The following is a 225,905-nucleotide window of genomic DNA, read 5'->3' as shown; positions in this document are numbered from 1 at the left end:
CACTGCCCCGTCCTCCAGGGCCACCGTGCCGCACAGCCCCACCCGGTGTCCCCCCTGGACGGTCAGGTACCCCCGGCTGAGCTGGTCCAGCACGGCGTGGACAGAGGCCCGGCTGGCCAGTTCCAGTAGCTGCTCCAGCTCCTGCTGGGTCACGGGGGGCCCGGCCAGTGCCCTCTCCCCCTCCGGCAGCACTGCCGCCATAGGGAGCCCCACCCGCAGCCGCAGCTCCTCGATCTGGCTCCGCCGGTCCTCCGGCAGGGACATCACCCCGCTCCGCAGGCGCAGGGGCAGGACCCGCGCCGCCTGCTCCACGCCGGATTCTCTCTGCGTCATCAGCCTGTCCACCTCCGTTTGACTCATCCTATGAGGACAGGCCCCCGCCTATGCCTCCTTTTTGTGTGATATTTTTCGCACATCTCTCTTGACATCTCTCCAGGGATGTGATATATTTCACTCACAATATGTGAGAAATATCTCTCATCTCAGAAAGGAGCCTCTCTATGCGGCACCCGTTCAACTATCTGTCTCTGCTCTCACTCCCCGCCCTGGCCGCCCTGATCTATTTCCCCACCGGGGACGCGGATTTTCTCGGCTTTCTCGGCTTTTTGGTCTTTCTGCGCTACCTGTGGGTCAACCCGGACGAGCTCTTCCTGCTCACCCTGCGCCGGGCGGCCACCAGCGCCTTCCTGGCTGAGTGCGTGCTCCTGGCTCCGCTGCTGCTCCTCTTTTACCTCCTGGAGCCCGGCTCCAGTCCCATGCCCCAGGCCCTGGGCCTCAGCTTCGCCCTCTCCCTGATCTTCTTCTGCCTGTTCCACACCTGGCTGGAGTGGAAGGAAAGCAGGGACTGCGCATGAGCCTGCGCACCAAGATCCGGGAGCTCCGCCTCCGGGACCGGCTCAGCCAGGAGGAGCTGGCCCAGCGGGTGGGCGTGCGGCGGGAGACCATCGGCCACCTGGAAAATGGACACTACAACCCCTCCCTGAAGCTGGCCATGGACATCGCCCATGTCTTTGGGTGCACTGTGGAGGATATCTTCTCCTTTGAGGACTGACCCAATCGGCCCTCTCCCGCCCCCGGAGACGCCCGCCAAAAATTTTTCAAGTTTTTTTCAAAAAGGGCTTGCATTATTTTGACAGGTGTGGTAATATACAAAAGCTGTCCGGTGAGTTCACTTCGGACCGCGGCTTTCCGGGTGTGGCGAAGTTTGGTATCGCGCTTGAATGGGGTTCAAGAGGCCCTGAGTTCGAATCTCAGCACTCGGACCAAACAATGATAATCCGAACTGCATTATCCAAGTGGGTAATGTAGTTCGGATTTATCATTTCTATTGAAAATGTGCTTTGATGGACAAGGGCAGGATTGGTTTTCCTGCCCTTGCCTTTTTTATGAAATCCATATATAATTATATAAACCGAATAAAGGTGGTGTGTTATATGAGAAAATCATGGTGGAAAATTCCTCTATATTGTATAGTTGCAAGTTGGATATGCTTTCAACTGGAAGTTCGTTTTTTGGTAAGATGGACAATAGTAACATTGCCAGACGGGTCAATATCTACAGATAGTACACGACGGTTAATTCTTAATATTGTGCTATTTATAATTGTTGTTGCAATTGGTGGATTTTTCTTTTTTCGTAAAATGACTCACAAAGAACTTTTTTGCTCTGCGTCTGTTTTGGTTGTACTCAATATTGTATTTGGCTTAATTGCTTATAAAATGCAAGGAATGTTTTCTTTTTATTTTGCCGAGTTAACAGAGTGGGATAGTCTTATTTCAAGCCTGCTATTCCAAGTTACTCAAAATGTTTGGATTTCTGCTGTAATCAACTGGATATTGCCTCCATATATTTTTGTTCTATTTGGGAAAAAAGCATCTAACGAGAGTTAATAAAAAGGCGGGAGCATCGTTATAGATATTCCCGCCTTGTGCTTTAGTCCTGTTTTGACTTTTCTTGTTCCTGCTGTGCTTTCCGCTCTGCCAACTCCCGCCCTTGCCCTTTTCGCTGTTCTATGCTATATTTCACTCACAATATTTCATTTCAAAGGGAAACTGCTATGGATTATGAATTTCAGCTCTCTCCATATGATGGGTCATCTCTTGTTCCACAAGTCAGTTGTGCATTAGAAAAAAGGACTGAATCCATCTCAAGAGAAAAATACCCGAAGATGTGGAAAATCACCGATCATTTTAACTCAAAAAAAGTTTCTGAAATTGTTTTAAAAAGACGGCGCTTGCGATACAGGGTATATGGTATTTTACTTATCATTATGGGAGCATTTTTGCTTATCCCGGGATTAATGGAGCCGCAAGAATTGGCAGTCCCTTTATTTGCGGGTATTTTGGGCCTTTTGCTCGGTGTGTTTACTCTATGGAGCAGTAAAGCCCAAAAGCTACAAAGCAAGCGTTTTAATCAAGCCGCAGTAAAACTTTTGAAGGGTTTAGAGGCTCCTCCCCCTGTTCGTGTTCAGTTCACGCAAGGCGGAATGAAAATTGCAGACCAGCAGACAGTTCCATATTCTGATTTTAATTTTATATATGAAACAAAAGATTTATTTCTTTTGACATGGAATGAACAGGTAACTATTTTGCAAAAGAAAGACATGGTCTCAGGTAATAAAGATCAATTCATTTCTTTTCTGCAAGACCATATTAGACCATAAAAGTATCATATCACAAAGCGGAGGCCAATATGAAGCGAAACCCAGCCATTGCAATCATAATGTGTCTGCTTGTATCATTCACATTTTCTGCCTGCGCGCCTGCGGCCCCCAGCGGCCAAACGCCTGAATTTTTTCATGACATTGGAAAAACACTGAGTGAATTAAAAAAAGAGCATCCTGAAGGCGAATTGATTGTAAGATTAGATGGATCTCCGGATAGCGCTGCTATATGTTTTGGGGACCCCGAGGCGGAATATCTTTACTACTTTTTTGGAACACAGAGCGGTGATGCTGAAAAGGCTATGAACGAATGTGAAGACCAGCTGAAATGCGCCGGTTTTGTCACCACCGCAAGCATACTCTTTCCAGACATGGAAGATGACATGTCCTTTGAAGATTTCTTTTCCTGGATCGGTGTGGACGACTATGAGTACTTGTTGGGGCCAGAGGTAATAACTGGAGAGGGCTGGTTAAGATTCACGTATCATGATATGGAAGTCATGGTGAATACAAACGAAGCCGCTCCTGGCGGCGGATGGGATTTCACAGGAGCAGAGATCGTGAAGCGTGATGCTCCGGTATCTATTGCAGACCCAGAACTATCAAATGCCAATCAAGACTTAGCGGATGCGGTCATGTTCGATCAAACTGTGTCATGAGAACACAATACTGCATCCGGCGTGTACATTTATTTTTGAAGGATCGTCGTAAAGAGAACGATGACTGAATCAGTAAAAAAGGCGGGAACATCATTTCAGATGTTCCCGCCTTTTTTACACCGCATCTATCCGTTCTGCTCCCTGTCCTGCGGCGGGCAGAAGAAGGGCCGCGCCTCGTCAAACAGGTCGATCATGCCGCAGTAGTTGAACGTCTCATACTTCCACAGCCATTCCTGCTGCTCCTCGTTCAGCTCCGACTCCGTCAGCGTCTGGCCGTCCGCGGTGATCAGGCCCACCGGCGTGATCACCGGCAGCTCCTGGTACATCTGGGCCAGGAAGTTCATGTAGCCCGTCAGGGGCAGGCCGGCCGTCTGAGCGGTGAGCACCCCCAGATAGTTGGGGCTGAGGATCACGCCGCTCTGCTCCGGGATGTCGTAGTTGGCCCATAAGAAGAAGGGGACGGCGTACTGCTGCAGCACCTCCGCCGTGGTGCGCTCCGACAGCTTTTTCCCGTAGAGCTCCTCGTAGAAGGCATTTTTCAGGGGCGGCTGGTGATCCCCGAAAAAGACGATCAGGGTGGGCTCCTCCACCTGGCTGTAATAGCCGATCAGTTCCTCCAGCGCGTCGTCGCTGGCCTGGGCCAGTGCGATATACTGCTCGGCACTGCTGTCCGCCGTGCGCAGCTGGGTGGACAGCCGGATGGTCTTGGTCAGGTTGTTCCATCCCTGGGCATATCCGCTGTGGTTCTGCATGGTCACATTGAAGACAAAGGCGGGAGAGGTGGTCCCGGTCACGTCAAAGATGGTCTCGTAGTCCGATCTGTCCGAGATATAGCGGCGGATCAGATAGGGGTCCTCCACGTCCTCCTGATACAGCTGGTGGTCAAAGCTGAGGCACTGGTAGGCGATGGGCCGGTTCCAGCCGGAGGACAGATAGGGGTGGAAAGCGGTCGTCTCATAGCCCTGGCTCCCAGCCAGGGCTGCCAGGGAGGGCATGCCCTCCTCCACATACAGCTGATAGGCCACCGTGTGCGGCGGCTGGAAGAGAGTGGAGAAGCCGGTGAGGTACTCAAACTCCACACTGGCCGTGCCGCCGCCGGTGACCGGGGAGTACATCCAGCCCTTGATGGTGTTCTCGGTCATGGAGTGGAGGAAGGGAGTGGGGTCCTCCTCCAGCTCCAGCCCCTCAAAAATGGTCAGGTCCGCGAAGGACTCGTTCATGATGGCGATGATGTTCACCGGCCGGGTGACGGAGCCGTCCGCCTCTACCGCCGGGTACTCCTCCGCCAGCTCCAGCACCCGGTCCCGGCTGTAATCCTCCGGCTTGTCCACCGAGCTGTACCGCATGGCCACCGTGAAGTTCAGCAGGAAGCCGTTGGCCTGGGTGACCCACTGCTGGGTGTAGATGCCCAGGGCGGGCAGCATCCCGGTGCAGAAGAAGGCGAAGCTGTAACCCGCGCCGAACAGGATCAGCAGGGCTCCGGCCAGCCGGGGCATCCGGTCCCGCCGCCGCTGGGCCGGGCAGGCCCAGACCAGGAAGAGGTAGGCCACCAGCAGAACGGCCGCCTGGACGATGTAGTGGTCCAGCGAGTAGTCGAAGTCGCTGGCCACGTTGGCCGCGGTCCGCCAGCCCGCCACATCCGCAGGGAACAGGATGCGCCCCCGGAAGCGCAGGATATAGTGGTTGAGCAGCCCCACCAGGAAGCACAGGGTGACCGCCACCGCCGCAGATCGCCGCCGCCGCCCCAGGATCAGCCGGCACAGTGCGAACAGCAGGTAATACCAGATCATGTTCATCAGCACCTGCCAGGCCGCCAGATCCTGGAACACATCGTTCTCATTCAGGATCTCCACCATCCAGAGGGCCGCCCACGGCCCCAGCAGGAACACCAGACGGGAGATCCACCGGTCCGGGTCCCCCCGCATGCTTCGGAAAGGACGCAGCAGGGTATCTTTACAGAAAAGCGCTCTCATGTTTATCCTCCAAAAACGGCAGACCAAATATGCCGTATTTTTATAGGATAGCGCGTCCCCGAAAAATTGCAATAGCCTTCATCAAATTTTAATGAACTCTGCATCCTTTTCCAGGGTATCCTCTGAAATAGACGAAGAAAAGGGAAAAAAGTTCCACCCTTTTTCTGCTATTCAAATATACGCTTTTGTATGAATATTTGTCAGGGGGCCGCCTCCCCGTCCGCGGCCTGCTTCTCAGTTTTCTCCTCCTGCCGGTGCGTTCTTTTCTGGTATTCGCTTTTTCACCAAAAAGACGGCCTTATTTTTCTCAAATTCGCATATTTATCTATTGACTATGCATAGAATAGTGGTTTATACTCAGGGTATCGCCCTGGCTTGCCGGGGCACCAAAATAAAGGAGATCTGTTTGAATGAAAAAGTTTCTTGCTTTGACCTTGTCCCTGGCCATGGCCCTGAGCCTGGCCGCCTGCGGCGGCTCCGGAAGCGGCTCCGCTTCCTCCGCCCCCGCCGCTTCCTCCGGCGTGTCCTCTTCCGCCGGGGACGCCGGCTCCAGCACCGGCAGCACCAGCACCCCCGCCGAGCTGACCACCGTGGAGGCCGGCAAGCTCATCATGTCCACCAATGCCGCCTTCCCTCCCTATGAGATGACCGACGACAGCGGCAATGTGGTGGGCATCGACGCCGAGATCGCCGGCGCCATCGCTGACAAGCTGGGCCTGGAGCTGGTCATTGACGACATGGACTTCGACGCCGCCCAGCTGGCGGTCCAGCAGGGTAAGAGCGACATCTGCATGGCCGGCCTGTCCGTCACCGAGGACCGCCTGCTGGTCATGGACTTCTCTGACAGCTACGCCACCGGCATCCAGGTCGTCATCGTGCCCGAGGGCTCCGACGTCACTCTGGACAACCTGGGCGAGCAGCTCATCGGCACCCAGCGGGCCACCACCGGCAACATCTACTGCACCGACGACTACGGCGAGGACCATGTGATCGCCTATGACGACGGCATCGTGGCCGTGCAGGATCTGCTCAACGGCAAGGTGGACGCCGTGGTCATCGACAAGGCCCCTGCCCAGGAGTTCGTGGCCGCCAACCCCGGCCTGGTCATTCTGGACACCGAGTATGCCAACGAGGACTACGCCATCGGCGTGGCCAAGGGCAACACCGCTCTGGTGGACGCCGTGAACGGCGCGCTGGCCGAGCTCACCGCCGACGGGACCATTCAGTCCATCATTGAGAAGTACATCCCCGCGGAGGGCTGATCGTCCGCACGCCAGATCAAGAAAGGGCGGCCCCTGGCCGCCCTTTTTCTTACGAAGACATAGAGAGGGGTAGAACAATGGACCTGGCCTACTATTATGAGCTATGGCGCGGGATGATGCTCTCCGCTGACCCGGCTGTTGCAGACGCCGTCGCCTGGTGGCAGGAATTTTATGTGAAGTTCTATATGGCCTTTATTGAGGCGGACCGCTGGAAACAGTATCTGGACGGGATCGGGACCACCCTCACCGCCACTGCTCTGGCCCTGGTCCTGGGCGTAGTCCTGGGGATCCTGGTGGCTCTGGTGCGCACCGCCCACGACCAGCAGCGCGCCGACCGCCGCAGGAACCCGGTCCTCGGCCTGTTCAACGGGGTATGCAAGGTGTACGTCACCGTCATCCGCGGCACCCCCATGATGGTCCAGCTGCTGATTTGGAGCTCCGTGGTATTCGTCAGCAGCCGCAATTTCACCCAAATTGGAATCCTGGGCCTGGGCATCAACTCCGGAGCTTATGTGGCGGAGATCATCCGCGGCGGGCTGATGGCGGTGGACGGCGGTCAGATGGAGGCGGGCCGCTCCCTGGGGCTGAATTACTTTGATACCATGCGCTTCATCGTTATCCCACAGGCCATCAAGGCCATCCTCCCCGCCCTGGGCAACGAGTTCATCATCCTGCTCAAAGATACCTCTTTGATCACGGTCATCGGCGGCAAGGAGCTGCTCCACGCCGCTCAGGGCATCATGGGCCGTACTTACGAGGCAATGTTCCCTCTGATCGGCATCGCCTGCATGTATCTTGTTCTGGTCATGATCTTCACCTGGCTTCTGGGCAAACTGGAAAGGAGGCTGCGTCAAAGTGATCGACGTTAAAAATCTGAGCAAGTCCTTTGGCGACCACCTGGTGCTGGACGACATCACCGAGTCCATCCAGGTGGGGGAGAAGGTGGTCATCATCGGCCCCTCCGGCTCCGGCAAGTCCACCTTCCTGCGCTGTCTCAACCTGTTGGAGACCCCCACCAAGGGGACCATTACCTTCAACGGCACAGAGATCACCGATCCCAAGGCGAAGATCGACCAGATCCGCCAGCAGATGGGGATGGTGTTCCAGCATTTCAACCTGTTCCCCAACATGACCATCCGAAAAAACATCACCCTCGCCCCGGTGCGCACCAAGCTCTTGACCCAGGCCGAGGCCGACGACACCGCCACCACCCTGCTGCGCCGGGTGGGACTGGAGGACAAGGCGGACTCCTACCCCGCCCAGCTCTCCGGCGGGCAGAAGCAGCGCATCGCCATCGTCCGTGCCCTGGCCATGAAGCCCAAGGTGATGCTTTTTGACGAGCCCACCTCCGCCCTGGACCCGGAGATGGTAGGTGAGGTGCTGGAGGTCATGAAGCAGCTGGCCGATGAGGGAATGACCATGGTGGTGGTCACCCATGAGATGGGCTTCGCCCGGGAGGTGGGCAGCCGGGTGCTCTTCATGGATGGCGGAAAGATCCTGGAGCAGGAGCAGCCCCAGGCCTTCTTCTCCAATCCTAAGCACCCCCGCACCCAGCTCTTCCTCTCCAAAGTCCTGTAAGCTCAAAAAGGCGCCCCGCTGTCCTTTGACAGCGGGGCGCTTCCGCCTTTCCAGATGGTATGCAGGGCCACCCAAAAGTCCGTTGTATGGGCGCCGGCCGTTTCCCGCCGCATCCCCGGGGAGGGTCCCTCATAACCTCCGGCTCAGCCAATGGCCAGCTTGATATAAGAGACCGTCCGGAGCCGAGGCTCCGGACGGTCTCTTATCATCGAAACTGATCCTGTTCCGCTTCCGCCTTTGGCGAAAGCTCCACGTGCTCCCTTGCTCGTCCTCTCCAAACCGGACCCGCTTCGCTGGGCTCCGGTTTGGCCGGCGGCAGAGACGCCGGCTCCCGCGGCTTTACAGTCCCAGCTTCATGGACACCACGTTGTCCACCATGGCCAGGGCATTATCCAGCATCAGTACGTCCTTGCCGCCGCCCATGGCGCTGTCCGGCTTGCCGCCGCCGGAACCGCCGGCGATGGCGGACACCTGCTTGATGATATCCCCCGCCTTCACGCCCCGCTTGACGGCCTCCTTGCCGCACACCGCCAGGAAGGTGATCTTCTCCCCATTGACGGAGGCCAGCACCGCCACCACGCTGGGCTCTTTGTCACGCAGGAAGTCGCCCATGTTCCGCAGACGGCTGGCATCGGCATCGGGCACGGTGGCAGTGAGGACCTTCAGGCCGCCCACCTCGTGGGCCGAGAAGAGGAACCGCTCAGCCTCGCCCAGAGCCTCCTTGGCTCGGAATTTCTCCAGGGACTGGCGCAGCTCCTTCATCTCCGTCATGATGTGCTCCGCCTTGTCCCGCAGTTCGCCGGGCTTGGCCTTCAGGGCGGCAGCGGCCTGGAAGAGCATCTCCTGGTTGCGGTTCATCACGTCCAGGGACGCCTGCCCGGTGGTGGCCTCGATGCGGCGCACGCCGGAGGCCACAGAGAACTCGCTGGAGATGTGGAACACCCCCGCCTTGGCGGTGTTGTCCAGATGGGTTCCGCCGCAGAACTCCACGGAGTACCCCCCCATGTCCACCACCCGGACGGTGTCGCCGTACTTCTCGCCGAACAGGGCGGTGGCGCCGGTCTTCTTGGCCTCCTCGATGTCCATCACCTTGGTGTCCACCGGATATCCCTCCAGGATGGACTCGTTCACCAGGCGGTTCACCTCGCTCAGCTCCTCCGGCGTCATGGCGGAGAAGTGGGTGAAGTCGAAGCGCAGGAAGTCGGGCTCCACCAGGGAGCCGGCCTGATGCACGTGGTCGCCCAGCACGGTCTGGAGGGCCTTGTGCAGCAGATGGGTAGCGGTGTGGGCCCGCTGGATGGCCCGGCGGCGCTTGGCGTCGATGGAGGCGGTGACCGTATCCCCCACCTTCACATTGCCGGAGAGCACCCGGCCGTAGTGCATATATTTCCCGCCCTTGTTCTTCTGTACGTCGCTGACCTGGAAGCGGAAGCCGTCGTTCTCCACCACGCCGTGGTCGGCCACCTGGCCGCCCATCTCGGCGTAGAAGGGAGTCTGATCCAGCACCAGGATGCCCTCGGCGCCGGTGCCCAGCTCCTCCCGCAGCTCCTCGCCCGCCACCAGGGCCAGCACCTTCCCCTGGGCAGAATGGCTCTCATAGCCCAGGAACTGGGTGGCGGGCATGTCCTTGCCAAACTCCACGCCGGCCCAGCCCAGGTCGCCCAGGGCCTCCCGGGCCTTCCGGGCCCGGGTCTTCTGCTCCTCCATCAGGGTGTCGAAGGCGGCCTTGTCCAGCTCCATGCCCTCGTCCTCCACCATCTCGATGGTCAGGTCGATGGGGAAGCCGTAGGTGTCATACAGCTTGAAGGCGTCCGCCCCGGAGAAGGTCTTCTCCCCCCGGGCCTTGTGCCCTTCCAGCATCTCCCCGAAGATCTTCAGGCCGCCGTCGATGGTCTTGGCGAAGTTCTCCTCCTCCACCCGGATGACCTTGGTGATATAGTCCTGGCGCTCCCGCAGCTCAGGATAGTGGCCCTCGTTCTCATGGATGACGGTGTCGCACACCTCATACAGGAAGGGGTGGTCCACCCCCAGCAGCTTGCCGTGGCGGGCGGCCCGGCGCAGCAGACGGCGGAGCACATAGCCCCGGCCCTCGTTGGAGGGGAGCACGCCGTCACAGATCATGAAGGTGGCGGAGCGGATGTGGTCTGTGATGACCCGGAGGGACACGTCCTTGCTGTGGCTCTCGCCGTAGTGGGCGCCGGTGATCTGGGACACCTTGTGGGTGATGTTCATCACGGTGTCCACATCAAAGAGGGAGTCCACCCCCTGGCACACGCAGGCCAGGCGCTCCAGTCCCATGCCGGTGTCGATGTTCTTCTGCTTCAGCTCAGTGTAGTGGCCCTCCCCGTCGTTGTCGAACTGGGAGAAGACGATGTTCCACACCTCGATATAGCGGTCGCAGTCGCAGCCCACAGTGCACCCCGGCTTGCCGCAGCCATAGGCCGGGCCCCGGTCGTAGTAGATCTCGGAGCAGGGGCCGCAGGGGCCGGAGCCGTGCTCCCAGAAGTTGTCCGCCTTGCCGAACTTGAAGATGCGGTCCTCCGGAATGCCGATCTCGTCCCGCCAGATGGCCATGGCCTCGTCGTCGGCGGGGGTGGTCTCGTTGCCCTCAAAGACGGAGGGATACAGCCGGTCCGGGTCCAGGCCCACCCACTCCGGGCTGGTCAGGAACTCCCAGGACCAGGCGATGGCCTCGCGCTTGAAGTAGTCGCCGAAGGAGAAGTTGCCCAGCATCTCGAAATAGGTGCCGTGGCGGGCGGTCTTGCCGATGTTCTCGATGTCGCCGGTGCGGATGCACTTCTGACAGGTGCAGACGCGGTGGCGGGGGGGCTCCTGCTCCCCGGTGAACCAGGGCTTCATGGGCGCCATGCCGCTGTTGATGAGCAGCAGGGAGGCGTCGTTCTGGGGGATCAGGGAGAAGCTGGGCAGGCGGAGATGTCCCTTGCTCTCAAAAAAAGACAGGAACATCTCCCTCAGTTCATTCAGGCCAAAGGGCTTGGGCTCGCGCATGGTGGTCTACCTCCAATATTTTTTCATGTTTTTGTGTTACAAATAACCGGGCCATATCATCAGTCGCCCCGGAACAGGCCGGTGAAATTGTTCACCAGATTGGACAGGCTCCAGCTGGACTTCTGAAGTCCGGCGGACAGGCCGATCAGCTCCATGTCCGGGTCAAAGGCCACCCGGATGGACACCTTTTCCTGGGAGAAGATGCACAGGAGCTGGGCGATGCCGTGCTCCTCCCCCTCGGTGCTGCCAGTGACCTGGGCGGACTTGAGCTCCTGATAGTCCCCCGCCTCCTGGAACACCGGCTCCACCAGGTCCTGGACGCTCTGGGCGGTCAGGTCTGCCCGGATATCCTCCCGGAAGGACTCATATACCGCCTCGTAGTCGCCCTCCAGGAGCTGGTCCAGGACAGCCTCCCCGGCGGTCAGGACGGTCTCTGTGTCCATGCCCTGGGGCAGGGGCTCCGCCTCCTCCTGGGAGGAGCAGCCGGCCAGCATCACGGTCAGGGCCAGGGCCGCCGCCAGCAGCGGCACGATCCTCTGTTTCATGGTCTGTCCTCCAGCATCAGCTCGGACCGGGCATAGAGCACCGCCCGGCCCGCCAGAATGACCCGGTCCCCTTCCATCCGGCAGTACAGGGTCCCCCCTCTGGGGGATGCCTGCCGGGCCACGAACCGGGTCTTGCCCAGCTTTTGCGCCCAGTAGGGGATGATATGGCAGTGTCCGGAGCCGCACACAGGGTCCTCCGGCACCCCCATCTTTGGGGCAAACGAGCGGGAGACGCAGTCGTACCCCTCCATCCCCGGCGCCGTGACCTGCATCAGGGCCCCCTTCACCTTCAGCAGCTTGTCCATGTCCGGCTTCAGCGCCAGCACGTCCTCCGCCCGGTCAAAGACGCACAGCAGGTCCCGGGCCCGCCAGACCTCCGACGGCCGCGCCCCCAGGGCCTGGGTGATCTCCTCCGTCACCTCCAGCCGCTTCAGCTGGTAGGCGGGGAAATCCATGCTCAGCAGCTCTCCCTCCGCCCGCACGGTCAGCAGTCCGCTGAGGGTCTGGAAGCCGACCCTCTCCACTCCCGGCTCCACGAATCTGGTGATGATATGGGCCGCAGCCAGGGTGGCGTGGCCGCATAGGTCGATCTCCCCGCCGGGGGTGAACCAGCGCAGCCGGTACTCCTCCCCCTCTTTCACAACAAAGGCCGTCTCAGACAGGTTGTTCTCCCGGGTGATCTTCAGCATCAGATCCTCCTCCGGCCACCGCTCCATCACGCAGACCGCGGCCGGGTTGCCCTCGAATATCCTGTCGGCGAAGGCGTCCACCACATATTGTCTCATTCCATCAGCTCCTTGTTCCATAAAAAATCGCCCCTGACCAAGTCAGGGGCGGATCATCACCACGGTACCACCCTGATCGCCAGAGCACGCCCTTTCGGGAGCGCTCCGGCCTCTCAGCATCCCAGCTAACGGGGGATCGTCCGTCCCGCTCCTCACGGGCCGCTCCGGAGTGGCCTGCGCCGCCGCTTCTGCCGAGGGCTCACACCGCTCCCCTCTCGCTTCAGGCTGCCTGCTGCGCTTGGCTCCATCATCGCATTTACCGCAATATTTTATCACAATTTCGGCGCTTGTCAACCGTTCCCGCCGCTTTTTCCAAAACGTGCCTCCCATTCGGCGGGCTTGAAGCCCACCAGCACGAAGTCCTCTCCCGCCAGGATGGGCCGCTTGACCAGCATCCCGTCCGCAGCCAGCAGGTCCAGCTGCTCCTCCTCGTCCATGCCGGGCAGCCTGTCCTTCAGGCCCAGAGCCTTGTATTGCAGGCCGCTGGTGTTGAAAAATCGCTTCAGGGGCAGGCCGCTCCTGTGCTGCCACTCCCGCAGCTCCTCCTTTTTGGGGTTGTCCAGCTTGATGTCCCGGAACTCATAGGGGATCGCCCGTTCCTCCAGAAAGGCCCTTGCCTTCTGGCAGGTGGTGCATTTGGGGTAGCATACAAAGAGCATGTTGGTCCCTCCGTCCTGAATGTTGGGCAGCCCGCAGGAAGCGCACGCCCTGCTCCATACTTTACCACACTCCGGGACGCAAATCAAGGTTCTGCTCCGCCGCTCTCTTGAATTTCTGCCCATGCAATGGTATAATAGGGGCGACAAAAAGGAGGTGACATCCATGCTGGTCTCCACAAGGGGCAGATATGCGCTCCGGGTCATGCTGGAGCTGGCCCAGCACGGCCGGGACTGCTACACCGCCCTGAGCTCCATCGCTTCGGAGCAGGGCATCTCAGGCAAGTATCTGGAGAGCATCATCTCCACCCTCTCCAAGGGCGGCCTGGTGGAGGGCGTGCGTGGAAAGGGGGGCGGCTACCGACTCACCCGTCCGCCGGAGGACTACTCCGTGGGAGAGATCCTGCGTCTGGCGGAGGGCTCCCTGGCCCCGGTGGCCTGTCTCGACTGCGGCTCCGACCCCTGTGCCCGGGCCGGCAGCTGCCGCACCCGTCCCCTCTGGGAGCGGCTTGACGCGCTCATCTGTGGATATCTGGACCAGGTGACCCTGGCCGATCTCCTCTCCGCTCCCGGCTCGGACTCCTCTCCCTGCTGAGTGGCCGTCCCTGTTCCGGCTCCGCGGCCGCGGCTCCTGTCCGGGAGCCGCGGCCGCTTTTTCCGGCCCTCCGGCGCAGAGCCTGATGCCCGCACCGGCCCCCGGGTCCTGTGTAGGGGCGCACTTCGTGCGCCCTCATTCCTGCCTTGAAACAGCCCCTCAAATATTGTATCATGGTAACAGAAACGACAGGGGTTCTCGGCGGGTATTTTCAGGGAAAACTCTGCTTAAACATCCCCTCCGATGCGTCTGTGTGTCCCCGCCCTCTGCGGGGCGGGACCGCGGAGGGGAAAGCCTGCCCTGGGGCCCCAAAACAAGAGCAGGAGAAAAAACTGTCAGCACGGACGATGGAGGGAGCTCTATGGACCTGAACACGCGAAAGATCCTATCCCTATTTGCAAGCATCCTATTCACCATTCCGGTCTATATCATTCTGCACGAGGGCGGGCATGCCCTGATCGCACTGTCCTGCGGCGCCCGCATCACAGAATTCAACATTCTGGGCGCCTATATGCGCTATGAAGGCGGTACGTTCACCGCTCTGACGCTGTCTCTTTTTTATATTGCGGGAATGCTGCTGCCGGTCCTCATATCCATCGCCTATATGCTGCTCTATCGGGACGCAGCGCAGTCCGTCTTTTATCGAATTTTTTCTTTTCTGTTTCCCTTGATCCTCACAGCCCCTGCCCTGGCATGGGGGATCGTCCCCCTCCTGTATCTTTCCGATCAGGCACCCCCAGGGGATGATGTGACCGGATTCATAGAAAGCTCCGGTGCAAGCCCCTGGGCTGTCCTGTTGGGTGCTGTCCTCCTTTTTGCCGGCTGTCTCTTTCTGGCCTGGCAGAAAAAGATCATCCAAAACTATTGGGCTGCTGTCAGGCTCGGCGTGTCATGAGCCGTTCCCGCGGGGCCAAGGCTGTCCCCTTGGTGCGGATAGGACGATACCCTCCGTACACCGAGGGCATCTATGGCGCGGAACAGAAGGATCTCAGGGGATGCAACCGGCAGTTGCGGAAGTTTCAGCCGTAGTTGGTAGCGTGTGACCATGGATCGCAGTATATTGTTTCCAAGGGGGTAACACAAATGTTGTCTGAAAGAATATATCAGTTCAGACGAAAGAGCGGCCTTTCTCAAGAGCAGCTTGCGGAGAAGATAGGCGTTTCGAGACAGGCCATCTCCAAATGGGAGAGCGGAACATCAATGCCTGAATTTCAAAAACTGTTGGCTTTGAGCGAGTGCTTCCACATCACCCTTGATGAACTTGTAAAGGACAGAGGGGCTGAGGAAAGGACAGAAGAAACACGGTCAACGCCAAAAGAAGCCAAGGGCCCGAAAGCCATGGATCAGAAAGCCGGCATTTGTCTTTGCCTGGCTGGCGCCATCTGTCTGACACTATCCGGACTCATGATGGTCATAAGCCCCGGTGCGGCAGAGCAGCTGAATACCGCTTCAACGATCACCCTCAATGGGTCTGGTGTGCTCATCGCCCTGTGCGTCCTTTTGATGGCCACTGGAGCGGTCCTGATCCTGCGAAAGAAATGAACGGAGGCAAGCCTATGCGGAAATTGAGTCATCTTTTTAGCGCTGTCGCAATTTTGTTGTCAGATGTCATGTGTGCCGTTGTGGCATTTGGCTATCGTGATATGCTCTGCGGGATCGAGCACTCATGTTACAGTGCACCTGCCAGCGTGGCATTTCTCTATGCCATCCCGTTTGGCATCGGGATCGCGGTATGTTCCCTTGTCGCGTACATACTTCATAAACGGTCAAGTTAACAAATGATCCGATCTCAAAGGCTCCGCTCGTACAACGTCCCCCGGCTGTACCGGGGACTGCGCGCAGAAAAGGCCCGCCGCTGACGCGGCGGGCCTTCTTATGTCAGGGGCCGTCCGGGAGCTCTCCCCGGCGCGGGTCACAGGGTGTCCTCCTCCGCCCGGTCCAGGGCCTCTCCCACATCGAAGGGGGGCATGTCCTCTTCCGCTCCGCCTGGAGCTGCCCCGGAAGCGCTCTCGGGAGGGGTTCCCCCGGGGACGCCCTGGCGGTACTTCATCTCCTGCCACTGCTCCTTAGTGATGAGCAGCTGGCGGGGCTTTGAGCCCTCGAAGGGCCCCACGATCCCCTTCTCCTCCAGCTGGTCCACCAGCCGGGCCGCCCGGGCATAGCCCAGCTTCAGGCGGCGCTGGAGCATAGAGACCGACGCCTGTCCCGTCTCCAGGATCACCTCGGCTGCCGCGTCGATGAGCTCGTCGAACTCCTCCCCCACCTCCTCGGGGGCGGAGCCGCCCACGCCCTTGGCGCCCTTCTCCTTCTCGGCGGCGTGCTGCTCGATCTCCTGCATCACCTGGTCATCGTAGCTGGCGTCGCCGCTGTTCTGCTTGACAAAGTCCACCACTGCGGCCACCTCCTGGTCGGAGATGAGGCAGCCCTGGACCCGGGTGGGCTTGCCGGAGCCCAGGGGGAAGTAGAGCATGTCGCCCCGGCCAACCAGCTTCTCCGCGCCGGTGGTGTCCAGGATGATGCGGGACTCCAGGCTGGAGGCCACCGCGAAGGCGATGCGGCTGGGGATATTGGCCTTCATCAGGCCGGTGATCACGTCGGCGGAGGGCCGTTGGGTGGCGATGATGAGGTGCATGCCGGAGGCGCGGCCCATCTGGGCCACCCGGCAGATGGACTCCTCCACCTCCTTGGCCGCCACCAGCATCAGATCGGCCAGCTCGTCGATGACCACCACGATCTGGGGCATTTTGGTCATGCCCTCCGTCCTGGCGGCCAGGGCGTTGTAGGCGGCCAGATCCCGCACCCCAACCTCGGCAAAGGTGCGGTAGCGCTTCATCATCTCGGTCACCGCCCACTGCAGGGCGCCCGCCGCCTTCTTGGGGTCAGTGACCACCGGGATCAGCAGGTGGGGGATGCCGTTGTAGATGCCCAGCTCCACCATCTTGGGGTCCACCATGATCAGGCGCACCTCGTCGGGGGTGGCCTTATAGAGCAGGGAGATGATCAGGGAGTTGGTGCACACCGACTTGCCCGAGCCGGTGGTGCCGGCAATGAGCAGGTGGGGCAGCTTGGCGATGTTGCCTACGATGCAGTGGCCGCCGATGTCCTTGCCCACGGCGAAGGACACCTTGGAGGGGCTGTCGGTGAACTCCCTGGAGCCGATGACGCTGTGGATGTTCACCGGCGACACCAGCTTGTTGGGCACCTCGATGCCCACCATGGAGATCTGGTCCGGGATGGGGGCGATGCGCACGCCGGAGGCCCCCAGGGCCAGGGCGATGTCGTCCGCCAGATTGGTCAGCTTGTTCAGCCGGACGCCCTGGTCCAGCTCCAGCTCGTACCGGGTCACCGAGGGGCCCCGGGTCACGTTGACGATGTTGGCGTCGATGCCGAAGGAGTGGATGGTGTCATCCAGCCGCTGCCGGTTGGCGTTGAGCTCCACCAGGGCCTCCCCGCCGATGTCCCCCGGTCCCTCCTTCAGCAGGGAGAGGGGGGGATACTGATAGGGGTGCTCCCCCGCCTCCGCCAGCCGGGACTGGACATCCCGGGCCACCTCCTGGGCGGCCTGGCGTGCCTCCTCCCGGGAGACCTTGGCCGGCTCCGGCTCCCGGGGGCTCTCCCCGGAGAGGGGGGCGGCCGGCGGGGCGGGCGGGACAGACGGGACAGGCGCGGGGGCCGGCTCCGGCGCCTGCCGGACCAGCTCCGCCTGGGCGGGCTCTGCCGCCGGCTCCGGCACCGGGGCGGGCTGCTCCGCCGTCCGCTGCTCCGCCCCCGCCAGCACCTGGTCCGGAGCGGGGACATTTGCCTTGCGGTTGAAAAAGCTCCCCTTCTTTTTCACCTCGGGAGCGGTCTGGGCCGTCTTGCCCACCAGGGGGCCGTCCTCCACCGGGATGTCGATGTCCGCCCGGCGGGAGGGGGTCCGAACGGGCTCCGGGGCGGCAGGCCGCTCCTCCCGCTTGCTCCGGCGCGGGCGCTCCGGCTCCTCCTCCGGCTCATACTCATAGCGGGGCCGGTCGAAGATCCAGTCCGCCACCTCGGCCAGGGAGAGGCGGAAGGCCCCCAGTCCCGCCAGCAGGAAGGCCAGCACGAACAGGATGGTGGAGCCCAGGCGGCTGAACACCTGGACGCTCCCCTGGGCCAGCACGCCCCCCAGCACGCCGCCGGAGGTCAGCTCCTCCCCCGCCGCCCACAGGGTCTTCACCAGGGCGGCGTCCCAGGGCAGGACCCTGCCCAGCAGCCCGTGGACGATGCAGGAGAAGAGCAGGGGCAGCAGCAGGGCGCAGGTCACCCGCAGGCGCACCGGCCGCCCCCGGTGGAAGGCCAGGATATAGGCCGCCAGCAGCAGGGCCGGAGGCATCAGCCAGAAGCCATAGCCCAGCAGGCCCTTCAGCAGTCCGGAGAAGAAATCGATGAAAATGGCCTGGATGTGGAAATAGCCCAGCGCCGCGAACAGGGCCAGCGCCAGACACACCGCCGCCCCGATCTCCCGACGCATGGGCCGGCGGGCCGGCGCTTTGCTCCCGCGGCTGTTCCCCCGGCTGCTGCCGGAGGCACTGCCGCTCCTGCGCGTTCCCCCGGAGGAGGTGCGCTTCCCTCCGGTCTTCTTTTGTGATGCGGCCATGTGTCCGCCTCCCTTTCCGGTCAATCAGGTCTTGGTCCGGGGCGCCCTCACAGCCCCGCCAGGCTGGCGGCCAGGGAGATGGCTCCCGCCGCCCAGCAGTAGTAGGCAAAGGCGCCGAACTTTCCCTTGCCCGCCAGCAGGTTCACCAGGCGGATGGCGAAGTAGCCCACCACGCCGGCCACCAGCATGCCCACCAGATAGACGGGCAGAAGGCTGGTGTCGATCCCCGCCTGGACCGCGTCGATCAGCTCCAGCAGGGTGGCGCCGAAGACGGCAGGCAGGCTCATCAGGAAGGAGAACCGGACGGCAAAGGTGCGGTCATAGCCCCGCAGCATCCCCGCCGAGATGGTGATGCCGGACCGGGAGATGCCGGGCAGGGTGCCCAGCGCCTGGGCGCAGCCCACCAGAAGGGCGTCCAGCACAGTGGCAGTCCGCTCCGTTTTCCGCCCCCGGGCCATCCGGTCGGAGAAAAACAGGATGAAGCCGGTGGCCAGCAGGGCGAAAGAGACAAAGGTCACGTTGGACATGGCCCCCTCCACAAGATCCTTGATCGGCAGCACCACAAACAGGGGCAGGGTAGCCACAATGATGAGCAGCACCAGCCGCCGGGCGGGGGGCAGCTTCTCCCGGCCCCGCCGTCCCCTGGAGGCCATGTCCCGGATGCCCAGAAAAAATTCCCGGATCATGTCGATGATGTCCTGCCAGTAGTAGACGCACACCGCGATCAGGGTGGCAAAGTGCAGGAGCACCGTGAAAAACATCTGGGACTCCTCCACGTTTTCCATGGCGAAGAAGTGCTGGAACAGGGCCAGGTGGCCCGAGCTGGAGATGGGCAGGAATTCTGCGATCCCCTGCAGGATCCCCATCAAGATCGACATCCAATAGGTCAAAACGATGTACCTCCGTGAAACTGTCATACTCTGTCCCGTTCCCCGGAAGAGTCCCCTCCTCCGGAAACAGGCACTTTATTATATTAGCACAAGCGGGGAGGGAATTCCAGTCTTTTTCCTCCAAACTTATGTCAACTTCTCGTCTTTTCCCCTCCAGGCAGGAGAGGCCCCGTCCGGCCCAGGCTGGACGGATGGAAAAAAGACGCTGTCCGTCCGAACGGACAGCGTCCCTCTCACCTGTCCGGCCCGGCCGGCAGGATCATCTGCTTATAGAAGTCCAGGGTGCGGAAGCCCCGTTCCAGCTGGGTGAGCAGATACGCCTCGCTCACCCCGGCCAGCTCCTCCAGGGCCCCGCTGTCCAGCCGGAAGGAAAACAGCCGCCGGGCGTCCCCGCAGACCACATGCCGCATAGCGGCCAGGACGGGGGGCGAGACCGGCATGGAGATCCCCTCCCCCACACCGCCTCGGCATTTGGCGCAGTGGAGCGCCCCCTCCCGCAGGTGGAAGCGGGGCTCCTCCGGCCGTTCCGCACCGCAGACGGCGCAGCCGTCCAGGATGGGCTCATAGCCCGCAGCGCACATCAGCCGCAGCTCAAAGGCCGCCTTGACCAGGGCCAGGGGCTTCTGGGGCATCTGGTCCAGGGCGTACAGGCTGTTGAGCACCAGGGAGAGCAGCTCCGGCGCCGGCACGTCCTCCACCGCCAGCGCCTCCGCCGCCTCGGCGAAGTAGCAGGCCAGGGCCAGCCGCTCCACATCCCGGCGCAGCCCCAGAAACTCCCGCTCCACCGCTGCCTCCTTCACGGTCCAGCGGCCCTGGTACTCATACAGCACCAGGTCCGACCAGGCCAGCAGCTGGACCCCGGCGGCCACCGGGCTCCCCTTCTTACGGCAGCCCCGGGCCGAGGCGGTGAGCTTCCCGCTCTCCTGGGTCAGCAGGGTCAGGATCTTGTCTGACTCCTTGTAATCCACCGCACGGAGGACCAGCGCTTTGGTGCGCATATGCATCTCGTCCGCTCCTCTATGTATCTCCGGCCGGTCCGCCGAGGGCGGGCCGGCCGGGCAGTTCACATATCCTTTTTGTCCATCATGCCCGGCACAGACGGGGGCAGAGTCCCGCCCCCCGGCGCTCCGGGAGGGGGCATGGGAGGGAAGACCACTTCCTCCCCCTCCTTCAGCCGGGCCGCCAGATAGGCCTGGGGCAGTCCGGTGGCAAAAAAGAAGTTCCAAAATCCGCTCTGTTCCATCTGTCTTGCCCTCCTGTCTCTGCTGCTTAGGCTGGCATCTCCAGTGGAAAACATGCGCGGTAATTTTTAGGCCCGGTCTTTTCCCTCACTCATCCCGGTATCCGAAGTTGCGGATCAGATTCACGTTGTCGCGCCAATTTTCTTTTACTTTCACCCAGGTCTGGAGGTACACCTTGGTCCCCATGAATCGCTCCATGTCCTGCCGGGCCAGGGAGGACACCTTTTTCAGCATGGCTCCCCCCTTGCCGATGATGATCCCCTTATGGCTGTTCTTCTCGCAGTAGATGGTGGCGTCGATTTCGATGACCTCGTCATCCCGCTCGGAAAACTTGGTGATCTCCACGGCGGTGCCGTGGGGGATCTCCTTGTCCAGGCAGAGCAGCAGCTTCTCCCGCAGGATCTCCGCCATCATCTGGCGCTCCGGCTGATCGGTGACCATGTCCTCTGGGAAGAGCTGGGGCCCCTGGGGCAGAAACCCGTCCAGTACGTCCAGCAGCTCCTCCACCCCCTCGCCGGTCCTGGCCGAGACAGGGACCACGGCGGTGAACTCATGGGCCTGCCCGTAGGTCTGGATGACCTCCAGCAGCTCCTCCTTGTGCTCCAGGGTGTCCACCTTGTTGATGACCAGCACCGAGGGGCAGCCCAGGGTCTTGATGCGGGCGATGAGCTCCGCCTCCGGGCCGCCGACGTTGGGGATGGGCTCCACCAGCAGCATGACCGCGTCCACGTCGGCCACGCTCTCCTTCACCACGTTCACCATGTAGTCTCCCAGGCGGGTGCGTGCCTTGTGCAGGCCCGGCGTATCCAGAAAGACGAACTGGCTCTCCCCCCGGTTCAGAATGGCGCAGATCCGGTTCCGGGTGGTCTGGGGCTTGTTGGAGACGATGGCCACCTTCTCCCCCACCAGGGCATTGGTCAGGGTGGACTTGCCCACGTTGGGGCGGCCTACAATAGAGATCATTCCCGATTTTTTGATGGACATAGCGTTTGTTCCTCAACTTTCTTTTCCGGCGGTGTGAGCACTTTCCGCCTTATGATCCGTTCCCCGCTCCAGCAGCTGGTCCAGCTTCTCCTCCATCCGGCGGAGCCGGTCTGTCTCCTCCTCCAGCCGGCGCCGGGTCTGCTGGAGCCGCTCCCGCAGCTGTATGATCAGCGCCCCGGCCAGGGCCAGGAGGGCGGTGGCCAGCAGAAAGCAGACCATTTCCTCCCCAATCCAGGAGGCCAGCAGCCCGCCGAAAAAGAGCAGAAATCCGCCGCCAACAGCCAGCAGGAGCCACAGGACAAAAAAGTTGGCGAGCATCGTTTTCCCTCCCTGTTTTTCATGGAGCGCCACCCGCTGACGGGCGGGCGCAGGTCCTTTACCAGATGCCCAGCAGGTGCTGCATGCCCAGGCTGACGCAGGTGATGGCCGCCCAGCAGGTGAAGCCCAGCAGGATGGGCTTGCCTCCCGTCTTCACCAGCTTGACCACGTCGGTGTTGATGCCGATGGCCGCCATGGCCATGACGATAAAGAACTTGCTCAGGGTCTTGAGCAGGGAGAAAAGCTCATTGGCCCCCGCCAGGGCGGGACCGGAGAGCACGGCGGTGACCACCGTAGTGATGACGGAGGCCAGCACAAAGTACAGGATAAACATGGGGAACACCGACTTGGCGGACACCTTCACGCCGCTCTTCCCGCCGGCCTTCTCCGCCTGGCGCACCCGGAAGAGGGCCAGCGCCAGGGTGATGGGGATGATGGCCAGGGTGCGGGTCAGCTTGACGATGGTGGCATACTCCAGCACCGCGCCGCCGGTGTTGTGCAGGGTGTCCCAGGTGGAGGCGGCCGCCGTGACGGAGGAGGTGTCGTTCACCGCAGTGCCGGCGAACAGGCCGAAGCCGGTGTCGCTCAGCCCGATGGCCCCGCCCAGGGTGGGGAAGATCAGGGCCGCCAGCACATTGAACAGGAAGATCACCGAGATGGACTGGGCGATCTCCTCATCGTCCGCCTCGATCACCGGGGCGGTGGCCGCGATGGCGGAGCCACCGCAGATGGAGGAGCCCACGCCGATGAGGGTGGCGATCTTCCCGGGCATATGCAGGGCCCGGCTCATGAGGAAGGCCACGATGAGGGAGGTGGCGATGGTGGACAGGATGATGGGTAGGGAGGTGAGCCCCACCTCACCGATCTTCCGCAGGTTCAGGCCGAAGCCCAGCAGGATGACCGCGTACTGGAGCACCTTTTTGGAGGTGAAGGCCACCCCGTCCTTCACCTTGTCCTTGTTTTTCATCACCGCGCACAGCACCATGCCGAACAGGATGGCCAGCACCGCGCTGCCCACGATCTCCAGAGCCGGGGCCAGCTCCACCAAAAACCAGGCCAGCAGTGCCACCGCCAGGCACAGCAGCACTCCGGGTGCCCTTTTCTGCCAAATATTCATCTCTTTCTCTCCTAGATCTCTCTTTTGTCTCCCGCGGCCGGCCGCCGGCCTCTCCGGCATTTCGGGCCGGTGCGCCTCTGCGGGACTGCTTATTGTACCACACCGGCCCGCCCCGCGCAATCCCCTCCGGGCCCGGCGGGACATTTTCTCCCGCTTCCCCGCGGGACGTGGCCTCTCATCCCCGGCGGATGCCCAGCCCCTCCAGGATGTGCTCCTCCCGCCGGCGCATCTGGGCCTTCATGGGGCCTTCGTCCATGTGGTCATAGCCCAGCAGATGGAGCACAGAATGGACCGCCAGATAGCTCAGCTCCCGCTCCACACTGTGGCCGTACTCCTCCGCCTGGGCGGCGGCCCGCTCCAGAGAGATGCACATATCCCCCAGGGGCACCAGCCCGGTGTCCGGGTCCTCGTGCTCTTCCCCCGGCTTCTCCCCCGGAGAGAGGTCGAACATGGGGAAGGAGAGCACGTCGGTGGGCCTGTCCACCCCCCGCATGTCCAGATTCACCTGATGGATGCCCTCGTCGTCGGTGAGGAGCACGTTGATCTCACAGGGCAGGTCCATCCCCTCCGCCTCCAGGGCGGCGGAGATGACCCGGCGGAGCAGGGGCTCCACCGTGTCCGGGGCCTCCACCTCCGCCTCCAGGATGATCCGGTGCTCCGGCCCCGCCGGAGAACATGTCCCCCGGTTGACCTCCCGCGCATCGGTCCGGCCCGCCAGATAGTCCAGGGAGACGCCGAAGAACTCCGCCGCCTTCACAAAGGTGAGAAAGCTGGGGGCGTTCCCATCCCTCTCCAGGCGCTGGTAATTCCGCCAGGCGATGGACAGGTGCTCTGCCGTCTGCACCTGGGTCAGACCGCGCTCCTTCCGCAGGCGCCTCAGCCGTTCATTGAATATCATTTGTACCCGCCTCCATTGATGGATATCGTATCTCTTCCTCCCGCTGCATCGTTTCTCCCGGCGGGCGCGCGCACCCTGCGCGGGGGCTCTTCAGGGCGGGACCTCTTTGGGATGCCCGAGGTCAGGGCCGCTCCCGCCTGTCCTTTTTGGGACCGCGGCGCTCCTCGTCCTCCTCATAGGCCTTGATGATCCGCTGGACCAGCACGTGGCGGACCACGTCGCTCTCCGTCAGGCGGCAGATGGAGATGTCCTCCACCCCCTTGAGCACCCGCATAGCCTCCCGCAGGCCGGAGACCTTGTCCGCAGGCAGGTCGATTTGGGTGATGTCGCCGGTGATGACGATCTTGGAGCCGAAGCCCAGGCGGGTGAGGAACATCTTCATCTGTTCCCGGGAGGTGTTCTGGGCCTCGTCCAGGATGATGAAGCTGTCGTCCAGGGTGCGGCCCCGCATATAGGCCAGGGGGGCCACCTCGATGTTCCCCCGCTCCAGATACTTGTTGTAGGTCTCCGCGCCCAGCATGTCGAACAGGGCGTCGTACAGGGGCCGCAGATAGGGGTCCACCTTGGACTGGAGATCCCCAGGCAGGAAGCCCAGCCGCTCACCCGCCTCCACTGCGGGGCGGGTGAGGATGATGCGGTTGACCTCCTTGGCCCGGAAGGCGGCCACCGCCGCCGCCACCGCCAGATAGGTCTTGCCGGTGCCGGCGGGGCCGATGCCCAGGGTGACCACATTCTTCTTGATGGCCTCCACATACTTCTTCTGTCCCAGGGTCTTGGCCTTGATGGGCCGCCCCTTGGCGGTGACGCACAGCACGTCCCCCGCCAGCTGGCTGATCTGGCTCTCGTTGCCGCTGCGGACCAGCTGGATGATATAGCGCACGTTCTGCTCGTTGATGGCCTCCCCCCGGGAGGAGAGGGACATGAGGGCCTCGATGGCCTTGACCGCGTACATCACGTTTTCCGCGTTCTCGCCGCTCACCTTCAGCATGGAGTCCCGGCTCACCACCGAGACCTCCATCTCGCCCTCAATGATACGGATGTTCTCGTCAAAGGAGCCGAACACGTTGATGGTCTCCTCCAGCCGCTCCAGGCTGATGCTCTGTTCTGTCATTTGCAGGAAATCTCCTTACTTGTTATGGTTGTTCCGGGGCGCTGTCTCCGGCGTCCGGTGCCGCGGGCACCTCCCGGCCGATCTCCTCCCGGCACTCGGCGGTGAGGGTGACCTCCAGCCAGCTGTCCGCCGCCCGGGCGGTGTAGTAGGTGGAGACCACCCGGCCCTCCTCCCCGATCTGCTCCTTCAGCTGCGCCAGCAGGCGCTCCTCCAGCAGAGTCTGGGCGGCGGTGCGGTCCACCTCCGTCTGGACGGGCTCATAGGCCCGGTACCGCTCCACCGTCCAGGACAGGGGGAGCGTGAGCCCGCCGGGCAGCCCGGCCTGGTACACTGTACTTATTTTATCATACCAGGGCCAGGAAATGCCAGCGTTTTGATAAAATTCCACGGGATATCCCAGGACCGTCAGGGTAAAGCGGCTTTTTTCCTCTCCTGTGTACGCCTTGACCTGGGCGGTGAGCGGGATGGACGCGGTGAGGGTGCGCCAGGTCCTGGCCTCCACCCGGCCCCGGGCGTGGGTCTGGTAGTAGCGCACCGGCTGGTCGCTGTACATGGGGGGCTCCATGCTCACCGTGCCGCTGATGAGGATCTCCCCCTCCGTCACTGTGTCCCCCTCCTTCACCGCCGCCTCCCCGTCCATGGTCTCCACCCGGGTCACGATGCCGTCCGCCTTTGACACCACGTGGTAGTGGCCCTCCTCCTGGGTCAGCTCGGGGGGCTGGACCGCCTCCCGCACCTGCACCTCCAGCCGGGTGCCGTGGAGGTTCAGGGACATCCAGGACAGCTCATCCAGGGACAGCAGGGCCTCCTCGGCGATCTGCCGCCGCTCCAGGGCCGGACCGTATGCCCCGGGCCGCACCCCCAGCCGCCGCAGCTCGCTGAGGATCACCCCAGTGGGGACGGTCTCGTTCCCTGTCACCTGGATGGTGAGCACGAAGCTGGACAGGATGCACACCGCTGCCAGGGACAGTGCGAACCCCGCCAGAAAGGCATACCGGGTGCGGAAGCGGGCCAGAAAGGCGGGCAGGCCCCGGCTCCCCTCCGTCTCCACGGTGCAGCCCACCCGCTCCGCCAGCTTCCACAGCTGCTTCCGGTCCTCCTGCCGCACCGTCATGGACAGGGTGTGCCCATCCCGCCACTCCAGGGCCCAGAAGGAGATCCCATTCTGGGCGCACACGTTCATCAGGCGCTCCGGGAAGGGTCCCCGGGCCACCACCCGCAGCTCCCCCCGCAGCCGGTTCACGATCCACTGCACGCGCGTTCCCTCCCCTCAGGCCAGCTGGATGCCGGCGATGCGGCCGGTGATGAGCAGCTCCAGCCCGGTCATGGCCCGCAGCTCCAGCCCCTGGCCGGTGATCTGGATGACGAAGGCCCCGCCGCTGACGTGGATCTCCTCCGTTCCGTAGGCCAGGATGCCCCGGTGGTTCTCGATCCGCAGCTCCCGGTCCCCCACCAGCTCCACCTTGGGCAGTCCGGCCAGGGCGTCCGCAGGCAGATCGAACAGCTCTGCCGTCTTTTCCAAAAGCCCCTCCCGGCGCGGTTTTTTCTCCATGGCGCATCACCTCTGCTTATGTGTATGAGGGAGGATGGGAAAAGTTGTACCCGATTTTTCCGCGCCGGCCCCGCCCCAGCAGGGCGGGCAGTCCCGGACAGGAACAGCCGCCGCCCGGAAACCGGGCGGCGGCTGTCCTCAGCAGTCCCACGGGGCTGCTGGCCGTCTTTTTTTCTCTGTTCATGGGAGCGGCGGCGCGGGATGGGCGGCCGGAGCGCCGCCTCACGCCTCCCTTCGTATCTCCGGCTCCTCCGGGCCGCCCTTGCCCCGCTCCTCCCCATTCAGCTTTCCCTCCGCCCACAGGCAGAACAGGTCAAGGATCAGCGTCACCGCCAGCAGGAGGACGGACACCCAGGCCACCGCTCCGCTGGTGTCCATCAGGGCGGACCAGTCCTGGAGCTCCACCAGATGCTTGTTGTAGAGGACCTGCAAAAACAGGGCCCCGGCGCAGGCCGCCATGCTGAGGAGACAGGCCAGCCCTGCCCGGTCCCCGCCCGGCTTTCTCCGGGAGAAATACACCGCTGGGATGCCCCAGGCGGTCAGGCCCAGCAGCAGGCTCCCCAAGTTCATCCATCCGTACCCCACTTCATTCGTCCTTTCTGTGTCCTGGAGCTTTTGTCCTTCCATAGGTGTCCCCCAAAGGGGCGGCCGTTTCTTCGGGGCCCGTTTTTCTCCGCAGGGTCCAATGTGCACCGCCCTCCGGCCTCTGTGTAGGGCGGGGCCTGCCCCTCCGTCCCATTGGACCGGTCCGGCGGAAGGCGCCCCCTCCGGTCAGCCGGCGTCTTCAAACTCCACCCGGATCACTTCCCCGTCCCGGAACTGGAGCACCATGACCTCCTCCCGGCCGCTGTTCTCCCGGCCCGCGCCGATGTAGTAGCCGTCCCGGTACATCCCCACCTCCGGGTCCTCCCGGGTATAGGGGTGCTCCCCCAGCAGGGCCTGCACCTCCGCCAGATCCATGCCCTCCAGCCCGTCGTACTGCTCCAGCAGGCTGTCTACCAGCACGCCCCGGTCATCCAGCTCCTCCCACCGGGCCTGGGTGAAGGTCTCCGGCTCATAGACCGGCTGGGGCAGCATGCGGCTCGCCCACAGCCACACCGCCGCCGCCGCGGCCGCCAGTATGACCAGGACCACGGGGACGGTCAGCACTGCCGTCAGCCCCAGTTCCAGAGCCCGGCCCGCCGCCCTCTTCATTTCCGCTGCGTTCATCGCTGTGTTCCTCCTCTCTTTTTATGAGACCCGCCAACAGGCCAGCGGCTCTCCATGCACGAACAAATTTACATAACGCCATCCCACCTGGTGGAGCAGATCCCCATCCCGGACCACCAGGGTCTCTCCCGCCAGGCGGACCACCTGTTCTCTCCCGCCGCTTCCCACAAGCCCCGCTCCGGCGCAGGCGGCCGCCCCCAGCAGGGCTGCCGCACAGCCCAGGACGCACACCGCTGTCACCCAGTCTTTCCCCAGGCAGAGCGCCCCCAGGCCCCGGATGGTCCCCGCCAGCAGGAGGACAGCCAGCCCGCCCCCGGTCAGAGACAGGGCGGTCTGGACCCACCCCCGCCAGAAGAGCCCCCGTTCTTCCAGCAGGGCACCGCCCCCATACTGGAGGACCAGCACACAGCCCAGCGCCGCGGCCAGGATGGCCAGCCGCCTCTGCCCTGGGGCTCTCAGATACAGGCAGGCCCCCAGCGCCGTCAGGGACAGCACCCCCAGGGCCGCCCCCAGGCCGGAGGCGGTAAAAAAGCTGAGCCAGCTCACAGTGTCCATCCCCGTCACCTCCCGGGCCCCAGCTCCTCCCCCCGGAGGAGCCAGCTTTCATATCGGCAGACCCTGGGGCACTGATGGCTCCCCCGGTCGATCCCCCTGTACTCCGCCACCACGGTCTGTCCCTCCCACTCGCTGACTCGGTCATAATCCCGCAGGAAAAAGACGAACAGGAGAAGGAAGAGCGCCAGCCCCACCAGAGCCGCGCCGCCGGCCAGACCCAGGACGATCTCCGGCCAGCGCCCCCGGACCCGGGGGCGCTCCCCCAGGGCCTGGAGCCCATACCAGATCCCCTGGAAGAGGAGGACGCACAGTGCCAGCACCATCAGGTTTCGGACCCAGCACCGCCAGCCCAGGCCGGCCAGCGCCAGCAGGAAGCCGCCCCCGTACCGGACTGTCAGGACCGCCGCCGCCCCCGCCAGGGCCCGGACCATCCGCCGCCACTCCACTGTCTCAGTCCTCCCACACATAGACCTGCTCCCCGTGGACGAACCAGTTTACATAACGGTATCCAGTCTCCCGGAAAATGCCGCTGTACTCCGCCACCACGGTCTGCCCCTCCCACTCCCTGACCCGATCCCTCCACAGCCCCAGCATGGACAGCAGCCCAAGACAGGCCGCCAGCACCAGCACAGTCAGATAGGAGCAGATCCTGCCCAGGCTCTCTGCCCCCGGGAGCAGCGTATGCAGCTCCCGGGGCAGGAGGAGGGCCAGCGCAGCCGCGGCGATGGCAGCTGCCGCCACCAGTCCGCCGGACACCCACCGCCGCCAGCCCAGGCCCGCCGTCTCCAGCAGGGCGCCGCCCCCCAGCCAGACCGCCAGCAGGAGCAGGACGGCCCCGGCCAGAAGGGCCAGCCTTCGGCGCGCCCGGCCCCGCCCCAGAAGCAGACACTGGCACAGCATGCACAGCTCCCCCGCCATGGTCAGGGGCATCAGGATCAAAAGCAGCATCACCACAGGCATGTGTTTCCTCCAGAGTTTACCATATTATAGTTTATGTTACCTTAAAACGCACACCGGGCCGCGCCGTTGGAGCGGTCAGAACCGCATCTCAAAGCAGAACCACCCGGGCTCCAGCCTGCGCACAAAGCAGCGGTTGTCGCCCCCCGCCTCTCTCCAGAGCCAGCCGCCGTCCCAGGGCTCCCAGCCCGACAGCGCCGCCCCCTGGAAGCCTGTCAGGACGTCTGAGGGCACATGGCTGATCCCCCAATAGCTGGTGGAGGGGCCCACCCCCCAGCCTCCGCAGAGGAACTCCACGGTCTGGGCCCGCCCCTCCCCCGCCGGGTAGAGGGTGACCTCCGTCACGCCCCGGGGCAGCTCCGCCGGCCCATTCCCCGCCAGCAGCTCCGCCGCCGCCCGGTCGAACTCCTCCCGCCCGGCCCGGAAGAGGGCCTCCGCCCGTTCCGCCGGAGGGTCCCCGGCGGCCAGGCCCACCAGGGCCAGGCAGAGCAGCGAGGCGGCCAGCAGAAAGGCCAGCGCCCTCTTTTCCCTCCGCTCCATCCCGCTCTCCCTCCTCAGGTGTCAAATTCCAGATAGGACAGGGTGGCGGCGGCGCTGTCGTACACCGCCAGGGTGTAGTTGAATGAGGATCGCTGGAACATGCTGCCCTCCCGGTCCTCCTGCCGGTCCAGCAGATACCACCATCCGCGCTCCGGCACCGTCCAGCCCGCCAGCTCCGCCGCCCCGCCCCGGTAGAGGAAGGACTCCATCTTGTCGTCCATGGGGAAGGGGTTCCACCTGCCCGAGGGATGGTGGGACACCGCCTCCTCCACCCGGGCCCCGTCCTCCGGGGAGAAGGTCAGCTCCGTGTGGAGCAGGCCGTCCCCGTGGAAGCCGCCGTGGTCGTCATAGGTGTCCGTTGTCTGGGCCGTGGGGAGCTCCAGCTCCAGCTCCCGGGCCACATAGTCCCCCGGGCCGGGCCTCCAGATGGCGCTCCACAGCATCAGAAGGACCAGCAGAATGGGCAGCGCCTTCATCGGTCTCCCTCCTCCGGCACGAATTCCAGAATATCCCCGGGCTGGCAGTCCAGGGCGGCACAGATGGCCTCCAGAGTGGAAAAGCGGATAGCCCTCGCCTTGTTGTTCTTCAGGATGGACAGGTTGGCCATGGTGATGTCCACTTTCTGGGCCAGCTCCCCCAGGGACATCTTGCGCCTGGCCATCATCACGTCCAGGTTGACTACGATCTTCATGCTCCGCCCCCTCAGATGGTCAGGTCCTGGTCCTCTTTCAGCTCCGCCGCCTGGCGGAACAGGGCAGACATCACCAGGAAAAGCAGGCCCGCCATCAGCGACACCGGAATGAACAAGGCTGTGAAGGTGAACAGCGGGGCTGCGCTCCTCAGCCGCAGGAACCACACCGCCATCCGCACTGCCGCCAGCAGGGCGATGCCCCAGCAGCTGGCCGCCGCCCGCTTCATGGACCGGGCATTGGACCGCTGAAAGGGAGTCTGGGCGATGATCGTGGACAGGATGCACCGGGCCTGCCACAGGAGCACGGCGGTACAGATGCCGCAGCCCAGGAAAAAGGCCGCGCTCCACCACACCTCCGGCCCGTACCCCGACCAGTCGCCTCCCAGCATGGCCAGGGGCCGCACCACCAGGATCTCCCATGCGGGCACACCAGCCCCCAGCAGGGAGCGCATGGTCCCCATCAGGGAGCTGATGCTGGGGTGTCCCATCCCCATCCCCTCATAGGCCATCATGGTATAGCCCGGCACCAGAGGCAGGACCAGCAGATTGAAGACAAATACCGCCAGCACCATCCCATACAGGACCTTGGCCATGCGGACGACCACGTTGTGTTCCATGAGCGCGGCTCCCTCCTTTGTAATTGCCCATATCCTACCACCTTAAAACACGATTGTCAATATATTTTTATCGTTTTTCGATAAATCCAAAGGGAAAAGAAACCTCCGGACGGGGGAGTCCGGAGACGCATCCCTTCAAAAACCGCTCTCTCTTTCTCTCACCAGCGCACGCGGCGCCACACTGACTGTTCCTATTACAGAGATAACTGTTTCTTTTCCATTACTATCTCTGTTACTGTTACGGGGCCCTATTTGCACGGGATCGTACAACCAGAGCCCCCTGCCGCGCCGGGGTGAGGGGGCCGTCATCCCACCAGTGCCCCGCCATAGCGCCGCAGCTCCTTCCGCCGCTGCCGCCAGTCCGGCATCAGCCGGTCCATCAGCCCGTAAAAGCCCGGCCCGTGGTCCGGGTGGACAAAGTGGACCAGCTCATGGAGGGCCACATAGTCCCGCAGGGTCTCCGGGCAGCGGGCCAGGGCGGTGTTCAGGGTGATGTAGCCCTGCCGCCAGTGGCAGTTGCCCCACTGGCTCTTCATACGGCGCAGCCTCAGCTCCGGCCAGGCCACCCCAAGGGGCTGCACCAGAGGATAGACCCGATCCAGCGCCTCCCCCAGCAGCCGCAGGCACTCCCGCCGGGCGGGCTCCGGCGGCAGCTCCGGCCCCGGGGCCCACTGCCGCTCCAGCGCCTGGATGATCCACCGGCATTTGGCCCGGACCATGGCGTCCGCCTCCTCTGCCGGGCAGCCCAGCGGCATCGACAGGCTCACCTGACCGTTCCGGACCCGGAGGTTGAGGTTTTTCACCCGCTTTCGGGTGAGCAGATAGGAGATGGGCCCCGCCGGAGTGTCCGTGATCCGCAGCTGCTCCATCCTGTTCCGCCCCCTCTCTGTACCCAGTCTTTCCATGGAGGATAACAGAATTTTGGAGAAAATGCAAGGGCGGTGAGTGCCTCAGCTCCGCCCGGTGTGCTCCCCCCATACCGCTCTCCCGGCGGCCGGTTCGGGTCGTACAACGGCGCCCCTCTCCTCAGCCCCTGTGCAGGGCGGCATATGCTGTGCCGGATGAGGAGGGCAATCGCCCCAGAAGGCCGGGCGGGTCTGGGCCTCGCCCCTGCACAGGGGCCGGGAGGGGTGCGCACCATACAGGGCCCGAAGCCACGGCACACGGCCCGTGGGCCGGCATTTCTCCCCAAACAAAGGCCGCGGGCGGCCTGACAGCCGCCCGCTTCTCCCATTTTATTTTCCCTGCTGGGCCCGCCAGAGGGCCTGGACCTGCGCCGTTCCCGCCGTGTACCATCCGGGCTCCTCCGCCGTCTCCACGGTTCCCGGCTCCGGCACCACGCTGCTCAGCACACCGGCGCCGCCGCCGCTGCCGTCCGGGGCTTTCAGCCCTTCAAACCAGCCGTAGTCCTCCGGGGTGCCCCCCACCAGGAAATAGTGGAGCACCCCCTCCCCGTCGGTGTAGGTGTGGACGTAGGGGGTGTCCTCGTCCACCAGATCGGTGATATCGGTCCGCTCGCCGCCGGCCACGAACCACAGCCGTCCCGCTTCCAGAGAGACCACCAGCGGCTCCCCCTCTTCTCCCTTCCCGTCCGACATGGTGACGGACCCATAGCCCTCTCCGATGGTCACCTGGCCTCCGGAGGCCATCTGATAGATCCTCTCTCCCCAGGTCCAGGCCACCAGGCCCAGGCAGGCCGCCGCGGCCACGGCCGCGATCACGGCCCGGCGGAGCTTCCGTCTTCTCCGTCCGGCCACCTGTCCCAGCACCCGCTGGCGCACCCGCTCCCCATCCACCAGTCCCGGCTGGGGGACAGGCTCACTCTCCTGATCCTGATACTCGTTCATCAGGCTTGAGATCTTCAGCTTCTTCAACACAAAACCCCGCTTTCCGCAAATGTTCCTTCAGCTTCTCCCGGCCCCGGCGGAGCCGGGTCTTGGCGGTGGACGGGTTGAGCCCCATCTCCTCCGCCGCCCGGGCCACCGTCTGGCCGTAGTAGTAGTGCCGGACGAAGAGCTCCCGGTCCGGCCTCTCCAGCTCTCCCAGGGCCCGCCGGACCAGCTCCGCCTGCTCCCGCTCCTCCAGCAGGCGCTGGGGGCCGTCCTCCGCCAGACAGAGCACGTCCTCCTCCAGCGCCAGGATCTCCCGGCTGGCCCGCAGGCGGTTCAGCGCCCGGTTCCGGGCCACCTTTCCCAGCCAGCCCCGGATCTGCTCCGGGCGCAGCGCCTTCCGGTGCTCCCAGGCCGACAGGAACACGTCCGCTGTCAGCTCCTCCCAGTCCTGGGGCCGGCCGGGCAGCACCCGGGCGGCCACCGCGGCCACATAGGGGGTATAGCGGCTCATCAGCTCCTCCAGCCCCCGGGGGTCCCCCCGGCGCAGGGCCCGCCACATCTCCTGTTCCTGAATGGGTGTCACATCCTTTCCCTGAAACGCGTTTCACCCCTATAAACACAGAAGACGGGCTTTTGGTTTCAATTTGCGGCGTATTTGTCTGAATCTTGCCTACCAGCGGTCGTCCACCTTCTCCGCGAAGCCCAGAAGCTCCTTCAGCCGGACCGCCGTGCCGTCGTCCAGCACCGCGGTGCCGGTGAAGCTGCCGAATACCTGGTGCTGGCCGGACCGCACCACGCCGGCACTGGGGCAGGCCGCCCGGTCCAGGATGGGGCGGAACTTCATCCGAAAGCGCCGGTCGTCGCTGTCGAAGGTCCAGGGGGCCAGGTAGTGCTCCCGTCCGTTCTTCCGTGGGATATGGAAGGTCACCTGGGAGAGCTTGTGGAGTTTCCCGCCATAAAACAGGGCGTTCTCCGTGGCGGCGGAGGTGTCCCCGAAGCCGTATCCGATGTTGAAGCCGAATGGGACCCCGTCCACCATGCCGGAGGCGGAGCCCCAGTACCAGGTGCCGCGGCAGGTCCACACCCCTCTGCCCCAGTCCAGCACCGCGAAGGAGTCCTCCGGGTCAAAGACATACTCCCGGTCCCCCAGAGTGACCTTTCCCTGGGCCCGCATGCAGTTGATCTTCTGGTTGAAATAGAACTGCCCCGGCTTTTCAAAGGGCGTGCACATCACGATGGACTCCTCCGGCTCCTGGGTGAGCAGGATCTGGGCGTCCAGCGCCTGCCCGTCCCGGAAGCGGTCCATATGGGCGTGGAGGGTGCGCCCCTCTCCCTCATGCTGGAACAGCAGGCCGTAGCCCCGCCCGGCCCTGGCGCAGCTGCCCCGGAGAGAGCTCTGGGGCAGCCCTGTCCCGCCCAGAGGCATGAGCCGCATGGGGCTGCGGGTCACCTGCCATCCCTCCCAGAGGTCGATCAGGGAGATGGAGTCCATCCCCATGTAGCGGTTGTCCGAAATGGTGAGGGCCAGGGCGCACTGGCGGTTCATCACCAGATAGCAGTCCCTCTCCTTCAGACGGAGAGGGCCGCCCCTCACCTTGGAGCGGTCGTACACAGGCAGCAGCCTCCGGGCCCACCCCGGCTGGGTCAGCTCCCCCTGCTCGTCCAGCAGCGGGATGGCCTGTGTGATCTCATGCTGCATCAGTCGTGCCTCCTTTCCGCCGGAGTCCCGCCGGCGTTCCACAGGGCTATTTTACCATCGATCTCAGGGAAAAGAAAGGGCCAACGGGGGCCGCACATCCGTGCGGCCCCCGTTGGAGACTCTCGAAAAAGGCACAAGTGCCTTTTTCGAGAAGAGGCTGCATGGCGTGTGGGACTCGATTTCATGCGAAATAGTCGCCCCGCCCGCCATGAGAAGTGTCATTTCCGAGGCTCATGTCCTCGGAAATGACGGATTTAAATTGAATTCCGTCGCCTGCGGGCGACGGAACTCTGCGAGGCTTCATGTGGGAGGGGGGGTTCGACAAGCTGCAGCGGGGGCCGCACATCCGTGCGGCCCCCGCTGGTCTTACCGGTACCGGGACAGGTCCAGCTGTTCCACCTCCGGCCCCTGCTGGAAATAATCCTGGTCCATATACAGTCCGAACATCCCGATCAGCGCCTCCAGGCACGGGGTCTCCACCCCCAGCTTTCGGCCCAGGCGCACATAGGGCACCAGGCCATAGGGCAGGTCCTCCGTAAGATACCGGTGGTCCAGGGTCCTGGGGCCCTTGGTGACGGAATAGGCCGGCGTGTTGTGCAGCACATTGTACAGGCTCTCCTGGGGCTCCGTCCAGAAGGAATTGAGCATCTCCAGCTCTGTGGGGGCGGACACGCCGCAGGCGCGGACCACCGCCACCCGCTCCCTGTCGATCTTCTCCATAAAGCTGGCCACCCTGGGGGTCACTCCTGTCCCGAAGAGCAGGAAGTCCTCCCCGTTCTCCATCCGGGTGATGTTGAACAGGGCCAGCGGCCCGTGGGAGATGGGGTTGGAGTTGTTCAGCGAGGTCTCCAGCACATTGGCCGCAGGGCACAGCTGAGGGAATACAGGGGCGAGCCGCTCCAGCACCCCGGCGGTATCCTCCGGCCTGACGCATGCCAGTCCCATGCTCTTTTTGACGGTCTTCAGATAGACCGCGTCCGGCGCGGGGGAGCTGCACAGGATCAGCTGTCCCCCCGTCTCCCCGATGGGGCAGCCCTTCCGCTCCGCCTCCGCTCCCAGCTCCATATCAAATTCCACCGCGCCCCAGCAGCAGTTGGTCACCAGGATGATCTGCCCCGGCCGCAGCACGCCCCTCAGCCCCGCCGCCAGCGGGCGGTGTCCCGCCGCCACCGTGCACACCAGGATCACGTCGCTGTCCCCGCAGTCCTCCAGCTGTGTGGTCACCGGGACAGGGAAGCGCCCCTCCACCACGCCGGTGGCGGAGATCCCCCGGGCCTGGATGGGCGCCAGCCGCTCCTGGCTCCGGTCATAGAGAAGGACCTGATGCCCCCCGTGGGACAAAAATGCGCTGTACGCCTTTCCGGTATTTCCCGCTCCCAAAATCGCAAACTTCATATTCTGCTTCCCCTACCTTTGAAAGTTTGTTCTATTAGAGCATAAAGCAGGGAATTTTTCAACTCCTCTCTTTCCGTGCATCTTCCCATCCTTGTGCGGAATATCCAAGATCTCACCCCCCGGGCCGCCTTATCCAGGCATATTCCCTCATGTTTTCCAGCCCCGGCCCCGGCTGAGAGCCTGACCACAAACACGGGATGCAGAAGCATACAAAATTTATCCGCCGGTTTTAGACATTTTTTGCAGCTCCCCAGGCCGCTCTGGGGGAAAAACCTATGGCTTCCTCAATGTCACAACCAATTGCTTGTTGATTTTTTCATTTTTCTGTTAGACTTAGTTTGTGTCTGGCACTAAAATAGCTTTATCATGAACAGATGGGAACATTCTGTTCAAAAGTGGGGTCCCACCCTTTTCGGCACAAGGTTCCGTGTCGGAAGCCGAGCCGTCCGGAATCTTCCATTCCCCTGCAATGTGTGTGATTACAAGAAAAGCTTAGGGAGGTCATCCATCTATGGAAATGGAAGTCAAAAAGAAAGGATTGTTGGAACGGTTTTTACGGGGTGTTGAAGTCTTAGGAAACAAGATCCCCAATCCAATGCTGCTGTTTATCTCACTTTGTATTATCGTCGTTCTTGCCTCTGCAATTTGCTCCTTTTTTAATGTCAGCGCGGTAAACCCCGTCACTGGTGAGACCGTAGAGGTTGTCAACCTGCTCACCAAAGATGGCTTTATCCGCATGTTGACCAATTTTGTTACCAACTTCACTGGCACCTCTGCCATGGGTCTGACCCTGACCTGTATGCTGGGCGTCGGCGTGGCCGAGGCCTCCGGCCTTTTCCAGGTTGCTCTGCGCGGCCTGGCGAAGGCGAAGGGCGCTGACCTGAAGATCATTATTGTTTTCATCACTGTGTGCGTTCTGGCCGACTGTGCGGGCGGCGCTGGCTTTGTCGTTCTTCCCCCTCTGGGTGCCATGCTCTGGTCTGCCATGGGCCGCAATCCCTTTGCTGGCATGTTTGCGGCCTACGCTTCTGTCACCGGCGCATTTGCTTCCAATATTCTAATTACCTCCATGGACGTGATCAACATGGGCTTCACCGAGGCAGCTGCCCAGATGTTGGTTCCCGAGATTTCTTTAAGTCCCTCCATGAACTGGTACTTCTCCGCGGTATCGGCAGTCTGCTTGGTCATTGTCTCCACCCTGGTCACCCTAAAGGTCGTGGAGCCCCGCCTCGGCGTCTACACCGGAACCTATTCCCCCATCTCCGATGAGACTTCCCCTATGGACCAAAAGGGTCTGAAAGCCGCTTTGATTGCTTTTCTGACCTATATCGCAGTCATTGTCGTGTTGTGCATCACTGGCGTACTGGCCGATGAAAACGGCTCTCTCATCAGTTCTAAGGCTCCCCTCATGTCTGGCATGACTGTGCTGATCGCCCTGATGTTCGCCATCCCCGGCATCGCCTTCGGTTATGGTTCCGGCCGCTTCAAGAAATTTGACGATGTCGCCGCCGCCATGAGCACGGCTATGGGCAATATGGCGACTTATATTGCACTTTTCTATTTCATTGCCCAGTTCCTGAAATACTTTGACTGGTCCAATCTGGGGCTTGTCATTGCGATCAAGGGTGCCAACGCTCTGGAAGCCTCCGGCCTGCCCATCTGGATGATCCTGGTTCTGTTCGTCCTGATGTGCTGTTTCTTGAATCTGCTGATCGGCTCCGCCTCCACCAAGTGGTCCATCCTGGCCAGCGTGTTCGTGCCCATGTTCATGCTGATGGGCTACTCCCCCGCCCTGGTCCAGATGGCCTACCGCATCGGCGACGCAGTTACCAATCCCATGAATGTGTCTGACGCCTACTTCGGCATGCTGCTGGCCCTGGCCCAGAAATATGACAAGAAGGCCGGCTTCGGCACCCTGATGTCCAATACCATGCCTTACGTCATTGCGTTCTTCCTCTTCATGGTCGCAGAGCTGTTGATCTACTTCTTCCTTGGGTTGCCGCTGGGTCCCAACAGCCCGGTCCATTTCTCCATGTAACTCTCACTTTTTATGAAAAATGTGTATCTCAGGAGGTCATCTATGAATGTTTTAGACGAAAAGCGCTCCAGCCCGGAGCTGCGCGGCTATGTCAAGGAGCGCATCCGGAAGATGCAGGACGTCATGGCCCGCAAAGGGGTGGATGTCACCATCCTCATGCGCCCCGAGAACGTGTTCTACTTCAGCAACTTCAACCCCATCCTCATCAGCCACGTCCCCTACTTCATCCTCACCCGGGATGACGCCTTTCTGCTGGTCCACTGCATCCGCCACGACCACGCCGTCAATGAGGGCGCGGTGGACAAGGTCCTGTGCTACGGCAAGTGGGGCGCCACCCAGGCCGTGGCCATGGACGCCATGGACGCCATGCGGGAGCTTCTGGGCGGCGGCCCCCTCACCGTGGGCGTGGAGGGCGACTACGCCAGCATGAACTTCCTGGACCGCCTGAAGACGAAGCTCCAGGTCAAGGGCTATGTGGATATCGCCCAGGACGCCGTGGACCTGCGGCTCATCAAGGACCCCCACGAGATCAAGATGTGCCGCATCTCCGGCGAGCTGGTGGACCTGGGTGTCACCCGGGCCATCGAGGCCCTGGAGGGCGGCGCCAGCGAGGCTCAGGCCGCCACCGAGGGACAGTACGCCATGCGCAACCGCTGGCATGAGAAGTATCAGCAGTACGAGGTGTCCGGCTTCTCCAACTCGGAGACCGCCGACATCGACACCTTCGTGGTCTGGTGCATGTCCAACGAGCGGCTCAACTACGGCTGTGACTGCCCCACCGGCTACGTCCCCATGCCCGGCGACCTGACCATGCCCATGAGCTGGGCGCGGATCGCGGGCTACAACGTGGAGAACGAGCGCACCGTCATCGTGGGCCATGTGAACGAGGAGCGCACCCGGGCCTATGACGCCATGCTCCGGGCCCGGGACAACATCTTCCGCATGCTCCGCCCCGGCGCCATCTTCGAGGACCTGTACTTCGCCGCCATGAAGGAGTACGAGGACGCCGGTTTCGGCAGCATCCTCCCCGGCCGCTGCGGCCATGGGATGGGCCTGTCCACCCACGAGTTCCCCTCCGTCACCAAGGGCAACAAGGCCCCCCTGGCTCCCGGCATGATCCTCACGGTGGAGCCCGGCCTGATGAGCGCAGAGCTGGGCGCGGTGCGCAACAGCGACACAGTGCTCATCACCGAGGACGGGTTCGAGTTTTTGACCAACTCCCCCCGGGACAAGATCATCATCAAAAAAGGCTGAACCTGACCGGCCCGCCTCTGCTGGAGGCGGGCCGGAGCTTGACGCAGGCGCACGAGAGCGCCATAAAAAAGGAGCTGTGATCTCATGACAAAAAAAGAACGCATCCAGGCCGCCATCCGCGGCGAGAAGCCGGACAAGATGCCCTACTCCTTCTGGACCCACATGCCGGGCACCGATCTGGACCCGGAGGCCATCTCCCAGAAGACCTATGAGTTCTACAAAAAATATGACTTCGACTTCGTCAAGACCATGAACAACGGCATGTACGCCATCGAGGACTTCGGCTGCACCGTGGACTACTCCGAGATCGTCAAGGGCGGCGTGGCCAAGGTGGTGAGCACCCCCATCTCCTGCGCCGCCGATTGGCGGAAGCTGACGGTCTGCCCCTGCACCCAGGGCAGCAACGCCCGGGAGCTGCGCCATCTGCAGCTGGTCCTGGAGAAGCTGAAGGGCGAGGAGGTCCCCGTCATCTTCACCGCCTTCACCCCCATCACCATCGCAGACAAGATCAGTGGCGGGAAGCTGATCTCCTACATCGAGGAGGGCCATGGCGACGATGTCAAGGCGGCGCTGGAGGTCATCACCGAGACCACCGCCCAGCTGGTGGCCGCGGCCATCGACATGGGGGCCGACGGGATCTTCCTGGCCTCCCAGATGAGCTCCTATGACAAGTGTACGGACCGCCAGTATCTGGAGTACGGCAAGCCCTACGACCTGCGGGTGCTGGAGGCCGCCGGGAAGGGCTGGATGAACACCATCCACTGCCACGGAGACCACATCATGTTCCACATCCTCAAGGATTACCCCGTCCAGGTCTTCAACTGGCACGCCTGGGAATCCCTGCCCGCCCTGGACGAGGCCTATGCCCTCACCGGCAAGTGCCTCATGGGCGGCCTGAGCCGGACCGACATCACCCAGCAGAACCGGGGCGCCATCCAGAATCAGATCTTCCAGTGCTTCAAGCTCCTGGGCGGACGGCATCAGATCCTCACCCCGGGCTGCGTCATCCGCTACCCCCTGGACGACGACATGCTCTCCTTTATCGGGACGACTCGAAATGAAATTGAGGCGGTATTTGACCAGCGCTGACGCCGCTGTAAATTTCCCGGGCCAGGCTGATGAATTCCCGGCCCGCCCGGGTGAGCAGCTTGCTCTTCAGGCGGCAGACTGAGATCTGGAACCGGCCGATCCCGCTGGTATCCAGCAGGAAAATAGAGAGCCTGTCCAGCCCCTCCTGGCTGAACAGGGGGGTGCTCCCGTGGCCGGAGAGCCGCTGGTCGGGTGACAGGAAGGTCAGAGGCAGCACACAGGCCCCCATTCCCTCCATGCACAGGGATGCCTCCGTGATCAGATTCTGGGTTGAGACCACCACCTCCGGCTCTATCCCGGCGTTCCGGCACAGGGTCTGAAAGACCCGGCCGTTCATGGTCTCCGGATGCTGCACCACAAAGGGCAGCTCCGCAAAGCGGTCCATGGACAGGGCGCCCTCCCCCAGCTTCCGGTCCAGATGGTGCTCCTTCATCAGCCGGTCAGGGACCAGCACCACGAACTTTTCCTCAAACAGCGGCGTCACCGCCAGCTCCTCCGTGTTTTCGGGCTGATAGCCGATGCACAGGTCGGCTGTGCCATCGTACAGCGCATCCGCGATGTTCCCGCTGACGGTCCCCTCCACCAGATGGAGCCGGATCTGGGGGAAGAGCTGATGAAAGGCGGACAGCAGGGGCGGCAGCATGATGGTCCCCCGGGTCACCGGGATGCCCACGGTCAGCTCGCCCTGCCGGAAGTTCTTGATGTCCTGGACCTCCCGGGCGTAGTCGTCCACCGAGCTCAGGATCTCCCGGGCATGCTTCTGCAGGGCCCGTCCCGCATCGGTCAGGGTCATGGGGATGCCCCGGTCAAACAGCCTGACCCCGTAATATTCCTCCAGCTTGGAGATGTGGCTGCTCAGGGCCTGCTGCGAGATGAACAGGCGCTTGGCTGCCCGGGTGAAGTTCAGCTCCTCCGCCGCCGCCGCGAAGCATTTCAGACTGGTCAGACTGAACATGGCCGTCTCCTCCAATCAAACAGTTGTCTATCTCTTGCTTATTTTATTCGATTTGCTTGTGCTTTACAAGTGTTCATTTTCAGATACCACCCCAGATAGGAGAGCGATACAGCATGGATCAAGCACTTTATCAGAATCACCTCGGCATCCTTCGGGAGGAATTGCTGGTGGCCCTGGGCTGCACCGAGCCCATCGCCATCGCCTATGCCGGCGCCAAGGCGCGGCAGCTGCTGGGCGTAATGCCAGAGCACTGCCGGGTCCGGTGCAGCGGCAACATCATCAAAAACGTGAAGGGCGTCATCGTCCCCAACTCCGGCGGTATGCGCGGCATCGACGTGGCGGCCACCCTGGGCATCGTGGGCGGAGACCCGGACCGGGAGCTGGCCGTGCTGGAGACCGTGACGCCGGCGGATATCCAGACCACCCAGGCACTGGTGAAGGAGGGCTTCTGCACCTGCGAGCTGGTGGAGGACGTGGACAACCTGTATATCGTGGTGGAGCTGGAGGGCGGCGGACACTCCGCTGAGATCGAGATCCAGGAGCACCACAACAACATCACCTACATGAAGAAGGACGGCACGGTCCTGCTGGACAGCCGCCCCGACCCCAGCTGCAAAAAACAGAGCGGCGGTCCGGACCGGATGCTCCTCAATGTGGCCAACATCCTGGAATTCGCGGACACGGTGAAAATGGAGGATGTGGAGGAGCTCATCGGCCGCCAGATCGACTATAACACCGCCATCTCTGACGAGGGTCTCAAGGGCAACTACGGTGTGGAGACCGGCCGCATCCTTATGGAGAACGCGGGGAATGCCAGCGGGCTGAACCGTGTCCGCCTCCAGGCCCGGGCCGCCGCCGCCGCAGGCAGCGACGCCCGGATGAGCGGATGCTCCCTGCCGGTAGTCATCAACAGCGGCAGCGGCAACCAGGGCATCACTGTGACCATGCCCATCGTCATCTATGGGCGGGCCTGGCAGGCGGACCGGGAGCTGATCCTCCGCGCCCTGGTGCTGGCCAATCTGATCAGCGTGCATCAGAAGAAGTACATCGGCAGCCTCAGCGCCTACTGCGGCGCCACCAGCGCCGCCACCGGGGCCGCCTGCGGCGTGGCCTATATGATGCTCCGCCAGAAGGGGGAGCAGGAGCGGATCTATCAGATCCTCTGCGACACCATCACCAACAGCATCGAGACCCTGGGCGGCATGGTGTGCGACGGGGCCAAGGCCAGCTGTGCGGCCAAGATCGGCCTGGCGGTGGAGAACGCCCTGATGGCCCTGGAGCTGAGCCTGGCAGGCAACGTCTTCCAGCCCGGCGAGGGCATGACCATGGAGGACCCGGAGGACACCATCGCGGCAGTGGGCCGCATGGGCCGGGTGGGTATGAAGAGCACCGACGTAGAGATCCTGAACATCATGCTGGGGAACTGAAGCTGTCCCCAGACGATACGCGGCCGGACGGGAGCATCCTGTCCGGCCGCGGTCTTATTCTCCCCGCCTTCTCCCACCCCCACCTTAGCGGGGACTCTTTCAACAGCCTGAGGCCGGGCGGCTTTCGCCGTCCGGCCCTTTTCTCTCACCGGTACGATTTCTCTTGCCGGTGCGCCGGAAAATACCTATAATAGAACACAAACAAGACCACTCTATTGCTGGAGGAAGCCTATGAAACAGATTTCCTGGTACCGCAGCATCCGCTTCCGCATCCCTGCTGTCATCGCTCTCGTCCTTCTGGTCCCCATCGTGGTCTTCTGGCACTATTCCATGGAGCTGACCCGAAAAAATATGCTGAGTCAAACATCAAATCTGATCTATACCAACCTCTACGGGGCCTCTCTCCTGATGGATGATGTGATGGAGCAGGTCAGTGATTTCAGCCGGGAGATCAGTCAGGACCCCGGCTTTCTCTCTCTGATCTCCCAATACCAGCAGGCCGATGCCGGTTCTGACCAGCGCCAAAAAGCACGCAGCCAGCTCTCCCTGGCTCTGAGCCAGTATGTGGGCCAGCTGCGCACCCTGGATTCCATCTATCTCATGTTTCCCGAGACAGAGACAGTGGTTACCATGCTGCCCGGGCAGAAGGAGCTCTCCTTTTCCCACCACTATGCTCAGCAGCTGTACCAGATGTACTACGATGTTTTTGAGTCCCCCATCGTCTGGCACCTGCTCCCCTCCGCCGGCGGAGGCAGCCGGATGCTCTCCCATATCCGGCCGGTCTCAGGTCCTGCCCAGCAGGAAAAGTGCATCCTGATCTGCAATCTGAAGGACTCCGCCTGGCAGACCGCTCTTTCCGCTCTGGAGCTGTACTCCGGTTCTGTCTGGATCAGCAATTATGCAGGACAGGTGCTCCTCTCCTATGGGAGCACGCTTTCCACGTCCCAGAACATTGGCCAAGACAGCCGCTTTTCCCAGGCTTTTGCGCAAAACCGCCAGTATGGGACTTACTCCTACCAGGAGGATGGCACCGACTATCTGATCTCCTACTATAACGCCGTAGAGAGCGGATGGAAATATCTCTCCTGTGTCCCGGAAGATATCGTCCTCTCCGGCTCCGGCGGCGCTCGGGCCTTCTCTCTCCTTGCCCTGCTGTGCGGTGCCCTGGGCATCTCTCTGGGCAGTCTGATCCTGTACCGGTATGTGGTGAGGCCCATTTCCGCCCTTATGAGCCATCTGAGCGATATGGAGCAGGGCACACTCGCCCAGGCTCCAGTCCCGGTCCAGCGGGATGAGATCAGCCTGCTCTTCCACCGGTACAACCAAATGATCCAACGGCTGCAAAAGCTCATCGACGAGATCTATGTCCAGCAGCTGCTCCGAAAGCAGGCTGAGCTTTCGTTTCTCCAGTCCCAGATGGACGAGCACTTCCTGTACAATACTCTGAACACCATTTACAGCCAGGCCAGCCATGAACACGCGGACACCTCTGCCCGGATGATCCTGACCTTGTCCCGATATTTCCGGATCAGTCTCTCTCAGGGCAGCGACAAGCTCCCTCTGGACCAGCTGGCCGACCTGCTCCGCAGCTATCTCCAGCTCCAGCAGATGCGCTTCGGCCGCTCGCTTGTCTTTCAGATCCAGCGTTTCCCGGAGATGGAGCAGTTTGTGGCACTCAAATATCTCTTTCAGCCCATTGTGGAAAATTCCATCGTCCACGGTTTTGAAAAACGCCCCGCGCAGCACCGAATCGAGATCACATTTCAAAAAGAAGGCGACATGCTTTTCTTTCAGGTGGCCGACGACGGCATCGGGATCTCGCCCCAGGATCTGGGGCCCCTGCTGCGTCAGATCAATGGTGAGGGGCCCATCCAGGGGCGGAGCTTCGCTCTGCGCAATATCCATGAGCAGCTCTGCATTGCCTATGGGCCCCGGGATATCCACATAGAGAGCCGCCCCGGTGCGGGCACACGTGTTTTCTTTCGCATCCCTCTGGAAAGGAGAGAGCCCCATGTCTAACTATTCTTTATTAGTCGCTGATGACGAGGAGATCCCCCGCCGGCACATCCTGGAGGATATCTCCTGGGACACGCTGAACATCCGTCCCCTCTATCAGGCCTCCACCGGCTGGGAGGCCCTGGCCCTGCTTTTGAAACATCAGCCCGATATTCTCATCTTAGATATCCGAATGCCCGGCCTCAGCGGGCTTCAGCTCCTGGACGAGCTGGTCCTCCGGCACAGCTCTACAAAGGTCATCACATTGAGCGGTTACAGTGACTTTGAAGCGGCCAGGAAAATGCTTTCCAGCGGGATGGTGGTGGAATACCTGCTCAAACCCGCCTCCGAAGACGAGCTCTTTGAAGCTGTTTTCAAATGCATCGAGCGCATCGATCAGACCCGCGGCCCTGACGACCCGGTCCCTCTGGAAGAGCCCGGACCGGAACCTCCTTCTTTTCACGAGAACGCCCAGCCCCGCGGGAGCAAGGTCCTGCTCATCCAGCAGGTCAAGGAGTATCTTCAGGAAAACTACACCCAGCGCATCACCCTGAATTCCGCTGCCGCCCTGGTGTATCTCACCCCCACCTATCTCTCCAAGCTGTTTGCCGAGGTGGAAGGGATGGGATTTTCCGAATATCTTTCCGCTCTCCGCATCCAGCATGCCAAGGAGGCCCTTCTGGACTACCACAGGCGCATCTATGAGATCGCCGCCCAGGTCGGATATCAGGATGTGAAGCATTTTATGAAGGTCTTTAAAAAGCAGGTGGGGATGACCCCGCGGGAATACCGGGAGAGCCATCTGTTCTGAGGGAAGGCATAAAATAACACACCAAAATGAAAGATTGCCCCATTTACCCTGAAAAAGTTTCTGATACAATGTTGGTAGAGAGAGAAAGCAAACTTTTAAAGGGGGCGAATGGCCATATTACCAGAAAGGACCACTCTGCCATGAGACCGCTGACACCGCTTTTTCTCACCCTCGCTCTCCTGCTCTGCTCCTGCCGGACGTCCCTTCCCCCATCCTCCTCGCCCGCCTCTCAGGAGGCGGATCAGGGATCATACCGGATCGGCGTCAGTTTTCCCACCACCAGCCTGCTCTTCCGCAGCGCTATGTTTCAGCTTCTGGAGGAGTTCGATCTCTCCGAGGGATCTGTGGAGCTGATCCTGTGCGATGGGGAAAACAGCCAGGAGAAACAGAATCAGGACCTGGTAAATCTGATCGATGATCCTGTGGACGGGATCATCCTCATCCCCTATACCATGGAGGGCCCCCTTCCCGCGATCCAGTATGCCAACGACCGCGGCATCCCGGTCCTCACCTTGGACAACCGGGTAGAGTCCTCCTCCCTCTCCCGCACCATCGGATATGTGGGGGCTGAGCACGTCACCATGGGGGAACAGGCCGCCCGGCTGCTCATCTCCGCTCTGGAGGAGCATTTTCCTGACGCCGCCCAGTGGAACGTGATCTACCTCACCGGCATTCCCAACTCCTCCGGCGCCGTAGACCGGGACAAGGGGATCACCCAGGTACTCTCTCAGGAGCCCCGCATCCGTCTCCTGGGCACCTATAACGGGGAGTTCTCCCGCCTCAACGCTGAGAGCATCCTGGATGACTGCCTCAATGTTTACCCTGATCTCCATGGGGTCATCTGCCAAAATGACCTCATGGCCGAGGGCTGCTACCAGGCTCTGGTCCGCCGGGGGCTGGCCGGAGAGGTGGCTCTGGTGGGCATCGACGGCCAGCGTTCTGTGGTGGAGGAGATCGCCGCTGGCGGCATAGACGGCACTGTCATTCAATATCCCGATATGGCGCTGGAGGCCGTAGAAGAGATCTGCCGCTACCTGGACGGCGAGCCTCTGTCCTTCTCCAATTATCAGCAAACCGATATCATCACGCGGGAAAACGCCCAGTGGTATCTGGACCAGGATCTTCCCTGGTAGAGCCATTTCAAGATGAAGTCCTTCCAGCGGGCCCCTGGAAGATTTCATATCACCTTCCGGACCAGATTGAAAGGAGAATTACGATGAAAAAACTGACTGCGATCCTTCTGACCGGCGCCATTGCGGCGTCCCTCTCCGCCTGTTCCACTCAAGCCGAAGAGCCAGCCTCCCTGGGCATGGACCTGAGCCAGTACACGGTGGTCGACATCTCTCATCTTCAAGAAGCCGATATGCCGGCGGACCCCTCTCTCCAGCTCCCCCAGTCTGACTTCTTCGGCCGTATCGGCGTAGACGGCGGACTGCACAACCTGGAGGTCCTCAGCTATTGCGTCCACACTGGCACCCACATGGATGCTCCCTATCATGTCATCGAGACTGGCGGTGGGATCGACACCGTGGACCCTCTCATTCTGATCGGCCCCGCTTGTGTAGTAAAGCTGGATGTGCCCGCCGGCTCCTACGGCATCACAGTAGACGATGTCAAAGCCTGGGAGGAGGAGAACGGAGAGATCCAGTCCGGTGAGGCTGTCCTCTTCCATACCGGCCATGACGCCCTCTGGGAGACTGATCCCGACGAGTATATCACCAACTACCCCTATCTTCTCCCCGAGACTGCCCAATATATGGTGGACAAGGGAGTGCGCTATATCGCCATGGAGTCTATCTCTCCCGACACCACCACCACCGAGAGCCACCAGATCCTCCTGGGCAACGGCGTCGGCGTGGTAGAGAACGTGTGCAACCTGGGGGACATCGAGGCCGACCGCTGCTATACCATCGGCACCTTCCCCAACTCCCAGGGTGCCACCGGCGTCTGGACCCGGATCTTGGCACTCTATCCGTAAAACTTTGCAGTACAAATGCTGAAGGGCCGCCCCATCTGGGGCGGCCCTTCAGTTTGAGGAAAAAGAGTCCCTGGAGGACTTTTCCCTCAGCCGGCATCCCGATCCTTTTCCGCCCCGTCCAGGGCGGAAAAGCCCTCGCCTCGCTCTGCTCGCCGCCCCCTTGCGGAGCAAGGGCAGCGGGGGTTGGGATTTCCATTCGAGGCGGACTTCTGCCCCCTCGAACTCCCCCGCCCGATCCCAAAACATCTTCTCTGAAAAAAGGCTTTCAGCAAACTGAGCCGAAGGGCCGCCCCAGATGGAGCGGCCCTTCGGCTGATATAGAGGATTGAAGACAGGTAGCAAACAGGATGTCCCGATCAGGCGTCGTGGGACTTGGAGTGGCTGGGGGCGACGTACTGGCCGTTCTCCTTCTTGACCAGCTTGCCCTCCTTGACCAGCTCGTTGGGACTGTAAATGTCGTTGATGTTCCAGCAGCCGGGGGTGGGCACCACGATGTTCTCCATGGGGGCCTCCACCAGGAAGGGCTTGCCGGCCTTGTTGGCCTCGATGGCCTTCTCCAGGGCAGGCTTGAACTCGTCGGCGGAGGAGATGCAGATGGAGTCCACGCCGTAGGCCTTGGCCACGTCGGCCCAGCTGGGGGTGTAGCGCTCGCCGTTGGCGTCATAGAACACGGTGCCGAACTTGGTCTTGTAGTTGGCGTTCTCCAGGCCGGCGATGGTGCCGAAGGCGGCATTGTTCATGACCACCCAGGTGCAGGCGATTCCGTGCTCCACGGCGGCAGCCAGGCAGGAGGGGTTGATGCCGAAGCCGCCGTCGCCGGTGAGGTTCAGCACGATCTTATCGGGGGCAGCCAGCTTGCCGCCCAGGACGGCGGAGGGACCGAAGCCCATGGTGGCCAGGCCGGAGGAGTGGTGGATGGTGCCAGGCAGGGTGATATCGAACTCCTGGGCCACGCCGTTCTTGTTCCAGCCCACATCGGTGAAGATGATGGCGTCCTCGGGGATGACCTCCTTCACGTCCTTCAGGATGCGCTGGGGAGTCATGGGGAAGCGGCCGTCGCTGGAGATCGCCGCGTTGCTCTCCTTGAAGGCAGCCTTGGCCTTGGCGATCTGGGCCCGCAGCTCGGGGTTGCTCTTGCCCTTGGGGCAGATCTTCTTCACTTCCTCCAGGATCTGGGCCAGGCCGATCTTCAGGTCGCCGATAGCGCCGATCTCCACAGGGTAGTTGCGGCCGATCTCGTTGGGGTCGATGTCGATCTGCAGGAAGGTGGTCTTATCGGGATCGAAGGTGACGCCCTGATACCAGCTGGAGCTGTCGGCCTCGCCGAAGCGGGTGCCCAGGCCCAGGATCACGTCGGCATTGGTGGTCAGGGAGTGGGTGAACTCCAGGCCCCAGAAGCCGGTCTGGCCGATCATCAGGGGGTGCTGGTCGGACAGGCAGCCCTGGCCGGCCAGAGTGCGGGACACAGGGAGATCCAGGAACTCGGCCAGAGCGGCCAGCTCCTCGGAGGCCTGAGCCAGCAGGATGCCGCCGCCGGCGTGGAGGACGGGGTTCTTGGCCTCCACCAGCTTCTTGGCGATGGCCTTGGCGGCAGCGGGGTCCAGGGCGGGCTTCAGGGTCTCGTGGCTGTCCTTGTAGGTGCGGGCCCACAGCTCCTCGTCCATCTCACGGGAGAACATGTCCATGGGCACGTCCACCAGGACGGGGCCGGGACGGCCGGCCTCAGCCAGACGGAACGCCTTGTCCAGGATGTAGGGCAGGGCCTCCACATCGTCCACGCGCCAGCTGCGCTTGCACACGGGCTTGAGCATGCTGTACTGGTCGCCGTCCTCATGCATCTGGACCTCCTGATGGGGGTGACGGCCGAAGTAATAGCTGGGCACATCGCCCACGATGACCACCATGGGGATGGAGTCCAGGGAGGCGTTGGCCACGCCGGTGATGACGTTGGTCAGGCCGGGGCCCAGGTGGCACATGACCACGGAGGCCTTGTGGGTGATGCGGGCGTAGCCGTCAGCCGCGGTGGAGGCAATGGCCTCATGCCGGGTGCCGATGTACTCGATCTTCTTGCTGCGGGAAAGGGCGTCCAGCATGCCGATGACGGTGTGGCCGCACAGTCCGAACAGCTTGGTGACGCCCCGGCGCTCCAGGTAGTCCACCAACAGGTCAGATACCAGTTTCTTGCTCATAGTTCGATTCCTCCGTTTTTTGATTGTCTCGGTCTTCCGAATTTCAGGGGGGATTTACTGCTTCTGCGCCGCGATCTCGTTGAGCTTGTCGGCGATGGCACCGTAGCCGGAGAAGAAGCTGCACAGCAGGGGGGTCTTCACGTCCTTCAGGTCGGGCAGCAGGGCGCGCATGGACACCTGGGCCATCACGATGGCGTCATAGCCCATTTTGTCCAGCTCCCGGATGCTCTCCATCAGGATGCGGTTGTGCTCCTCGGGGTGGCCGGCCTGGAGAGCATCCCAGGCAGGGTTCTGGAGGTACTGGGTGCACTCCATCTTCTTGCCCTGCTCCGCGCCCACCTTCTCGATCAGCCGCTGGCTGGGGCCCAGGGTGGTCTCCAGGGTGGCGATCAGGGCGATCTTGGTGCCCAGCCGAACGGCCTCCTGGGCCATGGGCAGGTCGATCTTCATCACGGGGACGTTGACCTCTTTGGCGTAGATGTCCGCCACCTCGCCCACAGTGGAGCAGGAGTTGACGATCAGGTCCGCACCGGAGATCTCCGCCGCCTTGGCGTACAGGGTCATCCGGTCGATGACCGCCTGGCTGGGGCCGCCATTGGCCCGGACATCAGTGAGCAGGGTGCTGTCGGTGATGAATTCCACCCGCACGCCGGGGACCTTCTCCTTCAGGAAGGCGACGGTGTCCTCCCGCTTGGCGAAGCTGGTCTGAAGAATACACACATGAGGTGCTGCCATAGTTGGGTTCATCCTTTCTCACATTTTTCTGCACTTCGGGCAGGGACAGCGCCCTGTCCGAAGTGCCTGTCTCTTTTAACCCTTCCGGGCCACCAGAGCCTTGGCCTTGGCCACGATGGAGTCCACGTCCATGCCGTGGTCCTTGTAGATCAGCTCCGGGTCGCCGGACTCACCAAAGCGGTCCTGGATGCCCACGATCTCCATGGGTACGGGGCAGTTGCCCACCACCACCTCAGCCACGGCGGAGCCCAGTCCGCCGAAGATGGAGTGGTCCTCGATGGTCATGATGGCCCCGGTCTCGCCGGCCGCCTTCAGCACGGCCTCCTTGTCCAGAGGCTTGATGGTGGCCATGTCCAGCACCCGGACGCCGATCCCCTGCTCCTTCAGGATGGCGGCCGCGTCCAGCGCCTTCTTCAGCAGGATGCCGGAGACGATCATAGTCATGTCGCTGCCGTTGTCCACCACGGTGTTGGCCTTGCCCCACTCGAACTTGTAGGTGGCGGGGTCATACAGGTCGGCAACCGGGTTGCGGTGCAGACGGACGTACAGGGGGCCGGTGAAATCCACCGCCGCATGGGCCAGGGCCCGGGCCGCCACGGCGTCGGCGGGCTGCACCACGGTCATATTGGGGAAGGAGCGCATGATGGACACGTCCTCAATGGCGGCGTGGGTGGCGCCGTCGCCGCCCACCTGGAGGCCGGCGTGGGTGCCGATGACGGTGACGTTCAGGTTGGGGTAGCAGACGAAGGTACGCACCTGCTCGCAGGCCCGCATGGAGGCGAACACCGCGAAGGTGGCCAGGAACACCTTGTTGCCGCAGGCGGCCATGCCGGCGGAGGCGGCCACCAGGTTCTGCTCGGCAATGCCGAAGGAGAACTCCCGCTCGGGGAAATACTTGCCGAACTTCTCCAGACCGCAGGTCTTGGTGTCGGCGTTACAAACCACAAAATTCTCGTTGGTCTTGGCGATCTCAATGATCTCCTGTCCAAAGGCCATACGGGTGGCAAGAGTCTTTGCCATTACACAACGCCCCCTTCCTTGATTTCCGCAATTGCTTTGACCATCTGCTCGTCGTCAGGCGCGGAGCCGTGCCAGACGGAGTCGTCCTCCATGAAGGAGACGCCCTTGCCCTTGACAGTGCGCATCAGGATGGCAGTGGGGTGGCGCATGGTCTTGGCGGTGTGCAGGGCGGTGAGCACGTCCTTCATGTTGTGGCCGTTGACCTCTACCACCTTCCAGCCGAAAGCGCGCCACTTGTCAGCCAGGGGCTCCACCGTCATGATGTCATTGACCCAGCCGTTGATCTGGACGCCGTTGCAGTCCACGATGGCCACCAGGTTCTTCAGGTCGTGATGGCTGGCTGCCATGGCGGCCTCCCAGACCATGCCCTCCTGGATCTCACCGTCACCCAGCATGACGTAGGTCATGTAGTCCTGGTGATGCAGCTTGCCGGACAGGGCCATGCCCACGCCCACGGACAGGCCGTTGCCCAGGGAGCCGGCGGTCATGTCCACGCCGGGGGTCTTGTTCATGTCCGGATGGCCCTGGAGGATGGAGTGGTACTGACGCAGGGTGTTCAGCTCCTTGGGGTCGAAGTAGCCCCGGCGGGCCAGTGCCGCATAGAGCACCGGGCAGGAGTGGCCTTTGGAGAGGATGAAGCGGTCCCGGTCAGCCCAGCGGGGGTTCTGGGGATCGATATTCAGCACGTGGAAGTACAGGGCGGTCACCATCTCCACCGCGGAGAGAGAGCCGCCGGGGTGTCCAGCCTTGGCGGCGTGGATCATGGAGATGATGTCCTGTCGGATCTGGACGGCCTGCTCTTCCAGCCGTTCCACATCCCGTTGGGTGAAGTAGTTGTGGTTCACCATCGTTCAATCCTTTCTACATCAGTTTTTGTTCTCCCTGGCTCCCAGCCTTTTGCCGGGGGCCTGTTTCCTTCTTCGCCCATAGACTACCTCCGCCGGCGAAAAAAGTCCAATTCTTGTTTGTGACAGCTGGTATCATTAAAAATGATATCGCAGCCCCAAACTTTCTTGACAAATCCGGGAAAATAGCGGATACTGAGCTTTGGCAGCCCTTCTCCACTCTGGAACGAGCCCCCGCTTTTCCTTTTGATTTGACATTTTGCACAAAACAGATGCTCTCTATTTTGTTGGTCTGAAAAAACGCTTTTGCCGCCCGCTCCGCCCGCCGCGGGGACTGGCGGCCATCCCATTGATCGGAGGCATGAAACCATATGGAACTTTACACGCTTCGCTATGTGCTTGCCGTGGCCGATTCGGGGAATTTTTCCCTGGCGGCCCAGGCCTGCCACGTGGGACAGCCCGCCCTGTCCCAGCAGATCGCCAAGCTGGAGAAGGAGCTGGGGGTGGCCCTCTTCGCCCGCAATCCTCGGGGTGCCACCCTGACGGAGGCGGGCAAGGATTTTGTTCTCCGGGCCAGGGAGATCCTTCAGCGTGCCCAGGCCCTTCAGGCTGAGATGTCCTTCTATGCCGGGCTGCGCAAGGGCTCCCTCAACCTGGGCATCATCACCAGCCTCCAGTGCATCAACTTCGGCGGCATGCTCTCCGCCTTCTGCGGCAGTTACCCCGACATCTCGGTGAACATCGTTCAGGAGGGGACCCACCGGCTGCTGGAGCTGCTGCTGGACCGGAAGGTGGATCTGGCCTTTCTCAACCGCCCCCTGTCCCAGCTGGCCTCCAGCCTGGAGTTCGTCAAGCTGGGGGAGGACCATTACTCCCTGGCGGTCCCCCGTGTCCACCCCCTGGCCGGTCGTGAGGAGGTCAGCCTGCGGGAGCTGCGGGGGGAGCACTTCATCTTCCACCAGACCGGCCAGGTGGCCGCGGAGCTGTGCCTCACCGCCTGCCGCCGGGCGGGCTTTGAGCCGGACATCGTCTGCCGCTCCAGCAGTCCCACCACCAGCCTCTACATGGTCCAGGGCGGGCTTGGGGTGGCCTTTCTGCCCTCGGAGGACTTCCGCTCCCATACCCTCTCCGGCGTCCGGGAGATCAAACTGGAGGAGCGGATCGTCAAGGAGGTGGGGGTGGCCTGGCGCCGGGACGCGGCCTCCCCCCTGGTGGACGCCGCAGTCCAGTTCGCCCGGGAGTGGGTCAAATGACCGCCCCCTTCTTTTCCTCTTTTCCCCCTGTCCCTCTTGTTGTATAATAGAGCCATTCCACTGAGGAGGTCTTTTCTATGATCACATTGGCACAGCGCATCGAAGCCCTGCGCACCGAACGGGGTCTCAGCCGCCCCGCCCTCTCCCAGGCCCTGGGCTTTCCCAAAAATGCGGCGGAAAAGTTCGAGACCGGCCGCCAGACCCCCACCCGGGAGCAGCAGGAGAAGATGGCCGCCTTTTTCGGGGTCTCCCTCTTCTATCTCCGGGGGGAGAGCAACGACCGCACCCGTCAGGAGACCTGGATGGACGGCGGCTTCCAGGATGAGGAGGAGCCCGCTCCCCCGCCCCGCCGCGCCGCCCGGCCCGTCCCCCAGAGCGGCCCCGCCGGCCAGGACCAGGGCACGGTGTTTGACGCCTTCCTCCACAGCAAGGCGTTTCAGGATATGATCCGCGCCGCGGTACAGGAGGCCCTGCGCTCCCCTGAGGGGCAGGATATCCTCACCCAGGCCGTCCGCAAGGAGCTGGCCCGGCAGCGGTGAGCACCGGCCTGAAATCTGTACAGAAGAGGAGTCTCTATGAACGAAAAGGAAATTTCCGAGATCCGCCGCCGGTTTCGGCCGGACAGGAGCGGCATCTCCCACATCCGCGGATGTTATGTCAATGAAAATCGGGAGATCGTCTCCCAGTTCGACCAGTCCCTGGGGCTGATGTCCCAGGAGGAGTCGGAAAAGCTGCTGGCCATCCTCCGGCGCACCCTGTCCGGCACCCTGGGCAAAAACCTGGCGGACATCACCTTCTCCACCCAGCAGGTGGTGGACAGCGAGGAGCACCGGCTCCTCATGGCCCTGCGGGGCTCCTCCCTGGCGGACGAAGAGGCCGTGCAGGCCCTGTTCCAGCGGGTCATCTCCTCCCTCACCCTGGAGGGGAACTATCTCATCCTCCTGGCCCACGACACCTACGACGTCCCCTACCGGGCCAAAGACGGGGAGCGGATGGACGACGCCTCCGACCAGGTGTTCTCCTACATCCTGTGCTCCATCTGCCCGGTGAAGCTGACCAAGCCCGCCCTGAGCTACTTTGTCTATGAAAATGCCTTCCACGACCTGAAGGCGGACTGGGTCGTCTCTCCGCCGGAGGCAGGCTTCCTCTTCCCCGCCTTTGACGAGCGCACCACCAACCTCTATAATGCCCTCTACTACTCCCGGGACATCGGGGAGAACCACCCGGAGCTCATTGACGCCCTGTTCCGCACCCCTCCTCCCATGCCTGCCGCCGTCCAGAAGGAGACCTTTGAGTCCCTCCTGGGGGAGACGCTGGCGGAGGATTGCAGCTATCACGTGGTCCAGGCCGTCCACAGCCAGCTGCGGGACATGATCGAAGAGCACAAGGCCAGCAAGGAGGAGCAGCCCCTCCTGCTCTCCAAGGGGGAGGTGCGGTCCGTCCTGTCCTCCTGCGGCGTGGCCGCCCCCCATGTGGATGCCTTTGAGGCCCAGTATGACCAGGCCTTCGGCCCGGAGGCCGGCCTGAGCCCCCGCAATCTGGTGGACCCCAAGCAGCTGGAGGTCCGCACTCCCGACGTCACCATCCACGTCAACCCGGAGCGCAGCGACCTGGTGGAGACCCGCATGATTGAGGGCACCCGGTACATCCTCATCCGGGCCAACGAGGGCGTGGAGGTCAACGGCGTCAGCATCCAGATCTCCTGAAACTGTCGAAAAAGCGAGAGCGGCCCCTCTGTTCCAGAGGGGCCGCTCCTTTTGCTTGTCCGTCTATTCGATATGCAGCTCCAGCACCTGCTCGGAGGAGAAGTCCTCGATCTGGAGGTAGTACTCCGCGCAGTCCAGCAGGGCCTTCATGGGGACAATGCCCACCACCTCGCTGCCCACCACCCGGACGCCATAGCGCCGGGCCTCCATCTTCACCATCTCAAAGACACTGTAAATGGAACTTTTGGTGTAGTCGGTCAGGTTCATGGTCACCTGAGCCAGGTTCCGCTCCTCCAGGGCGATGCCCATGGCCTTCACATAGTGCAGGCCGCCGCCGATGTTCCGCACCCGGCGGGCGATCTGCCGGGCGATCTCCACATTGGGGGTGTCCAGGTTGATGTTGAAGCAGATCAGAGGCATCCGGGCCCCGATGGCGGTGGCCCCGCCAGTGGGGTGGATGGTATCCGGCCCGAAGTCCGGCTTCCACAGGGGGTCCTTCATCTTCTCCGCCAGCCCCTCGAACTGTCCCTTGCGGATGTTGGCCAGGTCCACCCGGTGGGGGGCAGTGGCAGACTTCTCATAGAGGTAGAAGGGCTGTCCGTAGAGCAGAGCGGCTTCCTGTGCTATCTCCCGGGCCAGCTGGTCCGCCTCCTGGATGGTGCAGTCCCGCACCGGGATGAAGGGGATCACGTCCACGCAGCCGATGCGGGGGTGCTGCCCCTCGTGCCGGGTCATATCAATCAGCTCCACCGCCGTGCCGATGGCCTCCACCATGGCCCGCTTCAGGGGCTCCGGCTGGCCCAGTACCGTCACCACGCAGCGGTTGTGGTCTGGATCTGTGGAGTAGTCCAGCAGCTTCACTCCCGGCTTGGCCCGGAAGGAGTCCACGATGCGCTCCACCTTCTTCAGGTCCCGCCCCTCGCTGAAATTGGGGACGGATTCGATCCATTTATCCAGCTTCATGTCTCTCTCCTCTCTCTGTCCTGGGCCACGGGGACGCCCCCCTCTTTTACCTTTTTATATTATTATAGTGTTTTCCCCTCCCCCTGGCAAGGCAAAAACGCGTCCCCGGCAAATTTTTGCCCGGGAACAGTTGCACACCCGGCCCCAAATCCGATATACTGGACCCAGACCAAAGAGGGGGGCTTTCTGATGCTCAATGTGACCATGCTCCAGACCCCCAGCGTCACGCTGGACGGGGTCCCGGTCTCCTTTCCCTTCAAGCGGGCGGACGCCCTGCTGTACTACATGCTGGTGCGCCGCAGCGCCACCCGGCAGGAGCTCATCTCTCTGCTGTGGGAGAGCTGCGACGAGGCCACCGGCCTGAAAAATCTCCGCAACACCTTATATACGCTGAAAAAGACCCTGGGGGGCGACTTTCTCCTCTCCCCCCAGAAGTCCCTGGTGGTGGTGAACAGCGCCTGGGAGGTGGACTGCGACTACGACCGCTTCACCCAGCGGGGGGATTTCTCCGCCTACCGAGGCCCCTTCCTCCAGGGCTTCGCCGTCAAGCACGCCTTCTCCTTCGACGAGTGGCTGGACCGCACCCGGGAGAAGCTCCACGAGCAGTATCTGGGCCGGCTGGCCCAGCAGGCCCAGGCCGCCCTGGAGGCCGGCGACCCGGAGGAGGCCGCCCGCTGGGCCACCGAGTATCTGCGGGAGGACCCCTTTGACGAGTCCATGGCCGCCTTCCTCATGGAGCGCCTGCGGGCGGCCCGGAAGTACTCCCGGGCCGCCCAGGTGTACCAGCGGCTGAAGGAGCAGCTCTCCGAGGAGCTGGGTGTGGACCCCCTGGAGAGCACCACCATGCTCTATTACGAGATCATGAACCAGTGGAACGACACCACCCAGGCCCCCGGGGAGGCAGAGGCGCCCCAGGTCCCCGTGGGACGGGAGACCCTCTATGCCGCCCTGCGGGCGGCGGCGGGCTCCTTCGCCGAGGGGGCGGTGCGCCGCTGCTCCCAGCTGTTCATCGGGGAGGTGGGCTCCGGCAAGAGCGAGCTCATCAGCCACTTCCTCCGCTGGTCCGATCTGTCCGCCCTGCTGGTGCTGCGGTGCGGCTGCCTCCAGTCGGAGGAGGGCCTCCCTCTGGCCCCCTGGGACCGCATCCTGCTGTCCCTGCGGGAGTTCATCCAGGAGGAGCAGCTCTCCCTCCCGGTCCCGGTCCAGGTCCGATTAGGCCAGGCGTTCCCTCTCTTCCGCTCTGAGAACGCCTGGCCGGGCGGAGTCTCCGCCCGGGCGCTGCGCCAGTGGGACCAGGGGCTGGAGGACAGCCTCCTGCTCCTCTTTTCCGCTGTCACCCGCCGGAAAAAGGTGCTCCTGGTGCTGGAGGACCTGCAATGGGCTGACGAGGAGAGCCTGCGTCTGGGGGACGGCCTGCTCCGCCGCCTGGAGGGCAGGGGGCTGATGACCATCCTCACCGCCCGGGACGACCTCTCCCCCTCTGCCCTGGCCCGGCTGGAGTCGCTGGAGGCGGACGGCCTGCTCCGCCGCCATCGCCTGCCCCCTCTCACCCCGGAACAGACAGAGGAGCTGCTCCGCAGGGAGCTGGGCGGTGAGGCCGCCCGGCGCATGGCTCCCCAGTTTCACCGGGAGACCGGAGGCAACCTCTATCTGCTCACCGAGCTGACCCAGGCCTACCGCCGCAGCGGCGATGTGGAGGCCACCCTCCAGACCCTGGGGGATATCCTGATGGACCGGCTCTCCGGCCTGTCCGGAGCGGCCCTCCAGGTGGCCGAGCTCATCTCCCTCTTCTCCGAGGAGGTGCCCAGCCGCCTGCTGCTGGAGCTGATGGACCAGAATGACCGCCTGCTCACCGCCGGTCTGGACGAGCTGCGGGGCCGGGGCATCATCCTGGAGCACCACACCGAGGGGGACCCCACCTACCGCTTTGCCCACCAGCGCATCCGGGAGCTGGTCTACGACCGGCTCTCCTACTCCCAGCGTCAGCCCCTCCACCTCCAGGCCGCCGAGCTGCTCTCCCAGGGGGAGCAACCCCAGGAGGGGGGCGCCTGCCGCCAGATCGCCCGCCACTTTCAGCTGGCCGGCAGCCGCCTGCGTGCTCTGGAGTACCGCATCCGGGCCTGTGATCTGGACAGCTCCCGGGCCTTCGAGCCCTTCTCCCCCCTGGGGGGAGACGCTCCCGCCCCCCGCTCCCCAGAGGAGCTGGAGGAGCAGACCCAGCAGTTCCTGCGGGAGCTGTCCGCCCTGCGCCGTGAGGGGGCGGACCCCGCAGTCCTGAGCCGTCTGGAGCTGGCCACCGCTCTGATCCAGGGGCGCATCGCCCTGTTCCAGGGGGACAGCGCCCGGGGCAGCGATATCCTGGGCGCCCTCAGCGGCGGCAGCATCCACCCCGACACGGGGGTGCTCATCCGGGCCTGCTACCTGCTGGCCTCCTCCGCCCTCTACCGCCAGGCCACTGAACAGGTGGAGCGCTACACCGCCACCGGCATGCGCCTGCTGGAGCGCACCCGGGACCCGGTCCAGCAAGCCCAGTTCCAGCGGCTTCGGGGCGGCCTGTTCTGTCTCCAGGGCGCCTATGACAAGAGCCGCTACTATCTGCTGGAGGCCATGGACGCTCTGCGGGGACAGCCCCGCTCCACCGCGGTCCGGCTCCAGCTGGCGGCCGTCTACTGTGACTACGGCCGGGTCTGCCGCCAGCGGCTGGAGTACGCCGACGCCTGCTCCTACTATAAGCGGGCCCTCTCCCTGCTGGGAGACCTGCCCTGGCCCGGCGGCGTCTGGGTCTATGTCCATTACGGGCGGGCCGCTTTTGCCCTGGAGGACCATCCCAGGGCCCGTGAGCTGTTTCAGCATGGGTATGACAACGCGAAAGTTTCCGGCGAGCTGTGGGGCCGGACAGCCGCCGCAGCCTACACCGCCTATTATCAGGCCATGGAGGGGGACTACGAGCGGGCGGCGGTCAGCTTGGCCGATGCCCAGTCCTGCCAGCAGCGGCTGAATTCCCCTCTGGAGGGGGTCATCCTCCACTTTGTCTCCATGCACATCCGCAGCCGGCTGGACCTGGAGCAGCGGACGGGCTCCCCCCTCGCCCCTCTGCTCACCTACTCCCCGGAGAGCTACGCCCGGCAGGGGGTCCGCCTGCTTTCCAGCGTCCCCAGCGTATTCGAGGCGGAGCAGCTCTCCCAGAGCCTGCGCAACGGCATCGCCACCCAGCAGCGGTACCGTGCCTCTGAGCTGTACAGCAAAAACAAGCATTTTATGGCGGAATGAGCTTCCGTCTCAACAGAGTTTCCTCCTATTTTTTAAAATTAGACGTTTCTTAGATGCTTCGTGACTATAGTGGTACTTGTAATGTCCAATTCTGCTTTGGCGAAAGGAGGTCGGACGAGCCGGGGCAGTGTTTCGGTCCGTAAGGAGAGCGGTCCGAGGAAAAAAGAGAATCAATGGGAGGGTAACATTATGTCATTTGAAACTGTGGAAAACGTCCTCAACATCAACACCGACGCAATCATGACCCTAGCAATGGCTTCCATTCTTCTGCTGATCGGTTACGCGATCAAAAACAAGGTCAACTTCCTGGCCAAGTACTGTATCCCTGCTCCCGTCATTGGCGGCTTCATCTTTATGTTCATCACCTTCGCCGGCCACACCACCGGTACTTTTACCTTCAACTTCACCAACACCTTCCAGGACCCCTTCATGCTGGCCTTCTTCACCACCGTGGGTCTGGGCGCCAGCTTCTCCCTGCTGAAGAAGGGCGGCATCCTGCTGATCGTCTACTGGCTGTGCGCCGGTGTGATCTCCATCTTCCAGAACATCATCGGCATCGCAGTGGGCACCGCGGTAGGTCTGGAGGCCCCCTACGCCCTGCTGTCTTCCGCCATCTCCATGATCGGCGGCCACGGAGCAGCCGGCTCTTACGGCTCCACCTTTGAGAGCCTGGGCTACTCCGCCGCTATGGGCGTGGGCGCCGCCGCCGCCACCTTCGGCCTGATCTCCGGCGTGCTTGTGGGCGGACCTCTGGGCCGCCGCCTCATCGTCAAGTATGACCTGAAGCCCGAGGAGCATCAGGCCAACTACGATGATATCAAGAGCGTCAATGCCGCCGGCAAGGAGCCTCTCTCCGCTCTGGACGTCATCAAGAACGTGGTCGTCATCATCGTGTGCATGGCCCTGGGCACCATGGTGTCCGGATGGGTCAGCAAGCTGATCGGGATGTCCTTCCCCAACTATGTGGGCGCCATGTTCGTGGCTGTCATCGTCCGCAACCTCAACGACACCTTCCACTTCTACAAGTTCTCCTTCCCCCTGGTGGACGGCATCGGCGACGTGATGCTCAACCTGTACCTGGCTCTGGCCCTGATGACGCTGAAGCTGTGGGAGCTGGCCAGCCTGATGGGCGGCGTGCTTCTCATCGTCATCTGCCAGGTGGTGTTCATCGTTACGGTGTCCTACTTCGTGATCTTCCGCATCCTGGGCAAGAGCTATGACGCCGCTGTCATGTGCTCCGGCCTGTGCGGCCACGGCCTGGGCGCCACCCCCACCGCCATTGTCAACATGACCGCCGTCACTGAGCGGTACGGCATGTCCAGCCGGGCCTTCATGGTGGTCCCCATCGTGGGTGCCTTCCTGGTGGACCTCATCTATCAGCCCCAGACCATCGCTTTCATCAAGTTCTTTGTCCCCGCCGCCTCTAATCTGGTGGGCTGATCCTTTCAAGCGCTACATCTCAAAACATTTTTGATACCGATATTTTAAGGAGGAATTTCTTATGTCCAAGCTTGTAGAATGCATCCCCAATTTCAGCTGCAGCAAGGAGAAGGACGAGGCCGCCTATAACGCCCTGGTGGAAGTGGCCAACAGCGTGCCCGGTTGCACCCTGTTCGACGCCCAGACCGACGGCAACCACAACCGCTGTGTGTTCACCATGATCGGCTCCCCCGAGGCCATCGAGGAGGTCGCCTTCCAGCTGACCAAGAAGGCTTCCGAGGTCATCGACATGACCAAGCATGTGGGCGAGCACTCCCGCATGGGCGCCACCGACGTCATCCCCTTCGTCCCCACCATGGGCGTCACCGTGGAGGAGTGCGTGGAGATGTCCAAGCGCCTGGGTCAGCGGATCTGGGACGAGCTGAAGATCCCCAGCTTCCTGTATGAGGACTCCGCCACCCGTCCCGAGCGCCGCAATCTGGCCACCTGCCGCAAGGGGCAGTTCGAGGGCATGCCCGAGAAGCTGCTCCAGCCCGAGTGGGCCCCCGACTTCGGCGAGCGGAAGATCCATCCCACCGCCGGCATCACCGCCATCGGCGCCCGCATGCCCCTGGTGGCCTTCAACGTGAACCTGGCCACCTCCGACGTGGAGATCGCCAAGAAGATCGCCAAGGTCATCCGCGGCTCCTCCGGCGGCTTCCGCAGCTGCAAGGCCATGGGCTTCATGCTGGAGGACCGGGGCATCGCTCAGGTCTCCATGAACATGGTCAACTATGAGGACACCCCTCTGTATGTGGTCTATGAGATGATCCGCTCCCTGGCCGAGCGCTACGGCACCTATATCGTGGACAGCGAGATCGTGGGCCTGACCCCCGCCAAGGCCATGATCGACTGCGCTGAGTTCTATCTGAAGGCCCGTGACTTCGACTGCCACAATCAGATCATGGAGTACCACCTGATCGGCATGGAATAAGCCGTTCTGACAAAAGGAGAATCGACTGTTATGAAGCTTGTGGAAATGAAGGTCAATGAGTTCGTGGACCTGATGGCCTCCGATGAACCCGCGCCCGGCGGCGGCTCCGCCGCCGCGCTGGAGGGCGCCCTGGGCGCCGCCCTCACCGCTATGGTGTGCGCCCTCACCGTGGGAAAGAAGAAGTACGCCGACGTGCAGGAGCTGGCCATCGAGTCCCAGAAGAAGGGGAACGAGCTCAAGGCTCAGTTCGTGGACGTGATCGACCGGGATACCGAGGCGTTCAACGCCGTCAGCGCCGTGTTCGCCATGCCCAAGGACACCGACGAGGAGAAGGCCGCCCGCAAGGCCGCCATGCAGGAGGCCCTGAAGGGCTGCACCAAGACCCCCTTTGAGATGATGGAGCTGGCCTGCCAGGCCCTGGAGCTGACCCGCTCCGTGGTGGGCAAGCTCAACGCCAGCGCCGCCAGCGACCTGGGCTGCGCCGCCCTGAGCCTCAAGGCCGCCATCCAGGGCGCCTGGCTCAACGTGCTCATCAACATCGGCGGTATCCAGGACCAGGCCTTTGCCGACGAGTACCGCCAGAAGGGCCAGGCCCTGCTGGACAAGGCCCTGCCTCTGGCCGACGCCATCTACCAGGAGGTCCTGGAGTCCCTGTGATCCCCCTCCCATGAATCACCGACGGGACGCCCCCGCGGCGTGAACCGCCGCGGGGGCGTCCTCGTTCAGAAAGGAGTCCCCATGGCACCCCATATCACTCACCTCACCCAGGCAGACTACCAGATCAGTCAGTGGTCCGGCGGGACCACCACCCAGATCGCCATCGCCCCCCAGGGGGCCCTCTATGCGGACCGGGACTTCCTCTGGCGGCTGAGCTCCGCCACCGTGGACTTGGACGAGTCCGACTTCACCCCCCTCCCCGACTACCACCGGCTCATTGCCCCTCTCCGGGGAGAGATGGAACTGACCCACGACGGCGGCCCCCTCATCTCCCTGGCCCCCTATCAGGTCCACGCCTTCGACGGCGGGGCGGACACCCACTCCCGGGGCCGCTGCGTGGACTTCAACCTGATGCTGCGCAAGGACAGATGCGCCGGCAGTGTCTCCCCCCTGCGCACCAGCGGCGGCCCCGTCAGCTTCTCCGCCGAACCCGGCTCCTCCACCCTCATCCTCTACTGCGCGGAGGGGAGCGGCACCTTGACTTTCGCTGGGGAATCGAGTACCATTGCCTCAGGAGAAGCCGTTCTGATCCAGGACCCCGGCAGCGCTCCGCTGCACCTGGACTGCCCGGGCCCGGCCTCCTTTATGGCGGCCCAGGTCCGTTACCTCCCTTAACTTCTAACTTCATAGACATCCACGATAAATCATAAAAGAAGGAGACTGATTCCCATGGAAATCAAGAGCGACATTGAAATTGCACAGAGCTGTGAAATGAAAAACATCCGGGAGATCGCGGCCACGGCGGGCGTGGACGAGAAGTACCTGGAGATGTACGGCAACTACAAGGCAAAGGTGGACTACAAGCTGCTCAACGAGACCCAGGCTCAGGACGGCAAGCTGATCCTGGTCACCGCCATCACCCCCACCCCTGCGGGCGAGGGCAAGACCACCACCTCCGTAGGGCTGGCGGACGGCCTGCGGAAGCTGGGCAAGAAGTCCGTGGTCGCCCTGCGTGAGCCCTCCCTGGGCCCTGTGTTCGGCGTCAAGGGCGGTGCGGCCGGCGGCGGCTGGGCCCAGGTGGTGCCCATGGAGGACATCAACCTCCACTTCACCGGCGACTTCCACGCCATCGGCGCGGCGAACAACCTGATGGCCGCCATGCTGGACAACCATATCCAGCAGGGCAATGCCCTGGGCATCGATGTCAAGCAGATCACCTGGAAGCGCGCGGTGGACATGAACGACCGCCAGCTGCGCCACATCGTGGACGGCCTGGGAGGCAAGGCCCAGGGCGTGCCCCGTGAGGACGGCTTTGAGATCACCGTGGCCAGCGAGATCATGGCCGTGCTGTGCCTGTCCACCAGCATCACCGACCTGAAGGAGAAGCTGGGCCGGATGATCGTGGCCTACACCTATGACGGCAAGCCCGTCACCGCCCATGACCTGAAGGCCGAGGGCGCCATGGCCGCCCTGCTGAAGGACGCTCTGAAGCCCAACCTGGTCCAGACCCTGGAGGGCACCCCTGCCTTCATCCACGGCGGCCCCTTCGCCAACATCGCTCACGGCTGCAACTCCATCATCGCTACCCGCATGGCCCTGAAGCTGGGGGACTACGCGGTCACGGAGGCCGGCTTCGCCGCCGACCTGGGCGCAGAGAAGTTCATCGACATCAAGTGCCGCAAGGCCGGCCTGAAGCCCTCCGCCGTGGTGATCGTGGCCACCGTGCGGGCGCTGAAGTACCACGGCGGCGTGCCCAAGCCCGAGCTGAACCAGGAGAACCTGGAGGCGCTGGAGAAGGGCCTGCCCAACCTGCTGCAGCACGTGGACAACGTGAAGAACGTGTACGGCCTGCCCTGCGTGGTGGCCATCAACGCCTTCCCCACCGACACCAAGGCCGAGCTGGACCTGGTGGAGAGGAAGTGCAATGAGCTGGGCGTCAATGTGGCCCTGTCCGAGGTGTGGGCCAAGGGCGGCGAGGGCGGCAAGGCCCTGGCCGAGGAGGTCATCCGCCTGTGCGAGCAGCCCAGCCACTTCCAGTTCGTGTATGATACCCAGGCCTCCATCCAGGAGAAGCTGGACACCATTGTGAAGAAGGTGTATCACGGCGAGCGGGTGGTGCTCACCGCCAACGCCAAGAAGCAGGCCCAGCAGCTCACCGACCTGGGCTTCGGCGACCTGCCCATCTGCATGGCCAAGACCCAGTACTCCTTCTCCGACGACCAGACCCTGCTGGGCGCGCCCAGCGGCTTCGAGGTCACGGTGCGCAATCTGAAGGTCTCCGCCGGCGCCGGCTTCATCGTGGCTCTCACCGGCGATATCATGACCATGCCCGGCCTGCCCAAAGTCCCCTCTGCCGAGAAGATCGACGTAGACGAGAACGGCAAGATCACCGGCCTGTTCTGAGCCGGGCATGGGCATTCGGGTGCGGCAGCACCCCGCCGCTCGTGCGGCGTAAATCCGAAGCACAGCGGAGGATTTCCGCAGGGCGAATTTATTTCGCCCGAGGATCTAAAAAAACAGGGCCCCCACCGAATCAAAATTCGGTGGGGAGCCATGCCCGGCCTGCCCAAAGTCCCCTCTGCCGAGAAGATCGGCGTAGACGAGAACGGCAGGATCACCGGCCTGTTCTGAGCATATGACCACATGCAGGGGGAGGCGCACGCCGCCTCCCCCTGCCCGAATCACCAAAAGGAGGAGACCCATGGCAGTTTTGCTCAGCGGAAAACCGGTGGCGGAACACATGTGCCGGGACATCCGGCTCCGCTGTGAGAAGCTCTCCCGCCGCGGCGTCACTCCCACCCTGGGCATCGTCCGGGTGGGACGCCGGGAGGAGGACATCGCTTATGAGCGGGGGGCTATCCGCCGGGCGGAAAGCCTGAACATCGCCGTCCGGCGCTTCCTGCTGCCCGCGGACGCCTCACAGCAGGAGCTGATCCAGACCCTGCGGACAGTGAACGAGGACAGCTCCATCCACGGCTGCCTGCTATTCCGCCCCCTGCCGCCCCATCTGGACACCGAGGCGGTGACCAGCGTCCTGGCCCCGGAGAAAGACATCGACGCCATCACCACCGCCTCCATGGGCGGCCTGCTCACCAAGAGTGACATCGGCTTTCCCCCCTGCACCGCCACCGCCTGCCTGGAACTGCTCCACTACTATGATATCCCCTTGAAAGGCAAGAAGATCGCTATGATCGGCAAAAGCGCCACCGTGGGCCTGCCCACCGCCCTGCTGCTGATGAAGGAGGAGGCCACCGTCTCCGTCTGTCACATCTTCACAGACAAGGAGGACACCCGCAGCTTCTGCCAGGACGCCGACATCATCATCTCCGCCGCCGGCTGCCTGGACCTGATCCGGGCCGACTATGTGCGCCCGGGCCAGGTGGTGGTAGATGTGGGCGTCAACATTGGCCCGGACGGCGCCATGCATGGGGACGTGGCCTTTGACGAGGTGGAGCCCATCGTGGCTGCCATCACGCCGGTCCCCGGAGGCGTGGGCGCGGTGACCTCCACCGTGCTGGCCCTGCATGTGGCCCAGGCGGCCTGCCGGTCTCTGGAACAAAGGAGATCATGAACAACTACCTCTCCCCCGCAGAATTGCTCGCCTCGTACAGTGCGGCGGGCGTCAGGAAAATGGAGCGCTCCGCCGCCAGCCTGCTCCTGCTGGGAGCGCTGGCCGGGGCCATCATCGCCATCGCCGCGGCCGCCACCAACACGGCGGTCTACGGCATCTCAGACACCTGGACCGTCCGGACCATCTGCGGCCTGCTCTTCCCCTTCGGTCTGGGGCTGGTCGTCGTCACCGGTGCGGAGCTGTTCACCGGAAACTGCATGCTCCCCCTCACTCTGTTGGAGAAAAAGGGGGGATCGGCGGTCCTGATGGTGCGCAACTGGGCGCTGGTCTTTGCCGGGAACGCCCTGGGCTCGCTGCTGGTGGCCTGGCTGTGTGTCTCCTGCGGCCAGCTGGACTACTCCGCCGGGGCCCTGGCCGTGTACACCATCCGGGTCGGGGCCGCGAAATGCGCCCTTCCCTTCGGCAGCGCCTTGGGCCTGGGCGTGCTGTGCAACCTGCTGGTCTGTCTGGGGGTGCTGGCCGCCGCCTCCGCCCGGGAGACACCGGGCCGCCTGATGGGCGCCTTTCTTCCGGTCTGCTTTTTCGTCTTGTGCGGCTTTGAGCACTCCGTTGCCAACCTCTATTACATCGGCGCGGCCCTGATGGCCGCCGCTGTCCCCCAGTACGCCTCGCTGGCAGCAGCCGCGGGCGTCGATCTGGCCCCTCTCACCCTGACCGGGGCCGCCGCCAACCTGGTCCCCGTCACCCTGGGCAACATCCTGGGGGGTGCCGGGCTGGCCTTGCTCCTTTGGTATTGTCACTTAAAGCAGGGAGGGACTCCTTCATGACAGGACAGGAAGCCATTGAACTGATCCATCAGCGGGCCTGGACCGGCCGGAAGCCGGGCCTGGAGCGTACCCAGGCACTGCTGGCCAGCCTGGGCAATCCTGAGCGCCGCCTGCGCTTCGTCCACATCACCGGGACCAATGGCAAGGGGTCCACCGCGGCCATGACAGCCTCCATCCTGGCTCAGGCTGGGCTGCGCGCTGGCCTGTTCACCTCTCCCCACCTTTACCGCTTCCACGAGCGGATGCAGGTCAACGGGGCACCCATCCCGGATGAAGTCCTGGGCCGCCTCACCCAGCGGGTGCTGGAGGTGGCGGAGGGGATGTCCGATCCCCCCACCGAGTTCGAGCTGATGACCGCGGTGGGCATGGAGTTCTTTTTGGAGGAGCAGTGTGACATCGTGGTGCTGGAGGTGGGTCTGGGCGGCCGCCTGGACTCCACCAACGTGATCCCCGCCCCGGAGGCGGCGGTCATCACCAACATCGGCCTGGAGCACACCCAGGAGCTGGGCGGCACCCTCACTCTCATCGCCCGGGAGAAGTCCGGCATCCTCAAGCCGGGCTGCCGGGCCGTCCTCTACCGTCAGAGCGATGAGGTCACCCAGGTAATCCAGTCCGTCTGCCGCCAGCTGGACATCCCCCTGCGTCAGACCGCCCCCCAGGAGCTGGAGGTCCTCTCCTCCGGTCTGGAGGGTCAGGACTTCCGCTACCGGGGCCGGGGCCCCTACCGCCTCTCCCTGCTGGGCAGCTACCAGCTCTCCAACGCCATCACCGCCCTGGAGGTGGTGCAGGCACTCCGGGATGCCGGCTGGACCATCCCGGAGGAGGCGGCAGCCCGGGGGCTGGCCGCGGCCCAGTGGCCCGGCCGCCTGGAGCTGGCCCGCCGCTCCCCCGACTTCATCGTGGACGGCGGCCACAACCCCCAGTGCGTGGACGCCCTTGCCGCCGCCCTGGAGAGCCTCTACCCCGGCCGGAAGCTCATTTTCCTCTCCGGTGTCCTGGCCGATAAGGACTGGCATTCCATGTTCCGCCGTGTCCTCCCCCTGGCAAAGGCCTTTGTGGCGGTGACACCGGACAGCCCCCGGGCCCTCCCCGCCGCCGAGCTGGCGGCCTGGCTGGCCCAGTTCTCCATCCCGGTCTCCGTCCAGGAGACCCTGGACCAGGGGGTGGACACCGCCCTGGCCCTGGCCGGCCCGGAGGACGTGATCTGCGCCTGGGGCTCCCTCTACTCCGTAGGGGAGATCCGCCACCATCTGGGGCTGTGCTGACCCCTCCCCCGTTTTCCCAGCGACCATACACAGAATAGGAGTACCGCGTCAAGTGCCGGCGGATGGGAAGTGGCCGCCGGACGAAAAGGCAGCTGTCTTGCGGTGGTGCTCCGCTTCCGCTGTCGTATCAGGGTATCCTTTTACGGCAACTGAAGAGGAAACCGCTGAGAGGCTCTCTCAGCCCGTGAAAGGAAGAGATAAATGAAAGCTCAGAAAAACACCAAGATCATGGTCACCTGCGCCCTTCTGGTGGCCCTCCAGGTCATCCTGGCCCGGTTCCTCTCCATCAACACCACCTTCGTGGTGGTCAACTTCTCCTTCCTGGCCGTCGCCCTGTCCGGCATCCTTTTCGGCCCCCTGTGGGCTCTGGCCGTGGGCGCGGTAAGCGACTTGATCGGCGCCACCCTCTTCCCCTTCGGCGCCTTCTTCCCCGGCTTCACTGTCACCGCCGGACTGGTGGGACTGATCTACGGCCTGTTCCTCCACCAGAAGGGGGAGGGCTTCCATGGACGCGCTCTCTGGCTGCGGGTGGTGGGCGCCTCCCTGTGCGCCAGCCTGACCCGGCTCGTGCTCAACAGCGTCTGGCTCTACATCATGTACGGCAAAGGCCTGTTCGGCATGCTTCCCGCCCGTTTCACCGAGACTATCTGCATGGTGGCGGCCCAGATCCTGCTGATCCCGGTGCTGCTCTCCCTCTCCCGCCAGCTGACCCGCCGGGGCGCTTTCCCCGCCTGAGGGCCTTCCCCCTCTCTCCACCGCCAAAAGGGACCGGCGCGGAGCCTGTGGCTCCGCGCCGGTCCCTTTTACAGGAGGCATCACCGGTCCTCCGCTGTCAGGGCCGCCCTGCTGTCTCCCTCCCCAGATGTTGCCGCCGGGACGCTCCCCGGGACAAAGCAGGCGATCAGGCCCAGACACAGCAGCAACGCGGCCACGGTGGTCACCACGCGATAACGCACGAGTATCCCCCCTGTCCCTTGATGCTCTTCTGGGGCCAGTATAACAGGAGAAGCTGAAATTACTCTGAATTTTTCAGGGCATTTTCAGTTTTTTGTGGTATAGTGAGAAAAAACAGAGCCCAATTGGGAAAGGAGGCCCATTATGCGTATCCTGATCGTGGAGGACGAGGTCCGGCTGGCGGAGGCCCTGGCCCAGATCATGGCAGAGCAGAAATATCAGGTGGACCAGGTCCACAACGGTGCCGACGGCCTGGATTATGCGCTCACCGCCCAGTACGATGTCATCGTCCTGGATGTGATGCTGCCCAAGCTGGACGGGCTGGAGGTGGCCCGCCGCCTCCGCTCCGCCCACGTGTCCACTCCCATCCTCATGCTCACCGCCCGTGACGAGATCTCCGACAAAGTGAAGGGCCTGGACTGCGGGGCGGACGACTACATGACCAAGCCCTTTGACACCTCCGAGCTGCTGGCCCGGGTCCGGGCCCTCACCCGCCGCCAGGGGGAGGTGGTGTCCGAGGAGCTGGCCTTCGGAGACCTGTCCCTCCACCTCTCCTCCCACTGCCTGCGCCGGGGAGACAAGTCGGTGCGGCTGGGCTTCAAGGAGTTCGAGGTGCTGCGTCTGCTTCTCCAGAACGCCAAGCTGGTCACCCCCAAGGACGACATCATTGCCAAGGTGTGGGGGCTGGACTCGGAGGCGGAGGACAACAATGTGGAAGTGTACATCTCCTTCCTGCGGAAGAAGCTGTCCTTCCTGGCCTCCCAGGTCTCCATCGGCACCGTGCGGAAGGTGGGCTATTTCCTCACTACCTCGGATGAGCCCGGCAGCTTTGGCGGAGGGGGCATGCCATGATCCGTACCCTGCGGCGCAAATTCATTCTGGTGAACATGCTGCTGGTGTCCCTGGTCCTCCTTATGGTCTTTGGGGTCTTTATGGCAAGCAGTGCTCAACGCCTGAAGGACCAGAGCCTGCTGGCCATGCGTGCCGCCCTGATGTGGGGAGAGGAAGGCAGTCCCCTCCGGCCGGAGATCGCTTTTCCCCTGGATGGGTCCCGCCGCCCCTCCAGCGGCCAGGGCGCTCAGCGCTCCCTGCTCCCGGTGTTCACCGTCACAGTGGAGGACGGCGTGGTCACCGCTATCAACGACGGAGACCAAGTGGATGTCTCTCTGGAAGTGGCCCAACAGGCCGCCCAGGCCGCTCTGGAGGACGGCCGCCGGGATGGCACCGTCTCCTCCCTCCGCTATCTCCGGGAGGATGCGGAGGGAGGCGCGGTCCGCTTGGCCTTTGCTGACCGGACCTGGGAGCGGGAAAATCTTCTGGCCCTGCTGCGGACGTGCCTGCTGGTGGGGCTGCTGGGGCTGGCCTGTTTCTTCGTCATCTCCCTGCTCCTCTCCACCCTGGCCTTACGCCCCGCCGAGCGGTCCTGGCAGCAGCAGAAGCAGTTCGTAGCCGACGCCTCCCACGAGTTGAAGACCCCCCTCACTGTCATCCTGGCCAACGCCGGCATCCTCCTGGCCCACTCCGGAGACATGGCTGATGGACAGCGCAAGTGGGTGGAGTACATCCAGGCAGAGGCTCAGCGGATGAAGTCACTGGTGGAGGACCTGCTCTTCCTGGCCCGCTCTGATGACCGGCGCTCTCCCCTCCGTCTCCAGACGGTGTCCTTCAGCGACCTGGCCTGGGAGGCCCTGCTCCCCTTTGAGTCGGTGGCCTTTGAGGCCGGCGTGGCCCTGGACAGCCAGATCACGCCTGATCTGGAGCTCCTGGGCGATCCGGAGCAGCTGCGCCGCCTGGTGGCCATTCTGGTGGACAACGCGGTCAAGTATGCCGGGCCCCGCGGCTCGGCCTCACTGATCCTCCGCCCCCAGGGAGACGAGGCAGTCCTCTCCGTCCACAACACCGGCGAGCCCATCCCTCCGGAGCATCTGCCCCGCCTGTTCGAGCGCTTCTACCGCACTGACAGCGACCGGGCCAGGAGCCAGGGGGGCTACGGTCTGGGGCTGTCCATCGCCAAGAGCATCGCAGACGGCCATCGGGGCCGGATCTCCGTCTCCAGCTCCGCCATCTCCGGCACCCTCTTCACCGTCAGGCTGCCCCTGCCCGGCCGCGGCCTGGGGCACCTCCGGACCCGCTCCCTGGGGTGAATGGCCCGCCGTTTCTGCATGGTGAAAAAAGCGGAGATTTCTCTTGACAGCCCCAGGGGAAGATGATAAAATCCGTAAATACAAAGGGGAGTAGTCGGCGCGGTTCCCGCGCGGAAAGGCCAACAAGCATGGATGGAGCTTGTTCCATTCTGGTTTTTCCTGAAATGACCAGACCTGCGTTCCAATGGGAACGCAGGTCTTTTTTTGCGGGCTGTCTGCCGGGCGCGGGCCGATTTTTCTCCAAAAGGGTACACATACTATAAAGAAATGGAGGAAGAAAGCATGGAATTTCTTTGGGAGGGGCTTCTGTCTATCACATGGCAGCAGCTGCTGATGTACGTCGTGGGCGGCCTTTTGATCTGGCTGGCCATCGAGAAGGGGTTTGAGCCCGCCCTGCTGCTGCCCATGGGCTTCGGCGCCATCCTGGTCAACCTGCCCCTGTCCGGCGTCATCAATCAGTTCAGCGAGGGCGTGGGTGAGACCCACGGCATCATCCAGTGGCTCTTTGAGGTTGGCATCGAGGCCAGTGAGGCCTTCCCCATCCTGCTCTTCATCGGCATCGGCGCTATGATCGACTTCGGTCCCCTGCTGGCCAACCCCAAGCTGTTCCTGTGCGGCGCCGCCGCCCAGGCCGGTATTTTCCTCACCATCCTCCTGGCTGCGGCCCTGGGCTTTGACCTGAAGGACGCCGCCTCCATCGGCATCATCGGCGCCGCAGACGGCCCCACCTCTATCCTGGTCTCCCAAATCCTCGACTCCCGCTATGTGGGGGCCATCGCAGTGGCTGCCTACTCCTATATGGCTCTGGTACCCATCATCCAGCCCTTTGCCATCAAGCTGGTCACCACCAAGAAGGAGCGGGCCATGCGCATGCCCTACCGGGCCCAGGGCGTATCCAAGCGCCTGCGCATCCTCTTCCCCATCGTGGTCTCCGTCATCGCCGGCCTGGTGGCTCCCTCCTCCGTGGCGCTGGTAGGCTTCCTCATGTTCGGCAACCTGATCCGGGAGTGCGGCGTGCTCACCTCCCTCTCCCAGACCGCCCAGAATGAGCTGGCCAACCTGATCACCCTGCTGCTGGGCATCACCATCGCCTTCTCTATGAAAGCGGATCAGTTCGTCCAGAAGGAGACCATCATGATCATGGGTCTGGGCCTGGTGGCCTTTGTGCTGGACTCCATGGTGGGCGTGCTCTTCGTCAAGGTACTCAACATCTTCACCCCCAAGAACAAGATCAACCCCATGGTAGGTGCGGCCGGCATCTCTGCCTTCCCCATGTCTTCCCGGGTCATCGAGAAGCTGGGTCAGGAGGCCGACTCCCAGAACCACCTGCTGATGCACGCGGTGGCGGCTAACGTCTCCGGCCAGATCGCCTCTGTGGTGGCCGGCGGTGTGGTGCTTCAGTATTTTGCCAACAATCCCATCCTGTGATGGAGTAAAAAGGAGGACATTCGAACATGGAAAATATTACGCATGCTTTGGAAATGATGGGGCAGGGAATGCTGGGCATCTTTGTGGTCCTGGGCGCCATCGCTCTGCTGGTGGCGCTGATGCAACGCATCGACCACAGGGGAAAGAAAAAATAACAGCGTTTCTCTGATAGGGAGGCGTGGGATATGCTGACCTGTGTCTCTGTCACAGCCAGTCCTGCACCACATCCTCCAGCACCGTAGGGCTGACCTGCTGCTCCACCAGTGTGGTCATCAGTTCGTCTATGCGCACCGCGCTGGTGGTGATGCCCCGGATCTGCGCGCAGTCTCCGTCCTCTTCCGCGATCTTCACCCCGTACTGTTCGCAGAAGAAGCTCCCCGCCTCCAGCTCGTCCACCAGCAGAAAATAGTGGAGGCGGCGCAGTTTCCCCGCCTCGTCCGTCAAGGATCTTGACGCGATCTTAAGTTCCATCATATTGTGCCCATTTCTCCTTTTTTAAAAATCTATCCACATTATATGGTATATCTGTGTAGAAAAAAAGGGAAACCCACCGCAGATGCGGTTTCTGTGGAAAAAAGATGCCCGACCGGGAGCGTTTTTGCCCCGGCGGGCATCTTTTTTCCACAGGGGAACCCGCTCCGCGGTCCCGGCATAGGATGGTCCAGTAAACGGCGCACCATCACGCCGGAAGGAGGCTCCATATGGAGGAAGAGTTTGGGACTCTGCAGATCAGAGTCTATACCTCCCGGGCGCAGCTCCCCATCGAGGACGCCACTGTTGTGGTGACCCAGATCAGCCCGACCGGGAAATATCACCTGTTGTCTGTCCAGATCACCGACCGTGAGGGCCGGGTCCAGCCCCTCACCATCCCTGCGCCCCCCCGCTGGGAGAGCACCGGTCCCACCCAGGACATGGTCCCCTTCTCCGTCTGCCAAGTCTGGGCGGAACACCCAGGCTACACCGCCCTGCGGGTGGACGGCGTCCAGATCTTCTCCGGCGAAGAGACCGACCAGGACATGGAGCTCATCCCCTTGGCCGAGGGGCAGCACAGTCTTGTTGACAGCTCCATCCTGAACACCTCCCCTCAGAATCTGTGAGGTGTCCCTATGCCGGTCATCGTCCTTCCTTACATCCCCAGCACCATCACGGTGCATCTGGGCCTGCCCGACCAGTGGGCAGAAAATGTGACGGTCTCTTTCCCCGACTACGTCAAAAACGTAGCTTCCAGTGAGATCTATCCCACCTGGGAGCTCTCCGCGATCCGGGCCAATGTGCTGGCTATCATTTCCTTTGCCCTGAACCGGGTCTATACCGAGTTCTACCCCAGCCGGGGCTACAACTTCCAAATCACCAACACCACCGCCTATGACCAGAAGTTCATTCGGGGAAGGAGCTTCTTCCAGAGCATCAGCGCAGTGGTGGACGAGATCTTCAACGACTACATCCGCCGTCAGGGCTTTGTGGAGCCCCTCTCCGCCAAGTTCTGCAACGGGACCACCTCCACCTGTGACGGGCTCTCCCAGTGGGGCAGCCAGGAGATGGCCCAGACGGGCTACAACTCCATGGAGATCCTCCGCCACTATTACGGGGACGACATCGAGCTGGTGGTCAACGCCCCCATCCAGGACATCACCCAGTCCTATCCCGGCAGCCCCCTGCGGCTGGGCTCTGTGGGGGAGGAGGTGGCCGTGGTCCAGACCAGCCTGAACCGCATCTCCCAGAACTACCCCGCCATCCCCAAGATCCAGCCCGTCACCGGCATCTTCGGGGAAGACACCGAATACTCCGTGCGGCAGTTCCAGCGCATCTTCAACCTGGCGTCAGACGGCGTGGTGGGAAAGGCCACCTGGTATAAGCTGGTCTACCTCTATGTGGGCGTCACCCGGCTCTCTGAGCTGGTCAGCGAAGGGCAGACCTTCTATAAGGTCCAGTTCCAGTACCCTGGCGTCCTCCGAGAGGGGGACACCGGCACCGAGGTTCAGGTCCTCCAGTACATGCTGGCCGTACTGGCTGAATTTGATGAGGTCATCCCCCCGCTGACGGTGGACGGCGTATTCGGCCCCTCCACCGCCAATGCGGTCCAGTCCTTTCAGCGGCAGACTGACCTCCTCCCCGACGGCGTAGTGGGGGAAGCCACCTGGGACGCCCTGTACCGTGAGTTCGCCAGCCTGGAAGCCGTGCTCCAACAGGATGTGGCTCGCTTCCCCTTTCAGGCCTCCGAGCTCATCCCCTCGCTGGTGGACCTGACCCTGGCGGCGGTCAGCGGACACAGTGAGACGCCCCGCTTCGGGCAGCATCCAGGCACCGATCTGCGTTTGGGGCAGTCGGATCAACAGGAGGTGTCCTTGTCATGACCTTACAGCAGCTGGAACGCGAGATGGTGGCCCAGCCCATACGGAGTCTTCAGTATATGCTGAACCGCCTGTCTCTGCGCTATGACTTTCTGCCCGCTCTGGTCCCGGACGGTGTGTTCGGGGAGCGTACCCTGGAGGCGGTGATGCTCTTCCAGCGGGAGCTCCACCCCCCTGTCACCGGCGTGGTGGACCGTGAGACCTGGCAGGCCATTCTGGACGAGTGGCTGGATCTGGAGCGAGAGCTTGCCGATCCCAGACAGATACGTGCTTTCCCTCCCAGTGCTAAAGTTCAGGCCGGTTCCTCCCACAACTACCTTCTCCCGGTACAGGCCATGTTTCAGAGCCTCTCCCATGTCCTGGATGGGCTGGAGCCGGAGTCCATCGACGGCATCCACGATGCTGCTTCGGTCCGGAATACCCAGTGGCTCCAGGAGAAGGCTATGCTGCCCCAGACTGGTGAGCTGGACCGAGAGACCTGGGATATTCTGGCCCGCCTCTATGAGCTCTTTGTCATCAGCCACATCGATCTGCGCCGCTACCCGGAGAACCGCCTGGCAGGCTCCACCCCGTCCACCTGAATCCCGGCCTCTCCTTGGCCCGGGCGGGCCGATCCCTCTGCTCGCTCAAAAGTCCCTCTTTTCTCCGGCTCCCAGCGGAAAGCCCTCCGTTTGTCCCCGCTCTCGCGGGCGGGGACAAACAAAAGATCCAGGGAGGGCCAAAAAAGTGTTGACAGGCAGGCCCTTATATGGTATGATACCACTTGCGCTGAAGAGCGCAGTCCCCCATGCGCGAGTGGTGGAATTGGCAGACTCGCTAGATTCAGGTTCTAGTGTGCATTACGCACGTGCGGGTTCAAGTCCCGCCTCGCGCACCACGTCGGAGCAAGCTTTGTATCGCTTGCTCCGACTTATTTTATAAGTCAGAGCGCGCTCACGCCGCTGCTCCTCCTTTCCAACTGCGACCCGCTGTGCTGGGCTCGCAGTTGGTGGGCCGCCCTGCGGGCGGCATTTTTCGTTTCTGACAGAAATATCAGTCTTAACCGCCCTTCACAAAAAGAAAGACATCTGCTTGTGCAGATGTCTTTCCTCTTTTGCTTCCGCTCCTTTTTGCTCTCCCCCCTTTTCCGGCTCTAGGAGCCGGGACGGACTTTTGCCGGGGACAGCCGGAAGATCACAGCCCTGCCCTTGCGCTCTGTGCTTCCTTTAAAAATGCCGGATGAAAATATCGCTCTGCTCCAAAAATTCCTCCACCGTATCAAAGCCCAGCAGGCGGAGCAGCTTGAGGACATAGGGGTTGTCCAGCGGAGTGCTGAACTCCGCCTCGTCTCCGTAACGGTCTACATTCTCCCGCCCGGTCTCCCGGTCCAGCAGGACCTTCGGCCCGCCTACGCAGCCGCCGGTACAGCCCATCCCTTCAAAGAAATTCGCCTGGTGCTGGCCGGAGCGGATGTCCTCGATCATCGCCCTGCACGCCGGCACGCCGTCTGCCTGCCGGGTCCGGACCTGGATAGGCCGCTCCGGGTGCAGACGGGCCACCGTGGTCCGAACCGCCTCGCTGACTCCGCCGGTACGGGCGTAGATCCGCCCCGCTCGGGAGGAGTGGTCCCGCTCGCTCTCCTCCAGCAGCTCCGGGTGGATATCCGCCGCCTGGAAAATATCCTGCATCTCCTGGAAGGTAAGCACATAGTCCACCGCGCCGGCCAGGTCTGCCTCCCGGGCCTCCGCCTTTTTGGCAATGCAGGGCCCCACAAAGATGGTGACCGCATCTGGGTGCAGCTTTTTTACCGTCCGGCCGGCGGCGATCATAGGGGATACCGCCCCGGGAACGTGTGGCATCAGCTCATGATACAGCTTTCGGATCATGCCGATCCACATGGGGCAGCAGCAGCTTGTGAGCTGGAAATCCGTCTCTGTGTGAATGTTCCGGTCAAACTCCAGCGCCTCCTTCAACGTCAGCAGGTCCGCGAAGAGGGCCACCTCCACCATCCCGGTAAAGCCCAGCAGCTTGAAAGCCGAGCGCAGCCGGCCCGGCGTCACCACAGTGGAGAATTGGCCCAGGAAGGCAGGGGCGATCAGGGCGTAGACGGGCCCTTTGGCATGCTTGACTGCGTCCAGGGCAGGCAGCACGTCCCGGCTGGCAGTCAGGTTTCCAGACTGGCAGGCCTGGATACAGGCGCCGCATCCGGAGCAGCGGTCCGGGTCCACGGCAAGCGTGCCGTCGTCCCTGCGCACGATGGCGTCAAACAGGCAGGCGGCGGCGCAGTGTGTCTCCTCTTTGGGACAGGTGCAGGGGTTGAGCGGCCAGACCAAGGGGTGGTCCTGAGGGTGGAGCAGGCAGTCCAGATGCCCGGCACTGGCCTCCAGATCATCTGCCTGGACGGAACCCTTCTCAACAGCCTGCTTCAGCATAGTGCGGTAAAGTTCCTCAAAGGTCATGGTGGTCCTCCCCTTCTGTCGATACAGTGGTCAGTATGTCCGTTTTGGGAACAAGCAAACCCGTTTCCCTGTTGTTTCCCTATTATATCACAGAGGGACTCGGCCGTCATCCCTATTCCCCGGGAAACAGGGCAGAGAAAAAGGGAGAACCCTCTGGACAGAAGTCCCGGCAGGAGGTATGATAAAGAGGTAAGCACTGCGGGCCTCCTGGGGTCCGCGCACACTGAGATCAAGCATCTGCCCCGGGTCGGGCAGAGCAGCGAGGATTTGATATCATGTATCGGAGAGAAACTCCCTGGGACATCGTAAAACCGCTCCTGTTTTTCCTGGGCTCTATCCTCTGGCTGGAGGGGATCTACCGGGCTTTCTATGTCCGGCCCTTTTTTGATGTGGGGCTGGTCTATATCCTGCTTTTCTCCCTGCCGCTGGCCGGGATGTGTGCCCTTTTGACCTCTCTCTGGGGCAAGAAGGGGAACCGCAAGGCCGGCTTCGCCGTGCTTGGCGTGCTGACCCTGTGGTACATGATCCAGTCGGTGTACCACACGATCTTTGCCACCGTGCTGGTCACCAAGTCCTTCAACATGGCAGGTCAGGCCCTGGGCAGCTACTGGAAGGAGACCCTGCTGGGCATCTGGGAGGCCCTGCCCGCCCTGCTCCTGCTGGCCGTCCCTCTGGTGGTGTACTTCTTCCAGCCACGGTTCGCCCTCCTGAACCGCCCGGACGGCCGGGTGCTGCTGGGAGTGATCGGCGGCGTGATCATCGTGCAGGCCGCAGCAGTGCTGGCGATCGCCCTGCCCACCGGCGGGATCATGACGACCCGCCAGATCTATCGAGAGACCTTTGTCCCAGACCTGACGGTCTCCCACTTCGGCCTGGCCACCACCCTGCGGCTGGATATCGAGCAGACCCTCTTTGGCCTGGAGGAACCCAGCCGCCCCGACCCGGGTGAGGGCTCGGTCTCCACGCTGGCCCCGGGGAATGTCTCTGTCCAGCCGGAGGAGCCGGAGGAAGGGGAGACCCCCGCCGCCTCCGGTCCCAATGTCATGGACATCGACTTCGACGCCCTGATCGCCAACGAGACGGACAGCACCCTGAAGGACATGCACGAGTATTTCCGGGACCGGACGCCCACAGAGAAAAATCAGTACACCGGTATGTTCCAGGGCAAGAATCTGCTCCTTTTCACCGGCGAGGCTTTCTGGATCGGCGCAGTGAACGAGCAGTACACCCCCACCTTATACAAGCTGGCCCACTCCGGCTTTGTGTTTGAGAACTTCTACAACCCCCTGTGGTATTACTCCACGGTGGATGGGGAGTATGCCGCCACCACCGGCCTGATCCCCACCAACCAGGTCAATGCCTCCCAGCGGTATGCAGGAAAAAACGGGGTCTCCATGTACTTCTCCATGGGCAACCAGCTCCGGGCCCTGGGCTATCCCACCCTGGCCTACCACAACAATACAGCCAACTACTATGACCGCAACCTCTCCCACCCCAACCTGGGCTATGATTTCTACGCCTGTGACACCGGGCTGGATGTGGCCATGACCTGGCCCCAGTCCGACCTGGAGATGATGCAGCTGACCCTCCCCCAGGCTCTGGCCGGAGAGAAGCCCTTCCACAACTACTATATGACGGTGAGCGGCCACATGAATTACAGCTTCGCCGGCAACGCCATGTCCGCCAAGCACCGGGATGAGGTGGCGGATCTGGACATGAGCGAGGCCGCCCGGGCCTATCTGGCCTGCAACATGGAGTTGGACCAGGCTCTGGAGTACACCATCAAGACACTGGAGGAGGCCGGCGAGCTGGAGAACACCGTGATCGTCCTCTCCGGGGACCACTACCCCTATGGCCTGGACGGCACCGGCGCCATCGACGAGCTGGCGGGGGAAGGGACGGAGGCCGATCCCTTTGAGAAGTACCGCTCCACGCTGATCCTCTGGTCCGGTGACATGGAGGAGCCTGTGGTAGTGGACAAGCCCTGTTACAGCGTGGACATCATCCCCACCCTGTCCAATCTGTTCGGCCTGGAATATGACTCCCGCCTGCTGGCCGGCCGGGATATCCTCTCCGACGCCCCCGGCCTGGTCATCTTTAACGATTACAGCTATCTCACCGAACTGGGGCGTTACAATGCGGACACGGACACCTTCACCCCAAACGAGGGGGCACAGGTGCCGGAAAACTACGCCCAGGACACCTACTGGGAGGCCCGGTATATCCGCAGCTATTCGGAGAAGATCCTATTCAATGACTACTACCGCAAAATCGGGCTGGAGCCCCCGGCCGGTCCGGAGGAGAACTGACCAGACGCAGAAAGGACGCGCCTCAATGCGAGGCGCGTCCTTTTAGAGATATGTATGGATCAGCAGATCAATAGTTCTCCGCCTTCAGCTGGAAGTAGTCCCGGGGATGAGCGCAGACGGGGCAGACCTCCGGCGCCTGCTTGCCCACATGGATATGGCCGCAGTTGGAACACTGCCAGATCATATCGCCGTCTCTGGAGAACACCAGGCCCCCCTCCACGTTGGCCAGCAGCTTGCGGTAACGCTCCTCGTGCTCCTTCTCGATCTTGGCAACTTCGGAGAACAGGAATGCGATGTGGTCAAAGCCCTCCTCCTCGGCCTCCTTGGCCATGGTGGCGTACATATCGGTCCACTCGTAGTTCTCGCCCTCAGCAGCGGCGGCCAGGTTCTCCGCAGTGGAACCGATCCCGCCCAGCAGCTTGAACCAGATCTCAGCATGCTCCTTCTCATTGGCGGCGGTCTCCTCAAAGATCTTGGAGATCTGGACAAAACCGTCCTTCTTCGCTTTGGAGGCAAAATAGGTGTACTTGTTGCGGGCCTGGGACTCCCCAGCAAAGGCTGTCCACAGGTTCTGTTCTGTCTTGCTTCCCTTCAGTTCAGGCATGATGATTTCCTCCTTTAGTTTCTTAATGAGAATAATTACTGTTTAAATTATACCATATCCTGCCCGCCTCGTCAACTCATTTTACAGATCTTTGGAACCATCCTGTGTCTTCGACCGGGCCCGCATCTATTATACTCTACTCCTCCAGTCCGGGCAAGCGGTCCGCCAAATTTTGCAGTCAAAAACATCGCCCGCAGAGCGGCCCCAACTGCAAGCTCAGCACAGCGGATTCGATTTGTAAAGGATGAGCAGCAAAATAAGCGCGCTCTGACTTACAGAGCAAGCGCTACGACGCTTGCTCCGACTTGCAAAAGACGGTTAAAATCGATATTTTAAAAATGAAAAAACAAAAACGCCGCAACGCGGCGAAACCAAATCGCAACCCAGCGCAGCGGTTGTGATTTGGAAAGGAGGAGCAGCAAAATGAGTGCGCTCTGACTTATAAAATAAGTCGGAGCAAACGATAGACGTTTGCTCCGACTTGGAGCAGGTGAGGGGAATCGAACCCCCGTGTTCAGCTTGGGAAGCTGACATTCTGCCATTGAACTACACCTGCATGGGTTTCAGCTTGTATAATATACCACAACTTGGCGTGCAATGCAAGGGGAAAATCCAGACTCACAAAAGTTTTTTCAGACCAGCCGGACCAGCGCCCCCTCCTCCCCCGCCGCAGCTGGGGAGGAGGGGGCGCGCCGCTGGCCCCAGGCCGTGAAGAGCAGAGACATCGGGCGGACATCCGCCGAAGATCCGCACACCAGCGCTGCGGCCTGGTTGGTAAAGCGGAGGGACAAGCCCTTCCGGACCAGATCGATCATTATGGAGACCGCTCGACTGATGGCGGTAAAGACCGCCGGCCGGTCCGGAGACTGGAGTCCAGGTCTGTCTGCGCGGGCCCGGAGATGAGCCGGCCCAGGCAGTCGAACCGGGAGCCGTGGCAGGGGCAGTCCCAGGTCTTCTCGTCCGGGTCCCACTCCAGCTGGCAGCCCAGGTGGGGGCAGCGGATGTCCACGGGGTGGAGCGCCCCCGACTCGTCCCGGTAGACCCCGGCCTTTTTCCCGTTGAGGAACACGATCCCGCCGTGTCCGGCCGGGATATCTTTGGCCGCCTCTGCTGGGATCTGGAAGAATCGCTTGACCATACTCTTGACGGCCTGCCCGCCCTCCGTCAGGATGCCGGGCAGCGCCGCGGGGTCCAGACGGCTGGGAGAGAAAAGGCCGGCATAGGGGTTGTCCCTGCCCTGGATCATATCACACAGGAGGGTGGCGGCCGCCATGGAGGAGGTCATGCCCCACTTCTGGAACCCAGTGGCCACATACCAGCCGGGATGGCTGGAAGAGTAGGGGCCGATATAGGGCACATGGTCAGGCGGCATGCAGTCCTGGGCAGACCAGTGGGCGGTCTCCTGGCTCTGGGGGAACCACTCCCGGGCCTTCCGCCGGAGCAGGTCATACCGGCCCCCCTCGGTGTTCTCGCCGGTGCGATGGCCTCCGCCGCCCAGCAGGAGCAATTCCCCATAGGTGCGGAGAGAGAAGGTGTCCCGTCCCACTCCCAGAAACATGCCGTCCACAGGCGGAGCGCCCTGCAGGGCCAGCACATAGGAGCGCTCCTGGTGCATCCGGGCGAAATACATCCCCGGAAAGTTGACAAAGGGAAAATGGCAGGCGAAAACGATGTGCTCCGCCTGGACCGAGCCCAGCTCTGTGGTCAGGAGGTCCCCCTCCGCGGTGAGGACCCGGCTCTGCTCGTAGATGGTCAGCTGGTCCGCCAGCACTTTCAGGAATTTCAGTGGGTGGAACTGTGCCTGCCCTTCAAAGCGGACCGCCCCATCGTGGGGGATGGGGATAGAGACCTCCCTGGTGAACGAGGCCGGCAGGCCCAGGCGCCGGGCGGCCTCCGCCTCCTCCTGTAAGACAGTGACGTCAGGGCCGTAGAGATAGGCACATCGCTCCTCCCAGTCGCAGGAAATGCCTTGGACGTCGATCAGGTCCTGATAGGCCCGGACCGCATCCTGGTTAGCTTTGGCATACCGCCTGGCGGTCTCCTCCCCAAAGGACTGGATCAGCCTGCTATAGATCAGGCCGTGCTGGGAGGTGATCTTGGCCGTGGTGTTTTGGGTCTGCCCGCCGGCGATCCGGCCGGCCTCCAGGACAACGACTGAAAGCCCGGCCTGCTGGAGGGCATAGGCCGTCAGCACCCCGGCCATCCCCGCCCCTACCACTGCTGCCTGAGTTTTCAAATGCCCCCGGAGGGGCGGCCTGCGCCCAATAGAGCAGGTCTGAGACCAGATAGATCCCATAAAAGCCTCCTTTGATCCTCTACAGTGAATGTCTGCTTTATCCATGCCCAACGGAGCGGCTTTTATGTGAGAGAATCACTTATAGAAAAGGCGAAAAACATCGGCAAGGAGAATGAGCTGCGGACAGGGCTTCCCGATGCATCATTGTATTCGTCCCCTTTATATGCAGCGCACGATGCCCCCAGCGTGCCTCCGCCCTGGAGGGGCAGGCCGCTTTTTTGTCTCTGAGAAAGGGGCAAAAAGCTTGCTGGTAACAGGTGATTAAGCCTCCCTAGTCACTAATAGTATAATAAGATCGTTTATGGATAGAAAATATGTTATAATAACAAAAAATGTTAAGGAGAGGTACAATGAATATAGACCTGCAAGCAATGAAGGATATAGTCCTCATCAGCGTCCCAATCATCACAGCATACTTTACATATCGTACAAATAAAAAATCAAAAAAAGAGTTAAATAACGAACTTGAAGTACGACTTAGGGAACAAGATAACGAGACTGCAAACGAGATTAAAAAAATGCAAAAACAATTAGAAGTTCGTAATATGGAAAATAGTTGGAATACCAGCACACCAACAACGCAAAAATATTTGGATGAAGTAGATGTACGGCGTTCTGGTAATGTTATGAGTTTACAGAACCTTATTCCAACAGTATTAAGCCAAGTTGAGCAATCCTCTAACTTAGATGAATTAAAACTAATTAAGGAAATGCTTTTGAAAATAGAGTTACCATTTGATGCAGAATATTTACTTCCTTATGAAATTCCATTCTTAATTCAATTCAAAAGATTGCTCAATTTTGTAGATCAAAAAATCAACAACACGGAAAGTTGATATATAAAAATAGGATATTTGGAACTCTATATCTGTAATATATACCGTTTTTTTCGTACAGAACTTATGTTGTCCATTTTAAGTGAAAGCCCATATTTTTTAGCAAAACTTCCTCTGTTAGTTAAAATCGCAGTCTAGCTGTTTGAGTACTTCCATTTGGCTGTCTGCACACCAGCAAACGGGCTTTGAGCCTCCGATTGGCGCTGTAGTATCTGTTCTATGGCTCTACGGTACCATTCGGCCTCTTTTGATAACTTTTTTGACCAAATTGCTTCCAATGCGGTAGCAGATGTAGTCCAAATCCGGTGCGTCCCAAACCACAAGGTCGCCCAGTTTTCCGACTTCCACAGAGCCGATTTGGTCAGCCATCCCAATTGCGGCAGCACCATTAAGCGTGACAGCTGTTAGCACTTCTTCCGGCGTAAGCTTGTACTTCAGGCATCCCAGTCCAATAACAAACTGCATATTCAAGCATGGGCAAGAGCCAGGATTGAAATCTGATGCCATGGCAACCGGCACTCCAGCTTCCACCATCGAACGTGCAGGCGCAAAACCGGCCCCCAGGTAAAAGCTAGTAGCCGGCAGAAGACAGGCTACTGTGCCCCCTTTTGCCATACTGGAGATTCCTTCAGGCGGACAGACAATTAAATGTTCCGCAGAGACCGCACCCAGCTCTCCGGCCAAGACAGATCCACCAATCGGATCGATTTCATCTGCATGTATTTTGGGAGTCAGGCCATATTTGCGGCCCGTTTCCAAAATTTTTCGGCTTTCTTGTGCATTAAATACGCCTGTTTCGCAGAACACATCACAGAACTTAGCGATTTTCTGTTCCGCAACTGCTGGGATCATTTCTTCGCACAAAAGACGGATATATGCGTCCCGGTTTCCTTTATACTCAGAAGGCAGTGCATGGGCCCCCATAAAGGTGGCCACTACGTCCACAGCATGCCTCTCCTGTAACTTTTGGATCGCGCGAAGCTGTTTTAGCTCCTCATCGGTCGTAAGGCCATATCCGCTCTTGGCCTCACAGGTGGTGGTGCCGAAGGACAGCATCTCACTTAACGCCAGGGACGCCTTCTCTGTCAGCTCCTCTTCGCTGGCCGACCGTGTACTTTTGACGGTAGAAAGGATACCGCCGCCTTGGGCAAGGATATCGAGATAGGGGACACCATGGAGTTTCATACCAAGCTCATTCTGTCTCCAACCGCCAAAAATCAGGTGGGTATGTGCGTCCACAAGGCCCGGCGTGACCAGTCCTCCCTCTGCATCTATCCGTTCAGCATCTATGTCGGGAGGGGTGCCAGTCCCAACCTGAAAAATCCGTTCGCCTTCTAGCAGCACCCACGCATCTCTTTGGATTTGGATGGCGCCCTGAGCTGCCCCGCCTTTGGGTCCGTATCCCAGCGGAGTGGCAAGAACGCCGATGTTGAAGAGCAGCACTCGTTCCATATGATAGTTCGATCCTTTCTCAAGAGGGAGGAGACGCACATGCGCCTCCTCCCTAGCAAAATGGATGGTAACGCCTATTTGATGACGCTTTGATACAGTTGGATTCAGCCCTCTTTCTTTCCAGTTACCAGAGCGACCACAACGTAATCAATAAAGGAGGCACTCATACCAACGATAATAGCATCCACCGGGATGGGAAGAATACCAAATACGCACAGCAGTGAGACAACGCCACCTACAACGATGGAAGAAACTGCTGCCAAAGCGTTGCCCTTTTTCCAGAACAGGCCTAAGAGAACAGGGGCGACCAGACCGCTGGCATAGAAAGTATAAGCATAGTCCAGGATCTCAATGATGCCAGGGATGGCCAAGGCCACGAAAAGGGATGCGATACCGACCACTACGGTAGTCACCACAGACATCCGCAGAATCGTCTTGGAACTCTTTTCATCGCTGGCAGACTTACCCATAGCACCCAGGTAGATGTCGTTGACTACATGGGAAGTGCAAGCCAGCAGCAGAGAGTCAGCAGTGGACATGACGGCAGCACACAGAGCAGCGATCACAATGCCGGCAGCCACGGTGGGCAGCACCTCCACAGCCAGAGAGGCGATGGCGCTTACCTCAGTCAGGGTATCGCCCAGGAAGGCACGGGCCAGCATACCGTCTATAGCGCTGTTGACGCCCATTGCCATCAGAATACAGCCGGCAATGATACAGCCGGTCTTTGCGATTCGTTCATTCTTTGCAGAGAGCAGTCTCTGGTAGAAATCCTGACCGATGATTTCATAGGCGATCATCGGCAGCGCGATGGACGCCATTGCTGCAAGACCGATGCCGGTGGGACTCATGTAAGTATCAATGCCGCCCGGAACGTTCATGGTGGACAGTTTTTCAACCAGTCCGCTCCAACCACCAATTTTAATCAGGCCAATAAACGTAGTCAGGGGGACCCCGATGAAGATGACGATAAGCTGGATCACGTCGGTGAGGGCCACTCCCCACATGCCGGAAAAGGCTGTATAAAGAATGATCACACAGATAGCGATCACAGCTGCTACTGTAGTGTTGATTCCAAATACAGTCAGCACCTTGGAGATGGCACCGACCTGGGCGGCAAGGATACCGACCAGAGCCGCAAAGGAGAATACACTCGTGAGGACACGCGCAGTGTTGGACTGGTAGCGGTTATAAACGAAGTCGCTGATCGTACACAGTCCCATTTTACGCATGGGCTTTGCCATCAGCAGACCCAGCACCAGCATGGCGAGGCCGGTAGAAACGCCGAATGTCATGCCGGACAATCCCTGATTATAGCCATTTGTAGAGGTTCCGATGATGTTGCCGCCGCCCAGCTGGGTAGCACACAGAGTACCCACCAGGACAAACAGGCCCATGGACCGGCCAGCCAAAAGGAAGTCTTCAGAGCCTTTTACCCTGCGGGATGCATAAAGACCCACAGCAAGCACGACCGCCATATAGGCGATCAGGATTATCAGCATTGTGATTTGATTGGGTGTCATAGCGATTCTCTCCTTTTTTCAGTGCGTTTTTTACGCCAGGATCGTTATTTCGCCAGAGTCTCCGTCCATTTTCACTTTCTGCCCCTCGCAGAATTTGTCATAGGTCTGCTGATCCACCCGGATCAGCGGGATATCCATAATAATCGCATTAGACACCAGAACAGTACTTAGATCCAGCACAATGAATCCCGCAGGTTTGTTGTCAAACTTGGACATCTGATACAGGCCGTCCATCTGCACCACAGAGCTGCCCTTATCAATAGGAAACACGATAATTTTCTTTGCAATCACTTTGTCTGTCAGTGCATGATCCTGTTCAATGATGGTACCTTTCTCCGGGCTTACCATATAGAAATTGATCGGATCTTTTGACACCAGGATCTCGCCTTCAACAATGCCGCTGGCAATCGGCTCACCCTTCAGCAGTCTCTCATCCTTCATGATACGATCTCCCCCTTCAGCACAGATTGGATACAGGCGGGAATACTCTTGACAGTAAATGTCATGTTCCAGCGCTTAGTATAGTAGGCACATTTAGGCGATTCCGTCACGCCGCTCATCCCATACAGATGCGACCAGCATGGCTGATCCACACAACTGTTGATAACGATTTCTCCACCAGCTTTATGTATGATATCCAGGTAGCCCATCCGCTGCGCCAGCTCCTTGGTGGAGGTAGAGGTGAAGATATACAGCTGACCTGCCAGCTGCTGACCATCCAGCATCTTCGCGATGGAACCCACCTGGTTGATGGTCAAATGGGGGCAGCCCAAGATACAGAAGTCCGCTTTTCCAGTGCCGGCAGAGATCTCCGCTCTGGCCTGAGCCAAGTCTTCATTCGTGATGGTGACCACAGGGGGATCTTTCCGCCCTAAAAAGGCAGTGTGGACATCTGCCGCCTCCGGTGTTACGCCTACCACATGGAACATGGGGACGATCCCATGGATATTCAACTGAGTACCCAGGTCCATCAGTTGTTCCGACGTGGTCTGCTTGGACAAACCATTGAACACAGGGCAGTGGTATGCCTGGCCCATCTTTTTAGGCGTAATATAACCCAGCAGCTCATAATCGTATTCACTGTCCACATCGGCCTCTACCTGAATAAGGACATCGCCTGCCCGATTCTGCTCCAGCAGCAGTCCGTATTCGGGTGTGACACCGGTAATGGCCGCACACATAGCGCTCTGAGCAGCCTCACGATTTGTCCGGGCCCCCAGCACCGAGTTGACATATACTGCGCCGCCAGAAGCGGAGAAAGAACAGATTTCTCCAAAGCGGGGGACATTGTTTTCAAAAAACGGGGTGCAGTCAAAGGTGAGGATGGCGCCAAGCTTCCGATAAACATCGATCGTGCTCTTCAGTGTGCGCTCATTTTCCTCATCTAATTTCGAAATCGTCTTAAAATACTCATAGTCATAGGCGGGATTGACCGTGGGAGGCACCATACAATGTGCCTGCTCCTCCAACAGCTTCGAAACAAACCAGAGGTCACCCTCCTGGTTGCTTAGAGAGATATGCCCCCGGCTGATCGGTACCATACGCTCAGCGCCGAAAGCTTTCCCGATCCCTACCAGGACCCGCATTGCCCGGGCAAATCCTGGTCCCATTTCGCCATTCAGCATGGCTTGTTCCTTCTCTGTCAATCTCATTTCGTTCGATACCTCCTAAGTTTGATCTCAGATATCTTCCAGTGCTTTATGCACAATACTGTCATCTGCCAAGTAGGGCAGGGTGATATGGTCCTGACCCTCGTACAGTTTATTGTATTCAGCGATTGTTGACAGCGAATTGGGATTTCCGGCCCAGCCACGACGGGCAACCCCCACCATAACATCCCAAGGCATAGACATCTTTAAAATCTGGTCTACCCGCTCGGAGCCGTCCAGCACCATACCAAAGCCGCCGTTGATGGACTTGCTCACACCAACACCGCCGCCGTTGTGCAGGGCAATCAGACTCATGCCGCGGGCAGCATTTCCAGCGTAGCACTGGGTGGCCATATCGGCCATGATATTGGAGCCATCCTTAATATTGGAAGTCTCACGGAAGGGAGAGTCGGTACCACCGGTATCATGATGGTCGCGGCCCAGCATAACGGGCCCGATCTCGCCCTTGCGGACCATCTCATTGAACTTCAGGGCAATGTTCATACGGCCCATGGCGTCGGAGTACAGTATCCGGCATTGCGTGCCTACTACCATCTTGTTCTTTTTCGCATCACGCAGCCATATGTAGTTGTCGTGATCCTGATAGCGGCGGTTGTGTGCCCTGATGTACTCGGCGGCAGCCATATCGGTCTTATCCAGATCTTCTTCCTTCCGGGACAGACAGCACCAGCGGAAAGGACCATAGCCATAGTCAAACAGGAAGGGGCCGAGGATATCTTCCACATAGGAGGGGAATACGAAGCCGTCCAAGTCATTCTCGCCGTTCTTGCAAATCTTCTCGGCAGGCACGCCGGCGTCGTACACCGACTTCAGGAATGCATTTCCATAGTCGAAGAAATAGGTTCCCTTCTCGTGGAATTTGCAGATCATCTCATAGTGATGCTTCAGGGACTTGTCAACCAGCTTGGCGAAGCCTTCGGGGTCCTTGTCCAGCATCTCAGTACGCTGTTCGAAGGTCAATCCCTGCGGGCAGTATCCGCCGTCGTACGCCATGTGGCAGGAGGTCTGGTCGCTCATTAGATCCACATGGATATTCTTCTCATACAGGTACTCCAACAGGTCCACCACGTTGCCGTGATAGGCGATGGCGTAGGGTTCCTTGGCAGCCAGCTTCTGCTGAGTCATTTTCAGGACCTCATCCAAGTTGTCGGACTTCGCACTCACCCAGCCCTGGTTGTAACGGGTCATGATCCGGGACAGGTCCACCTCAGCAATGATGGAAACGGCACCTGCGATCTCTGCAGCCTTGCCCTGGGCACCGCTCATACCGCCCAGACCGGCGGACACGAACAGGCGGCCGGCCAGGTTCCCGTCCTCGGGGATACCCAATTTGGTGCGCCCCGCACCCAGCAGGGTGTTAAAGGTGCCATGCACGATGCCCTGGGGACCGATGTACATCCAGCCTCCGGCGGTCATCTGGCCGTAGTTGGCAACCCCGATGGCTGCCGCACGGTTGAAGTTTTTCTGGTCATCATACATGCCGATCATCAGGCCGTTGCTGATAATACAGCGGGGAGCCAGCTTATGGCTGTGGAACAGGCCCAGAGGATGGCCGGACATCACAACCAAAGTCTGCTCGTCCGTCATGATCTCCAGGTACTTCTTGATCAGACGGTACTGCATCCAGTTCTGGCACACCTGTCCGGACTCGCCGTAGGTCACCAGTTCATAGGGGTACAGCGCCACCTCGAAGTCCAGGTTGTTGTCAATCATCACCTGGAACGCTTTGCCCTCGATGCAGTTGCCTTTATATTCGTCGATGGGCTTGCCGTACAGCTTTCCCTCCGGCCGGAAACGGTATCCATAGATACGGCCGTGTTCCTCCAGTTCCTGGGCAAACTCCTTTGCCATCTGCTCATGATGATCAGGATGGATATAGCGCAGGGCGTTCTTAATGGCCAGTATCTTGTCGGCCTCAGTCAGATGGGATTCACGGCGGGGGGCACGGCGGTAGCCCTCTTCAAAAGCGGGATATTCAGGCAGTTCATAGTCCAAGTGAATGGTCATGCACTTGTCCATGTCAAGATGTGCTGGGGTCATAATGGTTCTCCTTTCTTCTTCAAATATGTGTCAGCAAGATGTCTAGTTTTTAATCCTTTTTCTCGCCTTGATATATTGAATTCTAACAGATAAGTGTTATAATAAAAAGTACTTAATTCGTATATTTGTTATATAAAGAAGGTATGCCACTATGAACTTCAGGCAATTGGAGTATTTTACTACTGCGGCAAGGTTAAAAAGTATCTCGAAGGCCGCTCAGGAGCTCCATGTGGCCCAGCCACCTGTGAGCCGCCAAATCGCACTTTTAGAGGACGAACTGGGAGTATGCCTTTTCCTGCGTACAAACAAGGGAATAGAACTGACCGAAGCAGGGCAGAGCCTCTATGTCCAAAGCAAGCATATCTTCCAAAGCATACACACCATGATCGACAGTGTGCGGGACATTGACCAGGGGCTGCGGGGCTGCTTGAAACTTGGATCGATCTATTCCACTATTTCTTTCACCTTGGATTTTCTAAAGAAATATCATGCGGAATACCCCAATGTAGAGTACTACATCCGCATGGGAACTCCCGGGGATCTTTTGAAAGATCTGAGCAATGGCGATCTTCACGTGATATTTCTCCGGGGGACTACAAGTGAAATCTCCGGCTCATGGGAACGCATACTCGGTGAAGAAACACTGGAAGTCATTTTGACAGAGAGCCTAGATCCTGCACCCGGACTGGATTATATTCCTATCGAGCGTCTTCGAGATGTCCCAATGTGCCTGCTGCGCAGCGATGACCTTTGGAGCTACAACAATTACCTTATTAATGAGTGTCAGCGCAATGGTTTCTCTCCCAATGTCGTCTGCCAGTGTTATGATACCCCCATGGCTCTTCAGATGGTACAGTCTGGATTTGGAATTAGTTTTTTGCCTCCGGCACTTGTGAATATAATCGGCTCACATGAGCTTTACTCGAAGCCGATCCGGGGCATAACCGCAAAATCATATCCTACTATGATGTGGAACAGCAGTGTCATGTACTCTGGCTGTGTCAAACGCTTTATTGACATGTTCGGACAATAGGACCTCAGTGACTGACTAATAGAACTGTTCATATCCAATGGTCTCCTGAGTCGACTTTAAACCAACCAAGTGAGTCAGATATTTATTCACTTTTCACTGGTGTACCTCAAGTTTCAAATAAGAATGGGGCGGCCGCAAAACACGGCCGCCCCATTCTTATTTGAAACTATGTCAGTATATATATTTTTGATATTACCCATCCCAATTTCTGCACCCTTGTTTTATACATAGAGCTGATATTTCTTCTGATCTTATGAGATAAATCGTAGCATACCAAAATTTTTATACCTTCCCCAGCAAAAAATAAGGGAGCCGGACCAACGCCGACTCCCTATATCGTTTGATTATTTTAGGGCAAACATCCCCTATTAGACCGCATTTGCGATCATCCCCCAATATAACACTTGGGTGCCTTCGCCAGCCTAATCAGTCAGCTCTCTCATCACACTCCCCCACATCCCGTGTGGTATTTTCGGCAAGTGTGGTAATACTGTGGCAACACAGAAAATCATGTCATTTTAGTACAATTTAGCACCGGCAGGAATCGCATCATCTAACATAAGCAAATTCAACCCTTCGTGTCCGTCATACTCGTACACAGCAGAGATCAGCATTCCCTCAGACGGAATTCCCATCATCATTCTAGTGGGCAAATTCGTGATTGCAACGCAGGTTTTACCCACCAATTCTTCAGGAGTATAATAAGTGTGAATGCCACTTAAAATAGTCCGTTTGCGCTCAGTTCCGTCATTTAATGTGAACTTCAGTAACTTTTTAGACTTTTCGACCGCTTCACAGGATTCGATTTTCACCACACGAAAATCGGATTTTGCAAAAGTTTCAAAATCCACAAACTCCTCAAACAAAGGTTCAATCTTCACCTTTGAAAGATCAATGCGTGCGCTATTTGTGGACACATTACGAGTTACAACAGCTTGATTTTCCCCTTCACTCTTCGTGTTCGCACCATCATTTTTTTCCAGGGGCTTCATCGTGGGGAACAAAATGACCTCCCGGATGGAGTCGCTGTTGGTAAGCAGCATGACACAGCGGTCGATGCCGATGCCCAGACCGCCCGTGGGAGGCATACCGTACTCCAGGGCGGTGAGGAAGTCCTCGTCCATCATGCCGGCTTCGTCATCTCCCTTATCCCGCAGCTCCACCTGCTTCTGGAAGCGGCCCCGCTGGTCGATGGGGTCGTTGAGCTCGGAGAAGGCGTTGCCCATCTCACTGTGGCAGATGAACAGCTCGAACCGCTCGGTGAGCCGGGGGTCCTTGGGGGACCGCTTGGCCAGTGGGGACACATCCACCGGATGCATGGTGATGAAGGTAGGCTGGATCAGCTTCTCCTCCACCTTCTGATCAAAGCACTCATACAGGGCGTTGCCCCAGGTCTTGTCCGCGGTCTCGGGCAGCTCCACGCCGATGGACTTGGCGGCGGCCACCGCCTCCTCGTCACTGTTGATGGCCATGAAGTCGATGCCGCAGTACTGCTTCACCGCCTCATGCATAGGCATGCGGGGCCATCCGGGAGTCAGGTCGATCTGCTCCCCCTGCCACTCCACCTGATAGGTGCCCAGGATCTTCTGGGCGGCGGAGGAGAGCAGGTCCTCGAACAGATCCATCATGTCGTTGAAATCGGCGTAGGCCTGGTAGAGCTCCACGGTGGTGAACTCTGGATTGTGCTTCGGGTCCATGCCCTCATTGCGGAAAATGCGACCGATCTCATACACCCGGTCCAGACCGCCCACAATGAGACGCTTCAGGGGCAGCTCGGTGGCGATGCGCATGAACATGTCGATGTCCAGGGTGTTGTGGTGGGTGATGAAGGGACGGGCAGTGGCGCCGCCGGAGATGGTGTTCAGGACGGGGGTCTCCACCTCCATATAGCCCCGGCCGTCCAGGAAGTCCCGCACATGCTTGATGAACTGGGAGCGGATGATGAAGTTGCGCTTCACCTCCGGGTTGACGATCAGGTCCACATATCGCTGGCGGTAGCGCAGCTCGGTGTTGGTCAGGCCGTGAAATTTCTCCGGCAGGGGCAGAAGGGACTTGGACAGCAGGGTCACCGCCTCCACCCGGATGGACATCTCCCCCCGCTGGGTGCGGAACACGATGCCCTTCACTCCCACGATGTCGCCGATATCCAGCTTCTTGAAGCGGTCGTACTCCTCCCCATCCATCTCGTCCCGGCGGGCATAGAGCTGGATGCGGCCCGACTTGTCCTGCAGGTCGCAGAAGGACACCTTGCCCATGCCCCGCTTGGACATGAGCCGCCCGGCCAGCGAGACTTGGCTGCCCTCCATGGCGTCAAAATCCGCCTTGATGGCGGCGCTGTCGTGGGTGACCTCATATTTGGTGATCTGGAAGGGGTCACGCCCCCCCCCCTGGAGCTCCTTCAGCTTGTCCCGGCGGATCTGGAGCAGCTGGGACAGGTTCTGCTCCTGGTTCTTCTCTTCAGCCATGTTGTCTCTCTCCTATCTCTGTGGATGGCGGGGCGCTCAGCGCTGCTCCACCTTCAGCAGCTTGTACTCGATGCGTCCGGCGGGGGCGTCCACCACCACTTGGTCTCCCTCGCTCTTGCCCAGCAGGGCCTTGCCGAAGGGGGAGTCCTCCGAGATGGCCCCGTTCATGGGGTCGGCCTCCTGAGAGCCCACGATCTTGTACACCATAGTCTCGTCGAATTCCTCGTCCAGCACGGTGACCGTGGAGCCCAGGCGGACAGAGCTGCCGTCAGAGGGCTCCTCCTCGATGACCACATAGTTGGACAGGATCTCCTCGATCTCAGCCATGCGGGAGTAAAGCTTGCCCTGCTCGTTCTTGGCCTCATCGTACTCGCTGTTCTCAGACAGGTCTCCGAAAGAGCGGGCCTCCTTGATCAGCTCGGCCACTTCCTTCTCCCGAACTGTCTTCAGATAATTCATCTCGTCCTGAAGCTCTTTCAGGCGCTGGGGGCTGAGTTTATATTCCTTTGCCATGACTCGTTGCACACCTTTCAGACCGCTCTCCGGGGCGGCCCCGGGGCGGATGATCGTTCCAGAATATGAAAATGGGTATATGGATGCAGTATGTGCTATTATAGTGTTTTCGGCTCCGTCTGTCAAGTAAATTCTAGGTCAGTGCGCTCCAAACGCCCTGTCTCCCACAGGATCTCCAGCAGGGGCAGCCACTGGCCCTCCTTCTGCCGCTCTAAGCCGGGGACCGACACCGCCAGCCCCGCCAGATCCGCTTCCGGCCCAAACAGGGAGAGGACCGCCTGCCCCGCCTCCTCCGCCCGGGGATCGAAGCGGATGGCCGCCTGGACGCCGTCCCAGTCCGGCCGCAGGGCCACACCGTACTGTCGGTGGAGGTAGCGTTCCAGCTCCCCTCCGCCCGTCTGTACGGAGAGGCACAAATCCCGCACCCTGGGGCACAGCTCCTCCGCCGCCCGGACCAGATCCCGCTCCGCCCGGCTCCCCCGCAGGGCCACCGCCGCCCGCAACGGGTCCTCCCCTTGGCGGCGCAGCAGCGCCAGAGCCATAGGGGCGGCGCAGGACCGGAGCAGGGGCAGGGGGTCCACAGGGCGCAGGCCGGCCCGGCTCAGCTCCTCCCAGAAGGGGAAATCCTCCGGCACCAGCACCCGTGCCGCCCCCTGCCGGGCCAGCCGCCGGGCCGCCCGTCCCGCCCGTCTGCGGGCCCAGAACCCCTCCGGGTCCAGCGCCACTCGGAGCACCGGCACCCCATGGAGCGGGGCCCGGACCACCTTAGTCCCCTTCCCGTCCCTCTGGTACACCACCTGTCCCAGCACGCCCCTCACCTCCCCCACAGCATATGCCGCCGCCGTCCCCGCCTATGCCTCCGGGCACTGAGAAAGGCGGCGGGTCTACCCCCGCCGCCTGAGATTGTCGAAAAAGTGGCAAAGCCACTTTTTCGAGAAAGATGCAGTCTGCCGCGCGTAGGGTTTGACCGCCTGCGGCGGACAACCCTCACATTTGCAGCCTGAGCAGTGTTTTCCCCGATGCACAGGTCGCCGGGGAAAACGGATCTAAACTGGGTTCGCGCCTGCGGGCGCGAACTCTGCGAGGCTTTTTCCACAAGCTGAGGCGGCGGGCCTGTGCCCGCCGCCTGAAGTCTCTGTCTGTGTCCCCTATTTTTCCCAGGGGACGTCATTTTTCTTGGTCTGGGGCGTCCTGTGCTCCAGCAGGCGGCGGGCGGCCTCCCGCTCCTCCTCGCAGTGATTGCTCCAGGTCTCCCCGTCCGCGATCTTCTGCAGGCGCTTCTCGCTGTACGAGGCATAGTCTTTCATGGCTATCTGGACCCGTTCCTCCCGCTGCTGTTCCAGCCGCTCCTCATGTCTCCGGGCTCTCTCTGCCTTCTCCCGCTCCTCCTCCTGGCGGCGGGCCACCCATTCCTCCTCCGCGCAGAAGCGCAGGGCCCGGCAGCGGCCGCAGGAAAACAGCTCCACCGGGATGGCTCCCTCTGCCCAAGCGTTGGCATCCCGTCCGAACAGAAAACCGTCGCTTACAGCTCCAGTTCGGAGGTATTCCATCCCCAGGCTTTGAAAGATCCCGCCGCAGGGACACCGCATCTCTTCCATGCCGCGCTCCCCTCTCTCAGCTCACAGTGTAGCTCACGCTCTTGCCACTGGCCCGCAGTGTAAAGGTGGAACCTCTAAAATAGTTCAGGGGGTCCTGACGCTGTCCGTTCAGACGTACCTCAAAGTGGAGGTGGTTTCCGGTGGAGGAACCGGTGGTCCCCACCAGGCCGATGGTCTGTCCCTGGGTCACCTTATCTCCCTCACTGACCAGCCGCTTGCTCATATGGGCGTAGAGGGTGCTCTCTCCGTTGGCATGGCTGATGACCACATAGTTGCCGTAGGAGCTGTTGTAGGTGGAAGTAAGGACTACGCCGCTCTTGGCGGCCCAGATGTCCGTTCCGCCGGCGGCGGCGATATCCACTCCGGTGTGGTTGTTGGGCCGCCCGGTGACCGGGTGCGTACGGCTGCCAAACAGGGAGGTAATGGTGGTGGCATAGCTGGGCCACTTGAAGCCCTTTTCACTGACGATGGTCACGCCCTGGGCAGCCAGCTGGGCCTGGAGCTCCCGCTCTTTCCGGGCGATCTCGTTGTCCATGGCCTTGGCCGCCGCCTGGAGCTTGGCCTCCATGGCCTCCAACTCGTCCTCCTGGCTGCTGATCTGACTGATGAGGGCGTCTACCTCCGCCTGCTGGCTCTTCAGCCTGGCTTTGGCGTCCGCCTGTTTCTGCCGGGCCTCCTCCTGGGCGGTGCGGGCCTCCTCCAGCTCCGCCTTCTCCTGCTCGATCTGGGCCTGGGTGGCCAGCAGCTCGTCCATGATGGCATTGTCATAGGCCATGATCTCCTCCACCATCATGAAGCGGTCCAGCATGTCAGAGAAATCCTCCGCGTTAAAGAGGATGGCCCAATAGGAGACCTCCCCCTCCTCCTCCATATAGCGCACCCGCTCACAGAAGAGCTGATACTGCTCCGCCTCCTGCTGCTCCAGCTGAGCCAGTTCGTCCTCCTTCTGGGAGATCAGCTCGTCATATTTGGCGATCTGTGCGTCGATGTTGTTGATCTCCGACTGGATCACGTTGATCTGCTGCTCCAGCAGGCTCTTCTGTTCCAATGCCTCATCCTTGTCGGCGGCGATGGCGTTTAACTGGGCCTGGATCTCCTTTTGCTGCTGCTCCAGCTCGCCGGCGCTCTCCTTCAGCGCATCGATCTCCGCCTGAGTCACGGCGGAGGCCGGCATGGACACCGCCCCTGGCAGAGCCAGCAGAAAGGAGGCGGAAAAGAGGACCACCAGCGCCAGGCTGATGGCGGGGATAGCGCGTCTTTTCATGGGCCGCCTCCCCTCAGTGGACGAAAATATTGGCTACGATGGGCAGCAGCATCAGCAGGGCCATGATCCCTGCCAGCACTGCCATCACGATCCTCTGTGTCTTTTTTCTCATACCTGCTTCTCCTTATCTCATACCTGAAGGAACTTCCGGATGGCCACCACCGAGCCGCCCACACCGATCACCAGTCCCACGCCGCAGAAGACCAGCACGATGTTCCCCGCCATGGAGGCGTAGGACAGAACGGTGATCAGGCTCAGGCCGTTGGTCTGGAGGATCAGCCGGGAGACCGCCTCATACAGCCCCCATTGGATGAAGAAAGCCACCAGGGCGCCTGTAAGGCCCAGGATCATGCCCTCCACCACAAAGGGCCAGCGGATGAAGCCGTTGGTCGCACCGCACATCTTCATGATGGCGATCTCCTCCCTGCGATAGAAGGTGGCCAGCTTGATGGTGTTGGCGATGATGAACAGGGACACCACCACCAGCATGGCCACCAGCACAGCCGCCACGCCGGTGGCGATGTTGCGCACCATGACGAAGCCCTGGGCGATCTCAATGGCCGCCTGGGTATGGGCCACTCCCCGGACAGCCTCCACCTGAGACACGGTGGCCGCCATCTGCTCGATATCCTTGACATGGATCTCGAACCGATCCCGGAGCACCTCGGGGGGCAGGCTGTCCATCAAATCGTTCTGCTCCCGCCCTGCCTTAAAATCCTCCAATGCCTCCGCCCTTGTGACAAAGGTGACCTGGGACACATTGGGGACAGCCTCGATTTTCGGCTGAAGGGCCCGGGCCTGCTCCTCCGAGTAGCTGTCGTCAATGTAGGCCAGGAACAGATTCTCGTCCTCCAGGTCCCCCAGCATGTGGTCCAGGTTGACCGCCAGCAGGGTGAAGGAACCCATGATCAGCAGGCAGGCCACGATCATGCACACAGCGGCAAAAGACATGAAGCCGTGGGTGAAGATAGAGTGGAAGCCCTCGCTGAGATAGTATTTTCCGTTAAATCGTCTCGCCATTGTTGTAATACCCGCCTGTCTCGTCGCTGATGATCCGTCCGTTCTCGATGGCGACGACTCGTTTGGAGAACCGGTTGACCAGGGATTTCTCGTGGGTGACCACCAGCAGAGTGGTACCCAGCTCGTTGATGCGCTCCAGCAGCATCATGATCTCCAGGGATCGCTGGGGGTCCAGGTTCCCCGTGGGCTCGTCGGCGATGATCATGCTGGGATTGTTGACCAGAGCCCGGGCGATGGCCACCCGCTGCTGCTCGCCGCCGGACAGCTCCCCCGGATACTGGTCCGCCTTCTTCTCCAGACCCACCAGCTCCAGCACATAGGGGATGCGCCGGCGCAGCTCCCGGGTGGAGGTGCCGATGGCCCGCATGGCAAAGGACAGGTTCTCATACACCGTCTTTTTCTCAATGAGCCGGAAGTCCTGGAAAATGATGCCCAGCGTCCGCCGCATGTAGGGCACCTGTCCCGGACGGATGTTGTTCATGTTGTAGCCGTTCACCATCAGCCGCCCCTCTGTGGTGGCGATCTCCCCGGTGATCAGCTTGATGATGGTGGACTTCCCGGAGCCGGATGGCCCCACCAGAAAGACGAACTCCCCGTCGTCGATCCGCATGGAGACCCCTTTCAGCGCCTTGGTCCCGTTGTCGTATTCTTTATATACATCGATGAACCGTATCATGTGTCCCTCCGCCAGACGGCCGCCACTCCCCCAAGTCGTGCCTTTGGCACGCTCTCTCCCAGGGGCGGGCGGCTGATGCGCTTTTCTCAAAGTGTATCACAGTTTGTGTGTTATGTAAATGGATTTTTGCGGCCATTTTGTCGCTTCCGCTCCTATATTGTAGCGGCGCCGCCCCGGAACGGCAACCCCTCCCAGAAAAAAATTTTGGCATTTTGCTCCTCCAAATTTTTCCTCCTCTCACAAAAAATCAACGCCCCCGCGCCGGACCCGGCGCGGGGGCGTGCTGTTCTTCGGTTCAGGATTCGATTCCCCGGGAAATGAGGTACTTCTTGACCATCAGCGCCACCTTGAAGGTAATGGCATCATCGAACTCCCGCAGGTCCAGGCCGGTGAGCTTCTTGATCTTCTCCAGCCGGTACACCAGGGTATTGCGGTGGACGAACAGCTTCCGGGCAGTCTCGGACACGTTCAGGTTGTTTTCAAAGAACTTGTTGATGGTGAGCAGAGTCTCCTGGTCCAAAGCGTCGATGGGGTTCTTCTTAAAGACCTCCTGGAGGAACATCTGGCACAGGATGGTAGGCAGCTGATAGATCAGCCGGCCGATGCCCAGGTTCTCATAGTTGATGACCGTCTTCTCGGTGTCGAACACCTTGCCCACGTCGATGGCTACGCCGGCCTCCTTATAGGCCCGGGCCAGGTCCCGGATGTGGTTGACCACGGTGCCGATTCCAATGACCACCTTGATGCCCAGTTCCTGGTTCACCGCGGTAGAGATCTGCTTGGCGATCTTCTGGAGCTCCTTGGCATCCGCCCCCTCGGGCAGCTGCTTGATCAGGGCCACGTCTGTCTCATTGATGGAGATGACAAAGTCTGTCTGCTTGTCCGGGAACAGGTTCTGGATCACATCGATGGTGCTCACATCCGCCTGCCCCAGCTGGCGCACCAGGAAAGCTGCCCGGGGCACCTCAGAGACAAAGTGCAGCTCCTTAGCCTGGGTATAGATGTCCCCCAGCAGGATATTGTCCGAGATGATGTTTTTCACAAAGGTGGCTTTATCGTGCTTCTCCTCATAAGAGGTCTTGGCTCCGTTGAAGGCCACCACCGCCATGGCGCACAGGGCCGCGCTCTCCGGGTCCTCCCCCTGGACAAAAGCGGCGTAATCGAACTGAGCACCCCAGCCGGCCAGCGGCTTGAAGGTCTTCCCCTCATACCGGGTGATCCCGTTATCGGCGGCATTGATGGCCGCCACCGCGCCGGACCAATGCTCACCGATACTGGTGAGCTCACTGCATGCCACGACGATGCCGTCCGCGTCAATGACACCCACCACCCGGTCGATGCCGTCCTTCATCTGGAGTACGACTCCCTGGAACATCCTGCTGGACACATTGATCCCTCCCATGTGTTACTTGTACACTACGCCTATTATAACGGTTCCCCCCCGGTTTTGGCAAGAGGTTTTGCATAATTTTTTGTTCAAAACGCCGAAAAACCTGGATCTCCCGCTGTTCCCCGCCGCAGCAGCGCCTTCTCCTCCCCTGTCAGCGGCCGCCACTCCCCCGGCGCCAGCGCCGGGTCCAGGGCGATGGGCCCCATGGACAGGCGCTTCAGATAGACCACCGGCTTCCCCCGGGCGGCCAGCATCCGCTTCACCTGGTGATATTTCCCCTCCCGCAGGGTGACATGACACTGGGAGCCGTCCCCCAGCGGCTCCAGCTCCGCGGGCAGACAGTGCAGCCCGTCCCCCAGCACCATCCCCGCCGCCAGGGCCTCAGCGTCCGTCCGGTCCAGCCGCCCCTCCACCTTGGCGTAGTACACCTTGTCCACGTGGTTTTTGGGGGAGAGCAGGGCGTGGCCGAGGGGACCGTCATCAGTGAGGAGCAGGAGCCCCTCGGTATCCTTGTCCAGCCGCCCCACCGGGAAGAGCCCCCGGCGGCGCAGGTGCTCCGGCAGCAGGTCCAGCACTGTCTTCTGCCGCCGGTCCTCCGTGGCGGACAGGAGGCCCGCCGGCTTGTGGAGCATCAGATAGACGAAAGGGGCGCAGTCCACCCGCTCTCCGTCCACAGTGAGGCCGGCCGCTTCGGGCTCACACTTCTCCTCCGGCCGCCGGGCAGGGACGCCGTCCACCCTCACCCGCCCCTGGCGGATCAGTTCCTTCACCTCCCGGCGGGACCACCGCCCCGTGGAGGAGAGCAGCTTGTCCAGACGCTCCTGTGCCATACTTGTCCTCCTGTTCCTCCGCCCCCTCCTGCCTGCCGGCCGTCTCCGCGCTCCTGTCCGGACTTTATGAGGGCAGGCATAAATTTGTCCCGCCCCTCATAGACATGAGTAGAAACCAAGGCGTTGGAAGGAGAATGCGCTGTGATAATCCTGACTGCAAAACTGCCCCGCCACCGAAAGCTGACCATCGGGGTGGCCGTGGCCGCCCTGGCCTGCTGCGCCGCCCTGGTGCTGACCCTGGGCGGCGGCCCCGCCCGGGAGGCGTCCGCCTCTGCCGTCCCCAGCCCAAAGGGGGTCAAGAGCAACGAGGACCGGGTGGCCTACCTCCAGTCCTACGGCTGGGAGGTCAGTGCCGAGCCCCTGGCCACCGAGGAGCTGCTCATCCCCAAGGAGATGGATGCGAGCTATGACGACTATCTGGCCCTGCAAAGCGGGCAGGGCTTCGACCTGTCCAAATATGCCGGCAAGCGGGTGAAGCGCTACACCTACGAGATCACCAACTACCCCACCGGTGAGACCGGCATCCTGGCCAATCTGCTGATCTACAAAAACACGGTGATCGGGGGCGAGGTCCTCTCTCCCCAGCTGGACGGCTTTCTCCACGGGCTGGCCATGCCCTGAAGGCCCCGTGGACGGGGCGCCCGGCTGGTCTGAGGGCTCACTTCTCCAGCAGGTGGACGTTTAGATGATCGTAGGTCATCTGAATCCCGTGGCGCTGGAAGGCGGGGCGCACCCCTTCCATAACGCCGTAATACACGTCCCAGTAGTCCCCCGCAGCGGTCCACACCCGCACCACATATTCGATGCTGCTGGCACCGTACTTGGAGATCCAGATGGAAGGGGCCGGGTCCTCCAGGATCTGCGGGAACTGGGCCAGCACCTCCCCCAGCGCCTGCTTCACCGTCTCAGTCGGCGCATCGTAGGAGGCGGAGAAGGTCAGCTCCACCCGCCGCTTGCCCAGCTTGGTATAGTTGATGATCTTGGCCGCCGCCACCTGGCTGTTGGGGATAAAGATCTCCTTGTTGTCCACGGTGGCCAGGGTGCTGTACGCCAGGCCGATGGAGATGACCGTGCCCCCCACCCCGTCCGCCTCCACATAGTCCCCCACCTCGAAGGGCTTGGACACCAGGATCATGATGCCCCCCGCCAGGTTGGAGAGGGTGTTCTGGAGCGCCAGGGAGATAGCCAGGCCGGCCACGCTGAGCAGGGCGATCATGGAGGCCACCGGGATGCCAAGGGAGTCCGCCACCACCAGGACCAGGAGGAACCACAGGGCGATCCGCACCACAGAGCGGATATAGCCCCCCACTGACCCCAGGTTCTGAGATCTGGACAGCATCCGGTCCACGATCCGCAGAAGGACCCGGATCACCACGACCCCCGCCAGAATGAGCAGGGCAGTGCGGAACAGGGCGCTCAGGTCCAGGGCATTCAGCTTCAGCCCTTCCAGCACGCCGGAGACCAGTTCTTCGGTAGACATGGCAGTTTTCCCCCAGTTCGACAGGATCTGTATTTTGGTTTTTATTATAACAAGCTTTTTCCCCTCAGGCAAGGAGAAACGCGGCAGGCCGGGACTCGGTCCGCCGCGTCATTTTTTCTGTTCGGAGCGTCAGCTCTCCCCGCCCCCCGCGTGCCGTTTCAGGCAGGCGAAGGTCTCCGGGCTGATGTCGTGCTCGATGCGGCAGGCGTCCTCTGCCGCCACCTCCGGCGTCACGCCCAGCTGGATCAGCCACTTGGTCAGGAAGCGGTGGCGCTCGTACACCGACTCCGCCGCCGTCTTTCCCGCCTCGGTAAGCAGGATGCGGCCGTCCCGTTCCATGGTGATATACCCGCTGGAGCGCAGGATGGACATAGCCCGACTCACAGATGGCTTGGAGTAGCCCAGGTGCTGGGCCACGTCGATGGACCGGACGTTGCCCTTCTGCTCATGGAGCACCAGGATGGCCTCCAGATAATCTTCTCCTGATTCATGCAGCGGCATAGGGACTCTCCTCTCATGTCCGCCTGCGGCGGATCTGCTTTTTATTGAGTTATATTATCATGTTTTGGAACGGATTTCAACCGCGATCCCCGCAAAAGGGGCGTCCCTCCCCGGGACGCCCCACCTTTTACTCCAGATCCTGGATATTCATTTTCTTCAGGTCTTCCTTCCACTCCCGGCGGTTCTTGTAGTAGAGCCAGATCCCGCCCAGCACCAGAGTGGGGACGTTGAATACCAGGAACACACCGCCCACCATGGCCAGATCCGCAGGCTGGAGCTGGTGATGCTCCTCCTCCCGGTGGTACTCCTCCACGATATTCCCGTGCCCGTCCGTGACCTGCACGGCCCCGCCGCCGGTGACAGTGGAGAAGCCGACCACCGACAGGCAGATCATCAGGCTCATCGCCAGGGTGATGGCGGGCAGGATCAGCCCCAGCCACTTTCCCTTCCTGCACAGCCAGACCTGAAGGGCCACCACCAGGGCCAGGGGCAGCAGCATAGAGAGCAGAACAACAGGGAGCACAAGCAAAATCGTCATTGCGGACATCTCCATTATGTTATCTCATCCTTTCTTGTTTCCTTCTTATAGGCGGCGATCAGCAGCTTGGCCGTGTCAAAGTCCAGCCGCTCATTTACCGCCAGACGCTTGATCAGGGCAATGTAGGGGTCGGCCGCCCTGTCCTCCCCCAGCTTGATCTTCTGGATCAGCCGGTCCAGCCGCAGTCTCACCGTGGGATAGGTGACGCCGTACTGTCCCGCCACCTCTTTGAGGGAGCCGGAGGACAGCACAAATTTTTTGATGAACACCAGGTCCTCCTCCTCCAGACCGGCCATCCACTCGGGCACCAGTTCCACTGCCATCCTTTTACCCCCTTTCACAATATTTATTATATACTTTAATTTTATTAAAGTCAATCCTAAATTTTTATTTTAATAAAATTCTTTTTTACTTCTTTCTGATGAAAGGGATACCGAAAAGCCCCAGCCAGCCGCACAGGGGGGTACACTGTATGCCCGCCATACCGGGCGGGCATGACCGGCTCCGGGCATCCGGCCTTATGGGGCTAGGAACGGGGAAGCGGCCGCCGGAAAGATCCCCCGAAGCAGCTTTTCCTTTTTTCCACCTCAAAAAGACGCGGAAAGCCGGACCGCGGTCTCCCGCGGTCCGGCCCGTCAGATCGTTTTCTCTTATCCTCCGGCGTTCACAGCTCCTGTGCCGAATCACATGGTCTTGAGCTGCTCCTCCAGCTTGGCCACCAGCTCGGTGAGCTTCACGGCCCGCTCCTGCTCCGCCTTGACCACATGCTCGGGGGCCTTATTGACAAAGCCCGGATTGGCCAGCTTGGTGTTCAGCTTCTGGAGCTCGTCGCTGTTCTTTTTCAGCTCCTTCTCCATGCGGGCCTTCTCCTTCTCCAGGTCCACCAGCTCCGCCAGAGGCATGGAGATCTGGGCCGCATGGGTGACCACGGTGACGGAGCCCGCCTCCGGGGCGGTGCCCGGCTGGGCGAAGGTCACCTCGCTGGCATAGGCCAGCTTCTTCAGGAAGGGCACGCCCAGGACAAAGATGTCCCGCTCCCCGGTGGCCACTGTCAGGTGGGCCTTCTTGCTGGGGGGCACGTTCATCTCAGACCGGCGGGTGCGCACCCCACGGATGGCATCCATGATCAGCTCCATGGCCTTCTCCTCCTCCGGGAAGTCCAGAGCGGCGTCTGCCACCGGCCAGTCGGACAGCATGAGGAAGTCCCCCTCGTGGGGCAGGGCCTGCCAGATCTCCTCGGTGATGAAGGGCATGAAGGGATGGAGCAGCTTGAGCATCTGGGTGAGCACATGGCACAGCACCTGCTGGGCCCTCACCTTGCTGTCCTCGTCCTCCCCCTGGAGACGGGTCTTGGTCAGCTCGATATACCAGTCGCAGTAGTCGTCCCAGATGAAGTCATAGATCTTCTGGGCCGCCACGCCCAGCTCATACCGGTCCATGTTCTCGGTGATCTCACGGATGGCAGTGTTCAGCTTGGACAAGATCCACTTGTCCTCCAGCTCCAGCTTCCCGGGCAGCTGGCACGCGTCGATGGTCAGGTTCATCATCAGGAAGCGGCTGGCGTTCCAAATCTTGTTGGCGAAGTTGCGCATAGCCTCACACCGCTCGGTGTAGAAGCGCATGTCGTTGCCGGGGCTGTTGCCGGTGACCAGGTTGAAGCGCAGGGCGTCGGCGCCGTACTTGTCGGCGATCTCCAGGGGGTCGATGCCGTTGCCCAGGCTCTTGGACATCTTCCTTCCCTTGTCGTCCCGCACCAGGCCGTGGATGAACACGGTGTGGAAGGGGGGCTTCTTGGTCTGCTCGCAGGCGGAGAAGATCATCCGGGCCACCCAGAAGAAGATGATGTCGTAGCCGGTGACCAGCACGTCGGTGGGGTAGAAGTAGTCCAGGTCCTCCGTCTTTTCCGGCCAGCCCAGGGTGGAGAAAGGCCACAGTGCGGAGGAGAACCAGGTGTCCAGCACGTCCGGGTCCCGGTGGATCTTCCTGCTGCCGCACTTCTCACAGCAGTCCGGGTCATCACGGGTGACCGTCATGTGTCCGCAGTCATCGCAGTACCAGACGGGGATCTGGTGGCCCCACCACAGCTGCCGGGAAATGCACCAGTCGTGGACGTTCTCCATCCAGTTCAGATAGGTCTTGGCAAATCGGTCGGGGACGAAGCGGGTCTCCCCGTCCTCCACCACTTTGATGGCCGCCTCGGCCAGGGGCTTCATCTTCACGAACCACTGGGCGGAGATGATGGGCTCCACGTCGTTGTGGCAGCGGTAGCAGGTGCCCACGTTGTGGGAGTAGTCCTCGATCTTCTCCATGAGCCCCAGGGCCTCCAGGTCGGCCACCACAGCCTTCCGTGCCTCATAGCGGTCCATGCCCTCATACTTGCCGCCGTTGGCGTTGACCTTGCCGTTGTCATCCAGCACCCGGATGGTGTCCAGGTTGTGGCGCAGGCCCACCTCGAAGTCGTTGGGGTCGTGGGCGGGGGTCATCTTCACGCAGCCGGTGCCGAAGTCCATCTCCACGTACTCATCGGCCACGATGGGGATCTCCCGGTCCATCAGGGGCAGGATGCAGGTCTTGCCCACCAGGTGCTTGTACCGCTCGTCGTTGGGGTTGACCGCCACGCCGGTGTCGCCCATCATGGTCTCCGGCCGGGTGGTGGCCACCACCAGATAGCCGGAACCGTCAGTCAGAGGGTAGCGCATATGCCACAGGTGGCCGGGCTTGTCCTGATACTCCACCTCCGCGTCAGACAGGGCCGTGACACAGTGGGGGCACCAGTTGATGATGCGGCTGCCCTTGTAGATGAGGCCCTTCTCATACAGCTCGCAGAAGGTCTCCCGCACCGCCTTGGAGCAGCCCTCGTCCATGGTGAACCGGGCCCGGTCCCAGTCACAGGAGGCGCCCAGCTTCTTCTGCTGCTGGACGATGCGGCCGCCGTACTGGCGTTTCCAGTCCCACACCCGCTCCAGGAACTTCTCCCGGCCCAGGTCATAGCGGGTCAGCCCCTCCTTGGTGCGCAGCTCCTCCTCCACCTTGATCTGGGTGGCGATGCCCGCGTGGTCGGTGCCGGGGACCCACAGGGCGGCGTAGCCCTGCATCCGCTTAAAGCGGATGAGGATGTCCTGGAGGGTGGAGTCCATGGCGTGGCCCATATGCAGCTGCCCTGTCACGTTGGGGGGCGGCATGACGATGGTAAAGGGCTTCTTCTTAGGGTCCCGGTGGCCCCGGAAGCAGCCGTTCTTCTCCCAGGTCTCATAGATCCGGGACTCCACTTCCTGGGGCTCATAGACCTTTGGCAGTTCTTTTCTCATGTCGTTCACGTCCTATTTCCAATGTATTTTCATTCCGATTGGAGCCCTCCGGCCCCGGGTCTCACAGCTTTTTCATGGTCTGTCCGGTCTTCCGCTCCAGGAAAGCCCGGAACTGGTCCGCGGTCCCGGTGTGAAAGCCCTGCTTGTCGAACAGGTTGCCCTGCTGGCGGCTGAGCATGAGGAAGAAGTAGCGCCCGTCCTCACACAGGGCCTGGACGGAAGAGTAGTCAAAGGACTGCTCCCCCCGCTGGTTGGCGATGACATACCCTTCATCGGTGAACCGGGCGGTGTGCCGGGCGACGCCCTTCATCACGAACCGCCCCACCAGCCAGGCCCGGATCTCGTTGAGGAACAGGGCCCAGACCAGCATCAGCGCCCCCAGCAGCCCATACAGGAGACCCGCCCCTCCTCCGGAGGTCCAGGCCCCCCGCAGCAGGATCAGGCCGCAGAGCACCCCCATGGCCCGGAGCAGCAGGCTCCTCCAGCGCCTGTCCAGGCGGATGGCCGCCCGGTTCAGGGCTCGCAGGGCGCGCCAGTCATAGTCTGTCTCATTTACAAATTCCATTGCGCTCCCTCCATAAAAAACGCCCTGAGCCGGTCATGGCTCAGGGCGAACCTGTCATCGTCCGCGGTACCACCTGAATTCCCCTCGCGGGGCGCTCCTATCCTCTGTAACGGGAGGACCCGCCGCTGTCTACCGCCCCGCTGGGGCCTCGAAAACGGAGCTCCGGGGCCACTTCGCCGCTTCCCCATATGGCCTTGCACCGTCCGGCCACTCTCTGCCATGGGAACTGCGGTTACTCCTCCCCCTCAGCGCCTGTGATACAGGTGGTATTATATCCAGTTTCTCCGGTCCTGTCAAGGGACGCCGGGCCGGGAGGACCGGTAAAATTTCCTGCGCGGCCGCCCGCCCCGGAGGCTGCGCCCCAGGCAACTTACAGCATGAAGCCGTTCAGCAGCTCCTCCAGCGCCTCCCGTGCCCGCTGAGGCTCCGCCCGATCATAGGCGTCCACACGGTACCACACCCCGCCCAGCGCGAAGTCGGCGCGGAACATCCGGGCGCCCCATTTGTCGTAATAGGGGTCTTCAGGGCCCTGCTCCACCGTGGTCATCACTGCGGACAGGCCGTTGGGGGCGGTGTGCTCCTCCGTGGTGTACTGGGTATCCGAGGGGAGCAGATGGCTCTGGCTGACCGGATGATCCGGCAGCTCCATCCGCTGGGTGTATGCCGTCACCCACACCTCCAGCCGGACGCCGGAATCCAGATACTCCGCCGTCCACTCCAGGGCGGTGGGGCCTTCGCTGTCGCTGCTCAGGGCCGCCCGAAAACCGGACTGGAGCCGTTCTTGCAGATAGGCGTTTTCCGGCAGCTCCAGGCCGAAGTATGCCTCCGCCTCCTCCCAGCTTGTCAGGTCCAGCCCCACCGTGGAGGCGGGGTGCTCCGCCGCCATGTCCAGCGCCTCCTGGGGCAGATCCTCCAGCGCCAGGAAGTCTATCCCTCCCTCCAGGGTATAGCCGTCGTAGTGCGCCTCCCCCAACGCCTCGCCGTCATCTGAGAGCTCAGCCGGGAGCAGCAGGTCCTCAAAAAATTTCAGGGACTGGAACCCTCCGATCTGGTTGGCCGCCCACGCCGACCCCAGCAGGGCCGCACACAGGCAGGCGGCGATCAGGCCGGTCCGCAGGGGCCGGCGGGCGCTGTGCCGCCGGGCCGGACCGGCGGCCTGTTCTACCAAGGCCGGGTCCACAAGGCCCACAGCCTCCATCATGCGTTCTCCTCGGTTCACAACATTCCCTCCTGTTCCAAATAAGCTTTCAGCTTCTTCCGCGTCCGAAACAGGACGCTCTTGGTCCTGGACAGCGACCAGCCCAGGTGCCCGGCGGTCTCCTCCACGGTGTCTGCGTACCAGTACCGCCGCAGGAAGGCGGTACGCGGCCCCTCCCCCAGCTCTCCCAGGAAGGCGGAGATGGCCCGCCCCAGCTCCGCCGCCTCGGCCTGCTCCTCGGGCCCCTCCCGGCTGGGGAGGCACTCAGCCAGCTCCAGAGCGGCCAGAGAGACCGTGTCCCCCTGCCGTCCCCGCCGCCGGCGGAGGAGCAGGGCCCGGTTGCGCACCACCGCCCCCAGATAGCCCTGGAAGTGCTGGGGCCGGGCGGGCGGGATGGCGTTCCACAGCTGGAGCCAGCAGTCCCCCAGACACTCCTCCACGTCCCGCTCTTCCCCCAGGATGCGGCCGGCGATGGAGCGGCACCAGCCCCCGTACTTGTCCTGGAGCCCGGTCAGGGCCTCCTCCCGCCGCTGCCAGAACAGCTCTACCAATTCCTGATCCGTCATGGCCTCACCTCTTTTCCGTTGTCTCTTCACTCATATAGAGCATGTCCCGCCCCGGCAGGTCGCGCCGCCAGGGAAAAAAATTTTTCCGCCTATAGAAAAAAACGCCGGCCTTCCGGCCGGAAGCGTTCTTCTGATCACGGTGCTCTTTGCTCACAAATGGCCTAGCAGGGGAGCCGCAAAACAAATTTGTCTTATACCAACATATTGACACGCATTGACAATCTATACTATTATTGAAATTGACCAAAATAAATTGAAGGAAGTCGGTTGTTGATGGACTCCCATATGACAGCGGTTGAAAGCAATAAGCGCCATAAAGCGGCGGGTCTATTGGCTGCTCTGGTTTTGGTATTGATTTTAGTTGGCTGGATCTATTATGTGTTCTCTTCCAAAGAACTGTCCAATGTCCTGGATTTCCAGCCATCTGAAGCCACAGACTACACTGTCACGGAGATGCCAAACGCAGTTTCATCAAAGTCGTGCAGCCTGGACGACACCCCGCTGATCGAAATGATCGATGCACTGAACATTCGATACTGCGGCCCCTCTTTCGGTGTGCGTCGATTTGAAACCGGACAGCATATATATGAGATCTGGTTTTACAAGGTAAATGATCAGCTTGAAGAGATCGGAAATATATCCGTTTTCGAAAACGGATATATTTATCTGGGCGAGAGCAAATATGAGGCGGTGGATCAAGACCGATTTGATGAACTTTTGGACTTCCTTCGCTCCGTGACGACAGCATCTTGATACAGATAATTCCATTAAAAATGGGATATGCCTTCCTGGCATATCCCATTTTTATGATCAGCTGCAAGTTTTTTCTTCCTTGTCTCAGCGGCCCCCCCGCTTGGCGGCGTTCTTCTGGTAAATGATGTTCAGGCCCTTGAGCAGCAGGTCCTTCTCCAGCTTGATCTCCCGGCGGCACAGGGGCACGATGAACTGGGCCATCCCCCCCGTGGCCACCACCGTGGCCCGGCTGCCCAGCTCCTCCTCCACCCGGTCCAGCATGCCGTCCAGCATGGCGGCGGTGCCGTACATGATGCCGCTGCGCATGCAGTCCACCGTGTTCTTGCCGATCACCCGGCCCGGCCGGTCCAGGCGGATGCCGGGCAGCTGGGCCGCCCGGGAGGTGAGGGCATCCAGGGAGGTGCGCACCCCCGGGATGATGCAGCCCCCCAGGTAGGTGCTGCCCCGGTCCACCACCTCGATGGTCGTGGCCGTCCCCAGATCCATCAGGATCAGGGGGGGCTCATACTCCGCCAGCGCGGCCACGGCGATGACGATGCGGTCGCTGCCCACCTGGGAGGGGACGTCCATCTGGATGTTCAGGCCGGTCTTGATGCCCGGCCCCACCACCAGGGGGTGCTTTCCCGTCATCTTCACCAGTCCGGTGTAGACCGAGTTGAAGACCGGCGGCACCACCGAGGAGATGATGCAGTCGTCCACATCGCAGGGCTTCACCCCGAACAGGGCCAGGATGTTCTTGATCTCCACCCCGTACTGGTCGGAGGTCTTGATGCGGTCGGTGGCGATCCTGGCCTCGAACTGGATGGCGTCGCCCTGGATGCCTCCGATAACGATATTGGTATTGCCGATATCAATGGCGATCAGCATGATCTGTTCACCTCAGCGGGGAGGGCCCCCGTTTTTTCTCTGACCCGCCAGCCCCCCCTTTGCCGGAGACGCGCCCACGGGTCCTTATTCTGCCACATTATACCCGACCGCCGGTGGGAATACAAGGCAGGAATTAACCGAAACTTTGCAATTCTTTTCCTCTCGCGCAAAATATCCCCCTGCCCTTTACAATCTGCCGCCTGGTCGGCTATAATGAAAAAAACGACAGCGGCGCCCCGCGCCGCTCTATGCAAAGGAGCGATTTGCAATGCTCAGCGGAAAAACCATCCTTTTGGGCGTCACCGGCGGCATCGCCGCCTATAAGGCCGCGGCACTGGCTTCCGCGCTGGTGAAGCTCCACGCCTCAGTGGAGGTGGTGATGACCCGGAACGCCACCCAGTTCATCACCCCCCTCACTTTTGAACAGCTCACCGGGAACCGGACCATGGTGGACACCTTTGACCGCAACTTCTCCCATCAGGTGGAGCACATCGCCCTGGCCGACCGCACCGACCTGGTGATCGTCGCCCCCGCCACCGCCAATGTGTGCGCCAAGCTGGCCCACGGGCTGGCCGACGATATGCTCACCACCACAGTGCTGGCCTGTCCCTGCCCCAAGCTGATCGCTCCGGCCATGAACACCAAGATGTATGAGAACCCGGTGACCCAGGACAACCTGGATCTGCTGCGCCGCTATGGGTGGGAGGTCATCGCCCCCGCCTCGGGCCGGCTGGCCTGCGGCGCTGTGGGGCCCGGCAAGATGCCGGAGCCAGACACTCTGGTCCAGCACATCCTCCGCGTCCTGGCCCTCCCCCACGACCTGGCGGGCCGGCGGGTCCTGGTCACCGCCGGTCCCACCCAGGAGTCCCTGGACCCGGTGCGCTACCTCACCAACCACTCCACCGGAAAAATGGGTTACGCCATCGCCAGGATGGCCATGCTCCGGGGAGCGGAGGTCACCCTGATCTCTGGTCCCACCGCCCTGGAGCCCCCTCCCTTCGTCACAGTGGTCCCTGTAATCTCCGCGGAGGACATGTTCCAGGCGGTGTCCCGCACCTGCCAGCAGGCCGACTTTATCTTTAAGGCCGCCGCCGTGGCGGACTACACCCCGGCCCAGTACAGCGGGGACAAGATGAAAAAGAAGGACGGGGAGCTGTCCATCCCTCTGTCCCGCACCCATGACATCCTCTCCTATCTGGGGGAGCACCGCCGCCCTGGCCAGTTCATCTGCGGCTTCTCCATGGAGACCCGGGACATGGTAGAGAACAGCCGGGCCAAGCTGGAGAAAAAAAAGGTGGACATGATCTGCGCCAACAACCTGAAGGTGGCAGGGGCCGGCTTCGGGGTGGATACCAACGTGCTCACCCTCATCACCGCGGACGGTGCGGAGGAACTGCCCCTCATGTCCAAGGAGGAGGCCGCCGGCACCATCCTGGACCGGGCCCTGGCCATGGCCGGCTGCTGAGCCGGACCGCTGCAAGTCCCATTTTCTCCCCATACGTGCAAAGGAGGAGCCGCCCACAGGAATGGGCGTCTCCTCCTCTTCTGTTCTGATCTGCGGCCGCTCCCGGTCCTTCCACCTTCCTTACATCAGGTCCCGCGTCTCCGCCCCCCGCAGGCTGAGCAGGGCGCACAGGAGCGAGATACCGGTCAGCACCGCGGGAAATACCGCGCTGTCCGCCATGGTAAAGCTCCCAATGTTGGCCTGGGTCAGCAAAACCAGCAGGAAGGAGGTCACAATGGCAGCTCTGGCCGAGTGCAGGGCCAGCCCCGCGAACAAGGCGATAAAGCCCTCTGTGACCGTCACGGCAGAGCGCAGGAGCAGCTGCCCATAGAAGGCTCCCCGGGTCATGTCAAAGTCCAGAGGGAAGGCGGAGGGGAGAAACCGGCTCCCTGCCAGCACACAGCCGTAGAGCAGCAGCTTCGCCGCCGCCAGGGCGCCGAAGCAGAAGATCCACACCGCCAGCATCTGGGCCGCCAGCAGCTTCTGCCGCCGGACGGGGTAGGAGAACACAAGAGACATGGTCCCGTTTTGATAGGCTCCCACGATGAAAACAGAGAGCATCACCCCGGTGAACACCAAAAAACACATACTGGTCAGCAGTTCGATGGGGGACGAGATCCCTCCATGCCCCGGCGCCGCGTCAGGCACACCGGTCTCCGGGTCGTTGGCGATCCCCAGGAAAGCCATGGCAAAGATCAGCAGGCCAAGCGCCGCCCCAAGGAGAGCCGCCCATCTCACCCAGTTCCCGATCCGGTTTTTCCGCCATTCCAGTTCGATCAGCTTTCCCATGTGCTGCCCTCCTCCGATGTCAGCTTCAAAAAGTGCTCCTCCAGCGTCTCCGATCTTCTTCCGATCTCCTCCACCGCCACATGGTGCCGGGCCAGGACGCCAGCCACCTCCTGGGGGGACGCCTGCCGGTCATAGATCCGGATGATGCCGCCCTTCATGACCCGGAAGCTGCCCAAGTGCATCACGTCACTGAGCAGGACACTGGCCCTCCCCGGGTCGTCCACGGTCAGATGGAGATAAGAGGTGCCCCTTCCCTCCAGCTCACGGAGAGAGATCTCCTCCCGCATCCTCCCCCGGTGGATGATCCCCACGGTGTCTGCCATGGCCTCCATCTCTCCGAGGATGTGGCTGGAGACCATCACGGTCATCTCATATTCTTCTCTCATCCGCTTCAGCAGATCCCGCACCTGCTTGATGCCCGCCGGGTCCAGGCCGTTGGTGGGCTCGTCCAGGATCAGCAGCTCAGGCCTGCACAGCAGGGCCCGGGCGATCCCCAGCCTCTGCTTCATACCCAGGGAGTAGCTCCCCACCGGCCGGTCGGCAGCGTCGTCCAGCTCCAGCTGCTCCAGCGCCTCTTCCACGCCCTTGGGACGGCTGTACCCCATATAGTCACAGTGGATCTGAAGATTCTCCCGGCCTGTCATGTGGGGATAGAAGGTGGGAAATTCGATGATGCTGCCCATCCGCTTCAGCACCCCGTAGGAGGTGGGCGTGAGGGGCTCTCCGAACAGCAGCACGCGGCCCCCGGTGGGCTTCCACAGGTTGGTCACCAGCTTCATCACTGTGGTCTTTCCCGCCCCGTTAGGGCCCAGGAATCCGTAGATCTCTCCCTTCCTTACATGGAGGTCCACGTCCCGGACCAGCTCTTTTTCTCCAATGATCTTGGTCAGGCGGTCCGTTTGCAGAATATACGGCATGTGTCTTCTGCCTCCTTTCACCTTCCCATTGTAGTCCCAGGACTTTTCAGAAAATTTGCGCAATTCTTACGAATCTCTTTCGTCTTGCCATTTGGGCAGTCTGACCGTAAAGACAGTGCGGAGTCCGGGGACACTCTCCAGGTCAATGTCTCCTCCCATTCGCCGGGCCAGCTCTCTGGCGATGGACAGCCCCAGTCCGCTCCCCTCTCCGCTGCTTCGGCTGTCTTCCAAGGTGACCAGGCGCTGGAACACCTGCTCCCCCACTCCGGGTGCGACTCCCTTTCCGCGATCCGCCACCTCCAGGAACAAGGCGTCCTCCCCTTCTCTCAGGGACACGCCCAGATATCCGCCGTCGCCGCCGTAGCGCACCGCGTTGGAGATCAGGTTGTTCAGGATGCGGCGCAGCGCCTCCCGATCACAGCACCCCCACACCGCTCCCTCCGGGATCTCTGCTTCCACGCGGATCTCCTGGCGGGTCAGGATCTGGTAGAAGTCCAGCACAGTCTCCCGACAGACCTCACCTACGTCTACCCTGGACCGCTCCAGCTCCATATCCCCTGCCTCCAGCTTGGCTAAGGTGAAAAAACGATCCATCAGCTCCATGACCTCCCCCGCCCGGGCTTCCACCTTTTCCAGCAGCTCCTCCCGGCACTCCTTCCGCAGCCGCATGATCTCCAGGTACCCCAGCACCACCGTCATGGGGGTTCGGATATCGTGGGAGATGTTGGCGAGCATACGCCGGACTGCCTGCTCCGTCCGGCGGTACTCCGCCCGCCTTCTCTGCCGTTCCTCCAGCAGCCGGTTGATCTGGGCGATCAAACCGGTCAGAGCCTGGTCCTGGGTGAAGACCATGACCTGCTCCCCGCTCTCCCCGTCCAGTACCCTGCCCAGGACGGCGGTCATCTCCTCCAGACTTTGTCGCATCTGCGCCTGGAGAACGATCCGCTGATAGAGGACCGCCCCGCTCAGCACCGCCACAGCGGCACACAGCAGGGCGGTCAGCACTGTGTCGTCCATCATTTCTCCCCCAATTTGTAGCCGATGCCCCACACTGTCGCCACATACCTCGGGTCCCGTGGGTCGTCCTCGATCTTGCCGCGCAGCCTGCTGATGTGGACGCTGACCGCGTTCTCGTCTCCGCAGTAGGCATCGTTCCACACCTGGGTGTAGAGCTGGGCCTTGGTGTACACACGTTTAGGATTCGCCATCAGCAGCTTCAGGATGTCAAATTCCTTGGCGGTCAGCTCGATCCGCTCCCCCGCCTTGGTCACTGTCCGCTCCTTCCCATCCAGGCGCAGCGCTCCGGCTGTAAGGACCATGCTCTTCTCCGGCGGCTCCGCATACTGGGTCACCCGCCGGATATTGGCCCTGACCCGGGCCAGCACCTCCGCTACGGAGAATGGCTTTGTGATATAGTCATCTGCCCCCATACCCAGCCCCAAGGTCTTGTCCGCCTCCGTGTCCCGGGCAGACAGGATGATGATAGGCACCACGCTCTTCTTTCGGATGTGTTCCATCACGTCCATCCCGCTGACCTGAGGGATCATCAGATCCAGCAGCACCAGACCGATCCCGCCCTCATCGAACAGCCGGCATGCATCCCGCCCGTTGGACGCACAGACCACTTCATAGGCCTCCGTCCGCAGATAGTCCCCCAGCATCTCCTGAATCTCCCTGTCATCCTCTACCAACAGCAGCTTCATTCTCGCACCTCCGCTCCACTCGGACAGTATCTCTATTGTATCCCGGTCCGGGCCAGAAATCAAGGAACGACCGGTACGTCCGGCCTTTTCTTATCGGAATGGGTACAGATCAGAAGTAGGGCAAAGCCGGATGGATCTCAGGGCTGCCGGGCTCCTTCGAGAAAAAGAAAAATCCCTGCCAAAGGCAGGGATTTTTCCAAAAGGAGCTTGAATTACTCCTCGATGGCAATGACAACGCCGGAACCCACGGTGCGGCCGCCCTCACGGATGGCGAAACGCAGGCCCTTCTCGATGGCGATGGGGGTGATCAGCTCCACCTTCATGTCCACGTTGTCGCCGGGCATGCACATCTCAGTGCCCTCGGGCAGAGTGATGATGCCGGTCACGTCGGTGGTACGGAAGTAGAACTGAGGACGGTAGTTGTTGAAGAAGGGGGTATGACGGCCGCCCTCGTCCTTGGACAGGACGTACACCTGACCGGTGAACTTGGTGTGGGGATGGATGGAACCGGGCTTGGACAGAACCTGGCCGCGCTCGATGTCGGTCTTGGCGACGCCGCGCAGCAGGCAGCCCACGTTATCGCCGGCCTCGACGTAGTCCAGAGTCTTACGGAACATCTCCATAGAGGTGACGACGGTCTTCTTCTTCTCGTCGGTCAGACCAACGATCTCGACCTCCTCGCCGGCCTTCAGCTGGCCGCGCTCCACACGGCCGGTGGCGACGGTGCCGCGGCCGGAGATGGTGAACACGTCCTCGACGGGCATCAGGAAGGGCTGGTCGGCCTTACGGTCGGGGGTGGGGATATAGTCGTCGACAGCGTCCATCAGCTCCTTGATGCAGGCGAAGTCAGGATCGTCCACGCCGCCCTCACAGGTCAGAGCGTTCAGAGCAGAGCCCTTGATGATGGGGATCTCGTCGCCGGGGAACTCATAGCCGGACAGGGTCTCACGGACCTCCATCTCCACCAGCTCCAGCAGCTCCTCGTCGTCCACCTGATCGCACTTGTTCAGGAAGACCACGATGGCGGGCACGCCGACCTGACGGGCCAGCAGGATGTGCTCCTTGGTCTGAGCCATGGGGCCGTCGGTGGCGGCGATGACCAGGATGGCGCCGTCCATCTGAGCAGCGCCGGTGATCATGTTCTTGATATAGTCGGCGTGGCCCGGGCAGTCAACGTGAGCATAGTGACGCTTGTCGGTCTCATACTCCACGTGGGCGGTGTTGATGGTGATGCCGCGCTCGCGCTCCTCGGGAGCCTTGTCGATGCTGGAGTAGTCCTCATACTGAGCCTGGCCCTTCAGAGCCAGATACTTGGTGATGGCGGCGGTCAGGGTGGTCTTGCCGTGGTCAACGTGGCCGATGGTGCCGATGTTGACATGGGGCTTGGTGCGCTCGAACTTCTGCTTAGCCATTGGAATTTCCTCCTTATATCATTTCATTCAAATGATGTTTTGACTGCGATATGATGGATATCGCAAACATTGTATCGTATTACTGGGAAAAATGCAACTGAAATTTCCCGTAATTCCTGTGAAAATCAGCCCTCGCTGCGTCCGCGCTCGGCGATGATCTTGTCCGCGATGCTCTTGGGGATCTCCACATAGCTGTGGGGCTCCATGGAGTACTGGCCGCGGCCCTGGGTGGAAGAACGCAGGTCAGTGGCGTAGCCGAACATGTTGGCCAGAGGCACCAGGGCGTCGATCTGCTGGGCGCCGGGCCGGGCCTCCATGCCCAGGATCTGGCCGCGGCGGCTGTTCAGGTCGCCCATGACGTCGCCCATATACTCCTCGGGGACGATGACGGAGACCTTCATGATGGGCTCCAGCAGCACGGCGTTGGCCTTGCGGCAGGCCTCCTTGAAGGCCATGGAGCCGGCGATCTTAAAGGCCATCTCAGAGGAGTCCACCTCGTGGAAGGAGCCGTCGTACAGGGTGACCTTCACGTCCACCACGGGGTAACCGGCCAGCACGCCGGCCTGCATGGCTCCCTGGATACCGGCATCGACCGCCGGGATATACTCCTTGGGAATGGCGCCGCCCACGATGGCGTTGACAAACTCATAGCCCTTGCCGGACTCGTTGGGCTCCACACGGATCTTGACATGACCGTACTGGCCCTTACCGCCGGACTGACGGGCGTACTTGGTGTCCTGCTCCACCTGCTTCTTGATGGTCTCCTTGTAGGCGACCTGAGGCGCGCCCACGTTGGCCTCCACCTTGAACTCGCGCAGCAGGCGGTCTACGATGATCTCCAGGTGCAGCTCGCCCATGCCGGCGATGATGGTCTGACCGGTCTCCTCGTCGGTGTAGGTCTTGAAGGTGGGGTCCTCCTCCGCCAGCTTCACCAGCGCCAGGCCCATCTTCTCCTGGCCGGCCTTGGTCTTGGGCTCAATGGCCACGCGGATGACGGGCTCGGGGAACTCCATGGACTCCAGGATGATGGGGTGCTTGTCGTCGCAGAGGGTGTCGCCGGTGGTGGAGTTCTTCAGGCCCACCACGGCGGCAATGTCGCCGGAGTAGACGCACTCGATGTCCTCCCGGTGATTGGCGTGCATCTGGAGGATGCGGCCGATGCGCTCCTTCTGCTTCTTGGTGGAGTTGAGCACCGTGGTGCCGGTGTTCAGCACGCCGGAATACACACGGATGAAGGACAGACGGCCCACGAAGGGGTCGGTGGCGATCTTGAAGGCCAGAGCGGAGAAGGGGGCGTTGTCGTCAGCGGGACGCTCATCCTCCTCCTCGGTGTCGGGGTTCACGCCCTTGATGGCGGGGATGTCCAGGGGGGAGGGCATAAAGTCCACGATGGCGTCAAGCAGCTTCTGCACGCCCTTGTTGCGGTAAGAGGTGCCGCAGGTCACGGGGACTACTAGGTTCTCGATGGTCCCCTTGCGCAGAGCGGCACGCAGCTTCTCCTGGGGGATGGGCTTCTCTTCCAGCGCCAGCTCCATGATCTCGTCGTCGATGTCGGCACAGGCGTCCACCAGCTTGGTGCGGTACTCCTGGGCCAGCTCCATCATGTCGGCGGGGATCTCCTCCACCCGCATGTCCTTGCCCATCTCATCATAGTAGATGTCGGCGTCCATCTCCACCAGGTCGATGATGCCCTTGAAGGTGTCCTCCTTGCCGATAGGCAGCTGGACAGGCACCGCATTGCACTTCAGGCGCTCGTGGATCATGTTGAGCACGTTGTAGAAATCGGCGCCCATGATGTCCATCTTATTGACGTAAATCATGCGGGGAACTTTATAGTTATCCGCCTGGCGCCAGACAGTCTCAGACTGAGGCTCCACGCCGCCCTTGGCGCACATGACGGTAACAGAGCCGTCCAGCACGCGCAGGGAGCGCTCCACCTCCACGGTGAAGTCCACGTGGCCCGGGGTGTCGATGATGTTCAGACGGGTCTGGGGGAACTGGTTCTTAGTCCCCTGCCAGTAGCAGGTGGTGGCGGCAGAGGTGATGGTGATGCCGCGCTCCTGCTCCTGAGCCATCCAGTCCATGGTGGCGGTGCCGTCATGGGTCTCACCGATCTTATAGTTGACGCCGGTGTAGTACAGGATGCGCTCGGTGGTGGTGGTCTTGCCGGCGTCGATGTGGGCCATGATGCCGATGTTTCTGGTATTCTCTAAGGTAACTTTCCTAGGCATACTGTTTCTCCTTATTACCAGCGGTAGTGAGCGAACGCCTTATTGGACTCAGCCATCTTGTGGGTGTCCTCGCGCTTCTTGACGGCGTTGCCGAGGCTGTTGGCGGCGTCCATGATCTCGCCGGCCAGGCGCTCCTTCATGGTCTTCTCACTGCGGGCCCGGGCATAGGTGGTCAGCCACCGCAGCCCCAGGGTCTGACGGCGCTCGGGACGCACTTCGATAGGCACCTGGTAGGTGGCGCCGCCCACACGGCGGGCCTTGACCTCCAGGGAGGGCATGATGTTCTCGAGAGCCTGGGTATAGACCTCCATGGGGTCCTTATCGGTCTTCTCCTTGATGATATCAAAGGCGCCGTAGACCACCTTCTGGGCCACACCCTTCTTGCCATCCAGCATGATGCTGTTGGTAAGCTTGGTAACCAGGATGGAGTTATACAGCGGATCGGGCAGAACCTCCCGCTTGGGTACATTTCCTCTTCTGGGCACTTTGCTTCCCTCCTTCTTATAAAATTAGAAATCATAGGTACTCAAACTGCCTTGCAGTTTGTGTAATGCCTGTCCGAGGTCTGCCCATATTAAAAAATATAGGAAAACGCTCGGCAAGGCGGTTTGCCTTGCGCAGAACGCACAATGCAATTCAAGCCTCAAATCTCAGCAGATTTGAGCGGCGGGCGGGTGATATCCGCCCATACAGCAATTTTTTGCTCCGCAAAAAATTACTTCTTGCCGGCCTTGGGCCGCTTGGCGCCGTACTTGGAACGGGCCTGCATCCGGCCGTTGACGCCCTGGGTATCCAGAGAGCCGCGGATGATGTGGTAACGCACACCGGGCAGGTCCTTGACACGGCCGCCGCGGATCATGACCACGGAGTGCTCCTGCAGGTTGTGGCCGACACCAGGGATATAGGCAGTGACCTCGTATCCGTTGGTCAGCTTCACACGGGCGATCTTACGCAGTGCGGAGTTGGGCTTCTTGGGGGTGGAAGTACGCACCGCGGTGCAGACACCTCTCTTCTGGGGAGCGTGCAGGTCGGTCTGACGGCTCTTCAGAGTGTTCAGGCCATGCTGGAGGGCGGGGGAAGTGGACTTGTAGGTCACCTGCTCACGGCCCTTCCGGACCAGCTGATTAAAAGTAGGCATGTTTTTCCTCCTTTCTCGATTTCTGCCCACATTGGGGCGTAATATATATTTTAACAGAATCAGGAAGACCTTATTCTGTTAAAACCAAAAATATGGGGTCATACCGCCGCCACGATGGCGGCGCCCACGGAGATGCCGCAGGCCTCTCCCAGCTGGCGCATGGTGTCCACCTGGATGAGGGGGACGCGCTGCCGCACCGCCTCCTGCACCAGCGGCTGGAGGAGCCTGGGGTCGGCGTCCTTGGCCATGTAGACCCTTTTCGCACGTCCGTCCTTCAGGGCCCGCCGGGTCTGTTTGGCTCCCACGACCCTGGAACCCGCTTTCAGTTCTTCGAGCATTTCGGTGCCCCTCCTCTCCCCCGTCGCCGGGGGCGTTTCATCGGGTAAAAGGGCAGAATGCCCCTACCACCGCAATTTCGGATTATACCATGGTCTCTGCCCGCCGTCAAGAGCAAATTTTCTTCTGTTTTGATGCAAAACTCAAAATTCCATCTTATATCCCTGGGCCAAAGCTTCCCCTGGTCGTTCCTGTTCCCTGCGGGACCGGGAGCGGTGTGCATCTTGCCCGTCCCACCCGCAGGATGGCCCAAAGGGCTCTGCCCGCCCAAAGCCTTCCCTTTGGGGGGAAGGTGCCGCGGCGTATGCCGCGACGGATGAGGGGCCTTCCTTCTCCCGTCCCAGTCGCAGCCGTAGGATCTGTCAGAGATGTTCCGCCCTGCGCGGGGACGGGAAGGACACGCATCCCACAGGCCGCTCTGCGTCCTCCCGCCTCTATTTTTCTCCCCCAGGGAACTTTTTTCCCCTTCCGCCGTCTAACAGAGTAAAAGACGGGAGAGTCTCCCGCCATTACGGCGCTGTCCCACACAGGCCCTATCAAAAAAGCAAGGAGGGATCTTATGAAACGCGTCTCCGCCCTGCTCCTCACCTGCACCCTGGGGCTGTCCGCTCTGTCGGGCTGCTCCGCCTCTGCCGCCCCGCAGCCTCTCTCTGCCCAGCCGGTGACGATCTCCGAAGAGGAGATGATGCGTTATGACCTGGAGACCCCCGCCGTCTGGTCCGCCCTGTCTGAATTTGGGCTGGACCTGTTGAAAACTGCCCGCCAGGAGGGGGAGGGAACGCTCCTATCCCCCCTTTCCGCGGCCCTGGCACTATCCATGGCCGCCAATGGTGCTGATGGGGAGACCTTGGACCAGTTCCGGGAGGTGCTGGGGGACGGTGCCAGCCTGGAGGCCCTCAACGTCTCCTGCTCTGCCCTCATGAAACTCTATGGAGGACTGGGGGGCTCCACGGAGTGCTCCATTGCCAACAGCCTGTGGACCGACCCGGAGGGCCGTATGCAAGAAGACTTTGTAGGCAGATGCTCCGGCATTTTCGACGCTCAGGTGTTCCAGGAGGACCTGTCCGCCCCAGTCATCGTCCCCGCCCTCAACAGCTGGGTGTCAGACCATACCGCAGGCATGATCCCCCAGATCATCCAGCGGCCCTTCGGGGAGGACGCCGCCGCCCTGATGGTCAATGCCCTCTACCTGAAGAACACCTGGGCGGCCAAATTCGACCCCAGCGACACCGTTACACGGGACTTCACCCGGGCCGACGGAACTGCGGAGCCCCTGGACTTCCTCCAGCACTTCTCCCGCTCTCTGACCTATCTCCAAAGCGGCAGCGACGAAGGCGTCCTCCTCCCCTATGACGACGGGCGGCTGGCTTTCTTCGCCCTCATGCCCCGGCAGTCCTCCGGCGTCCCGGACTTTGAGCGCTGGCTGTCCTCCCTCACCGGGGAGGGGCTGTCCGCCCTCCTCTCCGGCAGGGAGGAGACCTTCTTCCTCCGCCTGTCCCTGCCCAAATTTGAGCAGGAGTGGTCGGGAGAGCTGAAAGACGCCCTGGCCGCTCTTGGACTGACGGACGCCTTTGACCCGGACCTGGCCGACTTCTCCCTGCTGGGGGATGACCCCAGGGGGTACTACCTCTCCCAGGTGATCCATGCCGCCAGGATCGAAGTCAATGAGGAGGGCACCGAGGCGGCGGCCGCCACAGTGGTTGCCGCGGCATCCGGCGCCGCCCCGCCCCAGGAGGGCGTCACCCTGATCTTCGACCGCCCCTTCCTCTATGGCATCGTGGACCTGCAGAACGGAGTGCCCCTGTTCCTGGGCACGTTTGAAGGCCTATGATCCGTCAGGGCCCTATGTCGAGATCACGGGGCGCGGCCTGATTCCAGGCCGCGCCCCTCAGCTTATGGAAAAAGCCTCCCAGAGTTCGCACACGCAGGCGCAAATCCAGTTCTGACCTGTTTTCCCCGGCGGCATGTACGCCGGGGAAAACACTTCTCAGGCTGCAGATGTGGGGTTTGTCCGCCGCAGGCGGTCAGGCCCTGTGTGCGGCAGGCTACTACTTTTTCGACAGTCTCTCTGCGTTACACCTCTCCCAGCAGGCGCTGGTAGTGCTTATAGAGGGCGGAAAAATGTCCCTCATACCCTCTGGACCAGGGCTTGTTCTTGCCGCAGAAGTGGAGGAACACCGTGTGGTCCATCACCCAGTCCATATCCTTCTCCCCGTGGCTGCCCAGCCAGTAGCGGTCATATCGCCGGGCGTCATAGTTCCACACACTGTCGTCCACACCCAGGATCCGGGTGCCGTACAGGCCGTTGAGGATGTCCTGGTCCGGCAGGATCAGCCGCTCCTCGTACTCCCTGGCGTAGGCGAAAATATCTGCCGGGCGCATCTCCTTCCGCATCTGGGGAAGGTTCATCAACAGCACACCGGAGTTGTAGTAGCTCTCCGCCTCATAGTTGGACAACCTGATCTTGTTTACATAGTCAGACATCCCGGTCAACCCGCTGTGGCTGGCCGCCGCCAGCAGGCTGTCTCCCAGTTGTGTCTCATACAGGGGCCGCACCGGCCGGATCACCAGGATATCCGGGTCCAGATAGAGCACCCTGTCCAGTTCCCGGGGCAGCAGCTCTGCCGCCAGAAGGCGGTAGTACATGGCCCGGGAGTAGTACCGCACCACCGGTGCGTCCGTGAACAGGCCGTCCGGGACCTCCAGCGGGTGCAGCTGGCTGTGGTGGGCCCGGCACAGCTGGGAAAGCTCCTCCACCTGTGCCCCGGTCAGCCCCTCTTCGATCATATAGATATGAAATTCCTCCCCTGGATCATTGAGAAACAGGGAGCCGAGCAGCACCCGCAGCGGTCCCAGGTAATTCTGATCCAATGTCACCAGCAGATCCATACGTTCCTCCTCTTCCGCCGCCTCCCTGGCAGCGGGTACAGGACCGGCATCCGGCCCCGTTATTTTCCGTCCTTTCCGTTCTGATACAGCCAGAGGGCCACGATCCCCGCCATCACCAGCGCCATCAGCCACTCTATCATGGTGCTCCCCCTCCTTTTCGTTCTATGATAGCCCGCCGCCGCCTCTTCCGTCAAGGTGTTTTTTAGTTGACATAACTTTCAACAGCGCTTATTTCCCTTTCACCCGTTCCGACTGCCCTCCCCAGCCGCCGCCCTGGGGTGGGAAACAACCAAACTGACAAAAAGCCCCGGCGCGCATGCGCCGGGGCTTTCTCACTGGACGTGCTGTTCTGTTGGGGAAGGAGCGATATTACACCAGCGTTCCGCTGTCCTCCTGGGTGTCGGCAGCGGCCTCCACCTCAGGCTCCTCCTCGGCGAAAAAGCCCTCCTCTTCCGGCCCCTCCAAGGGCTCGGCCTCCACTGCGCCGGCGGTCCCCGCGGTGATCAGATTGCCGTTCTCGTCGATGGGGTCGTCCTTGCGGTACTGTGCCAGTCCGGAACCGGCGGGGATCAGCTTGCCGATGATGACATTCTCCTTCAGCCCCAGCAGGTGGTCCACCTTGCCCTTGATGGCGGCCTCGGTGAGCACCTTGGTGGTCTCCTGGAAGGAGGCGGCGGACAGGAAGGAATCGGTGGCCAGAGATGCCTTGGTGATGCCCATGAGCAGACGGGTGCAGGTGGGCAGGCGCAGGTCCTCGCCCATCTCGTTCTTTTCCCCGGCCTCCATGCGGGTCCTCACAGCCTTCTCGGCGTCCCAGAACTCGATGATGTCGATGGTAGCGCCGGAGAGCAGGTCGGAATCTCCCGCGTCCTCCACCCGGACCTTCCGCATCATCTGGCGGATGATGACCTCGATGTGCTTGTCGTTGGTGTCAACGCCCTGCTGACGGTACACTTTCTGCACCTCGCGGATCAGATAGTTGTGACAGGCGGACAGCCCGCGGATGCGCAGCACCTCGTGGGGGGACAGGGCACCCTCGGTGAGCTGGTCGCCCTTGGCCACCACGTCGCCGTCCTTGATGCGCAGGCCGGCGGCATAGGGCAGGGCATAGGTCACCACCTCGCCGTCGTCGGCGGTGATGGTCACGTTGCACATAATGTTGCGCTTGGTCTCTTCAATGGACACCCGGCCGCTGATCTCGGCCAGCTGGGCCATCTTCTTGGGCTTACGGGCCTCGAACAGCTCCTCCACTCGGGGCAGACCCTGAGTGATGTCGCCGCCGGCCACGCCGCCGGTGTGGAAAGTACGCATGGTCAGCTGGGTTCCGGGCTCTCCGATGGACTGTGCGGCGATGATGCCTACCGCCTCGCCGGCGCCTACAGGCTCACCGATGGCCAGGTTGATGCCGTAGCACCTGGCGCACACGCCGCTGCGTGCCTCACAGGTGAGGACGGAGCGGATCTTGGCGGAGTGGATGCCGTGGGCCTCCAGCACCTTGGCGTCCTCATTGCGGAGCATGGTGTCCCGGCTGAACAGGAGCTCGCCGGTGGCGGGGTCCACGATGTCCTCGGCGGGGTAGCGGCCGTGGAGGCGCTCGGCAAAGGTCTCGATGACCTGGCCGTACTCCTCGATCTCGCTGACCTCGATGCCGTCCCGGGTGCCGCAGTCCTCCTCCCGGATAATGACCTCCTGGGACACGTCCACCAGACGGCGGGTCAGGTAACCCGAGTCAGCGGTACGCAGGGCGGTGTCGGCCATGCCCTTTCGGGCGCCTCGGGAGGAGATGAAGTACTCCAGCACGCTGAGGCCCTCACGGAAGTTTGCCTTGATGGGGATCTCGATGGTGCGACCGGAGGTGTCGGCCATCAGGCCGCGCATACCGGCCAGCTGACGGATCTGGGCCATGGAGCCGCGGGCGCCGGAGTCGGCCATCATGAAGATGGGGTTGTAGCGGTCCATGGACTCCCGCAGGGCGTCGGTCACGTCGTTGGTGGTCTTCTCCCACGCCTGAACGGACAGGCGGTAGCGCTCGTCGTTGGTGATCAGGCCGCGGCGGTACTGCCGGTCGATCTTGATGATCTCCTTCTCCGTCTGGCCGATGAGCTCATACTTCTTGGCGGGCACAGTCATGTCCGCAATGGCCACGGTCAGGGAGCCCACGGTGGAGTAGTGGTAGCCCAGGTCCTTGATGGCGTCCAGCACGCCGGCGGATACAGTAAAGCCGTGCTTGGTGATGCACTTGTCGATGATCTTGCCCAGCTGCTTCTTGCCCACCACGAAGTTGATCTCCGGGTCGAACATGGTCTCTGGATCGGAGCGGTCCACGAAGCCCAGGTCCTGGGGAATGGCGTCGTTATAGATCAGGCGGCCCACCGTGGTCTCCACCAGCTTGTAGCGCATCACGCCGTCCACCTCCCGGTAGAGGCGGACCTTGATGGGCGAGTGGAGCGTGACAATCTTGGCGTCATAGGCCAGCAGGGCCTCATCCTTGTCGGCGAAGATATGGCCGGTGCCCTCTTCCTCCCGGCTGTAGGTCAGGTAGTAGGAGCCCAGGATCATATCCTGGGTCGGGATGGTGACTGGGCCGCCGTCCTGGGGCCGCAGCAGGTTGTTGGCGGAGAGCATCAGGATGCGGGCCTCGGTCTGGGCCTCGGCGGACAGGGGGACGTGGACGGCCATCTGGTCGCCGTCGAAGTCGGCGTTGAAGGCGGTACACACCAGGGGATGAAGCTTGATGGCACGGCCTTCCACCAGCACCGGCTCGAAGGCCTGGATGCCCAGGCGATGCAGCGTGGGCGCGCGGTTGAGCATCACCGGGTGGTCCTTGATGACGAACTCCAGGGCGTCCCACACGGCGGGAGCCCCCTTGTCCACCATCTTCTTGGCGGATTTGATGTTGTTGGCCAGACCATCCTCCACCAGTTTCTTCATCACGAAGGGGCGGAACAGCTCAATGGCCATCTCCTTGGGCAGGCCGCACTGGTAGATCTTCAGGCTGGGGCCGACCACGATAACACTTCGGCCGGAGTAGTCCACGCGCTTGCCCAGCAGGTTCTGGCGGAAGCGGCCCTGCTTGCCCTTGAGCATGTCGGACAGGGACTTGAGGGCCCGGTTGTTGGCGCCGGTGACGGCGCGGCCCCGGCGGCCGTTGTCGATGAGGGCGTCCACCGCCTCCTGGAGCATCCGCTTCTCATTGCGTACAATGATGTCCGGGGCGTTGAGCTGGATCAGCCGCTTGAGGCGGTTGTTGCGGTTGATGACCCGGCGGTACAGGTCATTCAGGTCAGAGGAGGCGAACCGGCCGCCGTCCAGCTGGACCATGGGGCGGATCTCCGGGGGGATGACGGGCAGCACATCGATGATCATCCACTCGGGCTTGTTGCCAGAGAGGCGGAAAGCGTCCACCACCTCCAGGCGCTTGACGATCCGGGCTTTCTTTTGTCCGGAGGCGTCCTTCAGCTCGCTGCGCAGCTGCTGGGAGAGCTGCTCCAGGTCGATCTGCTGGAGCAGCTTTTTGACCGCCTCGGCACCCATGCCGGCGTCGAAGTCGTCCTCATACTTCTCCCGCATGTCCCGGTACTCCTTCTCGGAGAGGATCTGGTTCTTGGCCAGGGGGGAGAAGCCGGGATCAGTGACGATATAGGCGGCGAAATACAGCACCTTCTCCAGGATGCGGGGGCTGATGTCCAGCAGCAGGCCCATCCGGGAGGGGATACCCTTGAAGTACCAGATGTGGGAGACCGGGGCGGCCAGCTCGATGTGGCCCATGCGCTCCCGGCGCACCTTGGCCCGGGTGACCTCCACGCCGCAGCGGTCGCAGATCTTGCCCTTGTAGCGGATCTTCTTGTACTTGCCGCAGTGGCACTCCCAGTCCTTGGTGGGGCCAAAGATGCGCTCGCAGAACAGGCCGTCCCGCTCCGGCTTCAGGGTGCGGTAGTTGATGGTCTCCGGCTTTTTGACCTCGCCGTAAGACCACTCGCGGATCTGCTCAGGGGAGGCGATGCCAATCTGAATGGCGTCAAACTCCGTATAACTCATCGTTCAATCTCCTCCCTTTTCTCTCAAAAATCCTCGTCGGAGAAGTCCTCTCCGTCCATGGAATCGTTCGTGCTCTCTCCCACTTCCAGGTCATCGTCGTCGCTCTCCCCCTTCAGGGTGTAGCCGGCGGCGGAGAAGTCGGAGTCCTCCGCGGAGAAATAGAAATCGTCGTCGTCATCGCGGCGGCCGGGCTGGTAGGCGTCCTCGTCGTCGTCCTTCAGCTCGATCTCGTTGCCCTGCGCATCCAGCACTTTCATGTCCAGGCACAGGGACTGGAGCTCCTTGATGAGCACCTTGAAGGATTCGGGCACGCCGGGCCGGGGCACGTTGTGGCCCTTGACGATGGCCTCATAGGTCTTGACACGGCCGGTGACGTCGTCGGACTTCACCGTCAGAATCTCCTGGAGGGTATAGGCGGCGCCGTAGGCCTCCAGGGCCCACACCTCCATCTCGCCGAAGCGCTGGCCGCCGAACTGGGCCTTGCCGCCCAGAGGCTGCTGAGTGACCAGAGAATAGGGGCCGGTGGAGCGGGCGTGGATCTTGTCGTCCACCAGGTGGTGCAGCTTCAGGAAGTAGACGTAGCCCACAGTGACCGGGTTGTCGAACCGCTCGCCGGTGCGGCCGTCGTACAGCCAGTTCTTGCCGTCCACCAGACGCAGCTGGCCGGCCTTCTGCCACTCCCGGACCTGGACGTTGTCCGCCATCTCCTCCGGAGTGAGGGCCCGCAGCTCGCCGCCCTCCTCCTGGGGTGCCAGATAGAGCTGCTTGCCGATCAGGGGCTCATCATAGCCCACCTCCCGGGCCAGGCCGGCCATCTTCAGGCACTCCTGGATGTCCTGCTCGTTGGCGCCGTTGAAGATGGGGGTGGCCACCTTCCAGCCCAGGGCCTTGGCGGCGTAGCCCAGATGGACCTCCAGCACCTGACCGATGTTCATACGGGAGGGCACGCCCAGAGGGTTGAGCACGATATCCAGGGGGGTGCCGTCGGGCAGGAAGGGCATATCTTCCTGGGGCAGGATGCGGGAGACCACGCCCTTGTTGCCGTGGCGGCCGGCCATCTTATCACCCACAGAAATCTTGCGCTTCTGAGCGATGTAGACCCGGACCACCTCGTTGACGCCGGGAGAGAGCTCGTCACCTGCCTCCCGGGTGAAGACCTTGACATCCACGATGATGCCGCTCTCTCCGTGGGGCACCTTCAGGGAGGTATCCCGGACCTCCCGGGCCTTCTCGCCGAAGATGGCCCGGAGCAGGCGCTCCTCGGCGGTCAGGTCGGTCTCGCCCTTGGGGGTGACCTTGCCCACCAGGATATCGCCGGAACGCACCTCGGCGCCCACCCGGATGATGCCCCGCTCGTCCAGGTCCTTCAGGGCGTCCTCGCCCACATTGGGGATGTCCCTGGTGATCTCCTCGGGGCCCAGCTTGGTATCCCGGGACTCGGTCTCATACTCCTCGATATGGATGGAGGTGAACACATCCTCCTTCACCATGCGCTCGTTGAGCAGCACGGCGTCCTCGTAGTTGTAGCCCTCCCAGGTCATGAAGCCCATGAGGATGTTCCGGCCCAGGGCGATCTCGCCCCGGTCGGTGGAGGGGCCGTCGGCCAGTACGTCCTGATAGTCTACCCGCTGGCCTGCATTGACAATGGGCCGCTGGTTGATGCAGGTGGTGTGGTTGGAGCGCAGATATTTGGTCAGGCGGTACTCCTTGGTCTCGCCGCTGTCATATCTTACAGTGATATACCGGGCGGACACCTTGGTGACCACGCCGGGCCCCTCCGCCAGGATGGCCACCTCGGAGTCGATGCAGTTCTTATGCTCCTGGCCGGTAGCCACGATGGGTGCCTCGGGCCGGAGCAGGGGCACAGCCTGGCGCTGCATGTTGGCGCCCATCAGGGCGCGGTTGGCGTCGTCATTCTGGAGGAAGGGGATCATGGCGGTAGCCACGGAGACCATCATCTTGGGGGATACGTCCACGTAGTCCACGCTGTTGCGGTCCACGGAAATGATCTCGTTGCGGTGGCGGCAGGTGATGCGCTCGTTGACGAAGCAGCCGTTCTCATCCACCGGCTCGTTGGCCTGGCCGACGGTGTACTCATCCTCCACGTCGGCGGTCATGTACTCGATCTCGTCGGTGACCCTGCCGGTGGCCTTATCCACCTTGCGGTAGGGGGTCTCGATGAAGCCGAACCGGTTCACCCGGGCGTAGGAGGCCAGATAGGAGATCAGGCCGATGTTGGGACCTTCGGGGGTCTCGATGGGGCACAGGCGGCCGTAGTGACTGTAATGGACGTCGCGCACATCGAAGGAGGCCCGGTCACGGGACAAGCCGCCGGGGCCCAGGGCAGACAGACGGCGCTTGTGGGTCAGCTCGGCCAGGGGGTTGGTCTGGTCCATGAACTGGGACAGAGGGCTGGACCCGAAGAACTCCTTGATGGCAGCGGTGACAGGGCGGATATTGATCAGGCTCTGGGGGGTAACCACGTCCAAGTCCTGAATGGTCATGCGTTCCCGGATGACCCGCTCCATACGGCTGAAGCCGATGCGGAACTGGTTCTGGATCAGCTCGCCCACGCAACGCAGGCGGCGGTTGCCCAGGTGGTCAATGTCATCGGGGGTGCCCACGTTGTGGGCCAGGCCGTTGAGATAGTTGATGGAGGCCATGATGTCCGCCACGGTGATGTGCTTGGGCACCAGGTCGTCCACGTGGTCGGCCACCGCCTCCTTCAGCTCCTCGCCGGAGTACTGCTCCAGGAGCTGGCACAGCACGGGGAAGGACACCTTCTCGGTGATGCCGCACTCCTCCGGGTCAAAGTCCACGAAGTTCTTCATATCCACCATGTTGTTGGCGAACACTTTCACCAGCTTGCCGTCCACATCCAGGACAGCCTCATTGACCCCTCGGTCCTCCAGCTCCCGGGCCCGCTCCCTGGTCAGGTTCTCCCCGGCCTCGGCGATGATCTCACCGGTACGGGGGTCGGCCACGGGCATGGCCAGGGTGTGGCCGGACAGGCGGCTGCCCATAGCCATCTTCTTGTTGAACTTATAGCGGCCCACCGCGGACAGGTCGTAGCGGCGGGGATCAAAGAACAGGCCGTTGAGCAGGCTCTCAGCGGAGTCCACCGTGGGAGGCTCGCCGGGACGCAACTTACGGTAGATCTCCAGCAGGGCCTCCTCATAGTTCTTGCAGGTATCCTTCTCCAGGGTGGACTGGATGCGCTCGTCCTCACCGAACATCTCGATGATCTCGGCGTCGGTCTTGGGGCCGATGGCCCGGATCAGGCAGGTGATAGGCAGTTTGCGGTTCTTGTCGATGCGCACATAGAACACGTCGGACAGGTCGGTCTCATACTCCAGCCAGGCTCCCCGATAGGGAATGACGGTGGTGGCAAAAGTCAGGTTGTCCGCCTTGTCCGCAGTGCGGGTATAGTACATGCCGGGGGAACGGACGATCTGGGAGACGATGACCCGCTCAGCGCCGTTGATGACGAAGGTGCCGGAATTGGTCATGATGGGGAAATCTCCCATGAAGATCTCCTGCTCCTTGATCTCCTCGGTCTCCTTGTTGCGCAGGCGCACCCGGACCTTGATGGGCGCGGCGTAGGTGCAGTCCCGGGCCTTGCACTCCTCCACGTCATACTTGGGCTTCTCGTCCATGGAGTAGTCGATGAAGGACAGCTCCAGATTGCCGGCGTAGTCAGTGATGGCGGCTACGTCCCGAAAGACCTCCCGCAGTCCCACGTCCAGGAACCACTGGTAGGACTTCTTCTGGATCTCCAGCAGATTGGGCATCTCCAGGATCTCCTGATAGCGGGCAAAGCTCTTTCGCAGGGTCTTTCCGTAATATACGTCCTTGACCGTCATTTCTAAAAATCAACTCACTTTCTTTGATTTGAAAGGGGTGAATCTACTGTTTTTCGGTCCTTTCCCGGCTCTCTTCCGCATTTTCCCCGTCGTTGTGCACAAAAGCGCCAAACCGCGCCTTTGCGAACACCCGGCTCAGTTTGAACCTTTTTCAACTTTCCTCTTGTCAACTTCCGGGGCCTATGTTATAGTTTTCGTGGAGCATGGGGGGACCGTGCTCTTTTTATGAGGATATAAAAGCATTTTACTTTACCATGAAAGCCTTTAACTTGTCAAGGGGCTTTCTGTAAATTTTTCTTTTTTCTTAGGAAAAGGGCAAAATTTTTTCTTGCGTCCATCCCATTTTTGTTATATAATTAATTGGTACTTGATCAAATATGCCGGTGTGATGGAATTGGTAGACGTGACGGACTCAAAATCCGTTGGTGGCGACATCGTGTGGGTTCGAGTCCCACCACCGGCACCAAACCAATATAATCCGAACTTGTTTCCGATAGGAAATGGGTTCGGATTATTTGTTATATTTAAAGAAAAATAGCCAAATGGCTAATCGCAGATTAAGACCACTTTTTTAGAAAAGAGTAGGGTTTCCAGATAAATTTTGGTATAATTTACAATATAGGCAGGGGCATTATATGAGTATGGTGAAATATAATCGATGAAAGCGGGCAGCCCCATAAGCAGATAGACCCATATATGAAAGGCCGTTTGCAAAGCAAATTGATGCATGCCATTACGAAGAAGTAGCAAAACCGGGGAATGCCGTGCAAGGGTCAAGATGAACGCTTCGCGCCCTTGCCGGCATTCCCCGGTTTTGTCCGTCCTAAGCCAACGCTGCTTTTTATGGAATCAGCCCCGGACAGGATCTCTGTCCGGGGCTGATTCCTTATTGGGGAGGCTTTTGCCTCGTTTTACGATGGTTCGTTCTGCGGCCCCGGGAGCCGCTGTCAATCCCGATTCAAAAACAGAGTATGCTCTCATTTTATGGGAACTCCACTCTCAGCCCACCGTCTTCCAATGCTTGTCCACGCGGTTGAGGATCTCACAGCCCTCCTCCGTCACAAGCACCAAGTCCTCCACCCGGACCCCAAATTGACCAGGGAGGTACACTCCTGGCTCAATGGAGAAGATCATCCCAGGCTTGGCTACCAGCTCTGTGACTGCACTTACATCCCCCTTCTCATGCTCTGTCTGGCCAATAAAATGCCCCAGGCGGTGGGTGAAGTACTCACCATAGCCCGCCGAAGCGATATGTTCCCGGGCCGCGATGTCCAGCTCCCGCAGGGGGATGCCGGGACGGATCATTCCCTCCGCGATCTCATTGGCACTGCGGACCAGGTCATGGATGGCCGCGTATTTGGGGTCCGCAGTCTTACAGAAGAAGGTGCGGGTCATATCGGAGCAGTACCGGTCTTTCCGGCAGCCCATATCGATGACAATGCAGTCTCCCGCCTTCAGGCGGGTCTGGTCCGCCTCATGATGGGGGTCGGCGGCGTGGGCGCCGAATGAGACAATGGGCTGGAACGCCACAGCGTCGCAGCCCTCCGCCGCGTACTGGCTTATGATATAGTCGGCCACTTCCCGCTCCGTGATCCCCTCCTGGAGGAAGGCCGCCGCCCGTTCCATTACTGTGTCATTGATACGGGAGGCCGCCCGCATCAGCTCCCGCTCCGCCTCGTCCTTGCAGGCCCTGGCGTGATCCACACAGTCGGATGCCACTATATACCGGCTGTCCGGATTGCGCTCCATCAGGGGCAGAAGGAACCGGGCCGGCCACTCCTTGTCGATCCCCAGGGCGCTCTTTCCGTCCACATGGGAGGCCAAAATCGCCACCGCATCATCGGTGTCGGAGGACCACACCTGCTCATAGGGAGCTTCCGGCACAGGGAACAGCCTGTTCAAAAACAGCTTGTGGTGCCCGTCCCGGCGGAGATAAAAAGCAAACAGGCGCTCAAAGGGAAACACGTCATACCCGGTGAGATACCAGATGCTGTCTGGGTCAGACACCAGCATCTGGTCCAGCCCCATCTCCTCCATGGAGTCCAGCACTCTTTTGATACGTTCCTGATACATGGATCATCAGCCTTTCTTCTTCAAGATCACGGACTCTACCAGCGCCGGAGAGAGCAGCTCCCTGATGATCCTCACCCCGGTCTTCAGGGACTCCACCGGCGCATATTCAAACCTTCCGTGGGCGTTGTGTCCCGCGCTGGGCAGATTTGGGCACGGCAGACCCATGTAGGTCAGGACGCTTCCATCTGTCCCGCCCCGGATGGGCGAATGGGTGGGGGCAGCAATGCCTGCCGCCTTCATGGCCTGCTCTGCCAGTTCCAGGATCTCCATGTGATCCTTCAGGACCTCATGCATATTGTAATACTGGTCCTGGAGCTCCACCTCGGCCGTGTGCGCCCCATAGCGGCGGTCAATCTCTGCCGCCGCTTTCTCCATCATCGCTTTCCGCTCCTGGAACCTCTCCATGCTGTGGTCACGGACGATATAGATCATGTCGGCTTTCTCCACAGTCCCGTGCATCTCCTGGAGGTGGAAAAAGCCCTCGTACCCCTCTGTATGCCCCGGTATTTCCAGGGCCGGAAGCAGCGCGTTGTATTCCCCGGCCATCAGGATGGCGTTTTTCATTTTATCTTTCGCAGTGCCGGGATGGATGCTGAAGCCGTGAATGGTAACCGTGGCCTTGGCCGCGTTGAATGTCTCGTACTCATAGTCCGTGATATCCCCGCCGTCCACCGTATAGGCAAAATCAGCGCCAAAGCCTTTGACATCAAAGCCGCTGGCCCCCATGCCGATCTCCTCATCCGGAGTAAATCCGATGCAGATCTTCCCGTGGGGCACGCCCTCAGCCAGCAGCTCCTCCACTGCCTGGAGGATCATGGCGATGCCTGCCTTGTCATCCGCCCCCAGAAGGGTGGTCCCGTCTGAGCAGACCAGATCCTGCCCCACAAACTTTTGAAGCTCGGGGAACTGGGCCGCCTCCATGACGATCCCCTGCTCCCGGTTCAGCACCACGTCTCCCCCTTCGTAATGGATCACCTGGGGCTTCACATCCTTCCCCGTCATATCCGGGGTAGTGTCCATGTGGGCGATCAGGCCGATGGCGGGCAGATGCTCACAGCCCGGTGAGGCGGGCACAGAGGCATACACATAACACTTCTCGTCCAGCACCGCGTTCTCGATGCCCAGCCCGTGGAGTTCCTCCACCAGCAGACGGCCCATATCGAACTGCCGCTGCGTGCTGGGCGTCACCGCTCTCCCGGCATGGTAGTCGCTCTCGCTGTACACCTTCGCATAGCGGATCAGACGGTCTACAACTGTATCCATTCTATGACCCTCCTTATCCTTCTCAGAGCAGATTCTCCGGATTCAAGCACTTCAGCTCCTCCAGCACAAACAGGCCGTCCTTCCGAATGAGCACATCATCGAACCAGATCTCACCACCACCGAACTCCGGCGTCTGGATCTGGATCAGGTCCCAGTGGACGGCGGAATGATTGCCGTTGGAGGCGTTGTCATAGCTGTTGCCCGGCGTCAGATGGAAGCTGCCAGCGATCTTTTCATCAAAGAGGATGTCCCCGATGGGATGGGTGATCACTGGGTTCACCCCGAAGGCGAACTCACCGATATACCGGGCGCCCTCATCAATATCCAGGATCTCATTCATATATGGGGTGTTGTTGCTGGTGGCCTTTACGATCTTGCCGTCCCGGAACTCCAGATACACGTCCCGGAACAGGAAGCCGTCATAAGGGGAGGGGCAGTTATAGGTGATATGTCCGTTAACCGAATCCCGCACCGGCGAGGTATAGACCTCTCCGTCCGGGATATTCCGGTTCCCGTGCATGGCATAGCAGGGTATGCCCTGAATGGAGAAGGTAAGGTCTGTCCCTGGAGCGATGATGTGCACCCGGTCTGTCCGGTCCATCAGCTTCTCCAGATGCCTCATAGCCCGCCCCATCTTGTCGTAGTCCACCAGACAGGCCCGGAAATAGAAGTCCTCATACTCCTCGGTGGACACGCCGGCCAGCTGGGCCATGGCGTCGTTTGGATAGCGCAGCACGGACCACTTGGTGTGGTTGCACCGCTGGGCCAGGTGGATGGGGCCCCAGTAATACTGGCGGTAACGGCGCTGAGCCTCGTCACTGACATTGTGCCATGCGCTGATGTTGGGCGTGGCCCGGATGTCGATATAGGCGTCCATATCCTTCATCCGCTCCAGTTCATAGGAGGCGATCTCCTCCATATGCTCCGCGTCGGCCCCCTGGACCAGCGCCCCCTCCACCCCATAGTCAAAAATGTGGATAAAGGGCTTTCCTCCCACCGCATAGGCCTCCTGGACCAGCGCCTTCATCAGTCCAGTCTCGCTGCCGTGGAGCTCAATAAGGATCTTCTCCCCCTTTTGCAGCTCCACCGCGCTCCGGATCAGAAATTGAGCAAACTTGCGAATTCTCGGGTCCTCCATAATGACAGAGCACTTCCTTTCCTGATTTTGATCCTATTGAAAAAAGCGGGGCAGAAGGATCTCTTCTGCCCCGCTTTACGATCACTTCTCCTGATAGAGCGCATCCAGGGAACGGGCGGCTTCCCCTTTCGGTGTCACAGCGGACACGACCAGGATGGCAATGACGGAGGCAGGCACTGCTACGATGGCACACTGTATCCCATAGGGCGTTCCCATCAGCGTCCAGACGATCGTTGCCAGACCGCCCACCAGGATGCCGGCAATACCGGCAGCCGGGGTCACCTTCTTGGAGAACAGCGCGAACAGGATAGCCGGCGTGATGGCCGCGCCGTACATGGTGTAGGCGGTCATCTGCAGAGAGAGCACGGTGGGGAAATAGAGGGTCAGGGCCACCGCGATGACACTGAATACCACGATGGTCCCCCGCAGCACCAGCATCTTCTGCTTGTCCGTAGCGTCCTTGCGGATATATTTGACATAGATGTCATTGGTCAGGTTGGTGGCGGAGGAGAGCAGATAGCTGTCCGCCGTGGTGACGATAAACGCCATGCAGGCACACATGATCAGCGCACCGAAGGCCATCGGCAGATAGTCCACGGATACCTGGAAGATCACGTTGGAGGGCGTGTCCAGCGTGGGATACAGGCGGGCCGCCTGGGTCACCACTGCGATGATGCTGACGATGACCAGGATCTCGCCAATGAACATGCCGATGTTGGACTTTTTGGCCTCTGTGCTGTTTTTGGCGGAGGCAAAGCGCTGCAGCATGTTCTGGTCGCCCAGCATCAGGGCCAGGGAGGGCAGGAAATAGCCCAGCAGTTCCCAACCGGACATGCCGCCGGTGAGAGTGGTCTTCTCCGGGGGCAGCACAGCACCCTGCGCGTTTGCCACACTGATCAGGATGGGGATGGCAATGAAGAATCCGCCGATCATGATCAGCGCACTGATCGCGTCGGAGTATGCCACGGATACCAGTCCTCCGCCCACTGTGATGACCACAATAATCGTGGTGCAGATGACAAGTGCCAGCCCACGGGAGATCTCCACACCGCTGGAGCTGCACAGCAGGACCAGAATGTCGGCCGCCGCCTTCAGCTGAGTGGCCAATACGCCCACATAGGCCAGCATGACGCACACCGCGGAAATGATGCTGGCGCTTTGGCCGTAACGGGCGCCCATGATCTCCGGGACCGTGACCTTATTGGACTTGCGGACCTTGCCCGCGATGAAATACAGCAGGATAATGCCGATAGGGGGCGCGGCAAAGGTGATGGCGCCCACCCACGGGCCGCCGTTGTAAATGATGCTGGCATTTCCGGTGATGCCGCCTCCGCCGCACCAGGTGGCCAGCAGACTTCCCACCAGGATGATGAAGGGTATCCGGTGGCCGCCTGTGACCATGTCGTCTGCAGTTTTCACTTTCTTGTGCGCAATGACCAAGCCATAGATCATCAGCAGAAACAGGTATGCACCGATTGCGATAATATAGCTCATGGTTCTCTCTCCTCTCTGTTCACACACATAATAGAAAATTTTAACTGACTAATGCGCTGATGTCAAGCTTTATTCGCCCCCCTTGCTTTTTCGGCTAAAAATATATAAATATATAGAATAAATTTTCGTTCTATACAGCCGCAGCTTTCTCTGGGCCCCCAACAAGTAGTTGCCGCAGAAGCACCTGTCCGTAAAATATTATCTCTCGAAGCCTATAGCCATGTGTCTCAGCTATTATCTTATGCCGAATTATGCCGATAACTTAAATGGATACCCACTATTAGGACGTTAATACAGAGAGAACGTGTGGAGGAAGAAACAATGAGGAGCATTAAGGCAAAAATATTGGTGTCCATGGTCCTAACATTGGCAATTTCCCTGATCCTGGTCGGCGGCGCCTCCTGTATCCTGAGCTATAGGGGTACACAGTCGACGCTGGAGGCCAGCATGAAAGAAATGGCTGTTGTGGCTGCTGACCGGGTGTCGTATGAACTCCAGGCATATCGGAACATCGTGGGAGAAACGGGAAGTACTGCACGCCTCTCCAACCCGGAGATCACCCTGGCAGAAAAGCAGGATCTGCTCCAGCAAAAGGTAGATACCTATGGTTTTCAGCGTTATAACCTACTGAATACCCAGGGCCGCAGCCTGATCGACGGGTCAAATTACAGCGACCGGGCCTATTTCAAAGCCGCAATGCAGGGGAACACTTATGTCTCCGAGCCATTGATCTCCTCTGTTACCGGTGAGATGACGATCATTATTTCCGCTCCAGTCTGGCAGGATGGACAAGTGGGGGGCCGGGTAGCTGGCGTGGTCTACTTTGTGCCCCAGGAAACATTCCTTAACGAGATTGTCAGCAACCTCCAGATAAGTGAAGGCGGAACAGCTTATATGCTGGATGCCACCGGCAACACCATTGCCCACCGCAATCTGGAAAGCGTCCGCAATCAGGAAAATACCATTCAAGATGCAAAAGGCGATAAATCTCTGGCCGATTTGGCCGCGATCGAGACGGATATGATTGCTGGAGGCACCGGGTTCAGCCAGTACAGCTATGGCGGAGAGACAAAGTTTACTGCGTATGCTCCCGTCCCTGAGACCAACGGCTGGAGCATTGCTATCAATGCCCCAACCTCCGATTTTACTGGCACAGCCATCCTGGGGATCATTATCACCCTTGTTCTGCTTATCGCGGCTGTCATTGTCGCGTCCTTGGTTGCTCTGCGGTTGGCAGTTGGCATTGGCGGCCCCATCAAGGCCTGTTCGGACCGCCTCCATCTGCTGTCCCAAGGAAATCTGGAGGCTCCCGTACCCGACTTTGACCGCAACGATGAGGTGGGCGAATTGGTATCCTCCACCAAAATTATTGTCACCGCCTTAAGTACCATTTTGAAGGATATTGACTATCTGCTCAGCCAGATGGGAGAGGGGAATTTTGTAGTCGATTCCCGGGTTCCGGAGCTGTATATTGGAGACTTTGCCCCCTTGCTGGTCTCCATGCGCCGCATCAAGAACAAGCTGAGCGATGTGCTCTCCCAAATCCACACAAGTTCCGCCCAGATCGCTGCCGGCTCTTCCCAGGTATCGGACGGCGCCCAGGCACTGGCTCAGGGTGCGACCGAACAGGCCAGTTCTGTACAGGAACTGGCAGCTACCGTACATGACATTTCTCAGAATGTGGACGAAACAGCGGATGTATCGAGACAGTCCCGCTCCCGGGCCGAGGAGGCCGGTGGACAGGTCATGCAGAGCAACGAAATGATGCTCCAAATGACGACTGCCATGGCAGAGATCACAGAGTTCTCTAAAAAAATCGGGAATATCATTACTACCATTGAGGACATTGCTTTCCAGACCAATATTCTGGCCCTCAATGCCGCTGTGGAAGCAGCGAGAGCCGGGACAGCTGGAAAGGGCTTTGCGGTCGTTGCTGACGAAGTACGCAATTTGGCCTTTAAATCCGACCAAGCGGCTAAGGCCACGAAAGAACTGATCGAGAGTTCTGTTGAGTCGGTGCAAAATGGAAACGCCATTGTGACAAATGTAACGGATTCGCTCCAAAAGACAACAGATCTTGCCGGTTTGGCTGTAGACGATATGGTCAGGGTAGCTGAAATGGTGGATACCATTTCAGCGGCAATCGCACAGGTTACTGTGGGATTGGATCAGATTTCCGCGGTCGTTCAGACCAATTCTGCCACCAGTGAGCAGTCCGCTGCCGCCAGTGAGGAGTTGTCCTCCCAGGCGCAGCTCCTTGACGATCTTGTTGGACAGTTCCGGCTCCCAGACAATGTGCATTCTTATGGCGATACTTTGGGAAACTGATCTTCCACAAGCCAAAACCTTCGGCTAAGCCGGATGCTTTGGAACCACAAACACAAAAGCGGACTGCTGGTGCAGTCCGCTTTTGCATTTCCTATGCTCCGATCGTGTCACACGCGCTCCAGGGGCTGGTCCGGCAGGCTGCCCAGCGGGCGGTAGACGGTGAAATACATGGTGAGGATACAGGCTAGGCCGCCGATCAGCTGGGAGACGGCCTCCGCTGTGAAGACGCCGGTCGTCCCTATCCAAATGGGAAGAATGACAGTGAGCGGCGCGTTGATTACCGCTTTGCGCAGCAGGGAGAAGAAGATAGCCTGCTTGGAGCGCCCCAGCCCCACAAAGACGCCCTGACCCGCCATCTGGAGGGACATGGGGATAAACAGGCAGAAATAGATGCGCAGCGCAGGGATACCAGCCTCCACCACCTCTGGTTCATTGTTGAACACCCGGATCAGCATGCCGGGAAACAGCATGGCCACGGCCCAGAAGGCGGCGGCATACGCCACGGTCACCGCCACACTGAAGCGGATGGAGCGGCGGACCCGGCTGTACTGTCCGGCGCCGTAGTTGTACCCCGTCACCGGCTGGGCGCCATTGCTCAGGCCCTGCACCGGCATGAAAAACACCTCCCGCAGCGAGTTGATGATGGTCATCACCCCCACGTACAGGTCCCCGCCATAGGCCTGAAGGGTGGCGTTGCACACCACCTGGACCAAGCTGTTGGTCAAGTTCATAAAGAAGCCAGACAGGCCCAGGGTCACGATGGATCTTACCCGTGGGGCACACAGCGCCATATTCCGCACCCTCAGCCGCAGAATAGCCCGCCGCCCGGTAAGGAAGCGCAGCACCCACAGAGCGGAGCACCCCTGGGCGATCACAGTCGCCAGGGCCGCGCCCCGCACCCCCATCCCCATCCCAAAAATAAAAATGGGGTCCAGCACGATGTTTACCAAGGCTCCCAGCCCCACCGTCATCATACCCACCCCGCCAAATCCCTGGGCCGTGATGAAGGGATTCATCCCCAGGCCGATCATCACAAAGATCGTTCCCAGAAGATAGATGGTCATGTACGCGTCGGCATAGGGATAGGTGGCGTCGCTTGCGCCGAACAGGTAGAGCAACGGCTGCTTGAACCATAGAAAGACGGCAGTGACCGCAGCCCCAAAGATCAGCAGCAGGGTGAAGGCGTTGCCCAGCACCCGCTCCGCCTCCTCATTGTCTCCCTGTCCCCGTTTGATGGAACACAGCGGCGCGCCTCCAGTTCCGCACAGGTTGGCAAATCCCATGATGATGGATACGATTGGGATCGTCAGTCCAAGCCCGGTCAGGGCCAGATGCCCAGGCAGACGCCCCAGATAGACCCGGTCCACCACGCTGTACAGTACGTTGATCAGCTGCGCGGCGGTCATGGGCAGAGCCAGGGACATGATATTGCGGGGGATGCTCCCTCTGGAAAAATTATGGACTTCCCCTTTCACCATCTCCCGCCTCCTATGGCCGCGCTTCTCCGCACTCCGCCTGTCCGGCGTCTTGATCCTGCCGTGCAGGACCCCAGCCCCGCTTGCTACATGGAGCATTCCGCCGCAGATCCCAGCCCCGGCACCCCTGCTTTTTAACAGTTGTATTTTATAATGATTTCTTTGTAAAATCTATATGTAAAACAGCCAAAACCACATCCGCCTCCATGAACTGCCCCAACAGCTGCAGGCAGTCCAAAGGGTCCTTTGGCAAAAAATATGGAGTTTTCAATTTCGTCTTGTGTTCCCGTGGCAAAATTTCTCTTTGTGTGTTCCTATTCTTGACGGTTCTGTGTATTTATGCTATATTTTAAACGATCAGATATGGTTGGGGGACTGATAATGGAGTATTCAAAGAATTCCATTTATATTGTCGGTTGTGCCAAGGCTGCCGCAGAAAACCCAATTACTGTCGCCAGCCAATACCTCATTCTGCCGATCATCTTTGACCGGGATTCAGGCCAAATTTATGATGCAGATATCAATTCTGTCTGTGATATTACAGAGAGGTTTGTCAAAAGCCTTTTGGTCGGCAGAAGCATTTATACCGATTACAATGCAATTATCCAAGATATTGGTTCCCGGTATCTTGGGCACTCTCAAAAGGCCCTTATTTTCTGTATCCGAAATATCATTCATACTCTTCAGGAGCAGAGCATGCTTCCGCAGCACTCTGGCTGATTTTTTATTTTTCTCTTGACATATTATTGTCAATATTTTATACTGATGCTGAACTGAGTTATCTATATATTGTTCAGAACTATTTATTGGCCCGGTGACCCCGGATGCCGTTGTAAGTAGGACGCACTGACATTTTTCAATGTCAGTGCGTCTTTTTTGTTTCCATAACCATATCAGGAGCTGTTTGATATGTCCGTTCCTCAAACGCTGTACATTACCGGAATCTCCAGGCCTGCCACAGAAAATCCCATTTCCCAGCGCCATAGGGTTCTGTTTCTTGCCTTCCTGGTGGATGCGAAAACCGGCACCATTCTGGAAGTGGAGGTCAATGCGCTCTGCCAGATAACCAGCTCCTTCCTGTCTCAGCTTCTGGTGGGCTACAGCTTTTCCACACAGGTCGAAGAGATGCTCCATCAGGTCGAGGCCCGCTATTGGGGCCACTCCCGCAAATCGATCTTAGTCGCCATCAAGCAGGCTCACACCAAATGGATAAACTGGAGTTCCGGGCATCGTTCTCCCCTTTCATAACACTCGTCCTGTCCCTGCGAAGCCGGCCGCAGAGGGCATGAGAGATACAAGCACAGAAAACTGGCGCCAACTCTCACAAAAATACAAGGAGGATGTTTATGGTAGATACTGTCTTATCCGGGGGCTGGATCATAGACGGCACACGCACGCCCCCCTATCAGGCTGATTTGTGTATTCAGGACGGAAAAATTGTCGCGATCAGCCCTCAGTGGGAGGGTAATTGCCGCACGAGGGTGGATGTCACCGGAAAAATCGTCTCTCCCGGTTTTATTGACATTCACACCCATTCTGATACCTGTCCATTTTCTGCTGTCTTTCCGGAAAGTAAAGTAGCGCAGGGAATCACTTTGGAGATCGTGGGGAACTGCGGCGTTTCTGCCGTTCCCATTCTCCCATCCTGTCAGGCGGAACAGACGGCTTATCTTCGAAAGATCAGCGAGATCCCGGTGCCGGAGGAGGCTGTCCGTGATGCCTCTGTCCAGAAATATGCCGCTCATGTGGCCCAGACAGGCTATCCTTCCCACCTCGGGACGCTGATCGGGCAGGGAACTCTGCGGGCTGGTATCGTGGGCTTTCAAGATCGCCCCTTAACGCCCTCTGAAATGGAGCAAATGAAGTTCCTCCTCGATGATCAGCTGAACCAAGGTGCCCTGGGACTATCCCTCGGTCTGATCTATCCCCCCGGCAGTTTCTCCCCCACGTCAGAGCTGAGGGAGCTGGCGCGTGTGGTCCAAAAGCATAAGAAGATCCTCGCCGTCCATATGCGAAATGAGGGGCCGAATATCTTCCAGGCAGTGGAAGAGATGCTCTCTATTGCGGAGGAAACCGGTGTTCATCTGCATATCTCCCATTTGAAGCTAATGGGGAAAGCCCAGTGGGGGCAGGCCCCCCGCTTACTTGAGCGCATCGAAGCGTCCAGGCAACGTGGAGCCGTTGTCACCTGTGACCAGTACCCTTATACCGCAACCTCCACTATTCTGGCCGCACTGCTCCCCAGGCGGGCCTATGACGGAGGTTCTGCCGCCATGCTGCGCAGGGTGTCGGACCCAGACACATCCCTTCTTCGGGACATCGCAGAAGAGATGGAGCGGCGCGGCGGCGCGGACGCTGTTTTAGTCGCCTCCACCCACGGAAGCGCGCCGGAATATCACGGAAAAACCGTCTCCCAGCTCTCTGTTTGCCTGGGACTTACCCCAGCCGAAACTGTTGCCCATATTTTGGCGCGTTGTTCCGGAACTGTGTCTGCCATCTATTTTTCCATGTCCCAAGAGGACGTCCATACCATCATGTGCGACATGCATGTCGCCATTGGCAGTGATGGCTCCGCCTTCTCTCTTCAGGATACACAGGGCCTGCCCAGCCCTCACCCTCGCAACATTGCAACCTTTCCCCGTTTTCTGCAGACCGTGCGGGAGCACAGACTGATGTCTCTTCAGGATGCTGTCTACAAGATGACCGCCCTTCCTGCAGCCATTTTGGGGCTTCGTGACAGGGGAACCCTGGAGCCAGGCAAGGCTGCTGACATCACTGTGTTCGATTATGAGTCCGTCTGTGACCAATGTACTTTCACCAATTCCCTGGTCGCCCCGTCCGGCATTGAGCATGTCCTGGTAAGCGGCGTGTTTTCCCTGAAGTCTGGTTCCATAACCGGAGCCCGCCCCGGTCAAGTGTTGCTGCGGTAAATTGTGATCACCTGCACATAAGCAAACGAGAACAGAAAGGAGAATTTCTTGTGGAACTTGGTAATTGGGCTTTGATCTCTTCCCCTTCTCTCCTGGCGCTGCTCCCGCTGATCATCTTCATTGTGTTTGCTCTTCTTGGAAAGGGCAATTATCTGGGCATGTTCCTGGGCATCATCGTCGGCTTCTTCCTGACTGGTCAGGACCTGGTTTCCCTGACCAATGCCTATACCGCTGCGATCTCCTCCTCCACCACAGTGATCGGTCTGCTCATCATGTTCGGAACAGGGCTCGGCGTTCTCATGACGGAGGCACGTATCACCCACACTCTTGTCTATTGGATCGTCAAACGGATCGGCATCAACACTCGTGCCAAAGGAAAAATCGTCCTGATCCTCTCTTCCATCTTGGTCTGCGGGCTGCTGGGGACTCTGGCCGGCGGAAACGCCATCATCTCTCCCATCCTGATCCCGATTTTGGCTGCTCTGGGCATCACCCCCACTGTGGTGGCTGTCCTATTCAAGGTATCTGGCGAAATCGGCCTGATTGTTGGCCCGCTGACTGGTGTCACCCTGATCACCATGCAGGTAACCGGCCTCTCCTATGGGCAGCTGATGCTGTATGCCGTGATCCCCTTTTCTCTCTTCTGGCTGACCGGGGCCTGGATCGGATGCAACCGCGCCCAGCGGCTTACCGAAGGCACTGAGCATTATGAGCTTTCTTCCGATATCTCCAGCATTGACTCTATCACTCCAACCCCAAAGGAAAAAAGAAATACAATTATTTTCTTGATCTCCTTTGTCGTCCTGATCACCTACGGCATCCTGATGAAGCAGAGTACTTCCTATGCGCTGACTGTCATGCTACTTTTGGCTGGAATTATTATTCTGATTGCCGGTTTTCCGGTAGATGAAGGTGTCAAAATGCTGAGCAAAGGCATCGGTAGTCAGGCCTCCACGTTGGTCCTGCTTTTGAATTTCACCGTTATGATGGACTTGGTCAACGCCGGCGAGGGCTTTACCGCTTTGGGCAATCTTCTCAGCGGGCTGGCGCAGAGTGGTGGAGCCACCGCTCTCGCTTTGGTTTCCGCCGTGGTGGGCGGATTTGGAATTGAGACCGCCGCTGTACTGGAAATTCAGATCGTGGCTGAGATGTTCGGTGAGATGGCAATTAAGGCAGGACTTCCTATGGGTGTTTTTGCTGTCTCTATCCTCGCGGCAACCCGCCTGACCAGTTCTGTCTATCCCACCAGCAATTTTATCGGTCAGATGATCACCGCCCGTTGCGACAACACGAAGGAAGCTCTTCGTGCAAACTGGATTGGTGCCGCTTTTGCATGGGCTTTCGTTTTACTTTATGCTTTCATCGGTCCAATGATCTTTTAAAACAGTTTGCCTCTCATATCCCCAGCTGCGGAGCTATGCTCCGCAGCATTTTTAATGCCAACATCTCCTCTTCTTTTTGAAAGGGTCATTTTTTCAGGTCTTCTTTTCCTGCGCAGTGTAACATCCCCGCAGTCGATCAAAAGCTGCCCCCGCCAGGAGCCAAGAAAGTCACTCCCCCGAAATACGATTCTCCTGTGCTCTGGGCATCACAGTTCCTCCCTCATATCTCTCTTCCCACGTCTGCCCTCTCCACCGCGTTTCCAACCAAACTGTGCCGCAAACAGTTGTGTCTTCATCTGAGTGTGATGCAGCTGCGTCCTGTATTGTGCATAATCCTTTTGATAGGTGGAAGGGAATATTTATAGAGGTCAGCCGGATCTATGAGATCCTGTTCCTTTGGGATCTGGACGCGCCTACATATTTAAGCCCCACTGCCGACGGCATATACCTTTCCCGTTCATAGTAAAACATGGTACAGGCTTCCATCACACATGGATCTCCCCCGGAGCTCTCCCCCTCGGAAAAAGGCAAGCTGTCCACAGTGGGAAAGACAAGACAGGAGCGCCCCGCCGGGGCGCTCCTGTCTTGTCTCTATTGGGGGCGGTCAGGACTGGGTGTTTCCGGCCTCCACAGGTTCGGGCTGCTGCTTTTTGCGGCGGCCCTTTTGGGTGCCGTCCAGGTTCTCCCGCCGGATCAGCAGATAGAAGGCGGGCATCAGGAACATGGCCAGGAGGGTGGAGGCGATAAGGCCGCCCACCATGACGTAGGCCATGTCCTTCATCATGCTCATGCCGCTGTCATTGGAAAAAATCATAGGCACCATGGAGATGATGGTGGTCAGGGTGGTCATCAGGATCGGGCGCAGGCGGGTGGTGCCCGCCTCCACCAGTGCATCCCCTAGAGGCATGGTCTGCCGCAGCTGGTTGGTGCCGTCCACCAGATAGATGCCGTTGTTCACCGCGATGCCCACCAGCATCAGGAAGCCCATCAGGCCCACGATGCTCATGGGCCGCCCGTTGAGGAACACCAGGCCGATGGAGCCAATAAGGCTCAGCGGAATACACATCATCACCATGATGGACAGCCGGGGGGAGTCGAACTGGATGGCCATGACCAAGAACACCAGGAAGATGCCCGCGGCGATGGCGGTCGCCATGCTCTCCAGGCCCTCTGCGGTGCTCTCATCCATCATGCCCACGCCGAAGGACACCCCCTGGGGCAGGTCGAGCTGGGCCGTCCGGGCGTCGATCTCTTTTGGGGCGCTGTACTTGGCGGAATCGGTGGTGGTGGCCGTAAGGGTGACGCTGTACTGCCCCTCCTGCCGGGTGATGATGGGCAGAGTAGTGATGTACTCTACGGTGGAGATGTCCCGCAGGGCCACCTGCTGGCCAGTCTGGGTGGTGATGGGGTAGTCCAGCAGGGCGGAGATATCGTCGTACTTGCCCTCGGGGTACTCCAGGACCACATCATACTCCGTGTCGCCGTAGTCCACCGATGTGGCATTCATGCCCTCCAGCAAATAGTAGATCTGCATGGCCACCGCTGACTCAGAGGTGCCCAGGGCCATGGCCTTCTGGGAATTGATGACGATGCGGCCCTTGGACTGGCTGGAGCGGAAGGGGTTCTCGATGCGGATAACGCCGGGGACCTGTGTCATGGCCTCCTCCACCTGCTCCGCTGCGGTCTGAAGGGTATCCAGGTCGCTGCCCAGCAGGACCACGTCCTTGCTGTTGCTGCTCATCAGGGCGCTCATGTCCATGGCGCCGCTGGGGGAGACAGACACATCCATATCCGGCACGCTGCCGAAGCGGGCGGTGTACTCCTCCACCGCCGCCTCGCTGGAGCGGTCACAGTTATCTACGGAGTAGGCGGTGAAGGAGGCGGTATTCCCGGACAGGTCCAGGGTCACGCTCTCGAAGTTCTCGTCGGAGAGGAGGGCGTCCTCCAGGGTCTGAATGCGCTGGTTCATCACCTCCACCTTGGTGCCCGAGCGGAAAGCTACGTCCACAGTGATGCTGCCGTCATAGTTGCTGGCCATCATCACAAATTCCATCTGGGTCATCAGCAGGATGGCGGCCAGGAAGCAGGCGCCGCCCACCAGCACCACCCGCCCGGGGTGGCGCAGCAGCCGGGGCAGGGTCCGGCGGTAGAAGCCCTTGAACCGGCCCAGGATGCGGTTGGTAATAAGCTGATCCTTGGTCCGGGGCTTGAGCCAGAGGAAGGCCAGTGGGACCACCACCACAGCGCACAGGAAGGAGCACAGCAGGGTCAGCAGGATGGTCCAGCTCAGGGGGCCGGTCATCATGCCCACCAGGCCGTCGGCCATGGCCATGGGGATGTACACCACCACGGTGGTGAGGGTGCCCGCCAGGATGGACATGAGCATGGTGGCCGTGCCGGTGGCGGCAGCCTCCCGGAAATCCATTCCCTCTTCCTTGCAGCGCATGCAGCTCTCCAGCACCACAATGGAGTTATCCACGATCATGCCGATGGCGATGATGAGGGCCGAGCCGGTCATCAGGTCGATGTTGAAGCCGGCAAAGTTCAGCAGGATCACTGCCAGCAGGATGGACAGAGGCATGCTGATGCCCACGATCAGGCTGGCCCGCAGGTCGCCGAAGAAGACGAACAGCACGATCATGGTTAGGATGACGCCGGTGATGAGGGTATTGAGCACCTCGCCCAGGGTCTCCAGGATACTGTCGCCCTCGCTGTAAATGGTCTCAAAGCCCACACCGTCCACGCTGTACTGGTCCAGCACGTCCTGGACCGCATTGCACACCTCCATAGTGGCGGCGGAATCCTGCTTGGTGACAGTGAGCATGACGCTCTCCTGGCCGTTGTAGCGGCTGACGGTGTCCGCATCCTCCTCATACAGGTTGAAGAAGGTACAGATATCCTCCAGCATCACCGTGCGGCCAGAAGGGGTCTGGATGGGCAGATCCCGGAAGTTGGGGTTGACCTCCACGTTGCCGTACACGCCCAGGGCGATGTCCTGGGAGCCCAGGGACACGCTGCCCACCGGCATGTCGAAGTCGGCCGCCGCGATGGCAGAGCCCACGGTGGAAATGGACAGTCCATACTGCCGCATGGCCGCCTCGTCCAGCACGATGCGCAGGTACTCATCCCGGGCGCCGGACAGCTCTACCCGGGCCACGCCGCCGATATTCTCCAGGGCGGGGACCACCTCGTTGTCCAGATAGTCCGCCACGTCGATGCCCGCGGGGGCGGTGGCGGAGATCATCATGGTTCCCAGGGCGTCGGCGCTGATCTCCATGATGATGGGGTCGCCGCACTCGTCAGGGAGGGAGGGCATCAGGTTATCGATGGCGCTCTTCAGATCAGAGTAGGCGTCGTCCATGTCCGTGCCGTATTGATAGGTCAGCTGGAGCATGGTGTAGTTTTCCGAGGAGTAGGAGTTGATGGAATCCAGATCGGACAGGGACTCACACTCGTCCTCCATTGGCTGGGTCAGCAGCCGGTCTACGCTGTCCGCATCTGCCCCCGGCCAGGTGATCATCACCAGCTCCATGGGCATCTCCATGTCCGGCATATACTCCAGGGGCATCCCGGTGAGGGAAGCGGAGCCGAACACCACCACGCCCAGGATGAGGGTGATGATAGACATGGGGCGCCGCAGGACTAATTGAATGAACTTCATGCCGCGTTATCCCTCCGCCTCTGGGCCGGATGCCGCCGGATCGGCCTGGGCGCTCTCGCTGTCCTCCGCCTGGGCGGCGGTCTGCACGGAGACCCCGTCCCGCAGGCTGGAGGACCAAGTGGTGATGACCTCGTCCCCCAGGGTCAAGCCGCTGGTTACGGCGATGGTGTCAGCGGTGTACAGGCCGATGGTCACGTCGGAGCGCACCGCTTTGCCGTCCTGGACCACATACACATAGGAGACGCCGCTTTCAAAAAACATAGCGTCGCTGGGGATGAGCACTGCCCCGGTGACCTGGTGGGCGGTGGTAGTCAGCTCCACCGCCAGCCCGTCGGGCAGGTCCTGGGCTCCGTCGATAATAGCCTTTACCCTGAACTGGCCCACTTGGGCGTCCACCACGCCGCCGATCTCGGTGACCGCCCCCTCATAGGACTGGCCGTTATAGGTGACGGTGACCGCCTGGCCAGGAGTAAGGGTCTGGCGCACAGAGTCGGTGACATAGAAGGTGACCGTTTTGTTGTTCCCATTGGAGATGACGAAGGCCACCTGACCGGAAGCGGCGAAGTTGTTCTGGGTGACGTTCACCGCCTCCACCACGCCGTTGATGGGGGCGGTGAGGTTGTAGAGGGAGAGCTGGTACTGGGCGGAATCCACCCCCACCTGGGCGGACTGGATGCCCGCCCGGGCAGAGTTCAGGGATGCCTGGGCCGCCTCCAGGCCAGCCTGGGCAGACAGGAGGGTCTGGTGGGCCTGGTCCACTTCCACCTGGGAGGCAGCGCCGATCTCCAGCAGGGCCAGAGTGTCGTCATAGTTGTCCTGGGCCAGGCGCAGCTGCTCCTGCAGCAGGGGCAGGTCCGTGCCGCCGTAGTTGGACACCGCGCTGTTATAGCTCTCCTGGGCACTGTTGGCCGCGGCCTGGGCATTTTGCAGGCTCAGGCGGGCGCTCTCGTCATCAAAGCGGCACAGCAGGTCCCCGGCAGAGACGGTGTCCCCTACGGCAACGGCCACTTGCTCCACATTGCCGGAGATCATGGATACCACGCTGGCAGTACCCTCTGCGGAGATGGTGCCGATGTATGTGCTCTGGGTGCTCAGGTCCCCGGCCTGGACGGCGGTGGTCTCCACCGTTACGGTGGGGTCCAGCAGGGGCTCCTCCACCGGCGCCTGGCAGCCAGCCAAGGCGAGGGTCAGGGCACCGCACAATAAAACGGAAAGTTTGCAATCCATGGAGTCGTGTTCCATCCTTTCTTCCCTTCAAACTGCGGGCAGCCGGCAGGGGCCGCCCTGAGTGTCTCTGTTTATGCTCCCTGGGCCGGGAGCAGGCCGTACTCCACCGCCCAGCGATAGCTGTTGCAGGCGGAGAACAGGTCCCTCCAGGCGCTGTCCAGGGCAGATTGGGCAGATGCCACTTCGTCCTGGGCATCCAGCACCGCGGAGCAGGTGGTCAGCCCCAGGTCATAGCGGGTCTGGACGGTGTCCAGCTGGGACTGCTGCCAAACCAGAGCGGACTGTGCACTGGCATACAGCTGCTCATAGTTGGCCAGAGAGTCATACAGGCTTTTGAAGCTGGTCTCGAAGTTCTGGACTGTGGACTGGTAGGTGAGCTGAGCGGCGTTCCAGGTATGCTCCGCCTGCTGGAGCAGGTACTGCTTGCGGGAGGAGCGGTAGTCGGAGCGGGCGTCCTTCCAATCCTCTTCCGCATCCTCCAGCGCCTTCTGGGCACTGCGCAGGGTCCAGCTGGCCGCCTTGGCGGCCTCCAGGCCGGCCTCATAGTCGGGGACCTCCCACACTGTCTCCGACCGGGTAGGCAGAGCGCCCAGTTCCAGCTCTCCGGTGGGGGCCTCACCGATGAGATTCTGGAGCTGGACCTTCAGCTCCCGGATGGTGGCGTCCAGGCTGTTCAGCTGGCTGACGGTCTCCACCCGGGTCTGCTCCAGCTGAGCCACCGTCTGCTGGGACACCTGGCCCAGCGTCTGCCGCAGGCGCAGCTCCTCCAAGCTCCGGTCCAGGGCGGCCAGGCCCCGCTGTCCGTCGGCGGCCTGCTGCTCCAGGCCCAGAAGGGTGATGTACAGCGTCTCGCCCCCGGAGACCACCTGGTTCACCGTGTCCTCCAGCTGCCACACCACATCGGCGTTGTCCGCCTGCAGCTCTCCGTCCTTGATCGCGTCAAAGGTCTCCCGCAGAGCGTCATAGGTCTGGTCCAGGGCGTCAGCACCCATGCTGTTGCCCATCAGGACCATCATCCACTGCAGATCGGCGATGTCGTTGATCTGTCGGCGCAAATCATCATACATCAGGTCATAGTCGATGCCCTCGATGCCGCCGATGTTCTCCGCCAGGATCAGGGCGCTCAGGCTCCCCTCCCGGATGCGGCTGTCCAGGTTGGCCCAGGTCACTGTCCCCTCCGGGTCGGGCCGGGGATTCTGGGTCTCCTCCGGGTCGGGCCGGGGATTCTGGGTCTCCTCCGGGTCAGCAGGGGCCTGCTGGACTCCCCCATTCTGGGCCCCGGTCTCCCGTGCGTTGTCCTCCCCCGGCTCTGCGGCCAGGGTGGGAAGGCTCAGCGTACCGGCTAGAATCAATACAGCCAGCAGCAGAGAAATTCTTTGTCTCATGGTTGTGCCTCCATCGTCGCTGCGCGTTCGTGCAGATTTTCTAACGGCGGTAGCATAGCACGCTCAGGTAAACTCATTGTAAACTGGGCCGCCCGGGCGGCAGGAAGAAAACGCCGGAAATCCCCCTCTCTGCCCCACATTTTTTAGAAAAACCCACAAAGAGCGACAGGAAGTTTACGTCTAGTTTACCCGAAGGGGCTATGCTGGTCTTCCAGAGGCGGGCTCTCCCTTTGACGGACAGCCCCTGGGACGATATAATGTCTGTGACACCCTATATCCCATGGATGAGATACTAGGCTGTTGTTCTTTCGTTGATTTTTGTTGTGGAACTATCAAAAATAACTCCGGCGCGGGAGAACTGCCCAGAGGGGTCTTCCCAAACCAAGGCCGGGGAAGGGAGACGGCAATGGCGACCATTCTGCTGGTGGAAGACGATACCTCTATGCGCCTGCTCACCACCGCCAAGCTGAAGCACCGGTATGCCATCATCAGCGTCCAGGATGGGGTGGAGGCCCTGGACGTGCTGGAACGGCAGCCAGTGGACTTAATCATTGCTGACGTGATGATGCCTCGAATGGACGGCTATACGCTGGTAAAGACCCTGCGGGAGCGGGGGGACCAGATCCCGGTCCTCCTGCTCACCGCCAAGCAGTCTTTCGAGGACAAGCGTGAGGGATTTTCCTCCGGCGTGGACGATTATATGACCAAGCCGGTGAACTACGAGGAGCTGATCTGGCGGCTGGATGCGTTGCTGCGCCGGGCGCACATCGCCAGCGAGCATCGGATCGTGGTGGGGCGGACAGTGCTGGACTCAGGGACATACACCGTCACCCGGGAGGGGGCGGCTATGGAGCTGCCCAAAAAGGAGTTCGAGCTGCTCTATAAGCTTCTGTCTTATCCGGGACAGATCTTCACCCGAAACCAGCTGCTGGACGGGGTCTGGGGCTATGACTCGGAGAGTGGGGAGGATACCGTGAAGACCCACATCAGCCGCCTGCGCAACAAGCTGCGGGACATTCCCGAGTTTCGCATCGTCACTATCAAGGGCCTGGGATATAAGGCGGAGATCACAAAGGAGGAGCAGCCATGAAAAAGCGACGTCCGTGGCGGAACCGCACGCTGGCCTTCTGGCTGTCCATCGAGTCCGTTGTGGTCACACTGGTGACAGTGGCCCCCTTTGCGATGCTCCACATTCTGGACCGGTTCCACTGGCTCCGGGCATCCACGGTCTCGGTGCTCGGAATTCTCGCGGTGATGGGGCTGGTGGTGGGGATCACCGCCACGCTGTTCAGCCGCCAATTCAACCGAATGGTGTCCGGCCTGACCCGGGGCTTAAAGGCAGTGGCAGACGGGGATTTTTCCCAGTATCTGGAGCCGGAGGAGGGCGGCCCCCTCCAGCCTGCCTATGAGGATTTCAACAAGATGTCCAAAGAGCTGCAGAGCATCCAGACCCTGCGCTCCGACTTCATCAACCACTTCTCCCACGAATTCAAGACCCCTATCACCGCTATCAAAGGCTTTGCGGAGCTCCTGCGGGAGCCGGACACCACCCCGGAGGAGCGTGAACAGTACCTCCAGATCATTCTGGATGAGTCCTCCCACCTGGCCGACCTGGCCAACAGCACCCTGCTCCTCACCCGGCTGGAGTCCCAGCAGTTTATTGCTGAGAAGCGCCCCTACCCCCTGGACGAACAGATCAAGCGGTGCGCCATCCTCCTCTCCCCCTCCTGGGAGAAAAAGCAGATCTCCTTTACCGCCAGCCTGGAGCCGGCGGAGTTCGTAGGCAACGAGGAGCTGATGCGCCATGTGTGGATCAACCTGCTCGATAACGCCGTAAAATACACCCCGGAAGGGGGCGAGATCACTGTGACACTCCAGGTCCGCCCGGAGGAGCTGGAGATCTCGGTCGCTGATACGGGCATCGGCATGCCGGAGGAGGTCCGCTCCCATGTCTTTGATAAATACTACCAAGGCAGCCGCTCCAGCGGCAGCGGGAGAGGCCTGGGGCTGGGGCTGTCTATTGTTTACCGGATCTTGGAGCTGTGCGGCGGCCAGGTCCGGGTGGATAGCGTGGTGGATCAGGGCAGCACCTTCACCGTCCGCCTCCCCTGTCCCCCAGCACTATAAGATTCTAGATGCCGTCCTCTTTTTCTCAAAAAATAAAAGACCCACACAGTTAAACTGTGTGGGTCTTTCTCTTTGGTGGAGATAAGCGGGATCGAACCGCTGACCTCTTGAATGCCATTCAAGCGCTCTCCCAGCTGAGCTATACCCCCATATTGTGCCTCACAGGGCAGAGGTTATTTTAGCAGACGCACTTACCTTTGTCAAGGGCTTCCGCCAATTTTATTGCAAAATATTTCTTAGAGCCGGGATACACAGGCCAGATACAACACACGTCACACGTCCGACTGAGTCTCCCCGGTTCTGCCCCACCCGTTCTGGCGTCTTTGCTCTCCGGCGCTGAGCCGCCCTTCCCCCGCTTTTCTCCTCTCCCGCAAGATCCGCCTTTTTTCTATTTTTCTATTGATGGCCCGGCGTCTGTTGTGGTAGGATAGAGGCATCATTCAACAAGAAGTGGAGGTACCAAAATGAAACAGGACATGATCCTTATTCTCGATCTTGGCAGCGAGGAAAACCCCCGTCTGGCCCGTGAGATCCGCGCTCTAGGTGTTTACAGCGAAATCCACCCCCACGATATCACACTGGAGGAGGTCAAGGCCCTCCCCAACGTGAAGGGGATCATCCTAAACGGCGGCCCCAACCGGGTGGTGGACGGTGTTGAGATCGACGCCGCCAAGGAGATCTACAACCACGATGTCCCCGTCCTTCTGGCCGACCACAAGGGTGATCAGCCCTGGCCCAGCGATGAGGAGGAACGCAAGCAGGCCCTCTCCAATTTCGTGTTCGGTGTGTGCGGCGCCCAGCCCAATTGGAATATGGAGAACTTCATTGCCGACCAGGTGGAGCTGATCCGGCAGCAAGTCGGAGACCGGAAGGTCCTGCTGGCCCTCTCCGGCGGTGTGGACTCCTCCGTAGTGGCTGCCCTTTTGATTCGCGCCATCGGCAAACAGCTCACCTGTGTCCACGTCAACCACGGGCTGCTGCGCAAGGGCGAGCCAGAACAGGTGGTGGAGGTGTTCCGCCATCAGATGGACGCCAACCTGATCTATGTGGACGCAGTGGATCGCTTCCTGGATAAACTGGCCGGCGCAGCTGATCCTGAGCAGAAACGCAAGATCATCGGCACGGAGTTCATCCGAGTGTTTGAGGAGGAGGCCCGTAAGCTGGAGGGCATCGAATTCCTGGCCCAGGGCACCATCTACCCCGACATTATCGAGTCCGGCACCAAGACCGTCAAGGCGGTCAAGAGCCACCACAACGTAGGCGGCCTGCCGGAGGATCTGAAATTCGAGCTGGTGGAGCCTCTGAAGATGCTCTTCAAGGATGAGGTCCGGGCCTGTGGCAAGGCTCTGGGCCTGCCCGATTCCATGGTGTACCGCCAGCCCTTCCCCGGACCGGGTCTGGGCGTGCGCTGTCTGGGCGCCATCACCCGTGACCGCCTGGAGGCCGTTCGGGAATCCGACGCCATCCTACGGGAGGAGTTTGCTGCCGCCGGGCTCCAGGGAAGGGTCTGGCAGTACTTCACCGTGGTGCCTGATTTCAAGTCCGTAGGCGTACGGGACGGTGTGCGCACCTTTGACTGGCCTGTGATCCTCCGTGCGGTGAATACCGTGGACGCCATGACTGCCACGGTAGAGGATGTGCCCTTTGCCCTGCTACAAAAGATCACCGCCCGCATCACCTCCGAGGTCAAGGGAGTCAACCGTGTGCTCTATGACCTGACACCGAAGCCCTCTGGAACGATTGAGTGGGAATAATTTCAGAGGTCGAAAAAAGCCTTTAAAATCAAGGTTTTTTGAGGATTAAAGCCTTTCGTGGCAACGATTTGGCAACACTTTTTCATTATTCATAAAAAGAGAGCTAACTGATTTTGATTAGTCAGTTAGCTCTCTTTTTCTTTTTATTATTGTCCTGTGCAACAAACGACCTCTCCCGTGGCCTACAAGTGAGAGGGTCAAGCGAGATCCTGGGGTGGCGTCTTCACATAGTTCTGGGTCTTGTCAAACTCCGGATAGTGGTAGCGCCACTTATCGTAGTCTTCCTTAGAGATTTCGCCCGCCTCCAACAGGGCAGCGGCTTGCTGCCAAGAGCAGAGCATCTCGTGCAGCTGGGCAGCGTCCTTGTTCTTTCGCACATCGACCTTCAAGCAGACTTCTCCATCCAGCTCACTGACTTTCAGCCCGTAGTTGTCCTCCAAGGTAAATAGAGTGTGCATGAGCCCCACATAGGAGTCTATGTCCGGGACGGAAAGTGCATAAGGCGAGACATCCAGCACCTCAGCCAAGGCGGCGGTCAGGTCTGCTTTTGGGGTTCTTGATCCTGTTTCGTACTGTGCAAGGCGCACATCAGCAGACTTCTCCGGGAAGCCCAGTGACATGCCAAGATATTTTTGTGTCATCCCCCGCAGGAGACGAAAAAAGTGAATTCGTTCACCAATCGCCATATCATCAACTCCAATCCTTGGTTGTCTTTACAAAAAGCGTAGCAGAAATGCTTAGGAAAGTCAATAGGATGCTAAACAATTTTATTTAATTTATTTTGTGTACGCCGATTGACATAAGCTATTATGCTTAGTCAAATAACTGGAGAAACTTTTTTCAAAATTCTTGGGTGCAAAATCCGAAAAAAGTGGCAGTAGAGAGTAAGGAGGTCTTTATGAAAAACAAAATTGGCAGGCAGAAACAATCAACAAGGAAAGGAAGGTATTTTATTTATGCAGAAACAGAGTTTTATGCGAGCAGACGAAGTTGCTCAGGAATTGGACATCTCCAAATCCCACGCCTACAAGGTAATCCATGGGCTTAACGAAGAATTGCAGGAGAAAGGATATCTGACAATCTCCGGCCGTGTCAATCGAGAATTCTTCAGGGAGAAGTATTACTATACCAAAACAGCAAAGGAGGAGTCATAATGGCCGTTTACAAGGAAGAAAAAACCGGTACTTGGCGGGCAGTTTATCGCTATACCGATTGGAATGGTGAGCGGAAGCAGACCCAGAAGCGAGGCTTCAAGACCAAGCGAGAGGCACAGGCCTGGGAGCGTGAACAGGTTCATAAAACCAGCGCTGATTTGGATATGAACTTCAAAAGCTTTGTGGAACTTTACACAGTGGATATGAAAACCCGGCTCAAAGAAAACACCTGGGCCACAAAGGAGCATATTATCCGCACAAAGCTGCTCCCCTACTTCGGCAAGTTGAAGATGTGTAACATCACTGCCCAGCAGATCATCACCTGGCAGAACGAGATGCTGAACCACAAGGATGAAAAGGGGCAACCTTATTCACCTGTGTACCTTAAGACGGTTCACAATCAACTCAGTGCCATCTTCAACCACGCGATTCGGTATTACAATCTCCGGGATAACCCTTGTAAAAAGGCAGGTAGCATGGGAAAAAAGAAAAACCGAGAGATGATGTTCTGGACTAAGGAGCAGTATTTGAAATTTGCCGAGGTGATGATGGATAAACCGCTATCTTTCTATGCCTTTGAGATGCTTTACTGGTGCGGTATCCGAGAGGGAGAACTTCTGGCTCTGGCCCCGGCAGATTTTGACTTTGAGAAGCGCACTGTCACCATCAACAAATCCTATCAGCGGCTAAACGGGCAGGATTTGATTACCACTCCAAAAACAGAAAAGAGCAATCGTGTCATCACTATGCCGCAGTTTCTGGCAGAGGAAATTCAGGATTACCTCAAAATGCTCTACGGAATTGGAGCAGATGACCGAATGTTCACCGTCACTAAGAGTTATCTCCACCGGGAGATGGACAGAGGCTCCAAAGAGGCTGGAGTCCCGCGTATCCGAATCCACGATATTCGTCACGGCGCGGTTTCGCTTCTTATCGACATGGGGTTCTCCGCCACTGCCATCGCAGATCGGGTAGGTCATGAGAGCATCGACATCACTTACAATTATGCACACCTGTTTCCGTCCAAACAAACGGAAATGGCAGATAAGTTGAATATGGAAAGGGGCAATTAAAAATGTCAGCAAAGAATTTGGATAAGCACAACCGTTGGAGAAACAAGGCCGTATCTTTCCGGATCTCTCCGGAGGAGGATGCCCAGATTGAAACAGCAGTCAAGCTCACCGGACTGACCAAGCAGGATTATATCATCCGTCGGCTGCTCTGCCGGGATGTGGTGGTGCTGGGAAATCCAAGAGTCTATAAGGCACTGCGAGATCAGCTGGCTGCTGTGCTGGACGAGCTACACCGTATTGAAGCCGGGCAAGGAGTAAATGAGGAACTGTTGGACACCATTCAGATGATCACAACCATTATGAAAGGAATGCAGGAGGATATTGCCTATGATCGATGAAAAAAAGAAAATGACCACCTAGGACTCATCTGTTGGCGCAGACGATGGGCAGTCAATCTCTAAAAACTCTGACATCAGTATAACCACTTCCAAGGAAGAAATCAACGATGAAGTTGTAAATCCGCAGGAAAGTCTGGAGGAAATGTACCGTAGGATACAGCGCATGAGCGACCCAGCTTACCTGCACACTGTAACCCTGGACGAACTTATGGACAATGTGTTTGAGGTAAAGTCCGCAGTGATTGAAAACCTGCTCTATACTGGAGCATATATCCTTGCCGGAACGCCCAAAATCGGCAAATCCTTTCTGGTGGCGCAGATCGCACACCATGTCAGCACCGGGCAGGATTTGTGGGGCTACAAGGTTCATCAGGGGACGGTACTTTACCTTGCACTTGAAGATGACGAAAGCCGTTTGCAGCGCAGGATGTTCCGTATGTTTGGTGTGGAGGGGACAAGCTCCCTCCACTTTGCTACCAGCGCCAAGATGATCGGCAGTGGTCTGGATGAACAGCTGGAAAAGTTTGTCCGGGAACACAGTGACACCAAGTTGATTATGGTGGATACCCTGCAAAAAGTCCGGGAGATGGTAAGCGACAATTACAGCTATTCCAGCGATTATGAGGTGATTGGAAAACTGAAACAATTTGCAGACCGGCATGGAGTTTGCATCCTGATTGTCCACCACACTAGAAAGCAGCCTGCGGGAGATAGCTTTGAGAAGATTTCCGGCACCACTGGACTGTCGGGCTGTGCAGATGGGGCACTCATCATGCAGAAAGAAAAACGAACTGACGGAAAGGCTACACTGGAAATTAGTGGACGGGATCAGCCGGATCAGCGGCTGTATCTAAGCAAAGACCAGGAGCGTTTGGTATGGCTTCTCGACCATGCAGAAAATGAGCTTTGGAAGCAGCCTCCGGACCCGGTGCTGGAAGCGGTAGCGAAAATGGTATCTGACGAGAACCGCGAGTGGGAAGGCAGTCCAACAGAGCTTTCTGAAGCCCTCCAGTTGAATATGGCAGTAAACCGCCTCACTAAGCATCTAAATGTAAATGCCAGCCGCCTGCTGGAAGAACATCAGGTGAAGTATGAATACAAAATCAAACACGAAGGGCGGCGTATTCGGTTGACCTACATGGTGATAGAAGCACCTATGGTTGAAGTAATAGAGTAAAGCGCGACGCTTGCAACGGTCGCGACGGTGTTTTGAGGGGTACTCTCAGTACCGTTGCGACCGTCGCCACCGTTGCGGAAAAAAAATATGAGGTGGTGTTTCGCCACCTCATATTTCCAAGCGCGCCCTATTTTAGGGCGTACCATGTAAATATTAAGGAGTAGCCCTCATGACTTGAAACCGGGGCACAGGATGCGAAGTAAAAGCGAAGGATGGGAAAAGATTTTGCCCACACATCTAGCGATGGCTACTGTGTTTCGCGGCAGCTATCAAGCGTAAGGGTGGAACGATTTGTTCCATAGCATCTTAAAGGGGACGGCGCTTTAGCGTACCCTTTCAAAGCGTTCGCAGAACGCGCAGCCACAGAATTAAATTCTGTGTTCAAGGGGGCTTGGGGGCGCTGCCCTCAACAAGCAGACGGCAGAAAATGTGAGTGTGTATTAACACTCGCATTGCTTGCCGGATTTGTGTGTGGATAGCCACACGCATTGCTTGCCGGTAACTAAAACAACCGAAACGGCCCTTGTGCCGCTGCGGAAAATCAATCAAAATTCAAGTATTGGGAGGTAACAACTATGAGAAAGATTTTGTCCTACGAGTTCAACCTGGATACCGCCTGTGTGGAGCTGTGTTTAGAGGACGGGACGCTGCTCTCCATCGACTGTACCGCTGTAGAGAATGAGGTGGCGAACAGCATGTACCAGCGGTCGGAGCTGGACTGGCTGATCTACAACGATCCCGCATCTTATGCCGAGATGGTTTTGAATGGAGATCCAGAACTATATCTAAAAACAGTGACCAAGTATGAGCCTTTAGATGACCGATTGGTATACCACCTGTAACAGATATTCCACCGAGATCAATAACATTAATGTTTGATTTTGTTCGTCCAAGAGAGTATAATATAATTACATGAGTAACCAGAAATTTGGAGGTAGCTATGTATATTTCAGTTAGTGATGCAGCTACAAAATTTAATATATCGAGGCGGCGAGTTCAGTTCTTGTGCGAACAAGGTCGCATTAGTGGCGCAAATATGATTGACGGTGTATGGCTTATTCCTGAGACGGCTACCAAGCCAGCGGATCGTCGCAAAAAGCACCTTGACGAAAATCAAATGAGTCTTTTCGATACGCAGAAAGGCTCATTTACAATAGATGACATTTGCAAAACTTTATCAATATCAAAAGCAACGGCAAAGAACTGGATTCGCTTAGGCAAGATTGTTCCCGATATGAACGGACAATTATTTAGTCCTGAATATATCGAGAAATTTGTAGCTGATCTTAAATCAAGCGATAACACGAAACTCAAAAGGCGTAGGAATAAGAAGAGCGCGACAGGTAAAGTTTTATATAAAGACTATGTTCATACTGAAAGCAACCAGATGTTGGCCGCTGAGTTGCTAGAGCTTGGCGTAATTGAGAACGAAAAAGAGTTGCGCATTGTTCTTGCTAATTTTGCTGTTCAGCTTTATTACCAAAGTCATAATATTTCATACCCAAACAACAGTGTTTTGCTGGATTTTTTATCTCAGCGCCCTACGGATGATTTCAATATTTTGATCAGAGATTTACTAGGAAGTTATGCGATTGATGGGGATTCGATCCAGAAGTTACAACCTGCATTAACAAAAGGAATTACCTTTGTACAGGGAGAAGACTCGTTAGGTCTTATCTATATTTCTTTGCAGGATATAGGGCGGAGGAAAAGTTCTGGTGCCTATTATACACCTGAAAAAGTGGTGAACGAGCTGATTGAAAGACTGTATGAGCAGGATGGGAATTTAGATCAAAAAACAATCTGTGATCCTTGCTGTGGTACAGGGAATTTCTTGTTAAGTCTTGGTGCAAAAGGAATAGATTGCTCAAATTTGTATGGTCAGGATATTGACCCGATAAGCGTCTATTTATCTCGAATCAATATTGCATTGATAGCCCCTCAAATATCTGTTGCGGATCTTCAATCTAGAATTATTATAGGCAATACATTCTTTGAAGCCTTTAAGCAAAAGTTTGATGTGATTCTCGGTAATCCTCCTTGGGGTTGTGATTTTTCAGAGGAAGATATTCTTAGGTGTCGCCAGCTCTTCAAAACAGCAGTTGGTAAGAGCGTAGAATCATACGATTTGTTTGTTGAAAAAGCTTTGACCATGCTTGTTAATAATGGTGTGCTGGCTTTTGTTCTTCCTGAAGCTATTTTAAGTGTTGCCGCACATGATACTGCAAGAAGGATTATGATTGATTCTTGTTCTTTCAAATTCATTAGTTATTTGGGCAATGTCTTTTCTGGGGTCCAGTGTCCTTCTATTATTCTTGGAATTACACCTAACGATGAAAGAACGGTGGTGGGTTGTAGGGTTACAACCGAAAATGATAGTTTTGTTATATCGAAGCCAAGAACTTTTCCTGATGGCACGCTCTCTCTCAATGTATCTGATGGAGAAAAACAGTGCTTGGATGTGATTGTAAGCATCAAAAATGCTGCCTATTTGAAAGGAAATGCAAAATTTGCACTTGGAATTGTTACAGGCAATAATAAGGAATACATATTAGCTGAAAAGCGTGATGATAATGAGATTATTCTAAAGGGAAGCGATATTCAAAGATATGGTATGACACCATCAGGGAACTATATCAGATTTGTTCCTGAGTCTTTTCAGCAGATAGCTCCAATAGAAATGTACAGAGCAAAAGAGAAGCTATTGTATCGTTTTATTAGTGAAGTTCCCGTGTTTACTTATGATGACCAGCAAACACTTTCTTTGAACAGCTGTAACATTGTTATTCCTGAAATTGATGGCATTGAGATGAAATATGTTCTTGCAATCCTTAACTCAAGTGTTGCGTCTTACTTTGTCACAAAGAAATTCAATTCTATTAAATTACTTCGTTCGCACATTGAGCAAATACCGATACCGATTGTTTCAAAAGATATTCAAGTAGCTATCGTAAAAAAAGTAGACCGCATAATGAATTCATCCGAAAACATCAGCGGTCTATATGAAGAGCTGGATGGTGATATTATGGCGTTGTATGGATTAAATGCCAATCAGATTGAAACAATTCAAACCGCACTGAGCAGAAAAAATTTATTCCTTAAAGAGAGCTAAGCAAATTATATAGTTCCTCGTATGTAAGCCACTGAACGAAGTGGTTCTGCATATGATAATCAATACTACTACGGTTTAGATGAAATTGTCCTTCACCTTCGTTGCCTTTGTGCTGCTTGTCCGAGTATCCAAAGCAAGACAAAATCTCACTAGAATGCATTTTGAAAATGGCAATTCGATCAGCAAAGAAAAGGCCATAGTAGAGGACATCAAATTCCAAGCGCTTTACCTGTTGAATGTTGCAATCAAAATCATATTCGTACATTTCAGTGCTGTTTAATGCCCGATTGCCGAGGTTCGCTTTTTTACACTGATCTATAGCATTTGAGCGGTTAATTACCGCTTCATTTGCTTTCATGACAGTAGAAAACTTGATTTCAATTCTTTGGTGGCCAACCTCGTCATATCGGTCGTGGAACTGATTATGCGATTTTGTGAAGCTGTAAAGAGCCTCTATCATCAGTTCTGCTACTGTCCCAAATCTGCGTGTGCGCAAAGCAAAAATTCCATCCCGAAATTCTTTAATTTCATCATTCATTTTGATCATTCTCCCTATTTTCTAAAAGTAGTTGGTAGGGCTCTATTTCAAGAGCATCTGCGATTTTTTGTATATTTTCTAATGATATGCTTCTGCGAAAACATTCGATTGCACTGATATATGTTCTGTGCATACCACATTTTTCGGCAAATGCTTCTTGGGATAAGCCAATTCTCTGCCGATAAGCCTTAACATTCGATCCGAAAACTTTAATTATGTCCATACTTGTAAACCTCCAATTTATATGCTACAATAATGAATACAATAAGTCTACATACAATAAGTCACTACATTTTGTTTGCAATAAGGAGATAGCAAATGAAACTACGGAACTTTTTATATCTGAACACGAAGGTAATTGAGGATTATATCGCTGCGATTGACGGATATACCTATGATGAAGAGTCACAAGCAATCGCAACCAGTAGCGAAAACGCTTTGACAGGGAAAAGTGCCCTCGGCATTGCTTCAGGAAGTGGTTCCCACACAGGTAAGCAGTCTGAAGAAATCAAAAGATCTGTACATATCAGTGATGCGGCGAAGTTCGAAAAGGTTCATAAATATTTGCGGTCAGATGAAGAAGATGGGCTGAAGTACTTTGAATTTTTGACCGATACAGACTATAGTGGCCTATATCGGGATGATTTTCTGGAAGTCTTGGTTACTGCTCGCTTTTCTAAGATGAAAGAGTTGACCGATAGTGTAATGAAAATTGCAGAGTTGGCTGCGGTTTTTGAGACTATTACAAATCAGCAGATTTTGGACAAAAAGACAACCGAATCTGTACAAGGTTTTTCGGCGTTAGGGCAGATTAAATCCGGTAAAGAAATTACCTGTGTGTTTGAATTTGCAGACGGAAAGCATCCAATAGTTGCGTATTTGGATGAAAGTTACTTTAGATGTAGCCAAGATAATTTTGTTGGACAATCCTATTTGCTATGTAAAATTGTTCGTAAAATACCTAAGGGGCAAAGTATCAAGTTGGATGAAATTTTCGACGATTTCAAGAAGCTACCTCTTAACAGAGCTCAGCGAAGGAATATGCCGAAGAATATGGATAACCCCGCAGAGCTTCGTGATGTTATTAAAGGGCCTGCGCTCGTTGTTCTTCCCATCGCTGTATATCAGTGAGAGTGCATTAAATCTGTGGCAACACCATGGCAACAAAAAATCAGATAGCCCCTACTATCTGAATAATGAAAATAATGCCGATACCCTGAACTAAATCTCATAAGCAAATCTGTTTAGAAAACTTCTGACAGGATTGAATGGGAATAAGTTCAGAAGCCTAGAAAAGCCTGATTTTACTAGGTTTTTGAGGGGTTAAGGCCTTCTGTTCCAACGATTTTTCAACATTTTTTCATGATTCATAAAAAGAGAGCTAACTGATCTTGATTCGTCAGTTAGCTCTCTTTCTGCTGATAGTATCTTTTACGGTATATAGGCTCTGCATATTTGGCTATCTAAAGCGATGGTCAACCATTCAAACTTTTGATATCTCTGCATTCTTTCCATACCCTAACAGGTGGCAACAAAGTCTATGGTCTTTTGAATATTAGCTTTGGATGTATTTTTCAGTTACCTTACTGCGGAAGTTATCTCTAAAATTAAACACATAATAGGGCACTCCTGTTCTGAACGCAACACTTCGCGCATACTCTACATCTTCCAGTGCACAGCAGGTTCGGCTCCGAGCAGTTTCCGTAGATGGATCATCAAATAGCTTCATGGTGCATCCAACGTAGTCATAGCCTCTATTCTGTGTCAGCAGAGCGGCGCCGCTGCTGTCAACGCCGCCGCTCATAGCGATCAAGCTTTCACCTGCTGCAGTGAGCACAATGCTCACAATCCGGGAACAGGCTGTGGTCATAAGGAATGCCATTTTTATCGTAATAATCCTTGACCGCCTTTTTTATAGCCTCCTCCGCCAATACAGAGCAATGGAGTTTATGAGCCGGAAGTCCATCTAATGCTTCAGTAACGGCCTTGTTGGTCAGTGCAAGGGCATCGGTCAACGATTTGCCCTTAATCAGCTCTGTTGCCATAGAACTGGAAGCAATGGCGCTGCCGCAGCCGAATGTTTCAAACTTCACATCGGTAATGGTGTTATCCGCGATCTTCAGATAGATCTTCATAATGTCCCCGCAGACAGGATTACCAACCTCTCCAACACCGTCTGCATCGTCTATGATACCTACATTCCGAGGATTTCGGAAATGATCCATTACTTTATCACTATACAACGCCATAGACACACCTCTTATCTTTCAAATATGTGGGGCCGTTTACCATTGACCAAGTCTCTCCAGAAAGGAGAGATATTCCGCAGATAGTTTACCACATCTGTGACGGCAAGAATGATCTCATCGATATCTGCTTCTGTCATGTCCTCGCCGAGGCTGAGCCGCAGAGAACCATGGGCGACCTCGTGGGGTCTGCCGATTGCCAGCAGCACATGACTGGGATCAAGAGAGCCGCTTGTACAAGCGGAGCCGGAGGAAGCGCAGATACCCTTGTCATCCAGCAGAAGCAAGAGCGATTCACCTTCGATGCCCTCAAAACAGAAATTCACATTACCGGGCAGCCGATGTTTGTGATCGCCGTTCAGTTCGCTATAAGGAATCTGATCCAATCCATGGATCAGCCGCTCCCGCAGGACCGTTAGTTTTGCGCTGTGCTCGTCCATGGCCGCACAGGCTTCTTCCAGCGCCGCTGCCATGCCCATGATGGCAGGGATATTCTCTGTACCCGCGCGTTTTCCGCGCTCCTGCGCGCCGCCGTTGATTATAGTTTCCAGGATAATACCGCGCTTGGCATACAAAGCACCGATTCCCTTCGGACCGTGAAATTTGTGTGCGGAAAGGGAGAGCATATCGATGTTCTGTTCTTTTACATCAATGTGCAGGTGTCCCGCCGCCTGTACTGCATCTGTATGAAACAGCACGCCTTTCTCCCGGCAAATAGCCCCAATCTCTGTGACGGGCTGAATAGTACCGATCTCGTTGTTTGCATACATGATGGTCACAAGGCAGGTGTCTTCCCGGATGGCTTCAGCCACCTGCTCCGGCCTCACAAGTCCTGTATTGTGTACGTCCAGAAGGGTGACCTCAAAGCCTTGCTTTTTCAATTTTTCCAGGGTATGCAAAACGGCATGGTGTTCAAACGCCGTGGAAACAATATGCTTTTTGCCTCTGCGCATCCCCAGCGCAGCGGCGGTCATAATGGCCTGGTTATCCGCCTCGCTGCCTCCGGAGGTAAACGTGACCTCCCGCGGATCGGCATGGAGGCAGGCCGCGATCCGGCTCCGGGCATTTTCCAGCGCTTCCTTGGCCTGCTGTCCAAAGGCGTAGAGGCTAGAAGGGTTGCCGTAATATTCTTCCATATAGGGCAGCATAGCATCGATAGCCGCCTTGCTCATTTTGGTGGTTGCAGCATTGTCTGCGTAAATCATAATATACTCCTCGGTCTTTCATCTGCAAACATGGGAGTGGAAAGGTATCTGTCGCCGGTGTCCGGCAGCAGGGCCACAATGGTCTTACCCTTGTTTTCGGGGCGCTTTGCCAGCTCTACAGCAGCCCAGACAGCGGCGCCGGACGAGATGCCCACCAGCACTCCCTCCTGCTGTCCCACACGTCTGCCATATTCAAAGGCATCCTCATTGGACACTGCCAGGACTTCATCATAGATCTCGGTGTTCAGGTTGTCTGGCACAAAGCCTGCGCCGATGCCTTGGATCTTGTGGGCTCCGGCCACTCCCTGAGAAAGGACCGGAGAGGCCGCCGGCTCCACCGCTGCCACCTTGACAGCGGGGTTCCGACTCTTGAGATATTCGCCCACACCGGTAATGGTGCCGCCCGTACCCACACCGGCAACAAAGATATCCACCTCGCCGTCGGTATCTGCCCAGATCTCCGGGCCAGTAGTGGCGCGGTGCGCGGCGGGGTTTGCCGGGTTGACGAATTGGCCGGGAATAAAGCTGTCCGGAATTTCCTTTGCCAGCTCCTCTGCTTTGGCAATGGCTCCCTTCATTCCCTTCACCCCCTCGGTGAGCACCAGCTCCGCGCCATACGCCTTCATCAGCTGGCGGCGCTCCACGCTCATGGTGTCGGGCATGACAAGGATGATGCGGTAGCCCCTTGCCGCGGCAACAGATGCCAGGCCAATTCCCGTGTTGCCGGAGGTAGGTTCAATAATAACTGACCGGGTATTCAGCGATCCCTTCGCTTCGGCATCATCGATCATGGCTTTCGCAATACGATCCTTAACAGATCCGGCGGGGTTGAGGTATTCCAGCTTTGCCAAGATCCTGGCTTCCAGGCCCTCGGATCTTTCAATATGGGTAAGCTCCAGCAAAGGCGTCTTGCCGATGAGCTGGTCAGCAGAAGTATAAATGTTTGCCATGGTCATACCTCCTTGACACGCTGGAACGCCTGCTCCAGATCTGCGATAATGTCATCAATGTGCTCTGTGCCGATGGAAAGACGGATGGTATTCTGGTAAATTCCCACGTTCTCCAGTTCCTCCTCCGTAAGCTGGCTGTGTGTGGTGGAAGCTGGATGAATCACCAAACTTTTGACGTCCGCTACATTGGCCAGCAAAGAGAAAATCTTCAAATTGTCAATAAACCGGAAGGCATCCTCCCGTCCGCCCTTGATTTGGAATGTAAAAATGGAAGCGCCGCCGTTCGGAAAATACTTTTCGTACAGCGCGTGATCCGGATGTTCCGGCAGAGAAGGATGATTGACTTTTTCCACCTGGGGATGGGAAGTCAGGTATTTCACCACTTTCTTTGCGTTCTCCACATGACGCTCCAGCCGGAGACTCAGGGTTTCCGTACCCTGAAGCAGCAGAAAAGCCGCAAAGGGACTGATGCAGGCACCCTCGTCCCGCAGCAGGATTGCGCGGATATAGGTAACAAAAGCGGCCTTTCCCGCAGCCTCTGTAAACTTTACGCCATGGTAGCTGGGATTCGCTGCGCTGATCCAGGGGTATTTTCCGCTTGCCGCCCAATCAAAGCTGCCGCCGTCCACAATGATACCGCCCAGGGTCGTGCCGTGGCCGCCAATGAACTTGGTGGCGGAGTGGATCACAATGTCAGCGCCGTGTTCAATGGGACGGATCAGATAGGGGGTGCCGAATGTATTATCGATTACCAGCGGCAGTCCATATTTGTGAGCAATGTCAGCAATGGCGTCAATGTCAGGAATATCACTGTTGGGGTTGCCCAGGGTCTCAATGTAGATGGCCTTGGTGTTGGGCTGGATCGCATGTTCCACGGCGGCGAGGTCGTGGACATCCACAAAGCTGGAGTTGATGCCGTAGAGTGGCAAGGTGTGGGCCAACAGATTACTGGTGCCGCCGTAGATGGTCTTTTGTGCTACAATGTGCTCTCCCTGTTTTGCAAGCGCCTGAATGGTATAGGTGATCGCGGCGGCGCCAGAGGCGACAGCCAGACCGGCAACACCGCCCTCCAATGCGGAAATGCGCTGTTCAAAAACACCTTGGGTGGAATTGGTCAGGCGGCCATAGATGTTGCCTGTATCAGCCAGACCAAAGCGATCTGCTGCGTGCTGACTGTTATGAAATACATAAGAAGTGGTAGCGTAGATGGGAACCGCACGGGCATCAGATGCAGGGTCAGGGTGCTCCTGGCCCACATGGAGTTGGAGCGTTTCAAATTTGTAATCAGACATAGTTGTGTTCCTTTCTGTTCCATGATTTATTTTGCTAGGAAGAACAGATAACACATTCGTCCGAAACGGAAGTTATTCCGCAGAAGTCTGAAAAAATGTTTTTGCATAACCGGCTCCTTTTACCCACGGAATTGGTATGTATAATGTTATACCACCATTTTCCTACTAAGTCAAGGGGTAATTAAAAAGTTGCTGTTGCGTATTTGTAGGAATACAATACACGTTCGTGGGGAATTTTTTATAATAGCCCTTGACAAGTAGAGGGCATAGTAGTATAGTGATAAAAAATTTAATATCCTAAACCGTTGAAGCGGAGATAACGGCAATCATGCCTTTACAGAGAGCCTGTGGTGCTGAGAGTCAGGTAAGAAACAAGTTGTCAAATGGACCGCTGAGGGCGCAGTCAAATGTGAGATTCACAGAGTATGCTGCGACGTTGCAGGCAGACGTCATTTGCCGGGGATATGTTGGTATCCCGCTAAGCGCACGGGTCATGCCGTGAATCAAGGTGGCACCGCGGATAATGTGTTTTATTCGTCCTTGACAGACCGTAGTTTCTGTCAAGGACGATTTTTTGCTCCTCTGGCAGAAACGCCAGAGGAGTATTTTTATTTGGAGGTGCAGACCATGCAGATCGTTCCCACATTGGAGAAAGTCCAGGAGATCGCTTCCGCCAGACGATACCGGGTGCTTCCGGTGAGCTGTGAGATCCTGTCTGACTTCACCACGCCCATAGAAGCCATGCGCATCCTGAAGCAGGTTTCCACCCACTGCTATATGCTGGAGTCCGCAGCCAGCCATGAGACCTGGGGACGCTACACCTTCCTGGGCTTTGATCCCAGTCTGGAGATCACCTGCAGGAACGGGGAGATGCGGGCCGGATGCCTTCACTTCCCAACGGCGGACCCATCCGCTTACCTGCGTCAGGTCCTGGAGGAGCACAAAAGCCCCCGCTTTGACCATCTCCCTCCCTTCACCGGCGGGCTTGTGGGATACTTCTCCTATGACTATCTGGGGTACAGCGAGCCGTCCGTCCGGGCGGAGGTGGAGGACAGCGAGGAATTTCGGGATCTTGATCTGATGCTCTTTGACAAGGTCATTGCCTTTGACCATCTGCGGCAGAAGCTCATTCTCATGGTCAATATGTCCCTGGATGAGCCGGAGACCAGCTACAACAAGGCGGTGCTGGAGCTCAGACAGCTTGTGGAGCTGCTGCGGACCGGAGCAAAGAAGCAGGACCGTGCCGGGCGGCTCCTGGGCCCGGTGACGCCGCTGTTCGGCCGGGAGGACTTCTCCCGAATGGTGGAGCAGGCCAAGGTCCACATCCGGGAAGGGGATATTTTTCAGATCGTCCTCTCCAACTGCCTGTCGGCCCCCTTTGAGGGCAGCCTGTTCAACACCTACCGGGTGCTGCGCACCCTTAACCCCTCCCCCTATATGTTCTATTTTTCCGGAACAGATGTGGAGGTGGCGGGGGCGTCGCCGGAGACTCTGGTCAAGCTGGAAAACGGCGTGCTCCACACCTTCCCTCTCGCGGGCACCCGGCCCAGGGGAAAGACCCCGGAGGAGGACCAGGTTCTGGAGACAGAGCTGCTCTCCGATGAGAAAGAGCTGGCGGAGCACAATATGCTGGTGGATCTGGGGCGGAACGATCTTGGGAAGATCAGCCGGTTCGGTACGGTCCAGGTGGAGAAGTTCCACACCATTGAGCGCTTCTCCCATGTCATGCACATCGGCTCCACCGTACGGGGAGAGCTCCGGGAGGACAAGGACGCGCTGGACGCCATCGAGGCGGTGCTGCCCGCCGGGACCCTCTCCGGAGCGCCTAAGCTCCGGGCCTGCCAGCTGATCGCAGAGCTGGAGAACAACAAGCGGGGCATCTACGGCGGGGCCATCGGCTACATCGACTTCACCGGGAATATGGACACCTGCATCGCCATCCGGATCGCCTATCAGAAGAACGGCAGGGTGTTTGTGAGAAGCGGAGCCGGGATCGTGGCCGATTCGGTCCCGGAGCAGGAATTTGAGGAATGTATGAACAAGGCGCGGGCGTCCCTGAGGGCGCTGGAGCTTGCACAGGAGGCGGAGCTATGATCCTGCTGATCGACAACTATGACAGTTTTTCCTACAATCTGTACCAGCTTGTTGGGGAATTCGAGCCGAATATCTGGATCATCCGCAATGATGAGATGACCGCAGAAGAAATTCGGGCGCTTCAGCCGGAACGGATCATCCTCTCCCCCGGCCCGGGGAGGCCGGAGGACGCGGGAATCACCATGGAGGTGGTGACCGCCCTGGGGCATGAGATCCCCATTCTGGGGGTCTGTCTGGGGCACCAGGCCATCTGCGCCGCCTTTGGCGCCTCCATTACCTACGCCAAGGCGCTGATGCACGGGAAGCAGTCCCAGGTCCGATTCGATCCGGACTGCCCGCTGTTCCGGGGCTGTCCGGAAACAGCCCTTGTGGGGCGGTACCACTCCCTGGCGGCGGACGCCCAAACCCTTCCGGAGTGCCTGAAGATCACCGCTCGAACCGAGGACGGAGAGGTCATGGCGGTGCAGCACAGGGAGCATCCGGTCTACGGTGTACAGTTCCACCCAGAGTCCATTTTGACGCCCGACGGGAAAACCATGCTCCAAAACTTCATAAAGGAGATGTAAACCATGATCAAAGAAGCTATCGTCAAGATCGTCAATAAAGGGGACCTCACTTATGAGGAGGCCTACACCGTGATGAACGAAATTATGGGCGGCGAGACCACGCCCACCCAAAACGCCGCTTTTCTTGCCGCCCTCTCCACCAAGAGCGCCCGGGCGGAGACCACCGACGAGATCGCCGGATGCGCCGCCGCCATGCGGGGCCACGCCGTCAAGGTGGAGACCGGCATGGAGCTCTTTGAGATCGTGGGCACCGGCGGAGACAACGCCGGCAGCTTCAACATCTCCACCACCGCCGCCCTGGTGGCGGCGGCAGGGGGCATGAAGGTGGCCAAGCACGGAAACCGGGCGGCCTCCTCCCTGTGCGGCACGGCGGACTGTCTGGAGGCACTGGGGGTCAACATCCACCAGAGCCCCGAAAAGTGCGTGGAGCTGCTCCGGGACGTGGGAATGTGCTTTTTCTTCGCCCAGGATTACCACACCTCCATGAAATATGTGGGGGCCATCCGCAAGGAGCTGGGCTTCCGCACGGTATTCAATATCCTAGGCCCGCTGACCAACCCCGGGACGCCGGTCCGGCAGCTGCTGGGCGTCTATGACGACTATCTGGTGGAGCCCCTGGCACAGGTGCTCATCAATCTGGGGATCAAGCGGGGCATGGTGGTGTATGGGCAGGACAAGCTGGACGAGATCTCCCTGAGTGCGCCCACCACCGTCTGCGAGATCCGGGACGGCTGGTTCAAGTCCTCGGTCATCACCCCGGAGGATTTTGGTTTTGACCGCTGCACAAAAGAGGAGCTGAAGGGCGGGACGCCGGAGGAGAACGCCGCCATCACCCGGGCCATTTTGAACGGCGAGCGGGGCGCCAAGCGGAACGCGGTGCTGCTCAATGCCGGGGCGGCCCTGTATATCGGTGAAAAGGCGGACAGCATGAAGGCAGGCGTGGCCCTGGCGGCGGAGCTCATTGATACAGGAAAGGCCGCCGCCGTGCTGGAGCAGCTGATCGCGGTCAGCAACGGCCCGGAGGTGGAGGCATGACCATACTGGACCAGCTGGCCGGCCATGCCCGGGAGCGGGTGGCGGCGTCCAAGAGCGCTGTCCCTCTGGAGGAGCTGCGTCTGCAGGCCCTTTCTCTCCTCAAAGGAGATTTTGGGTTTGAGAAAGCCCTGAGAAAAGACGGACTCTCTTTCATCTGTGAGTGCAAGCGGGCCTCGCCCTCCAAGGGACTCATCGCCCCGGAGTATCCCTACCTGCAAATTGCACTGGACTATGAGGCGGCGGGTGCAGACTGCATCTCAGTGCTCACTGAGCCCAAATGGTTTCTGGGCAGCGGCCGGCATTTGCAGGAGATCGCCCGGACGGCCTCCATCCCCTGCCTGCGGAAGGACTTTACCGTAGACGAATACATGATCTATGAGGCGAAGGTGCTGGGGGCGTCGGCAGTCCTGCTGATCTGTGCCATTTTGACGGAGCGGCAAATCCGGGAGTACCTGCACACCTGCGATGAGCTGGGCCTGTCCGCACTGGTGGAGGTCCACAACGAGGCGGAGGCGGAAACTGCCCTCCGGGCAGGGGCGCGGATCATCGGGGTGAACAACCGCAGCCTGAAGGATTTCTCTGTGGACCCGGACAACAGCCGCCGGCTCAGGGCGCTGATCCCCCGCGAGGTGCTGTTTGTTTCCGAAAGCGGCGTCCGCAGCGCCGGAGACGTCGCAGTGCTCCGAGAGCTGGGAGCGGACGGAGTCCTGATTGGAGAAACTCTGATGCGGGCGGCCGATAAAAAGGCCGCTCTGGCCGGACTGCGAGGCGGAGCATGACAAAAATCAAGCTGTGCGGCCTGTCCCGCCCCCGGGATATTCTGGCCGCAAATCAGCTGAGGCCGGAGTATATCGGATTTGTATTTGCCCCTGAAAGCAAACGATATATCGCACCCAAAGGGGCCGCTGAATTGAAGGAATTACTGGACCCGAACATTCAGGCGGTGGGCGTATTTGTCAACGAGACAGCAGAGACAGTGGCCCGCCTGCTGAACCGCGGTGTAATCGACCTGGCCCAGCTTCACGGCAGCGAGGGCGGGGACTATGTTGACCGGCTGCGGATGCTTACCCCAAAGCCCATTATCCAGGCATTCCGGATCGCCACGGTTCAGGATGTCCTCCGCGCCGAGGCCAGTGCTGCTGACCATATCCTGCTGGACGCCGGTGCGGGTACGGGCACGGTGTTCGACTGGAGTCTGCTCCATCAGATCCGGCGTCCCTATTTCCTGGCCGGCGGACTGGGACCGGAGAATGTGGAAGGGGCGGTGGAGCGGCTTCACCCCTATGCGGTGGACGTCAGCTCCGGTATTGAGACGGATGGGGGCAAGGATCCTGAAAAAATGGCGGCCTTTGTGGCCGCAGTCAGAAAGGGAGCGAGAGCATGACCAATCCAAAGGGACGCTTCGGCGTCCACGGGGGACAGTATATCCCCGAGACGCTGATGAACGCGGTCATTGAACTGGAAGCGGCATACGATCACTACAAGAACGACGAAGCGTTCAACCGGGAGCTCACCGAGCTTTTGAATGAATACGCGGGGCGGCCATCCCGGCTGTATTTTGCCAAAAAGATGACGGAAGATCTGGGCGGGGCGAAGATCTATCTGAAGCGGGAGGATCTGAACCACACCGGGGCCCACAAGATCAACAATGTGCTGGGACAGGCCCTTCTGGCCAAGCGGATGGGCAAGACCCGCCTGATCGCCGAGACGGGGGCGGGGCAGCACGGGGTGGCTACCGCCACTGCCGCCGCCCTCATGGGGATGGAGTGCGTGGTCTTTATGGGGGAGGAAGATACCGTCCGCCAGGCCCTCAATGTGTACCGGATGCGCCTTTTGGGAGCGGAGGTGGTTCCTGTAAAGACGGGCACAGCCACGCTGAAGGACGCTGTATCCGAGGCCATGCGGGAGTGGACCTCCCGCATGGCCGACACCCACTACTGCCTGGGCTCTGTGATGGGGCCCCACCCCTTCCCCACCATCGTCCGGGACTTTCAGGCGGTAATCTCCCGGGAGATCAGGGCGCAGCTTCTGGAGAAGGAGGGGCGGCTGCCCGACGCGGTGCTCGCCTGTGTGGGAGGCGGTTCCAATGCCATCGGCAGCTTCTATCACTTTATCGGGGACGAACAGGTCCGGCTGATCGGCTGCGAGGCGGCCGGCCGGGGGGCGGATACCCCGGAGACGGCGGCCACCATCGCCACCGGGAAGCTGGGCATCTTCCACGGGATGAAGTCCTACTTCTGTCAGGACCAGTACGGCCAGATCGCCCCGGTCTACTCCATCTCCGCCGGACTGGACTACCCGGGCATCGGCCCGGAACACGCCCACCTCCATGACATCGGCCGGGCGGAATATGTCCCGGTCACTGACGAGGAGGCGGTCAACGCCTTCGAGTATCTGGCCCGGACGGAGGGTATCATCCCTGCCATTGAGTCGGCCCACGCCGTGGCCCATGCCATAAAGCTTGCTCCCGCTATGGAGCGGGAGCAGATCATCGTCATCACTATTTCAGGCCGGGGCGACAAGGACTGCGCCGCCATCGCCCGATACAGAGGGGAGGACCTCCATGAGTAAGATCGCACAGGCATTTGCCCGCGGAAAGGCATTTATCCCGTTTATTACCTGCGGCGACCCAGATCTGGAGACCACCGCCGCCGCCGTCCGGGCCGCAGTGGAAAATGGCGCGGACCTCATCGAGCTGGGCATTCCCTTCTCCGACCCCACCGCCGAGGGGCCGGTGATCCATGGGGCTAACCTCCGGGCCTTGCAGGGCGGGGTCACCACAGACCAGATCTTCGGACTGGTGCAGGACCTGCGCCGGGATGTAACGATACCTCTGGTTTTTATGACCTACGCCAATGTGGTGTTCTCCTATGGAGCGGAGCGCTTTTTCTCCGCCTGCCGGGAGACGGGGATTGACGGACTGATCCTCCCCGATCTGCCCTTTGAGGAGAAGGAGGAATTCCTGCCGGTTTGCAGGCGGTACGGGGTGGAGCTGATCTCCCTCATCGCACCTACCTCCAAGGACCGAATCGCCATGATCGCCAGAGAGGCGGATGGGTTTCTCTATGTGGTGTCCTCCCTGGGCGTCACCGGAGCCAGAAGCGAGATCAAAACGGATCTGGCCTCCATGATGGAGACTGTGCGGCAGAACACCCATATCCCAGCCGCCATCGGCTTTGGAATCTCCACGCCGGAACAGGCCAAGCGGATGGCAGAGCTCGCCGATGGCGTGATCGTCGGCTCTGCCATCGTCAAGCTGCTGGAACAGCACGGGAATGATGCCCCTGGCTGCATCGGTGCGTATGTCAAAACCATGAAGGACGCGATACGGTAAAAATCAGTCAATCCGTGAAACGACAGCAGAGTCTCGTTGGGAATTTCCAACGAGACTCTGCAAAAAATAAGAAAGATGTGTTTGATGGCGGAGCTGCTTTATGGGAAGCCATCTATTCCAGACAGATCCCGCTCAGGAAACGGGCACTTCCGGGGCGGAAGGAGCCTGTTTCCCGCCAGGCCGTCCGCCGCCCATTCCGCCGGGATTGGACTCGGAGCCGTCGTTGGTGGTCACCGACCCGCCGTTGTTGGTATAGCTGCCGCTGCAATCCAGCGCGGTGTTTCCGTTTCCATTGCAGGTGAGGTCCAGCGTCCCGCTGTTGATGGTGAGGTCCCCGTTGGAGTCCAGGCAGTCCCCATTCGCCACGATGGTGATGGTCCCGCCGTTGATGGTGATAAAGCTGTCCGCGCTGGCGGCAAATGGGTCTCCTCTGCCGCCGAAGCCGGAGCTGTCCGCGCCGCCGGCGGCGTTGAAGCCGTCATCGTAAGCGGTGATCTCAAAGGTCCCGTCCTCCACGGTGACGGACAGACCCTCGACGCCCTCATAGCAGTAGGGGATGGAAAATTCTCCGGCTCGAATGGTCACTGCGTCATCGGAGTGGACGGCGTCGTCTCCGCTGGAAAGAGTGAAGGTCCCGCCGGTGACGACCAGAGCGCCGCCGCTGTGAATGCAGTCGTCCACGGTGTCCATGGTCCAGGTCCCGCCGTTGATGGTCAAGGTACCTTCCGCCTTCACACCCTTTTGGCTGACGGTGTCCTCCGCGGTGTCTGTCACTTCCACTGTTTCTGCGTCAAAAGCCGGTTCCTCGCCTGCCGGCTGGGTGGGGAACTCCGGAGATTGACCATTGTCACCGCTGTCCGGCCGCTCAGGCGGCGTCCCGCTCTCGACGGATGGGCCGCCGTGGGGCCGCGCCCCGTTCTAACCGCCCGGACCTTCTCCCATGCCGCCGGGGCCAAAGCTGTCCCCAGTGGACATGGTGACGGAGGCGCTGCCCTCCCCGGTGGTCAGGTCAAAGGTCCCGCCGTCCGCCTGAAGCGCCCCGCTGGCGCTGACGGCGTCTCCCTGGGCGGCAATGGTAAATTCGCCATCCGCCACATACAAAAATCCCAGAGAGGAGTCATCGGCGTTTTCAGCGTGGAGACCGTCCTTACCGGAGGTGATGGTAAATGTGCCCCCCGCCACAGCTAGGCTGTCCTTGCCTGCCATGCCGTGCCCGGCGGCGGTAACGGTGTAGCTGCCGCCGGTGATGGTCAGCTCGTCCTTGGACACCACCCCGTGGCCTGCCTGGGCGTCAATGGTCAGACTGCCGGAGCCGTTGAGGGTCAGGTCGGTTTTGGAGAACACCACGGAATCGATGTTGTTCTCATCAATGTCGGCATAGCTGCCGCCGTTGATCAGGGTATTTTCCGTCCCATCTGCCAGAGTGAGGAACACCTTGTCGGCGTTTTTGGAATAGATGGCGGCGGAGTCCGTGCAGGTGATATCTGCGCCGGCCAGGACGATCTGGACCTTGTCCGTATCATCGGCATCCACCACGATCTGTCCGTCTGTCAGGGTACCGGACACCAGATAGGTCCCCTCGTCCAGCAGGGTAATCCGGGCGCCGTCAATGGAGACAGCGTCGGAAGCGCAGGCAGCGGTCTCTCCCGTCAGCTGGATGGGGATGGCGGCGCTCTCATCATAGCTGCCGTCCAGATCCCGGTCGCTGAACAAGGCCGATGTATCAATGACAGACACCGGCTCTGTGTCAGCCGATGCGGGGGTGCTGCTGGAAGAAGCGGCGTCTGTGTTCTGGCAGCCACTGAGCAGCAACGAAATGCTCAGCAGTGGCATAGCGATTCGTTTCATATCGTTCCTCCTGTTCATAGTCCGGCCGGTCCGGTCTCCTGCTGGCACAGGGAGATCTCCAGATTTCCATTGCGCTGGCGCAGGGTGTCGATCAAGGCCTTCTCCTGCCCTCCATCCCGGAGGGTCAGGTCGTAGGTCAGCTTGAAGAGACTGCCCATGTTGGTGGTCTTGACCTGTTTCAACTCAGACTTGGTGGCATACTGTGCCAAAATCGGGTCAAAGACGCCGGTGTAGTCCAGATCCTCCGGAATGGTGATGTGCAGGGTGCGGCAGCGCAGGGCTGCGTTTCCGCCGCCAAAGCCCAGGGCGTGGTAAGCCATGGTGATCCCGCCCAGGATCAGGGCAAAGAGCGCGGCATAGCCCAGATAGCCCATGCCCGCCATCAGCCCCGCCCCCATGGCGGCGAAGATGGCCCCGATCTCCCGGGCGGAGCCAGGGGCAGAGCGGAAGCGCACCAGGCTGAAGGCCCCCGCCACCGCTACGCCGGCCCCTACATTGCCGTTGACCATCATAATGACCACGCACACCACCGCCGGCAGGGTAGCCAGGGTGACGGCAAAGCCGGTGCTGGGGCGGGTGCGCCACAGCATCATGGCGCACAGGACCAGGCCAATGACCAGAGACGCCCCCACGCACAAAAGAAACTGCTCTGGGGCGATCACCGCCGTCAGCTGCGTATCAAAGATCCCTTGAAAAAGCGTATCAGGCATACCGTTTTCCTCCTTTGTATTCCTGTTCCAGTAAAATTTGATAGGCCGTTCCATACTTGGAGAAGGACGTCTTATAGAGTCCCATCTCTGTCAGCAGGCGGACCATCCAGAGGGGGATGGCCCCAGGAGCCTTTAACTCCATCAGAACCTGATCCGGCCTCAGCAGGGCTGTGCCCCACAGGTCGGAGTCCAGCGTCAGGTCTGCTGTCCGAAAGCGGATGGCGTCGTCGAAGGTGATGCGCAGACCGCTCTCCGGCGCATACCAGGAGTCCCGCTCGTAGGAGAGGAACACCCGTGGCTCCAGATCCGGATAGAAGTCCATGGCGTAGCCTATCTCTCTGCCGATCTGGGTCTCCGGCCATGGACAGTCCCCGGTCAGACAGTCCAGCGCCCGGCCATAGGGCAGGGTGAGCCGCCGCTTATAGACGATGGAGCGGTACTTTTTCTTCAGCTCCATAAAAACGGGGTGTTCCCGGTCCGCCCGGCCATAGCTGCGCAGACGCAGCTTTTCCTTGTAGACGGGCTTTTCCAGGCTCCGGCGGATGAGCCGGAAATCCGGAGTGTCCAGATAGAGATTGCGGATAGAGCTGTGGCTGTATTCGTCGGGACGCAAACGAGCTCCGGCGGCGGAGAGCAGCCGGGCCTGCTGCCCCCGTGTCAGCAGATATTTGAATTCATAGCGCTGAAAGACAGTCTCTTTTTTCATGGTGAGATCCTCCTTGTGTTGGGATGGTAAAGCCAGTGTAAAATCCAAACCATAACTGAACTTAAAAAATCAAAAACTTTTTTGCTGACAACGAGCCATGACCGTGCTATCTTTTAATTCTATTTAAGGTAAATCCGGCAAAATACCGTCAGAACAAAAAGGAGGGATGCGGTGTGCGCATTTTACTGGCGGAGGATGAGCGATCCCTTTCCCGTGCGGTGACCGCTCTGCTGGAGCGGAGCCACTACGCGGTGGATGCGGTCTATGACGGGCATGAGGCGCTGGATTATCTGGAGAGTGGGAACTACGATGCCCTGATTTTGGACATCATGATGCCTAAGATGGATGGGATGGAGGTGCTGCGCCGCCTGCGTCAGCAGGGGAACTCCATCCCGGTTCTGATGCTCACCGCCAGAGGTGAGGTGGAGGACAAGGTGCTGGGCTTGGACTCCGGGGCCAACGACTACCTGACCAAACCCTTTGCCACGGAGGAGCTGCTGGCAAGGCTCCGGGCCATTACACGGCAGAGCGTCCAGCTCAGCAGCCAGCTGACCTTCGGAAATCTCTCTTTGGAGCAGACCACCTTTGAGCTGTCCACCCCGGCTGGCCAACAAAGAGTATCAGATGATGGAGCTGTTCCTGCGCAATCCCCGGCAGATCATCCCCGCGGAGCGGTTTCTGGAGCGAATCTGGGGCTATGACAGCGAGGTGGAGGTATCGGTGGTGTGGGTCTACATCTCCTATCTACGGAAAAAACTCACCGCTCTGCAGGCGGATGTGGAGATCCGGGCCAGCCGCAACCTCGGATACTCGCTGGAGGTGCGGACATGATCCAGAAGCTGCGGGTGAAATTCATCACCGCCTCCATGCTGTCTCTGGCCCTGGTGCTGCTGGTGATCCTGGGCGGGGTCAACGCCATGAGCTATCAAAAAGTGGTCCGGGATGCGGACCGCATCCTGGCGCTGCTCAGCGAAAACCGGGGCGTATTCCCTCAGCAGACACCACCGGACGACCGGGGGGGAAAGCCTGGGCCAATTCCGGTCTTGGGCCATGGGATCTCTCCGGAGACCCCATTTGAATCCCGCTTTTTTTCTGTCCTTTTGAATGAAAAAGGGCAGGTCCTCCAGAGCGACACGGGGCAGATCGCCGCCGTGGATGATCAGAGCGCCGGCGAGATGGCGCAGGCGGTATGGTCCAGCGGAAGCGCCAGCGGATTCCAGGGGGACTACCGCTATATCCGCGCGGCAGAAGCGGAAGGTACCCGCTTCATCTTCGTGGACTGCGGGCGAAGCCTCTCCAATTTCCGGACGACCTTGATTGCCAGCGTCCTGGTGGCGCTGGCGGGGCTGCTGGCTGTCTTTCTGCTTCTGCTGATCCTGTCCAAGCGGATCGTTCGCCCGGTGGCAGAGAGCTATGAAAAACAGCGCCGGTTCATCACCGACGCCGGACATGAATTAAAGACGCCTCTGACCATCATCGGCGCGGATCTGGATCTGGTGGAGCCGGAGCTGGAGGGCAACGAGTGGCTGCAGGACATCCGCTGTCAGGTCCGGAGGCTGACCGGGCTGACCCAGGATCTCATCTTTCTCTCCCGCATGGAGGAGGAAACGCCGCCCATCCAGCCCATCGAGTTTCCCCTCTCCGACCTGACAGAGGAGATGGCTCAATCCTTTCAGGGGCTGGCAAAGGCGCAGGGGAAGCGGCTCACGCTGTCCATCCCCCCCCATGCTCTCCTATACCGGAGATGAAAAAGCTATCCGGCAGCTGCTGTCCATTCTGTTGGACAATGCCCTAAAATATACCCCGGAAGAGGGGGAAGTGGAGATCGCACTGAAAAAAGAGGGGCGCATGATCCGCCTTTCGGTCTCCAATACGATTGCTCACCCCATGGAGCGGGAGACGCTGGGGCGCCTCTTTGACCGCTTTTACCGGGGCGATCAGTCCCGCAGCAGTCAGACCGGCAGTTACGGCCTGGGTCTGTCCATTGCCAAGGGCATCGTGCTGGCCCACAGGGGAAAAATCCGGGCAGAGAGCAGCGGAGCGTCCCTGTCGGTGATCGTTTCTCTGCCGGCATAAAACTTCATCCGCCAAGCGCGTATCTGGAAAACAGGAAAAGACTGCGTTACATAGCCAATTTTGTAAAATCTCCGTTTTCTTAGTCCAATCATGACTCAGGATAAGGGCACAGCGAGAGAAAGATCGGTTGTCATATCCGAAGAATGTGTTAAAATGGCATCGAAGAATTCGCTTTTAGGAGGCCTGTTTATGTATCAGTCTGCTCTCTCTGCGTCCGATGAACAAGCGACCAATTCTCAGGGTTTTAACGGCCGTATTTTGACGCTGCTGACCTCTGAAGAGCTGGAGCAAGGACCGTGCCTACCGGGGCTGGAGAATATACTGTGCCATACGCCGCTTGCGAGAGATGCGCGTGTCTGCAAAGCAGAAGCACACCGGACCTATCTTTGCGGCACCATTGTCACGCCCCGCCATACCAAGGACCGGCGCCCCATTTCTTTCGGCTATCTGCTGACGAAGGATCAAATTATTATATGCGATGACGCTGGAGTTGCACATAGGATGTTTCAGCGGATCAGAGAAGAAAATCCTCAACTCACTGACCATATTGGCGGATTGCTCTATGGGTTTCTTGAATTACTGATTGCAAAGGATATGCACCATCTTCAAGAGCTGGAAGAGAAGCTGTCGGAGCTGGAAGAAGAGGTATTGGAGGGAGTTCTGGACAATTTCAATTACCAGATGACTGCGCTCCGAAAAGAACTGACAAGCTGGAGCCGCTACTATACGCAGCTGGAGGATATGGTCTGCGAGTTTGAGGAAAACGAAAATGAATTCTTTACTGACATAGAAACACGCCAGTTCCACATGGTAGAGAAGCGGATCGCGCGGCTGAAAAACGAGGCGCAGATTCTCCGGGAGTATGGGCTGCAGATTCGAGAGCTATTTCAGGCGGAGATCGATATACGGCAGAACCGGATCATGAAAATTCTCACCATCGTCACCACTATTTTTCTGCCCCTGACCTTAGTAGCTGGCTGGTATGGGATGAACTTTTCCAATATGCCGGAGTTGTCGTGGAAATATGGCTATCCTGCGGTAATCGTGATCAGCTTGGTAATCGTGATGATTTGCCTCTGGACCATGAAAAAGAAAAAATTCTGGTAACTTCAATTTTGTGCATGACATCCTCCCGCAAAGATGGGGAAAGCCGCGCGTAAAGCGTCATCCGCTCGCTTGTCTGGGAAAATTCTGTTCTACATAATCAAAGGGATAAATGGCCGGAGAGTTCAAGTAGGCCGGAAAAAGCAGTAAGTCTGAAAAGGCTTACTGCTTTTTCCGGCCTGCCAGTACTGTGGAAAAACTGCACAGTATGTTTCTCTGACGTATCTCTACACTGATAGGTTCGTGTTCAAACAAACTGGTAGTGCTCTGAGTTTTATATACAGCCTCATTCCCACTCGATGGCGGGCATATGGCTTCTACTATATACAGTGTCTGTTGCAATCTGATAAACGCTATATCTGTATATATTATATAGATTATCAGGGTTTACTGCATCGTTTGTGGTCAAAATGAGGTCACGGAACCGTTACTCAAGATCTTGCGCTCACTTCATATTTCTCACATGGTAGGATATTTCCTGCCGATTATTATAGCGCAACAATGTAAGGCTACACAAAAAAATTTTTATAATGCAACTGTAAGTTATCTGCTTCTATGCGAAACAGATAACTTATCTTTAGAAATAACCCCAGGCTATTAGGGGGAGTATTTTCTCCTAATACCGTAGTACACCATACTAAGGCCTTATTCTACTAGCATTTTTGTCTGTTTGGTCACCGGGCCGGAAGTTCCACGGTGAAGCGATTGTATCCACCGCTGCTCTCCACCCAGATGCGCCCGTGGTGCTCCTCTGTGATGCGCTGGGCGATGGAGAGGCCCAGACCGAAGCTGCCGTCCCGGCTCCGGGCTGGATCTGTCCGATAGAAGCGCTTGAAAATATCCTTCTGCTCCGCCGCCGAGAGAGGCGGGCCGGGATTGCTTACAGTCAGCCGGCAGCGGTGGTACCCCCATCGCTCCAGACGGACGTTCACAGTCCCTGGCGGCTCGGTATATTTCCGGGCATTGTCCAGCAGGATATCCAGCACCTCTTTGAGCCGGCCGGCATCCCCGTTGACGTTGATCCCCTCGGCGAGTTGGCTTGACAGCATCAACCCCTGCTCGAAAAACACCGGATCGAAAGGCAGCAGAGCGTCCGCTGCCAAAGTGCTCAGATCCACCGGCCTCAGGTCCGCCTTTCCCTGGCCGCTGTCCGCCCGGGCCAGCTCCAGCATTTGCTCCACCAGGGCCCGCATCTGCCGGGACATGGTGAGAATGTTGGCAGAAAACCGCACCTGGCTGTCCCGGTCATTTTCTTCGCTTTGCAGCAGCTCCGCATTGGTCATGATGACGGTAAGGGGCGTCTTCAGCTCGTGGGAGGCGTCGGAGACAAACTGGCGCTGCTGCTGCCAAGCCCACTCCACCGGTTTCACTGTCCAGGCGGCCAGTTTGATGCTGATCCCCAGAAAAGCAAAAAAGCAGAGCACGCCGATGAGGATGCAGTTCTTGACCAGATTGTTTAAGGTGGACTGCTCACTGGTGGTATCTGCAAAAATCACACTCTGTCCAAACGGAGCGTCTACTCGCAGAAAACGCAGATGATACTGCTTCAACTCCCCGGATGGGCGGTTCACCCGCTCCACCTCCTGGATCAGTTCCTGCAAAAAAGTTTGGTCAAAGGCTTCTCCAGGAGACAGGTCATAATATCCCACACCGGCAGCAGTCAGTGTTCCGTCCTCCGCCTCCTGCACCACAAAAAAGGGCAGACGGACCTGCTCCGGTTGTTCACCCGGGCGTGCAAAGGGGGCAAGCGGACGATCAGGGGCCATGATACCTACCGGAACGGCGCGCATCATGGCAAAGCTTTCCTGCTCCAGGCTGCTCCGTGTAAAAAAATAGAGCATTCCAAAGACCGTACACAACATGATGGTGACGATCACCATGATGACCGCGACAAATTGAAGGCGCAGACGTTTCAGCATTCCTCATCCACCTCCAGACGATAGCCCAGCCGCCGGACTGCCTCGATGCGGATATTGGAACCGATGCTGTGCAGCTTTTTTCGGAGAAAGCCCACATAGACCTCCACATGATTCTCCACCGCATCGGAGTCATATCCCCACACCCGGGCCAGGATTACTTCCTTTGAGAGGATGGTGCTCTGGGAGCGCAGGAGAATGCGCATCACGTCAAATTCTCGGGCAGAGAGCTGGACCCGCTTTTCTCCGCAGATCAGGGTGCAGGCTCCCAGATCCAGAGCGGTATTTCCCAGGGTCACCTGATCCACCTGGGGCCCCTGCCGTCGGAGCAGGGCATTGATGCAGGCCAGCAGCTCCCGGATATCGAAGGGCTTGGTCAGATAATAGTCAGCCCCGGCATTGAGCCCCTCGATGCGGTCTTCCAATTCTGAGCGGGCGGTGAGCATCAGGATAGGGGTGCCGCAGCGCTTGGCCCGCACCTCCCGGGCCACCTGACAGCCGTTCATTTTTGGCATCATCACATCCAGGATCAGCAGGTCGTAGATCCCCAGCTCCGCATACTCAGCCCCGGTCTCACCGTCGTAGACACACTCCACCTCAAAGCCCTTGCGCTCTAAAACCGACTGGATGGAGTCCGCCAGCAGTTTTTCATCCTCAATTATTAGTACTTTCATAACAGCCTCCGATGGGATGCGGTATTCCTTTTTGATATTATACTACACAAAAATACTGAATCGAAGCTGAAAAAGCAGAAAGATCCGCAGCACTTTCCCGCGTATTTTCAGTGTCTATTCAGCAAACGGTGTTATCATCAGATATCATCTGCCGTATCACTCCAGAACTTAAGTGCGGCACGAAAGGAGTTTCTCGCATATGACCTTAGTGAAACCAAAGTCCGACGACCAAGTGCAGGGAGAGCAAACGAAAAAGCGAACACACCGTCTCCCTCGCCCCAAGCACGGGAAGCGGTGGTCGCTCCTCATTGTGGCTCTCCTTCTGATCCTGGCCTTCGCCGGAAAATTCCTGCTGAGCAAAGGGCCTTCAGCGGCGGCAATCACCTACACAGAGGAAAAGGTCGCCCCACGGACCATTACCAACTCTCTTACCGGCAGCGGTACCCTCCAGCCCGCCAATTCCTATACTGTGACCACCCTGATCGAAGGCGAGGTCCTCTCTGCGGACTTTGAGGAGGGCGATATGGTGGAACAGGACAGCGTGCTCTATGAGATCGACAGCGAGGACGCCGCCGCCAACATCGAAAAGGCGCAGATCTCCCTGTCTCAGGCCCAGCGCAGCTATGAGAGCACGGCGGAAAACCAGATAGTCAAGGCAAATTCCTCCGGTACGTTGTACACATTGGATGTCAAAGAGGGGGACGAGGTCAGTCAGGGGCAGACCATCGCCACCATCCGCAACGACAGCACCATGACACTGACCGTCTCCTTCCCCGCTGAGGACGCTGCTACCTTCCACGTGGGGCAGACCGCTCAGGTGACACCGGACGGCTCTTTTGAGACGCTGACCGGTACAGTCCAGTCGATCTCCGGCGGGAATGCCGTCGGAACCGGCAACACCATTACCCGAGATGTGACCATCGCCGTGCAAAATCCCGGCGGGCTCAGTGCAGTTCAGGTAGCCACAGCCTCCGTCAACGGTCTGGGCAGCGCCGGAAACGGGACCTTTACCTACCAGTCAGAGAGCACGGTCACGGCCAGCGCCAGCGGGACTGTCGCCGCGGTCCACGTCTCTGAAGGCAGCGCTGTTTCCAAGGGACAGGTATTGATCACTCTGGGCGGTGATGATTTGGAAGATCAGCTCCAAAACGCGGCAGACATCCTGAGAAATGCGGAGCTGTCCATGGAGAACACACAGAAGCAGCTGGAGAATTACACCATTACATCCCCTATCAGCGGGACCGTCATCGACAAGGAGTACAAGGCCGGCGATACCGTGGAATCCGGCAAGACCCTGTGTACCATCTACGACCTGAGCTATCTGGAGATGACCCTGAACATCGATGAGCTGGACATCTCCACGGTGGAGGCGGGACAAACGGTTCAGATCACTGCGGAGGCGGTGGAGGGCAAGACCTTTACCGGCGTGGTCACCAAGGTCTCGGTGGCAGGCACCACCTCCGGCGGGATCACCTCCTACCCGGTCACCGTCCGTATCGACGAGACCGACGGCCTGCTACCGGGCATGAATGTGGACGCGGAGATCGTGCTGGAGGAGGCCGCCGATACCCTGGCCATCCCCAGCAGCGCCGTCACCAGGGGCAGCGGGAACACCTCTCTGGTACTCATCACTCAGGACTCTCCCAGTGCGGAAAGCGCCGTGGAGCAGGAGTCGCCCGAGGGCTACGTCTATGTGCAGGTGGAGACCGGCATCAGCGACAACAGCTATGTCCAGATCCTCAGCGGTTTGCAGGAGGGGGACACCGTAGCGTATGTCACCCGCTCCACAGAGTCCGGCAGCATGATGATGGGCGGGATGCCCGGCGCCATGGGCGGCGATATGCCCGCCGGAATGCCAAGCGGCGGCGGCCCCGGAGGGGGGGTCCCGGGATGAGCGCGCTGATCGAATTTCGTCAGGTCTGCAAGACCTATCAGATGGGGGACACCACAGTTCGGGCGGCGGACCACATCTCCATGCGCATCGAAAAGGGGGAATTTGTGGCTATCGTTGGCCAGTCCGGCTCCGGAAAATCCACCTGCATGAACATCATCGGCTGTCTGGACGTCCCCACCTCCGGCACTTATCTGCTGGACGGACGGGACGTAGGGCAGATGGATACCAATCAGTTGGCAGCGATCCGCAACGAGCTGCTGGGGTTCATCTTTCAGCAGTACAACCTGCTGCCCAAGCTGGACCTGCTGGAAAATGTGGAGGTACCGCTGATGTATGCCGGCGTCCCCAAGGCGGAGCGCCGGCAGCGGGCCCGAGAGGTACTGGAGCAGGTAGGCCTGGGCGACAAGCTCCACCACCTGCCCAATCAGCTCTCCGGCGGTCAGCAGCAGCGGGTGTCCATCGCCCGGGCCCTGGCCGGCCGTCCCGCCGTCATCCTGGCCGACGAGCCCACCGGTGCCCTGGACTCTCACACCAGCCGGGAGGTGCTGGGGATGCTCCAGGACCTGCACCGTCAGGGCAACACGGTGGTACTTATCACCCATGACAACTCCATTGCGGTCCAGGCCCAGCGGATCATCCGCTTGGAGGACGGCCATGTAGTCTATGATGGGGACGCCCGCGCGCCGGAGGCCGTGGTGACCCCCGGCCTAAGGGGAGGTGTGTCGTCATGAGCCTCTGGGAGACTTTTACGCTTGCTGTCAAAAATATCTCCGGCAGCAAAATGCGGACCTTTCTCACCATGCTGGGCATCATCATCGGCGTGTGCGCCGTCATCGTCATCGTGGGCCTGGGCAACGGTATGGCCGGATATATGGAGGACAGCTTCGCGGAGATGGGGACCAACACCCTGACGGTGTCCATCATGGGCCGTGGGACCTCCCGCACCGTGTCCGAGGAGCAGATGTATCAGATCGTGGAGGACAACGCCGGCTATCTGGACCAGATTTCGCCTACTGTGTCCATGACAGGCAGTGTAAAGATCGGCAGCACCACTTACAGCTCCACCTCCGTATCCGGTGTCGGGGAGACGTGGTTTGATATGAAGGGCTACGAGGTAGCTCAGGGCCGGGGCATCGAGTATATGGACATCGTCAACCGGAAAAAGGTGTGCGTGGTGGGCAGTTATGTGGCCCAGACCTGCTTTGGCGGGAATGCCGTGGGCCAGAGTCTGAAGGTAGGCGGCACCACCTTTTCCATCGTGGGCGTTATGGCTCAGGAGGCGGAGCAGATGGAGGAGGGGGGCACGGACGACTGCGTCTATGTCCCCTACTCCACCGCAGCCCGCCTGTCCTTTACCGGCACCATCAGCAGCTATACTGTGACCGTGACCGATGAGGAATACGCCACCCTGGGGAAAGAGGCCATCGAAACCGCTCTCTACAAAATTTTTCAGGATGAAGACGCCTATACCGTGGTCAGCATGGCGGAGATGCTGGACACCATGACCAGCATGGTCAATATGGTCATCGCCATCCTGGCGGCCATCGCCGGCATCTCTCTGCTGGTGGGCGGCATTGGCATTATGAACATCATGCTGGTCTCTGTCACAGAGCGCACCCGGGAGATCGGTATCCGCAAGGCCCTGGGGGCCAGGGAGGGCATCATCCTGCGGCAGTTTGTGATCGAAGCCGCCACCACCTCCGCCCTTGGCGGAGGGCTGGGCATCATCCTTGGCTATCTCATGTCGGCGGTTGCTACACAGGTCATCAAACGGCTGATGGAGACGGCCATTACCGTCTCTCCCTCGGCCACGGCGGTCTTGGCAGCCTTTGGGATCTCCGCCGGCATCGGCATCCTGTTTGGCTATCTGCCCGCAAAAAGAGCCGCCCGCCTCGATCCCATCGAAGCCCTGCGGTATGACTGATAGGAGGTATCTGTTATATGAAATCAAAAGTTCTCTCTCTCATTCTGGCTGTGTGCACGCTCTGCTCGCTATTGGTGTCCCCGGCCTCCGCAGTCGGCGGAGACAGCGCAGTCCAGATGGTCCAGGCTTTGGGTATTTTGGACGGCACAGATCTGGAAAGCCCTGTTACCCGGGCGGAGTTTTCCAAAATGCTGGTGGCAGCCTCCTCCTATAAGGATAGCGTCAGCAGCGAGGGCAGCGGATATTCCCTGTTCAGGGATGTGAAAAGCAGCTACTGGGCCTCGGAGTATATCCGCTGCGCCGTGTCAGAGGGCTGGATGACCGGCTATACCGACGGGACCTTCCGGCCGGATGAAACAGTAAAGCTGGAGGAGGCGTGCGCCGCGGTGCTGAAGCTGCTGGGCTACGACACCTCTGCTCTGGCCGGCTCGTTCCCAAGCGCTCAGTTGAGTAAGGCCGCAGCACTGGGCCTGCGGGACGGGATCAGCCTGAAGCAGGGCGGCACTATGGCCCGGCGGGACTGCGCTGCACTTTTCTCCAATTTGATGACAGCTAAAACCAGCGGCGGTCAGATCTATGCCGAGACTCTGGGTTATACAGTGACCAACGGAGAGGTGGACTATACCGCCCTGACGCTGGAAAACCTCAGCGGCCCCTATGTAGCTGAGAACAGTTCCACCTCTCTGCCCTTCCAGCCTGCAACAGTCTACCGAAACGGAGAAATTTCCTCTTCCTCCGTACTGAATCAGTACGATGTCTACTATTATGATCAGGGCAGCAGCACGCTGTGGATCTACACCGACCGGGTCTCCGGCAAGATCACGGAGCTGTCTCCCAGCGCCACGTCTCCTACTTCCGTCACGGTAGCCGGCGCTGCCTATGAAATTGGCAGCTCTGCCGCCACTTATAAGCTGTCTGCGCTGGGCGGAGGCAAAGCCGGCACCATCGTGACGCTGCTGCTGGGGATGGACGGTTCCGTGGTGGATGTGCTCACCGGGACCAGCGTGGAAGCGGTGTACTATGGGATGGTGGAATCCTCTGAAAAAGTGGTCGCCGAGGACGGAAATGCCGCAGTTCAGACCAATGTTACCGTGCTCTGCACAGATGGCACGGCAAAAACCTTTGCGGTGGACAAAGCCATGGACTATAAGGCCGGCCGTCTGGTCTCTGTCAATGTCAGCGAGGGCAGCGTGACCATAAAAACACTGACAGAAAAGCATACCAGCGGTAAGGTGAACAGCACTGCTACAAAGCTCGGCGATCTTTCCTTTGCGGACAATGTTGAGATCCTGGATACCAGCAGCGAAGGTACTGCTGCTGCCGTGGATGCCTCCCGTCTGTCCGGGATGAGCCTGGACAGTGACGACATCCGTTATTACGGACTGAACGAGGAAGGCAGGATCGAGTATCTTATTCTGGATGATGTAACTGGAGACCTCTGGACCTACGCCTATCTGACCAATCTGGAGGATCAGTCCCAGGAGATGTCCATCAATGTCACCTACACCTATTTGGTAGACGGCACTGAACAGACCCTGCGTTCTGCTTCCGTTAAGTATCCTGTGGAGACCGGCGGCATAGCCATCGCCTATAAGTCCGACGGCAGCATCCAGACCATGCAGCGAATGAAGTCCGTAAAGCTGACGGAGCTGTCCGGAAGCTGGGCTATGGCCTCCAATCAGAGGTACGCCATTGCGGATGATGTGCAGGTCTACCTGCGTAAAAACGGTTCTTACTACCTGACTACCCTTTCCGCTGTCAATGCGGAGGACTATACGCTGACCGGCTGGTACAACAATTCCAGCAGCAGTGCAGGCAGACAGATCAGGATCATCATCGCGACGGCGCTGGAAAGTTGACCGGATCGATTCCCTCGATCCTATCCTGTTGACAAGGTAAAGGCCGAAGGACCAGCCGTAATGGCTTGCCCTTCGGCCTTTTTTATTCATCTGAGGCTGTGCTCAGTGCCAGCCGATCGTTCACCGTGTCGATCTGTTTTTTCACATTTCCGACAATAGGGGCGCCGATGATATTGCCCTCACCGTCCACGATGTAGGTGGTGGGATAGCTGAAGATCTCAGAGACAAAGTCCTTGTAGAACTCGCCTTCCGGGTCCGGGGAGATGTTCACATAGGTGACGCCCTTCTCCTTTAGAATGTTTTGGGCGGTCTCCAGCTGCTCCTCTCCCTCGCCGGAGTCGGTGCCTACGCCGATGAGATTGATGTTCCGCTCCTGAAGCTGGTGATACAGCTCCTCCAGCTCCGGCATCTCCTCAATGCAGGTGCCGCAGCCGTTGTTCCAGAAGTTGACGATGGTGGCGTCGTAGTCTGCGAAGATGTCGCTGCTCACCGGGTTCCCTTCGGTGTCCGCCTCTGAGAACTCCGGGAAGGGCGTTTTGGATACCAGGGAGTTGTCCTCCCCGGTGGAACAGCCGGCCAGCGCAGCCAGCAGCAGGACCGATGCCAACAGCAGAGAAGATCCTTTTTTCATTATATAGTCTCCTTCTTGTTGGTTTGTTTTTTCAGAGAAAAGGTCTTGGTGATGGCCTGATGGGGGCAGGCGGCCACGCAGTCCCCGCAGCGGATGCACTCGGCGTGGTTGGGTGTGCGGAATACGTCCACATCCATCTGACACACCCGGCTGCACGCACCGCAGGAGGTGCATTTGCTTTGATCTACCTCCAGCCGATAGACCGAGACCTTGTTGCACAGGCCGTAAAAGGCCCCCAGAGGGCACAGCCATTTACAGAAGGGCCGGTAGAAGAACACCGACAGCACCACGACGCCCAGCAGGATACAGCTCTTCCAGGTGAAGAGCCAGCCCAGACTGGCCCGGATGCCGGTGTCGGCCAGGGACAGAGGGATTCCGCCCTCCAAGATCCCGGCGGGACAGAGGTATTTGCAGAAAAAGGGGTCCCCCATTCCCACTTCGTTCACCACCGTCATAGGCAGGACAATGACAAAGAGGACCAGGATCACATATTTCAAATAGGTAAGGATATGGAACCGCTTTGTGCTGAATTTTTTTGCAGGGATCTTGTGGAGCAGCTCCTGAAACCAGCCGAAGGGACATAGAAAGCCGCATACCACCCGGCCCAGCAGGACGCCGATGAACAGCAGAAAACCCACTACATAGTAGGCAAAATGGAATTTGGAGGAGCCGATCACGGCCTGGACCGCCCCGATGGGACAGGAGGCCGCCGCAGCCGGACAGGAGTAGCAGTTCAGTCCAGGGACGCAGACCCCCTTCAGCTTTCCACGAGAGATATTCCCCTGAAAGAAGTTCAGAAAGAAGGGGTTGGTGGCCAGCGTCGCTCCCAGCTGGATCTTCCAGCGATGTCTGTTCTTAGCCAATGCCCACACACTCCATGCACAGATTGATCCCCTTGGAGAGGACGGTTGCCCCCTCGCCCCGCCACAGGCCGAAGCCCATCATCAGCAGGGCCGCCAGCAGGTAGAACATCGTCATCTTTCGCATGTTGCTCAACCCATTGGAGCCATAGGAGCTGCGCCACTGTCAGATAGTGCATTATCCCCGGCGCTCCCCTCCTGCCCCATTGCAACAAAGGCCGCCGCGTCCTCGGGAAGTTCTTCAGCATCCAGAACCATCAGCCATGCGGACAGGAAGGAACCGTTCACATACCAAGAGGCCGTGTTGGGCACGTCCTTGTCCTCCACCATGCCGCTGTTGTTCCCCAGCGCCTCCTTGAGAGAGTCGTTATAGAGGATCACCGGGAAGGGGGCGTCGGCAAACTGTCCGCGCTCATCCTCACCCTTGAGGCAGAGCACCATCCCGGCTCCCGCCTCCTGCACACCGTCCCACGCCGCCGTCATTGCGTCATAAAATGCGCCTACATCCTCACTGGCCGGATCTACAAAGGCAAACAGGAGCACATGCCCCAGATCCTCCTGAGTAAAGGGCTCACCGGACAGGGTCGTTGTGGTAAACTCTCCCACCCGGTTGATCTCGATTTTATCCACGGCGGGTACCGTGCGCGCTTCCCAATAGCCATCCACCCACGCCTGGTCCACCCAGCCCTTGTCCTGAGCGTCCTCTACGGTGAGTGTCCCGGCCTCGATGGCCTGCTCCACTTCCTCCAGGCTGGGCGCCTTTTCGCCGCAGGCAGCCAGGGAGAGGGTTAGCAGTGCGGCCAGCCCCAGAGCCGCCGCCCGCTTCTTCGTCCAAAATTTCATCCATAAAACCTCCTTGTTCTGGTGGAACAGGAGGGAGTATAGCAAATGCGGTGTAAATTTTTCGTCAAGGCAGCCTATTGCGGGAATATACTGATATCCCCTTGACAAGTAAACGTCTGTTCACTATACTGCTTAAGTGAACAGACGTTTACTTATTGGGAGGGTCATGGTAATGAATACGAAGGAGAAAATATTGGTGACTGCCTTACGGCTCTTTGCCGTTTATGGATATGAGGCGGTATCTGTCAGCCGGATCGCTGGAGAATTAGGCATAACGAAGGGCGCCTTATATAAGCACTACAAAAACAAGAGAGACATTTTTAACTGTATCTTTGAATATGTCTGTCAGTTGGACGTGGAGCGTTCTCGAAAAAGCGGCGTTCCGGAACAGGACTACTCAGATATGCCGGAAGCTTTTTCTCATGTACTGCCAAAAAGTTTAGGCGATTATATGAAAGCGCAATTCCATTATTGGAGCGAAGATGAAATTGCTTGCAACTTTCGTAAAATGCTGACGCTTGAACAATACAAGTCTTCGGAAATGAGCGCTTTATATCAAAAAGTTCTTGTCAGCGGACCATTGGAGTATATTGAGCGTTTGCTTTGTGAAATGTCAAAGAGACAAAAGAAACAGCTTCCCTCCCCTCATGCGTTGGCGATCGAGTTTTATTCTCCCTTTTATTTGTTGCTCAGCATGTCCGATGGAGTAGAGCGTAAAGAAACAAAAGAGGAAATCGCCAAAAGCTATGAGTGTTATATTGACGATTTTCTTCAAAGACATTTTTCCCAAAAACTGAAAGAAGAAAGGAAATTATAGTGGAGCATTTCGTTCTCATAAAAAAATATGGATTTTCCGAAGTATTTTTAAGTCAAATTTCGCAAGAGAATCATTTAGAACCAGCTCGCGTTCTTTCACAGGAGAAAGGGTTTTATCGAATTATAACGGACAAAGGAGAAAAGTTGGCAGAGGTGTCAGGAAAGTTCCGATTTCAAGCTGTAGTTTCTTCCGACTATCCGGCTGTTGGAGACTTTGTACTGGTAAATTGGAACGGATCCGGCAGCAGCGCCATCATTGAATCGGTTCTGCCCCGAAAAGGCGCTTTTGTCCGAAAAGCAGCCGGAGAACCACAACAGGAGCAGATCGTTGCTGCGAACATTGACACTGTATTTCTGTGCATGGCATTGAACCATGATTTTAATCTGAGACGGTTGGAACGATATATTTCGATCGCGTGGGACAGCGGCGCCATGCCGGTCATTATCCTGACAAAATCGGATCTATGTGATGATTTGGAAAACAAACTTTCAGAAGTATCTTCGGTTGCTTTTGGAATAGATGTTCTGGTCACGACTTCAACGGAAGAAAATGGATACAAGGAACTTCTTCCATTGATTTCGGAGGGAAAAACGATTGCTTTTATCGGCTCTTCCGGCGTGGGGAAATCCACCCTGATCAATCGTCTATTGGGGAAAGAACGGCTGAAAACAAATGGGCTTCGCAATGACGATAAGGGCAGGCACACCACGACTCGCAGAGAATTGTTCCTCCTCCCCTCTGGCGGCATGGTAATCGATACCCCGGGCATGCGTGAATTGGGAATGTGGGACAATGATGACGGAATTGAGAGAACCTTTAGGGACATTGAGGAGCTTGCTTCTCAGTGTAAATTCCGCAACTGCACTCACACAAACGAGCCCGGATGTGCTATTCAGAAAGCACTGGAAATGGGAGAATTGGACATGGACCGCTGGCAATCTTATCGGAAGTTAAAGGCTGAAAATGATTATATGGAAGATAAAGAGAGCTACATGATTGCAAAGGGAAGACGGGAAAAAGAAATTTCAAAGCTGATTAAAAAAATGCCAATCAGAGTGTAAAAGGAGGTACTGCTTTATGGAAGAAAATATTGTTATTAGAAATGAAAAGAAAGAAGATTGGGAAACTGTAGAGAAAATCACAAGACAAGCCTTCTATAATCTTTATGTGCCGGGGTGTGTGGAACACTATTTGGTCCACATCATGCGGGAACATGAGGATTTTATTCCGGAACTGGATTTTGTATTGGAACTGGCCGGACAGGTGATCGGTAATATCATTTATACAAAAGCAAAATTGATCGATGAAAATGGAACTGAAAAAGAAATTTTAACATTTGGTCCAGTTAGTATCCATCCAGGTTATCAGAGAATGGGGTATGGAAAAATGCTTATGGAGCATTCATTCCAATCAGCCATACAGTTAGGATATGATACGATTGTTATCTTTGGAAGTCCTGTCAACTATGTCAGCCGTGGATTCAAAAGCTGCAAAAAATATAATGTCTGTATCGAAAGTGGGAAATACCCTGCTGCGATGATGGTCAAAGAACTGCGTCCTCATGCACTGGATGGTCATAAATGGGTCTATCAGGATAGTCCTGTTATGGCAATCAGTGAGGAAGATGCGGAACGCTATGATGCTGCATTGGAGCCTATGGAAAAGAAGCACCTTCCAAGCCAAGAAGAATTTTATATTATGAGTCGTTCCTTCGTGGAGGGATGATGAGCCGTGTCCAAGAACCGCTCATTTGCCCTTGATGAAAAATTTACAGTTTTCTGTTATCATGGTATATCATGCGGAGGAGGGCTGATGATGCGTATTCTGGTGGTCGAGGACGAAAAGCTGCTGTGCGATGGTATTGCGGAGGATCTGGAACTTGAAAAATACACGGTGGAACGGTGCTATGACGGCGCGGAAGCCTATGACCTGCTCCTGAGCGAGTCCTTTGACCTGCTGATCCTGGACCTGAATCTGCCCGGCATGGACGGGCTGGACCTGCTGCGGGCCGTTCGCGCGGAGCAGCCAGAGCTGCGGGTGCTGATCCTGTCGGCCAGAGCGGAGTTATCCGACCGGGTGGCGGGGCTGGATCTGGGGGCAGACGACTATCTCGCGAAACCCTTTGCCCTGGAGGAACTGGAGGCCCGAGTCCGCAGCCTGCTGCGCCGGGAGTTTGTCTCCCGAAATACGGTACTTACTGTGGGTGGTCTCATGCTGGACATATCCGCCCGTGCCATCTCCGCCGGAGAAAGGCCGCTGGAGCTGACGCCCAGAGAGTTTGCCATTCTGGAGCACCTGATGCTCCACCGGGACCGCTGGGTCAGTCAGGAGGAGCTGATGGAGCATGTGCTGGAGTCGGACGCCAACCCCTTCAGCAATGTGGTCCGGATGCATATCTCCTCCCTGCGGAAAAAAACTGCGGGACGCTCTGGGTAATGACCCCATTCAGACGAAGGTCGGTCAGGGCTATCGTCTGATGGAAAAGGAGGCTCTATGAAACCCTTTCGTTCCCTGCGGCTGCGTATCACCCTCTTGTGTGCCCTGCTGCTGACGCTGTGCTGTGCCGCCCTGGCCGTTACCAGCAATCTGTCTGCCATCCATCTGACAGACACCATCGCCGCCGCTCCCCTCTCACCTGCCCTTGATCCGGAGGCGGCCGCGAAAGGGACTATGCCTCTCCTTACCACACAGGCAGCTCCAGTGGTCCAGCAGGCCCAGCAGCTATTTCAGATCCAGAGTATTCTGGCCTCTACTGTAATCCTGGCGGCGGGACTTCTATTGATCTACCTGTTGGTGGGCCGGGCTCTTGCGCCGCTGAAAGACCTGAATGACCAGATCCAGGGCCGGACCGCCAAGGATCTGGATCAGCCCCTTTCCATCCCGGATCGAGGGGATGAGGTAACACAACTGGCACATTCCTTTGATGACCTGTCTCAGCGGCTGAGCCGGGCTTTTTTGATGCAGCGCAGCTTCTCCCAAAATGCTGCCCACGAATTTCGTACCCCGCTGGCCGTCCTCAAGACCCGGATCGGTCTGTTTCGTAAGAAACAAGATTTTGCGCCGCAGACCACAGAGGCATTCCTCAGTATTATGGAGAGCGAGGTGGATCGACTCTCCGGCATGGTGGACAGCCTTCTGAAGTTGACCAATCTGGAACAGGTGCCCCGCAGCGACCGGATCAAATTGGGAGAACTGCTCCACCAAGCTGCCGAGGATGTTTCCCCTCTGGCCTCCAAAAAGGGCATCGCCATTTTGGTGGAAGCCTCCCCTGGCACGATCACCGGCAGCAGAGAGCTGCTCCGCCGGGCACTGTTCAATCTGGTGGAAAATGCGGTCAAATACGGGCCGGATGGCGGACAGACACGGCTCTGTGCGGAGTTGAATGGAGCCGATATTGTCATCACCGTGGCCAATCAGGGACCTTGTATCCCGCCGGAGTTACGGGAGCGGATCTTCGAGCCCTTCTTTCGGGCGGATACCGCCCGCTCCCGGGAACTGGGGGGTGTCGGCCTGGGGCTGGCCCTGGTCCGGGCCATTGCAGAAATCCACGGCGGCAGCGTATGGGTGGAGGAAAATCAGGCTGGCTGGAATCGATTTTTGGTCCGGCTTCCGGCAGTATGTTCATGAGGGACAACCATCATTCCCTGCTATGCTATTAGCAGCGAAACCAGAAAGCTTTTTGCACAATTTTTGATTCTTTTTAGCCATTTTGCTCCGTTTGATTTGTTTTCCGTCACTCTTTCACTGCGGCAATTCCATGTGTTCCGAGCGTGTCTATGGCAATTCCTGTGGTCAGAAAACGGCGTGGCGCTGGCCCGTTTCCTGCGGGAACGCAAGGTCAACGCCTCCATTATTTACATTACGGATTATCCCGGTTTCGCGCTGGACAGCTTCTCTGTCTCCCCACTAGAATATCCGCTCAAGCCGGTGGACGAGTGGCGGCTGGCCGCCGCTCTGGACTGGGATCGACAGCAAAAGCGCCCGGTGCTGCGTGTGGGTGGCCGTGCCATTTCCTCTGGACGAGATCACCTGTCTGAATACCTCGGGCCGTAAGGCTGCCATACAAACCAGTAGGCAGATTGAGCACGCCGTCCCTCTTCAAATTGAAAGAGGAATTCCAGAATCAGGACTTCTGCCTAAGCCATTTCAGCTGTCTGGTTAATCTGTCCCATGTGACACGGGTGGAGTGGGATACCCTGGCCCTGGGAACACAGGCGAATCCATTCCCGCCAGCCGCCGTATTCTCCCGACTTTATGGCCCGCTATGTGGAATCTCTGAAATAAGAACTCCGCCGTTCCCTGAAACTGGGACGGCGGAGTTCTTTTATGCTCGTGTTTCAGGGAGCAGCAGAGCGGTGCTGGCGGAAAAGACATCCTCTTCGGCCTCCAGTACTTCCGGGTGGTGGCCCGGTATCCCCGCCCATGTGAAAGCCTGGGTGGAGGCACTTGTAAGTCTATGGCAAGGAATGCCGAATATGACACTGTGAACGAGTTATCAGGGCAACAATGATTTCTCCGTGACACTGGATCTGGCGGTGCGCCGGAACAAAGATGTGATGCTGATCCATACCATGAGCATCGATGAAGACGGCACGACTGTCGAAGTTACGTTCCAGTACAACAAAATGAGGGGGACAGCCAGCGGCAACCTGATCGTTATACTGCTAGACATCAACGGTCAGCCTCTGGAAAAGCAACAGAGCTGTACGAAGCAGGATGGCTTGCTAGAGCTTTCCAACGAGAGGAGTGCCACACAGTCCTTTACCTTTATGTAAAAGGGCGTATTGGTCCTGGCGGAGTTTTCTGGCTTAATCTTCGAAGGAAGCAGCACAGAGTTGGATCACGTTTCCTTGTCTGGGGCGTTCATGACCTATGCCTTGGCCACCAAGACCTATACGACGACCGTCGCAGGGCTGACCAGCGGCGTCCCGGGAATCGGGGCTAAGGACCCCAAAAACGCGAAGATCACTTTTGATGGCAAGTCCTATGAAGTGGCTGCTCGCTCCACGCACTCTCTGCCTTATGGTACTACCGAGTGGAAAATCATTGTCCAAAACAGCTTGAATACCGAAACCTACAAGCTGATACTAAACAATGTGGACGTCCTCCCCTCCAGCGGCGGCGGCAGTTCCAGTGTCAGCCACGCCATTGACTCGTCTGAGGATACGGAGCATAGCACTAAACTCGACGGGGCACAGCAATTCTAAAGCCCAATTACCTCCCAAAGCAGATTCTGAACGGGGAACAGCTGGGCACCTTTCTGGAGGCCATTGAGCAGGACGAGGTGTGGCGGGACTTTTTCACCGAGCTGACCACCGGCCTGCGCGGGGGTGTGATCTGCGCCCTCCAGTGGGATAACTTGAATCCGAAAACCGGGGAGCTCCAAGTGGAGCGGCAGGTCCATCGAGTCCGGGGTGAGCTGATGGCCTCTCCACCCAAAACCAAGGCATGGCGGACGGCTGTGCTCCTCCATTGCCAGCGGAAAGCGCATGGCTCCGGCGGGACAGTCCCGCCGGAGCCATGATTTTTTCTGTCTGTGGCTTGTTCTGGGGGCAAATCTGTGGCAGAAGCAGTTTGAAAAGAATCAACCCATACAAAATCTACGACACCGAAGCATAGAAGTGAACATTAAACGCTTTGCAAATTATCAATATCTCTTGTATCTACTCCTGACTGATTCATGATATTCTTTGGCTCCGATTCTGAAATTTGTCAAAAGCAGAGATATTGGATGTAACACACCACACCCAATAAATCACAATTCTCAGTCTACAACGGACATTAAGCATTCAATTGAAGGACATAATCGGTGGCATCAGCAATCCCATAGCCATTATGTTCCTCAATTGCTTGACGGGTATATTCAAAATCTTGATTTCGAATACCTAATACAATGCGATTGTGTACAAGCTTGGACTTTTCAGCGCGAAAGCTGTCTATCTCGTCGGTTTTCCCATGATGAATGATGTTTGCCAGCAAAACCCGCTGTCCATGATTTTGCAAATAGATATCGTATAGCCTCTGATTTTCGGCGAGCTCCATCATGTAACGCTTGAACTCTTCATCCTTTTCCATAGGAAAAACCTCACTAGCCTTTTTCTCTAAGATATTAAGCTCTTCCTCCAGCCTAGGTGAGGGGTTTTCCCTAAGGCGGCGAATAATTCTAGCGGCAGCCTCCGTCTCGATCATTCCTGAAATACTGAAGATTTCGTCAATATCTTTGAGCGTCGGCGCAAACACATAAAAACCACGGGAGGATGTGTTGGTCAACAATCCCTCTTTTGTAAGGCGGCGCATCGCATCCCGAATCGGTGTCCGGCTGATTTGAAAAATTGTTGCCAGCTGGGAATCTACTAATCGCTGACCAGGTGCAAACTCTCGGCTGATGATTCTCTTTTTGATTTCTTCATAGGCCAAGTCGTTCAGGTTGACACTCTCCAAAATCACTGAGTCCATTTGACCGCCTCATTTCGTATACAAAATACTTTTTTAATTATATCTATTTTTATGTGGAAATGCAAGCTTATTTTCCAAATTGATTAAGTTGATTTGTCTTCTCATTTCTATTTTTACATTTCCCCCAAATTTAAACGCCTATAATTGGGGGGTTCTATAAATATTTTTTATTTGCTTTTTAAATCTTGACTTTTCCAGATTTGTATTTTATATATTGTATACGAAGTACAAAATCACAGCATGAATTGAGGCGCCATTTCTATTTGAGGAGGATAATCATGAAACAAAACCCATTAAAGCGTGTCATCGCATGGCTAGACCTTCATCTGGAAGAAACTATCCTGATCATCACAGGCAGCCTGATCGGCATCGTCATTATGATGCAAATCATCATGCGCTACGTCTTTCGCCACGCCTTGCCTTGGCCAGAAGAGTTCTGTCGGTTCTGCTACATCTACTTTTGTTTCATAAGCCTGGGATACGCGGTGCGAAATCGCTGTCTGCTAAATATCACTCTATTGCAGGACCATCTCCCCCGCGTTCTCCGTATGGCGTTGGATATCCTCATTCAAGTATCCATGCTGATCGTGTTTATCATATTCTTTGGGGGCAGCATCGATTGTGTGAAAGCCACCATCATTTCCGGCCAGCGTTCCCCCGCACTGCAGATCCCCATGACTATCCCTTATCTGGCCACATCCATTGGCTTTTTCCTCGCAATCATCCGTTCTGTCCAGTCCTCCTTCCAGTCAATCAAGCTTCTACTCACCGGTGGAGACATTAAGGTCGATGCCATGACGGCGGTGGAGGAGGAGTTGGATGAGGCTTCTCAGCAGCTGTTCCGAAATCAAAAAGGGGGTAATTAAATGGCTGGTTTAGTATTTTTGATCTTTTTTGTTTTACTGGCATTGGGGTATCCCATTATTATGTGCATGATTGGCGGCGCAATCACTCCACTGGCTATGGATGCAGTTGGGGCCACCAGTATAGCAGCTTTGATCCGCGGCGCATTCAGTGGTGCAAACTCTCCCAATATTCTCTGTTTGCCTCTCTTTATTTTTGCAGGCGTTCTCATGGCAGAGGGCGGCATTTCTAAAAAGCTGTTTGATGTATTTGCATACTTTGTGGGCAATAAAACCGGTGGAATGCCCTGTGCCGTCATTATCACCTGCTTGTTCTACGGCGCGATCTCCAGCTCTGGCGCTGCCACTGCCGCTGCAATCGGTGCCATGACTATCCCACTGCTCATTGAATTGGGCTATGACGCCAAATTCGCTGCTGCTACTGTGGCGGTATCCGGTGGTTTAGGTGTCATCATCCCTCCCAGCGGCCCCTTTATGATGTATGGCATGGCTACCGAGACCTCCATCGGTGCACTGTTTATGGCCGGCATTCTGCCCGGCATCCTAGTTGCTTGTCTGCTGATGTTCTATGCCGTCACATACTGTAAAATCCATGGCGAGGACAAGGCAAAGATTCAATCCAACTATCAAAAAATTGCCGCTGCCGGCTTTCTGCCCCTGCTCAAGGACAGTTTTTGGGCTCTGCTCTCCCCTGTTATAATCCTGGGCGGAATTTATGCCGGCATTGTTACTCCTACCGAAGCCGCTGCTGTATCGGTGTTCTATGCGCTCTTTGTCAGCCTGTTTATCTACAAAACAGTCTCCTTCCAAAAGCTCCCTGAATTACTGCGCTCTGCCGTCAAATCTGCGGCCCCTATTTGTTTCCTGCTGGCCTTTGCTACTGCTTTCGGCCGCACACTATCCCTGATTCATGCCGCTGATATCGTACAAAATGCCATCATGACCATCGCTACTGACAAGATCTCTTTCCTGATTGTAGTTATCATCGCTTTTTTCCTGCTAGGCATGGTGATGGATACCGGCCCTGCCCTTATCATCCTCGGTCCCATTCTTTGTCCCATTGCAGAGAGTTATGGCATTGACCCCGTCCATCTGGGTGTTCTGATGGTCTGCAACCTGGCTGTAGGTCTGGTCACTCCTCCCTTTGGCCTGAACCTGTTTGTCACTAGTTCTATCTCTGGCGAACAGCCCATGACTATCGGCAAGTCCGCCATCCCCTACATAGGTGTATTTGTCATCGCACTGTTCATTATTGCCTTTGTGCCGCAGTTCAGCATGTTGCTGGTCAAATAAATTTTAGGAGGAAAAATAATTATGAAAAAGTTTCTCGCTTTGGCACTCAGCTTTGCTCTGACTCTGCCCCTGGCCGCCTGCGGCGGCAATCCCGGTAATGCTTCTGCTCCTCCGTCTGGTTCCTCTAATACTCAAGACAGCATTCAGATTTCCTATGCACATATGGGGGCTGAAAGCTCCATGGTAGGGGCATGGGGTATCCTGTTCAAAGAGAAGGTAGAGGCTGCTTCTGATGGCAAGATCACTGTAAATATCTTCTCGAATGGCGAGATGGGCTCCGATGTTGAGGCCATTGAATCTGTTCTGGATAATACTATTCAGATCGCTGCCATGCAGCCTTCTCCCTGTGTCGCTTTTGTCCCCGAGTTGGGTGTTTTTGATCTGCCCTGTGCCTTCTCCACCTCCACTGCCGAGGAGATCAACGAGGTGCTGAACCAGAGCGATTTCAAGACAAAGCTGGACGGTTACTTCGCCAATGCCGGCCTGAAATGCCTTGGATTTACCCAAGGTGCCTCTTTTCGTCAGTTCTCTTCTAATAAAAAGCTGACTTCCATCGAAGACTTCAAAGGACTGAACATGCGGGTTATGGACAACCAATACCAGATCAAATTCTGGAGTGATATGGGCTGCAACACGACTCCTGTCCCTGGCAGCGAACTGTATATGTCTCTCCAGAACGGGCTGGTAGACTCCCAGGAGAACGCCTTGGACACCGTTGTTGTGGGCGGAATGCACGAAGTTCAGGACTACATCACCCTAACTAACCACACTCTGTACACCAATATGATGGTCATGAGTGAGAGCTACTTCAACAGCCTTCCTGCCGCCTATCAGGAGATCATTGAAAACGCCGTCGCTGAAACAACTGTTGAGATGATCCCTGTCTATCAGGAGGCTGATCAGACCGCTTATGATACACTGATCGAAAGCGGCATGGAGATCAACGAACTGAGTGCTGAGGATATGGCTGCCATGCGTGAGATCGCTCAGCCCGTCTATGATATGGTACGCAGCGAGATCGGAGACGAGGCTGTGGATGCCTTGGTTTCTGTCATCCAGTAAATGGGCAGGCGAATATAATGGCTATACGTGAAACTGATGTCCTTTGTGGACATATCCGTGGAATAGCGGCTGGTAATCCTGCGGTTACTGCATTTAAAGGCATTCCCTATGCGGAGGCTCCCACTGGAAATAATCGGTGGAGGCCCCCCATACCCAAAAAGCCTTGGTCCGGAACCTTCGATGCGGTCCGCTTTGGAAATATCTGTCCCCAAGTAATCCCTCAGCCAGGCACCTTCTATCATAAGGAATTCTTCTCCTATCAGCATCTGGAGACTCACCACGAAGACTGTCTCCAACTCAATATTTGGACTCCCGCAGACTCAAAGAGCGATAATCTCCCCGTGCTGGTATTTATCCACGGCGGCGGTTTTCAGACCAATTACAGCTTCGCTCCCCAATTTGACGGTGAACTGATGGCCGCCCAAGGCATCGTAGTAGTAACGATCAACTATCGGCTTGGACTCTTTGGATTTCTTGCGCACCCAGATCTGCGGGACGAGTCTCCTCATGGACTAGCCGGAAACTATGGTCTTCAGGACCAGATATTGGCTCTTCGCTGGGTGCGTGAAAACATTGCCTCTTTTGGCGGGAATCCAGAACAGATCACTATCTCAGGCGGTTCTGCTGGCGCATCCAGCGTACTCATGTTGTCTGCATGTCCACTAGTCAAAGGATGGTTTCAAGGCGCCATCATGCAGAGCGGTCCTCTTCTAGAAAGAAATTTTTCACAGTCGGAGGCCGAAAATATGGGGAAAGCCCTGCTGGAGCGATACGGCTTGTACTCTATCGAAGATGCCCGCAAGGTAGATGCTTCTATCCTCTGCCAGTATGGTCCCGACCTGGATCGCGGTGAGTCTCCATTTATCCAGCCTTGCATAGACGGGGTTATTCTGCCTGAAGGGGTCAGAGATTCCCTCCAAAACGGCCATCTTCATGATATCTGCTACATGGTAGGATGTACCAACAAAGAGGCATGGTCCATGCGAAACCGCTTCCATGCCACCAGCGAAGAAATTGCCCATAAGCTGGAACATGCTTATGGCCACTATTCCGAAGCATATCAAAGGGTCGTAAAATATTCAACAGACGAAGAAATTTACGATTTTCAACTCAATCATGGATTTACCGAGGACATGTTAGCTTATTGCGCTGCATTCTGCCGGATGCAAAGTCTCCATGGCAGAAACCCGGTCTACTTCTATCGTCTGGAACGGGAATTGCCTGGCGACGATGCCGGCGCATTCCACGCATCGGAACATTGGTATGTGTTCCGTACCTTAGACCACTGCTGGCGTCCTTTTGACGGAAATGATTATCAGTTGGCAAAAGCTGTCAGCAATTACTGGGCTAATTTTATCAAAAATGGTGATCCGAACGGAGGTGCGCTACCAGTATGGACGCCCTATGACCGTACCTCACCAGCATATATGGCGCTGGATGTTCAGTCACATATGCAGCCACAGGTTACCAATGAAGCAGTTGACCTCCGGGTCAAATACTATTGTGGTGAATAGCTGCAGGTCGATGTGATCACACACCTATTCAACTCCACCTCGAAGCCTCATACATATGGTATTTTCAAACCCACAACATGGGCTGTATATCGTAGAAGCTGCATATCCGCCATCAAGCGGGGTCAACACATTGCATATCCAAGAAGCCCGCAGGTCACGCAAAGACCTGCGGGCTTTCTGTATCTCAGCATGGAGATGGTAAAGGTAGGTGGTGTGAGCTGTTTCCCTAGGTTTCAGAAATGGCGCGTTGGGAACCAATAGGAGGTGGGCCGCGGAGCGCAGCCGGTCAGCGAGGCAGGTCCTCCCAGCCTATCAGCCCATAGGCGGACCTGGCGGACTGGACCGCCCGCAGGATGGCCCGCTCCATGGCCAGGGCGGCCATGGCCCCCACCACATTGATGTCCCCCGGGACATCCCCCAGGGAGAGGGCATAGATGCTGTCCCCGTCTGCGGTGGTGTGGACCGGCCGGATAGCCCTGGCGTAGCCGTTATGGGCCATGCCGGCAATCTTGGTCAAGGGCGTTTTATCAAACTTCCCGTTGGTGACCACCACGCCTAGGGTGGTATTGCCCGCAAACAGATTTTCCGCCGGGGCGATGTCTGCAAACATCTCCTCCAAGGTGCAGGACAGGCTCGTCCTCTTCTCATTAAGCAGGCCGGCCGCCGGGCGTCCGTCGGGACCGTACACGTCCCCCAGGGCGTTCACCGCCACCAGCGCCCCCACCTTCAGAGGTCCGGTCTGGAGCGCATAGGTACCGAAGCCCGACTTCATCGCCCGGCCCATCCCCCGGTATTTCCCGATGGAGCAGCCCGTACCCGCCCCTACATTGCCCTCAGCGGGGGCAGAGCGCCCCGCATTCTCACAGGCCTGGTAGGCCATCTCGGCGGTAGGCCGTACCTCCTTGCTGCCCACCCCCAGGTCGAAGAGGCAGGACTGGCTCACCAGTGGTACCTTGGTCACCCCCACGTCAAAGCCGATGTCCCGCTCCTCCAGATACCGCTGGACACCCCCGGCGGCGTCCAGCCCGAAGGCGCTGCCGCCGGAGAGCAGCACTGCGTTGATCCCCTGGGCGGCAGCCACCGGGGCCAAGATCTGTGACTCCCGGGAAGCGGGGCCCCCTCCTCGGACATCCAGCCCGGCGGAGCTCATCCGGTCGCACAGGATCACCGTGCAGCCGGTAGCCGCCTCCAGATCCTGGGCGTGGCCCACCTGGAAACCGCCCACCTCCATGATCCCGATCTCTCTCATCATATCTCTCCCCTTCACTCCTTCAGCACGACCCGCAGGGCCTTGCACACCGAGCCGCTGATGACGCAGCCCACTGCGGCCTCGATCACGGCCTGAATGCCCACATAGGCGGCGGCAAACAGTAAAATGTTGTCCTGGAACTTGGCCATCAGCTCCTCGCCCAGCAGGACCTGGAGCGTGGGGGCGTTCAGGAAGATCAGGATCAGCACCGTCATATAGAACAGGGTGTTCAGCACCGGCGCCGCCAGCCCCCCGATGTAATAGGAAATGGTGTTCCCCCTGTCCAGCCTGCGGGCGGCCCGGTAGACCCAGCCCACGCACACCCCCATCAGGACACGGGGGATGATGCTATTCACAAAGCTCAGCACCACCACCACACCTCCGGTATAGCCGGCCAGGAACAGGGTGCTGAACCCGGTCTTGATGGCGGTGTAGAAGCTGATGCAGCCCATCACGCCCCCCAGGACGCCCCCAGCCAGCGGACCCAGCATCATAGCGCCCACGGCCACTGGTACCGTCATAATGGACGCGTACTGTCCGGGCAGCGGGATCATGGCCAATCCTGTGATGTTCATCATCAGCAGGATCCCCACCAACAGAGCCAATTCCATCAGATACGTGAGACTTGTTTTTGCCCTTACCATATTCAATTCCTCCTGCTGCCGCTCCGCCATCTGCGGATGCAGCGCAATTTTGGGGGCGCCCCCATCCGGGAAAACACCCTGACACAAAAGTCAAAGGCATTATACTCTAATTTTCCCTCTTTTTCAAGGCAAAATCAGCCGGGGCGCCGGACCGGAGGACCAGAAAAGCCCCGACGGTCCTGCGCCGCAGTACCGTCGGGGCGGACGCCGATCTCCCGTCAGCGGCCCAGCCGGCTTTTGAAGGCGTTGTAGCCGTGGGCGGTCAGCTGCTCCAGACCCCCGGCGCTGTCCAGCTTCCAGAGATTGGGGAGAGGCATGCCGTTGAAGGTATTGTTTTTACAGGTGGTATAGATGGCCATGTCGCCGAGCAGGACCAGGTCGCCCTCCTGAAGGGGCCGGTCAAAGTCGTAGTCCCCGATCACGTCCCCGGCCAGACAGGTGGGGCCGGCCAGGCGGAACATATGGCCCTCCCCTGGCTCGGTACTGGCCCCCAGGATGGGGGGCTGGTAGGGCATTTCCAGCACGTCGGGCATGTGGCAGGCGGCGCTGACGTCCAAGATGGCGATCCTGACACCGCCGTTTTCCACCACGTCCAGCACCCGGCTGGCCAAATATCCGGCATTCAGGGCCACTGCCTCCCCAGGTTCCAGGTAGACATTTACCCCCCAGGACTGCTGGGCGTGACGGATACAGTCCTCCAGGGTGCCCAAATCATAGTCCGGGCGGGTGATGTGGTGCCCGCCCCCCATATTGATCCATTTCATTTCGGGCAGAATGTCCCCGAACTTCTCCTCCACCGCCGCTAAGGTGGTTTTCAAATCGTCGGAGTTCTGCTCGCACAGGGTGTGGAAGTGAATGCCATCCAGCAGGGACAGGGTGGCCTCGTCCATCTCCTGGTCCCACACGTTCCGGGTCACCCCCATGCGGCTGCCAGGGGCGCAGGGGTCGTAGATGGCGTGGCCCTCCTGGGTGGAGCACTCCGGATTCACCCGCAGTCCCAGGCTTTTGTCTGCCTGCTTGCCCCGGGGCCCGAAGGCCTTCAGCTGGTGGATGGAGTTAAAGACGATGTGGTCGGCGTATTGCAGGAGCTCCTGAAACTCGTCCTCCCGGTAGGCCCCGCAGAACACGTGGACCTCCCCCTGGGGCATCTCCTCCTTGCCCAGCCGGGCCTCATAGAGGCCGCTGGCCTCGGTGCCCGCCAGGTACCGGGACAGGAGGGGGTAGAAATCGTAGTTGGAAAAAGCCTTCTGGGCCAGCAGCACCCGGCAGCCAGTACGCTCCGCCAGAGCGGCGAGCACTTCTCCGTTTTTCCGCAGCCGCTCCTCGTCGATGACGTAGGCTGGGGTGGGCAGCTGGGCAAACAGGGCCCGGGGGTCGTAGTTTGCCAGGCCCGCAAACTGGGGATCTTGTAAGGTCTTATATCCCATCAGTCCACCAGCACGGGGGCGTGGTCTTCGCTGCGGGGCAGGCCGTACTTGTCCAGGGCGTCCAGGAAGGGATCGGGATCAAACTCCTCCACGGTGTGCACGCCCTTCTGGGTCCACTTACCAGTGAGCAACATGAGGGCGCCGCACATGGCGGGTACGCCGGTGGTGTAGCTGATGGCCTGGCTGGCCACCTCCCGATAGCACTCCTGGTGGTCGCACACGTTGTAGATGTAGTAGGTCTTTTCCCGGCCGTCCTTCTTGCCGGTGAAGATGCAGCCGATGTTGGTCTTGCCGTGAGTGCGGGGCCCCAGGCTGGCGGGGTCTGGAAGCAGGGCCTTCAGGAACTTGATGGGCACGATCTGCTGTCCCTCGAACTCCACTGGGGTGGTGGACAGCATGCCCACGTTCTCCAGACACTTCATGTGGGTGAGGTAGCTCTGGCCGAAGGTCATGAAGAAGCGGATACGGCGTACCTCGGGGATGTTCTCGGCCAGAGACTCGATCTCCTCGTGGTGGAGCAGGTACATGTCCTTCTCGCCCACTTGGTCGAAGTTGTACTCCCGCTTGATGCTCATGGCGGGGATCTCCACCCAGCGGCCGTCCTCCCAATAGCTGCCGGGGGCCGAGACCTCCCGCAGGTTCACCTCGGGGTTGAAGTTAGTGGCGAAGGGGTAGCCGTGGTCGCCGCCGTTACAGTCCAGGATGTCGATGGTGTCGATGGTGTCGAACTCGTGCTTCTTGGCGTAGGCGCAGTAGGCCTGAGTCACGCCGGGATCAAAGCCGCAGCCCAGCAAGGCGGTGAGTCCGGCCTTCTCGAACTTCTCCCGGTAGGCCCACTGCCAGGTGTAGTCGAAGTAGGCAGAGAATCCCTTCTCCTTGCAGCGCTTCTCATAGGCGGCCTTCCACTCCGGCTCCTCAATGTCCTCGGGCTCGTAGTTGGCGGTGTCCATGTAATTGACGCCGCACTCCAGGCAGGCGTCCATGATGGTCAGATCCTGGTAGGGCAGGGCGATGTTCATCACCAGGTCGGGCTGGCAGCTCTTAATGAGGGCGACCACTTCTTCCACCTTGTCGGCGTCCACCTGGGCAGTGGTGATCTTGGTGGCAGTCTTGCCCGCCAGCTCGGCGGCCAGCTTGTCACACTTGGACTTGGTGCGGCTGGCGATGCACAGTTCGGTAAACACATCGCTGACCTGGCAGCACTTGCGGATGGCCACGTTGGCCACGCCGCCGCAGCCGATCACTAATACTCTGCTCATAATCACTTCTCCTTTGTTCTTCTCATTTTATACGCCCCGGTCCCCTCCGGGGGCCAGATATTGTGTTTTCTATTGGGACAGGGCCAGCAGCAGCTCCCTCAGCACCTTGCAGGCGGCGGCGGTGGACACGCCGCTCTGATCCAGCATGGGGGCCAGCTCGTTCACATCCGCCCCCACCACGTTGGTTTTGGCCACCATCTGAATGGCCTCCAGCAGCTGGGGGAAGGTGACGCCGCCCGCCTCGGGGGTGCCGGTTCCGGGGAAGGCGGAGGGGTCCAGGCAGTCCAGGTCGATGGTGAGATAGACCGGGGCCCGGCTGGCCTCCAGGGTCTGGACCAGCTCCTCCAGGCCGTCAAAGGTGAAGGGGTGCAGGTCCGTGTGCTCCCTGGCGAAGCGGAACTCCTCCCGTTCCCCGCTGCGGATACCGAACTGGTGGATGCGTCCGTCTCCCAGCAGGTCGTGGCAGCGGCGGATGACGCAGGCATGGCTGAGTTTCGCGCCCAGGTAGTCGTCCCGCAGGTCGGCATGGGCGTCAAAGTGGATGATATGTACGTCGGGCCAGCGCCGCTGGATGGCCCGGAAGCTGCCCAGGGTCACCAGATGCTCGCCCCCAAGCAGCACAGGCAGCTTGCCTGCGGCCAGAATCTCCTCCGCCCGGCTCTCAATGTCCAGCAGCGCCAGCTCCGTGCTGCCAAAGCACAGCTCCAGATCACCGCTGTCGAAGATGCGATAGTCGGTCAGGTCCTTGTCCTGGTAAGGGCTGTACGTCTCCAGGCCGAAGCTCTCATGGCGCATGGCGGAGGGGCCGAACCGGGCGCCGGGACGGAAGCTGGTAGTGGAGTCGAAAGGGGCGCCGAACAGAACGATGCGCGCTTTCTCAAAGCTGCTGTCGCAGCCGATAAAGGTCTCGATATTGGGATCCATCTTCACTCTACCTCCTTCAGCATCTCTTCCAAAAACGCCGGCAGGCAGAAGGCCCCCACATGCAGGCGGACGGTGTAATACTGCGTCTTCAAATGGAGCCCCAGCCACTTGTCCCGGTCGAAGTCATCCACCGGGTGATACTTCTTGCTGGCAAAGCCGAACAGCCAGTAGCCGGCGGCATAGGTGGGGATATGGGCCTGATACACCCGGCTGATGGGGAAAGTGCTGACGATGCGCTTGTGGCTGCGCTGCATGGCCTCCGCGTCGTGGCGGTAGAAGGGGCTGCCCTGCTGATTGACCATAATGCCGTCATCCCGGAGGGCGTTGTAGCAGATGCCGTAGAACTCCCGGGTAAAGTAGCCCTCCGAGGGGCCGAAGGGGTCAGTGGAGTCCACGATGATCAGGTCATACTGGGCGTGGCGGCGGCGGATGAACCGCAGGGCGTTGTCGAAGTAGATGTGCACCCGGGAGTCATCCAGGCGGCAGGCGTTCTCCGGCAGATAGCGCCGGCAGGCCTCCACCACCTGCTCGTCCATCTCCACCAGGTCGATGGACCGGATGCACTCGTACCGGGCCAGCTCCTTCACCACGCCGCCGTCCCCCGCACCGATGACCAGCACGTCCTGCACATGGGGGTGGACGGCCATAGGCACGTGGGTGATCATCTCGTCATAGATGAACTCGTCCCGCTCAGTGAGCATCACATTGCCGTCCAGGGCCAGGACCTTGCCGAACTCTGGGGTGTCGTAGATGTCGATCTGCTGGTACTCGCTCCGGTGGGAGTAGAGGTGCCGGTCCACCCGCATGCTGTGCTTCACGTCGGGGGTATGAAATTCGCTGAACCAGAGCTCCATTTACCGCGCCTCCTGTGTGAGTATGTTGATCTCCTCGATCTCCGGGTCCTCGGGTCCGGTCATGGAGCAGCCCTTCTCCTTGGCGTAGCGGATGTAGTCCAGGATCTCCGCCGTGATCCGCTCCCCAGGGGCCAGGATGGGGATGCCGGGGGGATAGCACATAACGAATTCGCTGCACACCTGTCCCACACTGTCCTCCAGGCGGACGCTGCGCTTGTCCGCGTAGAAGGCCTCCTGGGGGCTGGTGACCACCTCGGGGGCGATGTATTCCTGGTTCATCAGGCCGCTGCCGTCGGTTTGATAGCGGCGGCGGATCTCCGCCAGGGCGCTGACCAGCCGCTCCAGCTCCTGGGGCCGGTCCCCGATGGACAGATAGGCCAGGATGTTGCCGATATCCCCGAACTCGATCTGGATGTCGTACTCGTCCCGGAGCAGGTCGTAGACCTCGATGCCGGCCAGGCCCACGTCCCGGGTGTGGACGCTGAGCTTGGTGGGGTCGAAGTCGAAGATGGAGTCGCCGTTGATGAGCTCCCGGCCGAAGGCGTAGTACCCGCCCACGGCGTTGATCTCCTCCCGGGCGTACTCCGCCATGGCGCACACCTGGCGAAAGACCTCCCGGCCGCGGAGGGCCAGGTTGCGGCGGCTGATATCCAGGCTGGACATCAGCAGATAGCTGCCCGAGGTGGTCTGAGTCAGGTTGATGATCTTCCGCACATGCCCCTCGTGGATGCCGGGGCCGATGAGCAGGAGGCTGGACTGGGTCAGGCTCCCGCCGCTCTTGTGCATGGACACGGAGGCCATGTCCGCCCCGGCTTCCATCGCTGACACCGGCATGTGATCCCCGAAGTAGAAGTGGGTGCCGTGGGCCTCGTCCGCCAGGCAGTACATGCCCGCCTCGTGGGCCATTTCCACGATGGCCCGCAGGTCGCTGCAAATGCCGTAGTAGGTGGGGTTGTTCACCAGCACCGCCACAGCGTCTGGGTTCTCCCGGATAGCACGGGCCACCTGCTCCCGCTTCATGCCCAGGGAGATGCCCAGGCGCGGGTCCACCTCCGGGTTGACATAGACAGGGATGGCACCGCAAAGCACCAGGGCGTTGATGACGCTGCGGTGGACATTCCGGGGCATGATGATCTTGTCCCCCCGCTTGCAGGTGGACAGCACCATGCTCTGCACCGAGCTGGTGGTGCCCCCCACCATCAGAAAGGCGTGGGCCGCGCCGAAGGCGTCGGCGGCCAGCTCCTCCGCCTCCCGGATGACAGAGATGGGGTGGCACAGGTTGTCCAGGGGTTTCATGCTGTTCACGTCGATGCTGACACACTGCTCCCCCAGGAAGCGGGTCAGCTCCGGGTTGCCCCGGCCCCGCTTGTGCCCGGGCACATCGAAGGGAACGACCCGCATCTGCCGGAAGGTCTGGAGCGCCTCGTAGATCGGGGCCTTGTTCTGGTCCAGGGTATGTTCTTCTTTCATCTGCCAACACCTCGAAGCACAAAAAAACACAAGCTGCATTTGAACAGCTTGTGTTTGGATCAATTTGTACACGATAAGCTCCAAGTCCCCTGTCCGGCCGCGATGGCGGACAAACGCCTGCAAATAACAGCTGGGGGCGGGAGATATGTCTGGTACTGAGAGTCTATATAGCAACAAGATACTTTTACCACTCTGTTATTGACCGTTTCACAAGTCTGCGCAAACACGCATCTGGTTATGAAGTAACCAACTTATAAAATTTGAGCTTTTAACTCAATCAATAAGGGCGGTAACCCGCCGATCGGCAATGGACCCGGCTGTCCGTATGGCCTTGACTCCCGGAGGAGTGGTCCCAGTATTCTTGGCCAGATAAACTCCAGTCAGATTGCTACAAAATATAGCATAGAACTTCCGATATGTCAATCGTTTTTCCCGGGATATTTGGAGGGCAAAGGGCGGGACGCACTTTGCCCCTCCTCCCGCGCCTCCCCGCGCTCCGCCAATGTGCCGGCCTCTGACTCTCCGTACACTTGGACCCCGTGTTCCTCCAGCAGGCGGGCGGTCACACCGGAGCCCTCAGTCAGCCTGCCGGTGAAGCTGCCGTCATAGATCTGCCCCCTGCCGCAGGAGGGGCTCCTCTCCTTCAGCACCGCCAGGGTGCACCTATGGGCCCGGGCCAGCTCCAGCACCTCTTCGGCTCCGAGGCGGTACGCCTCCGTCACGTCCTTTCCCGCCCGGTCCACCACCCGGCCGTCTCTCTGGAGCTCCGCCGGCGGGCGGGGCGTGGGCAGGCCGCCCATCACCTCCGGGCACACGGGGATCAGCCGGTGCCCCAGCACCTCCAGCCGCGCCAGCTCCCCGCAGGGCCTGGAGGCCCCGTCGTACCGGCAGGGAGTCCCCAGCAGGCAGGCACTGACCAAAATATCCATCTGTCTCTCCCCTTCCCCAACATCAGAAAAGGGCCCGCTGCGCCTTGCAGCGGGCCCTCAATCTGCTGTCAATGGGTCAAATAATATTTCACCAAAGTCTGGAGCAGCTCATCCCGGTCCACTTTTCGGATCAGCGCCCTGGCGTTATTGTGGTTGGTGATATAGGTGGGATCTTCTGAGAGGATATAGCCCACGATCTGATTGACTGGGTTATAGCCCTTCTCCTGAAGCGCCTGATACACCGTAGTCAAGATCGCCTTGATCTCCAGATCCCGCTGATCGCCCAGCCGGAACTTCCGAGTGAAATCCATCTCATCCATCGAACACACCTCCTGCAGCGTTGAAGTGGAACACTTGTGCTTAGTTTACTCCAAAAAGGAGGCGGTGTAAAGGGTATGGGGCAAAATTTTAAGAAAAATTTAGGACTCCTCCGGCTCCTGCCGGCCCTTCTGCTCCGCCGGCACCCACTCCACCCGCAGGAAGCAGCACAGCAGGTACACAGCGGCCACCAGAAGGGCGGCCACCGCCAGCTCCTCGCTGGGCTGGCCGAAGCGCAGATAATACTGGGTGGACATCTCTGCCTTTTCCTCCATCAGACTGCCGGAAAACAGGGAATAGACCTGGGGATAGGCCAGCATCCCCCGGAACCCCAGGCAAGCCAGCATCATGGCCAGGACCGGGAGCAGCATCCCCCAATGCCTCCGCTTCAGGCAGGGGAGCAGAGCCAGCACCCCTGCCATCGTCCAGACCGCCAGATAGAGTTCCTGCTGGTGCTGGTACCAGAATCTCGGCAGGAGAGTCTGCCGGTAGAGATACCAGAACCCGGCCAGGACGATGGGGCACAGAGCGGGCATGGCCTTGCTCCAGGCGAAGGGGGCCCGGGCCAGCCGGGGATGCCCCCGCAGGTCGGGCAGCCGCACCGGGAGATCCCCTCTCTCCCCCGCCAGCCGCCGGGCAGCCAGCTGAGTCAGAACGGTGAGGCCGCAGGTGCCCGCCAGCCATAGGGGCCCCAGAACAAGGACCAGCTGAAGCAGCGCGCCGGCATCCCCTCTCAGCAGTTGGAAAATCATGTTCTTCCACTGGCTCAGAACTGTGGGAAAAAGCACCTGAAACACCACGCCCCCCAGTTCTTCCGCCAGGGTCCAACTGACGCAAAAGCACATGGCCCAGCTGCCCAGGCGGAACCAGCGGGCGTGATAGGTGTAGTGAGCCTGGAGATAGATGCCGTAGGCCAGACAGCCCAGATAGAGGGCCCAGCACACCGGCACGGGGACGAACCTCCGCAGTAAATAAAAGGCCAGTCCTCCGCCGATGGCGAAGGCAAAGGAGAGCAGATTCTGCCAGTCGCTTTTCTGCAATGTGGGGACAGGGGCACCTGGGTCCAGCAGGGCATCCACCGTCACATCCAGTGCCCGGGCCAGAGAGAGCAGGGTAGGGACATCCGGGTAGCTCCCGCTCTCCCACCGGGAGACTGATTTGTTGGACACGCCGATGCGATCGGCCAGCTCCTGCTGGGTGAGCCCCCGCTCCCGGCGGTACCGTTTCAGCCGCTGGGCAAATTCCAGTTCATCCATGGTGTCTCCTCCTGTGATCCTTTCTTACCTCTATCATACCGGAAAAACGTTCCCGCCGCCACCCCGGAGGGTGAGAATCTGCTCTCGCGGGACAGGAATTTGTTCCCGGAAGTGGAAAATCAGGTCTCAGGCCGCAGGGGGCACATAGGATGCGTCCCCTGCAAGATGTTGTAAACCTCCGGCTCACAGCACTGTGCATTGCCGACCGGCTCAGCTGTCTGTACAGGTCTCGCGATCTCGTCCATCACTCTTTCTTTCCGGGATCACAAATAAAAGGATCAAATGCCAATAGGAATAATATAAAAACAGACAACATATCCCATACATCAGGTACAGGATCGCCCGCCCTGCTGCCGTCTCTGGCTTCGTACTGTTTTATGGTTACATCGGGCATAAAAAGCGGGGGCGAAACTTAGTTTCGCCCCCGCCAAAACTTTTCTGCGGGAAAACGCTTGTACGCGCTGCGCGCCCCGTCTGCCACGGGGCGGCCTCAGCGCAGTACCGCGCCCAGCTCCTTTTCCAGAGTTTCCAAAATCGCTTTCACATCGGCGTCCGCCTCTTCGGCGGTCAGGCTGCGGTCGTCAGCCCGGAGGACCAGGTTGAAGGCCACAGACTTCTTGCCCTCGGCCACGCCCTTGCCCCGATAGATGTCGAACAGGGTGACCTCCTTCAGCAGTCCCTTCGCCCCCCGACGGATGCAGTCCTCCAAGGCTCCCACGGTGACCGCTTCGCCGCACACCACGGCGATATCCCGGGTGACGGCAGGGAACTTGGGCAGGGGCACGTACTGGGGATCGGGGCCCTTCCCGCACATCAGCTGGTCAAAGTCCAGCTCGGCGCAGTAGAACTCTGCGTCCACGCCGTAGTTCTGGGCCACCAGGGGGTGGATCTGACCAAACACGCCCACCTCCTGGCCGTTGGCCAGCACCTGGGCACAGCGGCCTGGGTGGTAGGAGGGATTGGGGATCTGAGGGGCCTCAAAGGTGACGTTCGCCGCCCGGATCTCTCCCAGGATGGCCTCCACCGCCCCCTTCAGGGCAAAGAAGTCCATTCCTTCGCCGTAAGCGCCCAGAGAGAGCACCTTCTTCTCCACCGCCAGGCCGTCGGCCCCGCCAGGGAGATAGATGCGGCCCACCTCATACAGCTTGGCGCACTTGTTGCGGAAGTTGTAGTTCCGGGTCAGGATCTCCAGCATGGAGGGGAGCACCGTGGTGCGCATGATGGAGGTATCCTCCCCCAGAGGGTTGAGGATCTTGAAGGACTGGCGGCGGGGATCGTCCGAAGCCCAGCGGATCTTGTCGTAGTAGGTGGGGGAAATGAAGGAGTAGGTGATGATCTCGTCATAGCCGCATGCACGGCACACCGCCCCCAAGGCGCGCTCCAGCTCCTGCTCAGGGGAGTAGCCGCCCCGGGTGGTCTGGCCCCGCATGAGGGTGGTGGGGATGTTGTTGTAGCCGTGGAACCGGGCCACCTCCTCGGCCAGATCGGCCATGGCCTCCACGTCGGAACGCCAGGAGGGCACGGTGACCTGGTCTCCCTCCACCTGGAAGTCCAGCTTCTTCAGGATGGACACCATCTCCTCGGCGGCGATGTCGGTGCCCAGCAGGGCGTTGATCTTCTCCGGCTCCAGCTTGAGCACCCGGGGCTGAGGGACGTAGTTGAGGATGTCGATGACGCCGTCCACCACCTCGCCGGCCCCCAGCAGCTCCACCAGCTCACAGGCCCGCTCCACGGCGGGGAGGGTGTTCAGGGGGTCCAGGCCCTTCTCATACTTGGCGCTGGCCTCGGTGCGCATGCCCAGGGCCAGGGCAGTGCGGCGGATGGTGGTGCCGTCGAAGTTGGCGGACTCAAAGACCACGTCCGCGGTGTCGGAGACGATCTCGCTGTTCAGGCCGCCCATAATGCCCGCCAGGCCCACGGCCCGGTGCTCATCGGCAATGACCAGCATATTGGGATTGAGCTTACGCACGCTTCCGTCCAGGGTGGTGAGCTCCTCGCCCTCCTCCGCCCGGCGGACCACGATCTTGCCGCCCTTCACATAGCGGTAGTCGAAGGCATGCATGGGCTGGCCGTACTCCAGCATGACGTAGTTGGTGATGTCCACGATGTTGTTGATGGGGCGCACGCCCATGGCCCGCAGCCGCTCCCGCATCCACTTTGGGGAGGGAGCGATCTTCACGTTGCGCACCATTCGGGCGGTGTATCGGGGGCACAGGTCGGCCGCCGGGGTCTCCACATCCAGCAGCTCCGGCAGCACGCCGGGGCCGCCGCCCTTCACCACCGGCTGGTGGAGGGCCAGGGGTGCGTCAAAGGTGGCGGAGGCCTCCCGGGCCAGGCCGATGATGGAGAGGCAGTCGGGGCGGTTGGGGGTGATCTCGAACTCCACCACGTGGTCGTCCAGGCCCACCACCGGCTTCAGGTCGTCCCCGGGTTTACAGTCCTCGTGAAGGATGAAGATGCCGTCGGGGATGCAGTGGGGGAACTCCGCCTGCTGGGCGTGGAGGTCATCCAGGGTGCAGACGGCCCCTCGCTTGGTGTCATAGGCCACCAGGTCGCCGTTGTGGAGATTGGCACAGGTGGTGGTGACTGTCACGGACAGGGCCTCCTGGCCGGCCCAGAACAGGCGGCAGGTCCAGCCGGCCTCTCCGGCGGGCTCTACTCCCTCCACCAGGGCAGCTATCACCGGCCCATAAATCTTGTCCCCCGGCTGGATGTCCGCGGAGATAGAGGGCTTGTCCTTATCCAGGGGCTTGTAGTCCCCCAGGATGGCGGCAGGAGTGATGACGGCGTAGGGGAAGTCCCGGGTGTCCAGGCCCAGCTCACTCAGGCCGCACAGCATGCCGTTGGACACCACGCCCCGCAGCTTGCCCTTTTCAATCTTCTTGCCCCCAGGCAGGGTGGACTTGTGCATGGCCACAGGCACCAGGTCGTCTATGTGGACGTTCCAGGCCCCGGTGACAATCTGCACCGGCTCCTCCCGGCCCACGTCGATCTGGCACACCCACATGTGGTCGCTGTCCGGGTGGTGCTCCATGGACAGCACCTTGCCCACCACCACGTTCTGGATCTCGGCACCCAGGTCGTGGGTCAGCTCCACCTTGGAGCCGGACAGGGTCATGGACTCCGCAAACTCTTTATCATCGGCCTCAACGCTCACAAACTCGCTGAGCCACTTGCGAGATAGATTCATAGTATAAAACTCCCTTTGTTTGAATTAGGAATGAGGAGTTAGGAATTAGGAATTGTGGTGTCCGGTTTTGTCGGAATATTTGGAATTGAGCTGCGGAAGAAACCGCTTCAATTTCTAACTCCTAATTTCTAATTCCTAATTGATTTTTAGAGCAATCAGAATTGCTCTAAAAATCTAACGTCGTTCTCAAAGATGAGCCGCAGGTCAGCGATCTTGAAGCGGCGCATGGCGGTGCGCTCCAGCCCCATGCCGAAGGCCCAGCCGGAGTAGACCTCCGGGTCGATGCCCGCCATTTTCAGCACCTTGGGGTGGACCATGCCGGCACCCAGCAGCTCGATCCAGCCCTCCCCCTTGCAGGTGGGACAGCCCACGCCGCCGCACTTGTGACACTGCACGTCCATCTCGCAGGAAGGCTCGGTGAAGGGGAAGTGGTGAGGACGGAAGCGGGTCTTGGTGCCCTTGCCGTAAAGCTGCTCCACCACCGTGTTCAGGGTGCCCTTCAGATCGGCCATGGTGACCCCCTTGTCGATGACCATGCCCTCCACCTGGTGGAACATGGGGGAGTGGGTCGCATCCACCTCATCCTTACGGTACACCCGGCCGGGGGCGATGATGCGGATAGGCAGTTCCATAGTCTCCATGGCCCGCACCTGCATGGGGCTGGTCTGGGAGCGGAGCATCACCCGGCTGTCCTCGTCAAAGTAGAAGGTGTCCGACCAGTCACGGGAGGGGTGTCCCTCCTCCGCATTGAGCTTGTCGAAGTTGTACTCGGCCAGCTCCACCTCCGGGCCGTCCAGCACGGTGAAGCCCATGCCGATGAAGATGTCCTTGATCTCATCCAGGGCCAGGTACATGGGGTGCTTGTGTCCCAGCTTCACCTCGCGGCCGGGGATGGTCACATCCACAGCCTCGTCCTTCAGGCGCTGCTCCAGGGCCTGGGCCTCCAGCTTACCGGAGGCGGCCTCAATGGCCGCCTCCAGAGCGGAGCGGACCTCGTTGGCCAGCTGGCCCATGGCGGGGCGCTCCTCGGCGGACAGCTTGCCCATCATTTTCAGAACGGCGGTGAGCTCACCCTTCTTGCCCAGATACTGGACGCGCAGGCTGTCCAACTCGGCGGCGGACTGGGCCTGCCCAAAGGCGGCCAGCGCCTCCGAACGGATCTTTGCTAACTGTTCTTTCATCTGTGTTCTTCCTTTCAGAGGTAAATTGATCGGACGGGGGCGGACAGCAAAAAAGCCTTCCGCCCCAAACCTGTTGGGACGAAAGGCAACCCTTCCGCGGTACCACCCGTATTCGTGTCAGACACGCACTTGAACTTCCCGATAACGGCGGAACAGCCGTCCCCCTCTCAGGGGCCGCTCCCGGGCGAACCAAACGACACGCTTCAGGGCGGCTTTCAGCCGGTGACCACCCCTCTCTGAGAAACGAAAGCACGTTATTTTCCCGCTCTTCGCATTTGTACTAAAGGTATATATACCACAAATCTTCTTGTATTGCAAGTCCCCGGAGACTATAATAGAGGCGAGACCAGCAAAAAAGGAGGTCTTCTCCATGAAACGGCTCTTCACAGCCGCTCTCTCGGCGGCCCTGCTCCTGTCCCTCGCCCTTCCCTCCTCCGCCGCCGGGACCGGCCGGGCAGTGGACTGGGCCCTGTACACCGACATCACCGCCCAGATCAACGGCCACCCTCTGCGCTCCTACAATGTGAATGGCAGCACCGCCGTGGTGGCGGAGGACCTGCGCGGATATGGCTTCCAGGTCCTCTGGGATGCAGAGGACCGCACCCTTTCCGTGGAGCGGGCCGCGGACAGCACAGGCTGCCCTGCCCTCCCGGCGTCCTGGCCGGACTACACGCCGCCCGCCCTCACCCAGCCGGTGGGGACCCGGGCACAGCCCATCCTGTCCACGGACATTGACACCTATGTGGCCGGGCAGTATGTCAGGAGCTGCAACATTGGCGGCGAGACCCTGATCTGGTTCTCCGACCTGGCTCCTTACGGTGCCGTTGCCTTCGACGAGGACAGCCGCACCGCCGAGCTGACCCTCGGCGATCCCATGCAGATCCAGTTGGATGATCTGATCCAGCGCATGGAGGATGTAAAAGAGTTTATCAATGTGGAATATCAGCTGTATCCCTCGGCTTCCGGGACGCTATTTGCCGGCTCGATGGGCGGCGTTCCCCACGGGAGCAGTTTCCAACTATATTTTGTGAGAAACAACGGAACAAAACTCGATATCATCAGTCTTCTTCCCGCCTATATGGGTGGGTCTCACTCTTTCGCCCGTTATCGGGACATCGAACTGGATGATGCCGGAACTGTATTGACCTTTATTTCCCCGGTGAAAGAGACAATAAACTGGGCTACCGGCGAAACCAAGGACTGGGGAGATACCCTCTGTACAGTCGATCTGGTCAGCGGCACCATGCGGTCCATGCATCCCCTGTCCCAGACGCTGACCCAGTGGTCCGCCTATTATGAAGCAGAGACCTGGCCGGAAGGATTTCTCCCGCCCACGCCTCCCCTGTCTGACGGCAGTGTATCCCTGACCCTGAGCCGGCCCGAGGGGACAGCCGAAGTGGTCTGTCTGGATGGTTCCCTTCCTTCCTACTTCATGTCCATCACCGTCAGCCAGGACGGCATCGCCGTTGTCCATGAGCAGGGGTTGTTCAGTCAAGACTTTTTCGGCACCCCCTATGGGCTCCTCTATCAGAAGCTGTTGGACCTGGAACTCCCCTCCGTCTTTCAAGATGATTCTGATTTGGAGGCATCGCCGGAGCAGATGGCTCAGGCCGCTCAGTGGCTCCAGGCCGCCAAGAATGGGGAGCCCATTCCAGGCAATCTCTGGTGGAGCGGCGGCAATGGACACCGGGATCTGGTCTTTGACTTTGATCAGCCTGTCACTCTGGAGAACGGAGACATTCTTACCTTTCATATGGGTCTGCCGGAATGAACGGCCTCTTCTCCCCACCAAGCAAAAACGCGCTGCCCGCTGGGCAGCGCGTTTTGTTTTTTATCCCCGGGCCACGGCCTCGGCCACCCGGATGCCGTCCACGGCGGCGGAGACGATCCCGCCGGCGTAGCCCGCCCCCTCGCCGCATGGGTACAGGCCCCGCAGGGCGGACTGGAAGGTCTCGTCCCGCAGGATGCGCACCGGCGAGGAGGACCGGGTCTCCACTCCAGTGAGCACCCCGTCCGGCGCGGCGAAGCCCCGGAGCTTCCGGTCCATCAGGGGCAGGGCTCCCCGCAGCGTATCCGCCACCGCCCCGGGCAGGCACCGGTCCAGCTCCGTCCAGGTCACTCCTGGGCGGTAGGTGGGCCGGATGGCACCCGGTCCCTGGGAGGGCCGCTTCTTCAAAAAGTCCTCCACCCGCTGGGCAGGAGCCAGGAAGCCGCCACCCCCCGCCTGGAATGCCGCCCGCTCCCACTCCTCCTGGAAGCGCACCCCGGCCAGCGGTCCGGCACCGGCGGGGAAGTCCTCCGGCCCCACCCCCACGAGAAAGCCGCCGTTGATGTTCTTCCCATCCCGGGCCCGGAAGCTCATGCCGTTGGTCACCACCTGTCCCTGGGCGGAGGAGGCGGCCACCACCTCCCCCCCGGGGCACACGCAGAAGGTGAAGGCGGACCGGCCCGTGGGCAGGTGGCAGGCCAGCTTATAATCGGAGGGCGGGAGCTGTCTCCATGCCGGACCGTACTGCCAGGCGCTGATCTCCCGCTGAAGGTGCTCGATGCGCACCCCCACGGCAAAGGGCTTCTGCTCCATTGGCACCCCCGCCTGATGGAGCATGGCAAAGGTGTCCCGGGCGGAGTGTCCCGGGGCCAGCACCAGGGTGTCGGCTTTCAGAAGATAGCCCCCCTGGGGCCCCGCCACCCGCAGCCCCGTCAGGGCGTCCCCCTGTATGGTCAGCCCCTCCAGCCGGTGGCCGAAGCGCACATCGCAGCCCAGGGCAATGAGCTCCTGCCGGATGTGCTTCACCACCTGCCGCAGCACGTCGGTACCCACATGGGGCTTATGGGAATACTTCACGTCGGCGGGGGCTCCCGCCTCCACCAGCGTATCCAGCACAGCGGCGATGCGGGGGTCATGGGTGCCGGTGGTCAGCTTTCCGTCGGAAAAAGTGCCAGCCCCTCCCTCTCCGAACTGGACGTTGGAGCCCTCGTCCAGGGCCCCGGCGGTCCAGAAGCGGTCCACGTCCCGGGTCCGCTGGTCCACGTCCTGGCCCCGCTCCAGCACGACACAGGGAAAGCCGTTCCGGGCCAGGAACAGAGCCGCAAACAGGCCCGCCGGGCCCATGCCTACCACCACCGGGGGCAGAGCGGAGCGCCGTCCCGCTGCCGGAAAGGCGTATGCCTGCCGCTCCGTCCGGGACACGTTCCGCCCCGGCGCGTTTTCCACCAGCCGCTCCTCCTGGGGCATGGACAGCTCCACCGTATAGACATAGTGGACCTCGCTCCTGTTCCGGGCGTCGATGGACTGCCGGACGATCTCCAGCTCTCCCAGCTGCCCCGGCCGGAGCCCCAGGGCCCGGGCCGCCCGCTTGCGCAGCTGCTCCAAATCTCCGTCTACCGGAAGGGACAGGTTACTGATCCGGATCATAAGGTCCCACCCTTTCTTCTCCCGGGGCAGGGCCCCGTTTCGCGGTGTGATTGTACCACAGCTTCTCCTCCCGTGCAAGGGCACCGCCTGCTTTTGCCATTTTGCCCGGTCTGTCCGGAGGGCTTTCTGCCCTCTTTTTTCTCTTTCGATGCTCTCAGTGTACAGAGGGTATGCTTTCCCAATACCTGCAAATAATGAATGTAGGCCTTCGGCCTGTTTTGTCACTGATTTCCCCCCTGCTCCCCGCCCACCTATGCTATTCTTGTAACACGTTCCTGCAAAAACGACATTTTTCGACAAAAGGAGAGGATCATCTTATGGCAAGGAAACGAGTGGAACGCAACATTTCCTTTGATGACGTGCGAAAGGTATATTATGTCAGCATGGATCTGGGCAAGAACAGCGAGGGGAAGCGGGTCAAGCAGTACCGCACCTTCCCCAACCTGACCTCCGCCCGGACGGGCCTGCGGGAGTTTTACGCCGATCGGGACAAGCTCCTCCACCCGCCCAAGCAGGAGCAGACCCTGCGCCAGTGGCTGGATTACTGGATGGAGAACATCATCCGCCCCAACCGGGCGGAGACTACGGTGTATGCGTATCAGAAGATCATCGACAACCACCTGGACCCGCTGCTGGGCGCCGTCCCCCTGTCCAAGCTCAGCCCCAAGCAGATCCAGGAGTACTACCAGACCATGACGCGGACGGAGGGGCTCTCTTCCAACACCATCCGCCGGCACCATGACCTGCTCTCCGCCGCCCTGCGGATGGCAGTGCGGCAGGATATGCTCCGGGTCAATCCCATGGAGCGGGTGGAGCCGCCCCGCCCCAAGCTCCACGAGGCCTCCTATTATACCCAGGAGAACCTGAAGGTGCTCTACCAGCTGGTAGAGGGCCACTGGCTGGAGATGGTGGTCAAGGTCACCGCTGGGCTGGGTCTGCGGCGGGAGGAGATCTGCGGCCTGAAATGGGAGAGCGTGGACTTCCAGCGCCGCGTCGTCCATATCAAGGAGGCCCGCACTGCCTATGGCGCCACAGTGGTCCAGAAGGAGACAAAAAACCGCTCCTCCATGCGCACCCTGTTTATGCCTGACGAGCTCTATGAGCTGCTCCGCCGGGAGAAGGCCCGGCAGGAGCAGGAGCGGGCCATCCGGGGCGGGGATTACGCCGCCTCTGGACATGTGGTGCTGGACAGAGAGGGACTGCCCTACTCCCCCAACGCCCTGTCCCTGGCCTTCACCCGGTTCGTGCGGAAGAACCACCTTCCCCGGCTCACCCTCCATGGACTGCGCCACACCTTCGCCACCATCGCCTCTGCCCAAGGCGTCCCTCTGTTCGACATCGGCAAAGCCATGGGACACAGCACCCCCGCCACCACCGGCCGGATCTACACCCACCTGGTGGACCGCACCCATGAGGAGACCCTGCTGCTGGTCTCCGCCGCCCTGAAGTGACAGCTTCTCGGGACATACCCCCGCCTCCGCCCCCATATAGTGGGGGTGGAGGTGATCCCATGCCCCTGTCCCTGCCTGAGTTCCTGTGCCAGATGACGGCCAGCCCGGCCCTGACCCTCACGGTGCTGCTCACTCTGGCCGTCCTGCTGGTCAACGGCTGGACCGATGCCCCCAATGCCATCGCCGCCGCTGTGGTCACCGGGGCCCTCCCTTTCCGTCCGGCGGTTGGGCTGGCCGCCCTGTGCAACCTTCTGGGCGTGCTGTGCGTCACGGCGGTGAATACATCAGTGGCCGAGACCATCTACTCCATCGCCTCTTTCGGCGGCGGTCCCCGGGCGGCCCTGGCCGCCCTTTGCGCCGCCATGGCTTCCATCGTTCTCTGGGCGGCAGCGGCCTGGTGGTTCGGCATCCCCACCAGCGAGAGCCACGCACTGGTAGCCGGCATCTCCGGGGCGGCCGCCGCCCTGGAGGGCAGCTTGTCCTGCATCCGGTGGGACTGCTGGGCCCGGGTGGTGCTGGGGCTGCTGGTCTCAGTGGGAGCGGGCTTCTGGGCGGGCCGCCGGGCCCTGAGGGCGCTCAGCCGACTGTCCTGGAGCGACCGGCTGTTCCGCAGGGCCCAGATCCCCGGGGCTGCCCTCACCGCCTTCCTCCACGGTGCCCAGGACGGGCAGAAATTTCTGGGCATCCTTCTACTGGGCATTGCCCTGTCCCAGGGCCGTCAGGACGAGCAGACCTTCCTCATCCCCTTTTGGCTCATGGCCCTGTGCGCCGGTTCAATGGCCCTGGGCACTGGGATGGGCGGGCGGCGCATCATCGACACCGTGGGCCGCGAGATGGTGCGTCTGGGTCCCCGGGAGGGGCTGGCCTCCGATCTGGGCGGCGGCGGCTGTCTGCTGCTGGCCACCCTGCTGGGCCTTCCGGTGAGCACCACCCACACCCGCACCGCTGCCCTGCTGGGTGCGGGGAGCACCTCAGGCCGCCGGATCGACTGGTCGGTGGCCCGCTCCATCGCCCTCACTTGGGTGCTCACCTTCCCTGGCTGCTTCACCCTGGGCTGGTGCATGGCCCGGCTGTTCCTCGCCTGGGTCTGAATACAGCGCCGCCCCGCCGCTGATCGCGGCGGGGCGGCGCTCTTTCCTTTTATTCCGAGAGCAGGATGCGGTCGTTGTCCAGCTCCCTGCCGGCCCCAGCCTTGAACCGCTTCAGCAAGTCCTCCACCGTCAGGCCCTTCCGCTCCTCCCCCCCAATGTCCAGCACGACCCTTCCACTGTCCATCATCAGGGTGCGGTTGCCCAGCT

At 59.3% G+C, this 225,905-nt stretch carries 212 protein-coding genes, 5 tRNA genes, 1 pseudogene, 1 riboswitch and 1 other annotated feature (2 of these 220 only partly in view); of the genes and pseudogenes, 96 read left to right on the top strand and 122 right to left on the bottom strand.

Annotation, left to right across the window (positions count from 1 at the left end):
- Positions 1-333, bottom strand: the start of a protein-coding gene (locus tag L9O85_RS05615) for a stage III sporulation protein AB (protein ID WP_108981416.1). 573 nt of this gene lie to the left of the window's left edge; 333 of the gene's 906 nt are visible here — the first part of the coding sequence; it begins with the start codon at positions 331-333; its stop codon lies off the left edge, out of view.
- A gap of 167 nt (positions 334-500) precedes the next feature.
- Between L9O85_RS05615 and L9O85_RS05610 the strand changes: the two genes are divergently transcribed.
- The 6 genes from L9O85_RS05610 (at position 501) to L9O85_RS05585 (ending at position 3,321) form a co-directional block, all read left to right on the top strand.
- Positions 501-854: a hypothetical protein gene (locus L9O85_RS05610; RefSeq protein WP_050624532.1), complete on the top strand. Its 354-nt coding sequence runs from the start codon at positions 501-503 to the stop codon at positions 852-854.
- Complete coding sequence (locus tag L9O85_RS05605; protein WP_108981417.1) at positions 851-1,051, top strand: helix-turn-helix transcriptional regulator; 201 nt, start codon at positions 851-853, stop codon at positions 1,049-1,051. The genes L9O85_RS05610 and L9O85_RS05605 overlap by 4 nt, the downstream gene beginning before the upstream one ends.
- A 137-nt stretch (positions 1,052-1,188) precedes the next feature.
- Positions 1,189-1,265, top strand: a tRNA-Pro gene (locus tag L9O85_RS05600).
- 168 nt (positions 1,266-1,433) lie between these two features.
- On the top strand, positions 1,434-1,889 hold the full coding sequence (locus tag L9O85_RS05595; protein ID WP_256183010.1) for a hypothetical protein: 456 nt from the start codon (positions 1,434-1,436) through the stop codon (positions 1,887-1,889).
- 167 nt (positions 1,890-2,056) lie between these two features.
- Positions 2,057-2,662 carry a YcxB family protein gene (locus tag L9O85_RS05590; RefSeq protein ID WP_276854082.1) on the top strand — a complete coding sequence of 202 codons (606 nt, stop codon included), beginning with the start codon at positions 2,057-2,059 and terminating at the stop codon, positions 2,660-2,662.
- Positions 2,663-2,691: 29 nt separating this feature from the next.
- Positions 2,692-3,321 (top strand): hypothetical protein, encoded by a 630-nt coding sequence (locus L9O85_RS05585; RefSeq protein ID WP_108981419.1) that lies wholly within the window; start codon positions 2,692-2,694, stop codon positions 3,319-3,321.
- A gap of 125 nt (positions 3,322-3,446) precedes the next feature.
- Here the strand turns inward: L9O85_RS05585 and L9O85_RS05580 are convergent, their stop codons facing one another.
- On the bottom strand, positions 3,447-5,294 hold the full coding sequence (locus L9O85_RS05580; RefSeq protein ID WP_050624527.1) for an LTA synthase family protein: 1,848 nt from the start codon (positions 5,292-5,294) through the stop codon (positions 3,447-3,449).
- A 410-nt stretch (positions 5,295-5,704) separates the two neighbouring features.
- Between L9O85_RS05580 and L9O85_RS05575 the strand changes: the two genes are divergently transcribed.
- The 3 genes from L9O85_RS05575 to L9O85_RS05565 all read left to right on the top strand — a co-directional run bounded on the left by L9O85_RS05575 (position 5,705) and on the right by L9O85_RS05565 (position 8,134).
- Complete coding sequence (locus L9O85_RS05575; RefSeq protein WP_050624526.1) at positions 5,705-6,556, top strand: ABC transporter substrate-binding protein; 852 nt, start codon at positions 5,705-5,707, stop codon at positions 6,554-6,556.
- A gap of 83 nt (positions 6,557-6,639) precedes the next feature.
- Positions 6,640-7,425 carry an amino acid ABC transporter permease gene (locus tag L9O85_RS05570; protein WP_082203667.1) on the top strand — a complete coding sequence of 262 codons (786 nt, stop codon included), beginning with the start codon at positions 6,640-6,642 and terminating at the stop codon, positions 7,423-7,425.
- A complete protein-coding gene (locus tag L9O85_RS05565) occupies positions 7,412-8,134 on the top strand; it encodes an amino acid ABC transporter ATP-binding protein (protein ID WP_050624525.1) in 723 nt (240 codons plus the stop codon). The genes L9O85_RS05570 and L9O85_RS05565 overlap by 14 nt, the downstream gene beginning before the upstream one ends.
- Positions 8,135-8,473: 339 nt before the next feature.
- Here L9O85_RS05565 and alaS read toward each other — a convergent pair whose 3' ends face one another.
- The 4 genes from alaS to L9O85_RS05545 form a co-directional block, all read right to left on the bottom strand.
- Positions 8,474-11,143, bottom strand: a complete 2,670-nt coding sequence (gene alaS / locus L9O85_RS05560) for an alanine--tRNA ligase (RefSeq protein ID WP_050624524.1) — start codon at positions 11,141-11,143, stop codon at positions 8,474-8,476.
- 59 nt (positions 11,144-11,202) lie between these two features.
- On the bottom strand, positions 11,203-11,688 hold the full coding sequence (locus L9O85_RS05555; protein ID WP_256183008.1) for a DUF3887 domain-containing protein: 486 nt from the start codon (positions 11,686-11,688) through the stop codon (positions 11,203-11,205).
- Positions 11,685-12,473 (bottom strand): PhzF family phenazine biosynthesis protein, encoded by a 789-nt coding sequence (locus L9O85_RS05550; RefSeq protein ID WP_108981423.1) that lies wholly within the window; start codon positions 12,471-12,473, stop codon positions 11,685-11,687. Before L9O85_RS05550 ends, L9O85_RS05555 begins: the two co-directional genes overlap by 4 nt.
- A gap of 290 nt (positions 12,474-12,763) precedes the next feature.
- Entirely contained in the window at positions 12,764-13,132 is a 369-nt protein-coding gene (locus tag L9O85_RS05545) for an arsenate reductase family protein (RefSeq protein WP_050624521.1), read from the bottom strand.
- 163 nt (positions 13,133-13,295) lie between these two features.
- Between L9O85_RS05545 and L9O85_RS05540 the strand changes: the two genes are divergently transcribed.
- The 3 genes from L9O85_RS05540 (at position 13,296) to L9O85_RS05530 (ending at position 15,266) form a co-directional block, all read left to right on the top strand.
- Positions 13,296-13,724 (top strand): RrF2 family transcriptional regulator, encoded by a 429-nt coding sequence (locus L9O85_RS05540; RefSeq protein ID WP_050624520.1) that lies wholly within the window; start codon positions 13,296-13,298, stop codon positions 13,722-13,724.
- Between the two features lie 361 nt (positions 13,725-14,085).
- Complete coding sequence (locus L9O85_RS05535; protein ID WP_301579810.1) at positions 14,086-14,619, top strand: hypothetical protein; 534 nt, start codon at positions 14,086-14,088, stop codon at positions 14,617-14,619.
- Positions 14,620-14,807: 188 nt separating this feature from the next.
- Positions 14,808-15,266 (top strand): helix-turn-helix domain-containing protein, encoded by a 459-nt coding sequence (locus L9O85_RS05530; protein ID WP_301579809.1) that lies wholly within the window; start codon positions 14,808-14,810, stop codon positions 15,264-15,266.
- A gap of 370 nt (positions 15,267-15,636) precedes the next feature.
- On the opposite strand, the gene L9O85_RS05525 is transcribed toward L9O85_RS05530, so the two are convergent.
- From L9O85_RS05525 to L9O85_RS05400, 25 genes are all read right to left on the bottom strand, one after another.
- Complete coding sequence (locus L9O85_RS05525; RefSeq protein ID WP_256183007.1) at positions 15,637-18,342, bottom strand: FtsK/SpoIIIE family DNA translocase; 2,706 nt, start codon at positions 18,340-18,342, stop codon at positions 15,637-15,639.
- Positions 18,343-18,389: 47 nt separating this feature from the next.
- On the bottom strand, positions 18,390-19,232 hold the full coding sequence (locus L9O85_RS05520) for an undecaprenyl-diphosphate phosphatase (protein ID WP_301579808.1): 843 nt from the start codon (positions 19,230-19,232) through the stop codon (positions 18,390-18,392).
- 233 nt (positions 19,233-19,465) lie between these two features.
- The gene (recO, locus tag L9O85_RS05515) at positions 19,466-20,236 is read right to left on the bottom strand and encodes a DNA repair protein RecO (protein ID WP_301579806.1); all 771 of its coding nucleotides are present in this window, start codon (positions 20,234-20,236) and stop codon (positions 19,466-19,468) included.
- A gap of 59 nt (positions 20,237-20,295) precedes the next feature.
- Positions 20,296-20,475, bottom strand: coding sequence for a hypothetical protein (locus L9O85_RS05510; protein WP_050624515.1), 180 nt, complete (start codon positions 20,473-20,475; stop codon positions 20,296-20,298).
- 85 nt (positions 20,476-20,560) lie between these two features.
- A complete protein-coding gene (gene era / locus L9O85_RS05505) occupies positions 20,561-21,457 on the bottom strand; it encodes a GTPase Era (protein WP_050624514.1) in 897 nt (298 codons plus the stop codon).
- A 12-nt stretch (positions 21,458-21,469) separates the two neighbouring features.
- A complete protein-coding gene (locus tag L9O85_RS05500) occupies positions 21,470-21,775 on the bottom strand; it encodes a hypothetical protein (protein ID WP_050624513.1) in 306 nt (101 codons plus the stop codon).
- 58 nt (positions 21,776-21,833) lie between these two features.
- The gene (locus L9O85_RS05495; RefSeq protein WP_050624512.1) at positions 21,834-22,892 is read right to left on the bottom strand and encodes a YeiH family protein; all 1,059 of its coding nucleotides are present in this window, start codon (positions 22,890-22,892) and stop codon (positions 21,834-21,836) included.
- 175 nt (positions 22,893-23,067) lie between these two features.
- Positions 23,068-23,790 (bottom strand): rRNA maturation RNase YbeY, encoded by a 723-nt coding sequence (ybeY, locus tag L9O85_RS05490; RefSeq protein WP_430688779.1) that lies wholly within the window; start codon positions 23,788-23,790, stop codon positions 23,068-23,070.
- Positions 23,791-23,911: 121 nt separating this feature from the next.
- Entirely contained in the window at positions 23,912-24,901 is a 990-nt protein-coding gene (locus L9O85_RS05480) for a PhoH family protein (protein WP_108981433.1), read from the bottom strand.
- Positions 24,902-24,923: 22 nt separating this feature from the next.
- Positions 24,924-26,156 carry a sporulation protein YqfD gene (locus L9O85_RS05475; RefSeq protein ID WP_050624510.1) on the bottom strand — a complete coding sequence of 411 codons (1,233 nt, stop codon included), beginning with the start codon at positions 26,154-26,156 and terminating at the stop codon, positions 24,924-24,926.
- A gap of 15 nt (positions 26,157-26,171) precedes the next feature.
- Positions 26,172-26,453 (bottom strand): YabP/YqfC family sporulation protein, encoded by a 282-nt coding sequence (locus L9O85_RS05470; protein WP_050624509.1) that lies wholly within the window; start codon positions 26,451-26,453, stop codon positions 26,172-26,174.
- 222 nt (positions 26,454-26,675) lie between these two features.
- Positions 26,676-27,080, bottom strand: coding sequence for a hypothetical protein (locus L9O85_RS05465; RefSeq protein ID WP_301579805.1), 405 nt, complete (start codon positions 27,078-27,080; stop codon positions 26,676-26,678).
- 144 nt (positions 27,081-27,224) lie between these two features.
- Positions 27,225-27,662, bottom strand: a complete 438-nt coding sequence (locus L9O85_RS05460) for a hypothetical protein (protein ID WP_277117869.1) — start codon at positions 27,660-27,662, stop codon at positions 27,225-27,227.
- A gap of 21 nt (positions 27,663-27,683) precedes the next feature.
- Positions 27,684-28,217 carry a hypothetical protein gene (locus tag L9O85_RS05455; protein WP_301579802.1) on the bottom strand — a complete coding sequence of 178 codons (534 nt, stop codon included), beginning with the start codon at positions 28,215-28,217 and terminating at the stop codon, positions 27,684-27,686.
- A 5-nt stretch (positions 28,218-28,222) separates the two neighbouring features.
- Positions 28,223-28,684 (bottom strand): hypothetical protein, encoded by a 462-nt coding sequence (locus L9O85_RS05450; protein WP_301579800.1) that lies wholly within the window; start codon positions 28,682-28,684, stop codon positions 28,223-28,225.
- Entirely contained in the window at positions 28,668-29,177 is a 510-nt protein-coding gene (locus tag L9O85_RS05445) for a hypothetical protein (RefSeq protein WP_108981437.1), read from the bottom strand. The genes L9O85_RS05450 and L9O85_RS05445 overlap by 17 nt, the downstream gene beginning before the upstream one ends.
- 75 nt (positions 29,178-29,252) lie before the next feature.
- A complete protein-coding gene (locus L9O85_RS05440) occupies positions 29,253-29,714 on the bottom strand; it encodes a hypothetical protein (protein WP_301579797.1) in 462 nt (153 codons plus the stop codon).
- A 14-nt stretch (positions 29,715-29,728) separates the two neighbouring features.
- Entirely contained in the window at positions 29,729-30,190 is a 462-nt protein-coding gene (locus tag L9O85_RS05435) for a hypothetical protein (protein ID WP_050624503.1), read from the bottom strand.
- On the bottom strand, positions 30,187-30,405 hold the full coding sequence (locus L9O85_RS05430) for a helix-turn-helix domain-containing protein (RefSeq protein ID WP_050624502.1): 219 nt from the start codon (positions 30,403-30,405) through the stop codon (positions 30,187-30,189). Before L9O85_RS05430 ends, L9O85_RS05435 begins: the two co-directional genes overlap by 4 nt.
- 11 nt (positions 30,406-30,416) lie before the next feature.
- Positions 30,417-31,022 carry a DUF2975 domain-containing protein gene (locus tag L9O85_RS05425; protein ID WP_276854095.1) on the bottom strand — a complete coding sequence of 202 codons (606 nt, stop codon included), beginning with the start codon at positions 31,020-31,022 and terminating at the stop codon, positions 30,417-30,419.
- Positions 31,023-31,327: 305 nt separating this feature from the next.
- Positions 31,328-31,891, bottom strand: a complete 564-nt coding sequence (locus tag L9O85_RS05420; RefSeq protein WP_276854093.1) for a M48 family metallopeptidase — start codon at positions 31,889-31,891, stop codon at positions 31,328-31,330.
- Between the two features lie 366 nt (positions 31,892-32,257).
- The gene (locus L9O85_RS05415) at positions 32,258-32,896 is read right to left on the bottom strand and encodes a hypothetical protein (RefSeq protein WP_133248321.1); all 639 of its coding nucleotides are present in this window, start codon (positions 32,894-32,896) and stop codon (positions 32,258-32,260) included.
- Positions 32,841-33,437: an RNA polymerase sigma factor gene (locus L9O85_RS05410; RefSeq protein WP_301579794.1), complete on the bottom strand. Its 597-nt coding sequence runs from the start codon at positions 33,435-33,437 to the stop codon at positions 32,841-32,843. The genes L9O85_RS05415 and L9O85_RS05410 overlap by 56 nt, the downstream gene beginning before the upstream one ends.
- Positions 33,438-33,524: 87 nt before the next feature.
- On the bottom strand, positions 33,525-34,553 hold the full coding sequence (locus tag L9O85_RS05405; protein WP_170116236.1) for a DUF2804 domain-containing protein: 1,029 nt from the start codon (positions 34,551-34,553) through the stop codon (positions 33,525-33,527).
- Positions 34,554-34,919: 366 nt separating this feature from the next.
- Positions 34,920-35,948 carry an NAD/NADP octopine/nopaline dehydrogenase family protein gene (locus L9O85_RS05400; RefSeq protein ID WP_301579793.1) on the bottom strand — a complete coding sequence of 343 codons (1,029 nt, stop codon included), beginning with the start codon at positions 35,946-35,948 and terminating at the stop codon, positions 34,920-34,922.
- Positions 35,949-36,543: 595 nt separating this feature from the next.
- Between L9O85_RS05400 and L9O85_RS05395 the strand changes: the two genes are divergently transcribed.
- From L9O85_RS05395 to L9O85_RS05385, 3 genes are all read left to right on the top strand, one after another.
- Positions 36,544-37,986, top strand: a complete 1,443-nt coding sequence (locus tag L9O85_RS05395; protein WP_301579792.1) for an AbgT family transporter — start codon at positions 36,544-36,546, stop codon at positions 37,984-37,986.
- A gap of 42 nt (positions 37,987-38,028) precedes the next feature.
- Positions 38,029-39,240 (top strand): M24 family metallopeptidase, encoded by a 1,212-nt coding sequence (locus tag L9O85_RS05390; RefSeq protein WP_050624493.1) that lies wholly within the window; start codon positions 38,029-38,031, stop codon positions 39,238-39,240.
- Positions 39,241-39,324: 84 nt separating this feature from the next.
- Positions 39,325-40,329, top strand: coding sequence for a uroporphyrinogen decarboxylase family protein (locus L9O85_RS05385; RefSeq protein WP_050624492.1), 1,005 nt, complete (start codon positions 39,325-39,327; stop codon positions 40,327-40,329).
- Here L9O85_RS05385 and L9O85_RS05380 read toward each other — a convergent pair.
- Complete coding sequence (locus L9O85_RS05380; RefSeq protein WP_050624491.1) at positions 40,280-41,284, bottom strand: LysR family transcriptional regulator; 1,005 nt, start codon at positions 41,282-41,284, stop codon at positions 40,280-40,282. The genes L9O85_RS05385 and L9O85_RS05380 overlap by 50 nt on opposite strands.
- Before the next feature lie 113 nt (positions 41,285-41,397).
- Between L9O85_RS05380 and L9O85_RS05375 the strand changes: the two genes are divergently transcribed.
- From L9O85_RS05375 to L9O85_RS05355, 5 genes are all read left to right on the top strand, one after another.
- Positions 41,398-42,711, top strand: a complete 1,314-nt coding sequence (locus L9O85_RS05375) for a serine dehydratase subunit alpha family protein (protein WP_050624490.1) — start codon at positions 41,398-41,400, stop codon at positions 42,709-42,711.
- Between the two features lie 231 nt (positions 42,712-42,942).
- Positions 42,943-44,730 carry a sensor histidine kinase gene (locus tag L9O85_RS05370; RefSeq protein WP_256183363.1) on the top strand — a complete coding sequence of 596 codons (1,788 nt, stop codon included), beginning with the start codon at positions 42,943-42,945 and terminating at the stop codon, positions 44,728-44,730.
- On the top strand, positions 44,723-45,517 hold the full coding sequence (locus L9O85_RS05365) for a response regulator transcription factor (protein ID WP_050624488.1): 795 nt from the start codon (positions 44,723-44,725) through the stop codon (positions 45,515-45,517). The genes L9O85_RS05370 and L9O85_RS05365 overlap by 8 nt, the downstream gene beginning before the upstream one ends.
- Positions 45,518-45,657: 140 nt before the next feature.
- Entirely contained in the window at positions 45,658-46,650 is a 993-nt protein-coding gene (locus L9O85_RS05360; protein WP_050624487.1) for a sugar ABC transporter substrate-binding protein, read from the top strand.
- An 83-nt stretch (positions 46,651-46,733) separates the two neighbouring features.
- Complete coding sequence (locus L9O85_RS05355; RefSeq protein WP_242850335.1) at positions 46,734-47,495, top strand: cyclase family protein; 762 nt, start codon at positions 46,734-46,736, stop codon at positions 47,493-47,495.
- 356 nt (positions 47,496-47,851) lie between these two features.
- On the opposite strand, the gene L9O85_RS05350 is transcribed toward L9O85_RS05355, so the two are convergent.
- The 4 genes from L9O85_RS05350 to L9O85_RS05335 all read right to left on the bottom strand — a co-directional run bounded on the left by L9O85_RS05350 (position 47,852) and on the right by L9O85_RS05335 (position 52,287).
- On the bottom strand, positions 47,852-49,684 hold the full coding sequence (locus tag L9O85_RS05350) for a thiamine pyrophosphate-binding protein (RefSeq protein ID WP_108981450.1): 1,833 nt from the start codon (positions 49,682-49,684) through the stop codon (positions 47,852-47,854).
- 54 nt (positions 49,685-49,738) lie between these two features.
- Positions 49,739-50,419, bottom strand: coding sequence for an aspartate/glutamate racemase family protein (locus tag L9O85_RS05345; protein WP_050624485.1), 681 nt, complete (start codon positions 50,417-50,419; stop codon positions 49,739-49,741).
- Positions 50,420-50,494: 75 nt separating this feature from the next.
- Positions 50,495-51,439 (bottom strand): transketolase family protein, encoded by a 945-nt coding sequence (locus tag L9O85_RS05340; RefSeq protein ID WP_050624484.1) that lies wholly within the window; start codon positions 51,437-51,439, stop codon positions 50,495-50,497.
- Positions 51,439-52,287, bottom strand: a complete 849-nt coding sequence (locus tag L9O85_RS05335) for a transketolase (protein WP_108981451.1) — start codon at positions 52,285-52,287, stop codon at positions 51,439-51,441. Before L9O85_RS05335 ends, L9O85_RS05340 begins: the two co-directional genes overlap by 1 nt.
- 368 nt (positions 52,288-52,655) lie before the next feature.
- Between L9O85_RS05335 and L9O85_RS05330 the strand changes: the two genes are divergently transcribed.
- From L9O85_RS05330 to L9O85_RS05320, 3 genes are all read left to right on the top strand, one after another.
- Positions 52,656-53,537 carry a LysR family transcriptional regulator gene (locus L9O85_RS05330; protein WP_050624482.1) on the top strand — a complete coding sequence of 294 codons (882 nt, stop codon included), beginning with the start codon at positions 52,656-52,658 and terminating at the stop codon, positions 53,535-53,537.
- Between the two features lie 77 nt (positions 53,538-53,614).
- A complete protein-coding gene (locus L9O85_RS05325; RefSeq protein WP_050624481.1) occupies positions 53,615-54,076 on the top strand; it encodes a helix-turn-helix domain-containing protein in 462 nt (153 codons plus the stop codon).
- Between the two features lie 36 nt (positions 54,077-54,112).
- On the top strand, positions 54,113-55,243 hold the full coding sequence (locus L9O85_RS05320; protein ID WP_050624478.1) for a DUF4317 domain-containing protein: 1,131 nt from the start codon (positions 54,113-54,115) through the stop codon (positions 55,241-55,243).
- Between the two features lie 63 nt (positions 55,244-55,306).
- Here the strand turns inward: L9O85_RS05320 and ftcD (L9O85_RS05315) are convergent, their stop codons facing one another.
- Positions 55,307-56,206 carry a glutamate formimidoyltransferase gene (gene ftcD / locus L9O85_RS05315; RefSeq protein WP_050624477.1) on the bottom strand — a complete coding sequence of 300 codons (900 nt, stop codon included), beginning with the start codon at positions 56,204-56,206 and terminating at the stop codon, positions 55,307-55,309.
- A gap of 189 nt (positions 56,207-56,395) precedes the next feature.
- On the opposite strand from ftcD (L9O85_RS05315), the gene L9O85_RS05310 reads away from it, so the two are divergent.
- The 10 genes from L9O85_RS05310 to L9O85_RS05260 all read left to right on the top strand — a co-directional run bounded on the left by L9O85_RS05310 (position 56,396) and on the right by L9O85_RS05260 (position 68,944).
- Entirely contained in the window at positions 56,396-59,476 is a 3,081-nt protein-coding gene (locus L9O85_RS05310) for a BTAD domain-containing putative transcriptional regulator (protein WP_301579786.1), read from the top strand.
- Between the two features lie 189 nt (positions 59,477-59,665).
- Positions 59,666-60,916, top strand: a complete 1,251-nt coding sequence (gltS, locus tag L9O85_RS05305; RefSeq protein ID WP_108981453.1) for a sodium/glutamate symporter — start codon at positions 59,666-59,668, stop codon at positions 60,914-60,916.
- A 61-nt stretch (positions 60,917-60,977) separates the two neighbouring features.
- On the top strand, positions 60,978-61,889 hold the full coding sequence (gene ftcD / locus L9O85_RS05300) for a glutamate formimidoyltransferase (protein ID WP_050624472.1): 912 nt from the start codon (positions 60,978-60,980) through the stop codon (positions 61,887-61,889).
- Between the two features lie 30 nt (positions 61,890-61,919).
- Complete coding sequence (locus L9O85_RS05295) at positions 61,920-62,546, top strand: cyclodeaminase/cyclohydrolase family protein (RefSeq protein ID WP_050624471.1); 627 nt, start codon at positions 61,920-61,922, stop codon at positions 62,544-62,546.
- 81 nt (positions 62,547-62,627) lie between these two features.
- Complete coding sequence (locus L9O85_RS05290) at positions 62,628-63,221, top strand: HutD/Ves family protein (RefSeq protein WP_301579784.1); 594 nt, start codon at positions 62,628-62,630, stop codon at positions 63,219-63,221.
- Positions 63,222-63,281: 60 nt separating this feature from the next.
- Entirely contained in the window at positions 63,282-64,949 is a 1,668-nt protein-coding gene (locus tag L9O85_RS05285; protein WP_108981629.1) for a formate--tetrahydrofolate ligase, read from the top strand.
- A 298-nt stretch (positions 64,950-65,247) separates the two neighbouring features.
- Complete coding sequence (locus L9O85_RS05275) at positions 65,248-66,117, top strand: bifunctional 5,10-methylenetetrahydrofolate dehydrogenase/5,10-methenyltetrahydrofolate cyclohydrolase (protein WP_108981455.1); 870 nt, start codon at positions 65,248-65,250, stop codon at positions 66,115-66,117.
- Positions 66,114-66,944 carry a formate/nitrite transporter family protein gene (locus L9O85_RS05270; protein WP_050624468.1) on the top strand — a complete coding sequence of 277 codons (831 nt, stop codon included), beginning with the start codon at positions 66,114-66,116 and terminating at the stop codon, positions 66,942-66,944. The genes L9O85_RS05275 and L9O85_RS05270 overlap by 4 nt, the downstream gene beginning before the upstream one ends.
- Positions 66,941-68,209, top strand: coding sequence for a bifunctional folylpolyglutamate synthase/dihydrofolate synthase (locus tag L9O85_RS05265; RefSeq protein ID WP_301579783.1), 1,269 nt, complete (start codon positions 66,941-66,943; stop codon positions 68,207-68,209). Before L9O85_RS05270 ends, L9O85_RS05265 begins: the two co-directional genes overlap by 4 nt.
- Before the next feature lie 28 nt (positions 68,210-68,237).
- Positions 68,238-68,333: riboswitch (THF riboswitch) on the top strand.
- A 77-nt stretch (positions 68,334-68,410) separates the two neighbouring features.
- Complete coding sequence (locus L9O85_RS05260; RefSeq protein WP_050624466.1) at positions 68,411-68,944, top strand: folate family ECF transporter S component; 534 nt, start codon at positions 68,411-68,413, stop codon at positions 68,942-68,944.
- 80 nt (positions 68,945-69,024) lie between these two features.
- Here the strand turns inward: L9O85_RS05260 and L9O85_RS05255 are convergent, their stop codons facing one another.
- Positions 69,025-69,165: a hypothetical protein gene (locus L9O85_RS05255; protein ID WP_256183204.1), complete on the bottom strand. Its 141-nt coding sequence runs from the start codon at positions 69,163-69,165 to the stop codon at positions 69,025-69,027.
- A 142-nt stretch (positions 69,166-69,307) separates the two neighbouring features.
- On the opposite strand from L9O85_RS05255, the gene L9O85_RS05250 reads away from it, so the two are divergent.
- The 4 genes from L9O85_RS05250 to L9O85_RS05235 all read left to right on the top strand — a co-directional run bounded on the left by L9O85_RS05250 (position 69,308) and on the right by L9O85_RS05235 (position 72,890).
- A complete protein-coding gene (locus L9O85_RS05250; protein WP_050624465.1) occupies positions 69,308-70,015 on the top strand; it encodes a response regulator transcription factor in 708 nt (235 codons plus the stop codon).
- The gene (locus L9O85_RS05245) at positions 70,012-71,307 is read left to right on the top strand and encodes a sensor histidine kinase (protein ID WP_301579782.1); all 1,296 of its coding nucleotides are present in this window, start codon (positions 70,012-70,014) and stop codon (positions 71,305-71,307) included. The genes L9O85_RS05250 and L9O85_RS05245 overlap by 4 nt, the downstream gene beginning before the upstream one ends.
- Positions 71,308-71,589: 282 nt before the next feature.
- Positions 71,590-72,735: a sodium ion-translocating decarboxylase subunit beta gene (locus tag L9O85_RS05240; protein ID WP_050624463.1), complete on the top strand. Its 1,146-nt coding sequence runs from the start codon at positions 71,590-71,592 to the stop codon at positions 72,733-72,735.
- A 26-nt stretch (positions 72,736-72,761) separates the two neighbouring features.
- The gene (locus tag L9O85_RS05235; RefSeq protein ID WP_108981459.1) at positions 72,762-72,890 is read left to right on the top strand and encodes a sodium pump decarboxylase gamma subunit; all 129 of its coding nucleotides are present in this window, start codon (positions 72,762-72,764) and stop codon (positions 72,888-72,890) included.
- A gap of 49 nt (positions 72,891-72,939) precedes the next feature.
- On the opposite strand, the gene L9O85_RS05230 is transcribed toward L9O85_RS05235, so the two are convergent.
- Positions 72,940-73,209, bottom strand: coding sequence for a DUF6514 family protein (locus L9O85_RS05230; protein WP_256183206.1), 270 nt, complete (start codon positions 73,207-73,209; stop codon positions 72,940-72,942).
- A gap of 227 nt (positions 73,210-73,436) precedes the next feature.
- Between L9O85_RS05230 and L9O85_RS05225 the strand changes: the two genes are divergently transcribed.
- The 4 genes from L9O85_RS05225 to L9O85_RS05210 all read left to right on the top strand — a co-directional run bounded on the left by L9O85_RS05225 (position 73,437) and on the right by L9O85_RS05210 (position 75,963).
- Complete coding sequence (locus tag L9O85_RS05225; protein WP_050624461.1) at positions 73,437-73,832, top strand: hypothetical protein; 396 nt, start codon at positions 73,437-73,439, stop codon at positions 73,830-73,832.
- Positions 73,833-73,841: 9 nt separating this feature from the next.
- Positions 73,842-75,089, top strand: a complete 1,248-nt coding sequence (locus L9O85_RS05220) for a peptidoglycan-binding domain-containing protein (protein WP_108981460.1) — start codon at positions 73,842-73,844, stop codon at positions 75,087-75,089.
- Entirely contained in the window at positions 75,086-75,667 is a 582-nt protein-coding gene (locus L9O85_RS05215) for a peptidoglycan-binding domain-containing protein (protein WP_050624459.1), read from the top strand. The genes L9O85_RS05220 and L9O85_RS05215 overlap by 4 nt, the downstream gene beginning before the upstream one ends.
- 208 nt (positions 75,668-75,875) lie before the next feature.
- Positions 75,876-75,963: transfer RNA gene (locus L9O85_RS05210), tRNA-Leu, on the top strand.
- Positions 75,964-76,291: 328 nt separating this feature from the next.
- On the opposite strand, the gene L9O85_RS05205 is transcribed toward L9O85_RS05210, so the two are convergent.
- Positions 76,292-77,524: a [Fe-Fe] hydrogenase large subunit C-terminal domain-containing protein gene (locus tag L9O85_RS05205; protein ID WP_256183208.1), complete on the bottom strand. Its 1,233-nt coding sequence runs from the start codon at positions 77,522-77,524 to the stop codon at positions 76,292-76,294.
- A 275-nt stretch (positions 77,525-77,799) separates the two neighbouring features.
- Here L9O85_RS05205 and L9O85_RS05200 point away from each other — a divergent pair, with 275 nt between their 5' ends.
- The gene (locus L9O85_RS05200; RefSeq protein WP_050624457.1) at positions 77,800-79,833 is read left to right on the top strand and encodes an LTA synthase family protein; all 2,034 of its coding nucleotides are present in this window, start codon (positions 77,800-77,802) and stop codon (positions 79,831-79,833) included.
- A gap of 67 nt (positions 79,834-79,900) precedes the next feature.
- Here L9O85_RS05200 and rbr read toward each other — a convergent pair whose 3' ends face one another.
- From rbr to L9O85_RS05180, 4 genes are all read right to left on the bottom strand, one after another.
- Positions 79,901-80,437 (bottom strand): rubrerythrin, encoded by a 537-nt coding sequence (gene rbr / locus L9O85_RS05195; protein WP_050624456.1) that lies wholly within the window; start codon positions 80,435-80,437, stop codon positions 79,901-79,903.
- Between the two features lie 482 nt (positions 80,438-80,919).
- Positions 80,920-80,993, bottom strand: a tRNA-Gly gene (locus L9O85_RS05190).
- A gap of 76 nt (positions 80,994-81,069) precedes the next feature.
- On the bottom strand, positions 81,070-81,252 hold the full coding sequence (locus L9O85_RS05185; RefSeq protein ID WP_050624455.1) for a hypothetical protein: 183 nt from the start codon (positions 81,250-81,252) through the stop codon (positions 81,070-81,072).
- Positions 81,252-82,733 carry an FAD-dependent oxidoreductase gene (locus tag L9O85_RS05180; protein WP_276853613.1) on the bottom strand — a complete coding sequence of 494 codons (1,482 nt, stop codon included), beginning with the start codon at positions 82,731-82,733 and terminating at the stop codon, positions 81,252-81,254. Before L9O85_RS05180 ends, L9O85_RS05185 begins: the two co-directional genes overlap by 1 nt.
- A 350-nt stretch (positions 82,734-83,083) precedes the next feature.
- Between L9O85_RS05180 and L9O85_RS05175 the strand changes: the two genes are divergently transcribed.
- The gene (locus L9O85_RS05175) at positions 83,084-83,569 is read left to right on the top strand and encodes a hypothetical protein (RefSeq protein WP_301579780.1); all 486 of its coding nucleotides are present in this window, start codon (positions 83,084-83,086) and stop codon (positions 83,567-83,569) included.
- Between the two features lie 225 nt (positions 83,570-83,794).
- Here the strand turns inward: L9O85_RS05175 and hutI are convergent, their stop codons facing one another.
- The 5 genes from hutI to L9O85_RS05150 form a co-directional block, all read right to left on the bottom strand.
- Entirely contained in the window at positions 83,795-85,021 is a 1,227-nt protein-coding gene (gene hutI / locus L9O85_RS05170; protein ID WP_108982101.1) for an imidazolonepropionase, read from the bottom strand.
- Between the two features lie 104 nt (positions 85,022-85,125).
- Positions 85,126-86,544 (bottom strand): sodium:solute symporter family protein, encoded by a 1,419-nt coding sequence (locus L9O85_RS05165; protein ID WP_108982061.1) that lies wholly within the window; start codon positions 86,542-86,544, stop codon positions 85,126-85,128.
- Positions 86,545-86,574: 30 nt separating this feature from the next.
- Positions 86,575-86,985 (bottom strand): aconitase X swivel domain-containing protein, encoded by a 411-nt coding sequence (locus tag L9O85_RS05160; RefSeq protein WP_301579779.1) that lies wholly within the window; start codon positions 86,983-86,985, stop codon positions 86,575-86,577.
- Entirely contained in the window at positions 86,982-88,196 is a 1,215-nt protein-coding gene (locus L9O85_RS05155) for an aconitase X catalytic domain-containing protein (RefSeq protein ID WP_050624451.1), read from the bottom strand. Before L9O85_RS05155 ends, L9O85_RS05160 begins: the two co-directional genes overlap by 4 nt.
- A 27-nt stretch (positions 88,197-88,223) precedes the next feature.
- Positions 88,224-90,254, bottom strand: a complete 2,031-nt coding sequence (locus L9O85_RS05150) for a urocanate hydratase (RefSeq protein ID WP_050624450.1) — start codon at positions 90,252-90,254, stop codon at positions 88,224-88,226.
- A 151-nt stretch (positions 90,255-90,405) separates the two neighbouring features.
- Here L9O85_RS05150 and L9O85_RS05145 point away from each other — a divergent pair, with 151 nt between their 5' ends.
- Positions 90,406-91,287, top strand: a complete 882-nt coding sequence (locus L9O85_RS05145) for a LysR family transcriptional regulator (RefSeq protein ID WP_108982063.1) — start codon at positions 90,406-90,408, stop codon at positions 91,285-91,287.
- A 518-nt stretch (positions 91,288-91,805) separates the two neighbouring features.
- On the opposite strand, the gene lysS is transcribed toward L9O85_RS05145, so the two are convergent.
- The 9 genes from lysS to L9O85_RS05100 all read right to left on the bottom strand — a co-directional run bounded on the left by lysS (position 91,806) and on the right by L9O85_RS05100 (position 101,043).
- Positions 91,806-93,752 (bottom strand): lysine--tRNA ligase, encoded by a 1,947-nt coding sequence (gene lysS / locus L9O85_RS05140; protein ID WP_276757102.1) that lies wholly within the window; start codon positions 93,750-93,752, stop codon positions 91,806-91,808.
- Between the two features lie 36 nt (positions 93,753-93,788).
- Positions 93,789-94,265 carry a transcription elongation factor GreA gene (gene greA / locus L9O85_RS05135; RefSeq protein WP_050624127.1) on the bottom strand — a complete coding sequence of 159 codons (477 nt, stop codon included), beginning with the start codon at positions 94,263-94,265 and terminating at the stop codon, positions 93,789-93,791.
- A 122-nt stretch (positions 94,266-94,387) separates the two neighbouring features.
- The gene (locus tag L9O85_RS05130; RefSeq protein WP_301579777.1) at positions 94,388-95,074 is read right to left on the bottom strand and encodes a hypothetical protein; all 687 of its coding nucleotides are present in this window, start codon (positions 95,072-95,074) and stop codon (positions 94,388-94,390) included.
- A 339-nt stretch (positions 95,075-95,413) separates the two neighbouring features.
- Positions 95,414-95,863 carry a hypothetical protein gene (locus L9O85_RS05125; protein WP_050624125.1) on the bottom strand — a complete coding sequence of 150 codons (450 nt, stop codon included), beginning with the start codon at positions 95,861-95,863 and terminating at the stop codon, positions 95,414-95,416.
- A 16-nt stretch (positions 95,864-95,879) separates the two neighbouring features.
- Positions 95,880-97,127 (bottom strand): murein hydrolase activator EnvC family protein, encoded by a 1,248-nt coding sequence (locus L9O85_RS05120; protein WP_050624124.1) that lies wholly within the window; start codon positions 97,125-97,127, stop codon positions 95,880-95,882.
- A gap of 129 nt (positions 97,128-97,256) precedes the next feature.
- Positions 97,257-98,147, bottom strand: coding sequence for a permease-like cell division protein FtsX (ftsX, locus tag L9O85_RS05115; protein ID WP_050624123.1), 891 nt, complete (start codon positions 98,145-98,147; stop codon positions 97,257-97,259).
- Positions 98,131-98,823: a cell division ATP-binding protein FtsE gene (gene ftsE / locus L9O85_RS05110; RefSeq protein ID WP_050624122.1), complete on the bottom strand. Its 693-nt coding sequence runs from the start codon at positions 98,821-98,823 to the stop codon at positions 98,131-98,133. Before ftsE ends, ftsX begins: the two co-directional genes overlap by 17 nt.
- A 295-nt stretch (positions 98,824-99,118) precedes the next feature.
- The gene (locus L9O85_RS05105; RefSeq protein ID WP_050624121.1) at positions 99,119-100,210 is read right to left on the bottom strand and encodes a PucR family transcriptional regulator; all 1,092 of its coding nucleotides are present in this window, start codon (positions 100,208-100,210) and stop codon (positions 99,119-99,121) included.
- 89 nt (positions 100,211-100,299) lie between these two features.
- Positions 100,300-101,043, bottom strand: a complete 744-nt coding sequence (locus L9O85_RS05100) for a pseudouridine synthase (protein ID WP_301579775.1) — start codon at positions 101,041-101,043, stop codon at positions 100,300-100,302.
- A gap of 141 nt (positions 101,044-101,184) precedes the next feature.
- Here L9O85_RS05100 and L9O85_RS05095 point away from each other — a divergent pair, with 141 nt between their 5' ends.
- A complete protein-coding gene (locus tag L9O85_RS05095) occupies positions 101,185-101,664 on the top strand; it encodes a DUF4830 domain-containing protein (protein ID WP_050624119.1) in 480 nt (159 codons plus the stop codon).
- Positions 101,665-101,701: 37 nt separating this feature from the next.
- Here L9O85_RS05095 and L9O85_RS05090 read toward each other — a convergent pair whose 3' ends face one another.
- The 8 genes from L9O85_RS05090 to L9O85_RS05055 all read right to left on the bottom strand — a co-directional run bounded on the left by L9O85_RS05090 (position 101,702) and on the right by L9O85_RS05055 (position 109,199).
- Positions 101,702-102,523, bottom strand: a complete 822-nt coding sequence (locus L9O85_RS05090; protein WP_108982067.1) for a mechanosensitive ion channel family protein — start codon at positions 102,521-102,523, stop codon at positions 101,702-101,704.
- A gap of 129 nt (positions 102,524-102,652) precedes the next feature.
- The gene (locus L9O85_RS05085) at positions 102,653-103,024 is read right to left on the bottom strand and encodes a metal-dependent transcriptional regulator (RefSeq protein WP_050624117.1); all 372 of its coding nucleotides are present in this window, start codon (positions 103,022-103,024) and stop codon (positions 102,653-102,655) included.
- Positions 103,025-103,151: 127 nt separating this feature from the next.
- Complete coding sequence (locus L9O85_RS05080; protein WP_301579773.1) at positions 103,152-103,562, bottom strand: hypothetical protein; 411 nt, start codon at positions 103,560-103,562, stop codon at positions 103,152-103,154.
- 14 nt (positions 103,563-103,576) lie between these two features.
- Entirely contained in the window at positions 103,577-103,885 is a 309-nt protein-coding gene (locus L9O85_RS05075; protein ID WP_301579772.1) for a DUF2089 family protein, read from the bottom strand.
- A gap of 360 nt (positions 103,886-104,245) precedes the next feature.
- Positions 104,246-106,870, bottom strand: a complete 2,625-nt coding sequence (locus L9O85_RS05070) for a valine--tRNA ligase (RefSeq protein WP_050624114.1) — start codon at positions 106,868-106,870, stop codon at positions 104,246-104,248.
- Positions 106,871-106,931: 61 nt separating this feature from the next.
- Complete coding sequence (locus L9O85_RS05065; RefSeq protein ID WP_050624113.1) at positions 106,932-107,435, bottom strand: YcxB family protein; 504 nt, start codon at positions 107,433-107,435, stop codon at positions 106,932-106,934.
- Positions 107,436-107,473: 38 nt separating this feature from the next.
- Positions 107,474-107,693, bottom strand: a binding site (T-box leader).
- 112 nt (positions 107,694-107,805) lie between these two features.
- Positions 107,806-108,654, bottom strand: a complete 849-nt coding sequence (locus L9O85_RS05060) for a hypothetical protein (protein ID WP_301579771.1) — start codon at positions 108,652-108,654, stop codon at positions 107,806-107,808.
- The gene (locus L9O85_RS05055; RefSeq protein ID WP_301579770.1) at positions 108,651-109,199 is read right to left on the bottom strand and encodes an RNA polymerase sigma factor; all 549 of its coding nucleotides are present in this window, start codon (positions 109,197-109,199) and stop codon (positions 108,651-108,653) included. Before L9O85_RS05055 ends, L9O85_RS05060 begins: the two co-directional genes overlap by 4 nt.
- Before the next feature lie 273 nt (positions 109,200-109,472).
- Here L9O85_RS05055 and L9O85_RS05050 point away from each other — a divergent pair, with 273 nt between their 5' ends.
- Positions 109,473-109,952 carry a hypothetical protein gene (locus L9O85_RS05050; RefSeq protein ID WP_301579769.1) on the top strand — a complete coding sequence of 160 codons (480 nt, stop codon included), beginning with the start codon at positions 109,473-109,475 and terminating at the stop codon, positions 109,950-109,952.
- Between the two features lie 84 nt (positions 109,953-110,036).
- Here the strand turns inward: L9O85_RS05050 and L9O85_RS05045 are convergent, their stop codons facing one another.
- Complete coding sequence (locus L9O85_RS05045; RefSeq protein ID WP_050624110.1) at positions 110,037-110,819, bottom strand: type III pantothenate kinase; 783 nt, start codon at positions 110,817-110,819, stop codon at positions 110,037-110,039.
- 268 nt (positions 110,820-111,087) lie between these two features.
- Here L9O85_RS05045 and coaBC point away from each other — a divergent pair, with 268 nt between their 5' ends.
- Complete coding sequence (coaBC, locus tag L9O85_RS05040; RefSeq protein WP_301579768.1) at positions 111,088-112,284, top strand: bifunctional phosphopantothenoylcysteine decarboxylase/phosphopantothenate--cysteine ligase CoaBC; 1,197 nt, start codon at positions 111,088-111,090, stop codon at positions 112,282-112,284.
- A 120-nt stretch (positions 112,285-112,404) separates the two neighbouring features.
- Here the strand turns inward: coaBC and L9O85_RS05035 are convergent, their stop codons facing one another.
- The 9 genes from L9O85_RS05035 to L9O85_RS04995 all read right to left on the bottom strand — a co-directional run bounded on the left by L9O85_RS05035 (position 112,405) and on the right by L9O85_RS04995 (position 120,851).
- Positions 112,405-113,112: an ABC transporter permease gene (locus tag L9O85_RS05035; RefSeq protein WP_301579766.1), complete on the bottom strand. Its 708-nt coding sequence runs from the start codon at positions 113,110-113,112 to the stop codon at positions 112,405-112,407.
- Positions 113,100-114,029 carry an ABC transporter ATP-binding protein gene (locus L9O85_RS05030; RefSeq protein ID WP_050624108.1) on the bottom strand — a complete coding sequence of 310 codons (930 nt, stop codon included), beginning with the start codon at positions 114,027-114,029 and terminating at the stop codon, positions 113,100-113,102. The genes L9O85_RS05035 and L9O85_RS05030 overlap by 13 nt, the downstream gene beginning before the upstream one ends.
- Before the next feature lie 66 nt (positions 114,030-114,095).
- On the bottom strand, positions 114,096-115,049 hold the full coding sequence (locus L9O85_RS05025; protein ID WP_301579765.1) for a sensor histidine kinase: 954 nt from the start codon (positions 115,047-115,049) through the stop codon (positions 114,096-114,098).
- Complete coding sequence (locus L9O85_RS05020; RefSeq protein ID WP_050624106.1) at positions 115,046-115,732, bottom strand: response regulator transcription factor; 687 nt, start codon at positions 115,730-115,732, stop codon at positions 115,046-115,048. Before L9O85_RS05020 ends, L9O85_RS05025 begins: the two co-directional genes overlap by 4 nt.
- A 212-nt stretch (positions 115,733-115,944) precedes the next feature.
- Complete coding sequence (gene tuf / locus L9O85_RS05015) at positions 115,945-117,144, bottom strand: elongation factor Tu (protein WP_050624105.1); 1,200 nt, start codon at positions 117,142-117,144, stop codon at positions 115,945-115,947.
- 125 nt (positions 117,145-117,269) lie between these two features.
- Positions 117,270-119,375, bottom strand: coding sequence for an elongation factor G (gene fusA, locus L9O85_RS05010; RefSeq protein ID WP_050624104.1), 2,106 nt, complete (start codon positions 119,373-119,375; stop codon positions 117,270-117,272).
- 14 nt (positions 119,376-119,389) lie between these two features.
- The gene (rpsG, locus tag L9O85_RS05005; protein ID WP_050624103.1) at positions 119,390-119,860 is read right to left on the bottom strand and encodes a 30S ribosomal protein S7; all 471 of its coding nucleotides are present in this window, start codon (positions 119,858-119,860) and stop codon (positions 119,390-119,392) included.
- Positions 119,861-120,090: 230 nt separating this feature from the next.
- The gene (gene rpsL / locus L9O85_RS05000) at positions 120,091-120,513 is read right to left on the bottom strand and encodes a 30S ribosomal protein S12 (protein ID WP_050624102.1); all 423 of its coding nucleotides are present in this window, start codon (positions 120,511-120,513) and stop codon (positions 120,091-120,093) included.
- Positions 120,514-120,611: 98 nt separating this feature from the next.
- The gene (locus L9O85_RS04995; RefSeq protein ID WP_050624101.1) at positions 120,612-120,851 is read right to left on the bottom strand and encodes a ribosomal L7Ae/L30e/S12e/Gadd45 family protein; all 240 of its coding nucleotides are present in this window, start codon (positions 120,849-120,851) and stop codon (positions 120,612-120,614) included.
- 557 nt (positions 120,852-121,408) lie between these two features.
- Between L9O85_RS04995 and L9O85_RS04990 the strand changes: the two genes are divergently transcribed.
- Positions 121,409-122,680 carry a serpin family protein gene (locus tag L9O85_RS04990; RefSeq protein ID WP_301579764.1) on the top strand — a complete coding sequence of 424 codons (1,272 nt, stop codon included), beginning with the start codon at positions 121,409-121,411 and terminating at the stop codon, positions 122,678-122,680.
- A gap of 242 nt (positions 122,681-122,922) precedes the next feature.
- Here the strand turns inward: L9O85_RS04990 and L9O85_RS04985 are convergent, their stop codons facing one another.
- The 4 genes from L9O85_RS04985 to rpoB all read right to left on the bottom strand — a co-directional run bounded on the left by L9O85_RS04985 (position 122,923) and on the right by rpoB (position 131,639).
- Complete coding sequence (locus L9O85_RS04985; RefSeq protein ID WP_301579763.1) at positions 122,923-123,738, bottom strand: glycosyltransferase family 8 protein; 816 nt, start codon at positions 123,736-123,738, stop codon at positions 122,923-122,925.
- A gap of 59 nt (positions 123,739-123,797) precedes the next feature.
- Positions 123,798-123,932 carry a prepilin-type N-terminal cleavage/methylation domain-containing protein gene (locus tag L9O85_RS04980; RefSeq protein ID WP_133248364.1) on the bottom strand — a complete coding sequence of 45 codons (135 nt, stop codon included), beginning with the start codon at positions 123,930-123,932 and terminating at the stop codon, positions 123,798-123,800.
- Positions 123,933-124,107: 175 nt separating this feature from the next.
- Positions 124,108-127,776, bottom strand: coding sequence for a DNA-directed RNA polymerase subunit beta' (gene rpoC / locus L9O85_RS04975; RefSeq protein ID WP_301579762.1), 3,669 nt, complete (start codon positions 127,774-127,776; stop codon positions 124,108-124,110).
- A 23-nt stretch (positions 127,777-127,799) separates the two neighbouring features.
- A complete protein-coding gene (rpoB, locus tag L9O85_RS04970) occupies positions 127,800-131,639 on the bottom strand; it encodes a DNA-directed RNA polymerase subunit beta (protein WP_050624097.1) in 3,840 nt (1,279 codons plus the stop codon).
- A gap of 379 nt (positions 131,640-132,018) precedes the next feature.
- On the opposite strand from rpoB, the gene L9O85_RS04965 reads away from it, so the two are divergent.
- Both L9O85_RS04965 and L9O85_RS04960 read left to right on the top strand, forming a co-directional pair.
- A tRNA-Leu gene (locus L9O85_RS04965) sits at positions 132,019-132,105 on the top strand.
- A 185-nt stretch (positions 132,106-132,290) separates the two neighbouring features.
- Complete coding sequence (locus L9O85_RS04960; protein ID WP_077138826.1) at positions 132,291-132,386, top strand: helix-turn-helix domain-containing protein; 96 nt, start codon at positions 132,291-132,293, stop codon at positions 132,384-132,386.
- Positions 132,387-132,638: 252 nt separating this feature from the next.
- Here the strand turns inward: L9O85_RS04960 and L9O85_RS04955 are convergent, their stop codons facing one another.
- From L9O85_RS04955 to L9O85_RS04940, 4 genes are all read right to left on the bottom strand, one after another.
- The gene (locus L9O85_RS04955) at positions 132,639-133,712 is read right to left on the bottom strand and encodes a M24 family metallopeptidase (RefSeq protein ID WP_256183158.1); all 1,074 of its coding nucleotides are present in this window, start codon (positions 133,710-133,712) and stop codon (positions 132,639-132,641) included.
- A 6-nt stretch (positions 133,713-133,718) separates the two neighbouring features.
- Positions 133,719-134,975, bottom strand: coding sequence for a peptidase T (gene pepT / locus L9O85_RS04950; RefSeq protein WP_108982078.1), 1,257 nt, complete (start codon positions 134,973-134,975; stop codon positions 133,719-133,721).
- Positions 134,976-134,997: 22 nt separating this feature from the next.
- Positions 134,998-136,113, bottom strand: a complete 1,116-nt coding sequence (locus L9O85_RS04945) for an aminopeptidase (protein ID WP_050624094.1) — start codon at positions 136,111-136,113, stop codon at positions 134,998-135,000.
- A gap of 81 nt (positions 136,114-136,194) precedes the next feature.
- Entirely contained in the window at positions 136,195-137,607 is a 1,413-nt protein-coding gene (locus tag L9O85_RS04940) for a sodium:solute symporter family protein (protein ID WP_050624093.1), read from the bottom strand.
- A 321-nt stretch (positions 137,608-137,928) separates the two neighbouring features.
- Between L9O85_RS04940 and L9O85_RS04935 the strand changes: the two genes are divergently transcribed.
- Entirely contained in the window at positions 137,929-139,935 is a 2,007-nt protein-coding gene (locus tag L9O85_RS04935; RefSeq protein ID WP_176928350.1) for a methyl-accepting chemotaxis protein, read from the top strand.
- 107 nt (positions 139,936-140,042) lie between these two features.
- Here the strand turns inward: L9O85_RS04935 and L9O85_RS04930 are convergent, their stop codons facing one another.
- Positions 140,043-141,413: an MATE family efflux transporter gene (locus tag L9O85_RS04930; protein WP_108982080.1), complete on the bottom strand. Its 1,371-nt coding sequence runs from the start codon at positions 141,411-141,413 to the stop codon at positions 140,043-140,045.
- Positions 141,414-141,791: 378 nt separating this feature from the next.
- Between L9O85_RS04930 and L9O85_RS04925 the strand changes: the two genes are divergently transcribed.
- The 4 genes from L9O85_RS04925 to L9O85_RS04910 all read left to right on the top strand — a co-directional run bounded on the left by L9O85_RS04925 (position 141,792) and on the right by L9O85_RS04910 (position 145,722).
- Positions 141,792-142,130 carry a DUF3870 domain-containing protein gene (locus L9O85_RS04925; protein WP_157954835.1) on the top strand — a complete coding sequence of 113 codons (339 nt, stop codon included), beginning with the start codon at positions 141,792-141,794 and terminating at the stop codon, positions 142,128-142,130.
- 189 nt (positions 142,131-142,319) lie between these two features.
- Positions 142,320-142,658, top strand: a complete 339-nt coding sequence (locus L9O85_RS04920) for a DUF3870 domain-containing protein (protein WP_108982082.1) — start codon at positions 142,320-142,322, stop codon at positions 142,656-142,658.
- Positions 142,659-142,756: 98 nt separating this feature from the next.
- Positions 142,757-144,340, top strand: a complete 1,584-nt coding sequence (locus L9O85_RS04915) for an N-acyl-D-amino-acid deacylase family protein (RefSeq protein ID WP_301579760.1) — start codon at positions 142,757-142,759, stop codon at positions 144,338-144,340.
- Between the two features lie 50 nt (positions 144,341-144,390).
- Positions 144,391-145,722, top strand: a complete 1,332-nt coding sequence (locus tag L9O85_RS04910) for a TRAP transporter large permease subunit (protein ID WP_108982084.1) — start codon at positions 144,391-144,393, stop codon at positions 145,720-145,722.
- Positions 145,723-146,326: 604 nt separating this feature from the next.
- Here the strand turns inward: L9O85_RS04910 and L9O85_RS04905 are convergent.
- The 3 genes from L9O85_RS04905 to L9O85_RS04895 all read right to left on the bottom strand — a co-directional run bounded on the left by L9O85_RS04905 (position 146,327) and on the right by L9O85_RS04895 (position 151,995).
- Positions 146,327-149,383, bottom strand: coding sequence for an efflux RND transporter permease subunit (locus L9O85_RS04905; protein WP_301579759.1), 3,057 nt, complete (start codon positions 149,381-149,383; stop codon positions 146,327-146,329).
- A 6-nt stretch (positions 149,384-149,389) separates the two neighbouring features.
- Positions 149,390-150,610 (bottom strand): efflux RND transporter periplasmic adaptor subunit, encoded by a 1,221-nt coding sequence (locus L9O85_RS04900; RefSeq protein WP_276758445.1) that lies wholly within the window; start codon positions 150,608-150,610, stop codon positions 149,390-149,392.
- Positions 150,611-150,681: 71 nt separating this feature from the next.
- Entirely contained in the window at positions 150,682-151,995 is a 1,314-nt protein-coding gene (locus L9O85_RS04895; RefSeq protein WP_301579757.1) for a TolC family protein, read from the bottom strand.
- Positions 151,996-152,401: 406 nt separating this feature from the next.
- Here L9O85_RS04895 and L9O85_RS04890 point away from each other — a divergent pair, with 406 nt between their 5' ends.
- Positions 152,402-153,085: a response regulator transcription factor gene (locus L9O85_RS04890; RefSeq protein WP_108982088.1), complete on the top strand. Its 684-nt coding sequence runs from the start codon at positions 152,402-152,404 to the stop codon at positions 153,083-153,085.
- Positions 153,082-154,122: a sensor histidine kinase gene (locus tag L9O85_RS04885; RefSeq protein WP_050624085.1), complete on the top strand. Its 1,041-nt coding sequence runs from the start codon at positions 153,082-153,084 to the stop codon at positions 154,120-154,122. Before L9O85_RS04890 ends, L9O85_RS04885 begins: the two co-directional genes overlap by 4 nt.
- A 73-nt stretch (positions 154,123-154,195) precedes the next feature.
- On the opposite strand, the gene L9O85_RS04880 is transcribed toward L9O85_RS04885, so the two are convergent.
- Positions 154,196-154,271 (bottom strand) — tRNA-Ala (locus L9O85_RS04880).
- Positions 154,272-154,586: 315 nt separating this feature from the next.
- Between L9O85_RS04880 and guaA the strand changes: the two genes are divergently transcribed.
- Positions 154,587-155,876, top strand: a complete 1,290-nt coding sequence (guaA, locus tag L9O85_RS04875) for a glutamine-hydrolyzing GMP synthase (protein WP_108979409.1) — start codon at positions 154,587-154,589, stop codon at positions 155,874-155,876.
- Positions 155,877-156,073: 197 nt separating this feature from the next.
- On the opposite strand, the gene L9O85_RS04870 is transcribed toward guaA, so the two are convergent.
- Positions 156,074-156,562, bottom strand: coding sequence for a helix-turn-helix domain-containing protein (locus L9O85_RS04870; protein ID WP_276756887.1), 489 nt, complete (start codon positions 156,560-156,562; stop codon positions 156,074-156,076).
- Between the two features lie 270 nt (positions 156,563-156,832).
- On the opposite strand from L9O85_RS04870, the gene L9O85_RS04865 reads away from it, so the two are divergent.
- The 6 genes from L9O85_RS04865 to L9O85_RS04835 all read left to right on the top strand — a co-directional run bounded on the left by L9O85_RS04865 (position 156,833) and on the right by L9O85_RS04835 (position 162,730).
- On the top strand, positions 156,833-157,030 hold the full coding sequence (locus L9O85_RS04865; RefSeq protein ID WP_276756889.1) for a DNA-binding protein: 198 nt from the start codon (positions 156,833-156,835) through the stop codon (positions 157,028-157,030).
- Positions 157,030-158,103: a site-specific integrase gene (locus L9O85_RS04860; protein ID WP_276756891.1), complete on the top strand. Its 1,074-nt coding sequence runs from the start codon at positions 157,030-157,032 to the stop codon at positions 158,101-158,103. The genes L9O85_RS04865 and L9O85_RS04860 overlap by 1 nt, the downstream gene beginning before the upstream one ends.
- Before the next feature lie 2 nt (positions 158,104-158,105).
- Entirely contained in the window at positions 158,106-158,441 is a 336-nt protein-coding gene (locus L9O85_RS04855; protein WP_276756893.1) for a plasmid mobilization protein, read from the top strand.
- Between the two features lie 163 nt (positions 158,442-158,604).
- Positions 158,605-159,618, top strand: coding sequence for an AAA family ATPase (locus tag L9O85_RS04850; protein WP_430688778.1), 1,014 nt, complete (start codon positions 158,605-158,607; stop codon positions 159,616-159,618).
- Between the two features lie 575 nt (positions 159,619-160,193).
- Positions 160,194-160,460 carry a DUF6061 family protein gene (locus L9O85_RS04845; protein ID WP_276756897.1) on the top strand — a complete coding sequence of 89 codons (267 nt, stop codon included), beginning with the start codon at positions 160,194-160,196 and terminating at the stop codon, positions 160,458-160,460.
- A 98-nt stretch (positions 160,461-160,558) separates the two neighbouring features.
- Complete coding sequence (locus tag L9O85_RS04835) at positions 160,559-162,730, top strand: TaqI-like C-terminal specificity domain-containing protein (RefSeq protein ID WP_338078612.1); 2,172 nt, start codon at positions 160,559-160,561, stop codon at positions 162,728-162,730.
- On the opposite strand, the gene L9O85_RS04830 is transcribed toward L9O85_RS04835, so the two are convergent.
- Positions 162,717-163,268 carry a hypothetical protein gene (locus L9O85_RS04830; protein WP_301579753.1) on the bottom strand — a complete coding sequence of 184 codons (552 nt, stop codon included), beginning with the start codon at positions 163,266-163,268 and terminating at the stop codon, positions 162,717-162,719. The two genes, L9O85_RS04835 and L9O85_RS04830, sit on opposite strands and share 14 nt — an antisense overlap.
- On the bottom strand, positions 163,261-163,491 hold the full coding sequence (locus L9O85_RS04825; RefSeq protein WP_276756901.1) for a helix-turn-helix domain-containing protein: 231 nt from the start codon (positions 163,489-163,491) through the stop codon (positions 163,261-163,263). The genes L9O85_RS04830 and L9O85_RS04825 overlap by 8 nt, the downstream gene beginning before the upstream one ends.
- A 95-nt stretch (positions 163,492-163,586) precedes the next feature.
- Between L9O85_RS04825 and L9O85_RS04820 the strand changes: the two genes are divergently transcribed.
- Complete coding sequence (locus L9O85_RS04820; RefSeq protein WP_276756903.1) at positions 163,587-164,399, top strand: DUF6414 family protein; 813 nt, start codon at positions 163,587-163,589, stop codon at positions 164,397-164,399.
- A gap of 424 nt (positions 164,400-164,823) precedes the next feature.
- Here the strand turns inward: L9O85_RS04820 and L9O85_RS15160 are convergent, their stop codons facing one another.
- Genes L9O85_RS15160 through L9O85_RS04800 form a run of 5 tightly spaced genes read right to left on the bottom strand, consistent with a single transcriptional unit; the run spans position 164,824 to position 168,961 of the window.
- The gene (locus L9O85_RS15160) at positions 164,824-165,072 is read right to left on the bottom strand and encodes a hypothetical protein (RefSeq protein WP_430688786.1); all 249 of its coding nucleotides are present in this window, start codon (positions 165,070-165,072) and stop codon (positions 164,824-164,826) included.
- Positions 165,073-165,085: 13 nt separating this feature from the next.
- Positions 165,086-165,517 carry a Fe-S cluster assembly scaffold protein NifU gene (gene nifU / locus L9O85_RS04815; RefSeq protein ID WP_050625030.1) on the bottom strand — a complete coding sequence of 144 codons (432 nt, stop codon included), beginning with the start codon at positions 165,515-165,517 and terminating at the stop codon, positions 165,086-165,088.
- Between the two features lie 11 nt (positions 165,518-165,528).
- A complete protein-coding gene (gene nifS, locus L9O85_RS04810) occupies positions 165,529-166,719 on the bottom strand; it encodes a cysteine desulfurase NifS (protein WP_256182644.1) in 1,191 nt (396 codons plus the stop codon).
- The gene (gene cysK, locus L9O85_RS04805) at positions 166,716-167,669 is read right to left on the bottom strand and encodes a cysteine synthase A (RefSeq protein WP_256182645.1); all 954 of its coding nucleotides are present in this window, start codon (positions 167,667-167,669) and stop codon (positions 166,716-166,718) included. Before cysK ends, nifS begins: the two co-directional genes overlap by 4 nt.
- A gap of 2 nt (positions 167,670-167,671) precedes the next feature.
- Positions 167,672-168,961 carry an O-acetylhomoserine aminocarboxypropyltransferase/cysteine synthase family protein gene (locus L9O85_RS04800; protein WP_050625033.1) on the bottom strand — a complete coding sequence of 430 codons (1,290 nt, stop codon included), beginning with the start codon at positions 168,959-168,961 and terminating at the stop codon, positions 167,672-167,674.
- Positions 168,962-169,588: 627 nt separating this feature from the next.
- Between L9O85_RS04800 and trpE the strand changes: the two genes are divergently transcribed.
- The 7 genes from trpE to trpA are packed head-to-tail and all read left to right on the top strand — an operon-like array spanning position 169,589 to position 175,990.
- Positions 169,589-171,055: an anthranilate synthase component I gene (gene trpE / locus L9O85_RS04795; RefSeq protein ID WP_256182652.1), complete on the top strand. Its 1,467-nt coding sequence runs from the start codon at positions 169,589-169,591 to the stop codon at positions 171,053-171,055.
- Positions 171,052-171,621, top strand: coding sequence for an anthranilate synthase component II (locus L9O85_RS04790; RefSeq protein ID WP_256182646.1), 570 nt, complete (start codon positions 171,052-171,054; stop codon positions 171,619-171,621). The genes trpE and L9O85_RS04790 overlap by 4 nt, the downstream gene beginning before the upstream one ends.
- 3 nt (positions 171,622-171,624) lie before the next feature.
- Positions 171,625-172,656, top strand: a complete 1,032-nt coding sequence (gene trpD, locus L9O85_RS04785; protein ID WP_301579747.1) for an anthranilate phosphoribosyltransferase — start codon at positions 171,625-171,627, stop codon at positions 172,654-172,656.
- The gene (gene trpC, locus L9O85_RS04780) at positions 172,653-173,435 is read left to right on the top strand and encodes an indole-3-glycerol phosphate synthase TrpC (RefSeq protein WP_301579745.1); all 783 of its coding nucleotides are present in this window, start codon (positions 172,653-172,655) and stop codon (positions 173,433-173,435) included. The genes trpD and trpC overlap by 4 nt, the downstream gene beginning before the upstream one ends.
- Positions 173,432-174,040, top strand: a complete 609-nt coding sequence (locus L9O85_RS04775) for a phosphoribosylanthranilate isomerase (protein ID WP_256182649.1) — start codon at positions 173,432-173,434, stop codon at positions 174,038-174,040. Before trpC ends, L9O85_RS04775 begins: the two co-directional genes overlap by 4 nt.
- Positions 174,037-175,227 (top strand): tryptophan synthase subunit beta, encoded by a 1,191-nt coding sequence (trpB, locus tag L9O85_RS04770; RefSeq protein WP_108979435.1) that lies wholly within the window; start codon positions 174,037-174,039, stop codon positions 175,225-175,227. The genes L9O85_RS04775 and trpB overlap by 4 nt, the downstream gene beginning before the upstream one ends.
- Positions 175,220-175,990 (top strand): tryptophan synthase subunit alpha, encoded by a 771-nt coding sequence (trpA, locus tag L9O85_RS04765; RefSeq protein WP_301579743.1) that lies wholly within the window; start codon positions 175,220-175,222, stop codon positions 175,988-175,990. The genes trpB and trpA overlap by 8 nt, the downstream gene beginning before the upstream one ends.
- Before the next feature lie 132 nt (positions 175,991-176,122).
- Here trpA and L9O85_RS04760 read toward each other — a convergent pair whose 3' ends face one another.
- The 4 genes from L9O85_RS04760 to L9O85_RS04745 form a co-directional block, all read right to left on the bottom strand.
- On the bottom strand, positions 176,123-176,770 hold the full coding sequence (locus L9O85_RS04760; protein WP_301579742.1) for a carbohydrate-binding domain-containing protein: 648 nt from the start codon (positions 176,768-176,770) through the stop codon (positions 176,123-176,125).
- Between the two features lie 138 nt (positions 176,771-176,908).
- On the bottom strand, positions 176,909-177,838 hold the full coding sequence (locus tag L9O85_RS04755) for a carbohydrate-binding domain-containing protein (RefSeq protein ID WP_301579740.1): 930 nt from the start codon (positions 177,836-177,838) through the stop codon (positions 176,909-176,911).
- A gap of 14 nt (positions 177,839-177,852) precedes the next feature.
- Positions 177,853-178,548 carry a DUF4956 domain-containing protein gene (locus L9O85_RS04750; RefSeq protein ID WP_276756923.1) on the bottom strand — a complete coding sequence of 232 codons (696 nt, stop codon included), beginning with the start codon at positions 178,546-178,548 and terminating at the stop codon, positions 177,853-177,855.
- The gene (locus L9O85_RS04745) at positions 178,541-179,254 is read right to left on the bottom strand and encodes a polyphosphate polymerase domain-containing protein (RefSeq protein ID WP_276756925.1); all 714 of its coding nucleotides are present in this window, start codon (positions 179,252-179,254) and stop codon (positions 178,541-178,543) included. The genes L9O85_RS04750 and L9O85_RS04745 overlap by 8 nt, the downstream gene beginning before the upstream one ends.
- Before the next feature lie 173 nt (positions 179,255-179,427).
- Here L9O85_RS04745 and L9O85_RS04740 point away from each other — a divergent pair.
- From L9O85_RS04740 to L9O85_RS04725, 4 genes and pseudogenes are all read left to right on the top strand, one after another.
- Positions 179,428-180,085, top strand: a pseudogene (locus L9O85_RS04740) (response regulator transcription factor).
- Positions 180,082-181,002 (top strand): sensor histidine kinase, encoded by a 921-nt coding sequence (locus tag L9O85_RS04735; RefSeq protein ID WP_301579737.1) that lies wholly within the window; start codon positions 180,082-180,084, stop codon positions 181,000-181,002. The pseudogene L9O85_RS04740 and the gene L9O85_RS04735 overlap by 4 nt, the downstream one beginning before the upstream one ends.
- Complete coding sequence (locus L9O85_RS04730) at positions 180,980-181,330, top strand: sensor histidine kinase (RefSeq protein ID WP_301579736.1); 351 nt, start codon at positions 180,980-180,982, stop codon at positions 181,328-181,330. Before L9O85_RS04735 ends, L9O85_RS04730 begins: the two co-directional genes overlap by 23 nt.
- 189 nt (positions 181,331-181,519) lie before the next feature.
- Positions 181,520-182,437, top strand: coding sequence for a magnesium transporter CorA family protein (locus tag L9O85_RS04725; RefSeq protein ID WP_276756931.1), 918 nt, complete (start codon positions 181,520-181,522; stop codon positions 182,435-182,437).
- 671 nt (positions 182,438-183,108) lie between these two features.
- On the opposite strand, the gene L9O85_RS04720 is transcribed toward L9O85_RS04725, so the two are convergent.
- Positions 183,109-184,353, bottom strand: coding sequence for a sensor histidine kinase (locus L9O85_RS04720; protein ID WP_301579735.1), 1,245 nt, complete (start codon positions 184,351-184,353; stop codon positions 183,109-183,111).
- On the bottom strand, positions 184,347-185,024 hold the full coding sequence (locus L9O85_RS04715; protein ID WP_050625049.1) for a response regulator transcription factor: 678 nt from the start codon (positions 185,022-185,024) through the stop codon (positions 184,347-184,349). Before L9O85_RS04715 ends, L9O85_RS04720 begins: the two co-directional genes overlap by 7 nt.
- 199 nt (positions 185,025-185,223) lie before the next feature.
- Here L9O85_RS04715 and L9O85_RS04710 point away from each other — a divergent pair, with 199 nt between their 5' ends.
- The 4 genes from L9O85_RS04710 to L9O85_RS04695 are packed head-to-tail and all read left to right on the top strand — an operon-like array spanning position 185,224 to position 190,701.
- Positions 185,224-186,918 (top strand): HlyD family efflux transporter periplasmic adaptor subunit, encoded by a 1,695-nt coding sequence (locus L9O85_RS04710; RefSeq protein WP_301579734.1) that lies wholly within the window; start codon positions 185,224-185,226, stop codon positions 186,916-186,918.
- Positions 186,915-187,649: an ABC transporter ATP-binding protein gene (locus L9O85_RS04705; RefSeq protein ID WP_050625051.1), complete on the top strand. Its 735-nt coding sequence runs from the start codon at positions 186,915-186,917 to the stop codon at positions 187,647-187,649. Before L9O85_RS04710 ends, L9O85_RS04705 begins: the two co-directional genes overlap by 4 nt.
- The gene (locus tag L9O85_RS04700) at positions 187,646-188,842 is read left to right on the top strand and encodes an ABC transporter permease (protein WP_256182850.1); all 1,197 of its coding nucleotides are present in this window, start codon (positions 187,646-187,648) and stop codon (positions 188,840-188,842) included. Before L9O85_RS04705 ends, L9O85_RS04700 begins: the two co-directional genes overlap by 4 nt.
- Before the next feature lie 17 nt (positions 188,843-188,859).
- On the top strand, positions 188,860-190,701 hold the full coding sequence (locus tag L9O85_RS04695) for an S-layer homology domain-containing protein (protein ID WP_301579733.1): 1,842 nt from the start codon (positions 188,860-188,862) through the stop codon (positions 190,699-190,701).
- An 82-nt stretch (positions 190,702-190,783) separates the two neighbouring features.
- On the opposite strand, the gene L9O85_RS04690 is transcribed toward L9O85_RS04695, so the two are convergent.
- The 4 genes from L9O85_RS04690 to L9O85_RS04675 are packed head-to-tail and all read right to left on the bottom strand — an operon-like array spanning position 190,784 to position 193,035.
- Positions 190,784-191,332: a TlpA family protein disulfide reductase gene (locus L9O85_RS04690; protein WP_256182848.1), complete on the bottom strand. Its 549-nt coding sequence runs from the start codon at positions 191,330-191,332 to the stop codon at positions 190,784-190,786.
- Positions 191,332-192,195, bottom strand: coding sequence for a 4Fe-4S binding protein (locus L9O85_RS04685; RefSeq protein WP_082203623.1), 864 nt, complete (start codon positions 192,193-192,195; stop codon positions 191,332-191,334). The genes L9O85_RS04690 and L9O85_RS04685 overlap by 1 nt, the downstream gene beginning before the upstream one ends.
- On the bottom strand, positions 192,188-192,310 hold the full coding sequence (locus L9O85_RS04680) for a CD1871A family CXXC motif-containing protein (protein WP_430688785.1): 123 nt from the start codon (positions 192,308-192,310) through the stop codon (positions 192,188-192,190). The genes L9O85_RS04685 and L9O85_RS04680 overlap by 8 nt, the downstream gene beginning before the upstream one ends.
- A 14-nt stretch (positions 192,311-192,324) precedes the next feature.
- Entirely contained in the window at positions 192,325-193,035 is a 711-nt protein-coding gene (locus L9O85_RS04675) for a hypothetical protein (protein ID WP_301579729.1), read from the bottom strand.
- A 172-nt stretch (positions 193,036-193,207) separates the two neighbouring features.
- Between L9O85_RS04675 and L9O85_RS04670 the strand changes: the two genes are divergently transcribed.
- From L9O85_RS04670 to L9O85_RS04630, 9 genes are all read left to right on the top strand, one after another.
- Positions 193,208-193,852 (top strand): TetR/AcrR family transcriptional regulator, encoded by a 645-nt coding sequence (locus L9O85_RS04670; protein ID WP_256182845.1) that lies wholly within the window; start codon positions 193,208-193,210, stop codon positions 193,850-193,852.
- Positions 193,852-194,913, top strand: coding sequence for a ribosome small subunit-dependent GTPase A (rsgA, locus tag L9O85_RS04665; RefSeq protein WP_301579726.1), 1,062 nt, complete (start codon positions 193,852-193,854; stop codon positions 194,911-194,913). The genes L9O85_RS04670 and rsgA overlap by 1 nt, the downstream gene beginning before the upstream one ends.
- Positions 194,914-194,929: 16 nt before the next feature.
- The gene (locus L9O85_RS04660; RefSeq protein ID WP_050625059.1) at positions 194,930-195,577 is read left to right on the top strand and encodes a GNAT family N-acetyltransferase; all 648 of its coding nucleotides are present in this window, start codon (positions 194,930-194,932) and stop codon (positions 195,575-195,577) included.
- Positions 195,578-195,664: 87 nt separating this feature from the next.
- Positions 195,665-196,288, top strand: a complete 624-nt coding sequence (locus L9O85_RS04655; RefSeq protein WP_346015887.1) for a response regulator transcription factor — start codon at positions 195,665-195,667, stop codon at positions 196,286-196,288.
- Positions 196,289-196,345: 57 nt separating this feature from the next.
- Positions 196,346-197,479 carry a sensor histidine kinase gene (locus tag L9O85_RS04650; RefSeq protein ID WP_301579725.1) on the top strand — a complete coding sequence of 378 codons (1,134 nt, stop codon included), beginning with the start codon at positions 196,346-196,348 and terminating at the stop codon, positions 197,477-197,479.
- 63 nt (positions 197,480-197,542) lie between these two features.
- A complete protein-coding gene (locus L9O85_RS04645) occupies positions 197,543-197,905 on the top strand; it encodes a hypothetical protein (protein WP_301579724.1) in 363 nt (120 codons plus the stop codon).
- A 464-nt stretch (positions 197,906-198,369) separates the two neighbouring features.
- Complete coding sequence (locus L9O85_RS04640; protein WP_276852337.1) at positions 198,370-198,627, top strand: hypothetical protein; 258 nt, start codon at positions 198,370-198,372, stop codon at positions 198,625-198,627.
- 60 nt (positions 198,628-198,687) lie between these two features.
- The gene (locus L9O85_RS04635) at positions 198,688-199,059 is read left to right on the top strand and encodes a hypothetical protein (protein WP_301579723.1); all 372 of its coding nucleotides are present in this window, start codon (positions 198,688-198,690) and stop codon (positions 199,057-199,059) included.
- Between the two features lie 77 nt (positions 199,060-199,136).
- Positions 199,137-199,376 carry a hypothetical protein gene (locus L9O85_RS04630; protein ID WP_301579721.1) on the top strand — a complete coding sequence of 80 codons (240 nt, stop codon included), beginning with the start codon at positions 199,137-199,139 and terminating at the stop codon, positions 199,374-199,376.
- Between the two features lie 257 nt (positions 199,377-199,633).
- Here the strand turns inward: L9O85_RS04630 and L9O85_RS04625 are convergent, their stop codons facing one another.
- Positions 199,634-200,308 (bottom strand): GntR family transcriptional regulator, encoded by a 675-nt coding sequence (locus L9O85_RS04625; RefSeq protein ID WP_256182839.1) that lies wholly within the window; start codon positions 200,306-200,308, stop codon positions 199,634-199,636.
- A gap of 278 nt (positions 200,309-200,586) precedes the next feature.
- On the opposite strand from L9O85_RS04625, the gene L9O85_RS04620 reads away from it, so the two are divergent.
- The 4 genes from L9O85_RS04620 to L9O85_RS04605 are packed head-to-tail and all read left to right on the top strand — an operon-like array spanning position 200,587 to position 205,040.
- A complete protein-coding gene (locus tag L9O85_RS04620) occupies positions 200,587-201,174 on the top strand; it encodes a TRAP transporter small permease (protein WP_108979446.1) in 588 nt (195 codons plus the stop codon).
- Entirely contained in the window at positions 201,175-202,464 is a 1,290-nt protein-coding gene (locus tag L9O85_RS04615) for a TRAP transporter large permease (protein ID WP_256182838.1), read from the top strand. It abuts the gene before it with no gap.
- Between the two features lie 21 nt (positions 202,465-202,485).
- Positions 202,486-203,526 carry a TRAP transporter substrate-binding protein gene (gene dctP, locus L9O85_RS04610; protein WP_050625069.1) on the top strand — a complete coding sequence of 347 codons (1,041 nt, stop codon included), beginning with the start codon at positions 202,486-202,488 and terminating at the stop codon, positions 203,524-203,526.
- 17 nt (positions 203,527-203,543) lie between these two features.
- The gene (locus tag L9O85_RS04605; protein WP_077138782.1) at positions 203,544-205,040 is read left to right on the top strand and encodes a carboxylesterase/lipase family protein; all 1,497 of its coding nucleotides are present in this window, start codon (positions 203,544-203,546) and stop codon (positions 205,038-205,040) included.
- A 286-nt stretch (positions 205,041-205,326) separates the two neighbouring features.
- On the opposite strand, the gene L9O85_RS04600 is transcribed toward L9O85_RS04605, so the two are convergent.
- The 12 genes from L9O85_RS04600 to pheS all read right to left on the bottom strand — a co-directional run bounded on the left by L9O85_RS04600 (position 205,327) and on the right by pheS (position 219,741).
- Entirely contained in the window at positions 205,327-206,289 is a 963-nt protein-coding gene (locus tag L9O85_RS04600) for a P1 family peptidase (RefSeq protein ID WP_301580107.1), read from the bottom strand.
- 14 nt (positions 206,290-206,303) lie between these two features.
- Entirely contained in the window at positions 206,304-206,933 is a 630-nt protein-coding gene (locus tag L9O85_RS04595; protein WP_157954620.1) for an ECF transporter S component, read from the bottom strand.
- A 218-nt stretch (positions 206,934-207,151) separates the two neighbouring features.
- Positions 207,152-208,360, bottom strand: a complete 1,209-nt coding sequence (gene nspC / locus L9O85_RS04590) for a carboxynorspermidine decarboxylase (protein WP_301579719.1) — start codon at positions 208,358-208,360, stop codon at positions 207,152-207,154.
- The gene (locus L9O85_RS04585; protein WP_301579718.1) at positions 208,360-209,619 is read right to left on the bottom strand and encodes a saccharopine dehydrogenase family protein; all 1,260 of its coding nucleotides are present in this window, start codon (positions 209,617-209,619) and stop codon (positions 208,360-208,362) included. Before L9O85_RS04585 ends, nspC begins: the two co-directional genes overlap by 1 nt.
- A 69-nt stretch (positions 209,620-209,688) precedes the next feature.
- Complete coding sequence (speB, locus tag L9O85_RS04580) at positions 209,689-210,543, bottom strand: agmatinase (RefSeq protein ID WP_256182834.1); 855 nt, start codon at positions 210,541-210,543, stop codon at positions 209,689-209,691.
- Positions 210,544-210,545: 2 nt separating this feature from the next.
- Positions 210,546-211,397, bottom strand: a complete 852-nt coding sequence (gene speE / locus L9O85_RS04575) for a polyamine aminopropyltransferase (RefSeq protein ID WP_050625076.1) — start codon at positions 211,395-211,397, stop codon at positions 210,546-210,548.
- Complete coding sequence (locus L9O85_RS04570; protein WP_050625077.1) at positions 211,398-212,867, bottom strand: aminotransferase class I/II-fold pyridoxal phosphate-dependent enzyme; 1,470 nt, start codon at positions 212,865-212,867, stop codon at positions 211,398-211,400.
- A gap of 419 nt (positions 212,868-213,286) precedes the next feature.
- Positions 213,287-213,796, bottom strand: coding sequence for a DUF523 domain-containing protein (locus L9O85_RS04565; RefSeq protein ID WP_256182833.1), 510 nt, complete (start codon positions 213,794-213,796; stop codon positions 213,287-213,289).
- Between the two features lie 68 nt (positions 213,797-213,864).
- The gene (locus tag L9O85_RS04560) at positions 213,865-214,116 is read right to left on the bottom strand and encodes an IreB family regulatory phosphoprotein (protein WP_050625078.1); all 252 of its coding nucleotides are present in this window, start codon (positions 214,114-214,116) and stop codon (positions 213,865-213,867) included.
- Positions 214,117-214,215: 99 nt separating this feature from the next.
- The gene (locus L9O85_RS04555; protein ID WP_301579717.1) at positions 214,216-215,370 is read right to left on the bottom strand and encodes a helix-turn-helix domain-containing protein; all 1,155 of its coding nucleotides are present in this window, start codon (positions 215,368-215,370) and stop codon (positions 214,216-214,218) included.
- 490 nt (positions 215,371-215,860) lie between these two features.
- Entirely contained in the window at positions 215,861-218,560 is a 2,700-nt protein-coding gene (gene pheT / locus L9O85_RS04550; protein ID WP_301579716.1) for a phenylalanine--tRNA ligase subunit beta, read from the bottom strand.
- A 155-nt stretch (positions 218,561-218,715) separates the two neighbouring features.
- A complete protein-coding gene (gene pheS, locus L9O85_RS04545) occupies positions 218,716-219,741 on the bottom strand; it encodes a phenylalanine--tRNA ligase subunit alpha (RefSeq protein ID WP_108979455.1) in 1,026 nt (341 codons plus the stop codon).
- A gap of 370 nt (positions 219,742-220,111) precedes the next feature.
- Here pheS and L9O85_RS04540 point away from each other — a divergent pair, with 370 nt between their 5' ends.
- Positions 220,112-221,512, top strand: a complete 1,401-nt coding sequence (locus L9O85_RS04540; RefSeq protein WP_301579715.1) for a hypothetical protein — start codon at positions 220,112-220,114, stop codon at positions 221,510-221,512.
- Between the two features lie 60 nt (positions 221,513-221,572).
- Here L9O85_RS04540 and L9O85_RS04535 read toward each other — a convergent pair whose 3' ends face one another.
- Entirely contained in the window at positions 221,573-223,156 is a 1,584-nt protein-coding gene (locus tag L9O85_RS04535; protein ID WP_108979457.1) for an NAD(P)/FAD-dependent oxidoreductase, read from the bottom strand.
- Positions 223,157-223,473: 317 nt separating this feature from the next.
- Between L9O85_RS04535 and L9O85_RS04530 the strand changes: the two genes are divergently transcribed.
- Together L9O85_RS04530 and L9O85_RS04525 are read left to right on the top strand one after the other, a co-directional pair.
- Positions 223,474-224,607, top strand: coding sequence for a site-specific integrase (locus L9O85_RS04530; RefSeq protein WP_108979458.1), 1,134 nt, complete (start codon positions 223,474-223,476; stop codon positions 224,605-224,607).
- Between the two features lie 59 nt (positions 224,608-224,666).
- The gene (locus L9O85_RS04525; protein ID WP_301579713.1) at positions 224,667-225,698 is read left to right on the top strand and encodes an inorganic phosphate transporter; all 1,032 of its coding nucleotides are present in this window, start codon (positions 224,667-224,669) and stop codon (positions 225,696-225,698) included.
- Positions 225,699-225,747: 49 nt separating this feature from the next.
- Here L9O85_RS04525 and L9O85_RS04520 read toward each other — a convergent pair whose 3' ends face one another.
- Positions 225,748-225,905, bottom strand: the 3' end of a protein-coding gene (locus tag L9O85_RS04520) for an ABC transporter ATP-binding protein (protein WP_050625087.1). The gene runs 646 nt beyond the window's last position; the window shows 158 of its 804 coding nt (coding positions 647-804); its start codon lies off the right edge, out of view — the gene reads right to left on this strand; the stop codon is at positions 225,748-225,750.

This window comes from Lawsonibacter asaccharolyticus (assembly GCF_022453915.1).
Classification (GTDB): Bacteria; Bacillota; Clostridia; order Oscillospirales; family Oscillospiraceae; genus Lawsonibacter; species Lawsonibacter asaccharolyticus.
The sequence above is the reverse complement of the archived record's forward strand: the minus strand, read 5'-3'. Positions and strand labels throughout refer to the sequence as shown.

What these genes read in the sequence shown, in the direction of transcription:
- L9O85_RS05610 (WP_050624532.1), top strand. Translation starts at nt 501, where the DNA reads ATGCGGCACCCGTTCAACTATCTGTCTCTGCTCTCACTCCCCGCCCTG.
- L9O85_RS05605 (WP_108981417.1), top strand. Translation starts at nt 851, where the DNA reads ATGAGCCTGCGCACCAAGATCCGGGAGCTCCGCCTCCGGGACCGGCTC.
- L9O85_RS05595 (WP_256183010.1), top strand. Translation starts at nt 1,434, where the DNA reads ATGAGAAAATCATGGTGGAAAATTCCTCTATATTGTATAGTTGCAAGT.
- L9O85_RS05590 (WP_276854082.1), top strand. Translation starts at nt 2,057, where the DNA reads ATGGATTATGAATTTCAGCTCTCTCCATATGATGGGTCATCTCTTGTT.
- L9O85_RS05585 (WP_108981419.1), top strand. Translation starts at nt 2,692, where the DNA reads ATGAAGCGAAACCCAGCCATTGCAATCATAATGTGTCTGCTTGTATCA.
- L9O85_RS05580 (WP_050624527.1), bottom strand. Translation starts at nt 5,294, where the DNA reads ATGAGAGCGCTTTTCTGTAAAGATACCCTGCTGCGTCCTTTCCGAAGC.
- L9O85_RS05575 (WP_050624526.1), top strand. Translation starts at nt 5,705, where the DNA reads ATGAAAAAGTTTCTTGCTTTGACCTTGTCCCTGGCCATGGCCCTGAGC.
- alaS (WP_050624524.1), bottom strand. Translation starts at nt 11,143, where the DNA reads ATGCGCGAGCCCAAGCCCTTTGGCCTGAATGAACTGAGGGAGATGTTC.
- L9O85_RS05555 (WP_256183008.1), bottom strand. Translation starts at nt 11,688, where the DNA reads ATGAAACAGAGGATCGTGCCGCTGCTGGCGGCGGCCCTGGCCCTGACC.
- L9O85_RS05550 (WP_108981423.1), bottom strand. Translation starts at nt 12,473, where the DNA reads ATGAGACAATATGTGGTGGACGCCTTCGCCGACAGGATATTCGAGGGC.
- L9O85_RS05545 (WP_050624521.1), bottom strand. Translation starts at nt 13,132, where the DNA reads ATGCTCTTTGTATGCTACCCCAAATGCACCACCTGCCAGAAGGCAAGG.
- L9O85_RS05540 (WP_050624520.1), top strand. Translation starts at nt 13,296, where the DNA reads ATGCTGGTCTCCACAAGGGGCAGATATGCGCTCCGGGTCATGCTGGAG.
- L9O85_RS05535 (WP_301579810.1), top strand. Translation starts at nt 14,086, where the DNA reads ATGGACCTGAACACGCGAAAGATCCTATCCCTATTTGCAAGCATCCTA.
- L9O85_RS05530 (WP_301579809.1), top strand. Translation starts at nt 14,808, where the DNA reads ATGTTGTCTGAAAGAATATATCAGTTCAGACGAAAGAGCGGCCTTTCT.
- L9O85_RS05525 (WP_256183007.1), bottom strand. Translation starts at nt 18,342, where the DNA reads ATGGCCGCATCACAAAAGAAGACCGGAGGGAAGCGCACCTCCTCCGGG.
- recO (WP_301579806.1), bottom strand. Translation starts at nt 20,236, where the DNA reads ATGCATATGCGCACCAAAGCGCTGGTCCTCCGTGCGGTGGATTACAAG.
- L9O85_RS05510 (WP_050624515.1), bottom strand. Translation starts at nt 20,475, where the DNA reads ATGGAACAGAGCGGATTTTGGAACTTCTTTTTTGCCACCGGACTGCCC.
- era (WP_050624514.1), bottom strand. Translation starts at nt 21,457, where the DNA reads ATGTCCATCAAAAAATCGGGAATGATCTCTATTGTAGGCCGCCCCAAC.
- L9O85_RS05500 (WP_050624513.1), bottom strand. Translation starts at nt 21,775, where the DNA reads ATGCTCGCCAACTTTTTTGTCCTGTGGCTCCTGCTGGCTGTTGGCGGC.
- L9O85_RS05495 (WP_050624512.1), bottom strand. Translation starts at nt 22,892, where the DNA reads ATGAATATTTGGCAGAAAAGGGCACCCGGAGTGCTGCTGTGCCTGGCG.
- ybeY (WP_430688779.1), bottom strand. Translation starts at nt 23,790, where the DNA reads ATGATATTCAATGAACGGCTGAGGCGCCTGCGGAAGGAGCGCGGTCTG.
- L9O85_RS05480 (WP_108981433.1), bottom strand. Translation starts at nt 24,901, where the DNA reads ATGACAGAACAGAGCATCAGCCTGGAGCGGCTGGAGGAGACCATCAAC.
- L9O85_RS05470 (WP_050624509.1), bottom strand. Translation starts at nt 26,453, where the DNA reads ATGGAGAAAAAACCGCGCCGGGAGGGGCTTTTGGAAAAGACGGCAGAG.
- L9O85_RS05465 (WP_301579805.1), bottom strand. Translation starts at nt 27,080, where the DNA reads ATGGAAGGACAAAAGCTCCAGGACACAGAAAGGACGAATGAAGTGGGG.
- L9O85_RS05460 (WP_277117869.1), bottom strand. Translation starts at nt 27,662, where the DNA reads ATGAACGCAGCGGAAATGAAGAGGGCGGCGGGCCGGGCTCTGGAACTG.
- L9O85_RS05455 (WP_301579802.1), bottom strand. Translation starts at nt 28,217, where the DNA reads ATGGACACTGTGAGCTGGCTCAGCTTTTTTACCGCCTCCGGCCTGGGG.
- L9O85_RS05450 (WP_301579800.1), bottom strand. Translation starts at nt 28,684, where the DNA reads ATGTGTGGGAGGACTGAGACAGTGGAGTGGCGGCGGATGGTCCGGGCC.
- L9O85_RS05445 (WP_108981437.1), bottom strand. Translation starts at nt 29,177, where the DNA reads ATGCCTGTGGTGATGCTGCTTTTGATCCTGATGCCCCTGACCATGGCG.
- L9O85_RS05440 (WP_301579797.1), bottom strand. Translation starts at nt 29,714, where the DNA reads ATGGAGCGGAGGGAAAAGAGGGCGCTGGCCTTTCTGCTGGCCGCCTCG.
- L9O85_RS05435 (WP_050624503.1), bottom strand. Translation starts at nt 30,190, where the DNA reads ATGAAGGCGCTGCCCATTCTGCTGGTCCTTCTGATGCTGTGGAGCGCC.
- L9O85_RS05430 (WP_050624502.1), bottom strand. Translation starts at nt 30,405, where the DNA reads ATGAAGATCGTAGTCAACCTGGACGTGATGATGGCCAGGCGCAAGATG.
- L9O85_RS05425 (WP_276854095.1), bottom strand. Translation starts at nt 31,022, where the DNA reads ATGGAACACAACGTGGTCGTCCGCATGGCCAAGGTCCTGTATGGGATG.
- L9O85_RS05420 (WP_276854093.1), bottom strand. Translation starts at nt 31,891, where the DNA reads ATGGAGCAGCTGCGGATCACGGACACTCCGGCGGGGCCCATCTCCTAT.
- L9O85_RS05405 (WP_170116236.1), bottom strand. Translation starts at nt 34,553, where the DNA reads ATGCAGCATGAGATCACACAGGCCATCCCGCTGCTGGACGAGCAGGGG.
- L9O85_RS05400 (WP_301579793.1), bottom strand. Translation starts at nt 35,948, where the DNA reads ATGAAGTTTGCGATTTTGGGAGCGGGAAATACCGGAAAGGCGTACAGC.
- L9O85_RS05395 (WP_301579792.1), top strand. Translation starts at nt 36,544, where the DNA reads ATGCTGCTGTTTATCTCACTTTGTATTATCGTCGTTCTTGCCTCTGCA.
- L9O85_RS05390 (WP_050624493.1), top strand. Translation starts at nt 38,029, where the DNA reads ATGAATGTTTTAGACGAAAAGCGCTCCAGCCCGGAGCTGCGCGGCTAT.
- L9O85_RS05385 (WP_050624492.1), top strand. Translation starts at nt 39,325, where the DNA reads ATGACAAAAAAAGAACGCATCCAGGCCGCCATCCGCGGCGAGAAGCCG.
- L9O85_RS05380 (WP_050624491.1), bottom strand. Translation starts at nt 41,284, where the DNA reads ATGTTCAGTCTGACCAGTCTGAAATGCTTCGCGGCGGCGGCGGAGGAG.
- L9O85_RS05375 (WP_050624490.1), top strand. Translation starts at nt 41,398, where the DNA reads ATGGATCAAGCACTTTATCAGAATCACCTCGGCATCCTTCGGGAGGAA.
- L9O85_RS05370 (WP_256183363.1), top strand. Translation starts at nt 42,943, where the DNA reads ATGAAACAGATTTCCTGGTACCGCAGCATCCGCTTCCGCATCCCTGCT.
- L9O85_RS05365 (WP_050624488.1), top strand. Translation starts at nt 44,723, where the DNA reads ATGTCTAACTATTCTTTATTAGTCGCTGATGACGAGGAGATCCCCCGC.
- L9O85_RS05360 (WP_050624487.1), top strand. Translation starts at nt 45,658, where the DNA reads ATGAGACCGCTGACACCGCTTTTTCTCACCCTCGCTCTCCTGCTCTGC.
- L9O85_RS05355 (WP_242850335.1), top strand. Translation starts at nt 46,734, where the DNA reads ATGAAAAAACTGACTGCGATCCTTCTGACCGGCGCCATTGCGGCGTCC.
- L9O85_RS05350 (WP_108981450.1), bottom strand. Translation starts at nt 49,684, where the DNA reads ATGAGCAAGAAACTGGTATCTGACCTGTTGGTGGACTACCTGGAGCGC.
- L9O85_RS05345 (WP_050624485.1), bottom strand. Translation starts at nt 50,419, where the DNA reads ATGGCAGCACCTCATGTGTGTATTCTTCAGACCAGCTTCGCCAAGCGG.
- L9O85_RS05340 (WP_050624484.1), bottom strand. Translation starts at nt 51,439, where the DNA reads ATGGCAAAGACTCTTGCCACCCGTATGGCCTTTGGACAGGAGATCATT.
- L9O85_RS05335 (WP_108981451.1), bottom strand. Translation starts at nt 52,287, where the DNA reads ATGGTGAACCACAACTACTTCACCCAACGGGATGTGGAACGGCTGGAA.
- L9O85_RS05330 (WP_050624482.1), top strand. Translation starts at nt 52,656, where the DNA reads ATGGAACTTTACACGCTTCGCTATGTGCTTGCCGTGGCCGATTCGGGG.
- L9O85_RS05325 (WP_050624481.1), top strand. Translation starts at nt 53,615, where the DNA reads ATGATCACATTGGCACAGCGCATCGAAGCCCTGCGCACCGAACGGGGT.
- L9O85_RS05320 (WP_050624478.1), top strand. Translation starts at nt 54,113, where the DNA reads ATGAACGAAAAGGAAATTTCCGAGATCCGCCGCCGGTTTCGGCCGGAC.
- ftcD (WP_050624477.1), bottom strand. Translation starts at nt 56,206, where the DNA reads ATGAAGCTGGATAAATGGATCGAATCCGTCCCCAATTTCAGCGAGGGG.
- L9O85_RS05310 (WP_301579786.1), top strand. Translation starts at nt 56,396, where the DNA reads ATGCTCAATGTGACCATGCTCCAGACCCCCAGCGTCACGCTGGACGGG.
- gltS (WP_108981453.1), top strand. Translation starts at nt 59,666, where the DNA reads ATGTCATTTGAAACTGTGGAAAACGTCCTCAACATCAACACCGACGCA.
- ftcD (WP_050624472.1), top strand. Translation starts at nt 60,978, where the DNA reads ATGTCCAAGCTTGTAGAATGCATCCCCAATTTCAGCTGCAGCAAGGAG.
- L9O85_RS05295 (WP_050624471.1), top strand. Translation starts at nt 61,920, where the DNA reads ATGAAGCTTGTGGAAATGAAGGTCAATGAGTTCGTGGACCTGATGGCC.
- L9O85_RS05290 (WP_301579784.1), top strand. Translation starts at nt 62,628, where the DNA reads ATGGCACCCCATATCACTCACCTCACCCAGGCAGACTACCAGATCAGT.
- L9O85_RS05275 (WP_108981455.1), top strand. Translation starts at nt 65,248, where the DNA reads ATGGCAGTTTTGCTCAGCGGAAAACCGGTGGCGGAACACATGTGCCGG.
- L9O85_RS05270 (WP_050624468.1), top strand. Translation starts at nt 66,114, where the DNA reads ATGAACAACTACCTCTCCCCCGCAGAATTGCTCGCCTCGTACAGTGCG.
- L9O85_RS05265 (WP_301579783.1), top strand. Translation starts at nt 66,941, where the DNA reads ATGACAGGACAGGAAGCCATTGAACTGATCCATCAGCGGGCCTGGACC.
- L9O85_RS05260 (WP_050624466.1), top strand. Translation starts at nt 68,411, where the DNA reads ATGAAAGCTCAGAAAAACACCAAGATCATGGTCACCTGCGCCCTTCTG.
- L9O85_RS05250 (WP_050624465.1), top strand. Translation starts at nt 69,308, where the DNA reads ATGCGTATCCTGATCGTGGAGGACGAGGTCCGGCTGGCGGAGGCCCTG.
- L9O85_RS05245 (WP_301579782.1), top strand. Translation starts at nt 70,012, where the DNA reads ATGATCCGTACCCTGCGGCGCAAATTCATTCTGGTGAACATGCTGCTG.
- L9O85_RS05240 (WP_050624463.1), top strand. Translation starts at nt 71,590, where the DNA reads ATGGAATTTCTTTGGGAGGGGCTTCTGTCTATCACATGGCAGCAGCTG.
- L9O85_RS05235 (WP_108981459.1), top strand. Translation starts at nt 72,762, where the DNA reads ATGGAAAATATTACGCATGCTTTGGAAATGATGGGGCAGGGAATGCTG.
- L9O85_RS05230 (WP_256183206.1), bottom strand. Translation starts at nt 73,209, where the DNA reads ATGATGGAACTTAAGATCGCGTCAAGATCCTTGACGGACGAGGCGGGG.
- L9O85_RS05225 (WP_050624461.1), top strand. Translation starts at nt 73,437, where the DNA reads ATGGAGGAAGAGTTTGGGACTCTGCAGATCAGAGTCTATACCTCCCGG.
- L9O85_RS05220 (WP_108981460.1), top strand. Translation starts at nt 73,842, where the DNA reads ATGCCGGTCATCGTCCTTCCTTACATCCCCAGCACCATCACGGTGCAT.
- L9O85_RS05215 (WP_050624459.1), top strand. Translation starts at nt 75,086, where the DNA reads ATGACCTTACAGCAGCTGGAACGCGAGATGGTGGCCCAGCCCATACGG.
- L9O85_RS05205 (WP_256183208.1), bottom strand. Translation starts at nt 77,524, where the DNA reads ATGACCTTTGAGGAACTTTACCGCACTATGCTGAAGCAGGCTGTTGAG.
- L9O85_RS05200 (WP_050624457.1), top strand. Translation starts at nt 77,800, where the DNA reads ATGTATCGGAGAGAAACTCCCTGGGACATCGTAAAACCGCTCCTGTTT.
- rbr (WP_050624456.1), bottom strand. Translation starts at nt 80,437, where the DNA reads ATGCCTGAACTGAAGGGAAGCAAGACAGAACAGAACCTGTGGACAGCC.
- L9O85_RS05185 (WP_050624455.1), bottom strand. Translation starts at nt 81,252, where the DNA reads ATGATCGATCTGGTCCGGAAGGGCTTGTCCCTCCGCTTTACCAACCAG.
- L9O85_RS05180 (WP_276853613.1), bottom strand. Translation starts at nt 82,733, where the DNA reads ATGGGATCTATCTGGTCTCAGACCTGCTCTATTGGGCGCAGGCCGCCC.
- L9O85_RS05175 (WP_301579780.1), top strand. Translation starts at nt 83,084, where the DNA reads ATGAATATAGACCTGCAAGCAATGAAGGATATAGTCCTCATCAGCGTC.
- hutI (WP_108982101.1), bottom strand. Translation starts at nt 85,021, where the DNA reads ATGGAACGAGTGCTGCTCTTCAACATCGGCGTTCTTGCCACTCCGCTG.
- L9O85_RS05165 (WP_108982061.1), bottom strand. Translation starts at nt 86,544, where the DNA reads ATGACACCCAATCAAATCACAATGCTGATAATCCTGATCGCCTATATG.
- L9O85_RS05160 (WP_301579779.1), bottom strand. Translation starts at nt 86,985, where the DNA reads ATGAAGGATGAGAGACTGCTGAAGGGTGAGCCGATTGCCAGCGGCATT.
- L9O85_RS05155 (WP_050624451.1), bottom strand. Translation starts at nt 88,196, where the DNA reads ATGAGATTGACAGAGAAGGAACAAGCCATGCTGAATGGCGAAATGGGA.
- L9O85_RS05150 (WP_050624450.1), bottom strand. Translation starts at nt 90,254, where the DNA reads ATGACCCCAGCACATCTTGACATGGACAAGTGCATGACCATTCACTTG.
- L9O85_RS05145 (WP_108982063.1), top strand. Translation starts at nt 90,406, where the DNA reads ATGAACTTCAGGCAATTGGAGTATTTTACTACTGCGGCAAGGTTAAAA.
- lysS (WP_276757102.1), bottom strand. Translation starts at nt 93,752, where the DNA reads ATGGCTGAAGAGAAGAACCAGGAGCAGAACCTGTCCCAGCTGCTCCAG.
- greA (WP_050624127.1), bottom strand. Translation starts at nt 94,265, where the DNA reads ATGGCAAAGGAATATAAACTCAGCCCCCAGCGCCTGAAAGAGCTTCAG.
- L9O85_RS05125 (WP_050624125.1), bottom strand. Translation starts at nt 95,863, where the DNA reads ATGGAAGAGATGCGGTGTCCCTGCGGCGGGATCTTTCAAAGCCTGGGG.
- L9O85_RS05120 (WP_050624124.1), bottom strand. Translation starts at nt 97,127, where the DNA reads ATGAAAAGACGCGCTATCCCCGCCATCAGCCTGGCGCTGGTGGTCCTC.
- ftsX (WP_050624123.1), bottom strand. Translation starts at nt 98,147, where the DNA reads ATGGCGAGACGATTTAACGGAAAATACTATCTCAGCGAGGGCTTCCAC.
- ftsE (WP_050624122.1), bottom strand. Translation starts at nt 98,823, where the DNA reads ATGATACGGTTCATCGATGTATATAAAGAATACGACAACGGGACCAAG.
- L9O85_RS05100 (WP_301579775.1), bottom strand. Translation starts at nt 101,043, where the DNA reads ATGGCACAGGAGCGTCTGGACAAGCTGCTCTCCTCCACGGGGCGGTGG.
- L9O85_RS05090 (WP_108982067.1), bottom strand. Translation starts at nt 102,523, where the DNA reads ATGTCTACCGAAGAACTGGTCTCCGGCGTGCTGGAAGGGCTGAAGCTG.
- L9O85_RS05085 (WP_050624117.1), bottom strand. Translation starts at nt 103,024, where the DNA reads ATGCCGCTGCATGAATCAGGAGAAGATTATCTGGAGGCCATCCTGGTG.
- L9O85_RS05080 (WP_301579773.1), bottom strand. Translation starts at nt 103,562, where the DNA reads ATGACGATTTTGCTTGTGCTCCCTGTTGTTCTGCTCTCTATGCTGCTG.
- L9O85_RS05075 (WP_301579772.1), bottom strand. Translation starts at nt 103,885, where the DNA reads ATGGCAGTGGAACTGGTGCCCGAGTGGATGGCCGGTCTGGAGGAGGAG.
- L9O85_RS05070 (WP_050624114.1), bottom strand. Translation starts at nt 106,870, where the DNA reads ATGAGAAAAGAACTGCCAAAGGTCTATGAGCCCCAGGAAGTGGAGTCC.
- L9O85_RS05065 (WP_050624113.1), bottom strand. Translation starts at nt 107,435, where the DNA reads ATGGAATTTGTAAATGAGACAGACTATGACTGGCGCGCCCTGCGAGCC.
- L9O85_RS05055 (WP_301579770.1), bottom strand. Translation starts at nt 109,199, where the DNA reads ATGACGGATCAGGAATTGGTAGAGCTGTTCTGGCAGCGGCGGGAGGAG.
- L9O85_RS05050 (WP_301579769.1), top strand. Translation starts at nt 109,473, where the DNA reads ATGGACTCCCATATGACAGCGGTTGAAAGCAATAAGCGCCATAAAGCG.
- L9O85_RS05045 (WP_050624110.1), bottom strand. Translation starts at nt 110,819, where the DNA reads ATGCTGATCGCCATTGATATCGGCAATACCAATATCGTTATCGGAGGC.
- coaBC (WP_301579768.1), top strand. Translation starts at nt 111,088, where the DNA reads ATGCTCAGCGGAAAAACCATCCTTTTGGGCGTCACCGGCGGCATCGCC.
- L9O85_RS05035 (WP_301579766.1), bottom strand. Translation starts at nt 113,112, where the DNA reads ATGGGAAAGCTGATCGAACTGGAATGGCGGAAAAACCGGATCGGGAAC.
- L9O85_RS05030 (WP_050624108.1), bottom strand. Translation starts at nt 114,029, where the DNA reads ATGCCGTATATTCTGCAAACGGACCGCCTGACCAAGATCATTGGAGAA.
- L9O85_RS05025 (WP_301579765.1), bottom strand. Translation starts at nt 115,049, where the DNA reads ATGATGGACGACACAGTGCTGACCGCCCTGCTGTGTGCCGCTGTGGCG.
- L9O85_RS05020 (WP_050624106.1), bottom strand. Translation starts at nt 115,732, where the DNA reads ATGAAGCTGCTGTTGGTAGAGGATGACAGGGAGATTCAGGAGATGCTG.
- tuf (WP_050624105.1), bottom strand. Translation starts at nt 117,144, where the DNA reads ATGGCTAAGCAGAAGTTCGAGCGCACCAAGCCCCATGTCAACATCGGC.
- fusA (WP_050624104.1), bottom strand. Translation starts at nt 119,375, where the DNA reads ATGCCTAGGAAAGTTACCTTAGAGAATACCAGAAACATCGGCATCATG.
- rpsL (WP_050624102.1), bottom strand. Translation starts at nt 120,513, where the DNA reads ATGCCTACTTTTAATCAGCTGGTCCGGAAGGGCCGTGAGCAGGTGACC.
- L9O85_RS04995 (WP_050624101.1), bottom strand. Translation starts at nt 120,851, where the DNA reads ATGCTCGAAGAACTGAAAGCGGGTTCCAGGGTCGTGGGAGCCAAACAG.
- L9O85_RS04990 (WP_301579764.1), top strand. Translation starts at nt 121,409, where the DNA reads ATGAAACGCGTCTCCGCCCTGCTCCTCACCTGCACCCTGGGGCTGTCC.
- L9O85_RS04985 (WP_301579763.1), bottom strand. Translation starts at nt 123,738, where the DNA reads ATGGATCTGCTGGTGACATTGGATCAGAATTACCTGGGACCGCTGCGG.
- rpoC (WP_301579762.1), bottom strand. Translation starts at nt 127,776, where the DNA reads ATGAGTTATACGGAGTTTGACGCCATTCAGATTGGCATCGCCTCCCCT.
- rpoB (WP_050624097.1), bottom strand. Translation starts at nt 131,639, where the DNA reads ATGACGGTCAAGGACGTATATTACGGAAAGACCCTGCGAAAGAGCTTT.
- L9O85_RS04955 (WP_256183158.1), bottom strand. Translation starts at nt 133,712, where the DNA reads ATGTATCAGGAACGTATCAAAAGAGTGCTGGACTCCATGGAGGAGATG.
- pepT (WP_108982078.1), bottom strand. Translation starts at nt 134,975, where the DNA reads ATGGATACAGTTGTAGACCGTCTGATCCGCTATGCGAAGGTGTACAGC.
- L9O85_RS04945 (WP_050624094.1), bottom strand. Translation starts at nt 136,113, where the DNA reads ATGGAGGACCCGAGAATTCGCAAGTTTGCTCAATTTCTGATCCGGAGC.
- L9O85_RS04940 (WP_050624093.1), bottom strand. Translation starts at nt 137,607, where the DNA reads ATGAGCTATATTATCGCAATCGGTGCATACCTGTTTCTGCTGATGATC.
- L9O85_RS04935 (WP_176928350.1), top strand. Translation starts at nt 137,929, where the DNA reads ATGAGGAGCATTAAGGCAAAAATATTGGTGTCCATGGTCCTAACATTG.
- L9O85_RS04930 (WP_108982080.1), bottom strand. Translation starts at nt 141,413, where the DNA reads ATGGTGAAAGGGGAAGTCCATAATTTTTCCAGAGGGAGCATCCCCCGC.
- L9O85_RS04925 (WP_157954835.1), top strand. Translation starts at nt 141,792, where the DNA reads ATGGAGTATTCAAAGAATTCCATTTATATTGTCGGTTGTGCCAAGGCT.
- L9O85_RS04920 (WP_108982082.1), top strand. Translation starts at nt 142,320, where the DNA reads ATGTCCGTTCCTCAAACGCTGTACATTACCGGAATCTCCAGGCCTGCC.
- L9O85_RS04915 (WP_301579760.1), top strand. Translation starts at nt 142,757, where the DNA reads ATGGTAGATACTGTCTTATCCGGGGGCTGGATCATAGACGGCACACGC.
- L9O85_RS04905 (WP_301579759.1), bottom strand. Translation starts at nt 149,383, where the DNA reads ATGAAGTTCATTCAATTAGTCCTGCGGCGCCCCATGTCTATCATCACC.
- L9O85_RS04900 (WP_276758445.1), bottom strand. Translation starts at nt 150,610, where the DNA reads ATGGATTGCAAACTTTCCGTTTTATTGTGCGGTGCCCTGACCCTCGCC.
- L9O85_RS04895 (WP_301579757.1), bottom strand. Translation starts at nt 151,995, where the DNA reads ATGAGACAAAGAATTTCTCTGCTGCTGGCTGTATTGATTCTAGCCGGT.
- L9O85_RS04890 (WP_108982088.1), top strand. Translation starts at nt 152,402, where the DNA reads ATGGCGACCATTCTGCTGGTGGAAGACGATACCTCTATGCGCCTGCTC.
- L9O85_RS04885 (WP_050624085.1), top strand. Translation starts at nt 153,082, where the DNA reads ATGAAAAAGCGACGTCCGTGGCGGAACCGCACGCTGGCCTTCTGGCTG.
- guaA (WP_108979409.1), top strand. Translation starts at nt 154,587, where the DNA reads ATGAAACAGGACATGATCCTTATTCTCGATCTTGGCAGCGAGGAAAAC.
- L9O85_RS04870 (WP_276756887.1), bottom strand. Translation starts at nt 156,562, where the DNA reads ATGGCGATTGGTGAACGAATTCACTTTTTTCGTCTCCTGCGGGGGATG.
- L9O85_RS04865 (WP_276756889.1), top strand. Translation starts at nt 156,833, where the DNA reads ATGCAGAAACAGAGTTTTATGCGAGCAGACGAAGTTGCTCAGGAATTG.
- L9O85_RS04860 (WP_276756891.1), top strand. Translation starts at nt 157,030, where the DNA reads ATGGCCGTTTACAAGGAAGAAAAAACCGGTACTTGGCGGGCAGTTTAT.
- L9O85_RS04855 (WP_276756893.1), top strand. Translation starts at nt 158,106, where the DNA reads ATGTCAGCAAAGAATTTGGATAAGCACAACCGTTGGAGAAACAAGGCC.
- L9O85_RS04850 (WP_430688778.1), top strand. Translation starts at nt 158,605, where the DNA reads ATGAGCGACCCAGCTTACCTGCACACTGTAACCCTGGACGAACTTATG.
- L9O85_RS04845 (WP_276756897.1), top strand. Translation starts at nt 160,194, where the DNA reads ATGAGAAAGATTTTGTCCTACGAGTTCAACCTGGATACCGCCTGTGTG.
- L9O85_RS04835 (WP_338078612.1), top strand. Translation starts at nt 160,559, where the DNA reads ATGTATATTTCAGTTAGTGATGCAGCTACAAAATTTAATATATCGAGG.
- L9O85_RS04830 (WP_301579753.1), bottom strand. Translation starts at nt 163,268, where the DNA reads ATGAATGATGAAATTAAAGAATTTCGGGATGGAATTTTTGCTTTGCGC.
- L9O85_RS04825 (WP_276756901.1), bottom strand. Translation starts at nt 163,491, where the DNA reads ATGGACATAATTAAAGTTTTCGGATCGAATGTTAAGGCTTATCGGCAG.
- L9O85_RS04820 (WP_276756903.1), top strand. Translation starts at nt 163,587, where the DNA reads ATGAAACTACGGAACTTTTTATATCTGAACACGAAGGTAATTGAGGAT.
- L9O85_RS15160 (WP_430688786.1), bottom strand. Translation starts at nt 165,072, where the DNA reads ATGAGCGGCGGCGTTGACAGCAGCGGCGCCGCTCTGCTGACACAGAAT.
- nifU (WP_050625030.1), bottom strand. Translation starts at nt 165,517, where the DNA reads ATGGCGTTGTATAGTGATAAAGTAATGGATCATTTCCGAAATCCTCGG.
- nifS (WP_256182644.1), bottom strand. Translation starts at nt 166,719, where the DNA reads ATGATTTACGCAGACAATGCTGCAACCACCAAAATGAGCAAGGCGGCT.
- cysK (WP_256182645.1), bottom strand. Translation starts at nt 167,669, where the DNA reads ATGGCAAACATTTATACTTCTGCTGACCAGCTCATCGGCAAGACGCCT.
- L9O85_RS04800 (WP_050625033.1), bottom strand. Translation starts at nt 168,961, where the DNA reads ATGTCTGATTACAAATTTGAAACGCTCCAACTCCATGTGGGCCAGGAG.
- trpE (WP_256182652.1), top strand. Translation starts at nt 169,589, where the DNA reads ATGCAGATCGTTCCCACATTGGAGAAAGTCCAGGAGATCGCTTCCGCC.
- L9O85_RS04790 (WP_256182646.1), top strand. Translation starts at nt 171,052, where the DNA reads ATGATCCTGCTGATCGACAACTATGACAGTTTTTCCTACAATCTGTAC.
- trpD (WP_301579747.1), top strand. Translation starts at nt 171,625, where the DNA reads ATGATCAAAGAAGCTATCGTCAAGATCGTCAATAAAGGGGACCTCACT.
- trpC (WP_301579745.1), top strand. Translation starts at nt 172,653, where the DNA reads ATGACCATACTGGACCAGCTGGCCGGCCATGCCCGGGAGCGGGTGGCG.
- L9O85_RS04775 (WP_256182649.1), top strand. Translation starts at nt 173,432, where the DNA reads ATGACAAAAATCAAGCTGTGCGGCCTGTCCCGCCCCCGGGATATTCTG.
- trpB (WP_108979435.1), top strand. Translation starts at nt 174,037, where the DNA reads ATGACCAATCCAAAGGGACGCTTCGGCGTCCACGGGGGACAGTATATC.
- trpA (WP_301579743.1), top strand. Translation starts at nt 175,220, where the DNA reads ATGAGTAAGATCGCACAGGCATTTGCCCGCGGAAAGGCATTTATCCCG.
- L9O85_RS04755 (WP_301579740.1), bottom strand. Translation starts at nt 177,838, where the DNA reads ATGAAACGAATCGCTATGCCACTGCTGAGCATTTCGTTGCTGCTCAGT.
- L9O85_RS04750 (WP_276756923.1), bottom strand. Translation starts at nt 178,548, where the DNA reads ATGCCTGATACGCTTTTTCAAGGGATCTTTGATACGCAGCTGACGGCG.
- L9O85_RS04745 (WP_276756925.1), bottom strand. Translation starts at nt 179,254, where the DNA reads ATGAAAAAAGAGACTGTCTTTCAGCGCTATGAATTCAAATATCTGCTG.
- L9O85_RS04735 (WP_301579737.1), top strand. Translation starts at nt 180,082, where the DNA reads ATGATCCAGAAGCTGCGGGTGAAATTCATCACCGCCTCCATGCTGTCT.
- L9O85_RS04730 (WP_301579736.1), top strand. Translation starts at nt 180,980, where the DNA reads ATGCTCTCCTATACCGGAGATGAAAAAGCTATCCGGCAGCTGCTGTCC.
- L9O85_RS04725 (WP_276756931.1), top strand. Translation starts at nt 181,520, where the DNA reads ATGTATCAGTCTGCTCTCTCTGCGTCCGATGAACAAGCGACCAATTCT.
- L9O85_RS04720 (WP_301579735.1), bottom strand. Translation starts at nt 184,353, where the DNA reads ATGCTGAAACGTCTGCGCCTTCAATTTGTCGCGGTCATCATGGTGATC.
- L9O85_RS04715 (WP_050625049.1), bottom strand. Translation starts at nt 185,024, where the DNA reads ATGAAAGTACTAATAATTGAGGATGAAAAACTGCTGGCGGACTCCATC.
- L9O85_RS04710 (WP_301579734.1), top strand. Translation starts at nt 185,224, where the DNA reads ATGACCTTAGTGAAACCAAAGTCCGACGACCAAGTGCAGGGAGAGCAA.
- L9O85_RS04705 (WP_050625051.1), top strand. Translation starts at nt 186,915, where the DNA reads ATGAGCGCGCTGATCGAATTTCGTCAGGTCTGCAAGACCTATCAGATG.
- L9O85_RS04700 (WP_256182850.1), top strand. Translation starts at nt 187,646, where the DNA reads ATGAGCCTCTGGGAGACTTTTACGCTTGCTGTCAAAAATATCTCCGGC.
- L9O85_RS04695 (WP_301579733.1), top strand. Translation starts at nt 188,860, where the DNA reads ATGAAATCAAAAGTTCTCTCTCTCATTCTGGCTGTGTGCACGCTCTGC.
- L9O85_RS04690 (WP_256182848.1), bottom strand. Translation starts at nt 191,332, where the DNA reads ATGAAAAAAGGATCTTCTCTGCTGTTGGCATCGGTCCTGCTGCTGGCT.
- L9O85_RS04680 (WP_430688785.1), bottom strand. Translation starts at nt 192,310, where the DNA reads ATGACGATGTTCTACCTGCTGGCGGCCCTGCTGATGATGGGCTTCGGC.
- L9O85_RS04675 (WP_301579729.1), bottom strand. Translation starts at nt 193,035, where the DNA reads ATGAAATTTTGGACGAAGAAGCGGGCGGCGGCTCTGGGGCTGGCCGCA.
- L9O85_RS04670 (WP_256182845.1), top strand. Translation starts at nt 193,208, where the DNA reads ATGAATACGAAGGAGAAAATATTGGTGACTGCCTTACGGCTCTTTGCC.
- L9O85_RS04660 (WP_050625059.1), top strand. Translation starts at nt 194,930, where the DNA reads ATGGAAGAAAATATTGTTATTAGAAATGAAAAGAAAGAAGATTGGGAA.
- L9O85_RS04655 (WP_346015887.1), top strand. Translation starts at nt 195,665, where the DNA reads ATGATGCGTATTCTGGTGGTCGAGGACGAAAAGCTGCTGTGCGATGGT.
- L9O85_RS04650 (WP_301579725.1), top strand. Translation starts at nt 196,346, where the DNA reads ATGAAACCCTTTCGTTCCCTGCGGCTGCGTATCACCCTCTTGTGTGCC.
- L9O85_RS04625 (WP_256182839.1), bottom strand. Translation starts at nt 200,308, where the DNA reads ATGGACTCAGTGATTTTGGAGAGTGTCAACCTGAACGACTTGGCCTAT.
- L9O85_RS04620 (WP_108979446.1), top strand. Translation starts at nt 200,587, where the DNA reads ATGAAACAAAACCCATTAAAGCGTGTCATCGCATGGCTAGACCTTCAT.
- L9O85_RS04615 (WP_256182838.1), top strand. Translation starts at nt 201,175, where the DNA reads ATGGCTGGTTTAGTATTTTTGATCTTTTTTGTTTTACTGGCATTGGGG.
- dctP (WP_050625069.1), top strand. Translation starts at nt 202,486, where the DNA reads ATGAAAAAGTTTCTCGCTTTGGCACTCAGCTTTGCTCTGACTCTGCCC.
- L9O85_RS04605 (WP_077138782.1), top strand. Translation starts at nt 203,544, where the DNA reads ATGGCTATACGTGAAACTGATGTCCTTTGTGGACATATCCGTGGAATA.
- L9O85_RS04600 (WP_301580107.1), bottom strand. Translation starts at nt 206,289, where the DNA reads ATGAGAGAGATCGGGATCATGGAGGTGGGCGGTTTCCAGGTGGGCCAC.
- L9O85_RS04595 (WP_157954620.1), bottom strand. Translation starts at nt 206,933, where the DNA reads ATGGTAAGGGCAAAAACAAGTCTCACGTATCTGATGGAATTGGCTCTG.
- nspC (WP_301579719.1), bottom strand. Translation starts at nt 208,360, where the DNA reads ATGGGATATAAGACCTTACAAGATCCCCAGTTTGCGGGCCTGGCAAAC.
- L9O85_RS04585 (WP_301579718.1), bottom strand. Translation starts at nt 209,619, where the DNA reads ATGAGCAGAGTATTAGTGATCGGCTGCGGCGGCGTGGCCAACGTGGCC.
- speB (WP_256182834.1), bottom strand. Translation starts at nt 210,543, where the DNA reads ATGGATCCCAATATCGAGACCTTTATCGGCTGCGACAGCAGCTTTGAG.
- speE (WP_050625076.1), bottom strand. Translation starts at nt 211,397, where the DNA reads ATGGAGCTCTGGTTCAGCGAATTTCATACCCCCGACGTGAAGCACAGC.
- L9O85_RS04570 (WP_050625077.1), bottom strand. Translation starts at nt 212,867, where the DNA reads ATGAAAGAAGAACATACCCTGGACCAGAACAAGGCCCCGATCTACGAG.
- L9O85_RS04565 (WP_256182833.1), bottom strand. Translation starts at nt 213,796, where the DNA reads ATGGATATTTTGGTCAGTGCCTGCCTGCTGGGGACTCCCTGCCGGTAC.
- L9O85_RS04560 (WP_050625078.1), bottom strand. Translation starts at nt 214,116, where the DNA reads ATGGATGAGATGGATTTCACTCGGAAGTTCCGGCTGGGCGATCAGCGG.
- L9O85_RS04555 (WP_301579717.1), bottom strand. Translation starts at nt 215,370, where the DNA reads ATGGATGAACTGGAATTTGCCCAGCGGCTGAAACGGTACCGCCGGGAG.
- pheT (WP_301579716.1), bottom strand. Translation starts at nt 218,560, where the DNA reads ATGAATCTATCTCGCAAGTGGCTCAGCGAGTTTGTGAGCGTTGAGGCC.
- pheS (WP_108979455.1), bottom strand. Translation starts at nt 219,741, where the DNA reads ATGAAAGAACAGTTAGCAAAGATCCGTTCGGAGGCGCTGGCCGCCTTT.
- L9O85_RS04540 (WP_301579715.1), top strand. Translation starts at nt 220,112, where the DNA reads ATGAAACGGCTCTTCACAGCCGCTCTCTCGGCGGCCCTGCTCCTGTCC.
- L9O85_RS04535 (WP_108979457.1), bottom strand. Translation starts at nt 223,156, where the DNA reads ATGATCCGGATCAGTAACCTGTCCCTTCCGGTAGACGGAGATTTGGAG.
- L9O85_RS04530 (WP_108979458.1), top strand. Translation starts at nt 223,474, where the DNA reads ATGGCAAGGAAACGAGTGGAACGCAACATTTCCTTTGATGACGTGCGA.
- L9O85_RS04525 (WP_301579713.1), top strand. Translation starts at nt 224,667, where the DNA reads ATGCCCCTGTCCCTGCCTGAGTTCCTGTGCCAGATGACGGCCAGCCCG.